Source organism: Actinophytocola xinjiangensis (assembly GCF_001921215.1).
GTDB classification, from domain to species: domain Bacteria; phylum Actinomycetota; class Actinomycetes; order Mycobacteriales; family Pseudonocardiaceae; genus Actinophytocola; species Actinophytocola xinjiangensis.
Genome location: NZ_MSIF01000010.1, coordinates 56,404 through 287,089 on the forward strand (window position 1 = coordinate 56,404; position 230,686 = coordinate 287,089).

The 230,686-nt window shown below is 71.8% G+C and carries 167 protein-coding genes, 1 pseudogene and 1 CRISPR repeat array (1 of these 169 cut by a window edge); of the genes and pseudogenes, 105 read left to right on the forward strand and 63 right to left on the reverse strand.

Going from position 1 to position 230,686, the window contains the following annotated elements; genetic code table 11:
• Positions 1–165: 165 nt before the first annotated feature.
• The 4 genes from BLA60_RS43435 (at position 166) to BLA60_RS20790 (ending at position 3,524) form a co-directional block, all read left to right on the forward strand.
• Positions 166–993 carry a hypothetical protein gene (locus BLA60_RS43435; protein WP_154814480.1) on the forward strand — a complete coding sequence of 276 codons (828 nt, stop codon included), beginning with the start codon at positions 166–168 and terminating at the stop codon, positions 991–993.
• 102 nt (positions 994–1,095) lie between these two features.
• Entirely contained in the window at positions 1,096–1,590 is a 495-nt protein-coding gene (locus BLA60_RS20785; RefSeq protein WP_154814481.1) for an SUKH-3 domain-containing protein, read from the forward strand.
• A 550-nt stretch (positions 1,591–2,140) separates the two neighbouring features.
• Positions 2,141–2,608: a hypothetical protein gene (locus BLA60_RS43440; protein ID WP_154814482.1), complete on the forward strand. Its 468-nt coding sequence runs from the start codon at positions 2,141–2,143 to the stop codon at positions 2,606–2,608.
• A gap of 454 nt (positions 2,609–3,062) precedes the next feature.
• On the forward strand, positions 3,063–3,524 hold the full coding sequence (locus BLA60_RS20790; protein ID WP_075134619.1) for a hypothetical protein: 462 nt from the start codon (positions 3,063–3,065) through the stop codon (positions 3,522–3,524).
• Here BLA60_RS20790 and fxlM read toward each other — a convergent pair.
• The 5 genes from fxlM to BLA60_RS20815 are packed head-to-tail and all read right to left on the reverse strand — an operon-like array spanning position 3,509 to position 9,234.
• Positions 3,509–4,729, reverse strand: a complete 1,221-nt coding sequence (gene fxlM, locus BLA60_RS20795) for a methyltransferase, FxLD system (RefSeq protein WP_075134620.1) — start codon at positions 4,727–4,729, stop codon at positions 3,509–3,511. The two genes, BLA60_RS20790 and fxlM, sit on opposite strands and share 16 nt — an antisense overlap.
• Positions 4,730–4,786: 57 nt before the next feature.
• Positions 4,787–5,644 carry a carbohydrate ABC transporter permease gene (locus tag BLA60_RS20800; protein ID WP_075134621.1) on the reverse strand — a complete coding sequence of 286 codons (858 nt, stop codon included), beginning with the start codon at positions 5,642–5,644 and terminating at the stop codon, positions 4,787–4,789.
• On the reverse strand, positions 5,641–6,558 hold the full coding sequence (locus tag BLA60_RS20805; RefSeq protein WP_075134622.1) for an ABC transporter permease: 918 nt from the start codon (positions 6,556–6,558) through the stop codon (positions 5,641–5,643). The genes BLA60_RS20800 and BLA60_RS20805 overlap by 4 nt, the downstream gene beginning before the upstream one ends.
• A gap of 1 nt (position 6,559) precedes the next feature.
• Positions 6,560–8,161, reverse strand: a complete 1,602-nt coding sequence (locus tag BLA60_RS20810; RefSeq protein ID WP_075134623.1) for an FAD-dependent oxidoreductase — start codon at positions 8,159–8,161, stop codon at positions 6,560–6,562.
• On the reverse strand, positions 8,161–9,234 hold the full coding sequence (locus tag BLA60_RS20815) for a LacI family DNA-binding transcriptional regulator (RefSeq protein WP_075134624.1): 1,074 nt from the start codon (positions 9,232–9,234) through the stop codon (positions 8,161–8,163). Before BLA60_RS20815 ends, BLA60_RS20810 begins: the two co-directional genes overlap by 1 nt.
• Positions 9,235–9,419: 185 nt before the next feature.
• Between BLA60_RS20815 and BLA60_RS20820 the strand changes: the two genes are divergently transcribed.
• From BLA60_RS20820 to BLA60_RS20835, 4 genes are all read left to right on the forward strand, one after another.
• Positions 9,420–11,057 (forward strand): extracellular solute-binding protein, encoded by a 1,638-nt coding sequence (locus BLA60_RS20820; protein WP_154814483.1) that lies wholly within the window; start codon positions 9,420–9,422, stop codon positions 11,055–11,057.
• Between the two features lie 31 nt (positions 11,058–11,088).
• Positions 11,089–11,904: a glycoside hydrolase family 16 protein gene (locus BLA60_RS20825; RefSeq protein WP_075134625.1), complete on the forward strand. Its 816-nt coding sequence runs from the start codon at positions 11,089–11,091 to the stop codon at positions 11,902–11,904.
• A 60-nt stretch (positions 11,905–11,964) separates the two neighbouring features.
• Entirely contained in the window at positions 11,965–14,106 is a 2,142-nt protein-coding gene (locus BLA60_RS20830; protein WP_075134626.1) for a glycoside hydrolase family 3 N-terminal domain-containing protein, read from the forward strand.
• A gap of 118 nt (positions 14,107–14,224) precedes the next feature.
• Positions 14,225–16,522, forward strand: coding sequence for an RCC1 domain-containing protein (locus tag BLA60_RS20835; RefSeq protein ID WP_075134627.1), 2,298 nt, complete (start codon positions 14,225–14,227; stop codon positions 16,520–16,522).
• 23 nt (positions 16,523–16,545) lie between these two features.
• Here BLA60_RS20835 and BLA60_RS20840 read toward each other — a convergent pair whose 3' ends face one another.
• Positions 16,546–17,355: a TIGR02569 family protein gene (locus BLA60_RS20840; protein ID WP_075134628.1), complete on the reverse strand. Its 810-nt coding sequence runs from the start codon at positions 17,353–17,355 to the stop codon at positions 16,546–16,548.
• A 129-nt stretch (positions 17,356–17,484) separates the two neighbouring features.
• Here BLA60_RS20840 and BLA60_RS20845 point away from each other — a divergent pair, with 129 nt between their 5' ends.
• Positions 17,485–17,826 (forward strand): hypothetical protein, encoded by a 342-nt coding sequence (locus tag BLA60_RS20845; protein ID WP_075134629.1) that lies wholly within the window; start codon positions 17,485–17,487, stop codon positions 17,824–17,826.
• Here BLA60_RS20845 and BLA60_RS20850 read toward each other — a convergent pair.
• Complete coding sequence (locus BLA60_RS20850; RefSeq protein ID WP_245812078.1) at positions 17,799–19,469, reverse strand: GGDEF domain-containing protein; 1,671 nt, start codon at positions 19,467–19,469, stop codon at positions 17,799–17,801. The two genes, BLA60_RS20845 and BLA60_RS20850, sit on opposite strands and share 28 nt — an antisense overlap.
• A 279-nt stretch (positions 19,470–19,748) precedes the next feature.
• On the opposite strand from BLA60_RS20850, the gene BLA60_RS20855 reads away from it, so the two are divergent.
• The 4 genes from BLA60_RS20855 to BLA60_RS43445 all read left to right on the forward strand — a co-directional run bounded on the left by BLA60_RS20855 (position 19,749) and on the right by BLA60_RS43445 (position 26,905).
• A complete protein-coding gene (locus tag BLA60_RS20855; protein WP_075134631.1) occupies positions 19,749–21,254 on the forward strand; it encodes an MDR family MFS transporter in 1,506 nt (501 codons plus the stop codon).
• Between the two features lie 81 nt (positions 21,255–21,335).
• Positions 21,336–22,115: a helix-turn-helix transcriptional regulator gene (locus BLA60_RS20860; RefSeq protein ID WP_211288797.1), complete on the forward strand. Its 780-nt coding sequence runs from the start codon at positions 21,336–21,338 to the stop codon at positions 22,113–22,115.
• Positions 22,116–22,167: 52 nt separating this feature from the next.
• Complete coding sequence (locus tag BLA60_RS20865; protein WP_075134632.1) at positions 22,168–23,718, forward strand: long-chain-fatty-acid--CoA ligase; 1,551 nt, start codon at positions 22,168–22,170, stop codon at positions 23,716–23,718.
• A 448-nt stretch (positions 23,719–24,166) separates the two neighbouring features.
• On the forward strand, positions 24,167–26,905 hold the full coding sequence (locus BLA60_RS43445; RefSeq protein WP_075134633.1) for an MFS transporter: 2,739 nt from the start codon (positions 24,167–24,169) through the stop codon (positions 26,903–26,905).
• Between the two features lies 1 nt (position 26,906).
• Here the strand turns inward: BLA60_RS43445 and BLA60_RS20875 are convergent, their stop codons facing one another.
• The 6 genes from BLA60_RS20875 to BLA60_RS20905 all read right to left on the reverse strand — a co-directional run bounded on the left by BLA60_RS20875 (position 26,907) and on the right by BLA60_RS20905 (position 34,901).
• Positions 26,907–29,789 (reverse strand): AfsR/SARP family transcriptional regulator, encoded by a 2,883-nt coding sequence (locus BLA60_RS20875; protein WP_084735148.1) that lies wholly within the window; start codon positions 29,787–29,789, stop codon positions 26,907–26,909.
• 133 nt (positions 29,790–29,922) lie between these two features.
• A complete protein-coding gene (locus BLA60_RS20885) occupies positions 29,923–31,092 on the reverse strand; it encodes an NAD(P)/FAD-dependent oxidoreductase (RefSeq protein ID WP_075134634.1) in 1,170 nt (389 codons plus the stop codon).
• Positions 31,093–31,170: 78 nt separating this feature from the next.
• A complete protein-coding gene (locus BLA60_RS20890; RefSeq protein ID WP_075134635.1) occupies positions 31,171–32,328 on the reverse strand; it encodes an NAD(P)/FAD-dependent oxidoreductase in 1,158 nt (385 codons plus the stop codon).
• 96 nt (positions 32,329–32,424) lie between these two features.
• Positions 32,425–33,723: a Na+/H+ antiporter NhaA gene (gene nhaA, locus BLA60_RS20895; RefSeq protein ID WP_075134636.1), complete on the reverse strand. Its 1,299-nt coding sequence runs from the start codon at positions 33,721–33,723 to the stop codon at positions 32,425–32,427.
• Positions 33,724–33,833: 110 nt separating this feature from the next.
• Positions 33,834–34,169 (reverse strand): hypothetical protein, encoded by a 336-nt coding sequence (locus tag BLA60_RS20900; RefSeq protein WP_075134637.1) that lies wholly within the window; start codon positions 34,167–34,169, stop codon positions 33,834–33,836.
• Positions 34,170–34,184: 15 nt separating this feature from the next.
• On the reverse strand, positions 34,185–34,901 hold the full coding sequence (locus BLA60_RS20905) for a LysR substrate-binding domain-containing protein (RefSeq protein ID WP_075134638.1): 717 nt from the start codon (positions 34,899–34,901) through the stop codon (positions 34,185–34,187).
• Between the two features lie 59 nt (positions 34,902–34,960).
• On the opposite strand from BLA60_RS20905, the gene BLA60_RS20910 reads away from it, so the two are divergent.
• Positions 34,961–35,338, forward strand: coding sequence for a DUF5997 family protein (locus BLA60_RS20910; RefSeq protein ID WP_075134639.1), 378 nt, complete (start codon positions 34,961–34,963; stop codon positions 35,336–35,338).
• A gap of 287 nt (positions 35,339–35,625) precedes the next feature.
• Positions 35,626–36,027: a helix-turn-helix domain-containing protein gene (locus tag BLA60_RS20915; protein ID WP_084735149.1), complete on the forward strand. Its 402-nt coding sequence runs from the start codon at positions 35,626–35,628 to the stop codon at positions 36,025–36,027.
• A 48-nt stretch (positions 36,028–36,075) separates the two neighbouring features.
• On the opposite strand, the gene BLA60_RS20920 is transcribed toward BLA60_RS20915, so the two are convergent.
• Positions 36,076–37,302 (reverse strand): trypsin-like serine peptidase, encoded by a 1,227-nt coding sequence (locus BLA60_RS20920; protein ID WP_084735150.1) that lies wholly within the window; start codon positions 37,300–37,302, stop codon positions 36,076–36,078.
• Between the two features lie 466 nt (positions 37,303–37,768).
• Positions 37,769–38,197, reverse strand: a complete 429-nt coding sequence (locus BLA60_RS20925; protein WP_075134642.1) for a nitroreductase/quinone reductase family protein — start codon at positions 38,195–38,197, stop codon at positions 37,769–37,771.
• A gap of 85 nt (positions 38,198–38,282) precedes the next feature.
• Here BLA60_RS20925 and BLA60_RS20930 point away from each other — a divergent pair, with 85 nt between their 5' ends.
• Entirely contained in the window at positions 38,283–38,879 is a 597-nt protein-coding gene (locus tag BLA60_RS20930) for a TetR/AcrR family transcriptional regulator (protein WP_075134643.1), read from the forward strand.
• A gap of 661 nt (positions 38,880–39,540) precedes the next feature.
• On the opposite strand, the gene BLA60_RS20935 is transcribed toward BLA60_RS20930, so the two are convergent.
• From BLA60_RS20935 to BLA60_RS44265, 3 genes and pseudogenes are all read right to left on the reverse strand, one after another.
• Entirely contained in the window at positions 39,541–42,504 is a 2,964-nt protein-coding gene (locus tag BLA60_RS20935; RefSeq protein ID WP_075134644.1) for a 3-keto-alpha-glucoside-1,2-lyase-like domain-containing protein, read from the reverse strand.
• A gap of 315 nt (positions 42,505–42,819) precedes the next feature.
• Positions 42,820–43,728 (reverse strand): annotated as a pseudogene (locus BLA60_RS45620) (helix-turn-helix domain-containing protein).
• Positions 43,644–44,003: a hypothetical protein gene (locus BLA60_RS44265; RefSeq protein WP_162292991.1), complete on the reverse strand. Its 360-nt coding sequence runs from the start codon at positions 44,001–44,003 to the stop codon at positions 43,644–43,646. Before BLA60_RS44265 ends, BLA60_RS45620 begins: the two are co-directional and overlap by 85 nt.
• Before the next feature lie 825 nt (positions 44,004–44,828).
• Between BLA60_RS44265 and BLA60_RS20955 the strand changes: the two genes are divergently transcribed.
• The 10 genes from BLA60_RS20955 (at position 44,829) to cas2e (ending at position 56,014) form a co-directional block, all read left to right on the forward strand.
• Positions 44,829–45,677, forward strand: coding sequence for a helix-turn-helix domain-containing protein (locus BLA60_RS20955; protein ID WP_075134648.1), 849 nt, complete (start codon positions 44,829–44,831; stop codon positions 45,675–45,677).
• Between the two features lie 7 nt (positions 45,678–45,684).
• On the forward strand, positions 45,685–45,912 hold the full coding sequence (locus BLA60_RS20960) for a DUF397 domain-containing protein (protein WP_075134649.1): 228 nt from the start codon (positions 45,685–45,687) through the stop codon (positions 45,910–45,912).
• Positions 45,913–46,121: 209 nt separating this feature from the next.
• Positions 46,122–46,766: a CRISPR direct-repeat array (repeat unit 28 nt; unit sequence GGACCACCCCCGCTCGCGCGGGGACGAC).
• 166 nt (positions 46,767–46,932) lie between these two features.
• Complete coding sequence (locus BLA60_RS20965; RefSeq protein WP_075134650.1) at positions 46,933–49,653, forward strand: CRISPR-associated helicase/endonuclease Cas3; 2,721 nt, start codon at positions 46,933–46,935, stop codon at positions 49,651–49,653.
• 714 nt (positions 49,654–50,367) lie between these two features.
• Positions 50,368–51,969, forward strand: coding sequence for a type I-E CRISPR-associated protein Cse1/CasA (casA, locus tag BLA60_RS20970; RefSeq protein WP_162292992.1), 1,602 nt, complete (start codon positions 50,368–50,370; stop codon positions 51,967–51,969).
• Between the two features lies 1 nt (position 51,970).
• Positions 51,971–52,600: a type I-E CRISPR-associated protein Cse2/CasB gene (gene casB / locus BLA60_RS20975; RefSeq protein ID WP_075134652.1), complete on the forward strand. Its 630-nt coding sequence runs from the start codon at positions 51,971–51,973 to the stop codon at positions 52,598–52,600.
• On the forward strand, positions 52,597–53,721 hold the full coding sequence (cas7e, locus tag BLA60_RS20980) for a type I-E CRISPR-associated protein Cas7/Cse4/CasC (RefSeq protein WP_075134653.1): 1,125 nt from the start codon (positions 52,597–52,599) through the stop codon (positions 53,719–53,721). Before casB ends, cas7e begins: the two co-directional genes overlap by 4 nt.
• Entirely contained in the window at positions 53,718–54,422 is a 705-nt protein-coding gene (cas5e, locus tag BLA60_RS20985) for a type I-E CRISPR-associated protein Cas5/CasD (RefSeq protein ID WP_075134654.1), read from the forward strand. Before cas7e ends, cas5e begins: the two co-directional genes overlap by 4 nt.
• On the forward strand, positions 54,422–55,075 hold the full coding sequence (gene cas6e / locus BLA60_RS20990) for a type I-E CRISPR-associated protein Cas6/Cse3/CasE (protein WP_075134655.1): 654 nt from the start codon (positions 54,422–54,424) through the stop codon (positions 55,073–55,075). The genes cas5e and cas6e overlap by 1 nt, the downstream gene beginning before the upstream one ends.
• On the forward strand, positions 55,075–55,767 hold the full coding sequence (cas1e, locus tag BLA60_RS42295) for a type I-E CRISPR-associated endonuclease Cas1e (RefSeq protein WP_154814487.1): 693 nt from the start codon (positions 55,075–55,077) through the stop codon (positions 55,765–55,767). The genes cas6e and cas1e overlap by 1 nt, the downstream gene beginning before the upstream one ends.
• Positions 55,673–56,014: a type I-E CRISPR-associated endoribonuclease Cas2e gene (gene cas2e, locus BLA60_RS43455; protein ID WP_075134656.1), complete on the forward strand. Its 342-nt coding sequence runs from the start codon at positions 55,673–55,675 to the stop codon at positions 56,012–56,014. The genes cas1e and cas2e overlap by 95 nt, the downstream gene beginning before the upstream one ends.
• Before the next feature lie 384 nt (positions 56,015–56,398).
• On the opposite strand, the gene BLA60_RS21005 is transcribed toward cas2e, so the two are convergent.
• On the reverse strand, positions 56,399–56,836 hold the full coding sequence (locus tag BLA60_RS21005) for a hypothetical protein (RefSeq protein WP_075134657.1): 438 nt from the start codon (positions 56,834–56,836) through the stop codon (positions 56,399–56,401).
• Between the two features lie 50 nt (positions 56,837–56,886).
• On the opposite strand from BLA60_RS21005, the gene BLA60_RS21010 reads away from it, so the two are divergent.
• Positions 56,887–57,804 carry a hypothetical protein gene (locus tag BLA60_RS21010; RefSeq protein ID WP_075134658.1) on the forward strand — a complete coding sequence of 306 codons (918 nt, stop codon included), beginning with the start codon at positions 56,887–56,889 and terminating at the stop codon, positions 57,802–57,804.
• 3 nt (positions 57,805–57,807) lie between these two features.
• On the opposite strand, the gene BLA60_RS21015 is transcribed toward BLA60_RS21010, so the two are convergent.
• The 3 genes from BLA60_RS21015 to BLA60_RS21025 form a co-directional block, all read right to left on the reverse strand.
• Entirely contained in the window at positions 57,808–58,704 is an 897-nt protein-coding gene (locus BLA60_RS21015; RefSeq protein WP_075134659.1) for a glycoside hydrolase family 19 protein, read from the reverse strand.
• A gap of 131 nt (positions 58,705–58,835) precedes the next feature.
• Complete coding sequence (locus BLA60_RS21020; protein ID WP_245812080.1) at positions 58,836–59,441, reverse strand: class F sortase; 606 nt, start codon at positions 59,439–59,441, stop codon at positions 58,836–58,838.
• Between the two features lie 32 nt (positions 59,442–59,473).
• Complete coding sequence (locus BLA60_RS21025) at positions 59,474–59,866, reverse strand: hypothetical protein (RefSeq protein ID WP_075134661.1); 393 nt, start codon at positions 59,864–59,866, stop codon at positions 59,474–59,476.
• Between the two features lie 140 nt (positions 59,867–60,006).
• Here BLA60_RS21025 and BLA60_RS21030 point away from each other — a divergent pair, with 140 nt between their 5' ends.
• Together BLA60_RS21030 and BLA60_RS21035 are read left to right on the forward strand one after the other, a co-directional pair.
• On the forward strand, positions 60,007–60,714 hold the full coding sequence (locus BLA60_RS21030) for a response regulator transcription factor (RefSeq protein WP_075134662.1): 708 nt from the start codon (positions 60,007–60,009) through the stop codon (positions 60,712–60,714).
• On the forward strand, positions 60,698–62,605 hold the full coding sequence (locus BLA60_RS21035) for a sensor histidine kinase (protein WP_075134663.1): 1,908 nt from the start codon (positions 60,698–60,700) through the stop codon (positions 62,603–62,605). Before BLA60_RS21030 ends, BLA60_RS21035 begins: the two co-directional genes overlap by 17 nt.
• Here BLA60_RS21035 and BLA60_RS21040 read toward each other — a convergent pair.
• A complete protein-coding gene (locus BLA60_RS21040) occupies positions 62,562–63,653 on the reverse strand; it encodes a hypothetical protein (RefSeq protein WP_075134664.1) in 1,092 nt (363 codons plus the stop codon). The genes BLA60_RS21035 and BLA60_RS21040 overlap by 44 nt on opposite strands.
• Positions 63,650–63,982, reverse strand: coding sequence for a PadR family transcriptional regulator (locus tag BLA60_RS21045; RefSeq protein WP_075134665.1), 333 nt, complete (start codon positions 63,980–63,982; stop codon positions 63,650–63,652). The genes BLA60_RS21040 and BLA60_RS21045 overlap by 4 nt, the downstream gene beginning before the upstream one ends.
• Positions 63,983–64,083: 101 nt before the next feature.
• Here BLA60_RS21045 and BLA60_RS21050 point away from each other — a divergent pair, with 101 nt between their 5' ends.
• Both BLA60_RS21050 and BLA60_RS21055 read left to right on the forward strand, forming a co-directional pair.
• The gene (locus BLA60_RS21050; RefSeq protein WP_154814489.1) at positions 64,084–65,253 is read left to right on the forward strand and encodes a vWA domain-containing protein; all 1,170 of its coding nucleotides are present in this window, start codon (positions 64,084–64,086) and stop codon (positions 65,251–65,253) included.
• Positions 65,254–65,356: 103 nt separating this feature from the next.
• Positions 65,357–69,031, forward strand: coding sequence for a S8 family serine peptidase (locus tag BLA60_RS21055; RefSeq protein ID WP_154814490.1), 3,675 nt, complete (start codon positions 65,357–65,359; stop codon positions 69,029–69,031).
• 43 nt (positions 69,032–69,074) lie between these two features.
• Here BLA60_RS21055 and BLA60_RS21060 read toward each other — a convergent pair whose 3' ends face one another.
• Complete coding sequence (locus BLA60_RS21060) at positions 69,075–69,926, reverse strand: hypothetical protein (protein ID WP_154814491.1); 852 nt, start codon at positions 69,924–69,926, stop codon at positions 69,075–69,077.
• 121 nt (positions 69,927–70,047) lie between these two features.
• Between BLA60_RS21060 and BLA60_RS21065 the strand changes: the two genes are divergently transcribed.
• The 4 genes from BLA60_RS21065 to BLA60_RS21080 are packed head-to-tail and all read left to right on the forward strand — an operon-like array spanning position 70,048 to position 75,911.
• A complete protein-coding gene (locus tag BLA60_RS21065) occupies positions 70,048–70,548 on the forward strand; it encodes an RNA polymerase sigma factor (protein WP_075134669.1) in 501 nt (166 codons plus the stop codon).
• Complete coding sequence (locus BLA60_RS21070; RefSeq protein ID WP_075134670.1) at positions 70,545–71,657, forward strand: hypothetical protein; 1,113 nt, start codon at positions 70,545–70,547, stop codon at positions 71,655–71,657. The genes BLA60_RS21065 and BLA60_RS21070 overlap by 4 nt, the downstream gene beginning before the upstream one ends.
• Positions 71,658–71,659: 2 nt before the next feature.
• Positions 71,660–75,232 (forward strand): S8 family peptidase, encoded by a 3,573-nt coding sequence (locus BLA60_RS21075; protein WP_075134671.1) that lies wholly within the window; start codon positions 71,660–71,662, stop codon positions 75,230–75,232.
• A 28-nt stretch (positions 75,233–75,260) separates the two neighbouring features.
• Positions 75,261–75,911 (forward strand): M15 family metallopeptidase, encoded by a 651-nt coding sequence (locus BLA60_RS21080; protein WP_075134672.1) that lies wholly within the window; start codon positions 75,261–75,263, stop codon positions 75,909–75,911.
• On the opposite strand, the gene BLA60_RS21085 is transcribed toward BLA60_RS21080, so the two are convergent.
• On the reverse strand, positions 75,912–77,102 hold the full coding sequence (locus BLA60_RS21085) for a cytochrome P450 (RefSeq protein ID WP_084735153.1): 1,191 nt from the start codon (positions 77,100–77,102) through the stop codon (positions 75,912–75,914).
• 100 nt (positions 77,103–77,202) lie between these two features.
• Between BLA60_RS21085 and BLA60_RS21090 the strand changes: the two genes are divergently transcribed.
• Positions 77,203–80,322, forward strand: a complete 3,120-nt coding sequence (locus BLA60_RS21090) for an AfsR/SARP family transcriptional regulator (protein WP_075134673.1) — start codon at positions 77,203–77,205, stop codon at positions 80,320–80,322.
• Here the strand turns inward: BLA60_RS21090 and BLA60_RS21095 are convergent.
• Positions 80,297–81,049: an ABC transporter permease gene (locus BLA60_RS21095; protein ID WP_075134674.1), complete on the reverse strand. Its 753-nt coding sequence runs from the start codon at positions 81,047–81,049 to the stop codon at positions 80,297–80,299. The genes BLA60_RS21090 and BLA60_RS21095 overlap by 26 nt on opposite strands.
• Entirely contained in the window at positions 81,046–81,987 is a 942-nt protein-coding gene (locus tag BLA60_RS21100; RefSeq protein WP_075134675.1) for an ATP-binding cassette domain-containing protein, read from the reverse strand. The genes BLA60_RS21095 and BLA60_RS21100 overlap by 4 nt, the downstream gene beginning before the upstream one ends.
• A gap of 232 nt (positions 81,988–82,219) precedes the next feature.
• Here BLA60_RS21100 and BLA60_RS21105 point away from each other — a divergent pair, with 232 nt between their 5' ends.
• The 3 genes from BLA60_RS21105 to BLA60_RS21115 all read left to right on the forward strand — a co-directional run bounded on the left by BLA60_RS21105 (position 82,220) and on the right by BLA60_RS21115 (position 85,504).
• The gene (locus tag BLA60_RS21105; RefSeq protein ID WP_084735154.1) at positions 82,220–83,194 is read left to right on the forward strand and encodes a protein phosphatase 2C domain-containing protein; all 975 of its coding nucleotides are present in this window, start codon (positions 82,220–82,222) and stop codon (positions 83,192–83,194) included.
• A 151-nt stretch (positions 83,195–83,345) separates the two neighbouring features.
• Positions 83,346–84,587, forward strand: a complete 1,242-nt coding sequence (locus tag BLA60_RS21110; protein WP_075134676.1) for a glycoside hydrolase family 18 protein — start codon at positions 83,346–83,348, stop codon at positions 84,585–84,587.
• A gap of 110 nt (positions 84,588–84,697) precedes the next feature.
• Positions 84,698–85,504 (forward strand): SAM-dependent methyltransferase, encoded by an 807-nt coding sequence (locus BLA60_RS21115; RefSeq protein WP_075134787.1) that lies wholly within the window; start codon positions 84,698–84,700, stop codon positions 85,502–85,504.
• Between the two features lie 9 nt (positions 85,505–85,513).
• On the opposite strand, the gene BLA60_RS21120 is transcribed toward BLA60_RS21115, so the two are convergent.
• The gene (locus tag BLA60_RS21120; RefSeq protein WP_075134677.1) at positions 85,514–86,707 is read right to left on the reverse strand and encodes a cytochrome P450; all 1,194 of its coding nucleotides are present in this window, start codon (positions 86,705–86,707) and stop codon (positions 85,514–85,516) included.
• 98 nt (positions 86,708–86,805) lie between these two features.
• Between BLA60_RS21120 and BLA60_RS21125 the strand changes: the two genes are divergently transcribed.
• The 5 genes from BLA60_RS21125 to BLA60_RS21145 all read left to right on the forward strand — a co-directional run bounded on the left by BLA60_RS21125 (position 86,806) and on the right by BLA60_RS21145 (position 91,975).
• Positions 86,806–87,423, forward strand: coding sequence for a TetR/AcrR family transcriptional regulator (locus BLA60_RS21125; RefSeq protein WP_075134678.1), 618 nt, complete (start codon positions 86,806–86,808; stop codon positions 87,421–87,423).
• Between the two features lie 89 nt (positions 87,424–87,512).
• Positions 87,513–88,739, forward strand: coding sequence for a sensor histidine kinase (locus BLA60_RS21130; protein WP_154814492.1), 1,227 nt, complete (start codon positions 87,513–87,515; stop codon positions 88,737–88,739).
• Complete coding sequence (locus BLA60_RS21135; RefSeq protein WP_075134680.1) at positions 88,736–89,389, forward strand: response regulator; 654 nt, start codon at positions 88,736–88,738, stop codon at positions 89,387–89,389. The genes BLA60_RS21130 and BLA60_RS21135 overlap by 4 nt, the downstream gene beginning before the upstream one ends.
• 37 nt (positions 89,390–89,426) lie before the next feature.
• Complete coding sequence (locus BLA60_RS21140) at positions 89,427–90,161, forward strand: ABC transporter ATP-binding protein (protein ID WP_211288807.1); 735 nt, start codon at positions 89,427–89,429, stop codon at positions 90,159–90,161.
• Between the two features lie 2 nt (positions 90,162–90,163).
• Positions 90,164–91,975, forward strand: a complete 1,812-nt coding sequence (locus tag BLA60_RS21145; protein ID WP_075134682.1) for an ABC transporter permease — start codon at positions 90,164–90,166, stop codon at positions 91,973–91,975.
• On the opposite strand, the gene BLA60_RS21150 is transcribed toward BLA60_RS21145, so the two are convergent.
• Positions 91,947–92,138: a ferredoxin gene (locus BLA60_RS21150; RefSeq protein ID WP_075134683.1), complete on the reverse strand. Its 192-nt coding sequence runs from the start codon at positions 92,136–92,138 to the stop codon at positions 91,947–91,949. The two genes, BLA60_RS21145 and BLA60_RS21150, sit on opposite strands and share 29 nt — an antisense overlap.
• A 165-nt stretch (positions 92,139–92,303) precedes the next feature.
• Between BLA60_RS21150 and BLA60_RS21155 the strand changes: the two genes are divergently transcribed.
• On the forward strand, positions 92,304–93,242 hold the full coding sequence (locus BLA60_RS21155; protein ID WP_281257469.1) for an ATP-binding cassette domain-containing protein: 939 nt from the start codon (positions 92,304–92,306) through the stop codon (positions 93,240–93,242).
• Between the two features lie 21 nt (positions 93,243–93,263).
• The gene (locus tag BLA60_RS21160; protein ID WP_075134685.1) at positions 93,264–94,100 is read left to right on the forward strand and encodes an ABC transporter permease; all 837 of its coding nucleotides are present in this window, start codon (positions 93,264–93,266) and stop codon (positions 94,098–94,100) included.
• A 79-nt stretch (positions 94,101–94,179) separates the two neighbouring features.
• Here BLA60_RS21160 and BLA60_RS21165 read toward each other — a convergent pair whose 3' ends face one another.
• From BLA60_RS21165 to BLA60_RS21185, 5 genes are all read right to left on the reverse strand, one after another.
• Positions 94,180–95,346 carry a tryptophan 2,3-dioxygenase family protein gene (locus BLA60_RS21165; protein ID WP_075134686.1) on the reverse strand — a complete coding sequence of 389 codons (1,167 nt, stop codon included), beginning with the start codon at positions 95,344–95,346 and terminating at the stop codon, positions 94,180–94,182.
• A gap of 31 nt (positions 95,347–95,377) precedes the next feature.
• A complete protein-coding gene (locus BLA60_RS21170; protein WP_075134788.1) occupies positions 95,378–96,379 on the reverse strand; it encodes a methyltransferase in 1,002 nt (333 codons plus the stop codon).
• A 61-nt stretch (positions 96,380–96,440) separates the two neighbouring features.
• Complete coding sequence (locus tag BLA60_RS21175; protein WP_075134687.1) at positions 96,441–97,433, reverse strand: DUF3995 domain-containing protein; 993 nt, start codon at positions 97,431–97,433, stop codon at positions 96,441–96,443.
• Positions 97,434–97,514: 81 nt separating this feature from the next.
• Positions 97,515–98,291 (reverse strand): thioesterase II family protein, encoded by a 777-nt coding sequence (locus BLA60_RS21180; protein ID WP_075134688.1) that lies wholly within the window; start codon positions 98,289–98,291, stop codon positions 97,515–97,517.
• 80 nt (positions 98,292–98,371) lie between these two features.
• Positions 98,372–98,626 (reverse strand): acyl carrier protein, encoded by a 255-nt coding sequence (locus BLA60_RS21185; RefSeq protein WP_075134689.1) that lies wholly within the window; start codon positions 98,624–98,626, stop codon positions 98,372–98,374.
• Positions 98,627–98,899: 273 nt separating this feature from the next.
• Here BLA60_RS21185 and BLA60_RS21190 point away from each other — a divergent pair, with 273 nt between their 5' ends.
• From BLA60_RS21190 to BLA60_RS21270, 17 genes are read left to right on the forward strand one after another with little or no spacing between them, the layout of a single operon-like run.
• On the forward strand, positions 98,900–100,147 hold the full coding sequence (locus tag BLA60_RS21190) for a beta-ketoacyl-[acyl-carrier-protein] synthase family protein (protein ID WP_075134789.1): 1,248 nt from the start codon (positions 98,900–98,902) through the stop codon (positions 100,145–100,147).
• Positions 100,144–101,271: a beta-ketoacyl synthase N-terminal-like domain-containing protein gene (locus BLA60_RS21195; RefSeq protein ID WP_075134690.1), complete on the forward strand. Its 1,128-nt coding sequence runs from the start codon at positions 100,144–100,146 to the stop codon at positions 101,269–101,271. Before BLA60_RS21190 ends, BLA60_RS21195 begins: the two co-directional genes overlap by 4 nt.
• Positions 101,268–102,125: a beta-ketoacyl synthase N-terminal-like domain-containing protein gene (locus BLA60_RS21200; RefSeq protein WP_211288798.1), complete on the forward strand. Its 858-nt coding sequence runs from the start codon at positions 101,268–101,270 to the stop codon at positions 102,123–102,125. Before BLA60_RS21195 ends, BLA60_RS21200 begins: the two co-directional genes overlap by 4 nt.
• The gene (locus BLA60_RS44270) at positions 102,122–102,904 is read left to right on the forward strand and encodes an alpha/beta fold hydrolase (protein WP_162292993.1); all 783 of its coding nucleotides are present in this window, start codon (positions 102,122–102,124) and stop codon (positions 102,902–102,904) included. Before BLA60_RS21200 ends, BLA60_RS44270 begins: the two co-directional genes overlap by 4 nt.
• The gene (locus BLA60_RS21210; RefSeq protein WP_075134691.1) at positions 102,897–103,892 is read left to right on the forward strand and encodes a hypothetical protein; all 996 of its coding nucleotides are present in this window, start codon (positions 102,897–102,899) and stop codon (positions 103,890–103,892) included. The genes BLA60_RS44270 and BLA60_RS21210 overlap by 8 nt, the downstream gene beginning before the upstream one ends.
• The gene (locus tag BLA60_RS21215; protein WP_075134692.1) at positions 103,889–104,953 is read left to right on the forward strand and encodes a beta-ketoacyl synthase N-terminal-like domain-containing protein; all 1,065 of its coding nucleotides are present in this window, start codon (positions 103,889–103,891) and stop codon (positions 104,951–104,953) included. Before BLA60_RS21210 ends, BLA60_RS21215 begins: the two co-directional genes overlap by 4 nt.
• An 11-nt stretch (positions 104,954–104,964) precedes the next feature.
• Positions 104,965–105,222 (forward strand): acyl carrier protein, encoded by a 258-nt coding sequence (locus BLA60_RS21220; RefSeq protein ID WP_075134693.1) that lies wholly within the window; start codon positions 104,965–104,967, stop codon positions 105,220–105,222.
• Positions 105,219–105,617 carry a 3-hydroxyacyl-ACP dehydratase FabZ family protein gene (locus BLA60_RS21225; RefSeq protein WP_075134694.1) on the forward strand — a complete coding sequence of 133 codons (399 nt, stop codon included), beginning with the start codon at positions 105,219–105,221 and terminating at the stop codon, positions 105,615–105,617. Before BLA60_RS21220 ends, BLA60_RS21225 begins: the two co-directional genes overlap by 4 nt.
• Positions 105,611–106,099 carry a 3-hydroxyacyl-ACP dehydratase FabZ family protein gene (locus tag BLA60_RS21230; protein ID WP_211288799.1) on the forward strand — a complete coding sequence of 163 codons (489 nt, stop codon included), beginning with the start codon at positions 105,611–105,613 and terminating at the stop codon, positions 106,097–106,099. The genes BLA60_RS21225 and BLA60_RS21230 overlap by 7 nt, the downstream gene beginning before the upstream one ends.
• Before the next feature lie 30 nt (positions 106,100–106,129).
• A complete protein-coding gene (gene fabG, locus BLA60_RS21235) occupies positions 106,130–106,876 on the forward strand; it encodes a 3-oxoacyl-[acyl-carrier-protein] reductase (protein ID WP_154814495.1) in 747 nt (248 codons plus the stop codon).
• A 19-nt stretch (positions 106,877–106,895) separates the two neighbouring features.
• Entirely contained in the window at positions 106,896–107,615 is a 720-nt protein-coding gene (locus BLA60_RS21240) for a 2-hydroxychromene-2-carboxylate isomerase (protein WP_075134696.1), read from the forward strand.
• A gap of 34 nt (positions 107,616–107,649) precedes the next feature.
• Positions 107,650–109,326 carry a phytoene desaturase family protein gene (locus tag BLA60_RS21245; protein WP_084735157.1) on the forward strand — a complete coding sequence of 559 codons (1,677 nt, stop codon included), beginning with the start codon at positions 107,650–107,652 and terminating at the stop codon, positions 109,324–109,326.
• Positions 109,323–110,354, forward strand: a complete 1,032-nt coding sequence (locus BLA60_RS21250; RefSeq protein ID WP_075134698.1) for a beta-ketoacyl synthase N-terminal-like domain-containing protein — start codon at positions 109,323–109,325, stop codon at positions 110,352–110,354. The genes BLA60_RS21245 and BLA60_RS21250 overlap by 4 nt, the downstream gene beginning before the upstream one ends.
• Positions 110,351–113,716: a non-ribosomal peptide synthetase gene (locus BLA60_RS21255; protein WP_075134699.1), complete on the forward strand. Its 3,366-nt coding sequence runs from the start codon at positions 110,351–110,353 to the stop codon at positions 113,714–113,716. The genes BLA60_RS21250 and BLA60_RS21255 overlap by 4 nt, the downstream gene beginning before the upstream one ends.
• On the forward strand, positions 113,713–114,744 hold the full coding sequence (sbnB, locus tag BLA60_RS21260) for a 2,3-diaminopropionate biosynthesis protein SbnB (RefSeq protein ID WP_075134700.1): 1,032 nt from the start codon (positions 113,713–113,715) through the stop codon (positions 114,742–114,744). The genes BLA60_RS21255 and sbnB overlap by 4 nt, the downstream gene beginning before the upstream one ends.
• Before the next feature lies 1 nt (position 114,745).
• Positions 114,746–115,735, forward strand: a complete 990-nt coding sequence (gene sbnA / locus BLA60_RS21265) for a 2,3-diaminopropionate biosynthesis protein SbnA (RefSeq protein ID WP_075134701.1) — start codon at positions 114,746–114,748, stop codon at positions 115,733–115,735.
• 1 nt (position 115,736) lies between these two features.
• Entirely contained in the window at positions 115,737–116,876 is a 1,140-nt protein-coding gene (locus BLA60_RS21270; protein ID WP_075134702.1) for an epoxide hydrolase family protein, read from the forward strand.
• Positions 116,877–117,449: 573 nt separating this feature from the next.
• Here the strand turns inward: BLA60_RS21270 and BLA60_RS21275 are convergent.
• Positions 117,450–118,661 carry a cytochrome P450 family protein gene (locus BLA60_RS21275; RefSeq protein WP_075134703.1) on the reverse strand — a complete coding sequence of 404 codons (1,212 nt, stop codon included), beginning with the start codon at positions 118,659–118,661 and terminating at the stop codon, positions 117,450–117,452.
• Positions 118,658–119,179, reverse strand: a complete 522-nt coding sequence (locus BLA60_RS21280; RefSeq protein ID WP_084735158.1) for a hypothetical protein — start codon at positions 119,177–119,179, stop codon at positions 118,658–118,660. The genes BLA60_RS21275 and BLA60_RS21280 overlap by 4 nt, the downstream gene beginning before the upstream one ends.
• A gap of 199 nt (positions 119,180–119,378) precedes the next feature.
• Between BLA60_RS21280 and BLA60_RS43460 the strand changes: the two genes are divergently transcribed.
• From BLA60_RS43460 to BLA60_RS21310, 4 genes are read left to right on the forward strand one after another with little or no spacing between them, the layout of a single operon-like run.
• The gene (locus BLA60_RS43460; RefSeq protein ID WP_154814496.1) at positions 119,379–128,606 is read left to right on the forward strand and encodes a non-ribosomal peptide synthetase; all 9,228 of its coding nucleotides are present in this window, start codon (positions 119,379–119,381) and stop codon (positions 128,604–128,606) included.
• A complete protein-coding gene (locus BLA60_RS21300; RefSeq protein WP_075134704.1) occupies positions 128,603–143,704 on the forward strand; it encodes a non-ribosomal peptide synthetase in 15,102 nt (5,033 codons plus the stop codon). Before BLA60_RS43460 ends, BLA60_RS21300 begins: the two co-directional genes overlap by 4 nt.
• Positions 143,704–156,426 (forward strand): non-ribosomal peptide synthetase, encoded by a 12,723-nt coding sequence (locus BLA60_RS21305; RefSeq protein WP_075134705.1) that lies wholly within the window; start codon positions 143,704–143,706, stop codon positions 156,424–156,426. The genes BLA60_RS21300 and BLA60_RS21305 overlap by 1 nt, the downstream gene beginning before the upstream one ends.
• Positions 156,423–156,638 (forward strand): MbtH family protein, encoded by a 216-nt coding sequence (locus BLA60_RS21310; RefSeq protein WP_075134706.1) that lies wholly within the window; start codon positions 156,423–156,425, stop codon positions 156,636–156,638. The genes BLA60_RS21305 and BLA60_RS21310 overlap by 4 nt, the downstream gene beginning before the upstream one ends.
• 60 nt (positions 156,639–156,698) lie before the next feature.
• On the opposite strand, the gene BLA60_RS44885 is transcribed toward BLA60_RS21310, so the two are convergent.
• A complete protein-coding gene (locus BLA60_RS44885; RefSeq protein WP_211288800.1) occupies positions 156,699–157,439 on the reverse strand; it encodes a cytochrome P450 in 741 nt (246 codons plus the stop codon).
• 802 nt (positions 157,440–158,241) lie between these two features.
• On the opposite strand from BLA60_RS44885, the gene BLA60_RS21320 reads away from it, so the two are divergent.
• The 6 genes from BLA60_RS21320 to BLA60_RS21345 all read left to right on the forward strand — a co-directional run bounded on the left by BLA60_RS21320 (position 158,242) and on the right by BLA60_RS21345 (position 164,180).
• Complete coding sequence (locus tag BLA60_RS21320; protein ID WP_075134708.1) at positions 158,242–159,564, forward strand: glycosyltransferase; 1,323 nt, start codon at positions 158,242–158,244, stop codon at positions 159,562–159,564.
• 86 nt (positions 159,565–159,650) lie between these two features.
• Positions 159,651–160,007: a LysR family transcriptional regulator gene (locus tag BLA60_RS21325; protein WP_084735159.1), complete on the forward strand. Its 357-nt coding sequence runs from the start codon at positions 159,651–159,653 to the stop codon at positions 160,005–160,007.
• 175 nt (positions 160,008–160,182) lie between these two features.
• Positions 160,183–162,159, forward strand: coding sequence for an ABC1 kinase family protein (locus tag BLA60_RS21330; protein ID WP_075134709.1), 1,977 nt, complete (start codon positions 160,183–160,185; stop codon positions 162,157–162,159).
• Positions 162,160–162,187: 28 nt separating this feature from the next.
• Positions 162,188–162,403, forward strand: coding sequence for a hypothetical protein (locus BLA60_RS21335; RefSeq protein ID WP_075134710.1), 216 nt, complete (start codon positions 162,188–162,190; stop codon positions 162,401–162,403).
• 51 nt (positions 162,404–162,454) lie between these two features.
• Positions 162,455–163,291, forward strand: coding sequence for a peptidoglycan-binding protein (locus BLA60_RS21340; protein ID WP_075134711.1), 837 nt, complete (start codon positions 162,455–162,457; stop codon positions 163,289–163,291).
• Positions 163,292–163,319: 28 nt separating this feature from the next.
• Positions 163,320–164,180 carry a peptidoglycan DD-metalloendopeptidase family protein gene (locus BLA60_RS21345; RefSeq protein ID WP_075134712.1) on the forward strand — a complete coding sequence of 287 codons (861 nt, stop codon included), beginning with the start codon at positions 163,320–163,322 and terminating at the stop codon, positions 164,178–164,180.
• 53 nt (positions 164,181–164,233) lie between these two features.
• Here the strand turns inward: BLA60_RS21345 and BLA60_RS21350 are convergent, their stop codons facing one another.
• The gene (locus BLA60_RS21350; RefSeq protein ID WP_084735160.1) at positions 164,234–166,945 is read right to left on the reverse strand and encodes an AfsR/SARP family transcriptional regulator; all 2,712 of its coding nucleotides are present in this window, start codon (positions 166,943–166,945) and stop codon (positions 164,234–164,236) included.
• Between the two features lie 132 nt (positions 166,946–167,077).
• Positions 167,078–167,320, reverse strand: coding sequence for a hypothetical protein (locus tag BLA60_RS21355; RefSeq protein WP_075134714.1), 243 nt, complete (start codon positions 167,318–167,320; stop codon positions 167,078–167,080).
• 107 nt (positions 167,321–167,427) lie between these two features.
• Here BLA60_RS21355 and BLA60_RS21360 point away from each other — a divergent pair, with 107 nt between their 5' ends.
• The 4 genes from BLA60_RS21360 (at position 167,428) to BLA60_RS21375 (ending at position 170,589) form a co-directional block, all read left to right on the forward strand.
• Positions 167,428–168,255 carry a helix-turn-helix domain-containing protein gene (locus BLA60_RS21360; RefSeq protein WP_075134715.1) on the forward strand — a complete coding sequence of 276 codons (828 nt, stop codon included), beginning with the start codon at positions 167,428–167,430 and terminating at the stop codon, positions 168,253–168,255.
• Between the two features lie 2 nt (positions 168,256–168,257).
• Complete coding sequence (locus BLA60_RS21365) at positions 168,258–168,431, forward strand: DUF397 domain-containing protein (RefSeq protein WP_075134716.1); 174 nt, start codon at positions 168,258–168,260, stop codon at positions 168,429–168,431.
• A gap of 74 nt (positions 168,432–168,505) precedes the next feature.
• Positions 168,506–169,324, forward strand: coding sequence for a hypothetical protein (locus BLA60_RS21370; protein WP_075134717.1), 819 nt, complete (start codon positions 168,506–168,508; stop codon positions 169,322–169,324).
• 86 nt (positions 169,325–169,410) lie between these two features.
• Complete coding sequence (locus BLA60_RS21375; protein WP_075134718.1) at positions 169,411–170,589, forward strand: UDP-N-acetylglucosamine--N-acetylmuramyl-(pentapeptide) pyrophosphoryl-undecaprenol N-acetylglucosamine transferase; 1,179 nt, start codon at positions 169,411–169,413, stop codon at positions 170,587–170,589.
• 52 nt (positions 170,590–170,641) lie between these two features.
• Here BLA60_RS21375 and BLA60_RS21380 read toward each other — a convergent pair whose 3' ends face one another.
• Both BLA60_RS21380 and BLA60_RS21385 read right to left on the reverse strand, forming a co-directional pair.
• Entirely contained in the window at positions 170,642–171,820 is a 1,179-nt protein-coding gene (locus BLA60_RS21380; RefSeq protein ID WP_075134719.1) for a globin domain-containing protein, read from the reverse strand.
• 8 nt (positions 171,821–171,828) lie between these two features.
• On the reverse strand, positions 171,829–172,254 hold the full coding sequence (locus BLA60_RS21385) for an RrF2 family transcriptional regulator (protein ID WP_075134720.1): 426 nt from the start codon (positions 172,252–172,254) through the stop codon (positions 171,829–171,831).
• Positions 172,255–172,346: 92 nt separating this feature from the next.
• On the opposite strand from BLA60_RS21385, the gene BLA60_RS21390 reads away from it, so the two are divergent.
• Positions 172,347–173,633, forward strand: a complete 1,287-nt coding sequence (locus BLA60_RS21390; protein WP_075134795.1) for a cryptochrome/photolyase family protein — start codon at positions 172,347–172,349, stop codon at positions 173,631–173,633.
• A gap of 31 nt (positions 173,634–173,664) precedes the next feature.
• Here BLA60_RS21390 and BLA60_RS45625 read toward each other — a convergent pair whose 3' ends face one another.
• Both BLA60_RS45625 and BLA60_RS45630 read right to left on the reverse strand, forming a co-directional pair.
• The gene (locus BLA60_RS45625) at positions 173,665–173,973 is read right to left on the reverse strand and encodes a cadmium resistance transporter (RefSeq protein ID WP_342744767.1); all 309 of its coding nucleotides are present in this window, start codon (positions 173,971–173,973) and stop codon (positions 173,665–173,667) included.
• Positions 173,974–174,012: 39 nt separating this feature from the next.
• A complete protein-coding gene (locus tag BLA60_RS45630; RefSeq protein ID WP_075134722.1) occupies positions 174,013–174,429 on the reverse strand; it encodes a hypothetical protein in 417 nt (138 codons plus the stop codon).
• Between the two features lie 62 nt (positions 174,430–174,491).
• Here BLA60_RS45630 and BLA60_RS21405 point away from each other — a divergent pair, with 62 nt between their 5' ends.
• The 6 genes from BLA60_RS21405 (at position 174,492) to BLA60_RS21425 (ending at position 181,455) form a co-directional block, all read left to right on the forward strand.
• Positions 174,492–175,076 (forward strand): TetR/AcrR family transcriptional regulator, encoded by a 585-nt coding sequence (locus BLA60_RS21405; RefSeq protein WP_075134723.1) that lies wholly within the window; start codon positions 174,492–174,494, stop codon positions 175,074–175,076.
• Entirely contained in the window at positions 175,073–175,420 is a 348-nt protein-coding gene (locus BLA60_RS21410; RefSeq protein ID WP_075134724.1) for a hypothetical protein, read from the forward strand. The genes BLA60_RS21405 and BLA60_RS21410 overlap by 4 nt, the downstream gene beginning before the upstream one ends.
• An 89-nt stretch (positions 175,421–175,509) precedes the next feature.
• Positions 175,510–176,109: a dihydrofolate reductase family protein gene (locus BLA60_RS21415; RefSeq protein ID WP_075134725.1), complete on the forward strand. Its 600-nt coding sequence runs from the start codon at positions 175,510–175,512 to the stop codon at positions 176,107–176,109.
• Between the two features lie 97 nt (positions 176,110–176,206).
• The gene (locus tag BLA60_RS43475) at positions 176,207–176,365 is read left to right on the forward strand and encodes a hypothetical protein (RefSeq protein ID WP_154814498.1); all 159 of its coding nucleotides are present in this window, start codon (positions 176,207–176,209) and stop codon (positions 176,363–176,365) included.
• Positions 176,362–180,708, forward strand: a complete 4,347-nt coding sequence (locus tag BLA60_RS21420; protein WP_084735175.1) for a S8 family serine peptidase — start codon at positions 176,362–176,364, stop codon at positions 180,706–180,708. Before BLA60_RS43475 ends, BLA60_RS21420 begins: the two co-directional genes overlap by 4 nt.
• 42 nt (positions 180,709–180,750) lie before the next feature.
• Positions 180,751–181,455: a Type 1 glutamine amidotransferase-like domain-containing protein gene (locus tag BLA60_RS21425; protein WP_075134726.1), complete on the forward strand. Its 705-nt coding sequence runs from the start codon at positions 180,751–180,753 to the stop codon at positions 181,453–181,455.
• Positions 181,456–181,469: 14 nt separating this feature from the next.
• On the opposite strand, the gene BLA60_RS21430 is transcribed toward BLA60_RS21425, so the two are convergent.
• Entirely contained in the window at positions 181,470–182,741 is a 1,272-nt protein-coding gene (locus BLA60_RS21430; protein ID WP_154814499.1) for a helix-turn-helix domain-containing protein, read from the reverse strand.
• Between the two features lie 414 nt (positions 182,742–183,155).
• Between BLA60_RS21430 and BLA60_RS21440 the strand changes: the two genes are divergently transcribed.
• Positions 183,156–183,461: a hypothetical protein gene (locus tag BLA60_RS21440; RefSeq protein ID WP_075134729.1), complete on the forward strand. Its 306-nt coding sequence runs from the start codon at positions 183,156–183,158 to the stop codon at positions 183,459–183,461.
• Positions 183,462–183,497: 36 nt separating this feature from the next.
• Here the strand turns inward: BLA60_RS21440 and BLA60_RS21445 are convergent, their stop codons facing one another.
• Positions 183,498–184,133 (reverse strand): hypothetical protein, encoded by a 636-nt coding sequence (locus BLA60_RS21445; RefSeq protein ID WP_154814500.1) that lies wholly within the window; start codon positions 184,131–184,133, stop codon positions 183,498–183,500.
• Positions 184,134–184,137: 4 nt separating this feature from the next.
• Positions 184,138–188,742, reverse strand: a complete 4,605-nt coding sequence (locus BLA60_RS21450) for a hypothetical protein (RefSeq protein ID WP_075134730.1) — start codon at positions 188,740–188,742, stop codon at positions 184,138–184,140.
• 182 nt (positions 188,743–188,924) lie between these two features.
• Here BLA60_RS21450 and BLA60_RS21455 point away from each other — a divergent pair, with 182 nt between their 5' ends.
• The gene (locus BLA60_RS21455; RefSeq protein WP_075134731.1) at positions 188,925–189,599 is read left to right on the forward strand and encodes a winged helix-turn-helix transcriptional regulator; all 675 of its coding nucleotides are present in this window, start codon (positions 188,925–188,927) and stop codon (positions 189,597–189,599) included.
• A gap of 11 nt (positions 189,600–189,610) precedes the next feature.
• Positions 189,611–189,928: an Imm51 family immunity protein gene (locus BLA60_RS21460; protein ID WP_075134732.1), complete on the forward strand. Its 318-nt coding sequence runs from the start codon at positions 189,611–189,613 to the stop codon at positions 189,926–189,928.
• On the opposite strand, the gene BLA60_RS21465 is transcribed toward BLA60_RS21460, so the two are convergent.
• From BLA60_RS21465 to BLA60_RS21495, 7 genes are read right to left on the reverse strand one after another with little or no spacing between them, the layout of a single operon-like run.
• Entirely contained in the window at positions 189,925–190,950 is a 1,026-nt protein-coding gene (locus tag BLA60_RS21465) for an Lrp/AsnC family transcriptional regulator (protein WP_075134733.1), read from the reverse strand. The genes BLA60_RS21460 and BLA60_RS21465 overlap by 4 nt on opposite strands.
• On the reverse strand, positions 190,950–191,834 hold the full coding sequence (locus BLA60_RS21470) for an alpha/beta fold hydrolase (RefSeq protein ID WP_211288801.1): 885 nt from the start codon (positions 191,832–191,834) through the stop codon (positions 190,950–190,952). The genes BLA60_RS21465 and BLA60_RS21470 overlap by 1 nt, the downstream gene beginning before the upstream one ends.
• A 29-nt stretch (positions 191,835–191,863) precedes the next feature.
• Positions 191,864–193,042, reverse strand: a complete 1,179-nt coding sequence (locus BLA60_RS21475; RefSeq protein ID WP_075134734.1) for a M24 family metallopeptidase — start codon at positions 193,040–193,042, stop codon at positions 191,864–191,866.
• A gap of 11 nt (positions 193,043–193,053) precedes the next feature.
• Positions 193,054–193,935, reverse strand: coding sequence for an ABC transporter permease (locus BLA60_RS21480; protein WP_075134735.1), 882 nt, complete (start codon positions 193,933–193,935; stop codon positions 193,054–193,056).
• A complete protein-coding gene (locus tag BLA60_RS21485; RefSeq protein WP_075134736.1) occupies positions 193,932–194,903 on the reverse strand; it encodes an ABC transporter permease in 972 nt (323 codons plus the stop codon). The genes BLA60_RS21480 and BLA60_RS21485 overlap by 4 nt, the downstream gene beginning before the upstream one ends.
• A gap of 16 nt (positions 194,904–194,919) precedes the next feature.
• Positions 194,920–196,539 carry an ABC transporter substrate-binding protein gene (locus BLA60_RS21490; RefSeq protein WP_075134737.1) on the reverse strand — a complete coding sequence of 540 codons (1,620 nt, stop codon included), beginning with the start codon at positions 196,537–196,539 and terminating at the stop codon, positions 194,920–194,922.
• Entirely contained in the window at positions 196,539–197,747 is a 1,209-nt protein-coding gene (locus BLA60_RS21495; RefSeq protein WP_075134738.1) for a dipeptidase, read from the reverse strand. The genes BLA60_RS21490 and BLA60_RS21495 overlap by 1 nt, the downstream gene beginning before the upstream one ends.
• A gap of 178 nt (positions 197,748–197,925) precedes the next feature.
• Between BLA60_RS21495 and BLA60_RS21500 the strand changes: the two genes are divergently transcribed.
• Positions 197,926–198,924 carry an ABC transporter ATP-binding protein gene (locus BLA60_RS21500; RefSeq protein WP_075134739.1) on the forward strand — a complete coding sequence of 333 codons (999 nt, stop codon included), beginning with the start codon at positions 197,926–197,928 and terminating at the stop codon, positions 198,922–198,924.
• A complete protein-coding gene (locus BLA60_RS21505; RefSeq protein WP_075134740.1) occupies positions 198,908–199,912 on the forward strand; it encodes an ABC transporter ATP-binding protein in 1,005 nt (334 codons plus the stop codon). Before BLA60_RS21500 ends, BLA60_RS21505 begins: the two co-directional genes overlap by 17 nt.
• Before the next feature lie 10 nt (positions 199,913–199,922).
• Here BLA60_RS21505 and BLA60_RS21510 read toward each other — a convergent pair whose 3' ends face one another.
• From BLA60_RS21510 to BLA60_RS21535, 6 genes are read right to left on the reverse strand one after another with little or no spacing between them, the layout of a single operon-like run.
• Positions 199,923–200,627 (reverse strand): PP2C family protein-serine/threonine phosphatase, encoded by a 705-nt coding sequence (locus tag BLA60_RS21510; RefSeq protein ID WP_075134741.1) that lies wholly within the window; start codon positions 200,625–200,627, stop codon positions 199,923–199,925.
• A complete protein-coding gene (locus BLA60_RS21515; protein ID WP_154814501.1) occupies positions 200,624–201,136 on the reverse strand; it encodes a double zinc ribbon and FHA domain-containing protein in 513 nt (170 codons plus the stop codon). The genes BLA60_RS21510 and BLA60_RS21515 overlap by 4 nt, the downstream gene beginning before the upstream one ends.
• Positions 201,124–201,753, reverse strand: a complete 630-nt coding sequence (locus tag BLA60_RS21520) for a 4Fe-4S single cluster domain-containing protein (protein WP_075134743.1) — start codon at positions 201,751–201,753, stop codon at positions 201,124–201,126. Before BLA60_RS21520 ends, BLA60_RS21515 begins: the two co-directional genes overlap by 13 nt.
• Positions 201,754–201,777: 24 nt before the next feature.
• Positions 201,778–203,616, reverse strand: a complete 1,839-nt coding sequence (locus BLA60_RS21525) for an AAA family ATPase (RefSeq protein ID WP_075134744.1) — start codon at positions 203,614–203,616, stop codon at positions 201,778–201,780.
• Complete coding sequence (locus tag BLA60_RS21530; protein WP_154814502.1) at positions 203,617–204,915, reverse strand: hypothetical protein; 1,299 nt, start codon at positions 204,913–204,915, stop codon at positions 203,617–203,619. It abuts the gene before it with no gap.
• Between the two features lie 3 nt (positions 204,916–204,918).
• The gene (locus tag BLA60_RS21535) at positions 204,919–207,153 is read right to left on the reverse strand and encodes a protein kinase domain-containing protein (protein ID WP_075134746.1); all 2,235 of its coding nucleotides are present in this window, start codon (positions 207,151–207,153) and stop codon (positions 204,919–204,921) included.
• A gap of 134 nt (positions 207,154–207,287) precedes the next feature.
• Here BLA60_RS21535 and BLA60_RS21540 point away from each other — a divergent pair, with 134 nt between their 5' ends.
• The 5 genes from BLA60_RS21540 to BLA60_RS21560 are packed head-to-tail and all read left to right on the forward strand — an operon-like array spanning position 207,288 to position 213,470.
• On the forward strand, positions 207,288–208,706 hold the full coding sequence (locus tag BLA60_RS21540) for a hypothetical protein (RefSeq protein WP_075134747.1): 1,419 nt from the start codon (positions 207,288–207,290) through the stop codon (positions 208,704–208,706).
• Complete coding sequence (locus BLA60_RS43480) at positions 208,703–210,208, forward strand: hypothetical protein (RefSeq protein ID WP_075134748.1); 1,506 nt, start codon at positions 208,703–208,705, stop codon at positions 210,206–210,208. Before BLA60_RS21540 ends, BLA60_RS43480 begins: the two co-directional genes overlap by 4 nt.
• Positions 210,205–211,779, forward strand: a complete 1,575-nt coding sequence (locus BLA60_RS21550; protein ID WP_075134749.1) for a DUF4407 domain-containing protein — start codon at positions 210,205–210,207, stop codon at positions 211,777–211,779. Before BLA60_RS43480 ends, BLA60_RS21550 begins: the two co-directional genes overlap by 4 nt.
• A 15-nt stretch (positions 211,780–211,794) precedes the next feature.
• Positions 211,795–212,505: a vWA domain-containing protein gene (locus BLA60_RS21555; protein WP_075134750.1), complete on the forward strand. Its 711-nt coding sequence runs from the start codon at positions 211,795–211,797 to the stop codon at positions 212,503–212,505.
• On the forward strand, positions 212,502–213,470 hold the full coding sequence (locus tag BLA60_RS21560) for a protein phosphatase 2C domain-containing protein (RefSeq protein ID WP_075134751.1): 969 nt from the start codon (positions 212,502–212,504) through the stop codon (positions 213,468–213,470). The genes BLA60_RS21555 and BLA60_RS21560 overlap by 4 nt, the downstream gene beginning before the upstream one ends.
• A 1-nt stretch (position 213,471) precedes the next feature.
• On the opposite strand, the gene BLA60_RS43485 is transcribed toward BLA60_RS21560, so the two are convergent.
• Both BLA60_RS43485 and BLA60_RS21565 read right to left on the reverse strand, forming a co-directional pair.
• On the reverse strand, positions 213,472–213,648 hold the full coding sequence (locus BLA60_RS43485) for a hypothetical protein (RefSeq protein WP_154814503.1): 177 nt from the start codon (positions 213,646–213,648) through the stop codon (positions 213,472–213,474).
• Positions 213,645–214,049, reverse strand: a complete 405-nt coding sequence (locus BLA60_RS21565; protein ID WP_075134752.1) for a response regulator transcription factor — start codon at positions 214,047–214,049, stop codon at positions 213,645–213,647. Before BLA60_RS21565 ends, BLA60_RS43485 begins: the two co-directional genes overlap by 4 nt.
• 174 nt (positions 214,050–214,223) lie before the next feature.
• On the opposite strand from BLA60_RS21565, the gene BLA60_RS21570 reads away from it, so the two are divergent.
• The 7 genes from BLA60_RS21570 to BLA60_RS21600 all read left to right on the forward strand — a co-directional run bounded on the left by BLA60_RS21570 (position 214,224) and on the right by BLA60_RS21600 (position 225,621).
• A complete protein-coding gene (locus BLA60_RS21570) occupies positions 214,224–215,168 on the forward strand; it encodes a hypothetical protein (protein ID WP_075134753.1) in 945 nt (314 codons plus the stop codon).
• A gap of 84 nt (positions 215,169–215,252) precedes the next feature.
• Positions 215,253–217,943, forward strand: coding sequence for a CHAT domain-containing protein (locus BLA60_RS21575; RefSeq protein WP_075134754.1), 2,691 nt, complete (start codon positions 215,253–215,255; stop codon positions 217,941–217,943).
• Positions 217,944–217,950: 7 nt separating this feature from the next.
• Positions 217,951–219,390 (forward strand): hypothetical protein, encoded by a 1,440-nt coding sequence (locus tag BLA60_RS21580; RefSeq protein ID WP_075134755.1) that lies wholly within the window; start codon positions 217,951–217,953, stop codon positions 219,388–219,390.
• Positions 219,391–219,421: 31 nt separating this feature from the next.
• Positions 219,422–222,193 carry an ATP-binding protein gene (locus BLA60_RS21585; RefSeq protein WP_075134756.1) on the forward strand — a complete coding sequence of 924 codons (2,772 nt, stop codon included), beginning with the start codon at positions 219,422–219,424 and terminating at the stop codon, positions 222,191–222,193.
• An 82-nt stretch (positions 222,194–222,275) separates the two neighbouring features.
• Positions 222,276–224,591, forward strand: coding sequence for a caspase family protein (locus BLA60_RS21590; protein ID WP_084735166.1), 2,316 nt, complete (start codon positions 222,276–222,278; stop codon positions 224,589–224,591).
• On the forward strand, positions 224,588–224,824 hold the full coding sequence (locus BLA60_RS21595; RefSeq protein ID WP_075134758.1) for a hypothetical protein: 237 nt from the start codon (positions 224,588–224,590) through the stop codon (positions 224,822–224,824). Before BLA60_RS21590 ends, BLA60_RS21595 begins: the two co-directional genes overlap by 4 nt.
• Before the next feature lie 74 nt (positions 224,825–224,898).
• Complete coding sequence (locus tag BLA60_RS21600) at positions 224,899–225,621, forward strand: VOC family protein (protein ID WP_075134759.1); 723 nt, start codon at positions 224,899–224,901, stop codon at positions 225,619–225,621.
• A gap of 707 nt (positions 225,622–226,328) precedes the next feature.
• On the opposite strand, the gene BLA60_RS21610 is transcribed toward BLA60_RS21600, so the two are convergent.
• Complete coding sequence (locus BLA60_RS21610) at positions 226,329–227,768, reverse strand: trimethylamine methyltransferase family protein (protein WP_075134761.1); 1,440 nt, start codon at positions 227,766–227,768, stop codon at positions 226,329–226,331.
• Between the two features lie 102 nt (positions 227,769–227,870).
• Here BLA60_RS21610 and BLA60_RS21615 point away from each other — a divergent pair, with 102 nt between their 5' ends.
• The 4 genes in view from BLA60_RS21615 to BLA60_RS21630 are tightly spaced (at most 22 nt apart) and all read left to right on the forward strand, a layout consistent with a single transcriptional unit that may run on beyond the window.
• Positions 227,871–228,620, forward strand: coding sequence for an IclR family transcriptional regulator (locus tag BLA60_RS21615; protein WP_075134762.1), 750 nt, complete (start codon positions 227,871–227,873; stop codon positions 228,618–228,620).
• A 13-nt stretch (positions 228,621–228,633) separates the two neighbouring features.
• The gene (locus BLA60_RS21620; protein WP_075134763.1) at positions 228,634–229,311 is read left to right on the forward strand and encodes a corrinoid protein; all 678 of its coding nucleotides are present in this window, start codon (positions 228,634–228,636) and stop codon (positions 229,309–229,311) included.
• A gap of 22 nt (positions 229,312–229,333) precedes the next feature.
• Positions 229,334–230,185 (forward strand): dihydropteroate synthase, encoded by an 852-nt coding sequence (locus tag BLA60_RS21625; protein ID WP_075134764.1) that lies wholly within the window; start codon positions 229,334–229,336, stop codon positions 230,183–230,185.
• Positions 230,182–230,686, forward strand: partial view of an ASKHA domain-containing protein gene (locus BLA60_RS21630; protein WP_075134765.1) — the beginning only. The gene runs 1,328 nt beyond the window's last position; 505 of the gene's 1,833 nt are visible here — the first part of the coding sequence; it begins with the start codon at positions 230,182–230,184; its stop codon lies off the right edge, out of view. The genes BLA60_RS21625 and BLA60_RS21630 overlap by 4 nt, the downstream gene beginning before the upstream one ends.

Consider the following 230,686-nt stretch of genomic DNA (forward strand, 5'->3'; position numbering starts at 1 on the left):
GCCAAAGAGCAAATACTTGACCAACTGTCCATTGTCGAGAAGAATGCGATGCTGAAAGACAAGAGTCTCGTTTATGGACTCTACGGGCATGGCCGGTACCCTGGTGCGGCGTACGCAGCGCACAATATAGGCATCCTGTCCGATCTGGGGTGAGAGGTGGTGAGAATGTCGGCCGCTCGGTCGCGAATGTTAATCAGCGGGGCAAAGCTTGTTGGCGAGGATTTTTCGAATCGAAAGGAGAAGTGGTGGGTCGTCGCCGGCTCCCGGCTCGACCACACCCGTCGCGGGCAGCAGCAACTATTGCTGTCCGCACACGACTTCACCAGCAAAGACGGGACCAAGGAGCGTGCGTGGGCACGCCTGGCCGAGGTCGTCCGCACGATCCTGACGCACCGGCACAGCGGAGAAAAGAACCCTGAAGGAGAGTCCGAGGGATCCAAGACGCTTCGGGTAACCCGCCGCGCGGTACGAGGCCACGACTGCGTCTACTTCCGAGCACCGGACGCGGACACTGCCATGCCCACAATCGGCTACCCAGGTGGACCGTTGACGCCGGACACCGGTCAGGCCTTCGACGGAGTCGACGCCCGGGGGATCGAACCGTTCCTTGCGCTCGGAGAACTGGTTGCACTGGCCCAGAACACCCGATGGCACCCTGAGCACGTGCCATTCGTACTCCTCTGGCCACCGGCCGAGGACGAACCGTCCTCTCTGGAGGAGTACGAGGACATGCCAGAAGACTCCCCATGGAAAACTTCGCCCGCCACACTGCAGGAACTGGGAGTGTCCGTCCGAGAATCGCTCGCCTCGATCCCCGATCACGAGCTACCCGGCCTTGCGACACGCTGGGCACATGGCGAGAACCTCAGTCAGTACAGCGACAGCACCCCCAACACGATCCTGCCACTGGTCACCAACCTCGTCGCACTCGCACGACGAGCACGCGACACCAACCAGATGCTTTACGTGTGGAGCCGACGCTATCTCGGATAGCCCAGCGCAACGTCCCTACCTACCCGATGAGGTGATGGCGTTGCCCCCGGATAATGGAGTCGGGTTGGTGGAGTCGATGGCTTGTCTGGGAGGCTGGCGATCATGCCGAAGTCTTATTCTGCCACCTTGCAGAAGCTGTGCATCATGGGTACCAGGTGGATGATGACTGAACGTCTAGCAGTACGGGCCTTGCTTGAAGCGAATTGGTCACCTGATCGTCGTGTCGACATAGTCGAAGATTTGAATGCGTTCAGGATTGACGGGTTTCCAGTCTTTCCCGTTGTTGTCGATTTTCTTCAACGGTATTCTGGTATAGTTATTCATTTCGATCGCGCGGGGTACCGTGATGTGCTGTCATTTTCCGGCAAGGGTGCCGGTGGTGCGATTGAGGCGGATCGGGTTGAGATCTATTCGCGACGTGCTGGAGTGCTATTGGCGCCCGTTGGGGAAGCCTATGGTGGACATCTCATTTTGATGATCGGTGAAGATGGTAGTTGGTACGGTGGGTATGACAATGAGTTTGGATCACTGGGAGGTAATTTTCTGGACGCGTTAGAGAATTTGATCTTGGTTGAGGGATTTGTTCAGCGTCTGTGACTGTGTGCCCCTGCGTCTGCGGGTTGGCGTGTGGGGGGCGTGATCCGGTGATGGTTCCGCGGGTTGGAGCTGGTCCTGTTCGGCCGGATTTCGCTCGTTGAGAGGCGCGCTGATACCAGTGCTGAATGCGGCACGCGGAATGTTGGTGGCGGTGTCCGGTCGCCGTCCAGTTCGACTCGAACCCGCTGGTAAGAGCCAGCGGTCGGGTGTGTTGGAAGGTGTCGGTCTGTGTCGTTTCGGCAGGTAAGTGGCGTTCGTGTGCCGCTTGATGCCATGGCGTGCCGGCTCTGTTCGCCACCGTGGAGCACCCATCTTCGGTGACAGGACGCCTGGAGCGGCGGGCGCTGAGGTCGAGTGACCCGTACCGTGTTGACGTAGATCAACACGTGTGATGACCTGTGGAAACATGGCTCCTGCTGGTCAGTGAACGTCCGTTCATGGTAGGTGAACGCAGGTCGAGGTGGTTCAGTGGTGGGCCGGCTCCCCGTAAGTGATCACTACGGACATCGATGGGCGGTCGTCACCCGGAACCAGTTTGTGCAATTCATGAGTGATCGAGGAATCGGTTTTGACTATAGACCATGGGGTTAATATGACTGAATGGAATCCGGTGTTGTATCGGGGTAATGGCGCATGGATTGGCATCATGCCTGATGGGCGCATCGGGGTAGGTACAGAGTCGGAAGGGCGGGCTTCCCTTGTTGACGCCAAATTTGTTCCTATGTGGCCTTACCTGGAACAGGATCTTTCCAGAGTGCTGGCTGAGTTTTCTCGCTGGTGGCTAAAATTCGACAAAGGAGGGGTTTCAACACCTGAGAGGCTCATGGAGCTGACGGTCGAAACTGCATGGAGGTCTGGCCGGTTGTACTGGATGCAGCTGGCTGCTGGGTGGGTGATCGAAATGACTCGACGAGATGAGTTCGATCAAATATTGATCCAGAGTCTAGTTTCCGAGATAGTGGTCCGGGGGGATCTCCCGTTGGAAATACGAGATCGCGCGCAAGATGCAATCGGATAGAATATGTTGTAGTATATATTGGGGCCTCGGGGTAACGGAACATGGGCTTGATAGTTTTTCCTAATGATCATCTGTGAACGGTGAACAATAAAGTGACGACCGCCAACGATGTGGCGTTTAATGTGCCCATAGGCTAGTGAGCACATGTGCTCGCTGGTGTAGGCTGACGCGCGTCTGTGTTCGCTGATATTGGGGAATAACGATGACAGGAACGCCGGTTGTGCTGGCTCGCGAAGGCAATGTGGCCCAACTTTCCCTGGTCATCTCGTTGGTCGCCCTGGTTATCGGTACCGTGTCGATCGGAAACGCGGCGGCTAGGCTGCTTGCCGGACTCATGCCGGCGTGGCGAGCTACGCGTATCGAGCTTGTCACAGCACTACAGTGCTAGGGCCTGTGTCGAGACGGACTTCGGCGTGTCGTTGTTGGGTCTTCCCCGAGTTGCGACAGGACGGTAATGGCACAAGCAGTACGCCTTCTTCACCTGACCGGAAAGCCTGCGGTCGATTATGGTCAGTTCCATCTGTTCGACGTCGAGTCCCATCGATACTCGTTGTTGGACCTGACGCCGCCAACTGACGGCACGATCGGCGTCAGCGGTGACGGTGGAGCACGCTTCTTCACGTTGGGAGAAATGACTGACGTCGTCGTCGAGTTCGAACTGTGGAGTGCCGAGCCGGACGGGCCGGAGCAGCAATACCTAGGTGAGTTCACGATCGACACCGGGCGTGTCGTCCTGGGCAGCACCACTGGTTCGCCAAACGACGTGCTGATCGACTTACCTCAGCCAGGCGCCTACCAGATCAGGGCGTTCCGTCACAGCCAAGCCGTCATCGACTCAGAGTTTTCCGATCTCAACCACCACGAAGAGACGTGGCTGATCCAGGTCTGGCCGAGGTGGCATCAGGTCTCGGTGTAGGTGAGGACGAATCTGCTGTGGGTCTTGTCGATGGCGGGCCCGGCCAGGTCGCTGTCCGGGGTGCCGGCCGGGTGGACGGTGAGCGTGGGCCTGTGCCGGTCTCGCTCGGGTGCCCAGGTTCGGATCTCGTCGCACAGGTACTCGGTCATCTCGGTGGCGTCCGGGCCGTGACCGATCGCGCCCAGTTCCCAGCGCACCCCGGTCGTGTCGGTTTCGCGGCGGCGGGTGGTGAGGTAGACCAGTGTGCTGCCGTCGACCAGTGCCAGGCGCCACCATCCCGGCACCGGGTCACACACCTCGGGTGGCACGTCGTCATGGACCTTGAGTCGGCACACGCGGGGGTCGGTGACGGTCAGGCGCAGCCAGAGTCCGTCGTGGGACTCGTTGCCGGCGATGGTGGTGCCGGACCAGGCGGTGACGCGCGGCCGGTCGAGCACACCGCGCAGCGCGTCGGGGTCGACGACCTGGTCGCGGTCCCAGTGGAGGCTCACCAAGTCGTCGGCGGTGACGGGGGCGCCACGTTCGCCTTCGTTCTCGCCCAGCAGGTACACGAAACCGCACAGGTGCAGCGAGTCGGAGACCAGACGGCCGCCGGTGTGGGTGAAGGCGGCACTGCGTCCCTGGCCGCGCCAGCGCACCGGGGTGACCAGCCGCGCTCCGGGGGCGAGTTGCCGCCACCAGGCGGCGGGAATGTCCCAGGGGGACACGGTGGCGATCACCCGGTCGTACGGCGCGTGGTCCGGACAGCCGAGCCCACCGTCGCCGGTGATCACCCGCACGTCGCCGTAGCCAGTCGCGGCCAGCGCTCGCCTGGCCCGCGCGGTCACATCCGGGTCGACGTCGACGGTGGTCACCAGGTCCGCCCGGCCGGTCAACTGGGCGAGCAGACAGGCGTTGTACCCGGTGCCAGCACCGATCTCCAGAACACGGTTGCCCGGTCGAACGTCGAGCTGGTCGAGCATCGCCGCCACCAGCCAGGGCGCCGACGCACAGGACAAGGCCCGACCGTCGTCGAACCGGTGAGTGACCACCGCCCGCCACGGGTCGTAGGCGTCCGCCAGGTCGGCGTTCGGCACGAAGTCGTGGCGTGGGGTGTCGAGCAGCACGCGCTGGACCTCGGCACGGTGCGCGAACCCCGCCTCGCGAACCCTCTCGACCATCCGCGCCCGCAGCACCTCCGGCGACATCATGGTGGTGGCGTCCATGGTTCCTTGACGTTAGTGGAGCCGGCCCCGTCATCGCGAGTCGTCTGCCCAAGGACCTCAGCCCTTGACGGCGCCGATCATGATGCCCTTGGCGAAGTGTTTCTGCAGGAACGGGTAGACCAGCAGGATCGGCAGGATGCTGACCACCAGCGTCGCCATCTGGAGGGACTGCTGGGGTGGGACCTGGGTGGCGTCGCCGGTGCCGATGGTGGCGTTGTCGACGACGTAGGTGCGCAGGATGAGGGACAGCGGGTACTTGCTGTTGTCGGTGATGTAGAGCAGCGCGGAGAAGAAGTTGTTCCAGTACGCCACCGCGTAGAACAGGCCGATCACCGCGACCACCGCCTTGGACAGCGGCAACACGATCCGGAACAGGATCGTCAGCTCGCTGGCGCCGTCGATCTTCGCCGCGTCCAGGAGTTCCTGGGGGAGTTCGAGGAAGAACGCGCGCATGACGATCACGTTGAAGCCGTTGACCAGGGCCGAGAGGATCAGCGCCCAGTAGCTGTCCAGCAGCCCCAACTGCTTGACCGTCAGGTACATCGGGATGATGCCGGGGGAGAACAGGACGCTGAACAGCACGACCATCAGGATCGGCCGGCTGGCGAGGCTGCCGGGCCGGGACAGGCCGTAGGCCAGCAGCGTGGTGCACAGCAGCGACAGCGTCGCGCCGACGACCGTCACGCCGACCGACACCAGCAGCGCCCTGGTCACCACCCCGCCCTCGAAGATGGCCTCGTAGGCATAAAAGCTGGGGCGTTGGGGCCACAGGACGTACCCGCCGGCCTCGGCGACCTGGCGTTCGTCGGCCAGGCTGGTGGAGATCACCGCCAGGAACGGGAACACCACCACCAGGCAGCACACCGTCAGGATCAGGCCCTTGGCGGCTCTGGTCGCGGGCAAGGCGGTGGTCATCGCTGGTACACCCCCCGCTCGCCGAACAGATGGGCGACCTTGTTGGCGCCCAGGACCAGAGCCACGCCGACGACCCCCTTGACCAGGCCGGCGGCGGCCGACGCGCCCCACGATCCGGCGCCGACCGCGTTGTTGAACACATAGGTGTCGAGGACCTCCGACGCGACGGGGCCGACCGCGTTCTGCTGGAGCAGGATCTGTTCGAAACCGACGCTCAACACGTCACCCAGGCGCAGGATCAGCAGCAGGGCCACCACCGACCTGATGCCGGGCAGCGTCACGTGCCAGAGCTGACGCAGGCGGGACGCGCCGTCGACGGCGGACGCCTCGTACAGCGCCGGGTCGATCCGCGACATCGCCGCCAGGAACAGGATCGTGCCCCAGCCGGTGTCCTTCCAGATCACCTGGGCGACCACGAGTTCCTTGAACAGCTCGGGGTTGCCGATGATGTTCACGCTGCCCAGGTCGTGATCGGTGAGGAAACCGTTGAGCAGACCGGTGTTGCCCAGCATGTGCTGGAAGATCGCGACGATGATCACCCAGGACAGGAAGTGCGGCAGGTACAGGATCGACTGCACCGTGCGTTTCATCCGCTCGGAGACCAGCGAGTTGAGCAGCAGCGCCAGCGCGATCGGGACGGGGAACACGAACAGCAGCTGCAGCAGGGAGATGACCAGCGTGTTGGTCAGCGCGTTGAGGAACGCCGGGTCACCGTTGACGATGATCCGGAAGTTGTCCAGGCCCACCCACGGCGCCTCGGCGATCCCCACATACGGCTGGTAGTCCTTGAACGCGATGACGTTGCCCAGCAGCGGCGCGTAGTGGAACACCAGCAGCCACACCAGGCCCGGCGCCGCGCACGCGAGCAGCAGCCAGTCCCGGCGCAGCCGACGCCCCCTGCCCAGCACGGCCATCTCAGTTGTACTTCTTCTGCGCGCGGACCTCGACCGGCCAGCTCAGCTCGACCCCGAGCCCGGTCAGCGTGTTCTGGTAGTCCTCAAGCCGGGCCGCGTCCGCCCGCACCTGGCGCGGCACCGCGCCGGTGTCCAGGCAGTGCGCCGCGAGCGCGCCGGCCGCCTCGCCGATGTTCCACTCGACCGGGTGCAGCCGGTAGCAGCCGTTGGAGATGTGTGTCGAGCCGATGTTCTTGTTGGCCGGTAACAGGTTCTCCAGCCGGACCGGCAGCAGCGAGCCGAGCGGGATCTGGAACGGCCAGCTCGCCACGTCCACGTACTGGCGCGGTCCGCCCGGCCCGCCGGTCGACGGGTGCAGGTCGATGCGGTAGCTGCCGATGCCGACGCTGTCGCGGAACTCCTCGGCGCCCAGCAGGTCACCGCGCGCCTCCACGCCGACGTGCAGTTCGGACACGGTGAACTCGGCGCGGATGCGCCGCGACTCCCGGACATAGGGGTACTTGGCCAGGCCGTCGGCGGTGTCGGTGACGTCGGGGCGCAGCCGCAGGCCGGGGTGGCCGGTGCCGCCGAGATGGTTGGGCGCCTCGGTCTGCATCCAGTACAGGAACGACAGGCTCAGCTGCCGGGCGCCCTCGAGGTGCCGGTCCCGCTCGGCGTCGTCCACGCCGATCAGCGGGCCGAGCCAGTAGTCGATCTGCTGCCAGTTGACCAGCGTGATGTCGCCGCCGCCGTACTCGTCGGTCAGGTGCGGCCGGTGCAGGATCCGGCGGAAGCGCCACAGGTCGAAGTCCTCGTCGGGCTCGAAGACCCGCTTGGTGTAGGGCTGGAGCGTCTCCGGGGCGACCTGCCGCCAGCTCAGCAGCGGCGCCGGCCAGAACTCCGGGGCGTAGGAGCGCCAGAAGTCGTAGGTCGCCGGCCGGCCGATGGTGTGGTCCTCGCCCGGCCGGTGGTCCAGGGCGAAGCAGAACGTGAACGACTGCTGGTCCAGCGGCTGCGCGGGCCCCGGCAAGGCGTGCGGCTCGCCGGTGTCCTCGCGGCTCTCCGACCCGACGACGTGCTCGACGCCGGCCAGGTCGAGCAGGTCCCCGAGTTCGGTGGCGTCCAGGACGTAGGGCGCGGACACCGTCACCTCCTCGCCGCGGTCGGTGTCCAGCAGACGCACGGCGGTGACCCGGTCGCCGTCGACGTGCGCGGCGACCGGGCGGTGGCGCACCAGGATCCGCAGCCGGCTGCTGGACCGGTAGGGGGCGAGCATCTCCTCGATGGCGGCGACGGCTACCCGTGGCTCGTGGCAGATCCGGCTGACGTGGCCCTTGCCGGGGTTGAGGTTCGCGGTCGCCGCGGCCTGGTCGGTCAGCGGGTAGGCGCGGCGGTAGTAGTCGCGGATGGTCTCGCGCAGCCGCCGGTAGGTGGCGGTGGCGCCGAACCGTTCGATCCACGGGTGCTCGTCGGGCGGCACCGCCTGCGAGGTCAGCTGGCCGCCCAGCCAGTCGGTTTCCTCGGTGAGGACGACGGTGCGGCCCAGCCGCAACGCGGCCAGCGCGGCGGCGACCCCGCCGAGTCCGCCGCCGACGACGAGGATGTCGCAGGTCTGCTCGTGCATCAGGCTCCTTGGGGTGCGGTCAGGGTGGCGCCGGCGTGGAAGCCGCAGTCGATGACGACCCGGCGCGGGGTGGCGTCGGCCGGGTTGTCCAGCAGGTCGGCCAGCAGCCGCACGGCCTCGGCGCCCATCTCCCGGCCGGGGGTGGTGATGGTGGTGATGTCCCAGCGTTCGACGGAGTTGTCGACGTAGACGTACTCGCTGAGCGCGGCGACCGACAGGTCCCGGGGCACCGACAGGCCCAGCGCCGTGGCGGCGGCGCACACGTCGCCGGCCCGCTCCCGGTCGTCGGTGACCAGGCAGGTGTAGCCCTGCTCGACCAGGCCGGGCACGACCGCGGCGATGGACTCGGCCCTGGGCGGGACGAACACCTCCGTGGTGTCGACCCGGTCGCCGAGCTGGTCGCGGGCGGCGGCGAAACCGGCGTCGCGGTCGAGGATCGACTCGTGGTCGGACCCGCCGCGCAGCCGGGCGACGCGGCGGTGGCCCAGCCCGCTGATCCGCTCCACCAGCTCGCGGGTGGCGGTGGCGTAGTCGGCGGCGGCGTAGGACACCTCGGCGCCGGGCAGTTCGCGGCGGCCGATGAACACGGCCGGGTACCCGTCGCGGACCAGCTCGGCGAGCTCGGCGCGGTCCTCGGACTGTCCGATGAGGACCGAGCCGTCGGCGACCTGAAGGGAGTTGGTGCCGTTCTTGTAGATCGAGCGGCGGCGGTCGTCGGTGTGCGAGCCGGTGAACAGCAGCAGGTGGCAGTCGAGTTCCTCGACGGCCTCCTCGACGCCCACCAGGAACGGGTGGTAGTAGCTCATGGCCTGCAACGGGAACAGTGCCTCGTAGGTGAACACGCCGATGATCCCGTTGCGGCCGCGGGCGAGGCTGCGCGCGGCCACGTTCGGCACGTACCCGAGCTGGCGGATCGCCTCCTCGACGCGCGCGGCCGTCCGGTCGCCGACCCGGACGCCGTTGGCGCCGCCGCGCCCGTTGACCACCGCCGAGACGACGGCCGGCGACACGCTCGCCAGTCGCGCGACGTCGGCCTGGGTCGGTCGCTTCCTCGGCCGTTCCGGGGCCTTCATTTCGTGCTCACCTCGATTGATATAGCGCATTATCAGTTGGTGTCCGGAGAGTAGTCAGCAGATCGTCCTTCGGTCAACTGCATGGGTGTTGACAGGTGATTCACGTCGACCTACAGTCCGTCAGCACTTGATGATGCGCATCATCAAACCCTCTCCGATACCGCCTGAGAACGGAAGTCCTCGCCGTGACCCAGCACAGAGTTGTGAGCCGCCGCGCGCTGCTGCGCGGCATGGGCGCGATGACCGTCGCGGCCGCCTCGACGCCGTTGCTCGCGGCCTGCGGCGGTGGCGGCGGCGCCGTCAACACCGCCGAGGCCAACGCCCGCGTCACGCTGCCGACCCACGTCCCCTACGCCGGGGTCACCCCGGACCTGCCGGCCGGCCAGGACCTGCTGCCCGGGTTCTACCGCTACCCCGACTCCCTGGTCACCGCGATCACCGACAAGCCCGGCGCCGGCGCCGGGCGGGTCGCCATCCTCGTCGACACCTTCACCCCGGTGCCGCCGCCGCTGACCGACAACGCGTACTGGCAGGCGCTCAACGACCGGATCGGTGCGGACCTGGCGTTCAACATGGTCCCCGACAGCGACTACAGCACCAAGGTCACCACGACCATCGCCGGCGGCGACCTGCCCGACATCGTGATGCTGCCGTCCTGGACGCCGGACCTGCCCGGCGTGCTGCGCGCCAAGTTCGCCGACCTCACCCCGTACCTGTCCGGCGACGCGGTCAAGGAATACCCTTTCCTGGCCAACATCCCGGAGTTCTCCTGGCTGCCGATGATCGCCAACGGCGGCATCGGTGGCCTGCCGACCCCGCGCGCCAGCATCGGCGAGATCATGTTCGTCCGCGACGACCTGGTCGCGCAGCGCTCGCTCAACCCGAACCCCGCCAACCACGACGAGTTCGTCGAACTGTGCGCGGGGCTGACCGACGCGAAGGCCGGCCACTGGGCGCTGGGCGACACCGGCCTGGGCGGCGGCGGCGCGCTGCTGTACCTGCTGGAGATGTTCGGCGTGCCCAACGGCTGGTCCGAACAGGACGGAAAGTTCACCAACGCCGTCGAGACCGACCAGTACACCGAGGCACTCGCCGCACTCGTCGACATGCTCGGCAAAGGACTGTTCCACCCGGACAGCTTCAGCGCGACCTTCCAGCAGGGCCGCGACTGGTTCGGCACCGGCACGATCGCGCTGAAGGTCGACGGCTACGCGGCCTGGGACATCCTGCTCTCCACCTACCAGGGCATCGACGTCGGCGCCCTGCTCGCCCCCGCCCACGACGGCGGCGGCGATGGCCGGCACTTCACCGGCAAGGGCAGCTTCGCGGTCACCGCCATCAAGAAGGGTGACGAGAAGCGGGTCCGCCAGATGCTCTCGATCGCCAACTGGATGGCCGCGCCGATCGGCACCGCCGAGCACCTGTTCCGCAAGTTCGGCGTCGACGGGGTCGACCACACGATGAGCGCCGGTCTGCCCACCCTGACCAGAGCCGGCGAGACCAACGTGAAGATCCCCATGCAGTACCTCGTCGACCAGCCGGCGGTGCTCGGCCCAGGGGACCGGGCCGTGGTCGACAAGCAGTACGCCTTCCACCAGCGGGTCGCGCCGCTGCTGGTGCCCGACCCGACCGTCGGCCTGTACTCGCCGGTCAACGCCAGCAAGGGCTCGGTGCTGTCCAAGGCGCTCAACAACGCCCGCAGCGAGATCGTGCGCGGCAACCAGCCGGTGTCCAGCTGGGCGCAGGTCGTGCGCCAGTGGCGCCAGGGCGGCGGCGACCAGGTCCGGGGCGAGTTCGAGAAGGCGTACGCCCAGCAGCGGTAGGGCTTCACCCATCCAACGAAGGAGACAGTGAATGCGACGACTACGGCCACTGCTCGCGATAGTCGGCCTGCTCGCGGCGGCGACGATGCCGGTCACCACCGGGTCGGCCGCCGCCGAACGGGCCACCGGCGGGGCCAGCGCCTACGACTGGCAGTTCGTCTGGGGCGACACGTTCGACAGCCTCGACCACCAGAAGTGGGGTGTCATCGAGGGCCTGCTCTCGCCCGGTTCCGACCAGGCGTACACGTCCTTCGCGGTCACCGCCGCCAACAGCAACCTGGTGCTGACCACCGAGAAACGCCAGTACGGCAGCAAGGCCTACACCTCGGGCATGGTGTGGACGAAGGGCCGGTTCTCGTTCACCTACGGCAAGATCGAGGTCCGGGCGAAGATGCCGGTGATGGGCAAGGGCATCTGGCCGGCGCTGTGGTTGCAGGGCGACGTCACCGGCAACTGGCCCGGCCCCGGCGGCAACGAGATCGACTTCGCCGAGCTGTGGAACACCCCGACGAAGGTGCACCACGCCCTGCACTACGCCGACACCCCCAACGGCCCCGACCTGGGCGCCAACCAGGGCTGTGAGTACACGAGCCCGGTCGACCTGTCGGCCGACTACCACGTCTACAGCCTCATCTGGGAGCCGGGGCCGAAGCTGACCTACTTCGTCGACGGGCAGCAGACCTGCCAGTTCTCCCCGGCCGGCGCCTACTTCGACAAGCCCATGCACATCATCATGAACACCGCGGTCGGCGCGTCGTGGATCGGGCATCCCGACGCGAGCGTCCCGTTCCCGCAACGGTTCATGATCGACTATGTGCGGGTGTACCAGGACGCCGCCGTCGGCTGAGCCCGTGGGTGGCACGCGCCGCCCGCGTGCCACCCACGGCCCCGCATCACCAGGAGGACCATGACCACCGACCACGAACCCGCGATCGCCCGGCTGCTCGCCAGGATGACCCCGGCGGAGAAGTTCGGCCAGCTCCAGCAGCTCGCGTGGGGGTGGAACACCGGCCCGGGCGGCCCCGGCTCCGAGACCGTCGAGGCCGCCGCCCGCGCCGGCCGGGTCGGGTCGGTGCTCAACCTGGCCGGCGCGGAACAGGCCAACGCCCTGCAACGCGTCGCCGTGGAGGAGTCCCGGCTGGGGATCCCGCTGGTGTTCGGCCTGGACGTCATCCACGGCTACTGGACGACCTTCCCCATCCCACTGGCCCAGGCCGCCGCCTTCGACCCGGACGTCGCCGAGACCGACGGCGCCGTGTCGGCCCGCGAGGCCCGCGCCGACGGGATCCACTGGGCGTTCTCACCGATGGTGGACCTCACCCGCGACCCCCGCTGGGGCCGCATCGCCGAGGGGCACGGCGAGGACCCCTACCTGACCGCCCGCTACGCGCAGGCCAAGGTGCGCGGCTACCAGGGCCGGTCGCTGGCCGACCCGGACCGGGTCGCCGCCTGCGCCAAGCACTTCGTCGCCTACGGCGGCGCGGAGGGCGGCCGCGACTACAACACCGTCGACGTGTCCGAACACCGCCTGCGTGACCTGTACCTGCCGCCGTTCCTGGCGGCGGTGGAGGCGGGCGCGGCGACGGTGATGGCCGCGTTCAACACGGTCAACGGCGTGCCGGCGCACGCCAACACGCACACCCTGACCGAGGTCCTCAAGGGGGAGTGGGGTTTCGACGGCGTGGTGGTCAGCGACTGGGCGGCGGTGGCCGAACTGGTCGCGCACGGCCACGCCGCCGACGGCGCCGACGCGGCCCGGCTGGCGCTGGCGGCCGGCACGGACGTGGAGATGGCCAGCACCACCGTCGTCGAGCACGGCGAGGACCTGCTGGCCAGGGGCCTGATCAGCGAGCAGCGCCTGGACGACGCGGTCGCGCGGGTGCTGCGGCTGAAGTTCCGCCTCGGCCTGTTCGACCGCCCCTACACCGACCCCGACGCGGTGATCGGCGAACCGACCCCGGCCGCCAGGGCCGCGGCGCGCACGGCGGCGGCCCGGTGCCTGGTCCTGCTGCGCAACTCCCCGGCCGTCCTGCCGCTGTCCCCGACGGCCGCGACGGTGGCCGTGGTGGGCCCGTTCGCCGGCTCGACCGACCTGCTCGGCACGTGGGTCCTGGGCGAGACCCAGCGCCGTTTCCCCGCCGGAACCGTGCACGACGCCCTGCGCGCGGCCCTGCCGGACACCACGGTCCTGCACGCCGACGGGATCCCGGAGTCGGTGGCGGCGGCGCTGGCGGCCGACGTGACCGTCGTGGTCGTCGGCGAACCGTCCGACCTCAGCGGCGAGGCCGCCACCCGCTCGGAGCTGACCCTGCCCGGCGACCAGGAGGACCTGATCGCCGCCGTGGCCGCGACCGGCCGGCCCTACGCCGTGGTCCTGATCGGCGGTCGCCCGCTGACCGGCGCCTGGCTGGACACCGCGCCGGCGGTGCTGCTGGCCTGGCACCCGGGGATCGAGGGCCACCACGCGATCGCCGACGTCCTCACCGGCGCGGTGAACCCCGGCGGCAAGCTGCCGGTGACGTTCCCGCGCACGGTCGGCCAGGTGCCGATCTACTACAACCGGGAGAACACCGGGCGCCCGTACGACCCGGAGCACCCGGACAACCCGTTCGTCTCCGCCTACCTCGACCTGCCCGACGGTCCGCGTTTCCCGTTCGGCCACGGGTGCAGCTACACCACGTTCACCGTCGGTGGGCCGACCCTCACCCCGACCGCCGTGACCGCCGACGCCCTGCGCGCCGGCGCCACCGTCGAGGTCACCGTGGCGGTCCACAACACCGGTGACCGCGCCGGCGACGAGGTCGTCCAGCTGTACGTGCGCGACCGGGTGGCGAGCATCGTGCAGCCTGTTCGGCGGCTGCGTGGCTTCCGGCGCGTGCCGCTGGCGGCGGGCGAGTCGACGGAGGTCCGCTTCACCCTGTCCGCCGACGACCTCGGCTTCTGGACCGGTGACCCGACGGGCCGGTTCGTGGTGGAACCGGGTGAGGTCGACGTCGTCACCGGCGCCACCTCGACGACCACCACGGCCAGCACGCTGACCATCGGGTGAGTGTCCGGCGGACGGACGAACCACCCCTGGTCTGTCCGGCGGCTTCCGTCGGCCCCTGACCACACGTACGGTGATCATGGCTCGGGGCCGAAGGATCACTGGGGGCTTCGTGCGTCGCGTGACGTTGCTGGTCGTGTTCGTCCTGGCCGTGTTCGGCCTCACCCCGGCACAGGCGGAACCGGTCGCCGTGGCCGGGGCGGTGGACGAGGGGTTGACGTTCGTGCCGACCTCACCGGTCCGGGTGCTCGACACCAGGGCCGGCATCGGGACCGGCGGGTCAACCAGTCCCATCCAGGGTGGGCTGTTCCTCGACCTGACAGCGCGGGTACCGGCGTCGGCGTCGGCGGTGGTGCTCAACCTGACCGGTACCCAGCCGACCGTGGTCACCAGCGTGTTGGTGGCCTCGACCAACGTCAACGTCCCCGACAACCCCGCCCTGCACCTGCTGGCCGGGGAGACCCGGGCCAACCAGGTCACGGTCAGCCTGGGCCGAGGGGACTCGGCGCAGCGTCGGATCTTCCTGTCCAACCGCAACCCCGCCGGCACCGTGCACCTGATCGCGGACCTGGCCGGGTACTACACCAGCGACACCGCCTCCCGGTTCACGTCGGTCGCGCCCCGGCGGATGCTGGACACCCGAACCACCGCGCCCGTCGGCGCCGGCTCGACCATCGAGGTGAACCTGTCGGGGGTGCTGTCCGCCGGGGCGACCGCGGTGACGGTCAACCTGACCGGCATCACCCCGACCAGCTCCACCTACGTCACCGCCTATCCGTCGGGCACCACCCGGCCCACCGCGTCGAGCCTCAACCTGGATCCCGGGGCGATCACGCCGAACCTGGTCACGGTCGCCGTCGGCGCCGACCGCCGGATCACCCTGTACAACCACATCGGCCGCGTGCACCTGGTCGTCGACCTCGCCGGCTACTACGCCCCGGACCGGGGCGCCCGGTTCATCCCGGTCACGTCCCTGCGTGTCGCCGACACCAACACCAGCGGCGGGCCGCTGGGCACCGGCGCCACCCGGACGGTCGACCTCGCCAGCCGGATCCCCGCCACCGCGACCGCCGTCGTGCTGAACCTGACCGGCAACCCGACCACCAGCACGTACGTCACCGCGTATCCCGCCGGTGGCAGCCGGCCGCTCGCCTCGAACCTGAACCTGGTGCCCCAACGGGACACCGCGAACGGCGCGGTCGTCGCCCTGGGCACCGGTGCGCGGGTGACGGTGTACAACAACACGGGGTCGACGAACCTGCTCGTCGACGTCACCGGGTTCTTCGCCACCCCCACGTCGTGCGTCGAGGACTGCCTGTACGGGTGGGGCGGGGACCTGGCCTACGGCCTGTCGCCGACCCGGCGGCCGTGGCTGTCCGACGTCACCGACCTGGCCGCCCTCACCAACACCGCGTTCGCGCTGCGGTCCGACGGCACGGTGTGGTCCTGGGGAGACAACCAGTGGGGCCAGTTGGGCGCCGGCGCCACCGGCGGGAGCTCGACCGTGCCGCTGCGTGTGGCCGGCCTGACCGGCGTGACCGCCGTCGCGGCCGGCAACTGGTCGGGCTACGCGTTGCGGTCCGACGGCACCGTGTGGTCGTGGGGCTGGGGAGAGGCGGGCCAACTGGGCCGGGGCGGCACGAGCGACTCGAACGTCCCGGTCCAGGTCTGGGGGCTGACCGACGCGACGGCGATCGCCGCCACCAGCCAGACGGCGTACGCGCTGCGCGCCGACGGCACCGTGTGGGCCTGGGGCAGTGACGTGTGGCGGGGTCGCGGCAACGGGTCCTGCCCGGCCGGCCAGACCTGCCCGGCGGGCACGCCGGTGCGCGTGGCGCTGCCCCTGCCGGCTTCCACGACGATCACCGCGATCGCGGCCGGCGGCTCGGAGACCGCGTACGCGCTGCGTTCGGACGGCACGATGTGGGCCTGGGGCCGCAACTGGCTCGGCGAGACCGGCACCGGCTCCCCGGACAGGACCTCGGTCAGCCCGCGCCAGGTCGTCGGCCTGACCGGTGTGGTGACGATCGGCGGCGGCGACGAGAACGGCTACGCCGTCACCGCCGACGGCCGGGTGTGGTCCTGGGGCGCCGACTACTGGGGCGCGCTGGGCACCGGCGCCCCGTGCACCGAGCCGGAGCAGTGCCGGACCAACGTCCCGGTCCTGGTCTCCGGACTGACCGCGGCGGTCGCCATCGACAGCGCCAACGGCACGGCCGTCGCCCTCGGCGCGGACGGCACGGTGTGGACGTGGGGCCGCAACGCCGAGAACGGGAACCTGGGCAACGGCACCCCGGGCGCGTGCGTCGGCGGCCTGCCCCTCCCGGAGACCTGCCGCCAGCCCACCCCGGCCCGCATCGCGGTCGCCGGCGCCACCGCGGTCGAGGCCGCCAACCTTGGCCAGTTCGCGATCGCCTGAGCGGCGGGCCGGCTGGCCGGTGCTCAGCCCCGGACGGCGAGGTCGATCGCCGGGCGGTGGGCGTCGAGCTGGTCGGGGGTCCAGCCGGTGGGGCCGAAGACCGTGTCGTGGGTGACGATGCGGAAGATCAGTGCCCGCAGCAGCATCTGGTCCCAGTCCGGCAGGTGTGACCAGCGGGCCGCGAGCGCGGGTGACGCGCCGTACCAGCACAGCGCGTCGGCGACCGCGATCGCGTAGGCCCACGCGGGCGGTCGCCAGTAGACCGGCCAGTCGATGATCGCCGGTGGCAGGCCGTCGGCGAACAGGACGTTGCCGGGCAGGTCGCCGTGTACGACCTGGGCGGCGAGGGTCACCGGCCGGCGGGCGCGCACCAGCGGTTCCAGCAGGCGGGTCGCGGGTGGACTGGTGCGGGCGGGAAGCTCGTTCCAGGCGACGCGGTCGCCGACCGACCACGGGTTGTCCCGCCGGTCGAGGAAGACCGGCCGGCGCAGGTGCGCGAGGGCGGCGTGGAAGGCGTGGGCGGCGCGCAGCACGTCGTCGGTCCGGCTGACGTCCGGGGCGCCCACGACGAGCCGGCCGGCCTCCCAGCCGTGCGCGATCCAGGCGCCGTCCACGGTCCGCACCGGGCGGGAGATCCGGAACTCGGGCGAGTCCGGCAGTGCCGCGAGGACCTGCGAGCGCCACTGGGTCTCGGCCGCGAACTCCACCGGTTTGAGCACGAGCGCGCCGGCCCGCCACGTCCCGCCCTGGCCGCCGGGCAGCGGGACCGGATCACCGGAGATGCCGAACGCGGCCAGCACGGCTGGCGCGGGACCGGGGTTCGACGTTGCCACGGAAGGATCCTAGGCGCACCCGGACAACCTTTCGGCGGTATACCAGGGAATGACCGGTCTGCTTGGCTGTGCGCGGTTCGTTCGTCGCCCGGTGCGGGGCCTGGCCTGACACAGCTCCGGGAGAATCCCATGAACCTGTTTCGGCGTCTCGCGGCCTCGACGGGTGTCGCCGCGCTCGCGGCCGTCACGATCGTGACCGGCGGGCCGGCCGCCACGGCCGAGGTCGGCGTCCAGACGCTGCACCACACGTGGTCCTGTTCGGTGCCTGGCGGCTACACGTGGTCGCAGGTCAGGTCGGGTTCCTCGTGCGCCTACGAGTACTACCTGCTCGACGGCGTCACCTACGACCTCACCGGGCAGTGGGCGTGCAACCCGCCGTCGGGCTACACGTTCACCCAGTCCCGGACGGGCAGCAACTGCGCGGTCGCGTCCGGTCAGTCGCCCTACGAGTACCGGCTCGCCAAGCTCTGAGGGTCGGCTCCGCGCAGCACGTCGACCCGGTCGGTGCCCGGCCGGCCCATCACCCAGCTCGACCCGTCCACCGCCTTGGCGCGCCGCGTGAGCGGGGCCAGCAGCCGGGACGCGTCGCGGTGGGAGGCGACCGAGCCGACCGCGCACACCAGCGACGCGAGCGACACGCACGCCGCCGTGCCGTCCACCTGCCACGGGTGGTCCACCACCTCGGCGGCGAGCACGCCGACCTCGTCGACGTCGGTGAGCACCAGGAAGTCGTCGCCGCCGACGTGGGCGACGCGGGTGGCCGGCAGCCTGGCCGTGAGGTCGGCCAGGCGCCGGCCGAGGGCGCGGATCAGGTCGTCGCCGGCGGCGAACCCGGCGGTCTCGTTGACGTCGGTGAACCCGTCGACGTCCAGCCAGCTGACCACGAACGTCTCCGAGCGTTCGACGCGCCGGTCGATCTCGCGGGTGACCTCGGCGGTGCCGGGCAGCCGGGTGAGCGGGTTGAGCGCGACCGCCTGCTCCACCTTCGCCTCCGCCACCCCGCGGATCACCTCCGCCAGCCGGACGATCCCCACGCACCGGCCGACCGCGTCGACCACCACCACGTCGTCGCCGGCGCGGGCGCCCTCGGTCTCGCCGACGGCCGCCAGCAGTTGCAGGCCCGAGGCGTCGGCGCGGATCGTGCGCGGCGGGTCGGCGTGCCGGGCGGCCGGGCGGCTCGCGTGCAGCGCGTGCCCGTAGGGGCCGGTGACCGCGAGCAGGAACCGGTTGCGGGACAACGACCAGCGTGGCCGGCCGGTCGAGTCGAGCAGCACAACACCGGTCACGTCCGGGGCCTGCGCGAACACCCGCCGGACCTCGTCGGAGGCGGCCGACTCGGGCAGGGTCACGGCCGGCTGCACCAGGTCGGCGACCAGCGGGCCGCCTGGCCCGGCCGGCATCCCGTCGAGCCGGGTGATCTCGGGGGCGGTGAACGTCGCCGTGCCGGTCCGCGCGGGCGCGATCAGGTTGCCCTGGGCGACCGGCACCCCGAGCCGGCTGAGCACCGCCAGCTGGTCCTCGGTCTCGACGCCGACCGCGGCCAGCCGGATCCCGGTCCTGGTCCCGAGGTGCCCGAGCGCCTCGATCAGCGCGACGACCGCCGGGTTGCCGGGGACGCCGGCCAGCAGGTAGGCGTCGAGCTTGACCATGTCCGGCAGGGCGTCGGCGATGATCGACAGCGGTAGGTCGCCGTCGCCGGCACCGTCGAACGCGAGCCGGAAACCGTGGTGCCGCACGGTTTTCAGCCCGTCGAACAGCGCCTCGCGGGACAGCCCGCCGAACGGGGGCGTGATCTCGACGGTGACGTCGGCCGGTTCGCGGCCGGTGGCGCGCAGGGCGGCCAGCAGCGGGTCGAGCAGGGTGTCGGGGTGGGTCGCGGTCCTGGCCAGGACGTTCACGTGCAGCGGCAGTTCGGCGTTGCCGGCCGCGTGGACCGCGCCGGCGGCGAGCGCGGTGTCGACCTCGACGAGCTGGCGGCGGCGGGCGGCGTCGGCCAGCAGGTCGTGCACGGTGCCGGTGTCGGGTCGGGCGAGGGCCTCGAGCGCGAGCAACCGGCCCGTGCGCGTGGACAGCAGGGGTTGGAAGGCGTAGGAGACACCCGGGACGGCGGCCACGTGGTTCATCCTGACGATCCGGCGGCGTCACCTCAGCACATGTCACCGACTGTTCATGTTGATCGCGGGAAATCACTGGTCCGAGGGGTTTTCCGCGCTCGTCCGATCACCGGTCGTGACGGTCACCCGGTGTGCTCCGGTGACGGACGGTGAACGTCCGAGTCGCCGGAACGCCGGGCGTTTGCCAGGGTCAGCAGGTGATCCGCCGATCAGTCCACTGTGGTGAGTCGGGGCGTCCACGAACGACCACAGTGGACGGCACCGCGGCCGGGACCAGACGTGGCTAGTTCCACCGCCGGGCACCCGGACCGGCTCGACCGGGAGGTGATCGTCACCGGGCTCGTCGTCGTCGCCGGCATGATCATGGTCGCGCTGGACACCACGATCGTGAACGTGGCCCTGGACTCGCTGAGCACCGAGCTGGACGCGCCGCTGTCCACGACGCAGTGGGTGGTCACCGGCTACCTGCTCGCGGTCGCCGTCGTCATCCCGCTGTCCGGCTGGTTCATGGACCGGTACGGGGCGAGGACGGCGTGGATCACGGCGGTGAGCCTGTTCGTGGCGGGCTCGGCGCTGTGCGCGGCGGCGTGGTCGATCGAGAGCCTGATCGCGTTCCGGATGGTGCAGGGCCTGGGCGGCGGCATGCTGCTGCCCGGCGGTCAGACGATCATCACCCGGTCCGCCGGTCCGGACCGCCTGGGGCGGGCGATGTCCATCATCGGCGTGCCGATGCTGTTGGGCCCGGTGTTCGGGCCGGTGCTCGGCGGGCTGCTCGTCGAGTACACCAGCTGGCACTGGATCTTCCTGGTCAACGTCCCCGTCGGCATCCTCGCCGTCGTCCTCGCGGTCTGGAAACTCCCCGGCGGGGGAGCGGTCGCCGACCCGGGGCGGATCGACCTGCGCGGCCTGGTCCTGCTCTCGGTGAGCCTCGCGTGCCTGCTGTACGGGCTGTCGGAGGCCAGCACCCACGGCGGGTTCGGCGAGTGGGACGTGATCGGCTGGCTCATCGGCGGGGTGGTGGGCCTGGCCCTCTACACCTGGCACAGCCTGCGCCGGGGCGCCGCGTCGATCATCGACGTGCGCCTGCTGACCAACCGGGTGTTCGCCAGCGGCACCATCGCCGTGTTCCTGGTCGCCATGGGGATGTTCGGGGGCATGCTGCTGCTCCCGCTGTACTACCAGACCGTGCGCGGTCAGGGCGCGCTGCACGCCGGCCTGCTGCTCGCCCCCCAGGGCCTTGGCGCGATCGTGGCGATCGTGATCGGCGGCCGGCTCACCGACCGGATCGGTGCCGGCTACGTCGTGCCCGTCGGTCTCGTGCTGGCGCTGCTCGGCACGTTCCCGTTCACCCAGGTCGGCGTCGACACGTCCTACGTGTGGCTCAGCGTGGCCCTGTTCGTGCGCGGCATGGGCCTGGGCGCGGTGATGATGCCGACGATCTCCGCCGCGTACACCAAGCTCAGCAAGGAGGCCGTCTCCCGGGCGGCGCCGACCCTGTCGGCCATGCAGCAGGTCGGCGCGTCACTGGGCAGCGCGCTGCTGGTGACCGCCCTGACCCAACGTCTCACCGACCAACTCAGTGACCGGGGCCTGCACGCCCCGGGCGGTGGCGAACAGGTCAGCGACGTCCAACCCGACATGATCCCGGTCGTGGGGCCACTGCTGGCCAACGCGTTCGGCTTCGCGTTCTGGATCGCCTTCGGCCTCACCGCCCTGATCATCTTCCCGGCCCTCGCCCTGCCCCGCCACGCCCGCCGCGACCGGGAAGGCACCCCCGCCCCCTGATCCGCCTGGTTCCGGTGTTTGGCAACGGGCCTGACGTGGCGCTACGGTGCGGGCGCCGTTGGGGCGTTGGCGGGAGGCGGGTTGACACACCTGTGGCGGGGTTGGTGCCTGCTGCGCCCCGGCCTGCTGCTCTACGGCGGCACCATCGGCACCAACCAGGTCCACGCCCACCACGCGGTCCACCTGATCGTCGCCGACGAGCCGTTCACCCTGGCGGACGCGTGGGGCCGGTCGTTGACCACCCGGCTCGCGGTCGTTCCGCACGACACGCCGCACACGCTGACCACCGGCGCGCACGGCGCGATCCTCGCCCAGCTCGAACCCAGCAGCGCGCCCGGCCGTTTCCTGCTGGCCCGCTCCGGCGCGGGAGCCGGCGCGCGGACCTGGGGGCCGCCCTTCGCCGACCGTTCGCGTGGTGGTCGGTCGGCGCCGTTCACCTTCGCGCGGCCGGCGGACGGGCACGCGGGGGCCTGCGCCGCGCTGGCCGTTGTCGAGGACTGGGCCGGGCACGACCGGGACGCGCGGCCGGTGATCCATCCGGCCGTGGAGCGGGCCGTCGCGGTGATCCCGACGCTGCTGGCCAGGGGGCCGGTCCGGCTCGGGGCGGTGGCCGCCGAGGTGCATCTGTCGCCGAGCCGGTTGGCGCACCTGTTCAGTGCGCAGGTGGGGATCCCGCTGCGGCCCTACGTGCGCTGGCAGCGGCTCCAGCACGCGATCCGCCTGGTGGCCGACGGCCACACGTTGACCGCCGCCGCGCACAGTGCCGGGTTCACCGACGGGCCGCACTTCAGCCGGGTCTTCCGGCACAACTTCGGCAGCGCGCCGTCCACGCTGGCCGCCGCCATCGACTGGGTGCCGTGAGTCGGCACGTTCGTACAAGCGCTCGCGGGCAGGGCCGTCCCATGCTTGGGCGATGCTCAATCTGTCGGTCATCCTCGAAGACAGTGCCCGCGCCGTACCGGACCGCACCGCCGTGGTCTTCGGGGATCTGCGCCTGCCCTACTCCCTGGTGGACTCGGTCGCCAACCAGGTGGCGAACCTGTTGGTGGCCAGGGGGATCGGCCGGGGCGACAAGGTCGCGCTGCTGTGCCCGAACGTGCCGTACTTCCCGTTCGTCTACTTCGGAATCCTCAAGGCGGGCGCCACGGTGGTGCCGCTCAACGTGCTGCTCCAGCCCCGCGAGATCGAGTACCACCTGACCGACAGCGACAGCAAGGCGTTGTTCTGCTTCGAGGGCACCGCCGAGCTGCCGATGGGCGAGCGCGGGCGGGCGGGGTTCGACGCCGCCGCCGGCTGCGAGCAGTTCGTCGTCCTGCCCGCCGATCCGCTGGCGACCGGGTCGGAGCACGGGGAGGTGTTCTGGGCGGCTCTGGGGGGCATGTCCAGTGAGTTCGAGACGGTGCGGACCGGCGCGGACGACACGGCGGCCATCCTCTACACCTCCGGCACCACCGGCCAGCCCAAGGGCGCCGAGCTGACCCACGCGAACATGCTGATCAACGCCCTGGTCAGCGACGAGATGTTCCCCGCCGACCCGGCCGGGGACGTCGCGCTCGGCGTGCTGCCGCTGTTCCACTCGTTCGGCCAGACCTCGGTGATGAACGTGTGCCTGCGCCGGCGCGGCACGCTGGTGCTGCTGCCGCGCTTCGAGCCGGGCGAGGCGCTGGACCTCATGCGCCGCGAGAACGTGACGATGTTCGCCGGCGTGCCGACGATGTACTGGGCGATGCTGTCCACGATCCACTCCGAGGGCGCGGAGGTGCCCACGACGCTGCGCCTGGCGGTGTCCGGCGCCGCGTCCTGCCCGGTCGAGGTCCTCAAGGACTTCGAGTCGACGTTCGGCATCCCGATCCTGGAGGGCTACGGCCTGTCGGAGACCTCCCCGGCGGTGTGCTTCAACCAGCTCAGCCGCCCCACCAAGCCCGGCACGATCGGCTTCCCGCTGTGGGGCGTGCGGATGCGCCTGGTCGACGACGACGGCAACCCGATCGAGGGCGAGGGGCCCGGCGAGATCGCGGTGCGCGGCCACAACGTCATGAAGGGCTACTACGGCCGGCCCGAGGAGACCGCCGAGGTCCTGCGCGACGGCTGGTTCCGCACCGGTGACATCGCCACCCGCGACGAGGACGGCTACTACGCGATCATCGACCGCACCAAGGACATGATCATCCGGGGTGGCTTCAACGTCTATCCGCGTGAGCTGGAGGAGGTGCTGATGACCCACCCCGCCGTCTCCCTGGTCGCGGTGGTCGGCGTGCCCCACGACTCGCACGGCGAGGAGGTCAAGGCGTACGTGATCCCCGCTGGCCCGGTCACCGCCGACGAGCTCGTGGCCTGGTGCAAGGAGAACATGGCGGCCTACAAGTACCCCCGGATCGTCGAGCTGCGCGACACGCTCCCGATGACGGCCACCGGCAAGATCCTCAAACGCGAACTGCGGACGTCGGGCCCCGCTGATTCGTGAACCGGGGGACGGTCAACGGAATCGCGCGTGATGAAAGCGCACACATTTCTCGTATCGAGTGGGTTGGTGCGCGGACACTCCCAGATTCCGTTGACCGTCGCCCCGGCGGCTCCCGGCACGTCAGGTCAGCGTCCTGATCGGTCGGATTCGTGGTGCCCCACCCGATCCGACCGCGCCGATTAATCCTGACGGTGCCGGTGACACCGGCCACCGATTCCCCCACCCCGCCGGATGTCCTTCCTGGCCAGCGAAGACGCCCCATCGCCGTCGGCCTTCCCCAATGCCAGCCCCGGATTCGTTGTCGCAACGGTGAGTAGCCAGGTGCTCCGTTGGGGTACTTTTGGCCGATAGCTACTGAGCGGTCGCAGTCGGTGCCCTTACTGTCGATCGCACTCGGCGTCTGGGGATGTCCAGGGGGCGTCCGTCGGGACTGGGGAATGGGGACGGAATGGCGCGTCAGGCACGATTCCGGGCGGTTCTCGCGGTTCGCGAGTTCCGTGCGTTATGGGTGGCCGAGTTGCTGTCGATCTTCGGCGACCAGCTGGCCAGGGTGGCGTTGGCGGTACTGGTCTTCCGGGAGACGGACTCGGCCGGCCTCACGGCGTTGACCTACGCGTTCACCTACCTCCCCGCCCTGCTCGGCGGCGCCCTGCTGTCCGGGCTCGCCGACCGCTACCCCCGACGCGAGCTGATGGTCGTCGTCGACCTGTTCCGGGCGATCGCCGCCGCCGCCATGGCGCTGCCCGTCCTTCCGCTGCCCGTGCTGATGGGGCTCGTGTTCGTGCTGGCGCTGGCCGGCGGCCCGTTCAAGGCCGCACAGCAGGCGCTGCTGCCCACCGTGCTGGAGGGCGACCTCTACGTCTCCGGGCTCGCCCTGCGCACCGTCACCAACCAGTCCGCCCAGCTGGCCGGGTTCCTCGGCGGCGGAGCGCTGCTCGTGGTGCTCGACCCGTACCTGGCACTGGGGTTGAACGCGGCGACGTTCCTGGTCGCCACCGTCGTGGTGTGGGTGGGGGTGCGCCACCGCCCGGCCGCGCGCGCCAGCGCCCCCGACGACGACCCGGACTCCCAGGGAACGCGCGCGGCCCTGCGGCTGATCTGGCGCGACCGGCACCTGCGCTGGCTGGTCGGGGTGTCCTGGCTGGTCGGCCTCTACGTCGTCCCCGAAGGGCTGGCCGCCCCCTACGCGGCGAGCCTGGGCGCCTCGACGATCGTGGTCGGGCTGCTGCTGGCGGCCGACCCGATCGGCAGCATCGTCGGCGCCTGGCTGGTCGGGCGGATCCCGGAGAAGGCCAGTACGGCCCTGATCACCCCGTTCGCCGTCGCGGCGGGGATTCCGCTGGCGGTGTGCGTGATCCGGCCCGACGTGGCCGTGTCGGTGGCGTTGTGGGCGGTGTCCGGCGCGTTCTCCACCGCCTACCTGATCCTCGCGCAGGCCTCGTTCACCCGCCGGGTTCCCGACCACCGCCGGGCGGCGGCCGTCGGCATCGCCAGCACCGGCCTGCTCACCTCGCAGGGACTCGCGATGCTCGCCGCCGGTGGGCTCGCCGAGCTGACCGACCCGCCCACGGCGATCGCGATCGCCGGTGCCGCCGGGGCGTTGCTGTCCTGGCTGATGGGTGCGTCATGGCGCGACCCCCACGCCGACGAGCCCGCCGCCGCTGACGACATCGCTGACGACACCGCCGCCGACACCGACGACGGTGCCCGCGACGGTGCCCGCGACGATGACGGGATCGACCCCGGCATCGATGGCGCCACGACGCACCCCGACATCACCAGTCCTTACCCATCATCGTCGGCACCTCCTCTCGATGGACCCGCCGCCGAGCGTGGCTCAGGGGGCGCTACCCCGACCATTGTCACCCGAAGGCCGCTACTGACCCTGCCGGAAGTCAGCACGGCCCCAGCGATCGCGCCGTCACGGTGGCCGAGGGGGTGGCCGTTGTGGCGGGCGCCGGGCCGCGCGCTGGCGTTCATCGTCGCCGTCGACGTGGCGGCGGTCGGGGTCACGGCGTACATCGGACTCGGCACCGGAATCACGGCCGGCGCGCTGACCGTGTTCGCGGTCATCGTCGTGCTGGGCCTGGTGGTCGCGGAGCTGACCCGGGAGGTGGAACGGGTCCGCCGCCGGTTCAACGACTCGCCGCACGTCAACTTCACGTCGGTGTGGGTGATTCCCGCGGGTGTGCTGCTGCCGCCGATTCTGGTCACCTCGGTCGTCGCCGTGCTCTACCTGCATCTGTTCTGGCGGAGTTGGTACCGGGTCCGGGGTGTGCACGCGTACCGGCTGATCTTCTCCGCCATGAGCATGATTCTGGCCGCGCACACCGTCGGAATGATCACGAACGGCATCAACACCACCGAGATGGCCCAGTGGAGCGAACTCGCGACCGTCGGCACGGTCCTCGCCGCGCTGCTCGCGTTCGCCGTCGTGAACTCCGGTCTGGTCGGTGCCGCCATCTGCCTCTACGAGGGGCGCCTTGACCTGCGCCGCGCCTACGGCAGCGGCCGGGAGAACGCGCTGGAACTCGGCACGCTGGGCCTGGGCGCGATCACCACGCTGCTGTTCGTGGCGTACCCCGCCTGGCCGGTGCTGATGGTGCCGGCCCTGCTGGTCCTGCACCGCAGTGTGCTGTTGCGCCAACTGGAGGAGGCGGCGGCCACCGACCCCAAGACCGGTCTCACCAACGCCACGGCGTGGGCGAACGTCGCGACCCGCGAGATCGAACGGGCCAGGGGCGGCGACACCGTCGTCGGCGTGCTGATGATCGACCTGGACCACTTCAAGTCGGTCAACGACGCCCACGGCCACGTCGTCGGCGACCATGTCCTCAAGACCCTCGCCGAAACCCTGTCCCGATCCGTGCGCCGCGACGACCTGGTCGGACGCTGGGGCGGTGAGGAGTTCGTCGTCCTGTGCCCCCAGACCACCGAGGAGGATCTGGTCGGGCTCGGCGAACGCCTCTGCGCGCTGATCCGCACCCTGCGCATCCCGGTGGCGGTTCCGGGTCACGCGGGCATCATCGACGGCCTGACGGTGTCCATCGGCGCGGCCACCTATCCGGCCGTCGGGCCCCACTTCCAGGACGTGCTGCTGGCCGCCGACGACGCGCTGTTCGTGGCCAAGGACCGGGGCCGCAACCAGGTCCGGACCGTCGCCGTCGCCGAGGACCGCACGGCGTGAGTCACCGTTCGCGCAGGTACGCGGCGCGCGGGTCGCCCAGTTCCTCGAAGATGCCCAGGGCTTGGGCGAGGGACTCGTTGGCCTGGTCGGTGTGCCCGAGGTCGAGCAGCACCTGGCCGCGTTTGTAGAGGGTGTCGCCCTCGCCCCAGCGGTCGGCCGACTTGCGGGTCGCCTCCAGCGCGAGGTGGAAGCAGGCCAACGCGTTCGCCGGCTGTTCCAGTTCGCGGTAGGTGTCCCCGAGCTTGACCAGGGTGTAGCCCTCGCCCCAGTGGGCGGCCAGGCCGCGGAAGACCTCCAGGCCGGCGCGCAGCGACTCCAGCGCCATCTCGTAGCGGCGGGACGCGCGGTGGACGTCACCGACGTTGGCCAGGGAAATGGCCTCACCGTCACGGTTCCCTGCGGTGTCGTGGAAGATCTCCAGTGACTGCCGGAAGTACTCGGCGGCGTCGTCGACGGCCGTCAGTTCCATGTCCAGGAACCCGATGCCGGTGAGGGTCCACGCCTCGCCGACCCGGTCGTTGATGTCGCGCCGGATGGCCAGGGCCTCCAGGTAACACGTCCGGGACTCGTCGAAGTCGCGCAGTTCGCGGTGGGCGATGGCGAGGTTGTTGAGCACCCACGCCTCACCGAACCGGTCCCCGGCCCGGCGGGCGCCGAGCAACCCGATCTCGTGCGTGGCCACCCAGCGGGGCCAGCGCTTGCGCAGGTACAGGAAGTTGAAACACCCGACCGGCAGCTTCCACGCGGCGACGTTCTCGCCGGCGTCCAGGGCCATTCTGGTGGCCAGGGCGATGTTCTCCAGCTCGGTCTCACACCAGCGCAGCGCGGTCTCGTAGCGGAAGTCGATGACCTCGACGTCGAACTCGGAGTCCGCGAGCGGCGGGTCGGTGCGCTGCGGGGCGAGGGTGTGGTTGGCGGCGTAGGTGTTGCGCAGGTACCAGTCGACGACGCGCCGCACGGCCAGGGTCCGCACGTGCGGCGGGTCCTCCAGGACGGCCTGCTCGGCGGCGTAGGCGCGCAGCAGGTCGTGCATCCGGTAGCGGTCGCCGTCGAGACCCTCCAGCAGGTGGGCCTTGGTGAGCCGGTCCAGCAGCCGGCGCGCGTCGCGGCGGGGGAGTCCGGCGAGGGCGGCGGCGGCGCCGGTGCTCACGTGGGCGCCGGCGTGCAGTCCGGCGAGCCGGAACATCCGCGCCTCGTCGGGGCCGAGGTCGCGGTAGGACCAGGAGAAGACGGCCCGCAGCGGCGCAGGGTCGTCGGTGGTGAGCGCGTCCAGGCGGCGTTCCTCGCAGGCCAGCGCGTCGGCCAGGTCGCCGACGGGCAGGTGTGGGTGCAGTACCACCCGTTCGCCGGCGATCCGCAGTGCCAGCGGCAGGTGCCCGCACCGCTGGGCCAGTGCCCGTACGGCGTGTGGCTCGGTCGTTGCCCGTTCGGCGCCGATGGCCCGTTCCAGCAGGGCGATCGACTCGCTCTCGGCCATCGGGCCCACGCTGACGCGCTGGTCCCCGCCGATCGGCAGCCCGCCGAGGCGGTGGCGGCTGGTGACCACGACCGCGCAGCTCGCCGACGCCGGCAGCAGCGGCAGCAGCTGCGGCGAGTCGGCCGCGTTGTCCAGCACGACCAGCACCTGCCGGTCGGCGAGCACCGAGCGGAACAGCGCCGCGCGCGGCTCCAGCCCGGCGGGAACCAGGTCGATGCCCAGCGCGGTCAGGAAGTCCTCCAGGACGTCCTCGGCGACCCTGGGGCGCCCGTCCGGCGCGTGCCCGCGCAGGTCGACGTAGAGCTGGCCGTCGGGGTGGTGGGGGGCGATCTCGCGGGCCAGGCGCAGCGCCAGCGCGGTCTTGCCGACACCGGGCGGGCCGTCGATCGCGACCAGGCGCGGTGTGCCGGGCATTCCCGGCCGTGCCAACACCTCGGTCACCCTGTCCAGCAGTGCTTCGCGCCCGACGAACGTCGCCGCCGGGGCTGGCAGGCGTGCCGCCCGCACGGGTCCGGCCGACGGGACCAGGGCGGCCAGCCGCCCGCCGGCCTCCAGCACCTGGTCGACCCGCTGGGCCAGTTCGGCCGAGGGCGGCGCGCCGTTCTTGATCTTGCTCAGCCAGCCGGGTGTGTAGCCGGCCAGTTCGGCCAACCGCCGCCACGACATCCGGCGCTGCTCGAGCATCCGCCCCAGCGCCTCGGCGAAGGACACCGGGGCGTCCCCGGCGAGCAGCAGCTGGTGCGCCGCGCGCAGCTGCTCGCCCGGCTCGGCACCGCCCAGGATCCGGCGGCCACGCTCGTACACCTCGATCGCGTCGCCCCGGCGGCCGGTCCGGTGCAGCGCCACCATCAGCAAGGCCCGCAACGGTTCCCGCGACGGATGCTCGGCCACCAGCTCGGCCAGCTCACCGACGACCGCGTCCGGCGGGCCGATGGTCAGTCGGGCCCGGAACAGCGCCTCGATCCCCGTGAGGCGCTGTTGCGCGAGCTGTCGCGACCACTCGGCGAGCTCGGGCACCTCGACGTCGGCCAGGACGTCGGCGAACGCCGCCCCGCGCCACAACGCCAGCGCGGCCCCGACCGTGTCGACGGCCCGCTGCGGTTCGCCTTCCTCGATGCCGGCCCGGATCAGCGCGTCGAACCGGTGCGCGTCGATCTCCTCCGGCCGGGCCCGCAGCCGGGCGCCGGTGGTGTCGAAGGAGAGCCGGTCGCCGAGCAGGTCGGCCAACTGTCGCATGTGGACCTGAAGGGAGTCCGGCGCCAGCGCGCGGGCGAGCACGTCGGCGGGGACCCACTGGCCTGCCCGCGCCAGCAGAACACCCAACAGGATCAGCCGTGGCCGCCCGGAAAGAACCGTCACCCGCCCGTCGGCGCGGACTTCCACCGGCCCCAACACCCGAAAATCCATGCCCCACCCGTCCACTGGCTCAGCGGGCCCGCCCCCAGCCTACGGGAGATTTCTCCTACCGTGCGCATCATGAATATTCACTGGGTGATCGTCGTGGGGTGCCGGCGCACGTCGCCGTGCGCCGGCGTGGGGGTCAGACGATCTCGGCGGGGGTGCGCAGCACGTTCGGCCGGAACTTCTCGTCCTTGGGCCAGGTGTGCGAACCGGGCTTGCCCGCCTCGGTGACCAGGTGCTTCACGCTCGACTCGCAGGAGAACTCCTTGAGTTTCCTGCCCAGCGCCCCCCGGAAGTAGACCCGCGTCGACGTCTCGTCCCGGCGGCCGATCTGGAAGATCGCCGTCCGCCGGCCGAAACTGATGCACATCGCCGGGAACGCCAGGTTGACCGGCGCCGGCCGCTCACCGGCGATCCGGCTCAGGACCGTGTCGGCCGCGTGCGCGCCCAGGCACCCGGCGATGTACGCGCTCATCCGGAACGGCAGGTCCGACGGCGCCGACGAGTCACCGGCCGCGACGATCCGCTCGTCGTCGACGCTGGTCAGGGTTTCGTCGGTGAGCAGCCGGCCGGCGGTGTCGGTGCGCAGCCCCGACGTGGCCGCCAGGTCCGGCACACCGAACCCCGCGGTCCACACGGTCACCTGGCTCGCCAGCGTGCGACCGTCGCCCAGTTCCACCGTCTCGCCGGTCACCTCGGTGACCGGCGCGTTCTCCACCACGTCGGCCCCCAGCCCGGCCAGGTACCGGTGCGCGGTGCGCCGGGCGTGCGGATGCAGGTACGGGCCAAGCACCCCACCGCAGACCAACGTCACCGACCGCCCCTGCTCGGCCAGCTCGGCGGCGACCTCGATCCCGGTCGGGCCACCGCCGACGACCGTCACCTCGGCCGACATCGGCCGGTCCATCAGCGCCGACTTCAGCCGCCGCGCCGACTCCAGCGTGGCGACCGGGTAGGCGAACTCGGCCGCACCCGGCACCCGCGGCAGGGGCGCGCCGCTGCCCACCGCGTACACCAGGTGGTCGTAGTGGAGGTTGCCGTGCTCGGACAGCGTCACCCGGCGCCCGGCGGCGTCGATGCGGGTGGCGTTGTCAACGACCAGGCCGACGCGCTCGGCGAGCACCTCCTGGTAGTCGACGACCGCGTCGTGGGTGCCGGCGACCAGTTGGTGCAGCCGTAGCCGGGGGACGAAGACCGGGCGCGGGTTGACCACGGTGATCGTCAGGTCCGTGCGCCTGGTCAGCCGGTTCGCCGCCATGACCCCGGCGTACCCGCCACCGATCACGACGACCTCTGTGTTCCTGCTCATGATGTCTCCCTCGTTCCATGGGGTTCGGGCACCAGACACCGCGCCGGAGAAGAACGTGACAACATAGGACGCACGCCACTATTCGGCGGCGGCGTAGTTGTGGCCCGGCTTCCCGAAGGTCGGGTGGCTCACGGCCCAGGCGGCGGTGTCGAGGATCGCGGACTTCACCCGCGCGGCGGTGCGACCGCGCAGCGCCCCCGGCTTGGACCGCGCCTGCTTGTCGACCAGTTGGTAGACCGCGTCCTTGCGGCCCAGGCTGATGTGATTGCCCACATAGGACATCGAGATCGTCGGAATCCTGCGCCCGGTGCGGTCACCGATGATCGCCGCGGCGGCCTGCTTGCTGGTCGGACCCGCCGAGGCGCAGGACATCGGCAGCGGCTGGCCGTTGTTGCCGATGATGAACACGCTGTCGCCGGCGACGTAGACGTCCGGGTGCGACACCGACCGCATCTGCCGGTCGACGGTGATCTGGCCGTTGGGCTCCACCGCGAGGCCGCTGGCGGCGGCGATCGGGTGGACGGCGAAACCGGCGGCCATCACGGTCGCGTCGGAGACGAACGCGGTGCCGTCGGTGGCGACCGCCGCCGACGCCTCGACGCGTTCGATCGTGGTGTTCTCGTGGACGGTGATGCCGAAACGGTCGACCGCGCGCAGCAGGTGACGGCGGGCCTTCTGGCCCAGCCAGCCACCGAGTTCGCCGCTGGTGACCAGGCTGATCCGAAGCCCAGGGCGGGACTCGGCGATCTCGGTGACGGCCTCGATCGCTGTCAGGTTGCCACCGACGACGAGCACCTTGCCGTCGTCGCCGAGTTCGTCCAGGCGGGCGCGCAACCGCAGCGCGGCCGGCCGGGCCGCCACGTGGAAGGCGTGCTCGGCGACGCCGGGGATGCCGTGGTCGGCGGCGGTGCTGCCCAGCGCGTAGAGCAGGGTGTCGTAGCGGATCTGGTCGCCGCCGGTGTCGTCGACGACGGAGACGGTTCGCTGGCCGGGGTCGATGCCGGTGATCCTGGCGACCCGCAACCGGATGTCGGTGCCGGCGAAGACGTCGGTGAGCGGCCGGTGGCGCAACTCCTGCCCGGCGGCGAGTTGGTGCAGCCGCAGGCGTTCGACGAAGTCGGGTTCGGCGTTGACGACGGTGATCGTGAAGTCGTCGGGGTCGAGCTGGCGGGCGAGGTAGTTGGCGGAGAACGCGCCGGCGTACCCGGCCCCGAGAACGACGATGCGGTGCGGCATGGGCTCGCTCCTGTCTGGTTCGGTTGTTCCCTGAACGAGACAGTGGCCGGCGGCCTGACACCGCCGCCCGTGACGTGCGTCATCCCCCGCGATGTCCTAAGTGGACTGCTCCGGGCGTTGGTAGACGTCCGGGATGCCGTCGTGGTCGGCGTCGACCTGTTCCTCCTCGTGCAGCCGGCGGTACACCCGGTTGCGCAACCGCAGGACGATCGTGGCCAGCGCAGCGGCGGTGAGCGAGCCGAGCAGCACGGCGATCTTGACGTCGTCGTCGGCCGCGGTGCCGCTGCCGAAGGCCAGTTCGCCGATCAGCAGCGACACCGTGAAGCCGATCCCGGCGAGCAGTCCGAGCCCCAGCACGTCCCACCAGCTCAGACCCTCGGCCAGGCGGGCGCGGGTGAACCGCTGGACCAGATAGGTGGCGCCGACGACCCCCACGACCTTGCCCAGCACCAGGCCACCCATGACCCCGAGGGTGATGGTCTCGCCGAGGGCCTTGCCGAGCCCACCGGCGTCCGCGACCGACACCCCGGCGGCGAAGAACGCGAACACCGGCACCGCGAACCCGGCCGACAGCGGCCGCCACCGGTGCTCGAAGTGCTCGGCCAGCCCCGGCCCGCTCTCCTGGTCGCGCCGGCGGACCGGCACGGTGAAGCCGAGCACCACACCCGCGACCGTGGCGTGCACACCGGACTCGTGCACCAGCACCCAGGCGGCGACCGCCAGCGGGAGCAGCGCCCACCACGACCGCACCCGCAGCCGCACCAGCAGCGCGAACACCGCGATCGGCACCAACGCCAGCAGCAGCGGGGTCGTCGCCAGGTCGCTGGTGTAGACGATCGCGATGATCAGGATCGCCAGCAGGTCGTCCACCACGGCCAGCGTCAGCAGGAACATCCGCAGCGCCGAGGGCAGATGGCTGCCGATCAACGCCAGCACGGCCAGCGCGAACGCGATGTCGGTGGCGACCGGGACCGCCCACCCGTCCAGGTAACGCGGCGACCCGCTGTTCACCGCGACGTAGATCAACGCCGGCACGATCATCCCGCCGACGGCGGCCGCCACCGGCAGCAGCGCGCGCCGGGGATCCCGCAGGTCACCGGCGACGAACTCCCGCTTGAGCTCCAGCCCGACGACGAAGAAGAAGATCGCCAGCAGCCCGTCGGCCGCCCACTGGGCCAGCGTCAGGTCCAGGTGCAGCGCCGCCGGCCCGACCCGCAGTTCCGCGAGCGAGGCGTACCCGTCTCGCCACGGTGAGTTGGCCCACAGCAACGCCACCAGCGCGGCGATCGCCAGCAGGACCCCGCCGACGGTCTCGGCCCGCAGGATGTCGCCGATGCGCCGGGCCTCCGGCCACGACCCACGACGGAACAACCGGGACTGTGCGGCGGGTGACATGGTCCTCCAGACGGGTCGGTCCAACGCTTCGCCGACCAGTCTTCCCGGCACACCACCTGCGACTTTACTCGATCATCCCAGCTCCCGCGCCGTCACTGGGCGTGTCGGGCTCAGAAGCTGATGCCGCCCTGGATGTCACGCGCCTGCACGACCTTGCCGGACACCGTGCCGGTGATCTGGTTGACCACCCCGCCGTCGGTGGCGCCGACCTGTCCCCAGATGCCCCGCAGCTCCGTGGCGAACTCGGGATCCGCCCGCTCGGCCGCCGCGAGCTGGTCGGCCAGTGCCGCCACCTCCGCCGAGTCCGGCGCGGCGCCCTCGGCGGCGGTCAGCGCCGCCTCGGCGTCCTCGCGCCCGGCGAACGTCCGCCTGACCAGTTCGTACAGCGACGTCGCCGCCTTCGCCGCGAGCGCGGCCGCGATGGACACCAGAACGGGTTCCGCCATGACGTTCTCCCTTGTCTAGCCGCGCCTGCGGCGGGTGTTGGCACGCCGGCCGCCTCGCCGCTGGTCGGCGTTCGGCCTCGCCCTGACGACCTTGACGGCCCTATCCGGGGCCTGGCGTCCCCGCGAGCTGTTGACGGTCCGCCCCCGGACGATCCCGACGAACGTCTCGATGTCGTCGGTGGTCTCCTCGGCCAGCCAGCTCAGCGCGACCTGGGAGGCCGGCACGCCGGCCACCGCCCGATAGGTGAGGTCGCGCCGGTGGTGCAGCCGCGCGAGGGACTGCGGCACGACCAGCAGCCCGACCCCCGCGGCGACCAGCGCGACGGCGTCACCGGTCGTGGCCGGCCGCTCGACCGCCGGCCGCCCCGGCGGGCCGTCCCAGTCCAGGACGTCGTCGCGCGGGTGCAGCACGACGTCGTCGGCGATGTCCTCGACCGCCAGCTCGGCGTCGGCGTCGGCGGCGGCCAGGTGGTGGTCCTTCGGGAACACGACCACGGTCGTCTCGGTGTAGAGCGGGATGGCGGACAGGCCGGTCCGGTCGATCGGCAGCCGCAGCAGGACGGCGTCGGCGCCCCGCTCACGCACCAGCGCCTCGGCCTCGGCGGCGGCGACCTGGAGCAGGACCAGCTCGACCTCGGGCTGCCGCTCCCGCCAGGTCCGAACCCACTTGCCGGGGCTGACCCCGGGTACATGGGCGAGCCGCAACGGTGAAGGTACGTCCGAGCCCGCCACGTGCGCAGACTATCGGGTACGGCCGGGCCCCGGGTACCCGAGGCGATACCCTCGACTCCATGACGTCGCGCAAGAAACCCCAGACGATGAAGCCCGCGACCGCGGCGAAGAAGCTGGGTGTCCTCCTCGACGCCACCCCGGCCGAGTTCCGCGACGGCGTCGTGTCCCGTGACGAGCTGAACGCCCTGCAGTCCGACCCGCCGACCTGGCTGCGCGACCTGCGCCGCGATGGCCCGCACCCCCGGCAGGTCGTCGCGGCGAAGCTGCGCGTGTCGATCAGCGGCCTCACCCGGGCCGGCCTCACCGAGCCGCTCACCACCGCCCAGATCGACGAGCTGAAGGCCACCAACCCGGACTGGCTGGCCCGCGAACGCGCCACCCAGACCGAGGTCAGGAACGAACTGGCCCGGCTGCGGGTCCGGGGCGGCAACGCCTAGCCCTTCCCCGGTTTCACCCGGCGCCTTTCGAAATCAATTCCTCCTCCCGTTTTCGAAATGGGCTCCCGGAATGGTGGCTGATCAGGGTCGTTGACAGCCAGTACATGCGGTGAGCACACTCTGGGTAGGTCCTCGTGCGCGGGACGGAGGTGGCGACCAGCAGCTGACTACCTTGCGCGCCAGTGGATTCGCTGGTGAATTACTGATCTCCTTACCCTGCATCGTCAAGGAGAATGTCATGTTTTCATTCGGTAGAATGCTCGCGGGCGTTCTAGGCGGGGGTACAGATGTCCCGTGATCTGCAACCCTCCGCATCGTTGTGTTCCTATTTCGGATGGCGGCTGCGGTTCTGGCGCCAACGCAGCGGCCTGACCCAGCAGGAACTCGGCGAGCTGCTCGGCTACGACCATTCCCATTTGAGCAAGGTGGAAACCGGGGACCGGTGGCCACCTGAGGACCTGCCCGCACGGGCGGACCGGCTGCTGGGCGCGGGTGGCGAACTCGCCACGCTCTGGCCGCTGGTGGAGCGGGAGCGTCAGCAGATGATCCGGCGGGGTCAGGCCGTCGGTCGGGAGCGGTTCGGCGACGACGCGGGCCCGTCGCCGCAACCGACGAGGGCGGAAGTGGTCATGGCGATCGACTGGTTGTTGGCGCGTGCCTACAGCGATCTGGAGACCAGGTTCGGGTGAGACGGAGTTGGTGCCCTGCCGGTTCGCGGCAGGGCACCAACTCGGACGTCACCCGTTGTCGATGAGGCTCTGGATCTGTTGGTAGATCAGGTTCATCTTGGCGCCCTGGTTGTTGGGGCACCCGCCGAGGTGGTGCAGCCCGATGACCCGGTGTGACGACGACGCGAGGACCGGTGAGCCGGAGTTGCCACCCGAGGTGTCACAGCTGTAGCTCATGTTCCACGTGTTGTAGTTGCCGTTGCCGACGGTGCAGTACGACGTCTGGCCGGACTCCTGGTACAGCGACAGGCGTTTCGGGCTGGCGTCGCCGTGGCCGGGGATGTAGATGCGCTCGCCGCTGGACGGTGCCCTGGTCTCCAGGAACAGCGTGCCGAAGCCCTGGATGGTGCTGAAGCTGTTCACCGAGTAGAGGGTGTAGTCCAGTTGGCCGGAACCGCCGGTGCTGGTCTTGACCAGCGTCGCGCCGCTGACCTTGGTGACGGTGCCCGGGTTGTTGCCGCCGCACGTTGCGCACTGGTAGCCGAACTGCACCTCGGAGCCGGCGACCGCGGACTGGGTGGACATGCAGTGGTTGTTGGTCAGCAGCCGGTTGGTGTTGCCGACCCGCCACGTCGTGCACGCCCCGCCGCCCATGAGGAGCCGCGCCACGGCCCCTGAACGAGTGAACTCGGTCGGGTGACTGGTGCGGTAGCAGACCACGTCGCGGCGGCCGTCGGAGGAGCAGACGCTGTAGAGGCCGGGGTTGGCGGCCACCACCTCGTCCTGGGTGAACCCACGCCAGTACCGGTCGATGGTCAGCCCCAGGCCCTTGGTGGCCGAGGCGGACCGGGCGGCGGTGCGGTGCAGGGTGACCACGGCGGTGTCCCCGTCGACCGACATCGCGGCGAAACCCCGGGTGCCGTGCTCGGTGACGTCGGCGTCGCCGGCCTCGGCGGCACCCAGCGCCGGGTCACCGTGGTAGGTGTGGACCTCGCGGCCGTCCGGGCTGGCCACCGTCACGTAGTCACCGGGGGCGAGCCGCATCGACGCGAAGTGCACCTTGATGTAGGTGGCGCCGGGGTGGCTGATCGTCTGCTGGTCGGCGCTGGCGTAACCCAACGCCTGACTGACGGCGATCTCGTCACCGACCTTGGTCGCCGCCTGCTTCGGCGCGGGTGCCGGTGCCGGCGCGATGGCGGAGCCGGCGCTGGTGGATGCGGAGGCCACTGACGTCAGGGCGCCCGCGGCAAGCGCTGCCACGGCCAGCGCCAACAACATTCTGCTCGGTCTCCCCATGGCTGCTCCTCGACATCTGTTTCTGGTACGCGGTCTCTTCAGATCTACGCGACCGAGAACGAGGAGGGGAGTGGTTGCGACTTGGCAGTTGATTTGTCGAGTTTCGCGGCCTTTTCGAGATGTCCGGCCTTCGCGCTCGCCGGCCAGCTCATCGATCAGCACGCCGGTCGGGTGCCGCGCCGACCGCCGGCCGACGTTCTCCACGAGGCCCAGGCGTGCCGCGCCCGCTGTTGCCAGTTCGGGCCGTGTGCACGGTCGTCGGCGCAGTGCCCGGCGCGGGCTTCCACCCAGATGTCGCAGGAGGACGCCGAGCACTTCTCGGCGATGGCCTCGGCCTCGCGGAGCCTGGCCCGTAGCGCCCGGTGCGACGGCGGTGACGTGCGCCAGAGCGTGACGCCGGGGCATTGGCCCCCGCCGGACACCAGGCGTTGTCGGACCTGGTGCCCGCGGCGCGGCGGCGGCGTGGTCAGTTCACCGGTTGGAGCCGGATCATCGGGAACTTGCGGGAGGTGTGGGTCTCGTACTCGGCGGCGGCGGGCCAGTAGGCGGCCCAGATGCCGTAGAGCCGTGCCCAGTCGGCGGAGTCGGGGCGGACGACGGTGGTGCGGGCCCGCAGTGTGCGCCCGCCGAGTTCGATGGTGGTGGTGCCCGGTCCGGCCTCGATGTTGCCGACCCAGGCCGGGTCCTTGGGCGCGCCGCCCAGCGAGCCGCACACGAGGTAGTCGTCCCCGTCACGGGCGGCGACCAGCGGCGCGACCCGCTCACGGCCGGAGGTGCGACCGACGTGGTGCAGCAGTACGAGCTCCTTGCCCTCGAAGGGCCCGCCGACGACGCCGTCGTTGGCGCGGAAGGTGTCGATCACCTGGGTGTTGAAGTCCGTGGCCTGCTCGGTCATGGCTGTTCTCCTCTCGTCTCGTCGTCTCGTCGAGGCAGTAAACGGACTTCACCCCGCTTACATTCCCGGGACGTAGAGTCGCCCCGTGGACCTCACGAGTCGCCCGCCGCGCGCCGACGCCTCCCGCAACAGGAATCACCTGCTGGCGACCGCCCGCACGATGCTCACCGACCACGGGCCCGACCGGATCACCATGGACGCCCTGGCCGACTGTTCTGGCCTCGGCAAAGGCACGGTGTTCCGCCACTTCGGCACAAGGTCAGGCATCTTCCAGGCCCTCCTGGACGACAACGAACGCGCCTTTCAGGAAGGGGTGCTGTCCGGCCCGCCGCCGCTGGGCCCCGGTGCTTCGCCGCGTGAGCGTCTGATCGCCTACGGCCAGGCCCGGATCCGTTTCCTCCTGGAACACCACGACATCGCCCGCGCCGCCCTCGACGGACGCCAACCGGCGCCGGCGGGGTCCGCGACACCACTCTCCCGGATCCACATCCGAATGCTCCTCACCCAACTGGACCTCGGCCCGGTCGACCTCGACCTGCTCGCCATCCAACTCACCGCCGCACTGGACGGGCCGCTGCTGCTGTACCTGTCGAAGTCCGAACTGGACGCCACCACCTGCCCAACGGAACAACGCCTCACCACCGGCTGGCAGAACCTCATCCACCGCATCTGCCACCCCTGACCGGCCTTGTCACATCGTCAACGCCACCTCACCCGAACCCACACAAACCAACCCCGCTCACGCGGGACGACACCGCCGCGACCCGAGAGATCGACGGAGAGGCGGACCCCGCTCACGCGGGGACGACTGGGACCGCGTTGCCGTAGCCACGGACCTCGTGGAACCAGCCCCGCTCGCGCGGGGACGACCACACCCCGACGTAGCGGGTGTGGATCGGGGTGGGACCAGCCCCGCTCGCGCGGGGACGACTTCGGCAGACGGTGGAGGCTGCTCTCCGTCCAGGACCAGCCCCGCTCGCGCGGGGACGACACTTGCTGAGCTGGGATGATATCCCGGTTTCTCCCAATTCAGCTTCACTTCTGTCTTTTTTCTTCGCTAGTTGAATTGTGTTTGTGTCCCAACAATCGCCGTCCAGGTCAACCCGAACGGCGCAAGGACATCAGGCTGACCGGCGACAGGATTCGCCGCCCCGCCGAGCGAAGCCAGTAACCGGACTCGCTGGCAACCGAACGGACCACCCGGGTCAAGGCCGGAACCGACCCCGGCACGGCTCGGATACGCCAACTCCCCACCGCCCCACCCACTGTCGACCGATCGCGCGGCGGGACGAAGCGAAGCGCGACAGGGCCCGGCCACGCGGCCGGGCCCTGCCACCGGTCACCTACAGCCGCTCGATCCAGATGTTGCGGAATCTCGGGTTCTCACCCGGATCACCGTGGTCCTGCAACCGGATCGCGCCCGGCGCGGGGTTCTCCGGTTGTCCCGCCCCGGTCTGGCTGTCGATCTCCACGTTGTTGTGGACCAGCACGCCGTTCCACCGGACGGTGACCCGGGCGTTCGCGATCTTGACCCCGGCGTCGTCGAACCGGGCGGCCCGGAACTCGATGTCGTAGGTCTGCCACTGGCCGGATGGCCGCGCGGCGTTCACGTCCGGCGCTTTCTTCGTGTAGATGGCGCCGGCCGTGTTGTTCGCCGGGGGCAGGCCGTGGGACTCCAGGACCTGGATTTCGTACCGCTCCTGGATGTACACGCCGCTGTTGCCGCGCGCCTGCCCGGTGACCTCCGGCGGGTAGTGCGGCTGGTACCACTCGGCGTGCATCCGGAAGTCGCCGAACTTCTCCTTGGTGCGGATGTCGCCGCCGAGGGACTCGACGCTGCCGTTGGCGATCGGCCACGTCGCCGGTTCGCCGGTGGTCTTCTCCCAGGCGTCGAGGCTCGTCCCGTCGAACAGCGTGATCCGTTTCGTCGGCGTGACCGTGATCTTGTCGAAATTGACGTGACCCGTGTCGGTGGGTTCGTACCGGTAGGAGATCGTGTTCACGCCGTTACGCAACGGCACGGTTTCCACCTGGGTCGCCCACCGGTTCCAGGCGACCGTGCTGGCCAGCCAGATCTGTTTCACCTTGGTGCCGTTGACGTACAGGCTCATCGACCGGGGGACCGGCTGCGGGTCGTTGTTCTGCCCGTTGGCGTACCGCAGGGCGATGTCGTGCCGACCCGCCCGGTTGGTGCGCACGGCGAACGTGGTGCTGCTGCCGGGTTCCCAGTTGCGGTCGACGAACCCGGCGCCGGAGTAGCCGGTGTGGTTGGTGTTCCACCCGGTGCCCCCGGCCAGCTGCGCGGACTCCGCCTCGTACTCGGGTGGGGCGACGGTGCCGTCGGGCAGCCGGGTGAGCGTGTACCACGCCTCGGTGCTCCACAGCTCCTCGCCGGTGGCTGACTCGAACGGGCGCGGCGAGTGCACGTACACCACGTGCCCCGGCTTGAGCCCGTCCATCCTCAACGTGACCTTCTTGCGATCTTCCGACAGCGAAGCGGAGGTGATGTCGAGGGTCTCCTGATCGATCTTCGGCCCGCCGTACTGCGGGGTGGCGACGTAGCGCCACTGCTCCGCCCGGTACTTGCTGACCAGATCGTCGACGGTCGCGTCGGACAGTGGCTGGGTGTAGGTGAGTTCGAACCCGCCCGGGACGGCCTTCATCGAGTGGATGTCGAACGCGCGTGCCTGGTCGTAGGACAGTTTCTGCAGCCCGTACTTGAGTTTGCCGGTCTGCCCCCAGTTCCCTTCCCAGCCGATGCCGCCGGTGTAGATGGCCCCGTCGGGCCCGAGGCTGATCCGGCTGACGCCGGACTCGAGGCCCTGGGTCATGCGGAACACCGCGCCCTGGTACTCGCCGCCGACTTTTTCGAGGTAGGCGCGCTGGAGCCCGCCGTAGGTGACGTCCCCGAACACCATCTGCCCCGCGAAGGTGCCGTTGGGCAGCATGATCGGGTTGCTGGGCGAGTTGGAGATCTCGCCGTGCGGCAGCCAGAGGACCGGCTCGGTCACCGGCTGGTCGTCGTAGGGGCCGTCGGGGTTGGTGTGGTGGTTGTAGAAGGCGCCCTGCTTGATCCGCACGAGTTTCGAGGTCGGCACGTACATGCCCTGGTTGTCGGTGACGAACAGGTCGCCGCCGGGGCCCCACCCGAGACCGTTGGGCGTGCGCAGCCCACCGGCCATATAGGACACTTCACCGGTACTCTTGTTGATTTTCAACGTGGAGCCTCGGTTCGGCACCGGCTGCGGATCGGCGGTGGCCCCACCGGGAACCATCGCGATGCCCGTGGTGACGTAGAAGTACCCCTCCTCGTACAGCAGCCCGAACGCGAACTCGTGGTAGTTCCCGCCGAACGGCCAGGTGGCGATCGTGCGGTACTCGTCGGTGACCTCGTCACCGTTGGTGTCGACGAGCGCGGTCAACCCGTCCTTCTCGGACACGTAGATCGTTCCGTCGACGTACTTGAGCCCCATCGGCTCCTGAAGATCGGTGGCGATCTTCTTGTACGAAACCCTGGACGGATCGGTGTTCCCGGCGACCCCGTCGACCAGGTACACCTCGCCGAGCACGGTCTCCCGGTCCCCGCCCCAGGTGCTGATGGCCAACCGGTTGTCCGGCAACCAGTCCATCCCGGTCACCTGCGGCTCGAACCCCTCGGGCCGCAGGTTCGTCAGGGCGTAGTCCGGATGCACGGCGTTGAGCGGCAACCCGTCCCCGGGCGAGTCGGTGATCCCCTCGCACTCCTTGCGCCCGGGCGAGGTGACCCGGGTGACGTCGGCGTCGGTGCTCAACACCGAGTTCGGCACCAGCGTGAACCCGTCGGCGCCGGGTGGCTGCCACTCGAGTTTGAGCCGCTGGTCGAACTCCCCGTCGAAGTGGTCGATGCGCAGCGCCCGGGGCCCGGTGTCGAGTTGGGCCGCCCCGTCCTTGGGCGTGGCCCCGTGCCGCCCAGGATGATCGACGACGGTCTCCCCGTCGAGCAGCAGCCGTGCGCCATCGTCGCTGGTCAGCCGGAAGTGGTACTCCCCGGCGGTGGAGATGTTGAGGTAACCGCTTACCTCGGTGACGAACAGGTCCGCCATCCCGAAGTCGGCGGCGGTGGTCCAGTCGATCGTGGGCATGAGCTTGTCGACGTTGGGGGTTTGTCCGGTCTTGAGCGTGCAGTAGTCGTCCAGGATGACCTGCACGTCGAAGACCCGCATCGTCACCCCCGGCTCCTGGGGCGGGATGTCAACCTGGGCAGAGGCCTGAACGGATACGAGCGGAATCAAGGTGACGGCGGCGAGCATGGCGAGTAACGGCCGCATGGAGGCCTACCTCCTGGGTGCCTGACGTCTCTGTCTCCCCCAGAAGAAGCCAACTTTCGCCAGAAGTCAACAAAAGATCGCACACGATCCACGAAAGTGCCACCGATTGGAGCATGTTTACAGCAGAAGCTCCGCCATATAGCCTAGGTAAGCGCTTGCCTGATCCCTGGAGGTGCTCAACCGCCATCGAGAGTGTTGGTACCAAAGGATCTGCGGCCGTTGACAGGGCCTCGCCGGGGCCTGGAGGTCGCCGTGCGTTTGACCAGGACCGCGTTCACCGCGCGGCCCGGGTGAACTGGGCGGCTCGTCCTCTCGTCACGTGATGGTGGGATGGCGTAGCAGGGCGCTGCTCTCCTCGGCGGAGTAGGCGAGGTCGCTGAGGGCGGTGATCTGCCTGTCGAACACGTCCGTTCGGGCGGCGTGGAAGTAGAAACGGCCCTCGACCGCCTCGACGTTCACGATCGGGCCCGCGTTGGGGAAGGTCAGGCGCTGCCAGTTGTGCAGCAGGGCACCCACGGGGACGTTGTCGCGCACGATGCGCACGCCGATTCCCCGGTCGCGTGCTCGGGCCAGGTGGTGGAGCTGTTCACGGTGGACGATCGGGCCGCCGAACGGCCGACGGAGGGCGTTCTCGCACACGAACGCGGTGTAGTCGACGGTGCCGAGTTTCCGTTGGGCTTGTTCGCGTGCTTTCTAGGCTGTGTGTGCTTCGCCGGGAGTTCGTCCGGCCGCCAGGAGCAGCGCTTTCGCGTAGCCCTCGATCTGGAGGAGTCCGGGAATCAGTGTCGCCGACCAGTCGGTAATGGTGTTCGCGTCGTCGAAATACGACGACAGTGCGCTCATTTCGTGGGGGATGCCGGGTAGTGGTGGATCCCACCACACGGTTTGGTCCCCGTGGGTGGCGAACTGGATGAGGGTGTTCCGCTCGGCGACCGGAATTCGGTAGACGGCCGTGACGGCCGCGACGTCGTCGGACGTGATGTGACATTTGCCGTTCTCGAAGCGGGACATCTTCGCCAGTGACCACTGCAACAGCCGCGCCGCCTTCTCCAACGACAGGTCGGTTCGGATCTTGCGCACGGCACGGAGGGTCGCGCCCAACTGTCGGGCTCGTGGCTGTGTCCGGTGTGTCGTGCTGGTCATGACGAGGCTCCGGATGACCGTGTCGCGTCGTGGGTGTGCGCGTCCGGATCGTAGGGGTCGTCCGCCCAGTCGCCGGTCCATTCGACCTCGACCGGCGTGGTGTGACCGAACGCCATTATCGCCCGGTCGATCGTGGTGAAGAACGCGGTTACTGCCTGCTCGCCGAACAGGGAGGGCCGGTGCGCCACCACATGCTGTTCGCCGCACGGCCGGACGAACGACATGCCGACCGCGACGATTCTGTCGACGGCGTTCCGGGTCTTTCGGCCGTGGAAATCCTGGACGCCATGGTCGCGTGTTCTCGGTTCGGTCAGGTAATCAGAATCGTCGACGGCGACGAGGTAGAAGTTCCGCACATCCATGGTTTCTCCAGAAGCGGTTCTTGACGGTTTTCGTTGTTCGCGGCGTCGGGCTGCGCCAGTTCACGACCGGCGGCGACGCGGCAGCGGCCAGTGCGACGCCAGCCGCCAGGTGTTGGGTCCGCTCCGCGGGGTGCGGGCGCCCGGGGCAGGCGATCCAGGTGTGCGAGTGAGCGGTGCCAGGCGGGGAGCGCGTCGGGGCTGGCGCGTCGCAGGTTCCGTGCGGTCCACCGGCCGTCGAGGTCGGGGAAGGCCACCGCGCCGCAGGCGCACCACAGGACCGCCTCGACGCGGTGGGCGAGCGTCCACACCAGTGCGGACTGTGCGGCGCAGAGGTGCAGCTGGTGTGGGAGGCGGACGTGGTCCCAGCGGTTGCCGCCCCGGTGTTTGAGGCCGGCGCGTTCCGGGTCGGGCGTCCAGGGGCCGCCCCGACGAGGTGCTCGACGGTCGCGGTGCGGGGTGTCGGTCGCGCGGTCCGGTCGTTCGTCGGTGGGGCGGGGGAGCGGGCACGGGTGGGATCGAGAGAGTCGTGGAGAAGCCGCTCGTCCACCCGTGCCGCCCCGAGCGACGGCGCGGCCGCCGCTGTCCGTGTGGCGGCCGGCCGATGCGCGCGTGCGCCAGGAGTCGCGCCGTCCGGCGTTGGCGAAGCATGTCATCATCATCCCTCTCGCCGCCAGCGGTTCTGGTCCAACGTCAACAACGTGACACAAATTGCAAAGGCCTGCAAGATCTGTCACCCGAAGGTTGGTTGTCCGGTGGACTGACGCGGATTGCTCTAGGATCGCTCCGATCGGGTTCCGACGACGTGAATGAGGAAGTGTCATGGCCAAGCAGCTGTCCGGTGTGAACGCCCGGGGCATCGGGCTGGAGCTGTACCGGCTCCGTAAGGACAGTGGGCTGAGCGTGAAGGCGGTAGGGGACGCGCTCGGGACCTCGGCCAGCACCATCAGCCGGATCGAGACCGGCAAGCGCGAGCCGACCAGCGAGGAGGTCGCGTCGATCCTCACGCTGGTCGGCGTCACGGGTGTGGAGCGCGAGCGGTTGATCGAGCGCGCCCGCCGGCGGGGCGAGCCGGACATGATGGAGTCGGCGACCTCGACCGAACAGAGCCGCAACTTCCTCAACTTCGAGCAGCGCGCCACGAAGCTGATCGATTTCGAGCTGATGCTGGTGCCCGGCCTGGCGCAGACCGCCGACTACGCGCACGCCTCGCTCTCGGCACTACGGGTCCGGGACCGCGACGAGGACCTGGAGCCGTGGGTGGGGTTGCGGATGCGTCGTCAGGCGATCCTGACCCGGCGCAAGCCGCCGGAGCTGCACCTGATCATGACCGAACTGGGTCTGCGTCAACCTGTCGGCGGCCGCAAGGTGATGGCCAGGCAGGTGCGGCACCTGGTCGACCTGGCCGAACGCCCGATGGTGACGATCAACGTGATTCCCGCGTCGGTCGCCGAGCACCCGGGGCTGCTGGGGCAGTTCCTGATCATGGAGTTCGCGTCCGACCCGACCGTCGTTCACGTGGAGGACCGCACGACCGGTCTGTTCCTCGACGATCCGGACAAGGTCTCGCTCTATAAGCTGACCTCGGAGAAGCTGACGGGTCTCGCGCTGGACGAAGGGCGCTCGGTGCGCCTGCTGCGGTCCATCGCGGGTGATCTGGACGGAGAGTGAAACGATCATGGCGGAGGCAACGTTCGGCCGGTGGCGCAAGAGCAGCCGCAGCGGCAACGAAAGCAACTGTGTCGAGCTGGCCTGGCGCAAGAGCAGCCGCAGCGGCAACGAAGGAGCCTGTGTCGAACTGGCGCACACCGCCACGTCCGGCGCGATCCGCGACAGCAAGAACCCCGACGGCGGTCGCCTTGAGGTTCCGCTGGCCACCCTGATCGCCGCGATCATGACCTGGTGACCGACCCGGATCACCCACCTGGTCAGGCCGTCCCCACGACGGCCTGACCAGGACCCGCACGTCCAGCCTGCCGCAACCCTCAAGTCGTCAACAGACCCCGTGCATGCGGTACGACACGGTGGCCGAACCGTCGGCGTCGCGGTGTCGGGACCAGCCTCCGGCTCGCGCGGGGACGACAGCATCGGATCGCCCTGGGCGGGCACGACCTTGGACCACCCCCGCTCACGCGGGGACGACACGCCGTCGCATGGATTGACAGCGATAAGCCGGGGACCACCCCCGCTCGCGCGGGGACGACGACGGCCCGTGGAACGTGATCGACACCGTGCAGGGACCACCCCCGCTCGCGCGGGGACGACCCGAGCGCCGGCATGACGCCGTCGGACAGGACGGGACCACCCCCGCTCGCGCGGGGACGACCACACCGACGTGAAGGTGTACGCCAAGGGCGCGGGACCACCCCCGCTCGCGCGGGGACGACGGTGCGGTTCGCGCCGAACTGGTGGATTGTCCATGGACCACCCCCGCTCGCGCGGGGACGACGACCTGGACACCGCCACGGCCCAGTTCGGCGACGGACCACCCCCGCTCGCGCGGGGACGACTGCTCGACGTACCGCACGCCGGGGGCGCCGTCCGGACCACCCCCGCTCGCGCGGGGACGACCCCGAGTGAGTTCGGTAACCGGACGAACCGGCCGTTGGGGGACCACCCCCGCTCGCGCGGGGACGACGCGCTCTCGCCGGTGCTCCTCTGGGGAGCCCGCGGACCACCCCCGCTCGCGCGGGGACGACTGCTTCGTTGTCGACTACGTGGACGGCGATAAGGGACCACCCCCGCTCGCGCGGGGACGACACTTGTTGACCTGCGATGATATCGGCGGTGTGGCCGTTTTTGCATCACTTTCCGATTTTTTCATCGGCTGATGAATCGCTGCTCTCCATGTTCACTGCTACGGCGACATCATCGTGAGTCTGTTGGGCTGTTGGAACGGTGGGGGCCGGGTCGTCGATGTCAGGGCATGAACACTGGGGGTGGCGTGGGTTCGTGGTGGTCGGTGTGGGCGAAGTCGTGGCCTCATTCGCCGGCGGAGGTGGAGCAGTGGTTGCCGCTCCACCAGCATCTTGACGATGCGCAGGGCGTGGCGGGGTTGTTGTTCGACGACTGGGTTCCCGGCCCGGTGGTGCGCACGATCGCCGAGGATGCCGGGATCTCCGGGGCCGATGTTCGTGACCTGGTGGTGTGGCTGGCCGCTGTGCATGACGTCGGGAAGGCGAGTCCGGCGTTCGCTGTTCAGGTGCCGACGCTGTGTCAGGCGATGGCTGGTGACGGGTTTCGGGTGGACCCCGGCATGGTCGCCGCCGCGAAGGACGACCGGACTCGGTCGCGGGTGAACCACGCGTTGGTGGGGCATGTCGCGGTGTTCGACTGGTTGTCGGCGCGGGGCGTGGACGCTGACGACGCGTGTGCGTTGGCGTCGGTGGTCGGGTCGCATCACGGGGTCGCGCCGGAGTGGACACGGCTGACGGAAGTCATCGAGCAGATCCCCTACGCCGGTGGCGGACCGTGGAGCCAGGCCAGGGCCGAGGTGCTGACCCGCGCGGCACACCGGTGTGCGCCGACGTTCCCTCGACTGTCCACGCCGAGCCTGGTGTTGCTGACGGCGTTGGTGATCGTCGCGGATTGGATCGCGTCCAACGCGGAGTACTTTCCGTTGTGGTCGCTGGGAAGGACGGGTGGGCCGGACGACACGCGGACGCAGCGGCGGCTCACCGAGGGCTGGTCGCGGCTGGGGTTGCCGCGTCGGTGGGTGGCGCCGGTGCCGGGGGAGGCGCGGGCGACGTTCGCGACACGGTTCGGGTTCGCCGGGGAGGACATCCGGGACGTGCAGGTCGGCGCGGTCGAGGCGGCGCGGGCGATGTGCGGGTCCGGGTTGGTGATCGTCGAGGCGCCGATGGGGGAGGGGAAGACGGAGGCGGCGTTGCTGGCCGCCGAGGTGTTGGCGCACGACGCCGATGCCAACGGGTGTTTCGTGGCGCTGCCGACCCAGGCGACCACCGACGCGATGTTCGACCGCGTCCGGTCGTGGCTGGACCGCCTGCCGGGCGGGGCGACGATGGCGCTGGCCCACGGGAAAGCGCACCTCAACGACCGGTACCGGGGGCTGGCCCGGCGGGCGCGGGTGGTGAGCGAGAGCGGCGCGGTGGCGCACGACTGGCTGCGGGGACGGAAGAAAGCCGGTCTGGCCAGCTTCGTCGTCGGAACGATCGACCAGGTGCTGTTCGCCGGGTTGAAGACGCGGCACGTCATGCTGCGGCATCTCTCGCTGGTCGGCAAGGTCGTGATCATCGACGAGGTGCACGCCTACGACGTGTACATGTCCCAGTACCTGCACCGGGTGTTGCGGTGGCTGGGCGCCTACCGGGTGCCGGTGATCCTCCTGTCGGCGACGCTGCCCGACGCGCGGCGCGCGGAACTGCTCCGTGCCTACGATCCCGCCGCCGACGTGCCGGCCGCCCATCCCGGCTATCCGGTGATCACCGCGACGAACCAGCCCCCGAGAACGTTCCCGATGCCCGACCGCGCGGTGCCCGTCGTGCTGGACCGCTTGGATGACAACCTGGAGACTCTGTCGGCCTACCTGCGGGAACATCTGCGGGACGGCGGCTGCGCGGTGGTGGTGCGCAACACGGTCGGCAGGGTGCAGGAGGCCGCCGCGCACCTGGCGAACGAATTCGACGTGACGATCAACCACGCCCGGTTCCTTGCCTGCGACCGGGCGGCGAAGGACCAGGATCTACTGCGACGGTTCGGCCCGCCCGGCAGGTCCGAGGAGCGGCCGTCCTGTCATGTGGTCGTTGCTTCCCAGGTGGTGGAACAGTCGTTGGACATCGACTTCGACCTCATGGTGACCGATCTCGCGCCGGTCGACCTTGTGCTGCAACGCATGGGGCGGCTGCACCGGCATACCCGCGAACGACGTCCGGACGCGGTGATGCGGGCGCGGTGCGCGATCACCGGCGTCGACTGGTTGGCGACGCCGCCCGCGCCGGTGCGCGGCTCGACCGCCGTCTACGAGGAACACCACCTGCTGCGCGCTGCCGCGCTGATCGACCGCGACACCGTCACCCTGCCACGGGACATCGCCCCTCTGGTCCAGGCCGCCTACGGCGACGACCCCCTCGGCCCACCGAACTGGCGCCCAACCATGGACGACGCCCGTCAGCGCGCCGACCACCGAGCCCAACGCCGCCACGACGCCGCCACAACCTACCTGCTGGGCGAACCCGGCCCGGGTGACCTGGTCGACTGGCTCCAAGCCCACGCCGGCGAGGCACACGACGAAGGCCCCCGCGCCCTGGCCCAGGTCCGCGACGGCGCGGAATCCCTGGAAGTCCTCGTCGTACAACGCGACGTCGACGGTGGACTGCGCACGCCGGACTGGGTACCCGGCGGCGGCCAGCAGATTCCCCTGCTGGGAGAACTGGAATGGCGACTGGCACGGATTCTCGCCTCGTGCACCCTACGTCTGCCCCGCGCGTTGAGCCACGAAGGCGTGATCGACGCCGTGATCGATGAACTGGTACAGACGAAGATCGACAGTTTCCAGCAGACCCCCACCCTGTCCGGCCACCTCATCCTCCCGCTCGACGATGACCGCCACGCCGTGCTCCACGACCACCACCTCACCTACGACCTCGCATGCGGCCTCCTCCACGAACCGGTCGACGGCTCCCGCTGAGCCCTGTTCGTTCTCTCGCCGCCGTGCGTGGGGTGGAGCGCCGCGAGGCTGGGGCATGGGATGGTTGGGGTGCCGCACGTGGAACCAGGACCGCAGCGGGCGGTAATTCAACTGCCAGGGAAAAGATGAGAAAGTGATGCTGGAATCGGAGTTCCAGTGCTATCGCCCCAGGTCAGGAAGTGTCGTCCCCGCACACGCGGGGCTGGTCCCCACCCAGCGAAGGTGAGCGGGGCGCCAGACACGTCGTCCCCGCGCACGCGGGGCTGGTCCCGTGCGCGAGGTGACTGTGCCGCGTCGCCAGCCTGTCGTCCCCGCGCACGCGGGGCTGGTCCGACCTGTCGGACATGCTCGCTGGCATCGGCCGCGTCGTCCCCGCGCACGCGGGGCTGTGTCGCCCGGTGCGGTTCCGGGGTGTGCGGCCTGTGGGACAACTGCGGGGCTGGGGCGGATCGGCTTCTGGCGGCTGAGTGTGCGGTGGGGCCGTCAGGGCTGGCGAGATTGCCGCTGAGTTGGCCGGGGCGGGGCTCGCGTCCGAACCCGGTCAACTCAGCGAACATTCGTCGCGGTTCAGTGAAACGAAAGGCTACGGCCGGTCGATGACGTTCACGTGAGATGACGTCGATGTCGTCGTTAATATTCACCGACAGGTCAGACCTTCGAGAACTCTGTGGATGCTGATGTGAGGCTTTCTGTATGAGTGGGTTCGACCTGGTCGTGCGGCCGTGGTTGTTGGCGCGGGATCAGGACGGCGATGTCGTCGAACTGTCGATGGGTGAGATCTTTGGGTCCGCTCATCGGTTGTTGGGGCTGGTCGGGGACGTGCCGACACAGGTTTTCGCGCTGACGCGGTTGCTGTTGGCCGTGCTGCACCGGTCGGTTGGCGGGCCTCGGGATGTCGCGGCCTGGCGGGAGTTGTGGCGTGCGGAAACGTTGCCAGTAGACGATATTGACCGGTACCTCCAGGCGCACCGGCACCGGTTCGATCTCGCGGACCAGACGGAGCCGTTCTTCCAGGTGGCCGGGTTGCGGGTCGCGGACGGGTCGGTGTCGGACCTGTCGAAGCTGATTGCCGACGTTCCCAACGGGGCGCCTTTCTTCACCACACGAATCGGCGGGAGGCTGACGCTCGCGGCCGCCGAGGCGGCGCGCTGGCTGGTGCACTGTCAGGCGTTCGACACCTCCGGGATCAAATCCGGTGATCCGAGCGATCCGCGCACCAAGAATGGAAAAGGCTATCCCATCGGTGTTTCCTGGTCGGGACATCTCGGTGGTGTCCTCGTGGGTGGCCGAACTCTGCGCGAGACCCTGTTGCTGAATCTGATTCCGCGTGATTTCACGCAAGCGGCGGACGCGGATGATCGACCGCCGTGGGAGCGACCCCAATTGGGAGCCGCGGAGGAGGTGCCGGGCGGGCGTGCGCCGACAGGTCCGGTCGAGCTGTTCACCTGGCAGTCCCGGCGGGTGCGGTTGGCGTGGGACGACGGCCTGGTCACCGGGGTGCTGATCGGCAACGGAGACCGCCTCACACCGCAGAACATGCACCCGTTCGAGCCGCACACGCTGTGGCGGCGCAGCGAGACCCAGGAGAAGAAGCTGCGGTCGTCGGTGCCGGTCTACATGCCGCTGGAACACAACCCCGAGCGCGACATCTGGCGCGGACTGCAGTCGATGCTGCCGGACACCGGGGCCGCCACCGTCGAGAACCGGTTGACAGCGACGGTGTTGCGGTGGGTCAGCTCCCTCGCCATGAGGCGGGTGCTGGACACCGGGTATCCGCTGGAACTGCGCGCGATCGGCATGCACTACGGCGCCCAGAGCTCCACTGTCGCCGACATCGTGGACGACGCGTTGAGTCTGCGGGCGATCTTGTTCGCGCAGGACGCCGCTGCGTTGATCGGGTCGGTGAAACAAGCGGTGGAGCACAGCGAGGCCGGCGCGAACGCGGTGGGCCGGCTCGCGGAGAACCTCGCCGTCGCGGCCGGATCGCGGGACATCACCGGCGGGCACCGGCTTCGCGCCACGGAACAGGCCTACAGCGTGTTGGACCCGCTGTTCAGGACCTGGCTGGCCGGGCTCGACGAGAACACCGACGCGTCGACCTGTCTCGCCCAGTGGCATCGCACGGCGCTGGACGCACTGCGTGAACTGGCCGACGACCTGGCCGCGACGACCCCGCCGGTGGCGTGGGTTGGTCGCGACGACCGTCAGGGACGCCGGATCACCTCGGTGCATGCCCGCAAGTGGTGCGGGGACGCCCTGCGCAAGACCTTCCAGTACGCCGCACCGTCACCATCGAGAACCCCCGTCGGGAGTTGACGTGACCACGAGGACCACACCAGACGCGGACACCGAGCCGGGCGCCGACCGGCCGATCGCGGTCATCGTCGGCGCGCGGGTCACCCAGTTGCAGGGTGGGTACCTGCGTGACGACGCCTCGGCGGTCGCCGCGTTGGCGCGGCTGCGGCGGGGGGCGGGCAAGCCGGCGGGCAGCGTCCTGGACATCCTGGAGTTCACCCACGCCGAGGAGTTCGCCCGGGACTGGCATCGGGACGAGCCGAGCTACGCCGAGAACGCCGCGCATGTCGCCATGACACTCTTCGCGCTGCACCAGCAGTCCCAGCGTCGCGCGGTCCACGTGCAGGGCCGTCCGTTCGGCAGCGCGGTGCGTGCGCTCGACAAGGACGCGCGGTCGGACGGGCCGGTCGCGCGCCGGTTCGCCGCCCTGGGCACCGCCGACAGCTTCGCCGAGCTGACCCACCACCTGCGGGGACTGGTGCAGCTGATGCGAGCGGCGAACGTCCAGTTCGACTACGGGCAGCTGGCCCGCGACCTGTGGGTCTGGCAGCTGCCCGGCCGGGCTCCCCAGGTGCAGAACCGGTGGGGGCGCGACTACCACTTCCCCCGCACCAGCAGGATCGACGCCGAGCAGAAGGACGCCGCGCAGTGAACCGAACGATCATCGACATCCACGTCGTGCAGACCGTGCCGCCGAGCAACATCAACAGGGACGACACGGGTAGTCCGAAAAGTGCGGTTTACGGCGGTGTGCGGCGGGCCCGGGTGTCGAGTCAGGCGTGGAAGCGCGCGACCAGGGACGCCTTCGACGACCTGCTCGACCGCTCGGAGCTGGGGGTGCGCACCAAGCAGGTGGTCGAGCTGCTGACCGAGCGGATCACCGAGCGCGCGCCGGAACTGGCGGAGCGGGCGGTCGAGCTGGCCACGGCGGTGCTCGGTGCCGCCGGCGTGAAGCTGAAGGCGCCGCGCAACAAGAAGGACGGCCCGGAGGAGTCGGAGTTCCTGCTGTTCCTGAGCAACCACCAGCTCGACGGGCTGGCCGAACTCGCCGTCGAGGCCGCCGGTGACGAGACGCCGAAGATCGACAAGGCCGCCGCCAGGGGGCGGGCCGACCGGGAGCACTCGGTCGACGTGGCGTTGTTCGGGCGGATGCTGGCGAACCTGCCCGACCTCAATGTCGAGGCGGCCGCGCAGGTGGCGCACGCGATCAGCGTGCACGCCGTCGCCAACGAGTACGACTACTTCACCGCCGTGGACGACCACAAGGCCGCCGACGTGACCGAGGACGCCGGCGCCGGCATGATCGGCACCGTCGAGTTCAACTCCGCCACCCTGTACCGGTACGCCAACGTCGACGTCGACCGGCTGCACGGCACGCTCGGCGACGCCACGGCGACGCGGCGCGCGGTGGAGGCGTTCGTGCGCGCCTTCGTCACCAGCATGCCCACCGGCAAGCAGAACACCTTCGCCAACCGTACGCTGCCCGACGCGGTGCTGGTCGTGGCGCGCGAGACCCAGCCGATCAACCTCGCCGGCGCCTACGAGGAGGCGATCCGCGAGGGCGAGAAGGGCGGGCGGGTCACCGGCGCGGTGGCGCGGCTTGCCCGGCACGCCGACGAACTGCACGCCGCCTACGACGAGACCCCGGTCGCGGCGTGGGCCGTGGGGGTGGGGGAGCGTGGCGAACTGCTCGCCGAGATCGCCAGCCCGGTGTCGCTGGACGGCCTGGTCGGAGGCGTGGGAGAACTGGTCGCAGAGCGGTCGGTGCGGTGACCGCGTTGGTGCTGCGGCTGGCGGCGCCGTTGCAGTCGTGGGGCACGAGCAGCCGGTTCGTGCGCCGGGGCACCGGCCGTGCGCCGAGCCGCAGCGGGGTGATCGGCATGCTCGCCGCCGCCCAGGGCCTGCGGCGCACCGACTCGCTGCAACAACTGCTGGGGCTGCGGATCTGGGTCCGCACCGAGCAGAACGGCCGCGTGGAGCGTGACTTCCAGACGGCCCGATCCCGTGACGGGTCCGAGGTGATGCCGTTGTCCTACCGCTACTACCTGGCCGACGCGGTGTTCGCCGTCGCCGTCGAAGGGCCGGTGGAGGTGCTGGACGGGCTGCGGGAGGCGTTGCGTCGCCCGGTGTTCCCCGTGTACCTGGGGCGTCGTTCCTGCCCGCCCGCCGGCAGGCTCGACCACGGTCTGCACGACGGTGACGTGGAGAGCGTCCTGGAAACGTTGCCGTGGCTGGCCTCACCCGCCGTGCGGCGAGCGGCCGGGCCCACGGCAGAACTGACCGTCCACCGCGACTGCGACCCCGGCACTCCGGGCAGCGAACTCGTACACGACGTGCCGGTCTCGTTCGACCCCGCCCACCGCCAGTGGGGGTGGCGGTCGGTGATCCGCTACCCGGTGACGGTGCCCAACCCGGCGGCCGAGCCGGTCGCCGACCCGCACGATCCGATGGACCTGCTCGGAGATGCTGTCTGATGTACCTGACGCAGTTCGAGATCAACCCCGTCCGGCGGGGCGCGCGCAGTCTGCTGTCCTCGCCGCAACGGATGCACGCGGCGGTGCTCGCGGCGTTCACCGCCGAGGAACGCGAACCCACCGACGCGGGCCGCATCCTGTGGCGGGTCGACCAGCGCGGAACCCAGACACTGCTCTACCTGGCCAGCCCGCACCGGCCCGACCTGACCCACCTCGTCGAACAGGCGGGCTGGCCGACCAAGACCACCTGGCGCAGCGGCGACTACCAGCGCCTGCTGGACCGACTCATCGCCGGTGAGCAATGGGCCTTCCGGCTCACCGCCAATCCTGTCCACAGTGGACGTAAGGAGGGTGCGGGACGTTCGCAGCGGTTCGGGCACGTCACCGCCGCCCAGCAGCACGGATGGCTGACCGGTCGCGCCGAACGTCACGGCTTCGCGATCGTCACCGGCGACCACAAGGAACCCGACCTGATCGTGCGTGACCGCAAGATCGTGCGGTTCGCCCGCCAGGGCCGCCAGGTCAGCATCGCCACCGCGACCTTCGAAGGACGCCTGACCGTCACCGATCCAGACGCGCTGAGGAATGCGCTTACCCGGGGGATCGGCCCCGCCAAGGGCTACGGCTGCGGACTGCTCACGCTGGCCCGCTGATGCCCGAGATCCCGGGCGCCAAACCCGTCCCGCTCGGCCAACTCACCCGAGCGTCGGACCGGTTGAGCTTCGTGTACCTCGAACACTGTGTTGTGCACCGCGATTCCAACGCGATCACCGCCCGCGACGCCCGGGGCACCGTGCACCTGCCGGCGGCGACGCTCGGCGCGTTGCTGCTCGGCCCCGGCACCACCGTCAGCCAACAGGCGATGGTCCTGCTCGCCGAGTCCGGCTCCACGGCGGTGTGGGTCGGTGAGCGCGGCGTGCGGTACTACGCGCACGGCCGCACCCTCACCCAGTCCTCGCGGCTGCTGGAACGCCAGGCCGAACTGGTGTCCAACCGCAACTCCCGCCTGACGGTCGCGCGGCGGATGTATGCGATGCGGTTTCCCGGTGAGGACGTCAGTGGATCGACCATGCAGCAGCTCCGTGGGCGCGAAGGAGCCCGAGTCCGGCGTCTGTACCGGGCACACTCCCAACGCACCGGTGTCGAATGGGACGGCCGGGACTACGACCCGATGAACTTCGACGACGGAACCCCGGTCAACAAAGCGCTTTCCGCCGCGAACACCAGCCTTTACGGTGTGGTGCACGCCAATGACCGTCATCGTCGTCACCGCCTGCCCCGTCGGCCTGCGCGGACACCTCACCCGGTGGCTCATGGAGATATCGCCAGGGGTGCTCGTCGGTGAGATCACCGCTCGCGTCCGCTCGCTGGTCTGGACGCGGGTCACCGAGATGGCCAAAACCGGACGCGCCATCATGGTGTTCTCCGCCGACAATGAGCAAGGTCTCGACTTCGCCGTCCACAACCACGACTGGACACCTGTCGATCACGAAGGCCTCCACCTCATGCTCCGTCCCGACGGTGGAGCTCCGGTCGTGCGGAAGACCGGGTGGAGCGATGCCGCCAAACGGCGCCGCTACGGGAGAAGCTGAAACCCTTCGCCGGCATGCCGAGGTTCCTGCCGTTCCGGGCAGGCTGCCTGCGCCGAAACGAGCGTCTACGCCCGTTCACGGCCTCCGCAGCGGTGGCGTAACCAGCCCCGCTCGCGCGGGGACGACCCGCCGGCCGTGCCGTACACGGAGTCCGCCGCGGGACCAGCCCCGCTCGCGCGGGGACGACACTTCTTGAGCTGGGACGATACCTCTGGTTCGGCAGTTCTGGCATCACTTTGGAATTTATTCTCTGATTGTTGAATTGAGGGCGCGTGTTGGGGTGGTGTCTGCTCGGATCGTGGCGGGTGCTGCCCGGGACCGGTTCGCCACCCGGCCCGCCAGGACAGGGAGTCGCACGGGCTTTGGTTGCGCGGTGAACCCCGGTCAGCGGGTGGTGGCCAGGATGACGAGGAACTGACCGCCGCCCGGTTCGATCTTGGCGTTCACCGGTAGGCCGGGGACCAGGCGGGAGAAGCGGTCGACCAGCCAGTCCGCCGCGTCCTGGGCGTCCTGCCTGGTGGGGCAGCGGGCGACCATTTCCCGGCCGCCTTTGCGTTCCAGTCTGGTGGCCACGGTGATCAGCGGCGCGGGGTCGACCACGTGCAGACGGTCCGGCCACGCGATGACGACCTTGACCGCGCCCTTGCGGGTGTTGCACGCGCGGTGCGCGAGTCGTTCGGGCACCTTGGCCTTGCGGTCGGTGGTGCGGCTGTCGACGCTGGGGCCCCTCGGGTCGTTCACCGATCTGTCGAGGTCGACGGGCTCGTCGCACACCCAGCAGCGGCCGCCGTCCCGGGCGGCCACGTCGTCGAGGAGAGTCACCGGGAGAAACTAGCCTGCGCGGGCCCGACACCGACCCTAGGGTGGCTGTCGTGATCACCGAGGAACAGCGGGCCGCCCGTTCGCGGCGGGCCCGGGACGCCGCTGTCGACGCCGGGACCGCGCTGGGGCTGGACGCCTCCGAGGCAGAGGTCGTGTACGACGTGTTCTCGGTGGTGGTGGATCTCGCGCCCGCACCCGTCGTCGCCCGGGTGCCGGTGGTGACGCCCCGAGGTACCTCGTCGGCGGGGTTCCAGCGCACCGAGCTGGACGTGGCGCGGTGGTTGGCGTCGGTCGGGGTGCCGACCGTGGTGCCCAGTGGGCTCGTGCCGGCGGAGCCGGTGGTGCGGGACGGGTTCGCGATGACCTTCTGGGAGAAGGTCGTCGATATCGTTCCCAGTGACTACGACCCGGTGCGGCGGATGCCCGACGTCGCCCGGCTGCACTCGGTGCTGGCCCGCTACCCGGGCGAGACCGGGTTCTTCCCGGGCATGCGGGGGTACGTCGACCTCGCCTTCGACGACCTCGAAGGCAGTGACCTGCTGGCCGCCGACGATCTGGCCCGGGCCCGCGCCGAGTGGCGGCTGCTGTCACCGGCCGTCGAGTCGCCGGCGGGGTTCGCCGCGATGTTCCCAGGCGTGTCCGTGCAGGTGGTGCACGGGGACGCGCCGTTCTACAACCTGATCGAGACCGGTGACACCACCCTGTACTCCGACTACGAGCACGTCGGGGTCGCGCCGGTCGAGTGGGACCTCGCGCACACCGGCGAGGAGGCGATCGCCGCGTACGAGGACGCCGCGGTCGACCTGGGACTACGGACGGTCGACCGCGGCGTGCTGTCGGCGATGGAACGTGTGCGCGACCTGCAGATGGTCGCCTGCCTCGCGCTGGTGCCCCAACTCCCGCTGCTGGTCGAGGGACTGTCCTCGACCGTCGAGACCTGGCGGGCCAGCGCACCCTGGCCGGGCTGACCCTCAGCAGTACAGGTTGCCGCCGGGGGACACCCCGAGCAGCTGGGTGAACTGCTGGTACTTCGTCACTCGGCTCTGGACCTGGCCCGGGTTGCCGCCGTCGCACTCCAGCGCACCGTTGATACTGCGGATCGACTGACCGAAACCGTGCCCGCCGGTCATCGCCGTGTGGCCCGACATCGAGCCCGGCCCGCTCTGGGTCATCCAGTACCACAGCCCGGTCTTCCACGCCACGGCCGCGTCGTTCTGCACCAGCCACGGGTTGGTCAGCAGCGGCAGGCCCAACGCGTTGCCGGCCGCGTTGTAGTTGAAGTTCCAGCTCAGCTGGATCGGGCCGCGCCCGTAGTACGCCGCCTGCCCGGCCGGACAACCGTAGGGCTGGTTCGGGTCGCAGTAGTGCGGGTAGTTGTCCTGGTTCTGCTCCACGATGTGCACCAGGCCACCGGTCTCGTGGGACACGTTCGCCAGGAACGCCGCCGCTTCCTGCCGCCGGACCGTGTCGCTGCCGGTGTTCGCGAACGCCGGGAACGCGCTCATCGCGGTCCGCAGACCACTGTAGGTGTAGAACGGGTTCCGGCTCGGGAACATCTGGTTGAACTGGGCCTCGCTGACCACGAACCCGCCGGGGTCGGGGTCACCGCCGCCGTCACAGCTGTACGGGTCCCAGAACCAGTGGCTGATCACCGGGTCGTAGCCGGGATTCGCGTGCACGGTGATGTAGTAGTTGCCGTCGGTGTAGCGCACGATGTCGCCGGGGTTGTACTGCCTGCCGGCCTGCCAGGCCGGATAGTCGCAGGCGGCGGCCGGTGCCGGTGCGGGCGGGGCGGCCGAGGCCGGGGTGCCCAGGACCACCGAGGTCGCCAACACCGCGACGAGGACCAGTATGCGACGCAACGCCATTGTTACTCCTTCGCGCAGGGGAACGATCGGAGCTGACGTCACCAGACAAGCATGATTGGTCTAAACCAGTCAAGGCATGGTACAGACCACCCATGGCCTGTCGGGGGCGCGGCGTCGGCCGCGCCCCCGCCTCACCCCCGGTCCTGGTCGACACCCGCGAAGGTGGCGAAGGCGATGATGTTGTCGCGGTAGCTGTCGGCGTCGTCGTCGAACGAGCCGCCGCAGGTGATCAGGCGTAGTTCCGGTTCGGCGGTGTTGCCGTAGACCGCGTCGGCCGGGAACTCCTTCTTCGGGATCTGCTCGGTGCGGTCCACGACGAATCGGGCCACCTGGCCGTCCTCGCGGCCGACGCGGATCTCGTCGCCCGGCTTCAGCTCGTGCAGGCGGGCGAAGATGCCGTCCTGGCCGCCGCCGTTGACGTGGCCGAGCACCACCGACGGGCCGGTCTGGCCCGGCGTCGGACTGTGCTCGTACCAGCCGGCCTGCATCGGCTGCTCCACCGGCGGGACCTCGACCGTGCGGTCGTCGTTGAGGCCCAACGGGACCAACGACGAGTGCGTGGCGATCGCCGGCACGTCGATCCACAGTGGACGCGACGCCGGCAGACCGGCGACCGTGGTCTGCTCCGGCGCGGAGGACGTCGAGGTCACCTCGCGCGGGGTGGAATCGGACGTCGGCGACGGCGTCGGTGACGAGCAGGCGGTCAGGGCGGCGAGCAGCAGGGAGACCGCGGCCACGCCGCGGCCTCCCCAGGTGCGCAAGCCCACGATCAGTGCGAGCCCGCGCGACGACGGCGCAGCGCCAGCACGATCCCACCGGCCGCGACGACCGCGGCACCGGCGGCGCCACCGGCCACCGCCAGGTCCGTGCCGGAGTCAACGGGTCCCCCGCCGGTCTCCGGGGCGCCGTCCGGGCGCTCCCTGACCTGGGGACTCGCGCCCTCGAGCTTCTCGTCCCTGGCCTTCTCGTCCTCGGCCGGCACGGCCTCCGGCGGCTCGGCGTCACCCGGGGCGGGCGGCTTCGGCGCGGCCGTCGGGTCCTCGGCGGGCGTGGTCGCCACCGGCGCGGATGGCGTCTCGTCGGCCAGCGCGGTTCCCGTGGTCAGCGGCAGCGCCACCGCCCACAGCACGGCTCCGGCGGCCAAGGCTCGGCCCAGCTTCATGGATGTCCTTCCCTCAGGGGTCTCCGGCGACTGCCGGACGGCGCCCAGTCTGGCGAGCCGATTTCAGGATCCTGTGTGCCGAATATGAAGAACCTGTTCGGATTCCGGGCCCGGGTACGCCCACCAGGGATACTGCGGGGGTGTACGCACAGGTACTGGTCGCCGAGGACGACCCCAAGCAGGCCGAGCTGATCCGGCGCTACCTGGTGCACGACAACCACACGGTGATCGTCGTGCACGACGGGCGGGCCGCCATCGACGAGGCCCGCCGCCGCAGACCCGACCTGGTGGTCCTCGACGTGATGATGCCCCGGGTCGACGGGCTGGACGTGTGCCGCGTGCTGCGCGCCGAGTCCGACGTGCCGATCGTGCTGCTCACCGCCCGCACCACCGAGGACGACGTACTGCTGGGCTTCGACCTGGGCGCCGACGACTACATCACCAAGCCCTACAGTCCCCGCCAGCTCGCCGCCAGGGTGCGTGCCGTGCTGCGCCGCTCGCACCGCGCCGGCGACCGGGCCCATCCGGTGCTCACCGCCGGTGACCTGGTCGTCGACCAGCAGCGGCACGAGGTCACGCTGCGCGGCGCCCCGCTGGACTGCACGCCGGCCGAGTTCCGGCTGCTGGCGGTGCTGGTCGCCGAGCCTGGACGCACCTTCAGCCGGGGGCAGCTGCTCAGCCAGGCGTTCGGCATGGACAAGTTCGTCACCGAACGAACCGTGGACGTGCACGTGATGAACCTGCGGCGCAAGCTCGAACCCGACCCGCGCAACCCCGTCCACCTGCTGACCGTGTACGGGGTCGGCTACAAACTCAGCGACAGCGGCGCCGATGACCCGACGGCATAGCCTGCTCACCCGGCTGCTGGCGATGTCGGTCGTCGTCGCCGGCTGCTCGGTCGGCGCGTCGGCGTGGCTGGCCGCGCAGAGCACCACCGGGGCCATCAACCAGGAGATCGGCGAGTCGTTGGCCACCGACGCCGAGATCTACGACCGGCTCCTCGGCCACGCCGCGACCCACGCCGACTGGGCCGGCGTGCGCGCGCTGGTGGACACCGTCGCCGAGGAGACCGGGCGGCGGATCACCGTGACCACCCCGTCCCGGAAGGTGATCGCCGACTCCGGCGGCAGCACCGACACCACGCTGCCCAGCACACCGACCGCCGTGGTCGACCCGCTGGCGGTCGACCCGGTGCTCAAGCCCGACGCCGGCAAGGCCGGGATCGACGCGCGCGCCGTCGGCCCGTACCGGCTGCCCGCCGTCGAACGCGCCCAGCTGCGCCGGGTCGCCCAGTCGCGGTTGGACTGCCTGCGCAAGTACGGCCGCGACGGCGTGATCGTCGAGAAACCCAACGGCCGCCTGGCCGTCGAGGAGGTCACCGGCGCGCCGAGGGAGGAGTCGGTCCCGGAGGCGCCGGTCGCCGACACCACCCCGGCCGAGGGCGTGGCGGAGCGGGAGGCACCCCAGGCCGAACCGGATCGTCCCCCCGGCGACGACGTGGCGATCCCGGGGGACCCCAAGATGACTGGCGATGCCGGCGTGACCCCGGGCTGTGACGAACAGGTCACGGCGACCAGGACCGAGCAGGCGGCGAGCACCGAGCTGCTGACCCTGGTCAACGCCTGCCTGGACCGGCAGGGCAAGGCGCCGCTGCTGCCCAAGGTCGCCGACCTGCCCTCCCCGGACGAGCTCCGGCCGGCACCCGACGACCAGCGCTGTGTCGACTCCGCCCGCCGTGAGCAGCTCGCCGCCCACGTGTCCGAGCCCGCGTACCTGTACATCGCGCGGCCGGGCGGGAAGGCCGCCCCGGTCGACCTGTCCACGGTGGGCTACTCGCGGATCGCGTGGACCGCGCTGGCGGTGCTGGTGCTGACCGTCGGCGTGACCGCGCTCGCCGCGACCCGGCTCGTGCGGCCCATCCACGCGATCACCTCCGCCGCCCGCAAGATGGGCGAGGGCGACCGGTCCGCGCGCGTGCGGACCAGGGCGCGCGGCGAGATCGGCGAGCTGGCCGCCACGTTCAACCGGATGTCCGAGCAGATCGAGACCGCCGAGCGGCAACGCCGGACCATGGTCAGCGACGTCGCCCACGAGCTGCGGACCCCGCTGGTGAACATCCGGGGCTGGCTGGAAGCCTCCCAGGACGGGATGGCGAAGCTGGAACCGGCGCTGGTCGCCTCGCTGGTCGAGGAAACCGTGCTGCTCCAACACATCATCGACGATCTGCAGGACCTGGCGCTGGCCGACGCCGGCAAGCTGCGGATGCACCCCGAGCAGGTGCACGTCCGGTCGATCCTCGCGCAGGTCGCCTCCGCCCACCAGAGCCAGGCCAACGCCTCGGCCGTCGAACTGCGGGTCGTCGTCGCCGGCGAGCCCGACCTGTCGGCCGACCCGACGCGGCTGCGTCAGGCGCTGGGCAACCTGGTGTCCAACGCCGTGCGGCACACCCCGGCCGGTGGCCGGGTGACGTTGTCGGCGCGCCAGGAGGACGGGGTGGTGATCGAGGTCGCCGACACCGGGTCGGGGATCGACGCGGCGTCGCTGCCGCACGTGTTCGACCGGTTCTGGCGGGCGGACCGCTCGCGCAGCCGCGCGTCCGGGGGCAGCGGGCTGGGGTTGGCGATCACCCACCACCTGGTGGCGGCGCACGGCGGCCGGATCCAGGTGCGCAGTGCGGTGGACGTGGGGACGACGTTCACCATCCACCTGCCGCCACGGCCGATCGGTGACGGATCGTGAGGGCGGCGGTGACGAGCAACAGAGCGGCCGCCTGCGCCACGCCCAGGGAGATCAGCAGCGCCGGCCGGTCCTGTGCGGTGGTGAACCGGGCGTAGTCGACGAGGGTGAGGACCCGCTCGGCGAGGACGGCCACCGCCAGGACGGGCAGGGCACCGGTCCACGGGCCGACGCGGCCGGTCGCGAGGCAGCCCACACCGGCGACGACCACCGCGACACAGAGCATGCCCGGCCAGTCCAGCGGAACCGGGCCCGGTGTCTGGGTGGCGAACGCCACCGCCGCCACCAGCACGATCCCCACCGGCAGGGCGACCAGCCACGGCCTGGCCCGCACCGGCGGGGCGTCGCGGTGGAAGGCGGCCAGGGCCAGCACCGGCAGCGCGGCGCTCAGCACCAGGCCGGCGGCGCTCGCGACCGACAGGCCACCGGCGACCACGTCGGTCACGGTCATCGCCACGAGCGGGGCCAGTGCCGCCACGCCGAGCCAGCCGGCGGCACGCCGGTGGCCGGCCAGCAGGGTCAGGTAACACACCGTCCACAGCAGACCGACGAGGACTTCCACGGTGTCCAGATCGGACACCCGGTAGGTCGGGAACCTGGCCTGCGCCACCACCAACGACACCACGGCGACGACCGAGGCGACCGCGTGCACCAGCAGCCCGGCGAGGGCGACGTGCCGCACGACCTCCCCTCGGGCGACCGAGCGGGCCGGCGCGCCGGCTCCGCCCAGACGCAGCCGCACGGCCAGGCCCGCGACGCTCGCGACCTCCCGCCAGTCCGGCCACCCGTACTCGGCATCGAACTCGTCGTCGGACAGGGCGTCGGACAGGGCGTCGGACAGGGCGTTGTCGGATCCGGCGTTGGTGGACTCGGGGTCGCCGGGCTGGGGGTTGTCGGATTCGGCGTTGTCGAGCACGCGGGCGTCGGGCTCGCGGGCGGTGGATTCGCGGGTGAGGAGGAAGGTGTCGACCATGTCGTCGGCCCACCGGGCGCGGTGGTCGGCGGGCAGCAGGCGCAGGACCTGGCGGTAGCGGCGTTCGAGCGGGGTCATGCCGTGCCCTCCGCGCGGTGCCACGACCGCAGCCGGTCACGGGCGACGCGGGCGTTGGCGGCCTGCCGGTCGACCTCGTCGGCCAGGCGCTGCCGGCCGGTGTCGGTGAGGCGGTAGTAGCGGCGCAGCCGGCCGTTGGCGATCTCCTCGCGGTCGTGCTCGGCCAGGCCGTCGGTGACCAGGCGGTCGAGCACGCCGTAGAGGGTGCCGACCCGCAGGCGCACCCGCCCGTCGGACAGGTCGGTCACCTCGCGGACGATCCCGTAGCCGTGTCGGGGCTCGTCGACCAGTGCCGTGAGCACGAAGAACGCCTGTTCACTGACCGTCATGCGAGGAGTATATATCGGCTGGCGAGCTATAGCCGTCACGGACCCCGCGGACGCGGCGACACTCGGATGACATCGCACCGACAACCCATGGGGGACAAGGAATGCGCAGCAGATCAGCGGTGCTGGCGGTGGTGGTCGCCGCGGCCTGGCTCGTCGCGCCGCCGGCGGCCACGGCCCAGGCGGCCGACTGCGGGCCGATGGACGTGGCGCTGGTGCTGGACACCACGGCCAGCATGGACGCGGCACTCGACGACCTCAAGGCGGGGATCGGCGGGGTCACCTCGGCGATCGAGACGGCGTCGGGGGGTGACTACCGGATCGGGCTGATCACGTTCGACAACGAGGTCCAGGTGCGGTCGGCGTTCGTCCCCGGGAACAAGGCGGCCATCGACACGGTGGTGCCCACACTGTCCGGGCCGACGGGGACCAACCTGCCGGAGGCCTCGGACGAGGCCGTGCACACGGCGGTGCGGACGTTGGGGGTGCGTCCGCACCAGAGCGGTGGGTTCACGGCCGGATGGCGGTCGCAGGCGACCAAGGCCGTCGTTCTCGTGACCGACGCGTTGCCCGGTGGGTTCGATGACCTGCACGGGCCCGCGGATCTTGCCAGTGCGCAGGCGGCGGGGCAGGCCGCGTTCGACCGGGGGATCAGGATCCACGCGGTGCATCCGCCGAATCCCGCCGACGACCCGGTCGCCGTGGGTGCGGTGATGGCCGGGTACGCGGGCTCCACCGGTGGAATCTCGGTGACCGGTACGGAGATCGCGGACCTGATCACGGGTGTGGTGACCACCTGCCGGCGGACCGACGCCTTCGTCCGGGACGCTGTCGCGGATGTGGGGGCCGAGCCGGGGGCGGTGGCCTCACAGAGTCCGGATATCAGTCTGTGTCCTGGCCAGGTGTGGTGTGCGCCGGCTGCCGAGGTCACGGCCGATCCGGGGACCGGTGTGTTCGTTCACGTGCGGATGAGCAACGCCGGCGGCGGTACGTCCGTTGGTGTGCTGAAGCTCTATCGGTCGTTGTTCCACGGGAACGGACAGTGGCCGTTGCAGTGGTCCCAGATCGGTGCGGTGCCGGTGTCCGTGCCTGCCGGCGGGAAGACCGTTGTCCTTCCCTGGGCGAGCGTGGTCGCTGACCAGAGCTTCCTGGTGCGCTGGGTCAGTGGATCGGATCCGATGGCGTTCGCCGAGGGCAGTGGGATCTCGTTCAACGTCCGGAGCAACAACAACGTGGCGTGGCGCCGGATCGTGGTCAATCCCGAGCCTGGGTGATGGGCCGAACGGAGCAATCGGGAACGGGTTTCCTCGTCGTGCCAACGCGTTCTGGAGCGTCGTAGTTCTAGGGGACAGGGATTTCCGACGTGAAGGAGACGTGGTGGGTCTACGGAGACTGTGGGTGGTTGGTGCGGTGACCGCACTGGCCGCTGTGCTGGTGGCGGGTGTGTCACCGGGGGCGGTGGCCCAGGAGCGGGCCGCCGCGAACCCCGGCCTGGGTGAGCCGGTGTCGGTGACGTTGGTCAGTGGGGACCGGGTCCTGTGGTGGGGCGACCGGCCGTCCGATCCGTTGCGGATCGAGCCGGCGCCCCGGCCCCATCCCGTGCCCTACCAGGACCTGTGGGATGGCGGGGATCGTTACCTCATCCCGGGGGACGCGGCCGGGCTGGTGGGTCGCGGGATTCTGGACCGGGAGTTGTTCAACGTCAGTGGGCTGGTTCGGCAGCGCTACGACGACGCGCACACCAATGCCGTGCCGTTGCTGGTGGAGACCTCGGGGCGCACCGCCGCCCCGGCCGGTGCCACGGTGCGGCGGGCACTGCCGGAGTTCAACCTCACCGCCCTGGACCAGGGCAAGAACACCACGTCCGGGTTCTTCCAGGGGCTGGATCGGCCGGCCGCCCGCAGCGCCTCGGGTGTGCGGCGGGTGTGGTTGAACAAGCGGGTTCGGGCCACCCTGGACCAGAGTGTGCCGCAGGTGGGGGCGCCGGCCGCGTGGGAACGCGGCGCCACCGGGGACGGGGTCCGGGTCGCGGTGCTGGACACCGGGATCGACACCGATCATCCCGATCTCGCGGGGAAGACAGTGGTCAGCAAGGACTTCACCGGGGGCGGTGGGGTTGAGGACGGACACGGGCACGGGACGCACGTCGCGTCGATCGTGACCGGGTCCGGGGCGGCGTCGCAGGGGCGCTACCGAGGGGTGGCTCCGGACGTCTCGCTCGCGGTCGGCAAGGTGCTTGACGACAGCGGGTGGGGCACGGACGACGGTGTGCTCGCCGGAATGCGGTGGGCCGCCGCCGAATCCGGTGCGAAGGTGGTCAACATGAGCCTCGGTGGGCAACCCACCGACGGGCAGGACCCCATGTCCATCGCGGTGAACACGCTCAGCCGCGAGTACGGGACGCTGTTCGTGATCGCCGCCGGGAACTACGGGCAGGACCAGTCGGTCGGCTCACCGGCAACCGCGGATGACGCGTTGTCGGTGGGCAGTGTGTCCAAGACCGACTCGCCGAGCGACTTCTCCAGTCGGGGACCGCGGCTCGGCGACGGCGCGGTCAAGCCGGAGATCAGCGCGCCGGGCGGTGCCATCGTCGCCGCCCGGCCAGGGGGTGTCGAGCCGATCGGGGAGCCGGTCGGGGACGGGTACCAGCGGCTCGACGGCACGTCGATGGCCGCTCCGCATGTTGCCGCCGCTGCGGCAATGCTGGCCCAGCAGCATCCGGACTGGTCCGTCCAGGAGCTGAAGTCGGCGCTGGTGTCCAGTGCCGCTGAGGTGCCCGGGGCGACCGTGTCGCAGGTCGGTGCGGGGCGCCTCGACCTGGATCGGGCGAGCGCCACGTCCGTCATCGCCACCGGGGCGGTGTCGGCGTATCTGCCGTGGCCCAACGCCGGAGCGGTCGAGCGGCGCACGGTGACCTGGACGAACTCCGGGGACGCGCCGGTCACCCTGGCGTTGGAGGCCGCCCTGGTCGACGACGCCGGCGAGCCGGCACCCGCCGGACTGGTGGCGCTTGCCGAGGACAGTGTCACCGTTCCGGCTGGCGGCAACGCGTCGGTCGACCTGGTCGTCACCGGGCAGGACGGGCACACCGGGATCCACACCGGGGTGCTCGTCGCCGACGACGGGACCGTGCGCACCCGCACGGCGATCTCGGTGTACCAGCAGGAACAGCGGCACGCCTTCACCCCCACCCTGGTCGGCCGCGACGGCGGCCAGGTGGACCAGCGGTCGGCGGCCTACCTCTACAACCTGGACACCGGCGAGGAAACCGTCGCCGCCTCCGGCCAGACGATCAGCCTGCCGGGCGGCCGCTACGCCGTGCACGCGTGGATCATGACCGACGTCCCGGGCGGCGAACCGACCGGCGCGATGATCAGCCACCCGGAACTGACCCTGGACCAGGACCTCACCCAGGTCTTCGACGCCAGGATCGGCCAGCCCGTCACCGCCGAACCGGACGACCCGGACGCCAACGGCGGCACGCACGAACTGCGCGTGCTGTCCACCGTGGACGCGTGCGACTGCCCGTACGGGCTCTACAGCGACGTCGACGCCCGGTTCGTGCGGCTGTTCGCCGCGACCCTGCCCGGCACGTCGTCCGACACCTACGTCATCACCCACGCCCGCCGGGCCATCCAGCCGAGGCTGGAGATGCTGGCCGACGACGGCGAGCCGTTCGCCGTCAAGCTGGAGCAGCTGATCGACGAGCCACCGGCGGAGGACGGCACGTTCACCCTCGTCCACGGCGGCTCTGGCACCGAGGAGGACCTCGCCGGGATCGACGCCACCGGCAAGATCGTGGCCATCGAGTACGACCCGATGATCGGCCGCGCCGAGTGGCTGCGCCGGAGTGTGAACATCGCCAAGGCCGGCGGCACGCTGGCGGTGGTCCGCTTCCTGGACACGGGTGCGGCGCCGCCGGCCGCGACCAGCGAACCGGTCGACGGCGAGCCGGCGCCGACCCTGTTCGGCACCGGCAACGGCACCGTGGCGCGGCTGGTGGAGCTGGCCGAACGCGGCGAGACCACCGTCGAGTACGCCAGCCGGCCCTCCACCGACCTGCGCTACGAGCTCGCGCACAGCGCCCAGCGGCAGGTCACCGGCCCGCTCACCTACCGGCCGAGGACCGAGGACCTGGCGACCCTGCGCTCGTCCTACCACGACAGCGCGCCGAACCTGGCCGGCTTCGCCGCCTACCCCACGCTGTTCGGCACCAGCGTCGGCACCGGGTGGATCGGGTTCACCACCGCGCAGCGGGAACGCACGGAGTACTTCACCCCGGGCGACTGGGACCTGCTCTGGACCGGCGGCCCGAGCGACCTGTCCGACCGGGCGACGCTCACCGTGGACCAGCCGTCCCGGATCGCCTGGAACAAGGCGGTGATCGGTCCCACCCTGCGCGGCCTGACGCAGAACTACCTGGGCGAGGCGCCGCACCCGTGGGGCTGGCGCGACGACGGCAAGATCGTCGTCTCGCTGCCGATGTACGGGGACTCGGCCGGCCGGCCACGCCGGCCCGACTCGCTGACCAGCGCCACCGGCTCGCTGACCGTGTACCGGGAGGGCACCGAACTGGGCACGGTCCCGGTGACCGAGTTCGCCGAGTACCCGGTGCCGGCCGACGACGCGGCCTACCGCGTGGTGGCCGACGCACGACGCGACGACGCGGGCTGGACGCAGTCCACAGTGGTCAGCGCGGAGTGGGCGTTCCGGTCGTCGTCGGCCGGTGAGGGCTCGGCGCTGCCGATGCTGACCACACGGTTCGACCCGGCGGTCGACCTGCACAACAGCGCACCCGGCGACCGCACGTTCAGCTTCGCCGCCCACGCCGAACGTCAGGACGGCCCGGCCAGGATCAGGTCCCTGTCGGTCGAGGTCTCCTACGACGACGGCGCGACCTGGCAACGCGCCGAGGTCACCCGCGGCAAGGACCGGTGGCGGGTGACCGTGCGCCACCCCGCCAGCGGATACGCGTCGCTGCGGTCCACCGTGTCCGACGTGGACGGAAACCGGATGACGCAGACGATCGTCCGCGCCTACCGGATCGGCTGACGAACCGGGGTCGCGGCGGCCCGCCCGTGCCGCCGCGACCCCGTCAGGCCGTGCCGTAGGTCGCGGCGAACAGCAGATCGGTGTGCCGCTCCCAGAGCCGGGCCACGTCGAACACGTCGACCGTGCGCGCCCACACGCCCGGCTCGGTCTGGACGAACCCGTCCCGGGCGGCCCGTGACTTGTCCGGACCGAGGTAGTACAGGCCGGTCGCCCCGTCCGCCTCGATGGCCACCACCTGGCACTCGTGGCCCCGGTAGAGCCCGTGCGTGGTGACCTCGTCGAGCCGTTCGCACTGCTCGACCAGGACCTCCGCCCGCCACCGCCCGCCCGCGCCGGCCTCGAACAGTTCCGGGTCCGGGTTGGCCGCCGCGTCACTGACCAGCGTGATCACCCCACGGTCGGGCAGCGACTCCGCGCGGTACTCCCGCCCGCCGACCGTCGCGAACAAGCCCGCCCTTGGCCGCTGTCCCGCCACCGGAAACAGCAGGTCGCTCTGGCACTCGTACACCTCGCGCAGCTCCCACACGGGCACCTGCCGCAGCCACACGTACTTGTCGACCTGCGCGAACCCGTTCTCCTCCGCCCACGACCCGTCCCGGTCGGCGAAGTAGACGGTGGCCGAACCCGTGTCGTCGACGGCGGTGATGTTCACCCGGTGGCCCCGGTACGTGGCGTAGGTGTTGGCCTGGTAGAGCCGGTCCAACTCGGTGGCCGGCAGCCGGGCGTGCCACTCGCCGACCCGCTCGTTCCAGGTGAACCGGGACGGATCCGGGTTCACCACCGCGCCGGACCTGACCAGGACCGTGCCGTTCTCGCGCACCGGCCGGCCGGCGTACTCCCGTCCGCCCAGCACGGCGAACACCCCAGACCTGACTCCCGTGCGGATCGAGGCCACGGGGCAAGCATAGGGAACTGGCCCACCGCAGCCGGTAAGGATCGGGCGTTGCGGACCACTACCTGGTGAACGCACCCGAACGAGGAGGTCGGCCATCGACGCGGAGGAACGGCTGCGGCGGATGTATGACGAGAGCTACCAGCGTCTCCTCGGCTACGCCCTCGGCTATCTCAACCGGCCCAGTGCCGAGGAGATCGTCAGCGAGACGTTCCTGGTCGCCTGGCGGCGGCTGGGGGACGCGCCGTCGCGGGAGTTGCCCTGGCTGTTCGGGATCGCGCGCAACCTCATCCGGGAGCGCTACCGCGCCGACCGCCGGCTGCGCGACCTGTGCGCCGAACTCGGCAACGCCCCGGCCACGGACGTCGCCGGGGACATCGCCGAGGACGTCGTCGAGCGGGCGACCGCGTTGCGGGCGCTGGCCGAACTCGGCGACGACGACCGCGAACTGCTCACCCTGCTCGCCTGGCACGGGCTGACCAACAGCGAGGCCGCCGCGGTCCTGCGCTGTTCCACGGCGACCCTGCTGGTCCGGGTGCACCGCGCCCGCCGCCGGCTGCGCGCGGCCATGGCGCCGGCGAACACCTCCCGTCCACTCTCCCGGCTGTCACAGGAGATCTCATGACGCGCACCTCCGACCTGGTGAAGGGCACCCGACCGGATTTCCTGCCCCGTCCGGACGATCCGATCGACCCCGTCCGGCGGGAACGTGACCTTCGGGCCGTGTTCGACCAGCCCCGGCCGGCGGCCACGCGGATGCGCTCGCGGCGGCTGCTGGTGCCGGCGGCGGTGGCCGCCGTGGTCGCGGCGGTGCTGGTGTCGTCGGTGAACGGGCCGGACGAGTCGCCCCGGCGGGTGTTGCTGGCGGCCGCCGCCGCGGCGAAGGCCCCGGACCCGGTCACCGGGCGGTACTGGCACGCCCGCTCGCGCACCACCACCGTCGAGGCCATGTGGCCGGGCCGCGACCACGGCCGCTACCTGGTGTCGCTGGACACCGGCCAGCAGCGGTGGTCCTCGCTCACCGGCGCCGACGACTCGGTCGACCTGACCGGGGTGGACATCGTCACCAGGCCGCTGTCCGAACAGGACCGCGTCGTGTGGGAGAAGGCCGGTCGGCCGGTGGGGATCCCGGACGCCGAGCCGGCCCCCGGCGCCTCGCCCGCCCCGTCGCTGCCCTCGTCGCAGCCGCCGAGCGCGACCGTGTCCTCAGGGCCGGTCACGTACTGGATCGGCGGGCTGGAGAGCACGATCGAGGACCTGCTGGCGCTGCCGACCGACGGCGCGCGGCTCCGGTCGTGGCTGCTGGAGCGCTACCGCAACGGCGGGTCCGGCGACGAGACCGACTGGCTCATGTGGGAGACCATGTCGCTGCTCGACGGCTCCCTGCCCACGACCCCGGGAACGCGGGCGGCCGCCTACGAACTGCTCGCCGACCTGCCGGGCTTCCACGTCATGGCCGACACCGGGATCCCCGGCACGGTCGGCATCTCCCGGCAGACACGCGGCGGCTGGAGCTACACCGTCAAGGACGCCCTGCTCGACTGGCAGGTGATCATCGACCCGGAGACCGGCGCGCTGCGGGAGTGGCGCTACGCCCTGGCCGAGCCGGGCGGCGAGGTGCGGGAACTGCCGGCCGGCACCGCCATCCTCACCCAGACCGTGGAGCGGATCGGCTGGGTCAACACCGCACCGGTCATCCCGCCGGGCACCGACATCTTTCCCGTGGGGGAGTGACCATGAAGCGAACACCACTGGTTCTGCTCGCGGTCCTGGCCGTCGTGTTACCGGCACCGCCGGCATCGGCCGCACCACCGGTCACGCCGCCGGCCGGTGCCGCCCCGGCGCGCTCGACGGTCACGCTGATCACCGGCGACCAGGTGGTCACCGCCGGCCGGGGGGCGGCGTTGCGGGTGGCGGGAGTGCGGCCCGGTCCGGGTCGGGACCGGATCGGCCACCTCACCGCCACCCGCGACGGCCGGGTGTTCGTCTACCCCGGCGACGCCGTCGAACCGGTGCGCTCCGGCCGCCTGGACGAGCGGCTGTTCGACGTCACCGGCCTGGTGGCGATGGGCTACCACGACGCCCACCGGACGGACCTGCCGCTGATCGTGCGGGGACCGGCGGCCGGGGCGCGGGTCGCCAGGGACCTGCCGGCACTGGACATGACGGCCGTGCGGCAGCCGACGGCGACCACGGCGGCGTTCTGGCGCTCGGTCAGGGAGTCCGACACCCGGGTGTGGCTGGACGGGCGGGCGCGGATCAGTCTCGACCGGAGCGTGCCGCGGGTCGGCGCGCCCGCCGCGTGGCGGCGCGGGCACACCGGCAAGGGCGCGCGGGTCGCCGTGCTGGACACCGGCTACGACCGCGACCACCCGGACCTGGCCGGGACAGTGGTGGCGGACAAGGACTTCACCGGCAACCCGGCCGGCACGGCCGACGGCAACGGGCACGGCACGCACGTCGCGTCGATCGTGGCCGGAGCGGGCGGGCGGTACCGGGGGGTCGCGCCGGAGGCCGACCTGGTGGTCGGCAAGGTGTGCGTCGACGAGGGCTGGTGCCCGGACTCGGCGATCCTCGACGGCATGGCGTGGGCGGTGGACCAGCGGGTCAGCGCGGTGAACCTGAGCCTGGGCGCCGGCCCGACCGACGGCACCGATCCGTTGTCCACGGCCGTGAACGAGCTGACCGCGCGGACCGGTGTGCTGTTCGTGGTGGCCGCCGGCAACGACGGTGCCGGGTCGACGGTGTCCACCCCGGCGGCGGCGGACGCGGCACTGGCCGTCGGCTCGGTGTCCACACAGGACGTTCCGTCGCCGTTCTCCAGTCGTGGCCCCAGGATGGGGGACCACGCGGTGAAGCCGGACCTCGCCGCGCCGGGGGCCGACATCGTGGCGGCGCGGGCGGCCGGCACCCTGGCCGAGGTGTCGGTCAGCGAGCACCACGCGCGGCTGTCGGGGACGTCGATGGCGACCCCGCACGTCACCGGCGCGGCGGCGATCCTGGCCGCCAGCCACCCCGACTGGCGGGCCGACCGGCTCAAGGCCGCGCTCATGGGTTCCGCGAAGCCGCTCGGCGGCGTGTTCACGACCGGCGCGGGCCGGCTGGACGTCGACGCCGCCGACCGGGCGACGCTGGTGGCCGACCGGGGCAGCCTCAGCTTCGCCGGGTCCGGCCGCCAGACCCTGACCTACCGCAACGACGGCCCCCGCCCGGTGACCCTGACCCCGGCGGTCACCGTCACCGACCGCGACGGCCGCCCGGCACCCGGTCTGGTCACCGTCGAACCGCGCACGCTCACCGTTCCCGCCGGGGGCAGCGCACCGCTGACCGTGTCCGTGCGGGGTGAGCCAGGCCTGTTCAGCGGCCGGCTGACCGCCGCCGGGGTCGTCACCGCGCTCGGCGTGTCGATCGCCTCGGAGCCCGGCACGCTCACCATCACCGCGACCGCCGCCGACGACGAGCAACTCAGCGCGTTCGCCATCGCCCAGCACGAACGGACCGGCGAGCAGTTCCTGATCTGGACCGACGCCGGCCAGCCGACGCCGGTGCCGCTGCCGGCGGGCCGGTACCGGGTGGTCGGGGAGGTGAACGGCGGTGTGCCGCTGGGCGACACCGGCGAGTACCTGATCACCAACAGCACGATGTTCGCCGAGGTCGTCGACGTCACCGCCGCCGGCACGACCCTCGTCCTGGACGGCCGGACGGCCGGCGAGGTCACCCGCACGGTCGACGACCCTCGGTCGCGCCAGGTCGGCGGGACGACCGGGATCGACCTGGCCCTGCCCCCGACCGGCGACGGCCACCCGCAGGGCATCGGCCTGTTCACCTTCAACCTGCACGACGTGCTGCTGTTGCCCAGCGAGCGGATCGAGGGTCTGCGTCTGGACGACGTGGCGTCCTGGCAGGACCCGGTGCTGTCCACCACGGTGGTCGGCACCGGCCGCGAGCTGTCCCTGCGGGACCCGGACCCGGTCGAGTTCACCGGCGACCTCACCGCGCCGCTGGTCGACGTCGGCCCGGCCGACGAACCGGTACCGGTGTCGGGTGCCATCGCCCTGTACACCCCGCCGGGGGACACCTCGCCGGAGCAGGCCCAGGCCCGCGCGGCGGCGCTTCGCGAGGCGGGCGCCGCCCTGGTGATCACCGGCGAGGCCGACTACTTCGGGATGACCCCGCAAGTCCCCGGCACCCTGTCCGCGTACTACCTGGAAACCCTGGAACTACGGGAGATCCTCGCCGACGGTCCGGCGACACTGCGCGTGCGTGGAACACTGAACAGCGAACGCGCCTACGTCACCCACCACCAGATCGAGGGTGCCCTGCCCCACGGCGTCACCTGGTCCGACCACCGCGCCCGGATGGCCACCGTGGACCTGGCGATGTACACCCCGGCCGCCCCCGGCTCGTCGGTGCCGCTCTGGACGTCGTTCCTGACCGACCGTGGCTACCTGGACGCGGTCGCCACGGAGCTACGCCCACCGGCGCGCACCACCCTGCACGTCACCCCTGGCGTGGAGGTCGCCTTCGACACCGTCGCGGACTGGGGCGAGAAGTCAACCGGCTGGCAGTCCAGCGACCCCCGCGAGTTCGACCCCGGCGAACGGCTGACGATGAACTGGATGAAGGCCCCCTACGGCCCGGCCCTGGCGACCGCGACCCCCCGGGCCGTGCGCTCGGGCGACAAGCTCACCGTCGACCTGCCGATGTTCACCAACAGCGGCGGCGCGGGCCGCTACGGCCGCTACGACCCCACCACCGACACCGGCACCACCACCCTGACCCGCGACGGCCGCCGCGTCGGCCACAACGACGTGCCCGGCCTGGCCGCCTTCGACCTGCCACCGGGCCGGGGCCGCTACGAGCTGACGATCGACGCCAGCCACCGCCTGCCGTACTGGCCGCTGGCGACCCGGGTCACCGACCGCTGGACCTTCACCTCGGCCACCACCGCGACCCCGGTTCCCCTGCCCCTGCTGGACATCGAGTACGACCTGCCGCTGGACCTGACCAACGCGGCCCCGTCCGCCAGGGACCTCACCGGTTCGGTGCGCGTCGGCCACCAGGCCGGCGGTTCCCCGGTCGTCGCCGTCACCACCGAGGTCTCCTACGACGACGGCGCCACCTGGCGGCGCGCCCGGGTCACCCCGGCTGGCGCGGGCTGGACGGTGCGCGTTCCGGCCGGTGCGCCGACCGCCCGGTTCGCCTCGTTGCGCACCACCGCCACCGACACCGCCGGTAACACCCTGACCGAGACCCTGGTTCGGGCCTACGCCGTATCGGCGGTGTATCGGGAACCGCATACGGGCTGACAACCGCTCCCGTCCTTGACTGGGGGCCATGTCCTACCGTGTGTCGGCACGATCTCGTTCCCGGTGGGCGCTGCTCGCGGTGCTGGCCGGGATCGGGGTGGCGTTCGTCGGGGTTGTGGTCCACCGGTCGCCGTCGCCGGTCGACGGCACACCCACACCCGTGGCGGCGCCACCTCCCCAGCCCGCGCCGCCGCCCCAGTCGCCGCGGCCGACGCGGACCAGGGTCGGGGAGTCCGACGGCGTGGTCGGCGACGGGGTGACCGTGTTCGACGGGCACGTCCCGGCGGTGGGCCGGCTCGACCCCGACCTGCTCGACGCCCTGCGGGCGGCGGCCGGCGACGCGGGGGACCACGGTCTGGAGTTCGTCGTCAACAGCGGGTGGCGGTCGGTGCGGTACCAGGAACAGCTGCTGCGCGAAGCGGTCGCCGAGTACGGCTCCGAGGAGGAGGCCGCCCGCTGGGTGTCCACACCGGACACGTCGTTGCACGTGTCGGGCGACGCGGTCGATCTCGGCCCGCCGGAGTCGACGGACTGGCTCGCCGAGCACGGCGACCGGTACGGACTGTGCCAGATCTACGACAACGAGCCGTGGCACTACGAACTCCGCCCGGACGCCACCGGCGACGGCTGCCCCGACCGGTACGCCGACCCCACCCGGGATCCCCGGACCTGGCGGTGACTACGACCAGGTGACCGGGAGTTCGTGGACGCCGTAGATGTTCATGTCGGTGCGCAACCGGACCTCGTTGGCGGGAACAGCCATGGCCAGGGTGGGGAAGCGGCGGAACAGCGCGTCGAAGCCGGCGCGCATCTCCAGGCGTGCCAACTGTTGGCCGAGGCACTGGTGGATGCCGTGGCCGAACGACAGGTGGCCCCGGGCGTTGCGGTGGACGTCGAGTTCTCCGGCGTTGTCGAAGCGCAGCGGGTCGTGGTTGGCGGCCAGCAGCGACACCACGACCGTCGAGCCCCGGGGGATCGTCTCGCCGCACAGGTCGATGTCCTCGGTGGCGTAGCGGTAGAAGATGTCGGCGATGGACAGGTAGCGCAGGAGTTCCTCCACCGCGCCGGGCATCAGGTCGGGGTCGGTGCGCAGGGCCGCCAGCTGGTCGGGGTGTTCCAGCAGCGCGAACGTGCCAAGGGCCAGCATGTTGGCGGTGGTCTCGTGGCCAGCCAGCAGGAGCAGGAACGCGGCGCCGGTCAGTTCCTCGACCGACAGGTCCTCGTGCGCGGCCAGGTCGGAGAGGATGTCGTCGGACGGTTCGGCGCGTTTGCGGGTGACGAGCTGGGCCAGGTAGCCGGTGAGTGCGCCCAGCGCGGCCATCTTGTCCTCGAGGGGCTGTTCGCGGACGAGGAACTGGGCGGAGTTCGCCTGGAACGACTCGCGGTCCTCGTAGGGGACGCCGAGCAGTGCGCAGATCACCAGGGACGGGACCGGCAGGGCGAACTCGGCGACCAGGTCGACCGGCGGCGCCAACGTCGCCAGGTGGTCCAGTTGGCGGTCGACGATCCGCGCGATGTGCTCCTCAAGGGACTTCATCCGCTTCACGGTGAACGCCGCCGTCAGACGCTTGCGCAGGCGGCCGTGGTCGGGCGGGTCCATGGCGATGAACACGCCGGGCATCGGCGGGGACGGCTCGGTCGCCACCGGCATCCCGGGGATCTCGTAGGGCACGTGGACGACGTCGAGGTCCAGCCGCGAGCTGAACCGGGTGTCGGCCATCAACGTGCGGACCGCCTCGTAGCCGGTGACCAGCCAGCCCTCGTGGCCGTCGGGGAAGGTCAGGGGGCTGACGGGGCGGGTCTCGCGTAGCCGGGTGATCGCACTCGGTGGGGTGAACGGGCTCACGTCGCGGTCGGTGGGCAGTGTCATGTGTTCCTCCTGTGGGTGATCTGGGATCACCCTCACCAGGGGCGCTGTCACGGGCCTGACATGACGCGGACACCGGCGGCGGTCGTGGCAAAATCGCCGCGTGCGGATCGGGATGCTCGGCTCGTTCGAAGTGCGCGCGGACGACGGCAGCCTCGCCGACGTGCCGGGCGCGCGCCTGCGCGCGCTGGTCATCGCCCTCGCGCTGGACCCGGGGCGGGTCGTGCCCAAGGCCACCCTGGTCGACTGGATCTGGGGCGAGCACCCGCCGGCCGACGCGGCCAACGCCCTGCAACGGCTGGTGTCGCGGCTGCGCAAGGTCCTGCCCGACGGCACCGTCGAAGGCACCACGAACGGGTACCGGCTCGACGTCGAACCGGACGCGGTCGACGCGGTGCGCTTCGAACGGCTGGTCACCGCCGCCCGCGACGGCGATGACCCCCGGCTGCTGCGCGAGGCCCTCGGGCTGTGGCGCGGCGCCGCCATGCAGGACGTCGGCCTGCGCGACAGCGACGCCTTCGACGCGGCCGTCACCCGGCTGGAGTCCCTGCGGCTGGCCGCCACCGAGGACCGCTACGACGCCGAGATCGACCTGGGCCACGGCGCGAAGCTGGTCACCGAACTCACCGACCTGGTCGCCGCCCACCCGGTGCGTGAGCGGCTGGTGGCCGCGCTGATGCGCGCCCTGGTCGCCACCGGCCGCGACGCCGAGGCGCTGCTCGTCTACGAACGCACCCGCGAGGCGCTGGCCGACACGCTCGGTGTCGACCCGTCACCGGAGCTGTCCGACCTGCACGTCGCGCTGCTGCGCGGCGAGCTGGGGCGGCGCGAGCCCACCCGAACCACCAACCTGCGCGCCGAGCTGACCAGCTACGTCGGCAAGGAGACCGACGTGGACGCGGTCGCCGGGCTGGTCGGCGCGCACCGGCTGACCACGCTGATCGGGCCCGGCGGGTCCGGCAAGACCCGGCTGGCCACCGAGACCACCCGCGTCCTGCTCGACGACCTTCCCGACGGCGCGTGGATCGTCGAGCTGGCCGCCATCGGCGCGGGCGGCGACGTCGCCCAGGCCACCCTCGCCGCCCTGAAACTGCGCGACGCCCTGCTCGGTGACGCCCCGGAGGCAGAACCCACGGATCGGGTGATCGCCGCCCTGCGCGAGCGGGCGATGTTGCTGGTGCTGGACAACTGTGAGCACGTCATCGAGTCGGCGGCCGCGTTCGTCCACCGGGTGCTCGGCGAGTGCCCCCGGCTGCGGATCCTGGCCACCAGCCGCGAACCGCTGGGCATCACCGGCGAAACCCTGTGGCCGGTCGCGCCGCTGACCCTGCCGGCGCCCGACGCCGGCCCGGCCGAGATCGAGAACGCGCCGGCCGTGCGGCTGCTGCGCGACCGCGCCGGCGCGGTGCGCCCCGACACCACCGCCGACGCCGCCACCCTCGCCCGGATCTGCCGGGCGCTGGACGGCATGCCGCTGGCCATCGAACTGGCCGCCGCCCGGCTGCGCACCCTCACCCCCGACCAGCTCGCCCACCGGCTCGACGACCGGTTCCGCCTGCTCACCGGCGGTTCCCGCACCGCGCTGCCCCGCCACCGGACGCTGCGCGCGGTCGTCGACTGGAGCTGGGAGCTGCTCAGCGACGACGAACGGACCGTGCTGCGGCGGCTGTCGGTGTTCTCCGGCGGCGCGAGCCAGGAAGCGGCCGAGCGGGTCTGCGCCGACGACCCCGACCGGGCGTGGGAGCTGCTGACCGCGCTGACCGAGAAGTCCCTGGTCGTCGCCGAGGGCACCGACGCGCCGCGCTACCGGCTGCTCGGCACCATCCGTGAGTACGCCCAGCAGCGCCTGGCCGAGGCCGGCGAGACCGACCTGGCCCGCCGCGCGCACCTGGCCTGGGTCACCGAACTCGCCGAGACCGCCGACCCGCACCTGCGCCGCGCCGAACAGCGGGAGTGGCTGGCGGTCCTGGGCGCCGAGCACGACAACCTCGGCGCCGCCCTGCGCGCCGCGCTCGCCGCCGGCGACGCGCCCGGCGCGATGCGGCTGGCGGCGGCGGCCGGCTGGTACTGGTGGCTGGGCGGGCACAAGACCGAGGGCAGCGAGCTGATCATGGCGGCCATCGCGGTGCCCGGCGAGGTGCCCGACGACGTCCGGGCCGTGGTGTACGCGTACGTGGTGATGCTGGTGGTGTCCGGGCGCAGCGACCAGTACGAGGCGGCCGAGTGGATCCACCGCGCCTACCAGGCCAGCCTCGGCTCGGACAGTCGGCACCCGGCGGTGGCGATGGCCGAGCCGATGGAACGCATGCTGACCGCGCCCGACGCGCGGCCATCGCCGTGGGAGCCGCTGCTGGACGCCGCCGACCCGTGGGTCCGGTCGCTGGCCTGGTTGCAGCACGGCAAGCTGCGCATCCAGCTCGGCGACGACGGCCGCGACGCCGACGACCACCTGGAGACCGCGCTGGCCGGGTTCCGCGAGGTCGGCGACCGGTGGGGCATCGCGTTCGCCCTGACCGAGCTGGCCGAGCGGATGGCGATGCGCGGCGAGTACACCGGGGCGTGCGCCTCCTACGAGGACGCGATCGCGGTGGTCACCGAGGTCGGCGCCGTCGAGGACGTCGTGCGGATGCGGCCCCGGCAGGCGCAGCTGTACTGGCTGGCGGGGGAGCGGGAGGCCAGCGACGCGGCCGTCGCCGACGGCCAGCGGCTGGCCGAGCGGGTCGCGTGGCCCGAGGCGCTGGTCGAGCTGGCGCTGGCGAAGGCGGAGCTGGCCCGCTGGCGCGGCGACGTCGAGCGGGCCACCGAGCAGCTCGGTGAGGCGACCGCGATGCTCGGCCCGCACGCCGAGCGGGCCGCGAACCGGGCGATGGTGCACGACCTGCGCGGCTATCTCGCCGAGGATCTCGACCGGTCCCGCCAGCACCGGGCGGCGGCGCTGGCGGCGGTGTCCGAGACGACCCCCGCGCCGATGGTCGCGCAGGTGCTGGTGGGGGTCGCCGACCTCGCGCTGCGCCAGCGCGACCACGCCCAGGCGGCCCGGCTGCTCGGCGCGAGCGCGGCGGTGCGCGGCCTGAGCGACCGGTCCCAGCCCGACATCGACCGGATCGAGCGGGCGGCGCGAGAACGCCTCGGCGAACCGGGGTTCACCGAGGCGACTCGGGAGGGGGCGGTGGCGAGCTGGCGGGCGCTGGCCGAGGTCACACTCGGCGGGCGAACTTCCTGAGCGCCCACACGTAGCCCAGGACACCGATCCCCACGCACCAGGCCAGCGCGGCGACCGTCGCGCCGGTGTCCGGGGTGCCGGCGAACAGGCCGCGCACCGCTTCGATGATCGGCGTGAACGGCTGGTACTCGGCGAACTGGCGGATGCCGGGGCCCATCCGGTCGGCCGGGATGATCGCGCTGCTGAAGAACGGCAACATGATCAGCGGCACGGCGAAGAACCCGGCCGACTCCGGCGACTTCGCCGCGAGCCCGAACGCGATCGTCAGCCAGGTCACCGCGAGCACGGTGAGCACCAGCAGACCGGCCGCCGCCAGCCACTGTCCGAACGAGGCCGCCGGGCTGAATCCCATCAGGAACGCGACGCCGACGATGGCCGCCATCCCGAGGACGGTCCGCGCCACGGTGGACACGACGTGCCCGGTGAGCACCGCGCCCCGGGAGATGTTCATGACCCGGAAGCGGTTGATGATGCCCTTGGTCATGTCGGAGTTGACGGCTGTGGCGGTGGCGCCCATGCCGTAGCACAGGGCCAGCATGACCATGCCGGGCGCGGCGTAGTCGATGTAGTCGCCGCCGCCGACGTCGAACCCGTCCCCGAGCACGTAGACGAACATGAACATCATGACGATCGGGAACAGGACGGCGTTGAACAGCACGACCGGGTCGCGCAGCGTGTGCTTGACGTTGCGGCGCACCATGGTGGCCGAGTCGTGGACAGTACTCATGGGACGGTGACCTCCGCGCTGTGGTGCCCGGTGAGGGCGAGGAAGACGTCGTCGAGGTCCGGCGTGTGCACGGAGAGCTCGTCGACGTCGATGGCGTACTCGTCGAGCCGGTCGAGCAGGCGACGCAGGGACGTCGCGCCGCCGTCGCCGGGGACCCGCAGGGTCAGGTTGTCGGGCTCGGGGGTGGCGTCGGTGAGCACCCGCCGGGCCGAGTCGAACGCCGCGCTGTCGGCGAACCGGAGCCGGACGTGACTGCCCGGCACCTGCCGCTTCAACTCGCCGGGGGAGCCCTGGGCGACCAGTTTTCCCTGGTCGAGCACGGCGACCCGATCGGCGAGCTGGTCGGCCTCCTCCAGGTACTGGGTGGTGAGGAAGATCGTCGTCCCGTCCGCGACCAGGCCACGGACGATGTCCCACATGATCCGTCGGCTGCGCGGGTCCAGGCCCGTCGTCGGCTCGTCGAGGAAGACGATCCGGGGGCGCCCGACCAGCGTCATCGCGAGATCGAGCTTGCGCCGCATGCCGCCGGAGTAGGTCGAGGCGAGCGTGCCGGCCGAGTCGGTGAGATCGAACCGTTCGAGCAGGTCGGCCACGACCCGCCGGCCCCCCTTCCCGAGGTGTTGCAGGTCGGCCATGAGCCGGAGGTTCTCCTCGCCGGTGAGCAGGTCGTCCACCGAGGCGAACTGCCCGGTGACCCCGATCGCCGCCCGCACCGCCCTGGTCTCGCTCGCGATGTCCCGCCCGGCGACCCGGGCCGTGCCGCCGTCGGGGCGCAGCAGCGTGGAAAGGATGTTCACCGTGGTGGTCTTGCCCGCGCCGTTGGGGCCCAGCAGCGAGAACACCGAGCCGGCGCGGACCTCGAGATCCACCCCGGCCAGCACGGTCCTGTCGCCGAAGGCCTTCCGCAACCCGGAGGCCACAATCGCCATGTCCGTCATGGGAGCCACTGTCACGGCCGTCCCTGACACGCCCCCGCCCCCGCGCTGACACGGGGTCTGTCACGGTGTGCGAGGAGCACCCCTGACACGGTGTTGATGGCTGGTCACGTAGGGATTAGGGTAATCGCTCGTTTGAGTCAATCCCCACCGCGCGAGGTGCACTGGACGTGACACGGGTGTTCCTGAACGACTGTCGGACGGGCGCGGCGGGCCTGGGGCGGGCGGCGACGACGTGAGCGGTCCAGCGCGCCTGTTCCACCACAGCGAACCCGGCATCACCAGTCTGGCCGTGTGGATCGAACGCGTCCCCGGTCTTGGCGAGGACGCCGACCCGCTGATCATGCTCGACCGGCGGGTCGGGCGGGGGCTGCTCGGGGTGTTCGACGGGCTCGGTGGCACCGGTCGGGAGTCGGCGGGGCCGGATGCCGACGGTGTGGACCACACGCAGGCGTGGGTCGCCTCGCGGCGGGTGCGGGAGCTGGTGGCGCGCTGGTTCGGTGACGACCTGCCGGTGGAGGAGCTGCGCCCGCTGCTGTCGGCGGGGCTGCGCGAGAACGTCCACGACGGGGTCCCCCACGAGTTGCCGACGACCCTGGCCGCCGTCGACTACCGCCTGTCCAAGGGGCGGGTGGACTGGGAGGCGCTGTGGGCCGGCGACTCGCGCTGCTACCTCGCCGACCCCGAGCACGGACTCCAGCAACTCACCCAGGACGACACCGAGGAGTCCGACGCGCTGACCCTGCTGCTGACCAACCCGCCGATGTTCAACATGGTCTGCCTCGGCCGGGAGTTCACGGTCAATCGGTGGCGCGGCCGGGCGACCCTGCCGGGAGTGCTGGTCGCCGCCACCGACGGGTTCTTCGGGTACGTCGACACCCCGGCCCTGTTCGAGGACATGCTGTGGCAGACCCTCGGCCGTGCCCGTGACGTCGGGCACTGGGCGGAGCTGCTCGCCACCCGGGTGCGCGGCTACAGCGCCGACGACGCGTCGATCGCTGTGGTGGCACTGGGTTTCCCGACCTTCGAGGCGTTGCGTGAGGACTTCGAGCCGCGCGCGCGACACATGCGCACCGAGCACGGGCAGCCGCTGCGGGCGGCCAGGGCACGCGGGGCGGCGGCGCTGGACGCGGCCAGGGTCGAGTCCTGGCGGCGGTACCAGGCCGACCACGAACGCCAGTGGCAGCAGCCGGCGGACCAGGACGACTGAGACGGCCGGACGTTTCACTCGGCACCGCGCCACCTGTCGCCTGGCGCGGCAGGGCTGAGCGCGGCTGGTCCAGACCTCTTGACACCTTATGGTCTAGACCACATAGTGGTCGTGGATCTCCACGGTCCCTGCATCCCGTGAGGAGAGGTTCATGTCCGGCAAACGATGGCGCCTACCGGTGCTCACCGCCGTTCTGGCGGTGGCGATCGGCATGGTGACGGTTCCCGCGTCCGGCGCGGTGGCCGAGGACGACAGCCCCGCCGTGTCGGTGGCGGCGGGGAAGATCAACCTCGGCTACTTCGTCCAGTGGGGCGTCTACCAGCGCAACTACCACGTCAAGAACATCCAGACCTCGGGCTCGGCCGACAAGCTGACCCACATCAACTACGCCTTCGGCAACGTCACCAACGGCCAGTGCGCGATCGGCGACTCCTACGCCGACTACGACCGCTTCTACGACGCGTCGTCCAGTGTGGACGGTGTGGCGGACACCTGGGACGCCGGTGCGCTGCGCGGCAACTTCAACCAGCTGCGCAAGCTCAAGGCCATGAACCCCGGCCTGAAGGTGCTGTTCTCCTTCGGCGGCTGGACCTGGTCGGGCGGCTTCGGCCAGGCCGCGCAGAACCCGGCGGCGTTCGCGCAGTCCTGCTACGACCTGGTCGAGGACCCGCGCTGGGCCGACGTGTTCGACGGCATCGACATCGACTGGGAGTACCCCAACGCCTGCGGGCTGACCTGCGACACCAGTGGTCCGGCCGCCTTCGGCAACGTGATGGGCGCCCTGCGGGCCAAGTTCGGCCAGGACTACCTGGTCACCGCGGCCATCACCGCTGACGCCTCGGACGGCGGCAAGATCGACGCCACCGACTACGCGGGCGCCTCCCAGCACGTCGACTGGTACAACGTGATGACCTACGACTTCTTCGGCGCGTGGGACGCCGACGGGCCCACCGCCCCGCACTCCCCGCTGACGGGCTACGACGGCATCCCCTCGGCCGGCTTCAACTCCGACGCCGCCATCCAGAAGCTGCGCGGCGCCGGGGTACCGGCCAGCAAACTGCTGCTGGGCATCGGCTTCTACGGCCGGGGCTGGACCGGCGTGACCCAGGCCGCGCCGGGCGGCTCGGCGACCGGACCGGCGCCGGGCACCTACGAGCAGGGCATCGAGGACTACAAGGTCCTCAAGACCCGCTGCCCGGCCAACGGCACGGTCGCCGGCACCGCCTACGCCCACTGCGGCAACCAGTGGTGGAGCTTCGACACCCCGGCCACCATCGGCGGGAAGATGTCCTACGCCAACCAGCAGGGCCTGGGCGGCGCGTTCTTCTGGGAACTGTCGGGCGACACGTCCAACGGTGAGCTGATCACCGCGATCGCCGGCGGACTGGGCTGAGACCCGCGCCCGGGGTGACGGTCGTCAGGGGGCGGCCGTCACCCCGGGCGCCGCTGCGCCGGATGGTCGAATGTCCGGCGGCCATCGGTGTCGGCGCTACGATGCCCGGCATGTCGACACAGCGGCCGAGCTGGGCACCGGAGGACATCGACCTGGAGCGGCCGAACGCCGCCAGGGTGTACGACTACCTGCTGGGGGGCATGGCGAACTTCGCCAAGGACCGGGAGTTCGCGCAGCGGCTGACCGACATCGCGCCGGACGCGGCGAAGATGGCCCGCAGCAACCGGGCTTTCCTGCGCCGGGCGGTGACCTACTGCCTGGACAACGGGATCCGCCAGTTCCTCGACATCGGCTCCGGCATCCCGACCGCCGGCAACGTGCACGAGATCGCCCAGCGGATCGAGCCGTCGACGAAAGTGGTCTACGTTGACGTGGAGCCGGTCGCGGTGACCCACACCGAGCTGATGCTGGCCGACAACCGCAACGCCGACGTGGTGCGCGGCGACCTGAGCGATCCGGCGGCGGTGCTGGGCGCCGAGCCGGTGTCCCGGCTGCTCGACCTCGACCAGCCGGTCGGCCTGCTGATGGTGTCGGTGCTGCACTTCCTCGGCGAGGACGCCGACCCGTACGCGGCGGTCCGCCGGTATGTCGAGGCTGTCGCGCCGGGCAGCTTCCTCGTCGTGTCGCACATCGCGGCCGAGGACACCGACGAGCAGGCCCGGGCGCGCAGCCTCTACCAGAACAACGCGGTGCCGATCGTCGGGCGCACCCGCGAGCAGCTGGCGGAGTTCTTCACCGGCCTGGAGATCGTCGAGCCGGGCATCGTGTGGACGCCGCTGTGGCATCCCGAGCCGACCGACGACATCGAGGTGCCGCACCGGTCGAAGGGCTTCGTCGCCGTCGCGCGCAAACCCTGAGCCGGCGGTCTACCAGGCCACCGGGAGGCGGTGGACGCCGTAGATGTTCATGTCGTCGCGCAGCGGGATCTGCGACGGCTCGGCGTCTAGGCGCAGCGTCGGGAACCGGGTGAACAGCGCGGCGAAGGCGATCCGCATCTCGACGCGGGCCAGCTGCTGGCCGATGCACTGGTGCACGCCGTGCCCGAACGCCAGGTGCCCGGTCGCCGGGCGGGTGACGTCGAACTCGTGGGCGTTGTCGAAGCGGTCCGGGTCGCGGTTGGCGACCGGCAGGGCGAGGGTGAGGCCGTCACCGGCGCGGATGGTCCGCCCGGCCAGCTCCACGTCCTCCAGGGCGGTGCGCACGGTGCCGTACTGGATGATCGTGAGGTAGCGCAGCAGTTCCTCGACCGCGTTGTTCACCTCGGCCTGGCCGGCGAGCATTGCCGCGCGCTGCTCGGGGTGGGTGAGCAGGGTGAACGTGCCGAGCGAGAGCATGTTCGCGGTGGTCTCGTGGCCGGCGATGAGCATCATCGCCGAGATGTTGACCAGTTCCTCCTCGTTCAGTTCGCCGGCGGCGATCAGGTCGCTGATCAGGTCGTCGGCCGGTGCGGAGCGTTTGCGGTCGATCAGGTCGCGCAGGTACCCGAACAGGCCCTCCATCGCCGCCGTCCCCTCCTCGGCGGTGGTGGCGAGGCTGGCGAGGGTGGCGCTGTAGCCCTGGAACTCCTCGCGGTCGGTGTAGGGCACGCCGAGCAGTTCGCAGATCACCAGCGACGGGACCGGCAGCGCGAACGCCTGCACGAGGTCGACCGGCCCGCCGGAGGCGGCCATGGCGTCGAGGTGGTCCTCGACGATGCGCGTCACCCTCGGTTCGAGCAGCTGCATCTTCCGCACGGTGAACTGGCCGGTGAGCATGCGCCGGTAGTGGGTGTGGTCCGGCGGGTCCAACATGATGAACATCCCCGGCGGCGCCGGCTTGCCGACGACCAGGTCGGCCGATGGCCGGCGCACGGGTAGTCGCCGCAGTTCGGCCCTGGCGCTGAACCGGGGGTCGGACATGACCGTGCGGACCAGCGAGTGCTGGGTGACCAGCCAGCCGACGTGCCCGTCCGGGTAGCTCAGGCGGTGCAGCGCGTCCTGGTCACGGAGTCGGCTCAGCTCCGCCGGTGGGTCGAACGGGTCGGTGCGCTCCCGGGGCATGGTCACGGGGGTGTCGGGCATCTGGGCTCCTTCCGGGAAAATCTGACAGTGCACAGTCAAACAGGAGTGAGTGTAAGTTTACAAGGAGTAAAAACAATCCGCTGGTGTAACATCAGCGGATGGCGGAGGGCTTACGGGAGCGCAAGAAACAGCGCACGCGGCAGGCGCTGTTCGACGCCGCTATGCGCCTGTTCGCCGAGCAGGGCTACGAGCGCACGACCGTCGCCGAGATCGCGGCCGCCGCCGAGGTGTCCACCAAGACGCTGTTCAACTACTTCGCCAGCAAGGACGAGATGGTCTTCGCGCTGCGCGAGCAGCGGATGAACCTGGTCGCGGACACCATCGACGAGCGCGGCCCCGACGACGGCCCGGTCGACGTGCTGGCCCGCATCGCCGAGCGGCTGCTGGCCGACGCCCTGGTCGGCTACGGCGAGGCCGGCCTGGCGTTCACCGCCGTGCCGGTGCGCCTGGCGATGACCGTGCCCGAACTCCAGGCCAAGGCGCTGCTGCTGATGTTCGACGCGCAGCGCGAATGGGTGCGCGCGCTGACCAAGGCCTTCCCCGACGAACTCGACCCGCTGACCGCCGCCGCGGCCGTCGGCTCGCTGATGGGCACCCTGCAGATGACCGCCCTGGCCAGCTTCGAGCGCGGCGACTCGTCGGCGGAGATCGTGGCGCACCTGCGGTCGGTCGTCGGCATCGCCATGAACGGCATCCGGCAACTCGAAAGGTCCTGAGTAGACAGTCTGATGTCACGCCTGAGAGGGGTGGCCCTCCCGCTCGCGAGTGACGTGGCCGACCCGCCCGGTCTGCGACAATGGGAGTCATGGGGGGGACGCTGCTCCCGGTCTTCGACCGGCTGGTCTACCGCCGCTGGGTGTTCCTGATCCTCGGCGGGGCACTGTCGTTCCCCTACGTGCTGTTCGCCTTCGTCGTCATCCCCGCAGTGGTGCCCTCGGTCGCCGGGCCGGCGCTGGTCGCCGGGATCGGCGTGGTGCTGGCGGTCATGCTGGCCACCACGTTCATCCCCGCCGTGCGGGTGCTGGAGGGCACCGCGGTCCGCGAGCTGCTCGACGACCCGGTACCGGACACCACCTTCGGCGCCACCGCCAGCTGGCGGGTCCGGCTGCGCTTCAGCGCCATGTTCCTGCTGCACGTGCTGATCGGCGCGGTACTGAGCTTCTGCACGCTGCTGCTGCCGGTCATGCTGGTCTCCGGGGTCGCCGCGCCGTTCACCGGGCAGATCGGGCTGATCGGCAACACCCCGCTCCAGGTGCCGACCGGCCTGGCCAGCGCCTGGATCCCGTTCGTGCCGGTACTGGGCGCGGTGGTCCTGGTGCACGCGGTGCGCCTGGCCGGCTGGGCGCTGCGCCGGGCGGCGGTCACCCTGCTCGGGGTTCCGCCCTGGGAGCGGATCGAACAGCTGGAACGCCAGGCCGAGCACCTGATCGAACGCAACCGGCTCGCCCAGGAACTGCACGACTCCATCGGCCACGCCCTGAGCGTGGTCACCATGCAGGCCGGCGCCGCCCGGTTCGCGCTGAGCGCGGGCACCCAGCACGTCGAGGAGGCGCTGGGCGCCATCGAGAGCGCCGGCCGCGCCGCGCTCGACGACCTCGACTACGTCCTCGGCCGGCTGCGTGACGAACCGGCCAGGGAGAAACCGCCCTCCTCGCTCACCCAACTGCCGCACCTCATCGAGGCCACCCGGTTGGCCGGGGTCACCGTCGACGCGCACATCGACGGCGACCTGGCGCGGCTGCCGGCCACCGTGTCCCGCCAGGCCTACCGGATCGTGCAGGAGTGCCTGACCAACGTGCTGCGCCACGCCGGACAGGTCCTGATGGAACTGCGGGTCGAGGTCACCGACGGGCGGATCGACCTGCTGGCCCGCAATCCGGTCCGCGCCACCGGTGCGCGGCGCACCGGCGGCGGCCGGGGCCTGCGCGGCATCGCCGAGCGGGTGGACCTGCTCGGCGGCCAGTTCTCCGCCGGGCGGCAGGGGGACCGGTGGGAGGTCGCGGTGTCGCTGGCGTGGGATGGTGGCGCATGACCACTGGCGTCCTGATCGTCGACGACGAGCCGCTCATCCGCACCGGGCTGCGCACGATCGTCGACTCCCAACCGGACCTGCGGGTCGTCGGCGAGGCCACCGACGGCTCCGAGGTGCCGGGGATGGTCACCGGCCTGACGCCCGACGTGGTGCTGATGGACGTGCGGATGCCGACGGTCAACGGCATCACCGCGACCGCGCACCTGGTGTCCAGCATGACCCGGCCGCCGAAGGTGATCGTGGTGACCACCTTCGAGAACGACGACTACGTCTACAAGGCACTGATCGCCGGCGCCAGCGGGTTCCTGCTCAAGCGGACCCCGCCGGAGGAGATCCTGGCCGCCATCCGCACGGTCGTCAGCGGCGAGTACCTGCTCTACCCGGCGGGAATCCGCCGGCTGGCCGCGCAGTCGGGCGCCCGCCCGGAGCCGCTGGGCGAGCCGTGGTCGGGCCTGACCGACCGCGAGGCCGAGGTGCTGCGGCTGATCGCGAACGGGCTCACCAACACCGAGATCGCCGCGTCGCTGTTCCTGGGGCTGCAGACGGTGAAGACCCACGTCGGCCGGGTGCTGACCAAGCTCGGCGCCCGCGACCGCACCCAGGCGGTCATCCTGGCCTACGAGTCGGGGTTCATCCGGCCGACGGGCTGAGTGTCGTTCGTACCGACCATGTTGGGGGACAGTTGTGCTGCGCTTGACCGAGGTCTGTCGCGTCCACGGCGAGGGGGACACCGCCGTGCACGCCCTGCGCGGGGTGAGCCACGAGTTCGCCGCCGGTTCGTTCACCGCGATCATGGGGCCGTCGGGCTCCGGCAAGTCCACGTTGCTGCACTGCGCGTCCGGACTGGACACCCCGACCAGCGGGACCGTCCAGCTCGACGGGCTGGAACTGTCCGCATTGGACGAACGGGCGCGCACGGAGCTGCGCCGCGACCGGATCGGGTTCGTCTTCCAGGCGTTCAACCTGGTTGCGTCGCTGACCGCCGAGCAGAACGTGCTGCTGCCGCTGCGCCTGGCCGGGCAACGCCCGCCGGCCACCCTCGCCGCGGAACTGCTGGCCGAGGTCGGCCTCGGCGGGCTGGGTCAGCGACGCCCTGGCCAGCTCTCCGGCGGCCAGCAGCAGCGGGTCGCCATCGCCAGGGCGCTCGCCGCGCGGCCGGCGGTGCTCTTCGCCGACGAGCCGACCGGCGCGCTGGACACCACGACCGCCCGCGCGGTGCTCGACCTGTTCCGCGCCACCATCGACACCCACCGGCAGACCACGGTCATGGTGACCCACGACCCGGTGGCCGCCTCGGCCGCCGACCGGGTGCTGGTGCTGGCCGACGGGCGGGTCGTCGACGTGCTCACCGACCCGACGCCGGCCCTGGTCGCCGACCGGCTCGCTGGCCTGGGCGTCGACCCCGTCGGATCGGAGGCCTGAGCGTGTTGTTCGCGCTGGCCAGGGACACCCTGGCCGACCGGCGGCGGACCTTCGCCGGGTCGTTCGTGGCGGTCGGGCTCGGGGTCGCGATGGTCACCGCGTCGGTGGCGGTCATGGTCTCGGCGGTCACCGCCGAGAAGGCCGACGAGTCGCTGCGCGCGATCGGCACGGTGTTCGTGTTCGTCGCGCTGCTCTCGGCGTTCCTGTCGGTGTTCGTGGTGGCCAGCACGCTGGGGTTCGCGGTCGCCGGCCGGGCACGGGAGCTGGCGCTGCTGCGGCTGGTCGGCGCGACCACCGCCCAGGTCGGCCGGCTGGTGCGCTACGAGGCGCTGGTCGTGGGCGTCGCGGGGGCGGTGTGCGGGGCCGTGGCCGGCGCGCTGCTGGCCTACGGGGTGCTCGCCGTGGTCGCCCCGGCGGGGGTCACCGTGACCGCCGTGGCGCTGGCCGTCGCGTTCCCCACGGCGATCGCGCTCGGCGTCGTGGTGAGTCTGCTCGGGGCCGGCGCCGCCGCCCGGGGCGCCGCCCGCCTCGACGCCCTGGCCGCGCTGCGCGACACCGACGTCGAGACGCCGGTGATGACCCGCCGCCGGTGGGTGCTCGCGCTGGCGAGTCTGGGCGCCGGTGTGCTGCTGGCGGTCGCGGTCGCCGCGTTGGACGCCGAGGCCCAGATGCCGGTGTCGATGGTGCTGACCGGGCCGTTCGTGATCGCCGCCGCGCTGCTGGCGCCGGTGTTCGTCGGACCGGTCAGCCGGCTGGTGACCCGCCCGGCCGCCCGGTGGACCCGCGCCAGCGGCCTGCTGGCCGGTGCCAACGTGCTGGCCGGGGTGCGCCGCAGCGCCTCGACCGCCGCGCCGATCCTGCTGGCCGTCGGCGTCACCGGCGCCGTCCTGGGCGCCACCGGGGTGCTGGCCGACGGCACGGTCACCGCGATGCGCGGCTTCTACGTCAGCGACCGGGTGACCACCGCCGCCGTGCCGGCCGGGACCGCCGCCGAACCGACCGTGGAGACCAGCGTCGGGGTCACCGTCGGCGAGGGCACCCCCGAACAGCGGGTGGACGTCATCGGCGCGCGGCCATCGGCGCTGCGCACGGTGTTCGCCCTGCCCGAGGTCGACGGCGACCTCCGCGCGTTCGACGCCGCCGCCGCGATCGGCAGCCGCGAGTACGTGTCCACGATGAACTGGCGGGTCGGTGAGCGTCTCCCGGTCACCCTGCCCGACGGCAGCCGCACCGAGGTCCAGCTCGTCGCGACCTTCGCCGGTGGGTCGCTGAACCAGAAACTGCTGCTGCCCAAGGCAGTGCTCGACGCCCACCCGGGCGATGAGGCCACCGTCGTCACGCACCTGAGCGGCACCGTCGCGGGCGTGGACACCGAGCCGACCGGCGAGTGGGTCGACCGCACGGCCGGCGAACAGGGCCGGCTGCTGATGGCCGGCGCGTGGGTCCTGGCCGGACCGGCGCTGCTCTACACGCTGCTGTCGGTGGCGAACACGGCCGCGATGGCCTTCGGCGCGCGCCGCGAGGAGTTCGCCGCGCTGCGCCGCACCGGGGTGACCCGCCCGCAGCTGCGCCGGATGGTGCTCTGGGAGTCGCTGGCCGTCAGCCTGGTCGGCGCGGTCCTCGGCGGGCTGATCGCACTCGCCGGCAGCCTGGTCATGTGGACGGTCGTGGCGCGCACCGGGCCCGCCGGGCTGCCGTTGCGGTTGCCGTGGCTGGAGGTCGTGGCACTGGGCACCGGCGCGGCGGTGGTCGCCTCACTGGTGGCCGTGCTGATCCTTGGCCGGGTCAGTCGACCAGCCGCAGTGCGGAGGTAGGGCAGCTGGCGACGGCGTCGTCGACCGCGTCGCGCAGACCCTCGGGCACGACCTCGGTCCGCAGCACGAGGTCGCCGTAGTCGTCGACCTCGAAGACCTCCGGTGAGCAGCCCTCGCAGATCCCGACGCCGTTGCACTTGTCGCGATCCACCGTGATCTTCATCAGTTCCCTCCGCGCACTCGCGATCAGTGGCGTCCATCCTCGTCCCGGGGCACCGTGGGACACGGGTTGTATCGAGAATTTGAAGGTAGGGCTGGGATTCGTTGACCGCCCGTTTCGCCCGCACCTATGGTCGCCGGAGTTTTCCAGCCGGGAGGGCGGCTCGCGTTGATCAGCATCAGCAATCTCACCAAGAAGTTCGACTCGGTCATCGCGCTGGACGACGTCAGCTTCAGCGTTCCTGGCGGGTCGGTACTCGGTCTGCTCGGGCACAACGGTGCCGGGAAGACCACCGTGGTCAACATTCTCAGCACCCTGCTCAAACCGACGTCCGGCACCGCGACGATCGCCGGGCTCGACGTGACCACCGAGGGCGACAAGGTGCGCCGCCGAATCGGCCTCACCGGCCAGTTCGCCACCGTCGACGACACCATCTCCGGGCGCGACAACCTGGTGCTGATCGCCCGGCTGCTGGGCGCGTCCCGCCGCCAGGCCGCGCAGCGGGCCGACGACCTGCTCACCGTGTTCGACCTGACCGACGCCGCCAAGCGCCCGGTCCGGGGCTACTCCGGCGGTATGCGCCGGCGTCTGGACCTGGCCGCCTGTCTGGTCGGCGGCCCCGAGGTGATCTTCCTGGACGAGCCGACGACCGGGCTGGACCCCGGCGCCCGGCTGGACGTGTGGTCGCTGGTGGAGAGCCTGGTCGCCCAGGGCTCCACGGTCCTGCTGACCACCCAGTACCTGGAGGAGGCCGACCGGCTCGCCGACCTGATCACCGTGCTGTCCAAGGGAAAGGTCGTCGCCAGCGGCACCGCCGCCGAGCTCAAGCGGGAGATCGGGCAGCTGTCGGTGAACACCGTGCTGGCGCCGGGCAGCGACACCGGCGCCGCGCTGGCGGCACTGCGCGCCGCCGGCCTCACGCCCGTCACGGCCGAGCAGCCGGACACGATCCACACGCGGGTGCTCTCCTCGGCCGACATCACCGTCGTCGTGCGGGCGCTGGACTCGGTCGGTGTGCGGGTCACCGACGTCGCGTTCAGCGAACCCAGCCTGGACGACGTCTACCTGAGTCTCACCCCCGGCCGCGGCGCCACCACGGCGGCCTGACGCACACCGAGGAGAAACCCCATGACCGCCACGGTCACGAGCGGCGACGTTCGAACCGCACAGGTGGGTGCCCGGCCGAACTGGTCGGCCAGCTCGATACTCACCCAGGTCCAGGTGCTCAGCGGCCGTTCGCTGCGCACGCTGGTCCGGGATCCCAGGCTGGTGATCCTGAGCCTGATCCAGCCGCTGGTGCTGCTGATCCTGTTCGGACAGGTCTTCAGCAGCATCGCCAAGACCCCTGGCTTCCCGCAGGGCATCGGCTACATCGACTTCATCCTGCCGGCGCTGCTGGTGACCACCGCGCTGACCTCGGGGCTCCAGTCCGGGGTCGCGGTGACCACCGAACTGCGCAACGGCCTGATCGCCCGGTTCCGCTCGATGCCGATCAGCACCGGTTCGGTGCTGCTGGCCCGCAGCGTCGCCGACGTGTGCCGCAGCTTCGTTGAGCTGTCGGTGATGGCGCTGGTGGCCGCACTGCTGTTCGGGTTCGCCCCACCGGGCGGGATCACCGGCGTGCTCGGCTCGCTGGCGGTCGCCGCGGTGGTGTGCTGGTCGCTGGGCTGGGTGTTCATGGCGTTCGCGTCGTGGCTGCGTCAGCCGGAGATCCTGCAGACCATCGGGTCGCTGGTGACCTTCCCGCTGATGTTCGCGTCCAAGGCGTTCGTGCCGATCAGCGGGCTGCCCGACTGGTTGCAGGGCTTCGCCACGATCAACCCGCTATCGCACGCCATCGAGGCCGCGCGCGGAATGGCCATGGGCAAGCCGGACCTCACGGTGCTGGCCACCGCCGTCGGCGGCTGCCTGCTGATCGCCCTGGTCTTCGCGCCGCTCGCGCTGCGCAGCTTCCGCCGCCCGTAGGGCTGCCCGGAAGGGCTCCTTGAACGACTGAGGCGACCGTGCCCCCGGCACGGTCGCCTCAGTCCTGTGTGGAACCGTTTCAGCAGAAGGCGAAGCGGGACAACAGATCCTCGGTGTCGCGCAGGCGGGCACCCGAGGGCAGACCGTCCTTGTTCACGAACCGCTTCAGGTAGGCCGCGCCCTCGGTGCCGCCCGAGCCCTGCATGTCCGGCAGGTACGCGCGGCCGAAGCCGTAGTGGCGGCCGCGCCAGGTCAGCAGCGCCCGGTCGACGGCCCGGAACGCGTCCACCAGCTCCTGGTCACCGCTCTCGGTCACCACGTCGCGCAGCGAACGGAATGCGCGCAGCTCGTCGGAACGGATCGGGCGCAGGTGGTCGAGCTTGGTGAAGATCTCCTCCTTGCGCCCGTCGTAGCCGTACACCACCAGCTCCATGAGGTGGTAGTTCATCGACTGGACGGCGCTGGCGTTGCCGGTCTCCTCACGGAAGCTGAGGAACAGCTCCGGGGACAGCGTGCGCAGCACGTGGAAGATCGCACTGAGCAGCTCCGAGCACGCGGTGAGCTGGCCCATCCGGAACAGGAACTCCGCCCGGTCCTCGCCGATCGCGCGGATCGCCTGCCGCGCGGTCCAGCGGATCATGTAGAACACCAGCTCGCAGGCGATCACCATGCGCAGGAAGACGTGCTCGTCGTGCTTGTCCGAGCGGCGGAAACCGGTGCAGCGCTTGAGGATCGTCAGCCCGCGGGCCAGCTGCTCGTCGCCGTCGACGCCCTCCACCAGGTTCACCCCGCGCAGCGGGCTGTACGGGGCGATGTACATCTCGGTGACCTGGTCGATCAGCGGGTGCAGCCGGCGCAGGCGCTCCACCAGGTGCTCGGGCACCGTGGTGTGCCGGCCGGCCTCCTTGCGCTCCAACCGGGACAGTTCGGTGAGCGTGGCGTGGATGGCCAGCAGGCTGGCGCCGAACGCGTCGTCGTGCTGGGACAGGAACCACTCGACCACGTGCAGCGTGGTGTAGCGGTAGTAGTCGGGGATGGGCAGCGAGAGACTGAACTGCCGGGTCAGCAGGAGGAGGACGTCGCCCTCCTCGGTCGCCGGGTCCTCCAGCAGCCGCTCGTGGTCGGCCGACAGCGCCGAGACCGACGCGTCGTCGAGGTGGGCCAGGGCGGTGCCGGCCAGGCGGCGGGCGAGGGCGTCGCTGCGGCCGGGCAGCCGGCAGTGGGCGTTGGCGAGTTCGATGGACATGGGTGTCCCCCCAAGGGAAAGGGTGTCCGGCTCAGGCGCGGTGGCCGGCCAGGAGGTGCTTGTCGGCGGTGGATCGGTACACGGCGCACCCGGTGAACCCGGCGTCGGTCATCAGGGCCAGGTACTCGCCGGCGGTGCGGTGGCGGCCCTCGGTCTCGAAGTACATCGACAGGTTCATCACGGCGGTGGCCAGCGGGCCCTCGCGGTTCTCGTCGAACAGCCGGTCCATGACCAGCACCCGGCCCCCCGGCCGGCACGCCTCGAACGCCTTGCGCAGCAACATCGCGCAGGTCTCGTCGTCCCAGTCGGACAGGATGTAGCCGAACGCGACGCAGTCACCGGTGGGCAGCGGGTCGGTGAAGAAGTTCCCGCCGCGGAAGGCGAGCCGGTCCTCGAGCTGGTAGCGCCCGGCGTTGGCGGTGAGGAACGGCTCGACCTGGGGCAGGTCGAACACCGTCGAGCGCAGCTCGGGGTTGGTCAGCAGCGCGGCCACCGAGAACGGCCCGTTGGCCCCGCCGACGTCCACGAGTTCGCGGGTGTCGCCGAGCTGGGCCAGCTCGGCGAGCTCGTAGGAGACGTGGAAGCTGAGCTGCCACATCGCCGCCAGGAACTGGCCGGTGGACTCCTCGTCGCGGTACAGCACGTCGAACGGCGCCGGCAGTTCGGCGTCCACGACGTGCTTTCCCTTGGCCAGGTAGGCATCCAGCTGCGGGAGACGCTGGTTGGTCGACTCGATCAGGTGCTCGACGAAACCCATCAGGTAGCGCGGGTCCCGGGAGTCCACGTACGGGGCGACCCCGTCGGCCAGGCGGTACCGGCCGCCGTCGGCGTGGCGCAGCACACCGAAGGCGACCAGTACCCGTAGCAGCCGGCCGAGGGTCTCCTCGTCCACGCCCAGCGCGGTGGACAGGTCCTGTGTGGAGGCCCGCTCGTGGTCCACCAGGTGGGTGAACACACCGTGGGAGTCCGCGAGGTGCAGGGCGGAGGTGGAGAATATCCCGAAAACCGCGTGTTCGAGACTGGGGGGAATCATGAACACCAGTCAGCCAGAAGCGCTTCCCGTGAAGAACCGCGATTTCAGGCTTTGAATATCGCTACTTTTGAACGGATACGCCCTTGTCAAGACGGGTGCGAATGATGCTCAGCTCGAACAGCAGACCGATGCCGGTCACGAACGGTCCGTAGACCGCGAACAGGTACCAGTCGAACGTGAACACGCCCCACATCACCTGGAGGAAGCCCATCATGGTGATCGTTCCGGACATGATCCGCGCCAGCGGGGTGAGCGCGTTGGTCCACACCAGGTAGGCGGTCAGCACGCACAGCACCGCGACCCCGAGGTCGTAGACCCACCAGTCGTTGAGCCGGCCGATGCCGGTGTTGGCCTGCGGCGCGAGCAGCAGCCGGTTGCCGGTCGCCCACACCACGTGCAGTCCCAGCGCGACCGCGAGGCCCAGCAGGCACAGCAGCCGTGCCCAGCCGGTCGAGGTCATCCAGGTCGGCAGCGCCGGCGTCGGATCGTGGCGCCACTGCTTGGCCAGGGTGCGTGACTGGAGCGCGCCGATGATCAGGAACACGCCGAGGCCCAGGAACCAGGGCTCGAACACGAACAGGTTCCACCGGTCGATGCTGGCGAGCTTCTCGGCGGTGAAGTAGTCGTCCTTGGCCTCGTAGGGCATCACGCCGGTCAGCCGCAGCGCGGTCAGCACGCTCAGCGCCGCCCAGTGCAGCAACGCCACCGCCGCGGCCCCCCAGGCGATCCCGATCAGCAGCCAGCGCGGCGCGATCCGGCCCCACTGCTTGACCAGCGCCATGGACACCAGCGCGGCGCCGACGCACAGCACGCTCGCACCCCAGTTGGCGGCCTTCTCCTCCGGGCCGGGGTCCGGGATGCCCATGATGCCGGCCGTCCCGCCGAACGCGACCCACAGGTGCGGCGGGATGTAGATCAGCGACCACCACATCCCGGCCCAGCCGGCCCAGGTCCTCGGCGGCCGCTCGGGTTGCGGCGCGGCGGACATGTCCCGGTCGTCCACGTCCCCGTCCTCGCCGGCCACTTCCTTGTCGGACAGTTGTGTCTCGCTCATCGGGTCCCCTCTTGTTCTCGCAGGCTTTGGCGAACAAGCCCCTGCACCCCTGAGCCTGCCGGGAGACCCGGTTGTCCCGCGTCAACTGGCGGAGTGAACGGGGTCCCTCTCACGGTTGACCGCCGCCATGATCGTGCTCGGCAGACCGGCCCACGTCGGCTCGTCGTAGAAGTGGCCGCCGGGCAGCACCTCGGTGGTGAACTCGCCGGCGGCGAGCAGGCGCCAGCGCTGGGCGACCTCCGCCGCCGGGTCCTCGTCGGCGGTGCCGTACAGCACGTGCAGCGGCGCGCGGACCGCGACGCCCGGCACGTAGCGGTAGGAGTCCGACACCCGCATGTCCGCGCGCAGCAGCTCCAGGGTGATCTGGCGCAGGTCGGGGTCGGCGAGGATCTCCTCGTCGAGTTGGCCGACGCGGTGCAGCCACGTACACAGCTGCTCGTCGGTGTCGGTGAGCAGCGGCGGGCGGCGGCGGGCCGCGGCGTGCCGGCTGGGCGCGTCGCTGGCCGAGACCACCACCGCGTCCGGGCCGCGCACGCCCCGCTGTTCGAGCCGGGTGGCGACGTCGAAGGCGAGCCACGCGCCCATGCTGTGGCCGAACAGCACGAACGGCTTGCCGCGCAACGAGTGCAGCGCGGTGAGGACCTCGGTCGCGAGCGCCTGCCAGTCCTGGCAGTAGGGCTCGGTGAACCGGCCCTCGCGGCCCGGGTAGCACATCAGCGCCAGCTCGGTGTCCTCGTCGAGCGTGTCCGCCCAGCGGCGGAACGCGGCGGTGCCGCCGCCGCAGTAGCTCAGGCAGACCAGCACCCGCCTGGCCGACGGGTTGGGCCGGGGGCGGACGAGCCGATCGGCTGGGCGCATGGCCGGTTCCTTCCTACGAACAGCGGAATGGCGCCTCTCGGCGATGCCGGGAGACGCCGTGCCGGATGTGTCGGGCGTGGTCAGTTCCAGCCCGCGGCCTCGCCGACGACCTCGTACACGCCGTTGAGGTTGACCATCCTGGCCAGCTCCTCCTGATCGATGACGATCTTGAAGGTCTTTTCCAGCGAGGCGAGGATCTCGATCGCGCGCAGCGAGTCGGCGGCGTGGTCCTCCAGGAACAGGCTGGTGTCGGTGACCTCGTCCTCCTCCAGTTCGAGGATCTCGCAGACGATCTCCTTGATCCTGGACTTCTGTTCGGTCAGTGCGGCAGTCATCGCTTCTCAATTCACTAGGGGTTCCTGGTCGCAGCGAATCCGTTATAGCAGCGCGGAACCCGGAAGCAAGGCGGTGATTGAAAGTATTGAAGTACGGCGCGTGCCCCGACACGCATACCACGAAGAACTCGGGTCCACAAGGGTGCTTCGCAATCGCCGATTCCCGCGAGGCCCTGTGGCGGGGCCGTGCCTAGCATCGGCGGCGGAGAAGTCGGCGAGGAGCCGACACAGGCTCAAGGCAGCACAGTGAACCAGCACAGTGAGGGGCGCGTCGTGGACGAACCGACAACCGAACGGGTGGCCGGGCGACGTGTTGTCCTCACCGGCTTCGGCGTGTTCTCCAGCATCGGCAACGGTGCCAAGGAGTTCGCCGACGGTCTGCGCGCCGGGCGCAGCGGCGCCAAGCCGATCACCGCGTTCGACACCACCGGCTTCGCGCACGCCAACGGCTGCGAGATCGTCGACTTCGAGCCGGGGGAGTGGATCCGCGAGCTGCCGGTCGACGAACTCGGCCGGGCGAGCCAGTTCTCGGTCGCCGCGTCCAGGATGGCCATCGAGGACGCCGGGTTCGCCGCCGCCGACCTGGCCGACCGGCGCGGCCTGATCGCCATCGGCACCACCGACGGCGAGTCCTGGGACCTGGACCGGTTGGTCTCCGCGCAGCTGGCCGATGGCCCCGAGCACATGGACCCGGTGATCGCCGGGCGGGTCAGCGCCGGGCGGCTGTCGGTGTCGGTCGCACGCGAGCTCGGACTGTCCGATGTGGAGGCCGTGACCTTCGGTACGGCGTGCGCCGCCGGCAACTACGCCATCGGCTACGGCTACGACGCGGTCCGCTCCGGCGAGGTCGAGTTCGCCCTGTGCGGCGGTGCCGACGCCCTGTGCCGCAAGACCTTCACCGGCTTCTACCGCCTCGGCACCATCGCCACCGAGGTCTGCCGCCCGTTCGACGCCGGCCGCGACGGCATCCTGACCGGCGAGGGCGCCGGCGTGCTGATGCTCGAACCGCTGGAGTCGGCGCTGGCCCGCGGCGCGCACATCTACGCCGAGGTCCTCGGTTACGGCCTCAACTGCGACGCCTACCACCAGGTCGCGCCCAACCAGGACAGCGTGGCGCGCTGTATGGAGCTGGCGCTGGACAACGCCGGGGTGAAGCCGGGCGAGGTCGACCTGATCTCCGCGCACGGCACCGGCACCAAGGCCAACGACGTCACCGAGACCCGCGCCATCCGCCAGGTCTACGGCGAGGACACGCCCCGCACGGTGTCGCTGAAGTCGATGCTGGGCCACACGATGGGCGCGGCGAGCGCGCTGGCGGCGATCGCCTGTGCGCTGGCCATCCAGGAGCGGTTCATCCCACCGACGATCAACCACGTCGAGACCGACCCCGAGTGCGAGATCGACTGCGTGCCGAACACGTCCGTGCCGGCCGACCTGCGGATCGTGCAGAACAACGGCCTGGCCTTCGGCGGCAACAACGCGGTCCTCATCCTGGGCCGCTACCAGGAGCCGGTCGCATGAGCTGGGCGATCACCGGTGTCGGGGCGGTGGCGAGCATCGGCCGCGACACCGACGAGGTGTTCTCGGCGCTGCTGGCCGGTCGCGACGGTCTGCGCCCGCAGCGCGGGTTCGACCAGACCAACCTCAACGCCAGCCAGCTGTTCGAGATCGACGATCGCGCCGGCGGCCCCGACCGCCCGTGCCGGGCAACGGGTTTCCTGCTCGACGCGGTCGCCGAGGCGGTCAGCGACGCCGGCCTGACCGACCTCACCGGTGTCCCGGTCCTGGTCGGCACCGGGCTGCGCGAGCTGCGCTCGGTGGAGCTGTGGGCGCGCGGCGCGGCGGAGCTGACCACCGACCAGCTGCACTTCGGCACCGCGCTGCGTGAGCGGTTCGGCGCCACCGACACGCACACCTTCGCCAACGCCTGCTCGGCGTCGCTCTACGCGCTGGCGCTGGGCACCGACCTGCTGGAGCAGGAGGCCACCGACACGGTGGTGGTGGCCGGTGTGGACAGCATCACCGAGACGATGTTCGGTCTGTCCGACCGCGTCCAGCTGCGTCCGCCGGCGGCGGTGCGGCCCTTCGACGACGGCCGGATGGGCACGATCCTCGGTGAGGGCGCGGCGGCCGTGGTGCTGCGCCGGGACACCGCGCCACGCGCACCCCTGGGCCGGGTGCGCGCGGTCGCGGTCAACTGCGACGCCTACCACTCCACCGCCCCGGACCCCGACGGCGTGCGGGCCGCGATCGTGGCCGCGCACCGGCTGGCCGGGGTGAAACCGGACGACATCGGGCTGGTCGTCGCGCACGGCACCGGCACCCCGCTCAACGACCACGTGGAGGCGGCGGTCACCCGGGAGATCTTCGCCGGGGTGGCCACCCAGCCGCTGTTCGCCGCGATCAAGTCGATGACCGGGCACACCTCCGGCGCCGCCGGCCTGCTCAACCTGATCGTCGCGCTGCGGTCGATGACCGGCGGTCAGGTGCCGCCGATCACCGGCCTGACCGACCCGATCGTCGAGGTGCGCGGCTTCCCGCTGCCCTCGGCCGGTCCGCTGCCCTGCGAGGCCACCGTCGCCCAGGTGCACGCGTTCGGCTTCGGCGGGATCAACGCGGTCGCGATCGTGGAGGTGGGCGCGTGAACGGCGCCGTGAACATCGTCATCACCGGCCTTGGCCTGGCCCTGCCGGGGGTGGAGACCGCCGGGGACCTGTTGGGGCGCCCCGATCCGTCGGCCGCGCCGGTGGACCCGGCGGCCCGGCTGGGCAAGAAGGGCCTGCGCTACAAGGACCGCGCCACCCAGCTCGCGCTGTGCGCGGCGGCCGACGCGCTGCGCGAGGCCGCCCTGCCCGAGCAGGACGGGCCCGACGTCGCGGTCGTGGTCAGCTCCAACCTGGGCAACGTGGACACCGTCTGCCGGGTCATCCGCACCCTCGACGAGGAAACCTCGCGGGGCCTGAGCCCGATGGACACCCCCAGCCTGTCCAGCAACGTCATCGCCTCGGAACTCGCGATCCGGTTCGGGCTGCGCGGGCCGAACCTGACCGTGTGCAGCGGCGAGACCGCCGGGCTGGACGCGGTGCGCTGGGCGCTGACCCTGCTGCGCGCCGGCCGCGCCGGCGCGGTGCTGGTCGTCGGCGTCGAACCCGACAACGACGACGTCCGCGCGCTGACCGGCGCGCCCCGCCTGGTCGACGGCGGCGCCGCCCTGGTCCTGGAGACCGGGGAGTCCGCCCAGCGGCGCGGGGTCCGGGCACTGGCCGCCCCGCACCACTACGTGCGCACCGACGACCCGGCGCCCGCCCTGCGCGCGGTCGCCGGCGAGCCGGGCCTGACGCTGCGCGCCGAGACCACCGACCCCGGCTGGGGCGCGATGTCCGGTGCGCTGGGCGTGGTCCAGTGCGCGACCGCCGTCGGCTGGTTCGCCGGCGGGCACCGGGAGCCGGTGCACGCCCTGGCCGGTGGCGCCGGCCTCGTCCTCACGGCCACGCCGTGACCGCGCCGACCGTCCGGCACCACCCGGCCGCCGGGATCCCCCGGCACCGGGTGGCTCTGCTGCACGGCCTCGGCAACAGCGCGAGCGTCTGGAACTCCTGTGTGGACCACTGGGGGCCCGACGTCGAGGCCTGGTCGCTGGAGCTGCCGTGGCGTTCGGGCGGTGACCCGTCCTGGGGCCACACCGACGTCCCGCACCAGCTGCCCAGGCTCCTCGCGGACCTGCCGGAGGCGCCGGACGTGCTGGTCGCGCACTCGTTCGCGGCCAGCGTCGTGCTGGAGCACCTGAGCCGGGCCGCCGGCACCGACCCGCTGGCCGAATGGGGAGTGCGGCACCTGGTGCTGGTCTCGCCGTTCTACCGCCGCGAGCCGGGCGAGTTCGACTGGGACGTGGTGTCCGGGCTGTCGGAGAAGTTCCTGACGGTCGTCGGCGACGGCATCCGGCTGCACTCGGCGCGCCGGCTGGACCCGGAGATGGCGCTGGACCTGGCGCGCCGGGTGTGTGAGCGGGTCGGCCCGTACGGCTGGCTGCGCTTCGGTGAGCTGTACCTGAACTCCCCGTGGCTGCGCACCGACCAGGTCAGCGTGCCGTGCCTGGTGGTCGCCGGCGAGAACGACGCCACCGCCCGCGAGGCCACCGACCTCGCCGCCGACCTGCCGCGCGCGGGCCTGGCGATGCTGGCGGGCTGCGGGCACTTCCCGATGTTGGAGCGACCGGCCGAGTTCGCCGAGGCCGTCGCCAGTTTTCTCACCGAGCAGAGGAGCTTCGCCGATGCCTGACCTTCCCGAGACCGCCGTGAAGGCGTTGCTCGGCACCCCGACGACGGTGGTGCTGGCGCCCGGGTACGAGGGCGCGAACATCAACACCACCCTCGGCTTCAAGCACGTCAACTACCTGGTGGAGAACGCGATCGTGGCGCACTTCGCCGAGTGTGGGCTGCCGGTCGGCGCGCTGTACCAGGACCGGGGCATCGGCTTCGACCTGACCTACCTGGACACCCGGCTGGGCACCCCGCTCTACGTCGATGACCGCCCGTCGGTCACCGTCACCCCGGCGACCAAGGACGACGCGTCCGAGCTGACCTTCAAGGTCACCCTCACCGTCGAGCGCGACGGCGCGCCGGTCAAGGGCGTCACCGCGACCGCCCGCGCCCAGTTCCGGGTCGACGAGCGGGTCGCCGAGCACGAGCCGGTGCCCGCCGGCCTCGACCGGTTCGTGGTGCCCCGCATCGGCGGGTCGGCCCCGGGCGACGCGGTCACCCCGGCGGCCACCACGAGCCTGTCGAACGGACGGGGCACCCAGCACGACGACCCGGTGCTGGCCCAGCTGATCGGCGACACCAACGCCCACGGCTGGAAGTGGCGGGTGCCCTACTTCTACGTGCACTACTTCGAGCGGCTGCAGATGTCGGGCTACCTGCGGGTGATGGAGGAGGTCGTCGACCTGTTCCTCGCCGAGCGCGGCATCTCGATCCGGACCCTGCTGGCCGACCGGAACTGGATCCCGGCGGTCACCCGCTCCAAGATCCAGGTCCTCGACGAGACGCTGCTGGAGGAGGACCTCTACACCGTCTACACCGTCGAGGACGTGTTCAAGAACCTGCTCTACAACTCCCGGATGGACTGCTACGTGGTCCGCGACGGCCGGATCGTGCACACCGCGACCGGCATCATCCAGCACGGCTACGGCGACCTGCCCAACGGCCGCAACGGCACCCTGATGACGATGGACGAGCGGGTGGTCAACGCCCTGGAGAACCGGCCGTGAACCCGGTGATCACCGCCTGGTCGGCGGTGTCGGCCTTCGGTGTCGACTCCGAGGCGCTGCTGCCCGGTGCCTGGGCCGCGACCGGCCCAGAGGCGAGCCCGGTCGACCACGAGCGCTGGCCGGTCAGCGACGACACCGCGTGCCTGGTGCCCGGGTTCGACGTGCGCGAGGTGTTGGGCCGCAAGGGAACCCGGTCGATCGACCGGGTCACCGGGCTCGCGCTGACCGCCGTCGGCCGGCTGGTCGACGCCGGGGTGGAGACCGGCGACGACACGGCGCTGGTGCTCGGCACGACCAGCGGCGGCCTGCAGAGCCAGTGGACGACCACCACCGACATGCTGGTGCAGGACAAGCCGTTCTACATCGACCCGTCGGCCATCCCGTACGTCATCATGAACGGCACCGCCGGCCAGTGCGCCATCTGGCACACGCTGCGCGGCCCGAACACCACCATCGCCGCGGCCAGGACCTCCGGGCTCACGGCGCTGCGCTACGCCAGGACGCTGCTGTCGACCGGGCGGGCGCGGCGCGTGCTGTGCGGCGGCGCCGAGGAGTACTCGGCGTCCCGCTCGTGGCTGGACCGGCGCACCCGGGGCGGCGACGACGCCACCGTCCTCGGTGAGGGCGCGGCGATGCTGCTGGTCGAACCGGCGAACGCGGTCGGCCCCGGCCGCACGCCGCTGGCCGAGGTCGCCGCCGTCGAACTCGGCGTGGCCCCGCTGGACGACGCGGACCTGGCCGGCGCGCTCACCGCGTGCGTGCGGCGCGCCCTGGACCGGGCCGGGGTGCCGGCCGGGGACGTGTGGGCCGCCTCGCCAGGACCGTCCGCCGTGGAACGCGCGGTGCACACGGAGCTGTTCGGCGCGCAGGCGCTCGCGGCCGTGCCGGCGGTGGACCTGCTCGGCGACCTCGCCGCCGCGACCGGGGCCTTCCAACTGGCCCTGGTGCTCGGCTCCGCCGCCCGCGAGCCGGTCGCCGGCCGGGTCGCGGTGATCACCACGACCGACCGCGAGGGTTCGATCGGCGCCGCCGTACTGCGGCTCAATCCCGACCTTTCCTAGGAGGAGCACACATGTCGAACGCCGTCCAGACCGTCGACCGGGAACAGCTGCGCGACACCATCGCCGAGGTCGTCGACGTGGACCGGGCGGCGGTGGCCGACCACACCGACCTGGTCACCGACCTCGGCGTCGACTCGCTGATGGCGCTGGAGGTGGTCGTGGTGCTGGAGAAGAAGTACCAGGTGAAGTTCACCGAGGACGAGATGCGCGCGGTCACCACCCTGCACGGCGCCCACGAACTGCTGGTCGCCAAGACGGCCGGCCGATGATCGGCCGGACCACGCCGGTGCTCGAACCGCCGGTGGTCGACCGCGCGCCCGAGGCGCTGGCCGACCGCTGGGTCGCGGCGACCTCCACGCGGATCACCGGCGAGGAGATCGTGTTCGCCGGCCACTACCCGGACTTCCCGATCTTCCCCGGCGTGTGCGTGGTCGACTGCGCCATCGGCGGCGCGCTCGCCGCCCCGCCGCCGGACGCCGCGCCGCTGACGCTGGCGGCCGTCGACTCGGCTCGGTTCGTCGGCGCGGTCTACCCCGGCGACACGCTCGACGTGACCCTGGAATGGCGTCGCCGCGAGGACTCCTGGCGCTGCCAGGCCGTCGCCTCCACCGAGCGCGGCAAGGCCGCCTCGGTGCGGCTCCGCTTCCGGGAGGCGTCGTGCTGATCAGTCCCGCCGGGGTGCGCGCCGCGCTGCCGCACCGCTACCCGATGCTGCTGGTCGACCGGGTCACCGAGATCGTCCCTGGCGAACGGCTGACCGCGTACAAGGCCGTGACGCTCAACGAGCCCTGGTACCAGCGCCTTGGCCCGGTCGTCGACGACGCCGAGCTGGCCTACCCGCCGGTCCTGCTGATCGAGTCGTGGGGGCAGGCCGCCGGGCTGCTCGCCCAGTACGACCACCCCGAGCCCGAGGCGTTGCGTACCAACGTGATGGTCGTCGGCGGGATCAGCGGTGCGGTGTTCCACCGGCCGGTGCTGCCCGGTGAGCTGCTGGAGCACGACGTGCGGCTGGTCCGCGCGCTCACCGACACGATGATCTTCGAGGGCGAGTGCCGCAGCGGCGGCGAGGTGGTCTTCGAGGTCGAACGGGTGACCATGGCCTACCGCCCGGCGGGAATGCTGCGCGAGCAGCCCGTCGCCCACTGAACACACTGGACACCGAGGGAGAGGATGGCGTTGACAACGAACGAATCGCGGGTGGCGCTGGTCAGCGGTGGCTCGCGCGGCATCGGCCGGGCGGTGGTCCACCGGCTCGCCGAGGACGGCTTCGACGTCAGCTTCTGCTACCGCTCCGACGAGCAGGCCGCGCTCACCCTGGAGAAGGAGTTGGGCGAGCGGGGCCGGCGCGCGCTGGCCGTGCGCGCCGACGTCGCCGACGCCGCCTCGGTCCGCGCGTGGGTCGCCCGCACCGAGGACGAGCTCGGCCCGGTGGACACCGCCGTCACCTCGGCCGGCATCACCAGGGACAAGCCGCTGCTGCTGATGAAGGACGACGAGTGGAACGACGTGCTCGACGTCAACCTCGACGGCGTCTACCACGTCGCCCGCTCGGTGATCTTCGAGATGATGAAGCGCAAGGCCGGCCGGATCGTGCTGATCTCCTCGGTGTCCGGCGTGTACGGCAACGCCACCCAGACGAACTACTCGGCGTCCAAGGCCGGGATCAACGGCTTCGCCATGGCCCTGTCCAAGGAGGTCGGCCGGTACGGGATCCGGGTCAACGCGGTCGCCCCGGGCTTCATCGAGACCGACATGACCGCCGACCTGACCGACAAGCTGCGTGACCGGGCGCTGGCCCAGATCCCGCTCGGCCGCCTCGGCCGCCCCGAGGAGGTCGCCGACCTGGTCGCCTTCCTCGCCTCGCCCCGCGCTGACTACATCACCGGCTCGGTCCTCCAGATCGACGGCGGACTGACGATCTGACCACCCAGAGGGAAAACCCATGGCAGTCAAGAAGAACAAGACCCCGCGCTGGTACTTCTCCCTGCGCAGCCCCTACTCCTGGTTCGCCTACCGCGAGCTGAGCGAGTCCTACCCGGACGTGCTGGACGCCGTCGAGTGGATCCCGTACTGGGAGCCCGACGAGCGCTCCGAGCGGATGCTCGCCGAGGACGGCGTCGTGCTGCCCGGCACGGAGATGACCAGGGCCAAGAACTTCTACATCCTGCAGGACACCCGCCGGGTCGCCCGCGCCCGAGGCTGGACCATGACCTGGCCGATCGACAAGGCCCCGGTGTGGGAGGTCGCGCACCTGGCCTACCTGGTCGCGCAGGAGTCCGGGCGGGGCCGCGAGTTCGTGGCGCTGGCCTACCGGGCGCGCTGGGAGCAGGCCCGCGACATCTCCGACCCGGCCGTGATCGCCGAGATCGCCACCGAGATGGGCATCGACGCCGACCGCGCGGCCGGCGCCACCCACGACGAGGACCTGCGCCGGCGCGGCGTGGCGTGCCTGGCCAGGGGCCACCACGACGGCGCGTTCGGTGTGCCGTTCTTCGTGCACGGCTACGACAAGTTCTGGGGCACCGAGCGGCTGCGCGGGTTCGTCGCGGCCGTGCGCGGCGTCGAGCCGGCCGACGTCGAGGGCATCCCGTGGCAGGACACCGACTTCCCCGAGCTGGTCAGGGTGGGCGCCGACCACGGCCACCCCGGCGGGTGCGGCTGAGCACGCCACACACACGCGACGAGGGGTGACACAGGTGGACGAGCGGTTCGACGCGATCGTCGTCGGCAGCGGGTTGGGCGGGCTGGTGTGCGCGGCCTACCTCGCGGCCGGCGGGCAGCGGGTGCTGGTGCTGGAACACCACGACATCGCCGGGGGCAACAGTCACGTGTTCCGCCGCCGGCGGCGCTACGAGTTCGACGTCGGGGTGCACTACCTCGGCGACTGCGGGCCCGGCGGCGTGATCCCGGCGATCCTGGGCGGTCTCGGCCTGGCCGACCGGGTGCGGTTCCGGGAGATGGACCGCGACGGGTTCGACCGGACCGTGCTGCCCGACGCGGTGGTGGACGTGCCGGTCGGCTGGGACCAGTACCTCAAGCGGCTGGAGGAGGCGCTGCCCGGCGAGTCCGCCGGCCTGCGCACGTTCGCCGCGGTGTGCGAGGCGATCGCCGAGGAGATGCGCTCGCTGCTGCTCACCAGCGACGAGCTCACCGCCATCGAGCTGATGAAACGCACCCCGGAGACCGCCCGCTGGGGCCGGCGGACCCTCGACGAGCTGTTCACCGAGTGCGGGTTCTCGCCCAAGGCCCGCACGCTGCTGGCCGCGCAGTCGCTGAACTACGGCATGTCGCCCAGCCAGGTCTCGGTCACCACGCACGCCACGGTCACCGACCACTACCTGCGCGGCGCCTACTACCCGGTCGGCGGCGGGCAGATGCTCGGCGCGTCGCTGGTCGAGGTGATCGAGGCGCACGGCGGCGAGCTGCGCACCAGCGCCACGGTGACCCGGATCCTGGTGTCGGACAAGCAGGTCACCGGTGTCGAGCTGGAGGACGGCACCACGCTGGCGGCGCCGGTCGTGGTGTCCAACGCGGACTTCTCCCGCACCGTGCTGGACCTGGTCGGCCCGGAGCACTTCCCGCGCAGCATGGTCACCAAGACCCGCGAGGCCGTCCCCGGCTGGCCGATGGTCGTGCTCTACGTCGCGCTGGACCGCGAGCTGACCGGCCTGCCCAACGCGAACCTGTGGTGGCACCGGGACAACGACATCGACGGCGCCTACGCGCGGCTGGCCGACGGCCTCACCGACGAGGTGCCGTTCCTGTTCTTCTCCTTCGCCTCGCTCAAGGACCCGGACACCCGCACGGTCTGCCCGCCCGGCCACAGCAACTTCCAGATCATGACCCTGTGCCCGCCCGGCTACGCCAGCTGGGGCGTCGAGCAGGGGCCGACGGCCGGCGAGCGCTACCGCCGCAACCACGACTACCGCACCGAGAAGGACCGGATCACCGAGGCGATGCTGGTCGCCGCCGAGCAGGCCATCGGGCCGTTCCGGGACAGCATCACCCACCTGGAGACCGCGACCCCGCTCACCCAGGAGCGCTACACCCGCTCCACCGGCGGCACCCCGTTCGGGCTGGCCAGCTGGGGTTCGGCCGGCACCCGCCCGGAGCGGATGCCGGTCCGCGGCCTGCACGTCGTCGGCCAGGGCACCCGCTTCGGCTGCGGGGTGATGGCCGTGATGACCGGCGGCGTGGCCTGCGCGTCGACCATCCTGGGCCGGCGGCTGCTGCCCGAGGTGCACGCCGGCGCGGTGCTCGGCGACCCGACGCTGCTGCCCGAACGCGACGAGAACTGGGACCCGCTGCGGGTCTCCCGGGGCACCGCCCGCCGGGGAGCCAAGGGCCTGGCCAGGATCGGCGGCGCGCGGTGAACGCGGGCATCGTCATCTCCGGCTGGTCGGCCGTCTCGGCCTACGGCCAGGGCCGCGACGCGTTCGTCGCCGGCGTGCGCTCCGGCGCAGGCACCGACCACCGCGTGCCCGGCTTCTCGCCCAAGGAGGCGTTGGGCCGCAAGGGAACCCGCTCGATGGACCGGGTCACGGGCCTGGCCGTGAGCGCGGTCGGCACGCTGCTCGCCGGAACGGACACCGGGCCCGGCCCCACCGGGCTGGTGCTCACCACGACCACCGGCAGCGCCGAGAGCATGATGGAGTTCACCCGCTCCGGCCTGGAGGCCGACCTGCCCTACCAGGTCGAGCCGTCGCGGTTCCCGAACACGGTGATGAACTGCGCGGCCGGGCAGTGCGCCATCTGGCACGACCTCACCGGCCCCAACACGACCGTGGCCGGCGGGCACGCCGTCGGCCTGCACGCGCTGACCATCGCCCGGCGCCTGCTGGCCACCGGGCGCGCCGAACGCGTGCTGTGCGGCGGCGTCGAGGAGCACTCCGGTGCCCGCGAGGCGATCGAGACGCACGCCGCCGGGGTCGCCGCGCCGCTGGGCGAGGGCTGCGCGGTGCACGTCGTGGAGCGGGCCGGCGCCGTCGGCCCCGGCCGGCGGGTGCTGGCCGAGGTGCTCACCGTCGAGACCGGGGTCGCCGCCGACGGCGACCTCGCGGCGGCGCTGCGGCTGCGGGTGGACCGCGCCCTGCGCCGGGTGGATCCCGGGCAGGTGTGGGCGGTCGCCCCGTGCGGCGCGCGCGGCCCGGCCGGCCGGCACGAGGCCGAGGTGCTGGACGCGCTGCTGCCCGCCGCCACCCGGATCCCGGTCGCCGAGCGGCTCGGTGACCTGTCCGCGGCGAGCGTGCCGTTCCAGCTCGCCGCCGTGCTCGCCACGGCCGAGCACGACCCGACGGCGGCGGGACGCCTGGCCGTGGTGACCGCCGTCGAACACACCGGCGCGGTGGCCTGCGGCCTGCTGCGGATCGCCGCCGCCCCCAGCGTGGAGGTTCACCCATGAGGTTCCAGTCGTCGCCGCTGCCCCGCTGGCCCGACCCCGACGGCCGGGGTGCCGGCGAGGTCGTCGAGGTCGTGGCGGCCGAGGTCACCGAGGCGTTGACCGCGCTCGCCGCCCGCTGGTCGGTGACCGAACCGGTGCTGCTGCTGGCCGTGCACGCCAAGGTCGTCGCCGCGCTCACCGGCGACCCGACCGTGATCACCAGTCACCGCACCGGCACCGGGCCGGCCACCCCGGTCAGCGTCGAGGTCCGCGACGGCAGCTGGGCGGAGCTGGTCGCCTCGGCCGCCGCCGCCCGCACCCTGCCGGCCGCCGACACCCGCGCGGAGACCGTGCTGGACACCGCCGGCGGCGAACCGGACCTCACCGAGCACGAGCTGCTGGCGGTGTCCTGCGAGCCCCTGGACGACATGCTGCGGCTGCGGGTGCGCCACCGCGCCGGCGCCGTCGGCGCCGACCAGGCCCAGCGGATCGCCGGCTACTACGGGACCGCGCTGCGCGCCCTGACCAGCGACCCCGACGCCGACCACCGCGCCGAGCGGCTGATCTCGGCCAGGGAGTACACCGCCCAGATCGACTCGGTGCGCGAACGCCCGCTGCCGCCGGTGCGCACCCACGAGGTGTTCGAGCGGATCGTGGCGCGGCTGCCCGACGCCGTGGCAGCGCAGCACCGCGACCAGCGCCTGACCTACCGGGAGTTGAACGCCCGCGCCAACCGGGTCGCCCGGGGCCTGCGCGCGCGGGGCGTGCGGGCCGAGGACGTCGTCGCCGTGGTCACCGAACGCGACCTCGACTGGCTGGTCGCCGTGCTGGCGATCTTCAAGGCCGGCGCCGTGTACCTGCCGGTCGAGCCGCACTTCCCGGCCGACCGGATGGCCACCATGCTGCGTGCCAGCGAGTGCCGCTTCGTGCTCACCGAGATGGCCAGCACCACGAACCTGACGGTCGCGCTGGCCTCCACCGGCGGCCCGGTCCCGATCCTCGTCGCCGGCGAATACGCCGGCGACGGCGACGCCACCGACCTGGGCGTGGAGGTCGGCGAGCACCAGCTGGCCTACGTGTACTTCACCTCCGGGTCCACCGGGGCGCCCAAGGGCGCGATGTGCGAGCACGCCGGCATGCTCAACCACCTGTTCGCCAAGATCGACGACCTGGGCATCCGCGAGGGCCAGGTCGTCGCCCAGACCGCGCCGCAGTGCTTCGACATCTCGCTGTGGCAGCTGGTGGCGCCGCTGCTGGTCGGCGGGCGCACGCTGATCGTCGAGCAGGAGGCGGTGCTCGACGTCGAGCGCTACCTGGAGCGGGTGGTCGGCGGCGACGTCGAGGTGCTGCAGATGGTGCCCTCCTACCTGGAGGTCGTGCTCACCCAGCTCGAAGCGCACCCGACGTCGCTGGGCCGGCTGCGCTGCGTGTCGGTGACCGGCGAGGCGATCAAGGTGGAGCTGGCGGCCCGCTGGTTCGCCAGCTACCCCGACATCGCGCTGGTCAACGCCTACGGCCTGACCGAGACCTCCGACGACACCAACCACGAGGTGCTGCGCTCGGTGCCCGCGCACGACAGCGTCCCGCTGGGCCGCCCGGTCGCCAACATCGGCGTGTACGTGGTGGACGACCGGCTGGAGCCGGTGCCGCTGGGCGCGCCGGGCGAGATCGTGTTCTCCGGGCTGTGCGTCGGCCGCGGCTACATCAACGACGAGACCCGCACCCGGGAGAGCTTCGTCGACGACCCGCACCGCCCGGGCACCCGGCTCTACCGCTCCGGCGACTTCGGCCGCTGGCTGCCCGGCGGCACGCTCGGCTTCGCCGGCCGGCGCGACGCGCAGGTCAAGATCCGCGGCTTTCGCATCGAGATCGGCGAGATCGACAACCAGCTGCTGCGGGTGCCCGGGGTCGCCGACGCGGCCGTCGTGGTCACCGAGTCGCCCGGCGGGGACAAGCAGCTGGTGGCGTTCTTCGCCGCCCGGGACACGCTTACCGGCGACGACGTGCGCGCCGCCCTGGCCGAGACGCTGCCCGAGTACATGGTTCCGGTGCGCTGCCACCGGCTGCCGGCGATGCCGCTGACCGACAACGGCAAGATCGACAAGAAGCGGCTCGGCGTGCTCGCCGCCGAGCGGGAAAACGTCGTCGAAACGCCGGTCACCCCGACCGCGCGCCGCCTGGCGCGGGCCTGGGCCGACGTGCTGAAGGTCCCGGTCGACCGGGTCGGCCTGCGCGAGAACTTCTTCGAACTGGGCGGCACGTCGCTGTCGGCCGTGCGGCTGGTGATCGCCGTCGACCGCTGGTTCTCGCTGACCGAGCTGACCGAACACCCGGTGCTCGCCGACCTGGCCGAGGTGCTGGAGCGCCGCACCGACGGCCCGGCCACCGCCGTCACCACCGCGACCGGCTTCGACGTCCGCCGCGCTGACCGGCGCCCCCCTGTCGTCGAGGCCGACACCGCCCCCGGCAGCGCCGTGGACTGGGTGAGCGAGAACCTGGAGGCGCTGCGCGCGGTGGTCGCCGCCGACGGCGCGGTGCTGGTGCGCGGCCTGGGCATCAAGGACGCCGCCCAGGTCGCCGACGTGAGCCGTGCTGTGGCCGGCGCCCCGGTGCCCGAACGGGAGGGTTTCGCGCCCCGCCAGCTCCTGACCGAGGGCGTGTACTCGTCCTCGGAGTGGCCGGCCGACCAGCCGATGTGCATGCACCACGAGCTGAGCTACGCCCTGGAGTTCCCGAGCCTGATGGTCATGGGCTGTGTGCGTGCCCCGGCCGGCGGCGGCGTGACCGGCCTGGCCGACACCCGCGACGTGCTCGCCGCGCTGCCGGCCGAGATCGTCGACCGGTTCGAGCGCACCGGCTGGCTGCTGGCCCGCAACTACAACGGCCTGGTGGGCGTGCCGTGGTCGACGGCCTTCGGCGTGACCGAGCGCGCCGAGGTCGAACAGTACTGTCGCGCCAACCAGATCGAGTTCACCTGGGACGGTGACGGGCTGCGGACCCGGCAGCGCCGGGCGGCGATCCTGCACCACCCGGTCACCGGCGAACGCTGCTGGTTCAACCAGATCGCCTTCCTCAACGAGGGGACACTCGACCCGGACGTCCGCGAGTTCCTGACCGCCCAGTTCGGCCGGGACGGGTTGCCGTTCAACAGCCTCTACGGCGACGGCACGCCCATCGAGGCGGACACCGTGGAGACCATCAACGCCGTCTACGAGTCGGTCACCCAACGCGAACCGTGGTGCGACGGCGACCTGATGATCGTGGACAACATCCGGATGGCTCACAGCCGTGAGCCCTACACCGGCCAGCGCGAGGTGCTCGTGTCGATGGCGGGCCCGGTCCGCCTCGCCGACTGCCGCCCGGCCTTGGAGGACCTGACATGACAGCGCCATCGTTCGCCGTGATCTCCGGTGCGCAGGTGCACGCCGCGTTGGCCGGCCAGGAGAAGTACCTGGTCGAGCTGGTGGAGCAGGCGTACCGGATCCACGGTGGCGGGGACACGGTGAACCCGCCGTCCTACTTCCTGCGGTTCCCGGACCGGCCGTCCTCGCGGATCATCGCGCTGCCGGCGTCGATCGGCGGCTCGGTCGGCACCGACGGCCTCAAGTGGATCTCCAGCTTCCCGGAGAACATCCACAACGGACTCCCGAGGGCGTCGGCGGTGCTGATCCTCAACGACCGGGACACCGGTTACCCGTACGCCTGCCTGGAGAGTTCGATCATCAGCGCGGTGCGGACCGCGGCGTCGGCGGCACTGGCCGCCGACCGGCTCAGCCGCGAGCGCGGCCGGCCGGTGAGCGTCGGGTTCGTCGGCACCGGGCTGATCGCCCGCTACATCAGGTCGTTCCTCGTCGGCTCGGGTTTCCGCTTCGAGCGCACCGGCGTGTACGACCTGTCGACCGCCCAGGCGCAGAGCTTCCGCGACAACGTCACCGAGTCCGCCGTGGACGGTGAGGTCACGGTGCACACCAGCGCCGAGGACCTGATCCGCTCGGCCGACCTGGTGGTGTTCGCCACCGTCGCCGGCGAGCCGCACGTGCACGACCCGTCCTGGTTCGCGCACAACCCGTTGGTGCTCAACGTGTCCCTGCGCGACCTGTCCCCGGAGGTCATCCTGGCGTCGGCGAACGTCGTCGACGACGTCGAGCACTGCCTGAAGGCCAACACCTCGGTCCACCTGACCGAGCAGCGGGTGGGCCACCGCGACTTTCTCGACGGCACCCTCCACGACGTGCTGACCGGCCGGGTGCCGGTGCCGGCCGACCGGCCGGTGGTGTTCTCCCCGTTCGGCCTGGGGGTGCTGGACCTCGCGGTCGGCCGGCACGTCTACGACCAGGTCGGCGAACGCGGCGAACTGGCCGTGGTGCCGGACTTCTTCTTCGACCTGGACCGCCACGGCCGGGGTGCCTGACGTGCCGGTGATCAGCGCGCCGTACGAGTACAACGAGGACGACCTGTACGTCGACCTGGACGCGGTGCTCGGGGTGCCGGTCCTGCTCAAGTGCGAGGGCTTCAACTTCGCCGGCTCGATCAAGCTGAAGGCGGCGGTGGAGATGGTCACCGCCGCCGAACGCGACGGCCACCTGGTCCCCGGCTCGGTGATCGTCGAGTCGTCGTCGGGCAACCTCGGTGTGGCGCTGGCGGTCGTCGCGGCCAGCAAGGGCTACGAGTTCCTCTGCGTGACCGACGTGCGCTGCAACCTGTCCACCAAACGGATGATCGAGTCCCTGGGTGGGCGCGTCCACACCATCGTCGACCCCGATGAGGAAAGCGGATTCCTGGGCGCGCGCATGGCCTACGTCCGCCGCCTGTGCGACCAGGACTCGACGTACGTGTGGCTCAACCAGTACCGCAACACCAACAACTGGCGGTCCCACTTCCGGGTGACGGCGCCGGCGATCGCCCGCCGCTGGCCGGACCTGTCGGTCCTGTTCGTCGGCGCCGGCACGACCGGCACCCTGATGGGCTGTGCCCGGTACTTCCGCACCCACCGCCCGGGCGTACGGGTGGTGGCGGTGGACAGTCTGGGTTCGGTCACCTTCGGCGCCCCGCCCGCACGCCGGATGATCCCCGGCCTGGGCACCAGCGTCCGCCCGCCGCTGGTGGACGAGTCCTGGATCGACGAGGTCGTGTACGTGTCAGAGCCCGAGACGGTCCGCACGTGCTACCAACTGGCGGCCCGGGGCTTCCTGTTCGGCGGCTCCACCGGCACGGTCGTGTCGGGGGCGCGCCGCTGGCTGGAGGCCAACCCCGGCCGCCACAACCGGGTGGCGGTGGCGATAGCCCCCGACCTGGGCGAGCGCTACCTGGACTCGATCTACCAACGCAACTGGGTGACCGACCTGTACGGCGAGGACGTCATGGAGCCAGCCCTCGCGTCGGACCTGGGGAAGGGGATCTGACATGCCAACACCGTTCACCATCGCCGTGGACCAGTCCGTGCTGGACGACCTGCGCCACCGCCTGACCCACACCCGCCTGCCCAGCACGGTCGCGGGTTCCGGTTGGCGCTACGGCACCGACGTCGAGTACCTGCGCGACCTGGTGGACCACTGGCTCCACCGCTACGACTGGCGCGCCGCCGAACGCGCCCTCAACACGATGCCCCAGTACACGGCGGACATCAACGGCACCCCACTGCACTACGTCCACGCCAGGGGCAAGGGCCCCGCCCCCCTCCCGCTGCTGTTCAGCCACGGCTGGGCCGACTCCTTCTGGTCAGTCCACAAGATCATCGGCCCGCTGACCGACCCGGCCGCCCACGGCGGCGACCCTGCCGACGCGTTCGACGTGGTGGCCCCCAGCCTCCCCGGCTTCGGCTTCTCCCCGGACCCCGCCCGCACCGGCGTGGACGGCGCCCACGTCGCCGACCTGCTCGCCACGTTGATGAACACCCTCGGCTACCCGCGCTACGGCCTCCAGGGCGGCGACTGGGGTTCGCGCCTGGTCAGCACCCTGGCCCACCGGCATCCGTCGGCGGCGCTTGGCCTGCACCTGAACCTGTGCCTGCTGATGCCCGACCTTGGCGCGTCCAGCACCCCCCTGACCCCCGCCGAACGCCGCTACGTGGCGACGTTGCAGCAGTGGCAGGCGACCGAAGGCGCGTACCTGGCGGTGCAGAACACCAAACCCCAGTCCCTGGCGGTAGGCCTCAACGACTCCCCGGCCGGCCTGGCCGCCTGGATCCTCCAGGGCTTCCACGCCTACAGCGACGGCGGCCTGGACAAGGCGTTCACCAAGGACGAACTCCTCACCAACCTGATGATCTACTGGGTGACCGGCACCGTGAACTCGTCGATGCGCCTGTACTACGAGGGGGAACGGGAGAACATGCGCTACCCCCGCATCGAAACCCCCACCGCCTTCGCCAACTTCCCCGCCGAGATGTTCCGCCCACCCCGCGAATGGGCCGAACGCCTCTACAACGTCCAACGCTGGACCAACCTCCCCCGAGGCGGCCACTTCGCGGCGGTCGAGGCTCCCGAGCTACTGGTCGAGGACCTCCGCGCCTTCTTCCGCCCCCTGCGAGGCACGCCCAGGTAGGCGTGACCCCGCCGACCGCGTACCGGAGACCAGCCCCGCTCACGCGGGGACGACGTGGACGGTTGGTTTCGACCGGTGCGCGTGGCGGGACCAGCCCCGCTCGCGCGGGGACGACATCCCGACATGGGAACTGCCCTGCGCGGACGGGGGACCAGCCCCGCTCGCGCAGGGACGACGAGGCGTCCCTGATCGTGCGCTGCCCGCTGGGGGACCAGCCCCGCTCGCGCGGGGACGACCCACCGGAACTGGCGGTGTAGAAACCCACGGTGGGATCAGCCCCGCGCGCGGGGACGACGGTCCGCGCCGACCAGGCCCTGCCCACGTTCAAGGGATCAGCCCCGCGCGCGCGGGGACGACGTAGCAGCTGGTGGAGCTGTGCTCCCGGGGGAGGGATCAGCCCCGCGCGCGCGGGGACGACGCTTTCTGAGCTGGGATGATACGGCGGTACCGACCATTCCAGCATCACTTTCACATCTTTTCCTCGGGTGTTGAATGGTGGGCTCGGTCAGTTGAGGGAACCGGTCCAGCGCTGAGCGCCGCATCCAGGTGTGAGCGGGGCCGTCGCGGGCAGTGTCAGATTTCGACCGGGACGGAGACCAGGGGGCGCACGCTGATGCCTGGTGCGTGCCGCAGCTGTTCCGCCGGGATCGCCAACCGTAGTGTCGGGAAGCGGGTGAACAGCTTGGAGATCGCGATTTCCGCCTGGGCCTTGGCCAGGTGCGATCCGAGGCACCGGTGGATCCCGTACCCCCAGCTCACGTGCTGGGCCCGGGGTCGGTCCAGGTCCAGTTCGTGGGGGCACACCGGGAACTGCTCGGTGTCCCGGTTCGCCGACGCCAACGACATGATCACCAGTTCGCCGGCCGGGATCGTCACTCCACCCAGTTCGACGGGGGCGGTCGTCACCCGTTGCAGCGCGCTGTTGACGGGGGACAGGTAGCGCACCAGTTCCTCGATGACCTGCGGTGCGGTCGACGGGTCGGCGACCAGACGCGCGCGCGGTTCGGGGTGGGTGAGCAGTGTCGCGGCGGCGCCGCTGAGGAGGTTGCGGGTGGTGTCGTTCCCGCCGATCATCAGGGCGAAGCTGGTGGACAGGATCTCCTCGTCGTTGAGGCGATGGTCACCGTCGGCCTGGATGAGGGCTGTGATGAGGTCCTCGCCGGGCGCCCGGTGGCGGTCGGCGATCAGGGCGCTCATGTAGTCGGACAGTTCGCGGGTGTTCTTGTCCAGCACACCGTCGGGGTCGGTGGGGTCGGTGTGCTGGACGATGTTGGACCACTGCAGGAACTTCGGCCAGTCGCTGTCCGGCACGCCCATCAGCTGCGCCACCGTGATGATCGGCAGCGGCTCGGCGAGGCTGGGCACCAGGTCGGCGCTGCCCTCGTCCTCGATCGCGTCCAGGATGTCGTCCACGGTGGACTCGATGCGTGGGCGCAGGCGCTCGACCCGGCGGTTGGTGAACGCGAAGCTGATCGCCCGGCGCAGCGGGGTGTGCCGGGGCGGGTCGGAGTTGGCCAGGTGGTGGCTGATCTCCGGCGCCGGCACCAGCTCCTTGCCGACCTGCGCCGACAGGGCCGCGTACAGGCGGTTGATGTCGCGGCTCATCCGGTCGTCGGCCAGGGCGGCGCGGACGTCGGTGTAGCGGGTCACCAGCCACGCGCGGGTGCCGTTGGGCGTGGTGATCTGGCAGACGGGCTGCTCCCGCCGGACGGTCTCCAGGAACGGATACGGGTCCTGGGTGAACTCGTCGGTGAAGAACCAGTACTTCGACAGTGTGCGGGTCATCCCTCGCTCCGGGTGTGGTTTCGCAGGTCCCGACGGACTCGGCGGCGGATCGCGGACAGCACCGCGCGGCGGATGAAACCGCTGCCGTACCGGATGAACAGCCAGTACACGCGGAAGTCCCGGCGGGTCTTCTCGTCGGTGGCCTTGACCCGGGTCTCGGTGCTCAGGACGCCGCCCTCGTAGCGGACGTTCATCACGGTCTTGCGACACCCCGGCTCGGCGAACGCGCGAAACGACGCGCTGCCCGGCGGGTCCAGCTCGGGGGTGCCGTTGGGCGACCCGATCCCGCCGAACACGATCTCCTGCTCGTCCTTGCCGAGCAACTGTTTGATGTCGCCCAGGATTCTGCGGTAGGTGGTCATGTCGTTGCGGGTCAGCTTCATCAGCAGCTGCGCGAGCGGCACGTCCGACCACGTGACCTCCATGGCCGCGCGCATCACCGCCTCACGCGGCGCACCGATGGTGATCCGGTGCACCTCGTTGAAGTCCCACTTCGGCAGGAACTCGTCGATCAGCATGCCCGTCCCGTCGTTCGGGGAGTCGTCGGCGCGACCGTACCTCCGCGCCGCGCGCCGCGCCGGCCTGCTGCAAAGAACTTGAATCAGCGACCTGTCCAAGTGGATTGAATCTTTTCTATCTGCGGTTGCCGCTCCCGTCGCGCTGTTGTTTGACTCGCGCTCGATCGGCAGTTTCACCGGCGATGGGGGTTGTCCGCACATGCCTGGCACCAGCAGGCCACTGACCGCCGCGCAGTCCGGGATGTGGCTCGCGCAGCAGGTCGATCCGGCCAACCCGATGTACGCCATCGCCGAGCGCATCGACATCGACGGGCCGTTCTCCCGGACCGTGTTCGAACAGGCGCTGCGCCAGGTCGTCGGCGAGTGCGAGGCGCTGCGCACCACGATCGTGCGCGAGGGCGACGAGCTGCGCCAGGTCGTGCACCCCGCTCCGGAGTGGACCCTGCTGCACGCCGACCTGAGCGCGCACCCCGACCCGGACGCCGCCGCCGACCAGTGGCTGCGCGACCACACCCACCAGCCGGTCGACGAGCACGCCGCCACCTTGTTCACCTTCGGGTTGCTGCGCCTGGGCCTGGAACGGCACACCTGGTTCGTCCGGCCGCACCACGCGATCCTCGACGGCTACAGCGGATCGCTGATCACCACCCGGGTCGCCCGCGTCTACTCGGCGGCGATCATCGGCGAGCCGTGCCCGCCCAGCGACTTCGGCACCGTCGCCGACCTCGTCGACTACGACCGGGACTACCGCGACTCGGAACGGTTCGACCGCGACCGCACCTACTGGACCGACAGGTTCGCCGACCGGCCGGTGCCGGTGAACCTCGCCGGCCGCCCGGCGAGCGTCCCCGGCTCGCACGAGCGGCTCACCGGCGAGGTGCCGGCCGCCGACGCCGAGGCACTGCGTGACCTGGCCAGGGAGGCCGGGGTGGCGTGGCCGGTGGTGGTGTTCGCCGGGATCGCCGGCTACCTGCACCGGGTCACCGGCAGCCACGACGTGATCCTGGGCCTGGCCGTCTCGGCGCGCCAGGACGACGTGTCGCGCCGCACCCCCGGCATGGTGTCCAACGCGATCCCGCTGCGGTTCACCGTCCACCCCGACATGGCGGTCCTGGACCTGGTGCGCGCCACCGGCGCCGAGGTGCGCGCCGCGCTGCGCCACCAGCGCTACCGCTACGAGGACCTGCACCGCGACCTCGGCCTGGTCGGCAACCGCCGCCGGCTGTGGGGGCCCGAGGTCAACCTGCTGCTCTACGACTACGCCATCGACTTCGCCGGCTGCGACGCGCGGGTGCGCAGTGTGTCGATCGGACCGGAGGAGGACCTGTCGCTGATCGTCGACGGGCGCGGCGCCGGGGCCGGGTTCGCCGTCGACTTCCACGCCAACTCCCAGCTGTACGGGGCGGACGCGGTCGCCGGGCACCGGGCGCGGCTGCTGCGCTACCTCACCGGGCTCGCCGCCGCCGGCCACGACGCGCCGCTGCGGACGATCGAGGTGCTCACCGCCGTCGAGCGGGCGACCGTGACCCGCGACCCGCGCACCGGCGCGGTGGCGCACGTGCTGACGCCGAGCCGGCAACGCACCCTGCCCGGCGACACCGGCGAGCTGTACCGGGAAGGCACCGGGCCGGACACGCTGTACGCCACCGGTGAGCTGGCGGCGTGGCTGCCCGACGGCACCATCGAGCCGCGCGAACCCGTCGAGGAGGACGACACCGAGCCGGCGGCACGCGCGCACCACTCCCCGCACACCGACATCGTCCGGGGCCTGTTCGCCGAGGTGCTCGGGGCGGAGACGGTCGGGGCGGACGAGCGGTTCTTCGACCTGGGCGGGCACTCGCTGTCGGCGATCCGGCTGCTGAGCCGGATCCGCTCGGTGTTCGGGGTGGAGCTGACCATCCGGCAGGTGTTCGAGTCGCCGAGCCCGGCGGGGCTCGCGGCGCTGCTGGACCGGGCCGACGGCGCCCGGCTGGAGCTGACCGCCCGGCCGCGCCCGGAACGGATCCCGCTGTCGTTCGCGCAGCGGCGGCTGTGGTTCATCAACAAGCTGGAGGGCCCGAGCGCGCTCTACAACCACGGGATGTCGCTGCGGCTGTCCGGCGAGCTGGACCGGGAGGCGCTGGTCGCCGCGCTGTCGGACGTGGTCGCCAGGCACGAGAGCCTGCGCACGGTCTTCCCCGAGGTCGACGGCACGCCCTGGCAGCGGGTACTGCCCGCCACCGAGGTCCAGCTGTCTGTTGTGGACGCTGAGGAGTCGGCGCTGACCGACGTGGTCAACGCCGAGGCCGGCCGGGGTTTCGCGCTGGACACCGAGGCGCCGCTGCGGGCGACGCTGTTCGTGCTGGGCCCCGGCGAGCACGTGCTGCTGATCGTCGTGCACCACATCTCCAGCGACGGCTGGTCGCTGGTCCCGCTGGCCCGCGACCTGTCCGACGCCTACCGCGCCCGGGTCGCCGGCGCCGCCCCCGACCGGGCGCCGCTGCCGGTCCAGTACCCGGACTACGCGCTGTGGCAACACGAACTGCTCGGCGACGAGCACGACCCGGACAGTCTCGGCGCCCGCCAGCTGGCCTTCTGGCGCGAGGCCCTCGCCGGCCTGCCCGACGAGCTGGCGCTGCCGGTCGACCGGCCCCGGCCCGCGCGGATCAGCCACCGGGGCGACCAGGTGCGGTTCACCATCGACCCCGCGCTGCACCGCCGCCTCGCGACCCTGGCGACCGCCAACCAGGTCAGCCTGTTCATGGTGTTGCAGGCCGGGGTCGCGGCCCTGTTGACCCGGCTGGGCGCGGGCACCGACATCCCGCTGGGCACCCCGGTCGCCGGGCGCACCGACGAGGCGCTCGACGAGCTGGTCGGGTTCTTCGTCAACACGCTGGTGCTGCGCACCGACACCTCCGGCGACCCGACCTTCGGTGAGCTGCTCGGCCGGGTCCGGGACGCCGACCTGGCCGCGCACGCCCGCCAGGACGTGCCGTTCGAGCAGCTCGTGGAGGCGCTCAACCCGGCCCGTTCGCTGGCCCGCCACCCGCTGTTCCAGGTGATGCTCACCCTGCAGAACGCGCCGACCGGCGAGCTGGAGATGCCGGGGCTGGCGGTGCGCCCGCAGGAGGTCGAGGTCGGTATCGCCAAGTTCGACCTGGAGTTCATGCTGGAGGAGCTGCCCGAGGGCATCGAGGGCATCCTGGAGTACAACGACGACCTGTTCGACCGGTCGACGGCCGAGGCGATGACCCGCCGCCTGGTGCTGCTGCTCGACCAGGTCGCCGGTGACCCGGACCGCCGGGTCACCGCGCTGGACGTGCTCGGCGCCGCCGAGACCCACCTGATCGTCGACGAGTGGAACCCCGCCGCCGAGACGGCGCCGGCGACGTTCACCGCACTGTTCGACGCGCGCGTGCGCGAGACCCCGGACGCGGTCGCCGTCCTGGACACCGAACCCCTGACCTACGCCCAGCTCGACGCGGCGGCCACCCGCGTCGCGCACACCCTGACCGGGCGCGGCGCCGGCCCGGACACCGTCGTGTCGCTCACCCTGGCGCCCTCGGCGGAGCTGGTCGTGGCGACCGTCGCCGTGCTGCGCGCGGGCGCGGCCGTCCAGTACGGCACCGGGACCCCGGCGGCGCTGGTCCTCGACGCGCTCCCCCCGGCCGGTGACCCGCCGCCGCTGCCGCCGGTGGTCCGGCCGCAGAACCTGGCGCTGGTCCGCGACGGGTTGGGTCTGCCGCACGCCGGTCTGGCCGCCGCGCTCGCCGAGGAACGCGCCGCCACCGGCCTGGGCCCCGGCAGCACGCTGACCCCCACCGGCCCCCGCGAGCTGGTGCTGGCCCTGCTGGCCGGCGCGACCCTCGACCCCCGGGGCGACGGCGCCACCACCCACCGCACGGTCACCCCGGCGCAGCTGGCGCGGGTCAGTGACGCGCGGGTGGTGACGGTGGCCGGCGGGCCGCTGCCGGCGTCGCTGGCCGCGCGGGTCATGCCGGCCGCGCACCTGGTCAACGCCCTGCTGCCGGCCGCGTTGCTGCTGGCGGCGACCCGCTGGACCGGGCTCGCGCCGGCCCACCACGACCGGGTCCCGGTCGGCCGCCCGGTCGCCGGCACGGCGGTGTACGTGCTGGACGAGACACTGCGCCCGGTGGCCCCCGGGGTGCCCGGCGAGCTGTACCTGGGCGGGCCGTGGCTGGCCAGAGGGCTTCTCGGTGACCCGGCGGGGACCGCGCACCGGTTCGTGGCCAACCCGTTCGCGAGCGGGCGGATGCTGCGCACCGGCGCGCCGGCCCGGTGGACCGCCGACGGCCAGCTGCTGCTCACCGGCCCGGCGTCGGACCCGGTGCGCGCCGAGTCGGCGTTGTTGGCCCACCCGGACGTGGACCGCGCGGCGGTCGTCGTGCGTGACGGTGTGCCGCACGCCTATCTCGCCGGTGGGTGCCCGGATCCCGAGGTGCTGCGCGAGTTCGTCGCCGGCCTGCTGCCCCCGGCCCTGGTGCCGGCCGCGTTCGTCGTGCTCGACGCGCTGCCGCTGACCGCCGGCGGTCAGCTCGACCACGCCGCGCTTCCGTTGCCCGGCACCGACGAGCCGAGGGAACGCTCACCCCACCAGGAAGTCCTCTGTGGACTGTTCGCCGAGGTGCTCGGGGTGGCCGAGGTCGGGCCGCACGACCGGTTCTTCGAGCTGGGCGGCCACTCGCTGTCGGCGATCCGGCTGCTGAGCCGGATCCGGTCGGTGCTGGGTGTCGAACTGGGTGTGCGGCAGATCTTCGAGACCCCCAGCCCCGCCGGGCTGGCCGTGCAACTGGACCGGGCGGCGGGGGCGCGGCTGCCGCTGCGCCAGCGGGTGCGCCCGGACCGCGTCCCGCTGTCCTTCGCCCAGCGGCGGCTGTGGTTCATCGACCGCCTCGAAGGCCCGTCGGCCACCTACAACCACGGCATGTCGCTGCGGCTGTCCGGTGACCTGGACCGCCCGGCGCTGGCCGCCGCCATCAACGACCTCCTCGCCCGGCACGAAACCCTGCGCACGGTCTTCCCGGAGACCGACGGCACCCCCTGGCAGCGGATCCTGCCGGCCACCGACATCCCACTGTCCATCGTGGACGTCGCGGAGGACGGCCTGCCCGCCGCGATCAGCGCCGAGGCCCGCCGCGGCTTCCGGATCGACACCGACGTGCCGGTCAGGGCGACGCTCTACGCGCTGGCCCCCGGCGAGCACGTGCTGCTGATCGTCGTGCACCACATCTCCAGCGACGGCTGGTCGATCGTGCCGATGGCCCGCGACCTGTCCACCGCCTACACCGCCCGCGCCGCCGGCCACGCCCCGGACTGGGTGCCGCTGGCCGTCCAGTACGCCGACTACGCGCTGTGGCAGCACGAACTGCTCGGCGACGAGGACGACCAGGACAGCGTCGCCGCCCAGCAGCTGGCGTTCTGGCGCGCGACCCTGGCCGACGTCCCCGAGGAGCTGTCGCTGCCCACCGACCGGCCGCGTCCGGCCGAGGTCAGCCACCGGGGCGACGCCGTCCAGTTCGCCATGGGCACCGGCCTGCACCGCCGGCTCACCGACCTGGCGCACCGGCACAACGCGAGCCTGTTCATGGTGTTGCAGGCCGGGGTCGCCGCCCTGCTGACCCGCCTGGGCGCCGGCACAGACATCCCGCTGGGCACCCCGGTCGCCGGGCGCACCGACGAGGCCCTCGACGACCTCGTCGGGTTCTTCGTCAACACCGTCGTGCTGCGCACCGACACCTCCGGCTCGCCCAGCTTCGCCACACTGCTCGACCGGGTCCGCGAGGCCGACCTGGCCGCCCAGTCCCACCAGGACCTGCCGTTCGAGCGGCTGGTCGAGGTGCTCAACCCGGCCCGTTCGCTGGCCCGCCACCCGCTGTTCCAGGTGGTGGTGTCGTTGCAGAACGCGGCCGACGGCGAGCTGGCGATGCCGGGCCTGGCGGTGCGCCCGCAGGAGGTCGAGGTCGGCGTCGCCAAGTTCGACCTGGAGTTCCTGATGGAGGAGACCGCCGCCGGCATCGAGGGCGTGCTCCAGTTCAGCACCGACCTCTACGACCGGTCGACGGTCGCCGAGCTGGTCCGGCGCCTGGAACTGCTGCTGGAGCAGGCCGTCGCCGACCCGGCCCGGTCGATCACCGAGCTGGACGTGCTCGGCCCCGAGCTGACCCACCGGATCCTCACCGAGTGGAACGACACGGCCGCCGACCTCCCGCCGGCGACCCTGCCCGACCTGATCCACGCCCAGGTGCTGCGCACCCCGCACGCCCCGGCCGTGCTCGCCGGGCACACCACCCTGACCTACGCCGAGTTCGACGCGGCGGCCAACCGGCTGGCGCACCTGCTGCGTGAGCGCGGCGCCCGCCAGGACACCGTGGTCGCCCTGGTGCTGCCCCGGTCGGTCGAGCAGGTCGTGGCCGAGGTGGCGGTGCTCAAGGCCGGTGCGGCCTACCTGCCGATCGACCCGCACCAGCCGGCCGAGCGGATCGCGTTCATGCTCACCGACGCCGAACCGGTCGACGTGCTCACGATCGAGGGCAGCCGGGGCGAGCTGGCCGACCCGCTGGTGCTGGACGACCCCGCGCTGGTCGAGGAGCTGCGCACCAGGCCGGTGACCGCGCCGGACGTGGCGCTCTCGCCGGACAACCTGGCCTACGTCATCTTCACCTCCGGCTCGACCGGGGTGCCCAAGGGCGTCGCGGTGACCCACGCCGGCATCGCCAGCTTCTCCGCCGCCGAGGCGCAGCGCTTCGACGTCACGCCCGACAGCCGGGTGCTGCGGTTCTCCTCGCCGAGCTTCGACGCCTCGGTGCTGGAGCTGTGCATGTCGCTGCCGCTGGGCGCGGCGGTGGTCGTGCCGCCGCCGGGGCCGCTGGCCGGCGAGGTGCTCGCCGAGGTGCTGGCCGACCGCGCGGTGACCCACGCGCTGATCCCGCCGGCCGCGCTGGCCAGCGTGCCGCCGGTGGACCTTCCCCGGTTCCGGTCGCTGATCGTCGGCGGCGACGCCAGCTCGGCCGACCTGGTGGACCGGTGGGCGCCGGGCCGGCGGATGGTCAACGCCTACGGCCCCACCGAGTGCACGGTCGTGGCCACCACCAGCGGCCCGCTGACCGCCGGCCAGGGCACCCCGCCGATCGGCACGCCGATCCTCAACACCCGCGTCCACGTGCTCGACGCGTACCTGCGCCCGGTCGCCCCCGGGGTCCTGGGCGAGCTGTACATCGCCGGGGCCGGGGTCGCCCGCGGCTACCTCAACCGCCCTGGTCTGAGCGCCGAGCGGTTCGTCGCCGACCCGTTCGGCGGGCCGGGCGCTCGGCTGTACCGCACGGGCGACCTCGTGCGGTGGACCGGCGACGGCCAACTGCACTACGCGGGCCGCTCCGACCACCAGGTGAAGGTGCGGGGTTTCCGGATCGAGCTGAGCGAGATCGAGGCCGTCGTCGGCGGCCAGCCCGGGGTCGGCGGCGTGGCGGTGACCGTCCGCGAGGACGAGCCGGGCGTGCGCCGCCTGGTCGCCTACCTGGTCCCCGACGGCGCGTCGGACCCGGATGTCGACGCGGTCCGCGAGCAGGCGGCGCGGGTGCTGCCGGACTACATGGTGCCGGCCGCGTTCGTGGTGCTGGAGCGGCTGCCGCTGACCACCAGCGGCAAGCTCGACCACCGCGCCCTGCCCGAGCCGGAGTTCGCGCCGGCCGGCGGCGGCCGCGCCCCCGCCTCCGAGCGGGAGGAGCTGCTGTGCCGGCTGTTCGCCGAGGTCCTCGGCCTGCCGGCGGTCGGGCCCGACGACGGGTTCTTCGCCATGGGCGGCGACAGCATCGTGTCGATCCAGCTGGTCAGCAAGGCCCGCCGGGCCGGGCTGCTGTTCGGCGCGCGGGACGTGTTCGCGCACAAGACCCCCGCCGGGCTCGCCGTGGTCGCCACCGAGGTGGACGACGCGGCCGTGGAGGCGCCCGACGCCGGCACCGGCGAGCTGCCGTTCACCCCGATCATGCACTGGCTGGCCGAGCTGGGCGGACTCACCAGGCGGTTCAACCAGACCGCGCTGGTGCGCACCCCCGCCGGGGCGGACCTGGACAGGCTGACCACCCTGCTGGACGCGCTGCTCGACCACCACGACGTGCTGCGGCTGCGGCTGGGCGAGGCGACGCTGACGGTCGACCCGCGCGGCACGGTGCCCGCCGCCGGCCTGCTGCGCCGTGTCGACACGGCCGGCCTGACCGGCGACGCGCTGCGCGCGGTGGTCGCCGCCGAGGCGGAGGTGGCGTGGGGCGAGCTGGACCCGGCCGCCGGGCGGATCCTGCGCGCGGTCTGGTTCGACGCCGGGGACGCGCCGGGCCAACTGCTGCTGGCCGTGCACCACCTGGCGGTCGACGGGATCTCCTGGCGGGTGCTGCTGCCCGACCTGGCCTCGGCGTGGGAGGCGGTCGACGCCGGCCGCCCGGTCGAGCTGGAACCGGTCGGCACCTCGTTCCGCACCTGGGCCCGGCGTCTCACCGAGGAGGCCGCCGCGCCGGAGCGGGTCGCCGAGGTGTCGCTGTGGCGGCGGATGCTGGGCCGGCCGGGGACCCGGCTGGCGACCCGGCCGCTTGACCCGACGCGTGACCTGGTGGCCGACGCCGGAACCCTGACGCTGGAACTGCCGGCCGAGGCGACCGCCGCGCTGCTGACCGAGGTGCCGGAGGTGTTCCGCGCCGGGGTCAACGACGTGCTGCTCACCGGGCTGGCGCTGGCCGTGGCCGACTGGGCGCGGCGCACCGGCCGGGGGCCGGGCGGCGTGCTGATCGACCTGGAGAGCCACGGCCGCGAGGAGATCCTCGACGGCGTCGACCTGTCCCGCACGGTCGGCTGGTTCACCAGTATGTATCCGGTGCACCTGGACCCCCAGGTGCGGGACTGGGCGGGGCTGTGGACCGGCGGGCCGGCCGTCGGGACCGCGTTCAAACGGGTCAAGGAGCAGCTGCGGGCGGTGCCGGACAACGGGATCGGCTACGGCCTGCTGCGCCACCTCAACCCGGAGACCGGGCCGGGGCTGGCGCGCCTGCCGGTGCCCGAGATCGGCTTCAACTACCTGGGCCGCCTCGACCTCGCCGGCAACGACGCCACCGGGTCGTGGGACCTGGCGCCGGACGCGGACGAGGTGGCCGGCGGCACCGACGGGCACGCGCCGGTGTCGCACGTGCTCGACCTGAACGCGGTCGCCAGGGGCGGCGGTGGCGGCACCCAACTGGTCGCCACCTGGACCTGGGCCGCCGCTCTGCTGACCGAACGCGAGGTCGCCGACCTCGCTGGCACCTGGTTCCGCGCGCTGGACACGCTGATCGACCACGCGCGCCGGCCCGACTCCGGCGGCTACAGCCCGTCGGACCTCGCGCTGGTGCCGATGTCGCAACACGAGATCGACCTACTGGAATCCGAGTGGAGGACACTGCAATGACGAGGCCAGGTCCCGAGGACATCCTTCCCCTGGCGCCGTTGCAGCAGGGTCTGCTGTTCCACGCCCTCTACGACGAGCGCGAGCTGGACGTCTACACCGTGCAGCTGGCGATCGACCTGCACGGCCCGCTGGACACCGCCAGGATGCGCGCGGCCGCCGAGGCGCTGCTGCGCCGCCACGCCAACCTGCGGGTCGGTTTCCTGCACGAGAAGCTGGCGACCCCGGTCCAGGTGGTGGCCCGCTCGGTCGAGCTGCCGTGGACCGAGATCGATCTGTCCACTGTGGACCCATCGGCGCTGGCCGGCGAGCTGGCGCGGGTGCAGGCCGACGAGCAGTCCCGCCGGTTCGACCTGGCCCGCCCGCCGCTGCTGCGCTTCGCGATGATCGCCACCGCGCCCGGCAGCCACCGGCTGGTGCTGACCAACCAGCACATCCTGCTCGACGGCTGGTCCACCCCGGTCCTGGTCGGCGAGCTGTTCGAGCTCTACGCCAGCGGCGGGGACGAGTCGGCGCTGCCGCCGGTCGCCCCCTACCGCGAGTACCTGGCCTGGCTCAACCGCCAGGACCGCGCCGCCGCCGAGTCCGCCTGGCGCGACGCGCTCGCCGGGCTCGACGGGCCGTCGCTGTTCGCCGAATCGGCGCCGATCGCCGACGGGCTGCGCCCGCAGCAGGTCGTGCGGGAACTGTCGCCGGAGCGCACGGCCGCACTGGCGGCCCTGGCCCGCCGCCACGGGCTCACCTTCAACACGATCGTCCAGGTCGCGTGGGCGATCCTGCTGGGCCGGCTGACCGGCCGCGACGACGTCGTGTTCGGCACCATCGTCTCCGGCCGCCCGCCGGAGATCGCCGGCATCGACCGCATGGTCGGGCTGCTGATCAACACGCTGCCGGTGCGGGTGCGCCTCGCGCGGTCCCGCTCGCTGCTCGACACGCTGACCGCGGTGCAGGACGAGCAGGCCGACCTGCTGCCCCACCAGTACCTGGGGCTGGCCGACATCCAGCGGCTGGCTGGGTTCGACACGCTGTTCGACACCGCCGTGGTGTTCGAGAACTACCCGGTGGACACCGAGAACCTGACCGAGCTGCCCGGCGGGCTGCGCCTGGGCGAGATCGAGTCCCGCGACGGCGGCCACTACCCGTTCAACCTCAACGCCCACCTGCACGAGGGCCAGCTTCGGCTGCTGCTGAACTACCGCTCCGACATCCTCGACGCGGCGACCGTCGAGCGGCTGGGCGCGCGGCTGACCGCGCTGCTGGAGGCGATGCCCACCGAGCTGGAGCGCCCGGTCGGCGCCCTGGACGTGGTGCTGCCCGACGAGCACCGCCGGTTCACCGCCCCGGCCACCGAGGCCCCGGCGCCGGCGACGATCCCCGCGCTGTTCGCCGCGCGGCTCGCGCGGAACCCGGACGCGGTCGCCGTCGTGTTCGAGGACACCACGCTGACGTACCGCGAACTCGACGCGCGCGCCAACAGGCTCGCCCGCCACCTCGCCGCCCAGGGCGCGACCACCGAGCGGTTCGTGGCGCTGGCGCTGCCCCGCTCGCCCGAGCTGGTGGTGGCGGTGCTCGCGGTCCTCAAGTGCGGCGCGGCCTACGTCCCGGTCGACCCGGCCTACCCGGCCGAGCGGATCGCCTACATCCTCGACGACGCCGCCCCGGTGCGGATCGTGACGACCGCCGAGATCGGTGCCCGCCTGCCCGGCGACACCCCGCACGTGGTCCTGGACGACCCGGCGACCCGCGCGGCCATCGACGCCACCGACGCCACCGGTCTGTCCGATGTGGACATCGCGGTGTCCTCGCCGGCCTACCTGATCCACACCTCCGGCTCCACCGGCCGCCCCAAGGGCGTCGTGGTGACCCACCACGGGGCCGCCGCGCTGTCGGCGACCCAGCGGGACCGGCTGGGCGCCGGGCCGGACAGCCGGGTGCTCCAGTTCGCGTCGCCGAGCTTCGACGCGGCGTTCTGGGAGATGGCGATGGCGCTGCTGGCCGGCGGCGCCGTGGTGCTCGCCCCGGCCGAGCGGCTGGCCGTCGGCCCCGCCCTGGCCGAACTGCTGGTCGCCCAGGGCGTCACGCACGCCACCCTGACCCCCTCGGCGCTGGCCGCACTAGCCGGCGACACCCTGCCCGACGGGATGACCCTGGTCGTCGCGGGCGAGGCGTGCGCGCCGGAGCTGGTGGACCGGTACGCCCCCGGCCGCCGCATGATCAACGCCTACGGCCCGACCGAGACCACGGTGTGCGCCACCATGAGCGGCCCGCTGACCGGCGGCGCCCCGGCCATCGGCGTCCCGGTCGACGGGACGCGGGTGTACGTGCTCGACGGCGGCCTGCGCCTCGCGCCGCCCGGCGCGGTGGGGGAGCTGTACGTGGCGGGCGCTGGCCTGGCACGCGGCTACCTGCGCCGGCCGGGTCTGAGCGCGGAGCGGTTCGTCGCCGACCCGTTCGGCGGCCCCGGCGAACGCATGTACCGCACCGGTGACCTGGTGGCCTGGAACACCGACGGCGAGCTGGAGTTCCTCGGCCGCGCCGACGACCAGGTGAAGCTGCGCGGGTTCCGCATCGAGCTGGGCGAGGTCGAGTCCGCGCTGACCGGACTGGACGGGGTGGCGCGCGCGGTGGCCGTGGTCCGCGACGACCAGAACCTGACCGGCTACGTCATCGCCGAACCCGGCGAGGCCCTCGACGGGGCCGTGCTCTGCCAGCGGCTCGCCGAGTTCCTGCCCGAGCACCTGGTGCCAGCCGACGTGGTCGTGCTCGACGAGTTCCCGTTGACCCCCAACGGAAAGCTCGACCGCCGCGCGCTGCCCGAGCCGGACCGGGCGCTGACCCGCGCCGCCAGGGGACCGCGCACCCCCCAGGAGGAGATCCTGTGTGGGCTGTTCGCCGAGGTGCTCGGCCTGCCGTCGGTCGGCATCGACGACGACTTCTTCGCCCTGGGCGGCCATTCGCTGCTGGCGACCCGGCTGCTCGGCCGGATCCGGTCGACGTTCTCGGTGACGCTGGCGGTGCGTGGGCTGTTCGAGACCCCGACGGTCGCGGGCCTGGCACCGAAGGTGATGACCGGGGTGGCCGCGCGCGAGCCGGTGGTCGCGGTGGAGCGCCCGGAGCTGGTGCCGCTGTCGTTCGCGCAGCGGCGGGTGTGGTTCCTCAACAAGTTCGAGGGTGCCGGCGGCACCTACAACCTGCCGGTCGCGCTGCGGCTGACCGGTGAGCTGGACCGCGCGGCGCTGGCCGGCGCGATGTCCGACGTGCTGGCCCGTCACGAGAGCCTGCGCACGGTGTTCCCCGAGGTCAACGGCACCCCGTGGCAGCGGGTGACCCCGGCGGCGCCGATCGCCCTGCCGGTCGTGGAGATCGCCGAGGCCGACCTGGCCGGCGCGCTGCGCGCCGAGGTCGGCCAGGGCTTCGACCTGGCGGTCGACCTGCCGCTGCGGGCGAGCCTGTTCGTGCTCTCGCCCCGGGAGTGTGTGCTGCTGGTGGTGATGCACCACATCGCGAGCGACGGCTGGTCCTCCTCGGTGCTGGGCCACGACCTGTCGACCGCCTACGCCGCGCGCCGCGCCGGTTCGGCCCCGCGCTGGGAGCCGCTGCCGGTGCAGTACGCGGACTACGCGCTGTGGCAGGACCGGGTGCTGGGCGAGGAGTCCGGCGGCGCTCTCGGCGACCAGGTCACCTACTGGACCCAGGCGCTGGCCGGGCTGCCCGACGAGGTGACGGTGCCGCTGGACCGGCCGCGCCCGACCCAGCCCACCTACCGGGGCGACACCGTCGAGTTCACCCTGCCGGCCGAGCTGCACGGCCAGCTGGTTGAGGTGGCCCGGCGCTGCCAGGCGTCGGTGTTCATGGTGCTCCAGGCCGGGGTCGCGGCCCTGCTGTCGCGGCTGGGCGCGGGGACCGACATCCCGTTGGGCAGCCCGGTCGCGGGTCGGGTCGACGAGGCCCTGGACGGTTTGGTCGGGTTCTTCGTCAACACCCTGGTCCTGCGGGTCGACGTGTCCGGTGACCCGACGTTCCGTGAGCTGGTGGGCCGGGTCCGGGAGACCGATCTGGGGGCCTACGCCAACCAGGACGTGCCGTTCGAGCGGCTGGTCGAGGTGCTCAACCCGGTGCGGTCGCTGTCGCGGCACCCGCTGTTCCAGGTGTCGCTGGTGTTCGACAACAACCCGGACGCCACGCTGGACCTGCCGGGGCTGACCGCCGACCCGGAACCGGTGGACATCACCGTGTCCAAGTACGACCTGGCCCTGCACCTGGAGGAGACCCGCGACGCCGACGGCACGCCCGCCGGTCTCGCCGGCCTGGTCCAGTTCAGCACCGACGTCCTGGACCGGGGCTCGGTGACGACCCTCGTCGAGCGGCTGGAACTGTTCCTGGGGGCCGTTCTCGCCGACCCGGACACCACCGTCGGGCGCCACGAGGTCGTCGACTTCGTCGAGCGCCGGCAGCTGCTGGACGAGTGGTCCGGTCCGTCGCGGGAGGTCGCCCCGGCGACGGTGCACGCGCTGGTCGAGGCCCAGGCCGCCCGCACGCCCGACGCGGTGGCGGTGGTCGACGGCACCGGGGTGACCTACGCCGACCTGAACGCCCGCGCCAACCGGTTCGCCCGCTGGCTGGTGTCCCGGGGGGTCGCCCCGGGTGACCGGGTCGGTCTGCGCCTGGGTCGTTCGGTCGACGCGGTGGTCGCGATGCTGGGGGTGCTCAAGGCCGGCGGCGCGTACGTGCCCGTCGACCCCGAGTACCCGGCCGAGCGGGTCGAGTACCTGCTGGGCGACTGCGCCCCGGCCCTGGTGGTCGACGCGATCGCGGGGGAGGGGTTCGCCGGGGAGAACCTGGACCTCGCGGTGTCGCCGGGGGCCGCGGCGTACGTGATCTACACGTCGGGTTCGTCGGGCTGGCCCAAGGGCGTGGTCGTCGAACACCACGCGGTGGTGGACTACCTGTCGTGGGTCCGCGCCGAGTACGGCGCGGTCTCGGGCGTGTCGGTGGTGCACTCGTCGCTGTCGTTCGACCTGACGGTCACCGCGTTGTTCGGCCCGCTCGTGTCGGGCGGCACCGTGGTGCTGGCCGACCTGGAGGACGGCGTCGCCTGCTCGTTCGTCAAGGCGACCCCCAGCCACCTGGGCCTGCTGTCCGAACTGGACAGTGCGTCGTCGCCGACCGGTGAGCTGCTGCTGGGCGGCGAGGCCCTGTCGGGTGAGCAGTTGGCGGTGTGGCGGTCGGCGCACCCGGACGTGCGGGTGCGCAACGTGTACGGCCCGACCGAGGCGACGGTCAACTGCGCCGAGTTCGTCATCGAGCCCGGTGACGTCGTCGCCGACGGTCCGGTGCCGTTCGGTCGTCCGCAGGCCAACGCGCGTCTCTACGTGCTGGACGCGAACCTGCGGCTCGTTCCGCCGGGCGTGACCGGTGAGCTGTACCTCGCCGGCGGCGGTCTGGCCCGGGGTTACCTGGGTCGCGTCGGCCTGACCTCCGAGCGTTTCGTCGCCGACCCGTTCGGTGTCCCCGGTGCCCGGATGTACCGCAGTGGTGACCTCGCCCGGTGGACCGCCGACGGTCAGCTCGTCTACGCGGGCCGCGCCGACGACCAGGTCAAGCTGCGTGGCTTCCGGATCGAGCTCGGTGAGGTCGAGGCCGCGTTGCTGGGCCACCCCGACGTCACCGGTTCCGCCGCGCGGATCTGCGACGAGCGCCTGATCGGGTACGTCGTCACCACCGCCGACCCCGGTGCCGTCCTCAAGTACGCCGCCCAGCGGCTGCCCGAGTACATGGTGCCCGCCGACCTCGTCGTGCTCGACACGCTTCCGTTGACCCCCAACGGAAAGCTCGACCGTCGTGCGCTGCCCGTGCCCGACCTCGCCGCCGCCGGCACCGGCCGCGCCCCCCGCACCCCGCAGGAAGAAATCCTCTGTGGACTGTTCGCCGAGGTTCTCGGCCTGCCCTCGGTCGGTGTCGAGGACGACTTCTTCGCCCTCGGCGGGCACTCGCTGCTCGCCACCCGCCTGGCCAACCGCGTCCGGGGCGCGTTCGACGTCGAATTGAGCGTGCGCACCCTGTTCGAGACCCCGACCGTCGCCGGGCTCGCCGCGCTGGTCACCGCCGGCGCCGGCACCGCCCGCGAACCACTCGTCGCGCGCGAGCGGCCCGACCTGGTGCCGCTGTCGTTCGCCCAGCGACGGGTGTGGTTCCTCAACCGGTTCGCCGACCAGGGCGGCGCCTACAACCTGCCGATCGCCCTGCGCCTGACCGGCGACGTCGACACCGACGCGCTGCGGTCGGCCATGGCCGACGTCCTCGCCCGCCACGAGAGCCTGCGCACCCTGTTCCCCGACGTCGACGGCACACCGCACCAGCGGATCCTGCCCACCGCCGACCTGCCGTGGACCGTGCGGCACCTCGCCGAGGCCGACCTGACCGACACCCTGCGCGCCGAGGTCGGCCAGGGCTTCGACCTGTCGGTCGACCTGCCCGTCCGGGCCACCCTGTTCACCCTCGCGCCCCGCGACCACGTGCTGCTGGTCGTGATGCACCACATCGCCAGCGACGGCTGGTCCTCCTCGGTGCTGGGCCACGACCTGTCGACCGCCTACGCCGCCCGCCGCACCGGCAACGCTCCACAGTGGACGCCACTGCCGGTGCAGTACGCGGACTACGCGCTCTGGCAGGAGAAGGCGCTCGGTGGCGCCCAGGCCGGCCAGATCGACTACTGGCGCGAGCGGCTCGCCGGCCTCCCCGAGGAACTGGCGCTGCCCTTCGACCGGCCCCGCCCCGCCGAGCAGAGCCACCGGGGCGACGAGGTGTGGTTCACCCTGCCCGCGTCGCTGCACGCCCGGCTCGTCGACGTCGCCCGCGACACCAACGCCTCGGTGTTCATGGTGCTCCAGGCCGGCATCGCCGCCCTGCTGTCCCGCCTGGGCGCCGGCACCGACATCCCGCTGGGCAGTCCGGTCGCCGGCCGGGTCGACGAGGCCCTCGACGGTCTGGTCGGGTTCTTCGTCAACACCCTGGTCCTGCGCGTCGACGTCTCCGGTGACCCCACGTTCCGTGAGCTGGTCGCCCGGGTTCGGGAGACCGACCTGGGGGCCTACGCCAACCAGGACGTGCCGTTCGAGCGGCTCGTCGAGGTGCTCAACCCGGTGCGCTCGCTGGCAAGGCACCCGCTGTTCCAGGTGTCGCTGGTGTTCGACAACAACGCCGCCGACGTCCTCGAACTCGACGGCGCCCAGGTCACCCCGATCGACGTCGGGCTCGCCGCCGCCAAGTACGACCTGTCGTTCAACGTCACCGAACTGCTCACCGGCGAGGGCACCCCCGACGGCATCCGCGGCCTCGTCCAGTACAGCACCGACCTGTTCGAGCGCGACTCCGTCGACACCCTCGTCGCCCGCCTGGAGCGGTTCCTCGGCGCCGTGCTCGGCGACCCGGACACCACCGTCGGCCACCACGACCTCCTCGACCGCGACGAACGCCGCCAGCTCCTGGAGACCTGGACCGGCCCCACCCGCACCGCCCCGGCCGCGACCGTCCACGCGCTGTTCGAGAACCAGGCCGCGCGCACCCCGCACACGGTCGCCCTGGCCGGGTCCGGCGTGGAGGTGACCTACGGCGACCTGAACGTCCGCGCCAACCGGTTCGCCCGGTGGCTGGTGTCCCAGGGCGTCGTCCCCGGCGACCGGGTCGCGCTGCGGCTGGGCCGCTCGGTCGACGCGGTGGTCGCCATGCTGGGGGTGCTCAAGGCCGGCGGCGCCTACGTGCCCGTCGACCCGGACTACCCGGCCGAGCGCGTCGAGTTCCTGCTGGAGGACAGCACCGCCGCGCTGGTCGTCGACCGGATCACCGGCGACGGGTTCGCCGGCATCGACCTGGCCATGCGGATCTCGTCCCGGGACGCGGCGTACGTGATCTACACGTCGGGTTCGTCGGGCCGCCCGAAGGGCGTGGTCGTCGAGCACCGCTCGGTGGTCGACTACCTGTCCTGGGTGTCGACCGAGTACGCGCCGGGCACCTCGGTGGTGCACTCGTCGTTCTCGTTCGACCTGACGGTCACCGCGCTGTGGGGCCCGCTGGTCTCCGGCGGCACCGTCGTGCTCGCCGACCTGGAGGACGGCCACGACTGCACGTTCGTCAAGGCGACCCCGAGCCACCTGGGCCTGCTGTCCCAGCCCGGCGTGTCCTCCCCGACCGGCGAACTGCTGCTGGGCGGCGAGGCCCTGTCGGGCGAACAGCTGGCGGTCTGGCGGACCGCGCACCCGGACGTGCGGGTGCGCAACGTGTACGGCCCGACCGAGGCGACGGTCAACTGCGCCGAGTTCGTCATCGAGCCCGGTGACGTCGTCGCCGACGGCCCGGTGCCGTTCGGTCGTCCGCAGGCCAACGCACGCCTCTACGTGCTGGACGCGAACCTGCGGCTCGTCCCGCCGGGCGTGACCGGTGAGCTGTACCTCGCGGGCGGAGGTCTGGCCCGGGGTTACCTCGGGCGGCACGGCCTCACGGCCGAGCGGTTCGTCGCCGACCCGTTCGGTGCCCCCGGTGAGCGGATGTACCGCAGTGGTGACCTCGCCCGGTGGACCGCCGACGGTCAGCTCGTCTACGCCGGCCGCGCCGACGACCAGGTCAAACTGCGTGGCTTCCGCATCGAGCTCGGTGAGGTCGAGGCCGCGCTGCTGGGCCACCCCGACGTCACCGGCGCCGGCGCGATGATCCGCGAGGACCAGCCCGGCCTGCGTCAGCTCGTCGGCTACGTCGTCGGCGGCGACCCCGACGACGTCCGCACGCACGTCGCCGCCCGGCTGCCCGACTACCAGGTGCCCTCGGCGATCGTCGTGCTCGACGCGCTTCCGTTGACCCCCAACGGAAAGCTCGACCGCCACGCGCTCCCCGCCCCCGAACGCGCCCTCACCGAGAGCCGCCGCGAACCCGCCACCCCGCGCGAGGACACCCTCTGCCGGCTGTTCGCCGAGGTCCTCGGCCTGCCCGAGGTCGGCGTCGACGACGACTTCTTCGTCCTCGGCGGCGACAGCATCGTGTCCATCCAGCTCGTCACCCGCGCCCGCGCCGCCGGGCTGGTGTTCACCCCCGGCGAGGTGTTCCGGCACAAGACCCCCGCCGCGCTCGCCGAGGCCCTCGGCGAACTCGACGACACCGAGGACGTGGAGCTGTCCGACGCCGGCATCGGCGAGGTGCCGCTCACCCCGATCATCCACTGGGCCCGGGAACGCGGCGGCCCCATCCGCCGCTACTGCCAGCAGCTTGTCGTCGCCACCCCCGCCGGGGCCGGCGCCGACGCGCTGGGCGCCGTGCTGGCCGCCGTCGTCGACCACCACGACATGTTGCGCGCCAAGCTCACCAAGCGCGTCGGCAACCACGTGTGGAGCCTGGAGGTCCCCGAGCGGGGCACCGTCACCGACCTGCTGACCACCGTCGACGCCACCGGGCTCACCGACACCGAGCTGGCCGGGGCCGTCGTCGAGCACGCCACCGCCGCCCAGTCCCGCCTGGCGCCCGAGGCCGGCCGGATGGTCCAGGCCGTCTGGTTCGACCAGGGCCCGGCGGTCCCCGGCCGGCTGCTGCTGGTCATCCACCACCTGGTCGTCGACGGCATGTCGTGGCGGATCCTGCTGCCCGACCTCGGCGAGGCGTGGGACGCCGTCGCCGCCGGGCGCACCCCCCGGCTCGCGCCGGCCGCCACCTCCTACCGCGAGTGGGCCGAACAGCTCGTCACCGCCGCCGGCACCCCAGAACGGCTCGACGAGCTGACCCACTGGATCGACCTGCTCGCCGAACCCGACCCGGCACTCGCCGAGCCGCTGGACCGGACCAGGGCCATCACCGGCAACCTGCGCCGGCTCACCGTGTCCCTGCCGGCCAGCCACACCGAGCCGCTGCTGGGCCCCGTGCCCGCCGCCTTCCACGCCCGCGTCGACGAGGTGCTGCTCGCCGGGCTCGGCCTGGCCGTGCACGGCTGGCGCGAGCGGCGCGGCACCGACGCCAGTGGCGGCGTGCTGGTCGAGCTGGAGGGGCACGGCCGCGAGGACATCGGCACCGACGCCGACGTGTCGCGCACCGTCGGCTGGTTCACCAGCCGCTACCCGGTGCGTCTCAACCCGGGCACCGCCGACGTCGCCGACGCGGCCGGCGCGGTCAAGCGGGTCAAGGAGCAGCTGCGGGCGATCCCCGACAAGGGCACCGGCTACGGCCTGCTGCGCTACCTCAACACCCAGGCCGCGCAGGCGCTCGCCGCGCTGCCCCGTCCGCAGATCGGCTTCAACTACCTCGGCCGGTTCTCCGTGGCCACCGCCGGCGAGGCGTCGGACTGGCAGATCCTCAACACCGAACTGCCGTCCGACCGCGACCCCAAGGTCCCGGTCGGCCACCAGCTCGGCATCACCGCCTCCACCCAGGACGGTCCGGACGGCGCCGTCCTGGTCGCCACACTGTCCTGGGTGGACGGTGGGCTGACCGAGGACGCCGTCGACGAGCTGGCCACCGGCTGGCTGGACGCGTTGCGCGCCATCGTCGACCACGGTGACGGCGGCGGTCGCAGCAGCTCGGACTTCTCGCTGGCCACCCTGCCCCAGGACGAGATCGACCGGCTCGGCGAGCAGTACCCCGGCCTGGCCGACCTGCTGCCGCTCGGCCCGCTCCAGCAGGGCCTGCTGTTCCACGCCAGCTACGACGAGACCACCTCCGACGTCTACACCGTCCAAATGGGACTCGACTTCGAGGGGACGCTGGACGCGGCGGCGATGCGGACCGCGGTCAACGCCCTGGTGGCCCGGCACGAGAACCTGCGCGCCGGGTTCGCCTTCGCCGGCCTGTCCGCCCCGGTCCAGCTGGTCCTGGGTGAGGTCGACGTGCCGTGGACCGAGATCCGTCTGTCCGATGTGGACGAACTGGAGCGGGTGATGGCGGCCGACCGTGCCGCCCGGTTCGACCTGGCGAACCCGCCGCTGCTGCGGGCGACCCTGATCCGCGTCGGCGATGACCGCGCCCGGCTGCTGCTGACCAACCACCACATCCTGCTCGACGGCTGGTCCCGCCCGCTGCTGGTCGCCGAACTGCTGGAGCTCTACACCCAGGGCCAGCACGCCGCGCTGCCCGAGGTCGTGCCCTACCGCGACTACCTGACCTGGCTGGCCGCCCAGGACCGCGACGCCGCCACCGGCGCGTGGCGCCGCGCGCTGGCCGGGGTCAGCGAGCCGACACTGCTCGCCCCCCAGGCGGCCGGCCTGGACCCGGTCGTGCCCGACACCCTCGGCGTGGAGGTCCCGACCGGGCTGGTCACCGCCCTGCACGCCTTCGCCCGGGGCAACAGCCTCACGGTGAACACCGTGGTCCAGGGCGTCTGGGCGGTGCTGCTGGGCTGGCTGACCGGCCGCACCGACGTCACCTTCGGCGCGACCGTCTCCGGCCGGCCGGCCGAACTTCCCGGCGTGGAGCGGATGATCGGCCTGCTGATCAACACCGTCCCGGTGCGGGTCGACCTCGACCTGGCCGAGTCGTTCGCCAGGGCGCTGGCCCGGCTCCAGGACCGGCAGACCGACCTGATGGCCCACCACCACCTCGGCCTGACCGACATCCAGCGGCTGACCGGCGCCGGTGAGCTGTTCGACACGCTGCTGATCTTCGAGAACTACCCGGTCGACGACGACACCCTGGCGGTGTCCGACGGCCGGCTGCGGGTGGTCAACGCCGACAGCCGCGACGCCACCCACTACCCGCTGACCCTGCTCGCGGCGGTCAGCCAGGAGCGGATGCGGCTGACCTTCAGCTACCGGCCCGACGTGCTCGACGCCGGGCGGATCGAGACCATCGGGGACCGGTTCGTCGCCCTGCTCGACACGCTGCTCACCGACCCCGCCCGCCCGGTCGGCCGGGTCGACCCGCTCACCGGCACCGACCGCGACCTCGTGCTCCGCGCGTGGAACGACACCGCGCACGAGGTGGCGCCGGCCCGGCTCGCGGAGCTGTTCGAGGCCCAGGCCGCCAGCGACCCGCACCGCCCGGCGCTGACCGTCGGCGGCGACACGCTGACCTACGCGCAGCTCAACGAGCGGGCCAACCGGTTGGCGCACCTGCTGATCGAACGCGGCGCCGGCCCCGACCGGTTCGTCGCGCTGTGCCTGTCGCGCTCGGCGAACCTGCTGGTCGCCATGCTCGCCACGCTCAAGGCCGGCGCCGGCTACCTGCCGGCCGACCCGGAGTACCCGGCCGAGCGGATCGCGTTCATCCTCGCCGACGCCGAGCCGGCGCTGGTGCTCACCGAGACCGGCCTGCTGCCCGGCGTGGACGCCCTGGTCCTCGACGACCCGGCCGTGGTGTCCGCGCTGCACTCCCGGCCGGCGGCGGTGAACCCGACCGACGCCCACCGCAGCGCCCCGCTGCTGGGCGCGCACCCGGCCTACGTCATCTACACCTCGGGCTCCACCGGCCGCCCCAAGGGCGTGGTCGTGCCGCACGACGCGGTGGTCAACCTGGCCAGCTGGGCGATCGCCGAACTGGGCGAGTGGCGGCTGCGGGAGATGCTCTGGTCGACCTCGGCGAGCTTCGACGTGTCGGTGTTCGAGATCTTCGCCCCGCTGCTGTGCGGCGGGCACGTGGAGCTGGTGGCCGACCTGCGGGTGCTGCTCGACGAGGCCGACACCGGCCGCACCCGGCTGATCAGCGCGGTTCCCTCGGCGCTGAGCCAGGTGCTGGAGCAGACCGGCGCCAGCGCGCAGGACGTGTGGCTGTGCGGCGAGGCGCTCTCGGCCGCCCAGCTGCGGCGCATCCACGCCTCGGTGCCGGGCGCGAACGTCGCCAACGTCTACGGCCCGACCGAGGCCACCGTGTACGCCACGCTCTGGCACGCCACCCCCGGCCACGACGGCATCCCGCCGATCGGCCGGCCCATCTGGAACACCCGCGCCTACGTCCTGGACGCGGCGCTGCGCCCGGTGCCGCCCGGCACGGCCGGCGAGCTGTACCTGGCCGGCGACCAGCTGGCCAGGGGCTACCACCGGCGGCCCGGTCTGAGCGCGCAGCGGTTCGTGGCCGACCCGTTCGGCCCGGCCGGCACCCGGATGTACCGCACCGGTGACCTGGTGCGCTGGAGCGCCGAGGGCCAGCTCGACTACCTGCACCGGGTCGACCACCAGGTCAAGGTGCGCGGGCACCGCATCGAGCTGGGGGAGATCGAGACCGTGCTGGACGCCTGCCCCGGCGTCACCGCGTCGGTGGTGGTGCTGCGCGAGGACCGGGCCGGCATCCGCCAGCTCGTCGGCTACCTCACCGGCACCGGACTGGACGCCGGCGCGGTGCGCGCGGCGCTGGCCGAGCGGCTGCCGGCCTACATGGTGCCGACCACGTTCGTCGTGCTCGACGCGCTGCCGATGACCCCGAACGGCAAGGTGGACCGGGCCGCGCTGCCCGCCCCCGAGTACGCGGGCGACACCGGCGGCCGGGCGCCGGCCAACCAGGTCGAACAGGCCCTGCTGGACCTGTTCGCCGAGGTCCTTGGCGTGGACTCGGTCGGGGTCGAGGACAGCTTCTTCGACCTCGGCGGCGACAGCATCGTGTCCATCCAGCTCGTCGGCCGGGCCCGCAAGGCGGGGCTGCTGTTCACCACCCGCGACGTGTTCGAGTGCCGCACGGTCGCCGCGCTCGCTCAGATCGCCGCCCCGGCGGACGCGGCCGAGCCGGCGGCCCGGCGGACCGGCTCCGCGCCGGCCACCCCGGTGCTGCACTGGCTGCGTGAGCTCGGCGGCCCGACGGCGGCGTTCCACCAGTCGATGCTGCTGGCCACCCCGCCCGGTCTCACGGCCGGGCACCTGGAGACCGGCCTGCGGACGCTGATCGCCCACCACGACGCGTTGCGCCTGCGCTGGACCACTCCGTCTACTGTGGACATTCCGGAGGCTGGTCCGGTGACCGGGCTGGTGACCAGGGTCGACATCGCCGGCCTCGACGACACCGCGATCGACGCGCTCACCGAACGGGAGGCCGACGCCGCGAAGGCCCGGCTCTCGCCGGCGACCGGCGTCCTGGTCCAGGCCGTCTGGCTCGACGCCGGCCCCGCCGCCCCCGGGCGGCTCGCGCTGCTGGTGCACCACGTCGCCGTCGACAGCGTCTCCTGGCGGGTCCTCGTACCCGACCTCGTCCTGGCGTGCCAGGCAGCCGTGGACGGGGCAACTCCCCGCCTCGTCCACGGTGGCACGTCCCTGCTCGACTGGGCCCAGCGCCGGCACGACACCGCCGCCGCGCCCGAGGTCGCGGCCCAACTGCCGTACTGGCGGGCCCAGCACGGCGCCGGCGACCCGCCGCTGGGCCGCCGCGCCCTGGACCGCACCCGCGACACCGCCGCCACCGCGCGCCGGATCGTCGTGGAACTGCCGGCCGAGCGGGCCGAACCGGTGCTGGACACCGTGCCGGCGGTCTTCGGCGCCACCGTCGAGGACGTCCTGCTCACCGGCCTGGCCATGGCCGTGGCCCAACGGCAGGGCGGCACCGCGGTGACCGTCGACCGCGAGGGCCACGGCCGCGACGGCGAGCAGGACCTGTCGCGCACCGTCGGCTGGTTCACCACCATCCACCCGGTGCGCCTGGAGATCGCCGACGCGACGGCGGCGTTCACCGGCGGCCCGGCGACCGGCGAGACCCTCAAGGCGGTCAAGGAACAGCTGCGCGCGGTGCCCGACGGGGGCGCCGGCTACGGCCAACTGCGCTACCTCAACCCCGACACCGCGCCCGACCTGGCCGCACTGCCCGTCCCGCCGATCGGGTTCACCTACCTTGGCCGGACCACGACCTCCGGTGACGGCGGGGCCTGGTCGCCGCTGGGTGGGCTGCGCGGCGGCGGCGACGAGGCGATGGGCCTGGCACACGCCCTGGAGGTCAGCGTCACCGCCACCGACCGGTTGGCCGTCAAGCTGACCTGGCCGGCCGGCGTGCTCGACGAGGACCAGGTCCGTGACCTGGTCGACGCCTGGTTCCGCGCGCTGGACGCGCTCGCCGCGCACGCCGCGCGACCCGACGCCGGTGGCGTCACCCCCTCGGACAATCCGCTGCTCGACCTGTCACAGGACGAGATCGACGCCCTGGAACTGGAGTTCGGCTGATGGACGCCCAGAAGACGACCAAGCCCCGGCTCGAGGAGATCCTGCCGCTCTCCCCGTTGCAGGAAGGGCTGCTGTTCCACGCGATGTACTCGCCGGAGCAGTCCGCCGCCTACACCATGCAGCTGGCGCTGGACTTCTCCGGCGAGCTGGACGCACGGGTGCTGCGCACCTCGGCGCGGGTACTGCTCTCGCGGCACGCGATCCTGCGCAGCGCCTTCCGCACCCGCAAGAACGGCCAGCCCATCCAGGTGGTGCTGCGCGAGGTCGAACCGCCCTGGCACGAGGTCGACCTGAGCGCCGACCCGGACCCCGAGGCGGCGCTCGCCGCGCTGATGGCCCACGACAAGGCGACTCCGTTCGACCCAGAGCAGCCGCCGCTGCTGCGGTTCACCCTGGTCCACCTCGGGCCCGACCGTCACCGGCTGGTGGTCACCAACCACCACCTGCTGCTCGACGGCTGGTCCAAGCCGATCGTGCTCGGCGAGCTGTTCGACCTGTACGCGGCCGGCGGCGACGACGCCGGCCTGCCGCCGGTCATCCAGTTCCGCGAGTACCTTGTCTGGCTCGCCCGCCAGGACCGGGACCAGGCTCTGGAGTCGTGGCGCACGGCGCTGGCCGGCCTCGACGAGCCGACCCTGCTGACCCCGAGCGACCCGGCCCGCGTCCCGGCGCCGGCCGTGGAGTACGAGGCCAGCCTGTCCGAGGAGCTGACCGCCGCGCTCGCGGCGCTGGCCCGCCGCCACGGGCTGACCGTCAACACCGTCTTCCAGTTCGCCTGGGGGCTGCTGCTGGGCCGGCTGACCCTGCGCGGGGACGCCGTGTTCGGCGCGACCGTCTCCGGCCGCCCGCCGGAGCTGCCCGGGGTGGAGCGGATGGCCGGGCTGTTCATCAACACCCTGCCGGTGCGGGTGCGCGTCGACCCGGCCGAGTCGCCGCGCGCGGCCATGGTCCGGCTCCAGGACGAGCAGACGCGGCTGATGAACACCCACTACCTTGGTCTGCAGGACGTGCAGGGCCTGACCGGCCTGCCCGAGCTGTTCGACACGGTCGTGGTGTTCGAGAACTACCTGGTCGACGAGGACAACCTGCGCGAGGCCGCCGAGGGCATCGGCATCGTCGACGTCGGCAACTCCGACGGCACGCACTACCCGCTGAGCCTGATCGCCTCCTTCGAGCGCGACCGCCTGCGACTCAAACTGGGCTACCGCCCCGACCTGTTCGACGCCGACGCCGTCGCCGCGCTCTGGGAGCGGCTGCACGGCGTGCTCGCCGCCATCGCCGCCGACCCCGAGCAGCCGGCCAGCCGCGTCGAGGTGCTCACCGCCGCCGAGCGCGACCGGCTGCGCCGGTGGAACGACACCGCCGCCCCGACCTCCCGCGAGACCCTGCCGGAGCTGTTCGCCGCCCAGGTCGCCCGCACCCCGCACGCCCCGGCGCTGGTCTTCGGCGACACCACCCTGACCTACGCCGAACTCGACGCCAGGGTCGCCGGCCTCGCCCGGCTGCTCGCCGCGCACGGCGCCCGCCAGGAGCGGTTCGTCGCGGTGGCCGTGCCGAGGTCGGTGGAGCTGGTGGTGGCGCTGCTGGCGGTGCACCGCGCGGGCGCCGCCTACCTGCCGGTCGACCCCGAGTACCCGGCCGAGCGGATCGCGTTCATGCTCGCCGACGCCGACCCCGCGCTGGTGCTCACCACCGCCGAGCTGGCGGCCACCCTGCCGGCGTCGGCGGCGCCGGTGCTGACCGTCGACACCGAGGTCCCGGCGGGACCGGACGTGACCGTGCCGGTCGCGCCGGACGCGCCCGCCTACCTGATCTACACCTCCGGCTCGACCGGCCGCCCCAAGGGCGTCGTCGTGCCGCACACCGGGATCGTCAACCGGCTGCGCTGGATGCAGCACGAGTACGGCCTGGACGCCACCGACCGGGTGTTGCAGAAGACCCCCGCCGGGTTCGACGTGTCGGTCTGGGAGTTCTTCTGGCCGCTGGTCACCGGCGCCACGTTGGTGGTCGCGAAACCGGACGGTCACAAGGATCCCGCCTACCTGGCGGCGCTGATCCGCCGCGAGGCCATCACCACCGTCCACTTCGTACCGTCGATGCTGGCGGCGTTCCTCACCGACCCGGCCGCCGCCCGGTGCACCGGCCTGCGCCGGGTGATCTGCAGCGGCGAGGCGCTCTCCGGCGAGCTGCGCGCGTCGTTCCACGACGTCCTGGACGTGGGGCTGCACAACCTGTACGGGCCGACCGAGGCGTCGGTCGACGTGAGCTACTGGGCGTGCCGGCGCGACGAGGGCAGCGGCCCGGTGCCGATCGGCGTACCGGTGTGGAACACCGGGCTGCACGTACTGGACGCGAACCTGCGCCAGGTGCCGCCCGGCGTCACCGGCGAGCTGTACCTGTCGGGGATCCAGCTCGCCCGGGGCTACCACCGGCGGCCCGGCCTGAGCGCGCAGCGGTTCGTCGCCGACCCGTTCGGCCCGGCCGGCACCCGGATGTACCGCACCGGCGACCTCGCCCGGCGCCGGGTCGACGGCGTCGTCGAGTTCGTCGGCCGCGCCGACCACCAGGTGAAGGTGCGCGGTTTCCGCATCGAGCTGGGGGAGATCGAGAGCGCGTTGACCCGCCACCCCGACGTCGCGCGGGCCGCGGTCGTGGTCCGCGAGGACCGGCCGGGCGACCAGCGGGTCGTGGGCTACCTGGTGCCGGCGGGCGGCCACGACACCCGCGACGAGACCAGCGAGGCCGAACAGGTCTCCGAGTGGCAGGCCGTCTACGACTCCCTCTACACCAGCTCCGACACCCCCGAGCTGGGTGAGGACTTCGCCGGCTGGCAGTCCAGCTACGACGGCGAGCCGATCCCGCTGCACGAGATGCGTGACTGGCGCGACGCCGCCGTCGACCGGATCCTGGCCTGCAACCCGCGCCGGGTCCTGGAGATCGGCGTCGGCAGCGGGCTGATCCTGGCCCCGCTGGCTCCGCACTGCGAGTCCTACTGGGGCACCGACCTCTCGTCCGAGGTCATCGCGACCCTGCGCGGGCAGGTCGCCGCCCGCCCCGAGCTGGCCGGCCGGGTGACCCTGCTGGCCCAGCCGGCGCACGTCACCGACGGCCTGCCGGAGGGCCACTTCGACACCGTGGTGATCAACTCGGTGGCGCAGTACTTCCCGCACGCCGGCTACCTGGTCCAGGTGCTGCGCCAGGCGCTGGCACTGGTCGGGCCCGGCGGTCGGGTGTTCCTCGGCGACCTGCGCAACCACCGGCTGCACCGCACCTTCCAGACCGCCGTCGCGCTGCGCCAGCACGACGCCGACACGGCCGACACCGCCGAGATCCGCCGGATCGTCGAGCAGGCCATGGTCACCGAGCGGGAACTGTTGGTGGACCCGGACTTCTTCGCCGCGCTGCCCGGTGTCGGCGCGGTCGACGTGCGGCTCAAGACCGGCGGGTACCACAACGAGCTGACCCGCCACCGCTACGACGTCGTGCTGCACACCACACCGGCCCCCGAACAGCGGGAGACCGCGCTGCGCTGGACCGGCCTGGCGGACCTGGAAACCGCACTGTCCACTCTCGACGGTCCGGTGCGCGTGCTCGGCGTGCCCAACGCGCGGCTGGCCACCGAGGTCGCCCAGGCCCGCGCGGTCGCCGACGGCCTGGCCCGGCACGCGGTCCTCGCCACCACCGCCGAGGGCGTCGACCCGGTCGAGTTCGAACGCCTCGCCGCCCGCCTCGGCCTGCCCGTCGGGCTCACCTGGACCGCCGGCGCCGACGACGGCCGCTACGACGTCGTGTTCGGCGCCCGGATCGTCGCGCCCCGGCCGTTCGCGGTGCCCGAGGGCGCCGACCCGACGTCCTACGCCAACAACCCGGTCACCTCCCGCGCGGTCGGCGCGCTCGTCGCGTCGGTGCGCGAGCACCTCGGCGAGTGGCTGCCCGAGTACATGGTGCCCACGGCGTTCGTCGCGCTGGACGCCTTGCCGCTCACCCCCAACGGCAAGCTCGACCGCGCGGCCCTCCCCGCGCCCGGCCGGCAGGTGTCCACCTCCGGCCGGGCGCCCACCACCCCCGCCGAGGAAGTCCTGGCCACCCTGTTCGCCGAGGTCCTCGGTGTGCCGTCGGTCGGTGTCGACGACGGGTTCTTCGAGCTGGGCGGCAACAGCATCACCTCCATCCAGCTGGTCAGCCGGGCCCGCGCGGCCGGCCTGGAGTTCACCCCGCGCGACGTGTTCGTGCTGCGCACCGTCGAGGCGCTCGCCGCCCTGGCCGCCACCGCCGAGCCAGAGACGCCCGAGGACGCCGAGGACACCGGCCCGTTCGAGCCGACGCCGATCATGCACTGGTGGCGCGAGCTGAACGGCCCGCTCGACGGCTTCAGCCAGCACCTGCTGCTAACCGTGCCGGCGCAGCTGGGAGCCGGCCGGCTCACCGCCGCCGTCCAGGCCGTGCTCGCCACCCACGACGCGCTGCGCACCCGCCTGCGCCGCGGCCCCGCCGGCTGGACCCTGGAGACCGCCCCCGACCTCGACGCCGCCACCGTCATCGACCGGGTCGACGTCTCCGCCGCCGACGACCTCACCGAGGCCCTCGCCGAACACGGCGGCGCCGCCAGCCGCGCGCTGGCGCCCGAACGCGGCGCGGTGTTCCGCGTGGTCTGGTTCGACGCCGGCCCCGACCGGCCCGGCCGCCTGCTGCTGGCCGCCCACCACCTGGTGGTCGACGGGGTGTCCTGGCGGATCCTGGTGCCCGACCTGCGCACCGCCTGGGAGGCCGTCGCCGCCGGCCGCCGCCCCGAGCTCGAACCGGTCGGCACCTCCCTGCGCCAGTGGTCACGCGCCCTGCGCGCCAGGGCCACCGACCCCGCCCAGCTCGCCGAACTCCCGTACTGGGCCGGCATGTCCGCGCCCGACACCCCGTGGGGCGCGCGCCCGGTCGACCCGTCGGTCGACGTCATGGGCACCGCCGGGCACCTCACGCTGACCCTGCCCGCCGAGGTCACCGGCCCGCTGCTGACCACGGTCGCGCCCGCCTTCCACGCGCGGATCAACGACGTCCTGCTGACCGCGCTCGCCCTGGCCACCGCCCGCTGGCGCCGGCTGCGCGGGCACACCGGCGACCACTCCGTGCTGATCGACCTGGAGGGCCACGGCCGCGAGGAGTTCACCGACGGCCTCGACCTGTCCCGCACGGTCGGCTGGTTCACCTCGCTGCACCCGGTGCGCCTGGACCCCGGCCCGGTCGACCACCGCAGCGGCGACCGCACCGCGCTCGCCTCGGCGATGAAACGCGTCAAGGAACAGCTGCGCGCGGTCCCGGCCGGCGGCATCGGCCACGGCATCCTGCGCCACCTCGCCCAGGACACCACGATCGCCAGCCGCGCCCAGCTCGGCTTCAACTACCTGGGCCGCTTCGGTGCCGGCACCACCACCGACGGGGCCACCGACGGGGCCGCCGACTGGTCACCCGCGCCCGAGAGCGCCGGGCTGGGCGGCGCGGTCGACGCGGCCATGCCGCTGACCCACGCCCTGGACGTCAACGCCGCCACCCACGACCACCCCGACGGCCCGCGCCTGGTCGCCACCTGGACCTGGCCCGGCGAGCTGTTCACCGACGACGAGGTCCGCCAGCTCGCCCAGTCCTGGTTCGCCGCGCTGAGCGCCCTGGTCGACGCCGCCGGCGCCGGCGGCTACACCCCGTCGGACCTGTCGCTGGTGTCCCTGTCCCAGCAGGACATCGAGCGCCTGGAACGCACCCAGGAGCGGCTGGCCGACGTCCTGCCGCTCTCCCCGTTGCAGGAGGGCCTGCTCTTCCGCGCGAACCTCGACCCCGACGGCGCCGACGCCTACACCGTGCAGCTCGCCCTGGAGTTCGACGGCCACGTCGACACCGCCCGGCTGCGCGACGCCGCCGCCGGCCTGCTGGTGCGCTACCCGAACCTGCGTGCCTGTTTCCGTTACGACAGCGCCGGTTCGGCCGTGCAGGTGGTGCCCGGCGAGGTCGACCTGCCGTGGACCGAGCAGGACATCGCGCCGGCCGAGCTGGACGCGTTCCTGGCCGCCGACGCCGCCCGCCGCTTCGACCTCACCGCCGCGCCGCTGCTGCGGTTCACCCTGCTGCACCTGGGCGGCGGGCGACACCGGCTGGTGTTCACCCACCACCACATCCTGCTGGACGGCTGGTCGATCCCGCTGGTGGTCGCCGACCTGTTCCGCCTCTACGCCGGCGAGGACCTGCCGGACGCGCCGTCCTACCGCGAGTACCTGGTGTGGCTGTCCCGCCAGGACCGCGCCGGCACCGAGCGGGCCTGGCGCGAGGCCCTGGCCGGGCTGGAGGGCCCGACGCTGGTCGGTGGCGCGGGCAGCGCGCCCAGCGCCGACCTGCGCGCCGAGCTGCCCACCGAGGTCACCGCCGCGCTGGTGGCGGGCGCCCGCACCAGCGGGCTGACCGTCAACACCGTGGTCCAGGCGGCCTGGGCGGCGGTGGTGGGCCGGTTGACCGGGCAGACCGACGTGGTGTTCGGCTCCACGGTCTCCGGCCGCCCGCCGGAGATCCCCGGCATCGAGCGGATGGTCGGCCTGTTCATCAACACCCTGCCGACCCGCGTGCGGCTCGACCCGCACGCCACCCTCGCGCAGGCGCTCGTCGGCCTGCAACGCGAGCAGGCGGAGCTGCTGGCCCACCAGTACCTGGGGCTGGCCGACGTGCAGCGGATCGCCGGGTTCGGCGAGCTGTTCGACACCCTGGCCGTGTTCGAGAACTACCCGGTGGACACCGACGCGCTCAGCGACTCGGCCGGCGACCTGCGGGTGCTCGACGCCGCCAGCCGCACCGAGATCCACTACCCGCTGGGGCTGATGGCCGCCCAGACGGGCGACCGCCTCACCCTGCGGCTGACCTACCGCCCCGACGTCATCGGCCACGACACGGCCCACGCCGTCCAGTCCTGGCTCTCGCGCTTCCTGACCGCGTTCGCCGACGACCCCCACCAGCTGCTCGGCGCCGTCGACCTGCTGCCCGCCGCCGAGCGCAAGTCGTTGGTGGCGCGGGGAGTCTGCCCGGCCGAGCCGGTGCCGGTGAACACCTTCGGCGCCCTGTTCGAGGCCCAGGTCGCCCGGACCCCGCACCGCCCGGCCGTGGTGGGCGAGGACGTCACGCTGACCTACGCCGAGCTGAACGCGCGGGCCAACCGCCTCGCCAGGGTGTTGGTCGCGCGCGGCGCGGGCCCGGACCGCTACGTCGTGGTCGCCCTGCCCCGCTCGGTCGACTGGCTGGTCGCGGTGTGGGCGGTGCTCAAGTCCGGCGCCGGCTACGTGCCGGTCGACCCGCGCTGGCCGGCCGAGCGGATCGCCGCCCTGCGCGCCGACGTGTCCCCGGTGCTGGTCCTCGGCCCGGACGGTGTCGGCGACCTCCCCGACGGCGTTGCGGACACCGATCTCACCGACGCCGACCGGCTCGCGCCGCTGCGCCCCGAGCACCCCGCCTACGTGGTGTTCACCTCCGGCTCCACCGGCACCCCCAAGGGCGTCGTCGTGCCGCACACCGGGGTCGCGGCGCTCGCCGCGACGCACGCCGAGCGGGCCAGGATCGACGACACCAGCCGCGTCCTGCAACTCGTGCCGACCACGTTCGACGTGGCCATGGCCGACCTGGCGACCGCGCTGCTCGGCGGCGCCGCGCTGGTCCTGCCGCCGCACGAGCCGCCGCTGGTCGGCACCGACCTCGCCGACCACCTCGAACGGCACGCGATCACCCACGTGCTGCTCTCCGCCGCCGTGCTGGCGACCCTGCCCGACCGGGACCTGCCGGCGCTGCGCTGCCTGATGAGCGGCGGCGAGGCGCTCTCCGCCGAGCTGGTCGCCCGCTGGTCACCGGGCCGGCGCGTGCTCAACGCCTACGGCCCCACCGAGGTCACCTGCACCGCCACCATCACCGGCCCGCTCGACCCGACCACCACCCCGCCGATCGGCGAACCGGCCGACAGCACCGCGGTGTACGTGCTCGACGGCACGCTCACCCCGGTCGCGCCGGGCGTGGTCGGCGAGCTGTACGTCGCCGGCAGCGGGGTCGCGCGCGGCTACCTCAACGCCCACGGCGCGACCGCCGCCCGGTTCGTCGCCGACCCGTTCGGCAGGCCCGGCGAGCGCATGTACCGCACCGGTGACCTGGTCCGCCGCCGCGCGGACGACGAGCTGGAGTTCGTCGGCCGCGCCGACAACCAGGTCAAGATCCGTGGCGTGCGGGTCGAGCTGGGCGAGGTCGAGGGCGTGCTGCGCCGCCAGACCACCGTGGACGACGTGGCGGTGGTGGTCCGCGAGGACCGGCCGGGCGACCGCCGCCTGGTGGCCTACATCGTGGGTGCCGCCGACCTCGACGAGCTGCGCGCCTCGGCGGCGGCCGTGCTGCCGGCGACCTCGGTGCCCTCGGCGTTCGTGCGGCTCGACGCGCTGCCGCTGACCCGCAACGGCAAGATCGACCGCGCGGCGCTGCCCGCCCCGGCCGAGGACGACGTCACCGGCCAGGCACCCCGGACCCCGCACGAGGCCGTGCTCTGCCAGCTGTTCGCCGAGGTCCTCGGCCGGACCACGGTCGGTGTGCGGCAGAGCTTCTTCGACCTCGGCGGGCATTCGCTGCTGGCGACCAGGCTGGTCAGCCGGATCCGCGCGGTGCTGCGGACCGAGGTCGCCGTGCGGACGGTGTTCGAGTCGCCCAGCCCCGAGGAGCTGGCCCGCCGGGTCGAGGAGTCCGGCCCCGCGGCCCGTACCCCGCTGGTGCCGTGGCCGCGTCCGGAGCGGCTCCCGCTGTCCTACGCCCAGCGGCGCCTGTGGTTCCTCAACCAGCTGGAGGGCGGCGCCGCCTACAACATCCCGCTGCCGCTGCGGCTGCGCGGCCCGCTGGACGCGGCCGCCCTGCGCGCGGCGCTGTCGGACGTCCTCGCCCGGCACGAGAGCCTGCGCACGGTCTTCCCGGACACCGAGGACGGCCCCCACCAGCGGGTGCTCACCGACGTCGAGGTCGAGCTGGCCGTCACCGACGTCGAGGAGTCCACCCTGGACCCGGTGTTGGCGCGGGCGGTCGGCCGGGGCTTCGACCTGGCCACCGAGCTGCCGCTGCGCGCCGACCTGTTCCGCCTGTCGGAGTCCGAACACGTACTGCTGCTGGTGGTCCACCACATCGCCGGTGACGGCTGGTCGATCGCCCCGCTGGCCCGCGACCTGTCGGCCGCCTACCGGGACCGGGTCGCCGGCCGGGTGCCGGCCGTGGAGCCGCTGCCCGTGCAGTACGTCGACTACACGCTCTGGCAGCGCCAGGTCCTGGGCAGCGAGCAGGACGCCGGCAGCGCCATCAGCACCCAGCTCCAGTACTGGCGCATCGCCCTGGCGGGCCTGCCGCAGGAACTCAACCTCCCGCTGGACCGCCCGCGCCCCCAGGTCGCCAGCCAGCGCGGCGACAGCGTGTCCGTCCACATCGGACCGGAGCTGCACGCGTCGCTGACCGCCCTGGCCCGCGACAGCCGCGCCACCATGTTCATGGTCCTGCAGGCCGGTGTCGCGACCCTGCTCTCGCGGCTGGGCGCCGGCACCGACATCCCGCTGGGCACGGTGATCGCCGGGCGCACCGACGAGGCCCTGCACGACCTGGTCGGCTTCTTCGTCAACACCCTGGTGCTGCGCACCGACCTGTCCGGCCAGCCCGGCTTCACCGAGCTGGTCGAACGGGTGCGCGGCAACGACCTCGCCGCCTACGCCAACCAGGACGTGCCGTTCGAACGCCTGGTGGACGTGCTCAACCCGGTGCGCTCACTGGCCCGCCACCCGCTGTTCCAGGTGCTGCTGGCCCTCCAGAACACCGGCGAGGTCGACGTCGAGTTCGCCGGCCTGGACATCGACGCCCAGCCCCTGCCCCCCGGCGGCGCCAAGTTCGACCTCTCGTTCACCTTCGGCGAGTCCTGGTCGGAGTCGACCGAGCCGGCCGGCCTGCGCTGCATGATCGACTTCAGCGCCGACCTGTTCGACCGGTCGACCGTGCACACCCTGGGGGAGCGGCTGGTCCGCCTGCTCGACGCCGTCACCGCCGACCCCACCCGCCCGGTGCACACCATCGACCTGCTCTCCCCGGCCGAACGCGCCACCGTGCTCACCGACTGGAACGGCCAGGTCCACGACACCCCGGCCGCCACCTACCCCGAGCTGTTCGCCGCCCAGGCGCGCACCACCCCCACCGCCACCGCCGTCGTCCACGACGGCGCGCGGCTGGACTACCGGGAGCTGGACCGCCGGTCCAACCGGCTCGCCCGGCTGCTGCTCACCCGGGGCGCGGGCCCCGGCCGGCTGGTGGCGCTGGCCCTGCCGCGCACGGCCGACCTGGTGGTGGCGGTGCTCGCGGTGCTCAAGTCCGGCGCCGCCTACGTCCCGGTCGACCCCGGCTACCCGGCCGACCGCATCGCCTACATGCTCGCCGACGCCGGCCCGGCGCTGCTGCTCACCGACCGGGACACCGCCGCCGGCCTGCCGGTCGCCGACCTGCCGATCGTGTTCCTCGGCGACGACCAGGACGTGCGCGACGGCGAGATCACCGGCGCCGACCGGGAACGCCCGCCGCTGCCCGGCGACCCCGCCTACGTCATCTACACCTCCGGCTCCACCGGGCGGCCCAAGGGCGTGGTCGTCGAACACCGCAGCCTCACCGACCTGATGACCTGGGCGGTCGGCGAGATCGGCCCGGCGCGCCTGGCGCAGGTGCTGTTCTCCACCTCGCTGAACTTCGACGTCTCGGTCTTCGAACTGCTCTCCCCACTGGTGTGCGGCGGCAGCGTCGAGGTGGTCGCCGACGTGCTCAGCCTGCTGGAACGGCCGTGGTCGGGCAGCCTGGTCAGCGCCGTGCCCTCGGCCGCGGCGCAGGTCTTCGCCGGCCAGGAGCTGACCGTCGAGGCCGGCATGGTGGTGCTCGCCGGCGAGGCCCTTCCGGAGTCGCTCGTGCGCCGGATCAGGACCGCGCTGCCGGGCGCGTCGGTCGCCAACATCTACGGCCCCACCGAGGCCACCGTCTACTCGACCGCCTGGTACGGCGACGGCGACGTCCCGACCATCGGCCGCCCCACCTGGAACACCCGGGCCTACGTGCTCGACGAGTGGCTCGCGCCGGTGCCGCCGGGCGTGGTCGGCGAGCTGTACCTGGCCGGCGCCGGCCTGGCCAGGGGCTACCTCAACCGGCCGGGGCTGACCGCCGAGCGGTTCGTCGCCGACCCGTTCGGGCCCGGCCGGATGTACCGCACCGGCGACCTGGTCCGGCACACCGCCGACGGCCAGATCGAGTACCTGGGCCGGGTCGACCACCAGGTCAAGCTGCGGGGCTTTCGCATCGAGCTGGGCGAGATCGAGGCGGTGCTCACCCGCCACCCCGACGTCGCCCAGGCCGTCGCCCTGGTCCGCGAGGACACCCCCGACCACAAGCAGCTGGTCGCCTACGTGGTGGCCGGCACCGGCCGCGAGCCGGCCGAGGCCGACCTGCGCCGCCAGGTGGCCGACGCACTGCCCGAGTACATGGTGCCGGCGGCGTTCGTCGTGCTGGACGCGTTGCCGCTCAACCCCAACGGCAAGCTCGACCGGGGGCTGCTGCCGGCGCCGGAGTTCGCCGCGCGGGAGAACTCCCGTGGCCCGCGCAACCCCCGCGAGGAGCTGCTCTGCCAGCTGTTCGCCGAGGTGCTCGGGGTGGCGGTGGTCGGCATCGACGACAGCTTCTTCGCCCTGGGCGGGGACAGCATCGTGTCCATCCAGCTGATGAACCGGATCCGGTCGGTGTTCGGCGTGCGGCTGACCAACCGGGCGATCTTCCAGGCGCCGACCCCGGCCGAGCTGGTGGAGCTGTTCGACGACGACTCGGGCGGGGCCGCCGGCGACGCGTTCGACGTGCTGCTGCCGCTGCGCGCCGGCGACGGCGGCCGGCCGCTGTTCTGCGTGCACCCGCTCGGTGGGCTGGGCTGGGGCTACTCCGGCCTGCTGCGCCATCTGCGCCCGCACGTGGGCGTCTACGCGCTCCAGTCACGGGGGATCGGGGAGGCGGCGCCGCTGCCCCGGGACGCCGCGACGGTCGCCGCCGACTACCTCGCGCAGGTCAGGGCCGTGCAGCCGCACGGGCCTTACCGGCTGTTCGGCTGGTCGTTCGGGGCGTTGATCATCCACGAGATGGCCACCCAGCTGCGCGCGGCCGGCGAGGAGGTGGAGCTGCTCGTTAACATCGACCAGGTGCCGTTGTCAACGGGCATGGCGGTCGCCTTCCAAGAACCTGATGAGCAGGCCGTTCTGGCCGCCCTGCTGGACTCCGTCGGATACTCTGCGGACATGCTGGGGGGCGGGCCGCTGGAGTACTCGGCGGTCATGGACGTGTTGCGCGCACAGGGCAGTGCGCTGGCGACCTTCGACAAGGAGCACGTGCTGCGCCTCGGCGCGGTCACCCAGAACAACTACCAGATCACGATGAACTTCAGCCCGGAGACGTTCGACGGCCGGCTGGCGATGTTCGTGTCCACTCCGGACCAGGAGGGGGCGGCGGCCGCGATGGCCGCGTCGCGCCGGGCCTGGGCCGGTCACGTCACCGGGGAGATCGACACCTATCCGATCGTCTCCGAGCACCGCAAGATCATGGAGCCCGGCCCGCTGGCCGAGATCGGGGCCACCCTGTCCGACCTGATCGCCGAGCTCGACCAACCAGAAGGGACCACTCGATGACCAACCCGTTCGAGGACGACAACGCCTCCTTCCACGTGCTGGTGAACGACGAGGGCCAGCACTCGCTGTGGCCGGCCTTCGCCGAGGTCCCGGCGGGGTGGACGGTCGCGTTCGGACTGGCGCCGCGCCAGGAGTGCCTGGACTACGTCGAGCGCACCTGGACCGACATGCGCCCCAAATCGCTGATCGCGGCGATGAACCAGAGCGCCTGAGCCAGACGCCCGATCGACCACCCTCGGGTGCCGCCCGCGCGGCACCCGAGGGTTCGGCGCTCAGGCCAGGCGCACCGGCGCGGACTCGTAGCCCCAGATCAGGTTGGAGGCCATCCGCCGGGCGGGCTCGACCGACACGGGCTCGGTGACCCTGGCGGCCAGCTGCTCGAACATGATCTCCAGCTCCTTGGTGGCCAGGGCCGAGCCGAGGCAGAAGTGGGTGCCGGTGGCGAAGGTCAGGTGCCGTCCGCCGGAGCGTGTGATGTCGAAGGTGTCCGGGTCGGGGAAGACCGTCTCGTCGCGGTTGCCGGCGGCCAGGAACAGCGCGAGTTCGTCACCGGCCTCGATGCGCACGCCGCCCAGGTCGGCCGGGGCGCTCGCGGTGCGCAGGACGTGCAGCGCGGGGCTGGTGTAGCGCAGGATCTCCTGCACGGCGGGGGCGAGCAGGCTGGGCTCGGCGCGCAGCCGCCGCCACTGGTCGGGGTGGTCGACGAAGGCCAGCAGGCCGCCGACGGTGGCGTGCCGGGTGGTCTCGTTGCCGCCGGAGATCAGGCCGTCGCAGTTGAGGAAGATCTCCTCCTCGGTCAGCGGGCGGTCGTCGACCCGGCCGTTGACCAGTGCGGTGACGATGTCGTCGGCGGGCTCGCGGCGGCGGCGGGCGGCCAGGTCCTCGTAGTAGGTCAGAATGTCGACGTGCGCCTCGGCCACGGCCATCGGATCCGACTGTTCACCATTCGCGCCGAACGCGGTTCTGGTGCGGTCGAGCATGAACGGCCAGTCCTGCTTCGGAACGCCGAGCATGTCGCATATCACCGACACCGGCAGCCAGGCGGCGATTTCGGTGAATTCACACGTGGGCTCCCCGACAGCGCGATCGAGTAACTCGTTCACCGTTGTCCGCATGTTGTCCTCGAGGCGACGTACCATTCGCGGTGTGAAGGCCGAGTTAATGATACGGCGGAGCTGTCCGTGTTTCGGTGGATCGGTCACGATCAGCATGTTCCCGGCGGACATCGCGGTGGCCTGCGGGGAATGATCCAAACGCATTCCCTGTTCCGATCCGAAGGTTGTCGCGTCCTTCAGGACGGTGGTGATCTCCTGGTGGGCGAGGACTGCCCAGAAGTCTCCCCTCGGACGCCGGTTCCGGTGGACCGGCCCGGTCGCACGAAGCTCTGACCAGCACTTCTCTGCCTGTCCGGCCCGGTAGAGTTCCGGGTCGGACAGGTCGATCGCCTGTACGGGGGTTCCCACGGGCGGTCCTCCTTCTGCTTGTACTTGGCGATCTCATTAAACCGGTCGCACGGTTGCTTTCGCGCCCGCGATTCAAGGGCTTGAAAACAGGTGACGGTTCAATTAGTTCGCCCAAGGTGCACGGTTGACTACAGCTGGGCCCGGTAGCATGCTGTAATCGTGCCGCCGCGTGTGACCGCGAGTATGCCCTGAATGGAGTAACCCGGAAGTATCTACTTCTGGCAGAGAGTGTTGGACTCGCCTTGCTGGTCCCCCAATGGACTGGTACGGTCCCCGTTGATGAGTGACTAGTCGCTCTCGTTGGGGCGAAATGAATGATTCTCACTCATCGGTCGCATTGGGGGAGTGAGATGTGAAGGTAATTGTCTATGCCTACGGCAGTCGTGGCGACGTGCAGCCGTACCTGGCCCTGGCGACGGCACTGAATGCCGCCGGCCACCACGCGGTGCTGAGCGCACCCCGGATGTACGAGTCGTTCGTCACCGGCCACGGCGTCGAATTCGCGCCACGGAACGACGAGTACCTTCGGCTGCTCGACGACCCCGAGGTGCGCGACGTCCAGCAACGGGCGAACGGGCGCAAGGGAAACCCGAAGGATCTCCAGGACAAAATCGACGCGGTGCGTGCCAGGAAGAACGAACTGGTGACCCGGGTCTACCCGATCATGCTGGACGACCTGGCCACCGCGGCTGGTTCGGACGCCGATCTCATCGTGCACCAGTACAGCGGTATCGACCAGGCGCACCACGTCGCGGAAAAACTCGGCATACCGTCGGTACTGGCCGTGCAGCACCCGAATTTCGTGCCCTCCCGGCATTACCCGAGCGTTGCCGTGAAGCCGGGCGCGAAACTGCCTGGATTCCTGAACCGGCTCAGCCACGTCCCGACCCGCGACGCCGTCGACAAGAAGGGCAAGCTGTTCGTCGACGACTGGCGCACCAACCGTCTCGGCCTGCCGGCGAGAAAGGGGCAGCACAACCGCCTGCGCCGCGCCGACGGCGCCGTCGTCCCCTTCCTGCACGCGTTCAGCCGCCATTTCGTGGCCCCCGCGCCGGACTGGCCCTCGACCGTGCACACCACCGGCTTCTGGTTCCTGCGCGACGAGTCCGCCTGGACCCCGCCCGCCGCCCTGGAGGCCTTCCTGTCGGCCGGTGACCGGCCCGTGGCGATCGGCTTCGGCAGCCTCGTCGGCCCCGACCCCGCCGCCACCGGCGCGCTGGTCACGCAGGCCGTGCGCTCGGCCGGCGTCCGCGCCGTCGTCGTCACCGGCTGGGGCGGCATCGAGATCACCGATCCCGGCGACGACCTGCTGGTCATCGAGCAGGCCCCGTACGACTGGCTGTTTCCCAGGGTGGCGGCCTCGGTCCACGCCGGCGGCATCGGCACCATCAGCGCCGCGCTGTCGGCCGGACTGCCCCAGGTGGCCTGCCCGTTCCACGACGAGCAGCTGATGTGGAGCCAGTTGGCGCATCGCCACGGCGCCGCCCCGGCGCCGCTGCGCCAACGCGACCTCACTGTCGAGAACCTGACCGCCGCGATTCGCCAGGTGCGGGACACGCCCGGCTACCGCGACGCGGCCAGTGCGCTCGGTGCCAGGATCCGTTCGGAGTCCGGGGCGCGGGAGGCGGTCCGTGTTCTTGACGGAATCGTCGCGAAAACCGGTACGAGGAGTTGATGGATTCGATACTCTTCTGGTGGGGCCGGCCCTGAGGGTCGGTAAGTTTTGGGGATCTCGACAAAAAAGTGGGGAAAGGCTGCGGAATGCAGATTCGGGAACTGCGCGCGTTCGTCGCGATAGCGGACGCTGGCAGGATGGATGTTGCCGCAAGGCATCTGGGGTACTCTCAGCCAGCGATCAGCTATCAAATCAAATGCCTTGAACGGGAATTCCAGGTCAGATTATTCAGGCGTGCGCCAACTGGTGCCCGCCTGACCAGAGAAGGCGAAATGATCCTGCCTTCGGCGCGCGCGATTCTGGCGATCGTGGACAGTATCAAACCCGGTGTCGGTAGCGATCCTTCCGTCGATGGGTTCGAGTGGGCCAACAGTAAGATCAACATGGCCAACAAGAGATTCGAGATGTCCGAGGTCGAGGAACGGGCCGCCGCTACTCAGTAGCTCTGTTCCCTGGTAGTGGTCGTGCTGGGTCCGGGGCGTTGGGGTGCTGCCGTGGACCCACACCACCAGGGCGGGGGCAACACCGCCCTGCACGATCAACCACGAGCCATCGCATCGCCCGCCGGGCCCCTGTGCTTCCATCAGTCGACCATGCCCCCCAGTGTTCGGATCGCGAATGTCAGCTGTCCTGTTCGGTCTGCTCACGCTCCCGCTCTACCTGGCGATGCTCTGGCCCCTGGTCGTCGCGTCCCGCCGGGTACTGGGGATGCGGATCGGCACGGTGCGCGCACTGGTCGGTGCCCTGATCGGCTGGGTCGTGGCCGTCCGGCTCGCCTATCTGCTCTCCGAACCGCTCGAACGGTCCCCCAACCTGGTCTTCGGCCTGCTGATGCCGATCGCCGGGTGCGCGTTCCTCGGTACGCTGATCTTCCTGTTCCTGGCCGAGATGGCGATCCCGAGCGGCGGACGCCTCGGGATCGTGGGTCGGATCCGGTCCCTGCGCCGCCGTGTCTCCCGGGCCCGGCGCTACTCGCAGGTGAGCCGGATCGCGATGAAGCACGGCATCGGGCCCTACCTCGTGGGCCGGAAGGGACCTGACGGCACGCGACACGCCGTCCTCGCCCGATCGTTCCGGCGCGCGTTGGAGGACTCCGGTGTCACGTTCGTGAAGCTCGGGCAGGTCCTGTCCACCCGCCAGGATCTGCTCCCGCCGGTGTTCATCGACGAACTCTCCCGCCTCCAGGACCAGGTGCCGCCGGCCCCGTTCGCCGAGGTCGAGAAGGAGCTGACCGAGGAACTGGGCAGGCCGGTGGACGAGGTGTTCGCCGAGTTCGACCGTGAACCGCTCGCCGCCGCGTCGATCGCGCAGGTGCACCGGGCCCGGTTGCACAGCGGTGAGGACGTCGTCGTCAAGGTTCGGCGGCCGGGGTTGGACCGGATCGTCGATCGGGACCTGGACATCATTCGGCGGGTCGCGCGGTCGTTGCAGCTGCGCGCCCGGTGGGCCAGTTCCCTCGGCGTGGTCGACCTCGCCGAGGGGTTCGCGGACGCGTTGACCGAGGAACTCGACTTCCGGCGGGAGGCGCGCAACATCGCGGCCGTCGCCGCCGCCGACACCGGGGCCGACGTCGCCGTTCCGGTGGTGCACGCCGAACTCTCGGGCGAGCGGGTGCTGGTGATGGACCGGCTGGTCGGCGAGCCGCTGCGCGCGGCGGCCGGCGGCGTCGACCGGGAGCGGCGGGCCTCGCTGGCCGCGTCGCTGCTCGACTGTCTGCTCCGGCAGGTGCTGCTGCACGGCATCTTCCACGCCGACCCGCACCCCGGCAACGTCCTGCTGCTGCCCGACGGCCGCCTCGGGCTGCTCGACTTCGGCTCGGTCGGCCGGCTGGACACCGGGCTGCGCGACGGGCTGCGCGACGTGTTCGCCGCCATGGACCGGGGGGACGCCGCCGGACTGCGCGACGGGCTGCTGGCCGTCGTGGACCGTCCGGACGAGATCGACGAGCACCGGCTCGAACGGGCGCTGGGCACGATGTTGGCCAAGCACCTCGCCGACGGCAACCCGCCGGACATCGCGATGTTCACCGACATGTTCACGCTGATCACCGAGTTCCGGCTGGCCGTCCCGCCGCCGATCGCCGCCGTGTTCCGCGCGCTGGCGACCGCCGAGGGGACGCTCACCCTGCTCTCCCCGGGCTTCGACATCCTCGCCGAGTCGCGCGCGTTCGCCGCCGGTCTCGTGGCCGAGAAGCTCCACCCCGACACCATGCGCCGCACCATGACCAACGAGCTGGTCGCGATGCTCCCCGTCCTGCGCCGGCTTCCGCGCCGCATCGACCGGGTCACCTCCGCGCTCGAACACGGCCGGCTGTCGGTCAACATCCGCCTGTTCGCCGACGAACGCGACCGCAACGTCGTCACCGGCCTGCTCCACGAACTGCTGCTGGCCTTCACCGGCACCGCCACCGGCCTGATGGCGGTGCTCCTGCTCGCCAGCGAGAGCGGCCCCAAGGTCACCGACGACGTGACCCTCCACCAGGTCCTTGGCTACAACCTGCTGGTCGTCAGCGCCATGCTCGGCCTGCGCCTGCTGTTCGTCGTCTTCCGCGCCCAGCGCGGCCGGGTCGTGCGACAACAGGGCAGTGGCCAGTGAGCCGCCGGCCCCGGGCTACCGTGCGGGGATGGCGGTGAAGAGTTGCTCCTCGTGCGGACACGACAGCCTCGAACCGGGCTTCCTGGCCGACCGGGGCTCGCCCAACGGGGCGTTCGCACAGTGGTTCCGGGGCGCGTTGGAGACCGGCGCGTTCGGCGGGGCCAAACGGCTGGGCCGGGAGTACGTCGCCGTGCATGCCTATCGGTGTACGCGGTGCCACCACCTGGACCTGTTCACCGAGTGACCGTAGCGAGAATGTAGGTCCGGAGGTAGGCGCCCGGCCGACGATGGCGCCATGGCCCCTCGACTCAGCCGCCGTGGAGTGCTTCTCGCGGTGCCGGCGACCCTGCTGCTGCCGTGGCCGGCGGCGGCCCGCGCGGCCCGCGCGGCCGGCGCCGACATGGAACTCGTCGTCCTGGCCGCGCAGTGCGACCCGGTCAAGACCGGCACCGGGCTGACTCCCGGCGCGGGGCCGAGCGTCACGCTCGTCGAACAGGCCCTGGCCGACCTGGGCTTTCTCTCGTCCGCCTATGTTGACGGGCATTTCGGGACCGCCACCCGGGCCGCCTACGGACGCTTCCAGCAGTCCCTTGGCTACACCGGGCCGGACGCCAACGGGTTCCCCGGCCGGGCCTCGTTCGTCGCCCTCGCCGAAGGACGTTATCCGGTGACCCGGCTGATCACGCCGGGGGCGCGCACCACCCACCAGGGCTTCCCGTTCAACGCGCGCACCGTCGCCATGCTCACCGAGGCGCGGCGCCTGGCGGGGGTGCCGTTCGTCGTCGAGCAGGGCTCGTACTCGCCGGGGGAGGACCCGACCTCGGCCGGCACGCACGACGGCGGCGGCGCGGTCGACCTGGACGCCGAGGCGCTGACCGCCGCGCAGCGCACGGCCGCGGTCACGGCGCTGCGCCGGGTGGGGTTCGCGGCGTGGCTGCGCCGCCCGGCCCAGGGGGACTGGCCGCTGCACATCCACGCGGTGGCCGTCAACGACACCGACCTGTCCACCCCGGCGCAGGACCAGGTCGGCGACTACTACCTCGGCCGCAACGGGCTCGCCAACAACGGGCCCGACGACGGACCGACGGTGCCGAAGGTGACCTGGGAGGAGTACCGCCGGGCCACCAGCTAACCAACCCTGCACCAGATTGGAAGTCAGCATGAGACTGCGTTGGAAGGCCGGGGCGGTGGCGGCCGCGGTGGCCGCGCTCGTCGCGGCCGGGGTCACGCTGGTGACGACACCCGCCGCCGCCGCGGCGCGCGACGGTGTCTGCGACTCAGGAGAGTTCTGCTTCTACTACAACAGCGACAACGCCGGCTCGATCTCCGACCACGCCGGCTCGCTGTCCGACTACGGCACCACCCAGCCCAGCTGCTACGAGTTCAAGGGCCCGGGCAACGGGCAGGGCCAGTGCATCAAGAACAACGCGGCCTCGGTGTGGAACCGCAGCGGCGGGACCGTGCGGGTGTACTACAACACCGGCTACGGCGGCACGTCGCAGGACTTCGGGTCCGGTGCCAAGGGCAACCTGAACTCCACGATGAAGAACAACAACGCCTCCCACCAGTTCAACCCGGGCAGCAGCGGCCAGTTCTGGCTGCCGTTCCCGTGCGGTGAGACCTGGGAGGCCGGCACCCGCACCGGGCACAGCCCGGCCAACGCGGTCGACTTCAACCACTACCCGGACGACCTCAACTGGATGGTCTACGCCTCCGCGCCCGGCACCGTGTCGGTCGTCGGCAACACCGGCGGCACCTCCTACGGCCGCTACATCGTGATCAACCACTCCGGCGGCTACCAGACCCTCTACGCGCACCTGAACTCGCAGAACGTGTCGGTCGGCCAGAACGTCACGGAGAAGACGATGATCGGCCGGGTCGGCTCCACCGGCGGCTCCACCGGACCGCACCTGCACTACGAGCAGAAGCGCAACGGTTCGGTGCTCCAGGTCAAGTTCCGTGACGGCAACCCCGTCTACTGGGGCAAGACCAACCTGCGCCGCACCACCAACTGTCCCTGATCCTCTCCACCGGCCGATGGTCGCCCGTCCCCCACCGGCGGCCATCGGCCCTCCTACCCGTCGAGCACGCCCAGCAGTTGGCGGCAGTCCTGCTCGCTGGAGACGTTGCCGTTGCGCCGGAACATTTCCGCCGCGCGCAGCAACGCCGGCACGGCGCGGTCCCGGTCGCGCAGGTCGGCGTGCACCTGGCCCCTGGTCAGCAGCGTGTAGGCCACGCAGCGGTCGTCCTGCAACTCGGTGAACACGCCCAGCGCGCGGTCCAGGTCCCGCAGCGCCTGGTGCGACTCGCCGGCCCGGTGGCGCAGTTCGCCCAGCTCACGCAGGACGACGGCCTCGCGGTGCACGTCGCCGTCGGCGGTCGCGATCTCCAGGGCTTGGGCGAACCACAGGCGGGCGTCGTCGAGCCGGCCCCTGGCCACCAGCAGCCGTCCGGCCGCGCACCGCAGCTGTGCCTCCATCGCCCGGTTCCCGGTGCGGACGAAGATGTCCAGCGACTGGTTGACGTACCGCAGCGAGCTGTCGTAACGGCCCCGGTGCCGGTCGATGGTCGCCATGCCGGAGGCCGCGAGTCCTTCGCCGAGCACGTGCCCAGCCGCCCGAAACAGCACTAGCGAGCGCGTCATGTTGCCAGCAGCTTCCGTCAACTCGCCCCGGTAGATCTGCACGTGCGCGAGCCCACGCAACAGCTCGGCCCGGCCGAGGTCGCCGTGGTTGAGCCGCAGCGCCAGGTCGTGGTTGGCCAGCCAGTCGTCGTAGAAGGCGCGGTCGTCGTGGTAGGGGACCAGCGCGGCGGTCAGCGCCCGGCACAGGTCGGGCCGCCGGCCGGCGGCCAGCCGCACCAGCCCGGAGAGCAGTTTGCGTTCGGCGTCGAGCCAGGCGAGCGGGTCGCGCACCAGCCGCTGCGCGACCGCGTCCGGCAGCCGCCAGCCCGGCGGCTCGCCGATCACCGGTTCGAACATGCTCGGCGGCCGGCGGCGCTGGGCGCGGGCCAGCAGGTCCAGCCACGCGCCGAGCAGCCGTTCGAGGGCCGCCGCGCTCTCCCCGGCCCGCTCGGCGGCGTAGACACGCAGCAGGTCGTGCAGTCGGTAGCGGGGCTGGCCGGCGCGGTCGGTGGACACCAGCTGCACGAGGTTGGCGTCGACCAGCACGTCGAGCACGTCGTCGGCGCGCGGGCGGTCCAGCAGCGCGGCGAGCACCCAGCCGGGGAACTCGTGTGGTCCGAGCAGGCCCAGCAGCCCGAACCCGCGCACCACGTCCTCGGGCAGCGACCGCAGCGACAGGTCGACACTGGCCCGCACGTCCAGGTCACCGAGTTTGAGCTCGGCCAGCCGCTGCGACTCGTCGGCGAGGCGTTCGGCCAGCACCTCCAGCGTCCAGGACCGCCGGCCCAGCAGCCGCCCGCCGGCGATCCGGATGGACAGCGGCAGGTTGCCGCAGTACCGCAGGATCGCCCGCGCCGCCTCGGGTTCGGCGCCGACCCGGTCCTCGCCGACGATCCGCGCGAGCAGCTCGTACCCTTCGGCGGCGGTGAGCGTGCCGAGTTCGACGTGCCGGGCGCCGGGCAGGTCGGTGAGCAGGTGGCGGCTGGTGACCACGACCGCGCTGCGCCCGTTGGACGGCAGCAGCGGCAGGACCTGCGCGGAGCCGCTGGCGTCGTCGAGCACCAGCAGCGTGCGCAGGTCGGCCAGGTGCGAACGCAGCAACGCCGAACGCGCGGCGACCCCGTCGGGCAGGTTCTGCCCGGCGACGCCAAGACAGCGCAGGATCTCGGCGAGCAGCTCGGCCGGCGGGCGGGGCTGGCCGGAGGTGCCGGCCAGGTCGAGGTGCAGGTGCGCGTCGGGGAAGGCATGCGCGACCTGGTGGGCGGCGCGCAACGCCAGCGTCGACTTCCCGGTGCCCGGCCCACCGTGCACGACCACCACGGCCGGTGCGTCCCCGTCGGCGGAGATCAGCCGGTCCACCACCGCCCCGGCGACCGCGCGCCGCCCGGTGAAGTCCGGAATGACGGCCGGGAGTTGGCGTACGCCGCCGGGCCGCAGCGTGCCGTCGAGGATCTGCTGGTGCACCCCCCGCACCCCGGAGCCGGGCTCGGTGCCCAACTCCTCGACCAGCACCGACCGCAGCCGCCGGTACTCGTCGAGCGCTTCGGCCTGCCGCCCGCCGTGGTAGAGGGCGACCATCAGCTGGCGCCAGAACTGTTCACGCAGCGGGTGTTCGGCGACCAGCGCCCGCAGCTCACCGATCACCGCCGCGTGCCGCCCCAGCCCGATCTCCGCGTCGAACCGGGATTCGAGGGCGGAGAGCCGTAACTCGGTGAGCCGCTCCACCCGCACCCGCACCCGGTCGGTGACGGCGGCGTCGGCGAACGGGGCGCCGCGCCACAGTGCCAGCGCGTCGCCGAGCAGCCGGGTGCCCAGGTCGGTGTCCCCACGTCGCAGCGCGGCGTTGGCCGAGCCGATCCACGACTCGAACGCGAGCGCGTCGACGTCGCCGGGCTCGGCGACCAGGCGGTAGCCGAGGGCCGAGCGGGTCAGGATCGCGTCACCGAGCAGCCGACGCAGCCGCGACACGTAGCCGTGGATCTGGGTGGGCGCGGTCTTGGGCGGGGCGCCGGCCCACACCTCGTCGATGAGCTGGTCGGTGTGCACGGGGTCGGGGGCCTGCGCGACCAGGCTGGCCAGCACCGCACGACACTTCGCGGCACCGATCGCACGCCAGATCGCGCCGTCGAACACTTCCATCGACCCGAGGACCCGAATGCGCATCGGCGCGGCCTCTCTCGACCGGACTTGGCCAGATGCAGTGTTACATATTCACGAACTGCCCATCGGCCTGTTCAACAGCCCGACTCCTGGCCGGGACCGAGATGTCGCCGCCCGACCCCGGCCGGAGCCGCGTCAGCCCGCGAGCGCGGCGCGAGCTGGGACCGGCGTGGCCAGGTGCCCGTCGAGGCGGTCGGCTTCTCGGCTCAGCGCGTGCGCGATGCGCCGCATGGTGCCCGGGTCGTGGAAACCCAGCCGAATCGTCTGACCGTTGGCGCCGATGACGATCTCGGCGAGATCGTCATCGGGATCCAGTCCGCCGGACACCGGACATCCGTGCTCGACGTAGGTGTGTTGGTTGATCTCCAGGTATCGCATGGGTGGGTCCCTCTCGGTGCTTCGTTAGAATGTTGGACATAACCGGATCTGTTGGTCCAACAATGTCACCCTTGGTCCAACGAAGCAAGTCAGGGTGGGAGTCATCAATGCCAAGACGGTCGCCAGGCGCGCGAGCTGTCGGTATCGGCGCGGAGCTACGTCGCCTTCGGGAGGCGAAGTCGCTCTCGCTGCGACGTGTCGCGGAGGCCGTCGGCATCGGACCCGACAAGCTCAGTCGGGTCGAGAACGGCAAGCAGAACCCCGATGTGGACGACGTGTCCGCTGTCCTGGCGATCCTGGGTGTCACGGGCGAGACACGTGAACGGATTCTCGACGAGGTCCGCAACGTGGACGAGCCGGGCTGGTGGGAGCGTCACCTCGGGATCACGAAGGAGAGCGCGGCGCTCGCCGACTACGAGTCGCGCGCCGAACATGTCATCGACTGGGCACCTCTGGTGATACCCGGGCTGTTGCAGACCATGGACTACGCCGGGGCAGTCATGGAGATGTACGGCATCGGAGCCGAGGACATCGGCGTTCGCCTGGGTGCCCGCCGCGAACGACAGCGGGCGGCAGCAGACACCTCCTACGACGCGTACATTGGCGAATCCGCGCTGCGGACCGTTGTTGGCAGTCCTGGTGTCATGCATGCCCAACTGGGGACGTTGCTGGACATCGGAGGCCGCCGGTCGGTACGCGTGGTCCCGTCGGCTGGGCCTGCTCACCTGGGGCAACTGGGTGGATTCATCCTGCTTCGCTTTCGGTCGGCGCCGAGCGTCGTGCACGTCGAACTGTTGCGCTCGGGAGTGTTCCTGGATCGACGCGAACTCACGGATCCCTATCTGAACGCGGTAACCCAGGTCAGCGCTGTCGCACTGACTGAGACAGAATCGGCCCACCTCATCAGGCAAGTCCGACAAGAGATGGAGGGCTGACGATGATTGAACAGGTTCGCTGGCGCAAGAGTGACCGGAGCGGGGCACAGTCGAACTGCGTCGAGGTCTCCCACAACCTCGATGCGGTTCGTGACAGCAAGTGCCCGGACGGCTTACTGAACGTCGACGTCGGCACGCTGTTGGAGTCGGTCAGGAACGGGCGTTTCGACCACTGAGCAGGTCGGCGCGGTCTGTTCGGGCCGGCCGTGTCCGGGTCAGCACGGCTCGCCAGGACATGAGGAGCACCGTGATGGATCTGACCGATGACGTGGTCGCCGAGGTCGAGCGTCGCCTGGGAGTGCGGCTGGACCGCGCCGCGACGGCGACCGGGGCGTGGGCCGAGTCCGCCGGGCACCGCACCGACCGCGATACCTGGGTCCGGGTGGACTCCCGCCCGGTTGCCCGCATCCAGCCACAGTCCTGGATCGGCGCCGAGGCCGCCTCGGTGATCCGGGACGTCCCCAAGCCGGACTGGTTGCAGTCGGCCACCTGGCGCGACCCGGCCGGGACGACCGTGTGGCGGGCCGACGAGATGGAACTGGTTGCCGACGCGGTGATCACGAGGTCGGGCGCGATGCTCACCAGTGACCCCGGTCTGCCCGACGCCTGGTGGGCGGACCTGCGTGCCGCACTCGCCGCGCTGGCCCGGTTCACCACGTTCCGGGTATCGGGCCGGCAGGAACTGATCACCCGGCGGATCAGCCAAGTGCTTGGCGACCAGGTCCATCACGTCGACACGACCGTCACCGAATGGGCCACGTCGCACGGTGACCTGCACTGGGGAAACATCACCGGGCCCCGACTGGTGATCCTGGACTGGGCCGACTGGGGTCTGGCGCCGCGCGGCAACGACGCCGCCTGTCTGTGGGCCACGGCCTTGGGAGTCCCCGAGATCGCCGACCGGGTCCTGGCCGAGTTCGGCGACGACCTGCACACCCGCTCCGGACGAATCGCTCGGCTGTGGACGACGTGCAACATCCTGCGCATCGCGCCCCGCCGCGCGGACGCGCGGTCTCTGACCAAACCTGCCCGCAGGGCCGCGGACCAGTTGCTCACCGACCTTTCCTGACATCGGTGTTGTGCTCGCGCGCGACCCGGACGCGGCCGGGTTCGGCACGCGCTGCCCACCGTGCGGGAGCACCTAGGGTGTGGCGGGTGCAGAGTGCAGACCGGTCGTCCCTTCCGCGTTCCTTCCGCCTGATCGTCTCGGGAGGAGGGACCGGCGGCCACACCTATCCCGCGCTGACCGCCGTCCGCACGCTGCGGGACCGTTTCGCGGCGGACGGTGGGACGTTCGACGTGCTCTGGATCGGCACGGTCGAGGGACTGGAGGCCCGTGTCGCCCCCATCGAGGGCATCCCGTTCGCGACGGTGGTGACGGGCAAGATCCGCCGGGCCGCGAACCCGTTGAAGATGCTGTCCCTGGCGAACCTGCGGGACATGGCTCGGGTGCCGCTCGGTATCGCCCAGGCCAGGAAGATCATTCGTGGGTTCGCGCCCGACGTCGTCCTGGCGACCGGTGGGTACGTGGCGGTCCCGGCGGGGTTGGCCGCCCGGCTGTGCCGGGTTCCGCTGGTGCTGCACGAGCAGACCGTCCGGCTGGGACTGGCGAACCGCCGGCTCGCCGGGTCCGCCGCGCGGGTGGCGGTGTCGTCGGAGTCGACGCTGCCGCTCCTGCCGGAATCGGTGCGTTCGTCGGCGGTCGTCACCGGTAATCCGGTGCGACCGGAAGTGCTGACCGGTCATCCGGGCAAGGCGGTGGCCGCGCTGGGGCTGACCGGCTTCGACCGTCGACTGCCGACCCTGTACGTCACCGGAGGAGCCCAGGGCGCCCAGCAGATCAACGCGGGCGTGGGCGACGCGTTGCCCTGGCTGCTGGAACGCGTGAACGTGATCCACCAGTGCGGGGCGGACAACGTGGAGAGCATGCGCCGGTACGCGGCCGCACTGCCGGACGCCCTGCGGGGCCGTTACCACCTGACCGGCTTCGTCGGGTCGGAACTGCCCGACGTCCTGGCACTCGCCGACGTCGTGGTCTCCCGCAGTGGCGCCGGCACGCTCGCCGAACTCACCGCCCTGGGGAAACCGGCCGTGTTCGTGCCGCTGGCCTCGTCGGCGGGCGGCGAACAGGCCCACAACGCCCGCCACCTCCAGGAGGCTGGCGCCGCCGTCGCGCTCCTCGGTGACTTCACCGCGGCCCGGCTGTGCGGCGCCCTCGAACCGCTCCTGGCCGACCCCGCGCGCCGCGCCAGGATGGCGCAGCGAGCCCGGGCACTGGGGCGACCTGACGCCGCGGACCGGCTCGTCGAGGTGGTCCTGTCCGCCGCCACCTGAACCGACGCGACGACAAGCCGGCAGCCGGCCCCACCGGCGTGAACCGGTCTGGTCAGCCGGCGAGTTCCTGGCCGGGGCCGAAGATCTCGTAGTGGATGCGGTGCGCCGGTACGTCCCGGTCCGCCAGGGCGGCGCGCACGGCCGTCATGAACGGCACCGGTCCGCACAGGTAGAACTCGGCGTCGGGCGGTAGGTCGACGGGGCCGAGGTCGATGCGGCCGGAGCGCAGGTGGGTGTGGGTCTCGCGGGTGCCGAGGTTCTCGTACCAGCGGTAGAGCGCCGCGTCGGGTAGGTCGTCGACCAGGGCGGTCAGTTCGGCGCGGTGGGCGTGGCGGGCGGGGGAGCGGTCGGCGTGCAGGACGAGGACGCGGCGGCGTGGGGCGGTGGTTCGCAGGTGGTCGAGGAAGCAGAGCATGGGCGTGATGCCGATGCCGGCGGAGACCAGGACCAGTGGGGTGTCGTCGTCGGTGAGGGTGAGGTCGCCGAAGGGGGCGGACACCGCCAGCGGGTCGCCCTCGAAGACGTTCTCGTGGAGGTGGCGCGACACCTCGCCGTCGGCCTTGACCGAGATCGCGACCGTTCGGTCGTCGCTGACGCGGGTCAGGCTGTACTGGCGGATCTGGCGGGCGCCGTCGGGCAGGGTCACCGCGACCGAGACGTACTGGCCGGGCCGGGGGCGCGGTAACGCGGCGCCGTCGGGGCTGGCCAGGACGAACCCGACGGTGTCGGGCGCCTCGTGGGCGCGGCGACGCACCACCAGCGTGCGCCACACCGCGCCCGGGGCGACGCCGGCCGCCGCGTAGAGCCGGCGTTCGGCGGCGATCAGGGCGTGCGCCAGGTGCCAGTAGACCTCGTCCCAGGCCTGTTCGACGGCCGGGGTCACCGCGTCCCCGAGGACCTCGGCGATGGCGGCGAACAGGTGCTCGCGCACGATCGGGTACTGGTCCTCGGTGATGCCCAGCGACGCGTGCTTGTGCGCGATGCGGTCGAGCACGGCCGCCGGGTCCGGCCCGTTCTCGGCGACCAGCAGGGCGGCGTAGCCGGCGATAGCCGAGGCCAGCGCGCGCTGCTGGTCACCGCGGGCCTGGTTGCCGCGGTTGAACAGGTCGCGTTCCAGGTCGGGGTGCGCGGCGAACAGCCGCCGGTAGAACACCGGGGTGATCTCGTCGATCGCGCCGCCGACGACGGGCAGCGTCGCGCGGACGATCTGGGCCGAGGCGGGGGAAAGCATGGCACACCTCATCTTCCGAGGGAGAGCAGCAGGGATCTGGTCGGCGCGGCGGTGACGTCGGCGATGGTCAGCGGGTCCAGGGTCGCCAGGAACGCCTCCTGGGCGCGGCGCAGCGCCGACCGCAGCCGGCAGCCTCCGCGCAGTGGGCAGGGAACGGTGCCGTCGCAGTCGACGACCTCGCCGGTGCCCTCCAGCGCGCGGACGAGCCGGCCGACGGAGAACTCGCGTGCGCCGTCGGCCAGGCGCAGGCCGCCCGCGCGGCCCCGGCGGGTTTCGACCACGCCGAGCTTGCGCAGCGCGGTGACGGCCTTCGCCGCGTGGGTGGCCCGGACGGCGAGTTGGTCGGCGAGGGCGGCGGTGGTCGTGTCCTGGTCGTCGACGCCCAGCCGCATCACGATGCGCAGCGCCAGGTCGGTGAACATCGTGAGTTGCACGGGTCAACGATAGTCAAATACGCATCCAGGATGCGTATTTTATGGCCTCTCCCACACTGCCGGGTGCCCGCCGCGCCGGCATCATGGTCCGGATGGGAGCGACGATCGCCGTGTTCACCCGGGACCTGCGGGTGCGGGACAACCCGGTGCTCGCCGCCGCGTGCCGGGGTGCCGACCGGGTGGTGCCGCTGTTCGTGCGTGATCCCCGGGTGTTGTCCAGTGAGTTCTCCCTGGGGCGCAAGGACTTCCTCGAAGAATGTCTGTCCAATGTGGACTCGTCGCTGCGGGCGCGGGGTGGTCGACTGGTCCTGCGTGACGGCGACCCGGTCGAGCAGATCGCCCGGGTGGCCGACGAGGTCGACGCGCGCCGCGTCCACCTGGCCGGCGACGTGTCCGCCTACGCGCGGCGCCGGGCCGACGCGCTGACCGACGCCCTGGGCCGCCGCGAACTGGTGATCCACGACGACGTGCACGCCGTCGTGCCGCCGGGGAGAGTACTGCCGGCCGGACGCGACCACTTCGCGGTCTTCGGGCCCTACTTCCGCCGCTGGCAGGAAGCCCCCACGCGCCGGGAAGTGCCGGCCCCACGCCGGATCGCCGTGCCCGAATCGGTGCGCTCGGCCCGGTGCGCCGCGCGCACCGGCGGCGAGACCGCCGCCCGCCGCCGACTGAGCGCCTGGGTCAACGGCGGCCTCGGCGACTACGCCGAGCACCACGACCTGCTGGCCGTCGACGGCACGTCCCGGCTCTCCCCGTACCTGCACCTGGGCTGCGTGTCCCCGCTCGAACTGGCGCGCCGCGCCGGCCCCGGCGCCTTCACGCGCCAACTCGCCTGGCGCGACTTCCACCTCCAGGTCCTCGCCGCCCGCCCGGACACCACCCACCGCGACTACCGGCCCCGGGGCGACCGCTGGCGCGAGGACCCCCAGGCGCTGCGGGCGTGGCAGGACGGCCTGACCGGCATCCCGATCGTCGACGCCGGCCTGCGTCAGCTGCGCACCGAGGGCTGGATGCACAACCGCGCGCGGCTGATCACCGCCAGCTTCCTCACCAAGACCCTCTACCTGGACTGGCGGGCCGGCGCGGCGCACTTCTTCCGCTGGCTGCTCGACGGCGACCTCGCCAACAACTGCCTGAACTGGCAGTGGGTCGCCGGAACCGGCACCGACACCCGCCCCAACCGCGTCCTCAACCCCCTGCGCCAGGCCGCCCGCTACGACCCGGACGGCGAGTACGTCCGCCGCCACGTCCCCGAGCTGTCCCACCTGCCGGCGTCGACGATCCACACCCCGTGGCGCCACCGCGGGCGGGTCGACTACCCGCCGCCGGTCGTCGACCTCGCCGAGGGCCGGGCCCGCTTCCTCGCCGCCCGGCGCTAGCCGCCGACCAGGATCAGCACGCCGATCCCGATCAGCACCACGGGCAGCGCGACATGCCCCCACCGGCCAGCGCCGTGGCGACGACCGGCCGGGTGGCCAGGTACTTCCCCAGCGCGCACCACACGGCCACCAGCGCCAGGAACACCAGGACGTACCCGACCGTCCCCCCGGTCGTGAACACCGGTACGTACACGCCGACGTTGTCCCCGCCGTTGGCGAAGGTCACCGCCGCCACCGCCAGTACCGCCGGTCCGGCCGGGGCCGCCGGCTCGGGCCGCCCGTCCCGGCGTTCGCGCCAGGTCTGCCAGGCGGCGCGAACGCCCAGGGCCAGGGGAAGCAGGCCGAGGTAGGGGAGGGTTGGGTGCGGTGGAGTCTGCCCTCAGGCGGTGAGCAGGCCCAGGCCCAGGGTGACCACGCCGGCGGCCAGGGCCAGGGCGCCGAGCCACACCAGCGTGATCAGCCGGTTGGGTCGGGTGATCTCGCCCCGGCCCATGGACGAGAAGAAGAACCCGGCCGACATCAGAGCGGCCGCCGCCGGCGGGCCGGTCCTGGCGATCCAGCCGAGGGCGCCGTCGAGAGCGGCGGCGTCGGCCAGGACGAGGGTGATCAGGCTGAGGGTGACCAGCACGCCGGCGTGCGCGTGCCCGGCCCGGGCGAACGACTTCTGGAACGGCGTCATCGCCACCTTCCCCCGGACGATCCTGGTCATGAACCAGCCGCCGACCTCGATACCGACGATCGTCAGCAGGATCGCGCCGGCCAGGTAGCGCGACGGGTCACTGAGTGCGAGTTCCATGTCCACTCCTCGGACATCAATAGAAACGATGTTACGAAACACTGTTACGATACACTTGTTCCGTGGCTCGACCCAAACTCCACGATGACGCCGTCCGCCTGAGGCTGCTGGACGCCGCCGCCGCGATCGTGTTCGACCAGGGCGTCGACGCCCTGAGCCTGCGCCGCGTGGCGGCCGACGCACACACCTCGACCACGGCCGTGTACTCCCTGTTCGGCAACAAGGCCGCCCTGCTCGCCGCCCTCTACCGCGAGGCGACGCGCCGCTTCGCCGCCCGCCTGGCCACCGTCGAACCCACCACCGACCCGGCCGACGACGTCCTGCGCCTTGGCCTGGCCTACCGCGACTACGCCCTCACCGACCCCCACCTCTACGCGATCATGTTCTCGTTACGCACCGACGACCCCGACGACCCCGACGAGGAGGCGGCGAGCACCCTCCAGCCCCTGGTCGAGGCGATCCGCCGGGGCCAGACCGCCGGCCGGTTCGTCGACGTCGCGCCGGAACGGATCGCCCTCGCCTGCTGGGGTGTGGCCCACGGCCTGGTCTCCATCGAACTCACCGGCGCCGTCCCCCCGGGCCTCGACGTCGCCACCGACTACGAGCCCGCCCTGCGCGCCATGGTCACCGGCTGGCTGGCCCCATGAACGTCAAGCGCGGTGGGCCGCTGGTCGTGGCGCTCCTGTTCGCCGCCGGCTGCACCAACTCGGTGACCCCCGACGTCGTCGAGGGTCGGGCGATGCCCAACGGCAACGGCACGGCGATCTCCTTCCACGACAGCGGAACCGAGTACGACGACAACAGCTTCGTGACCGCCGGCATCCCGTGGGCCGGCCCGGACGGCACCTGGCACGACGGCACCAACGGCACCAACTGCGTCGGCACCGACACGACCGCCGCCACCCGCGTGCGACTGGGAATCATCTGGGTGGAACCCGTCGACGACGGTATCGGCGGGCAACGCCTGGCCTGGCTGGTGTGCCTGGAATAGTCGACCCCACTTTTTTCGGCGAGCATGTCGAACCGTGTCCCCCCGCTCCGTCCCGGACACGACAACCGCGAAGCAAGGGAGACACGCAGATGGGTACGAAGGTCACCGCCGGCGCCACCATGTCGCTCGACGGGTACATCGCCGGGCCGGGGGAGAGCGGGTTCGACGAGCTGTTCCAGTGGTACGGCAACGGTGAAGTCGAGGTGCCGTCCGCCAGCCCCCGGGTGCCGGGGCTGCGGCTCTGCGCCGCCAGCGCCGAGCTGGTCGGCCCGGAGTGGCGGGCCACCGGCGCCCTGCTCGTCGGCCGCTACCTCTACGACATGACCAACGCCTGGGACGGCCGTCACCCGATGGACGTCCCGGTCGTGGTGCTCACCCACCAGCGGCCGGCCGACCGGCCCACCGACGACGAGAACTTCGCGTTCGTCACCGACGGGATCGGCGCGGCCGTCGCGAAGGCCAAGGAGCTCGCCGGGGACCGCAACGTCGGCGTGAACGGCGGCCAGATGGCCCGGCAGTGCCTGGAAGCCGGCCTGCTCGACGAGATCGGCGTCGACCTGGTCCCGGTGGTGCTCGGCGGCGGCAAGACCCTGTTCGGTGATCTCGCCGCGCCCGTCCGGTTCGACGGGCCGACCGTCACGGTGCAGGGCAACGGTGTCACCCACCTGAGGTACCGGGTTCGCTCTTGACGGGTCTACGACAGTCATGACGGGTCTACGACAGTGACGGGGAGTGGACACCGTCAGGTCTTGAGTGGAATGTCGCGCGCTTCCTAGCGTTCTGCCCGTGACCGAGCAGACGCCCGCCCCGGAGCCGGAACCCGGGCCAGGGGAGCAGCCACCCGTCGAGCCGGCCGTCGAGCCGGACCAGGAGGACGTCCCCGGCCCGTGGACCTGGCGGCTGGCCGGGGCGGCGCGACCCACTCCGACCAGGAGGTCCAGTTGAGACGCCCGAGACCACCGATCCGCTGGTTCATCGTCCTCGTCGCGCTCGTGGCGCTGGTCGTGCCGACCCTGTCCGCCGCCCGGCCGGCGCCCGCCGCCGACGACAAGATCTCCCCCCAGCTGGTGGCGGCGCTCGACGCCGGCCCGGCCGACTTCTGGATCCGGTTCGACCGGGCCGACACCGACACCGCCGCCGCCCGCGCGATCACCGACTGGGTCGGCCGGGGCCAGCGCGTCGTCGACGGGCTGACCGACGCGGCCAAGACCTCCCAGGCCGCGGTGCGGCGGCTGCTGGACGCGCGGGGCGTGTCCTACCAGTCGTTCTGGGTGAGCAACGCGATCCTCGTGCGCGGCGGGACGATGGCCGCCGCCACCGACGTCGCCCGACTGGCCGGCGTGCTGGACCTGCGCGCGCCGCAGGTCTACGAGCGCCCGGCCCCGGTCACCTCGACGCCGGCGGCGGCCGTCGCCGACGGTGTCGAGTGGGGCGTGGCGAACATCAACGCCGATGACGTGTGGGCCGAGTTCGGCACCCGGGGCGAGGGCGTGGTCGTCGGCAACATCGACACCGGCGTCCAGTACGACCACCCCGCGCTGGTCGCCTCCTACCGGGGCAACAACGGCGACGGCACCTTCACCCACGACTACAACTGGCTCGACACCTCCGGCCAGTGCGCCGGCACCCCGTGCGACGCCGACGCCAACGGCTCGCACGGCACCCACACCATGGGCACCATGGTCGGCTCCGACGGCCCCGGCAACCAGATCGGGGTGGCGCCGGGCGCGCGGTGGATCGCCGCCAACGGCTGCGCGGTGTGCTCGGACGTCGACCTGGTCGAGTCGGCCCAGTGGATGCTCGCGCCGACCGACGCCGACGGCGGCAACCCCGACGTCGCCAAGCGCCCGCACGTCATCAACAACTCGCTGGGCAGCCGTTCCCCCTCCGACGACCCGTTCCTGGAGGACGTCCTGACCGCCTGGGCCGACGCCGGGATCTTCGGCGTGTGGGCCAACGGCAACCTCGGCCCCAGCTGCCGGACCAGCAGCTCACCGGGCAGCCGCACCATCAACTACTCGGTCGGCGCCTACGACGAGGACAACGTCGTCGCCTCGTTCTCCAGCCGGGGCCCCGGCCAGGACGGCGAGACCAAGCCGAACATCGCCGCGCCGGGCGTGGCGGTGCGCTCGGCCTCGCAGGGCAACCTGTACCGGCTGATGTCGGGCACCTCGATGGCCACCCCGCACGTCACCGGCGCCGTCGCGCTGCTGTGGTCGGCCGACCCGACCCTGGTCGGGGACGTCGCCGGCACCCGCGCGCTGCTCGACCTGTCCGCCGTGGACACCGCCGACCCGTCGTGCGGCGGCCCGGCCGGTGACAACAACAGCTACGGCGAGGGCCGTCTGGACGCGCTGGCCCTGCTGCGCGCCAGCGACGCCGGCGGCACCGGCACCCTGACCGGCACGGTCACCGACGCCGCCACCGGCGACCCGGTGTCCAACGCGACGGTCGCGGTGACCGGCCCGGTGGACCGGGAGACCACCACCGCGCCCGACGGCACCTACTCGCTGGTCCTGCTGCCCGGCGACTACCAGCTGACCGTCGACGCGTTCGGCCACGACCCGGTGACCAGGGCGGCGTCGATCACCGTCGGCGGCGTCACCACCGTCGACGTGCCGCTGACCGCCACCGACACGGTCACCGTCACCGGCTCGGTGCTCGACGGCTCCGGCCACGGCTGGCCGCTGCACGCGCGGGTCGCGGTCGACGGCGCCCCCGACCGCACGGTGTTCTCCGACCCGTACACCGGCCGCTACCGGCTCGACCTGCCGGCCAACGCCGCCCACACGCTGCGGGTCACCGCCCAGTACCCCGGCTATCTGGTGTCCCAGCAGGTCGTGCGGACCGGCGTCACCGACGTCGAGCGGGACGTCGAGGTCGCGGTGGACGCGCAGGCCTGCGCGGCGCCCGGCTACGACTGGGCGGTGCGCGGCACCCGCACGCATTTCGACGAGCCGACCGCCCCCGAGGGCTGGACGGTGACCGACAACAACGGCAACGGCGGCGTGTGGGCGTTCGACGACCCGGGCGCCCAGACCAACCGCACCGGCGGGTCCGGCGGCTTCGCCATCCTCGACGGCACCTACTACCTGCCCAAGCAGACCCGCTGGGACTCGACGCTGACGTCCCCGGTGGCCGACCTGTCCGACGAGCCGGCGCCGGCGCTTGACCTCAACGTCGACTACACCTCGCACAGCCCGGGGCACGCCACCGGCGAGATCGACCTGTCCCTGGACGGCGGCGCGACCTGGGAGAACGTGTGGCGCCGGCTGACCGGCGGGCAGCGGCACATGCCGCTGCACGTGGACCTGCCGCAGGCGGCGAACCAGCCGCAGGTCCAGGTCCGCTTCCGCTACACGACGATGAACACCGGCTGGTGGCAGATCGACGACGTGGTGCTGGGCCGGGAGTACTGCGCGCCGGTGCGCGGCGGGCTGGTCGCCGGCCAGGTGACCGACGACAACACCGAGGCGTACCTGGCGGGCGCGCGCGTCACCGCCGCCGGTCTGCCGGCCCCGGTGACGTCGCGGGCCACGCCGGAGGACCCGACGCTGCCCGACGGCTACTACTGGCTGTTCGCGCCGAAGGGCGGTTCGGTCGAGGTGTCGGCCGCGCGGTCGAACTACGTGACCGACACCCGACAGGTCAACGTCGCCCCGAACTGGGTGACCCGGCAGGACTTCGTGCTGCGGGCCGGATACCTGGTGGCCAGCACGACCGACGTGACCAGCACCCAACGCCTGGGCGCGACGACGACGAAGAACGTGCGGTTCACCAACGAGGGCGCCGCCCCGGTCGAGGTGACCCTGCACGAGGACGGCGGCAACGCCACCATCCTGCGCGCCGGCGGCCCGGCGGTGAACCGGGTCCCGGCGGCCACCACCCCGCGCCGCGACACCGCCGCGCGCCGGGCGGCGCCGGCCGAGTCGACCGCCCCGGCGGCGGCGCCGTGGACGCCGATCGCGAACTATCCGCGTCCGGTCATGGACAACACCGCGGTCACCGGTGACGACGGCACGGTGTACTCGTTCGGTGGTGAGTTCACCAACGAGGTGTTCGCGTTCGACCCGGTGACCGCCGCGTGGCGGCCCCGCGCGGCGATGGGCAGCGAGCGGCAGAAGCCGGCGGCGGCGTTCGTCGACGGGAAGGCGTACGTCACCGGCGGTTGGTGGGTCAACGGTGTTCCGGTGCCGGAAACGGAGATCTACCACCCCGGCACCGACACCTGGACCACCGGCGCGCCCGTGCCGCGTGCCATGGCCGGGTCCGGCGTCGGCGTGGTCGGCGGGTCGATGTACGTGATCGGCGGGTGCGACACCAGCGGCTGCGGCCACGACGACGCGTTCGCCTACGACACGGGAAATGACACGTGGCACCAGATCGCCGACTACCCGGAGCCGGTGTCCTGGTCGTCCTGCGGCGGCATCGGCGGGAAGCTCTACTGTGCCGGCGGTGTCACGGAAGCCAACGGCGCCACCACGAACGCGTACGTGTACGACCCTCGTGGTGGCGCGTGGGCGCCGGTGGCGGACATGCCGCTGGACCTGTGGGGCTCGGCGTACGCGTCGGTCAACGGTCGCCTGGTGGTGTCCGGCGGTTCGGTGAACGCCGGCCGCGCGATCACCAACGAGGGCGTGGCCTACGACCCGGCGTCCGACGCGTGGACCCCGATCCCGAACTCCAACGAGTCGGTCTACCGGGGTGGAAGTGCGTGCGGCCTGTACAAGATCGGCGGCGCGGTCGCCGGCTACTCGTCCATCCCACGCGGCGAAGTCCTTCCCGGGTACGGGAACTGCGGGGCGTCGGCCGAACTGCCGTGGCTGTCGGCGGACGTCGAGACGTTCACCCTGGCCCCCGGCGCCAGCGTCCGGGTGGCCCTCACCTTCGACACGACGGCCCCGTCCGTCGACCAACCCGGCACCTACACGGGAAGGGTCACGGTCGCCAACGACTCCCCGTACGCCGCCGGCCTGGACGTGACCATGAACGTCCAACCCCCGAAGACGTGGGGCAAACTCACCGGCACCATCCACGGCCAACGCTGCGACGGCACCCTGATCCCCCTGGGCGGCGCCACAGTGGCCCTGGACTCCTGGGCCACCACCCACACCTTGCGCACCGACCGCGACGGCCGGTACGCGCTGTGGCTCGACAAACGCAACAACCCGGTGTCCATGATCGTCGCCCTGGACGGCTGGCGCCCCAAGGCGGTCCCGACCATCCGTATCAGGGCAGGTGAGACCACGACCGTGAACCTGACCCTCACCACCCTGTCCACCTGCTGACCTACCGTCCCCGCCACCCGGCCGGTGCACGACACTGGCCGGGTGGCGGCTCGCGTTCCAACGATCCTGGCGACCTCGATGGGGTTCAACCGCGCCCGCGTCCCGTGGCGACCGGGTCCGGCGTTCACCTACGCCTTCGACCTGGCCGACGCCGCGTCGCGGCCGCGACTGTGCGTCGTGTCCAATGGTGACCAGCGGGACGGGTTCGACGCCGCGTTCGCCGGAAGCGGAGTGCGGGTCTCGCACCTGACCTACGACACGCCGGACGTGGCCGTGCGCCTGCGTGAGCAGGACGTGATCTGGGTCGACCGGGGCAGCGTGGTCGCCCTGCTGGCAGCGTGGCGCGCCAACGGACTCCCGGCCGTTCTCCGGGACTGTTGGCGGGCCGGGGTGGTCCTGGCCGGCGAGTCCGCCGGTTCACTGTGCTGGCACACCACCATGATCACCGACTCGCACGGCACGGTCCGGGGCATCGGTGGTGGCCTGGCCCTGCTGCCCTACGCCAACGCGGTCCACTACGACGAGGGCGACCGCCGGGCGGTGCTGCACCGCACGCTCGCCACCGAGGCCATGACCGGGTACGCCACCGACACCGGCGCGGGACTGCACTACGAGAACGACACCCTCGTCGCCGCGATCGCCGACCGGCGCAACGCCGGCGCCTACCGCGTCACCCGCTCCGCGGACGGCCATCTCCAGGAGGAACGCCTCGACGTTCGCCGGCTGAAACGGGACAAGGGCGCGTAGCCGCCGCGTCGGGGTCAACCGGACAGCCGGTGGGCGAGATCGGCTATCTCACCACGAACGTCGGCGCGACCTTCCCACCGACCCAGCACACGCAACGTTCGTCGGACCTCACTCAATGCCGAATGTGAACCGATCTGATCATGGGCGTCCAGCGCCTCCCAAGCGAGGCGGACGGCGTCGGCCGGTTGGCCCGCGTTGGCGTGTGCACGGGCCAGCTTCGCACGGCTGATCGTCGCCGTGCGCGGTGACGAACGGGCCAGTCCGTCAAGTCTGGATCGCAGCGCGCTGATGGCGCTGACACCACGGCCGAGGTATATGTCGCAGGTCGACTGGTAGACGGCGTGCAGGTCGTTGCCCACAACACTGCGCTGCCCCAGATGGGTCTCGTCGTCCCGCGCGGGTCGGGCGAGCAGGCGCATCGCCTCGTCCAGTGCTCGCGCGCTGGCCTCGGGCTGCCCCGCGAGGGCGTAGCCCATGGCTGTCTGCTTGGCAGCCAGTCCACGCACCCACGACAGCTCGGACATGTCCAGCACTGGCGAGACGACGTCGACCGCGCGCAGCCCGTCGCCGGTGAAGGTGGTGACCACCATGGCGCGTCGCACGAACGTGTAACCCACCATCGGGTCCCACCGAGCCGACGACGCCCACTGGGCGGCTCGGTCGATCCAGTACAGCGCACCGTTCGGGTCGCCGCTCTCCTCGCATGCCCAGGACAGCGACTCGGCGAAGCGAGCCTGCATGACCGTGTACCCGCGTCGGCTGCCCGCAGGGGCGCGGTGACGCAGCCTGTCCAGCATCGCCACCTGACCGGTCATACCGTCGATCAGTCGCGCTGGCGGCAGCGCTCGTGCCGCAGTGGAGAAACCTTCGAATGCCCGTTCGATCGATGCCAGCGTGCTGCCGTCGTCCCCGACATCGGTCGAAGTCAGGAGGTGGTCAATCTTGTCGGCCAGTGCGCCGCCGAGCGCCCCGATACTCAACCCGGCCAGCAGGTCACGGCGGGAGATCGGCATCGTCGCCCCTCCTGTCGGCAGTCGCAGCACCAGCATGTCGTCACTCGTGTCCGTGTCGGGTGCGCGTACAAGGTCGCTGTGCGGAGGTGTGGTTCCCACCAGCGCGGTGATGGCCCCGCCCGTGTCGTAGACGACGTCCAGGGCGTCGGCCAGCCACGGCTGGATCCGTCGACGCCCACTTTCCACATAGGACAACAGCGATTCGGCACAGCCAGCCTGCCTGGCCACAGCGGCCAACGTCAGTTTCCTGGAGGTGCGCAGTTCCCGCAGCATCACACCGAATCTCTGGTCACCAAGCACGTGCGCTCCCCGGCAGGGCCTTGACAGTTCCTCACAGCCGAGCGCGATCACTCGACCACACTCAGTCAAGCACAGGAGTATGGATTCATGACCAACGACCTACCGGCGATGGCACTGATCGCGGACCTTGCCACCGCGAGTCAGCAACTCGCCGTCTACGTACTTCGTGTCCTGGACGCCCAGGCCGGGCGGGCGGAACCGCCATCGCCGGTCACGGAACAGGTGCTGGCCGCTCGGCTGGTTGAGCTGGGGAACGCCCTGCGACCGCGTGTGGGATGCGCCTCGTCTCGTCGGAGCAGTGAGTCATGGACCCCGTGGGTGGAGAGTCGCGCCGCGATCTACTCCGTCGACGCCTGACAAGACCTTCTGAAAGGGGAGTACCTCGACATGCACGCTTCGTTGTTCAGTCTCGTCACAGCCGACGACCCCACTGTCGTTTTCGGGTGGGGAATGGAGATTGTCGACCACCAGGACGGTGACGAGAGCAGGAAGACCATCGTCCACATCGGCAGCCCGAAGGGCCAGGGAACTGTCTCCATGCATGAGTCGGCAGAACACGCACGAAATCGTTGGAGCATGGTTGTGCCCGTGGACATCGTCTGGGATGCCGACGACTGGGCCGATGCGATACGTCTCACGTCGGCCAACGTGCTCGATCGGGACGGATCCCCTTACCGCCACCCCCAACTGTGACATCCCGCCCGGCACCGGGCGGGAACGGGAGACGGGTCAGGCTCGCTGGAAGTCCTCCAGTTGTCTGATCCGCCGGCGGATCTCCTCGATCTCGTCCTCGTCGACGTAGTCGGCTTCCAGGCGGTAGGACTTCGCCAGTTCCTCCTCGAGTTCGTCCAGGTAGGCGGTGTGGTGCTGGTGCAGCATGGCGAGCAGGGAGTCGGCGCGCCGCACCACCTGGTCGGGGTCGGTGGGTTCCATGGGGGCGCCGTAGATCGTCGATCGGCCGGCGGCCAGTTCGGTCAGGCGGTAGCAGACCACCAGTTCGTCGTCGGTGACGTCGATGCCCGGGCGGATGAGGAACAGCAGCGGGAGCAGGTCGGGGTCGAAGGCGCGGAAGTGTCGCTCCATCGGGTCGTTGGTGTCCGGTTCGGCGGCGGGGCCGCCCCGGCTCGGTGGTGTCGTCAGTCGCCAGGGTTGGTTGGTCCACATGGACAGCAGGCGCAGCGTGTAGGGGTCGGCGTCCGCGATGACGATCAGTTCGCGGGGGAAGGGGACCCCGTAGCACTCGCGGAGGACCTGCCCGGTGGTCAGTCCGTTCTCGTGCAGTGCCCGTGCGAGGCGGGCCATCGCCGGATAGTCCCGTCCGGCAGCCTCGGTCCGCAACCGTTCGAGTTCGCCACCCTCGACCACGTCGTCACTCCCGTCCGGGTGGGCGGTCCAGTTCGCGCAGCAGCGCACGCAGTTCCGCCCAGGTCTTTCTGAGTTTTTTCGATGTCAGCGCGCCGATGATGTCACGGGTGACGTCCTGAGCCGAGGACAGTGCCTTCTGGAAGTCCCGGTTGCCCTGGGCCATCGGCGATCCCGCCTCTTTCTCGACCGCTTTGGCCATGTCCTGGATGATCTTGCGGATCCGGGGGTCGCGGGCGGACAGGCCGGGGTTGTCGATCATCAGGATGATGACCTGTTCGACGTGCCGGAAGATCTGCGTCTGGATCCTGCCCTTTCCTTCCGGCGCGATCCTCGGGTTGGCCATGAACAGCTGTTGCGCCAGCTTGCGTTCGCTCGCCATCGTCTGGGACTGGACGAACAACGCGTAGGCCGGTTTGCCCTGGTTCTCGATCGCCTTGCGCGCCTCCTCGATTCCCAGCTGGAACCTTCCGGGATCGGTGGTGACCGAACCGCGTGGGTCGTAGAGGTCGGTGAAGTTGCCACCGAACACCTTCTTCAGCCATTTGCGGAAGTTGTGTCCCTCCGACGGCCCGACCCCGAAGGGCATGGCGACCCGGGCCGTGTCGATGGCGTGCTGGTCCAGGCTGGCGAACAGGTCGAGGCCGAACTCCGGCGCCCACACCGTCACGAGGGTGCTCGGCTCGGAGGGATACACCATCCCGGTCTGCCGTTTGCTGACGGCGGCCCGGATCGCGCGGTCGATGCGGTTGGCGAGGGTGGTCAACTGCACGGTGAACGGGTCGGTCGTCTTCCAGTCGAACCGTTCGAAGTCGTAACCACCGATGATCATCATCGGGTGGCCCTTGATCGTCCGGAGGATCTCGTCGTAGGCGGCGAGAATGCCCCGGCCCTTCGGCGCGGTGGCGGTGCTGTCCGGGTCCTGGAGCAGCACCCGGACCGCCGCGTTGGTCGTGCTGAGGATCCGCACCGCCTCCCGGGTGTGGGTGGACTTGAAGACCTCTCCCCGGATCAGGCCGTAGGGCACCGAGCCGCGCAGCCCGGCCTTCTCCTTGGCGCGCGCGGCGTTCCTGCCCGTCTCGTCCAGTTCCTGGTACGCGGCGCGCACCGTCGTGAACGGCACCGACTTCCTGCGCTTGCCGGAGATGTCCATCCACCGGGGCGTCCAGGTGAAGCCGAAGGCGATCATGAGCAGTTCGGCGGGATGGTTGACCGACCGGATGGCGGCGATGACCGGTTCCCTGCCCCGCTTCTTGTCCTTGGGGTCCAACGCCTCGGCGGAGTTGACGCCGATGATGACGGCGGTCCTGATCGCCGACGCCGGCTCCTCGGTCGATCCGGCCCACGCCTCGTCGAGGTACCGGGCGGCCAGCTGCGGGTTGCGGCCGATCTCCTCGGGGAGCGCGGCCATGGTGATGACGTAGGCCGTCCGGTGTTTCTCGCCGGCGGGGTTGGTGATCGCGTGCAGGGAGCCCTTGAGTTGGCCGACGTCGTCGAACGCCATGGACTTGGCCGGCGGGCCGGGTTCGTAGGGGAAGCTCAGGTCCACTTCCTTGGACCGGCGTTTGGGGTTGATGGTCACCTCGATGAGGTGCAGGTTCCCCGACTTCTCCAGAGCGATCCTGGTCAGCCGGTGTCGCCGTTTGATGGCCGGCAGTCCCTTGCGCACGGACGCGACGGTGGCGCCCTCGGCGCCGATCAGCTTGTTGGCGTCGCGGAGCGCGGCGGCGAGCGAGCGCTTGTCGTCCTTGTCCCGGCGGCGCTTGTCCCGGGGACGATCCTTCCGTGGGCGTGTGCGCGCCGGCCGCCGTGGTCGCCTTGGCCTGTGGTCCCGGTCCTTGTCCCGACGGGGTTTCCTGGGCTTCTTTGGTTTCTTGGGCTTGAGTTTGGCGGCGAGTTTCTTCAGCAGGCCCTGGATCTTGGTGATGACCTTGTCGATGGCGCGGTTCACCGGGCGGGACAGGCGTTGGAAGATCTGACGTACCCGTCCGGCGATGCCGCCGACCCCCAGGATCGCGGCCAGGGCACCGATGAGTACCGGGATCGACCGGGCCAGGGCCTTGACGATCGTGCCGGTGACGTTCGCTGTTCCTCGGGCGATGGCGATGACCGCGTCGAGGACGGCGTTGACGAACTCGATGATCTGCCGGCCCTGGGTGACGATGAACCGGATGATGTCGATGATCATCTTGCAGGCGCGGATGAACGCCGACGCCGGGTTGAACAGGGACACGATCCAGGTGATGCCGGCGATGATGATCGTGGGCAGCAGGTAGGACACCAGGTTCTTGATGAGGTCCTTCTTGAGGTCGCCGACCCGCCCGCGCAGGTCGTTCCACATCCCGGCCACGCCGCGTTTGCGGACCTCGACGACCAGGGGGATGGCGTCCTTGCCTGTTTCGGCGGCCGTCATCGTCTTCGGGGACACGCGTTTCGCCAGGCGGGCGCGGATGTTGGCCCAGGACAGGCCCAACAGGCCCGCCAGCAGGACCACGATGCCCAGGACGTCGAACGTCGCCGGGAGTTGGAGGCCGCCGCCGACGCCTGAACCGAGGAGCCACGCGAGGACACCTTGTTGCAGGTACCGGCCGGCGTCCTTCATGAAGGCCCGCAGGCCGCCGGCGACGCCGGTGATCAGCCGGCCCAGGAAGCCGACCGGGTCCTTGAGGATCAGGCCGACGGCCGACGCGGCCTTGCGCAGGACGCCCATCAGCATCCGGCCCAGTTCCTTGATCGTCTCGATGGCGCCCTTGACGGCGGCGACCGCCTTGGACGCGAGGCCCTTGTTCTTCTCCTTCTCCTCGGCGATCTCCTTGTCGACGGCCTTGACCGCGTCGGTGTACTTCGTGGCGAGGGTGTCGACGAGTTCGGTTCCCTTGTCGTCGACCGAATCCCTCAGTTCGTCGAACTTGCCGGCGAAGTCCGACGCCGCCTCCCGGCCGATGGCCTTCAGGTCCTTGGGCAGGTCGTCGACCGCCTGCTTCAGCTCCGCGCGGCCCTTGGCGATGCGGTCCTTGGCGCGTTTGAGTTCGCGGACGACCGTGTCGGCCACGTCGGAGATGACCTGGCGCATGGCGGTCAGGTAGTTGTCGCGGGCGCGTTCGTAGATGCGGTTGGCCTCGTCGGGCAGGTCGGCGAACAGGTCCTTCACCCAGCGGGCCTTGCCGCGCAGACCCGAGTAGCGGCGGTCCTTGTACTCCTCCATCCCGCGCGTGTGTTCGGCGGTGAACTGGGTCCGCGCCGTCTTCTCGCCCTTGGTGAACTGGTCGTCGACCGCCTCGTCCAGGTCCTTGAGGATCTTCTCGACATCGGTCTTCGTGCGGTCGAACACCTTCTGCAGCAGCGCGGTGACCTTCGTCCGCCGGTCCTCGTCGCGGTCCTTCGTGCCTTTCTTGCCGGTGGTGACCTGGCGGCCGGTGGTGGCCCGGCTGGCGTGGATCGCGCCCATCGCCGCCGTGCCGGACGCCGCCGCCGCGCCGCGCACCTCGCCCAGCTCGCGGGACTCGCCGGCCCGCATCCGGCGCGGCGCGGTCGCCGAGTGCTTCTCCAGCGCCTTCTTGTCCCGCACCGCCTTGTCGAACGACGGCTCGCGGGAGTTCTTCAGCGACAGCTGCTTCTCGGTCACCCCGGCCGAGTCGAGCTGCCGGTCGACCTTCGCCGGGCCGGCCGACAGGTCGGTCGCCGACTTCGGCAGCGGGTCGGGGGTGGCCTGGCGGGGGTTGGGCGTGCCGGGGCGTCCGGGCAGCTGGTCGGCGGCCAGCGGCACCACCGTCTTGGCGTCCGGGGCCGGCTCGGGGGTCGCGGCGGTGGTGTCGGCGATCTCGGCCGACGAGGCGTCCTTGCCCTCGCCGACCTTCCCCGCGACCTCGGTCTTGACCTCCTCGGCCTTGCCGGAGTCACCGAACTTGTCGGCCTCGTCGAGGTTCTTCGGGGCGCGGTCGCGGATCGCCTTCTCCACCGCCGCGATGAACGACTGCTTGTCGAACTCCTTGGGCTGGGCGGCGTCCATGTCCTCGGCGTGCGCCGCCTTGCCCCTGGCCTCGCGATCGTCCGGCGGGGGCACCGCCGCGCCCTGCGCCGCACCGGCCTCCACCGCCGGCGGCGGATGGCTGGACGCCACGCGGCGCTTCTTGGCCGCCACGTCCTGCTTGAGCGCCTGGAACTTCGGGTCGGCGCCCGGCGAACGCGGGCCGGTCCGCTCCTTCTTCTCCGGGCGCTCGCCGCGCTCCCGCTCGCCGGTGTCCTTCACCTCCGGCGCCCGGGCCGGCGGCGCCTTCGCCTTGCGCACCGGCTTGGTCGCCGGCCGTTTCTCCGGCGGCCGGGGCCGCTCGGGGGCCGTCGCCGGGGCGGCGGTCGCCCCGGCGGCGGTGACCGCCTGGTTGCCGACCAGGTCCTGGCCGGCCAGCAGCATCCGGGTGCCCCAGGCCGACGGGCTGGGCGGCCGGCCACCCAGCGCGGTCGTGACCGCGGCGTTGCCCACCTGCGTCGCGGCCGCGACCACCGCCGCCGGGCCCGGTGACATCGCCGTCCCGCCGCTCGGTTCCCGCAGGTCCGGGACCGGCGCGGGCGTCGTGGAGCGGCGCGGCGCGGCGATCCTGACCGGTAGCGGCATCGGGCGTCCACCCCCGTACACCGACGTCGAGTGGCTCGCAGGATCGCAGCCGGGCCGCCACCGGGGCGTCACCGGCACGTCACCGGATCCGCGAGATTGTCAGACAGCTGTCAGGTGAGATCCGGGGCCGGGCACCTGAGGATGGCTCGGGAAGCAGACGAGACCCGGGAGTCACACGTCCGATGTACCGCTACGAGCAGCACTGTCCGATCGCCAGGGCGGCGGAGGTGATCACCGAGCCGTGGACCCTGCTCATCGTGCGTGAGCTGCTCAGCGGCGGCGAGTCACGCGCCGAGCTGGCCAGGGGGCTGCCGAAGATCTCCGCGTCGATGCTGCGCTCGCGGCTGCGCACCCTGGAACGGCACGGCGTGATCACCCACGAACCCGACCCGCGCGGCGAGCGGCGCTACCAGCTGACCACCGCCGGCCAGGAGCTGCGGCCCATGGTCGAGCACCTCGGGCGGTGGGGGCAGCGCTGGCTCGACCAGCCGCGCGTCGGCGACCTCGACCCCGAACTGCTGGTCTACGACATCTGCCGGGGCATCGACAGCGCCCGGCTGCCGGCCGACCCGCTCACCGTGGAGGTCGACTTCGCCGACGTGCCGGCCCCCCGGCGCTGGTGGCTGACCCTCTCGGCCGCCGAGGTGGCCGCCGACCAGACCGCCCGCCGCGACGCCTCGGTCCGCCTGACCTGCACCCTCGGCGGGCTCGCCGGGGTGTGGCTCGGGCACCAGAGCTGGTTGCAGGCCGTGCGCGACCGGATCATCATGCTCGCCGGTGACCGCGCCGCCGTCCGCTCACTGATCGACTGCCTCGGCGTCAGCCGCTACGCCACCGCCGGCCGGGGCGACGGCTAGGATCCGCTCCCGTGTCCATCACCGTGCACGACCACGACGGCAGCCACTCGTTGACCTTCGACACCGGTGTCCTGGCCGCCGACCCGGCGGTCGCCGCCGCCGGGCACGAGCCCAACGGCTACTTCTGGGAAGGTCTCGTGCAGTTCGCCTGGCCGGAGATCGCCGAGCGGCTCGAGTTCGACAGTGAGGCCGGCATGTTCTGCGCGATCGGCGGCCAGGAGGACCTCGCGCGGCTGCGCGCCGCCGTCGAACCCGTGATCGCCAGCCCCGACGCGGTCCGCGACATCATCGCCCGCGCCCAGAGCGCCGGTGTCGAGTTCGACGACTAGCTGGTCGCCTCGCCCCTGGCCAGGGCGACCCGGGGTGGGCCGGTCTGCTCGGCCACCTGGTCGCGCCACCACGGGGTCTCCACGAAACCGCGTTTGAGGACCAGTAGCTCCACCGAGGCGTTCCAGCCGGACACGCCGTCGAGGTTGGCCAGGGTGGCGGTGGTGAAGTCGAACAGGCCCTTGGTCGAGTCGGTGATCACCTCGCACAGCAGCGAGTTGCCGTCCAGGGTGGCGGCCAGGTAGCGGACCGAGCGGTGGTGGTGCAGCGCCGAGGCGACCGCGTTCAGCTTGGCCGGCTCGACCTGCACCCACAGCAGCGTCTCGGCCTCCAGCCCCAGCACGGGCGCCGGCACGATGGTGAACACCGACGCGCACCCGTCGGCGATCATCCGCTCGAAGCGGCGGCGCACGGTGGACTCGTTGAGCTCCAGCACGCCGGCGATGTGTTTGAAGCTGGACCGGCCGTCCTCGCGCAGCAGGTCGATGATCGCCCAGTCGACCCGGTCGAGGTGGTGCGGCGCGCACAGCAGCGGCTCGGCGGTGTGCGGGGTGGACGACCGGTCGTCGATCAGCTGCCAGTACCAGTCGGTCGACACCTTGTACACGTGCAGCAGCAGGTCGCTGTACCAGCGCTGCACGCCGTCGATCTGCTGGAGCTCCAGCATGGTGTGCGGGTAGCGGGTCGGCTCGGAGTTGACCACCAGCTCCAGCGCGATGTCGTAGGTGCCGGTGATCAGCGACGCCCAGCGCACGTCCTCCCGGGCGACCAGCTGCTCGGCCACGGCGATCTGGGTGCCGGGCCGGCAGCCGATCCTGGTGAAGAACGTCTCGACCGGGCCGTTGCTGCCCAGGCTCGGGGCCACCGACACCCGCAGCAGCCGGTCGGAGATCAGCTGCTGCACGCGGCGGGCAACGGTGGGCACCGAGGTGTCCACGGCCGCCGCGATCGAGGTCCAGCTGGCCCGCCCGTCGGACTGGAGTGCGACGACGATCTGCCGGTCGAGTTCGTCCAGCGACCGCATCAGGCGGGGGACACCTCGCGCAGGAACTCCCGCACCGTTTCCGTCCACAAGGCCGCCTCCTCGATCTGCGGCGAGTGCCCGGACTTCTCGAACACCACCAGCCGCGCCCGGGGGATGAGCCTAGCGATCTGCTCGCTGCACTCCACCGGCGTGATCCAGTCGGTGCGCCCGACGGTGACCAGCGTCGGCGCGGTGACCTTCGGCAGGTCGGGCTTGAGGTCGTAGTTCGGGATGTTCACCGAGAACGCGTAGTTGTGCGCCTCGTAGCGGTACGGGGTGGCCGCCACGCGCGCCTCGACGGCGTCCGGGTCGTAGTGGTAGTCGTAGAGCGGCAGGATCTCGCGCCAGCAGTCCCGCAGGTCCGCGTCGTCACGGACGGTGCCGTCGAAGATCCTCGTCAGCTTCTCCCGGTCGACGGTGATCCGCGACGAGGCGAGCGCGTTGGCCAGCGCCTTGTCCTCGTTGGAGTTGTCCGGCGAGGTGTCGCGCAGCACCAGGGCGCTGACCCGGTCGGGGTAGCGGATGGCGTACTCCATGGCCATGAACCCGCCGTAGGAGCCGCCGGCCATGATGACCTGCTCGGCGCCGATCCACTGCCGCAGCCCGTCGATGTCGGCGGCCCACTGCTCGTGGCTGAAGGTGCCGTTGCCCTCGCTCTGGCCGGACCCCCTGGCGTCGAACACGACGACCCGGTAGGTGTCGGCCAGCCGGCCGAAACTGGCCTTGGGTTCGGCGCGGGAACCGAGGCCGGGGGCGCCGTGGTGGGCGATCACCACGGGCGCGCCGGGCGGGCCGAGCACCTCGACCGCCAGCCGGTTCCCGTTGATCTCGACCATCTCGGCGCCGTCGCCGGCGGCGGCGAACTCCGGTGACACTGTGGACACTTCGTGGAACTCCTTTCCCTACAGGGCGATCACAGGGGAATCACGCAGTCGTCGAGCGTGCGTGGGTAGGCGGTGAGCGGGCGGGAGCCGGTCTCGGTGACCAGCATGCTGTCGGAGATCCGGTAGCCGGCGTGGCCGGGGACGTAGATGCCCGGCTCGTTGGACACGACCATGCCCGGTTCCAGCAGCGTGTCGTCGCCGTCCTCCAGCCACGGCGGCTCGTGCATGCCAAGGCCGATGCCGTGGCCCTGCCGGTGGCGCAGGTACTTCCCGAACCCGGCGTCGCGGATCACCGCCAGGCACGCGGCGTTCGCCGCCCGGCACTGCGCACCCGGCCGGATCGCCTCGCCGCCGATCTGCTGGGCCAGGCGCACGGTGTCGTGGTAGCGGCGCTGCTCGGCGGTGGGCTCGCCGAGGACGAACGTGCGCTCGCCCTCGACGTAGCGCCCGCCGACCGCGCAGCCGAGGGAGAGCATGAACGTGTCGCCGGGCGTGAGCCGGTAGGCCGAGGGCAGGCCGTGCGGGTAGGAGGAGTTGGCGCCGGCGTAGACCAGGCCGCCGGCCAGCAGCCCGACCACGACGACGTCGGTGTGCTCGGCGTACATCATGCCGGTGCCGACCTGGCCGACGTGCGCGGCCAGCTCGGCCTCGCTGGGCAGCTCACCGCCGCCGGCGACCGCCTCGGTGATCAGCGCGACGCCCTCGGTGAGCATCACGTCGGTGATCCGCGCGGCCTCGGCGTGCAGCGCGATCTCGGCCGGATCCTTGACGTAGCGGCACACCGTGACCAGCTCGGTCGGCACGAGGTCCACATCGGACAGCGCGGCCGACGCGGCGGTGAGCCGGTGGTGGGTGATCGAGGTGGTGTGCCCGGCCCGCCGCCGGCCGGGGCCGATGACACCGGCCAGGGCGGCGAAGGGCGGCAGCACGCCCGGGTACTCCGGGTAGGACACCAGCTCGGCGGCCGCGTGCTGGGACCGCGCGTACTCCCGCTCCAGCTCGGGCACCAGCAGCACGCACCGCCCGCCGGTCTCCAGCCACACCGCGACCGGCCGCTCACACGGGTGGTGGAAGAACCCGGTCAGGTAGGCCACGTCCTCCGGGTCGTCGGTGAGGATCGCGTCCAGGCCGGCCTCGGCCGCCCTGGCGCGCACCCTGGCCTGGACCGAGTCGAAGAAGGACGGTCCGAGTCGTTGGGAGAAGGCCATGCGCGAAAGTCCTATCGGTTGCGGCGGGGATTGCGGGCGTCGTTGTAGGCGGTGGACAGCATCGTCGCGGCCAGCACCAGCAGGAAGATCGCCAGCGACGGGAACAGCGGCAGCCACCACGCGGTGGACATCGCGCCGGCCTGCTGGGCCTCGTAGAGGATCCGGCCCCACGACCAGGTGTTCGGGTCGCCAAGGCCCAGGAACGCCAGGCCCGCGGCGGAGAGCACCGCGCGGGACGCGGTGAGCACGACCGACACCAGGATCAGCGGCATCACCGCCGGCACCACGTGCCGGCGGATGATCCACGCCGGGGAGCTGGTCATCAGCCGCGCGGCGTCCACATAGGGCATCCGCACGACCGACAGCGCCTGCGAGCGCACCACGCGGGTGACCTCGGGCCAGGAGAACGCGGCGATGACGAAGATGATCGTCACCGTGCTCGGCCCCACCAGCGCGGCGACCAGGATCATCAGCGGCAGCACCGGCAGCGACAGCGTCAGGTCGACGATCACGCCGACCACGGCGTCCACCCGCTTGAAGTAGGCGCCGACGACCGCCAGCAGCGTGCCGAACACGATCGCGATCAGCGACGCGGCGGCGGCCACCAGCAGGCTCTGCCGAGCACCCCACACGACCTCGGCGAACACGTCCAGCCCGAGGCTGTCGGTGCCGAACCAGTGCGCCCCCGACGGGCCTTCCAGAACCCGGTCGCCGTAGCCGGTCGGGTAGTCGGCCAGCCACGGCGCCGCGACCGCCGCGAACACCAGCACCGCCAGCACGACCAGGGCGATCATGCCCAGCGGTTCCTTCCGGAACCGCCGCCACGTCCCGGAGGACGCCTTGGGCGGTGTCTCCTCGGGCTGGGCCTGTGGCATCTGGACCGTCGTGGTCATGAGGAGCCCACCTTCACCCTCGGGTCAAGCAGTCCGTAGACGATGTCGGTGATCATGTTGACCACCACGACGACACCCGCCAGCAGCAGGAAAGCGCCTTGCAGGACCGGGAAGTCCAGCCGGGTGACCGCGTCGTAGATCCCGCGGCCGATGCCCGGGTAGGCGTAGACCGTCTCGATCAGGATCACGCCGCCGACCACGTACAGACAGATCTGCATCCCGATCAGCGTCGTGGTCGGCAGCAGGGCGTTGCGCAGCGCGTGCTTCCACAGCACCCGCCGGTAGGGCAGCCCGTTGGCCTTGGCCAGCACGATGTAGTCCTCGCCAAGCGACTCCATCAGCGTCGAACGCACCGTCAGCACGTAGGCGCCCAACTGCACCAGCACCAGCGACAGGCACGGCAGCACCAGGTGGGACAGCACGCTCAGGTACCACTCCCCGCCGTAGGTGCCGGCGGTGTACGCGCCGCCGATCGGGAACCAGCCCAGCTGCAACCCGAACACGTACAGCAGCAGGATCCCGATGCTCGGCACGAACAGGGACTGCCCGGTGACCGCGACGACCTGCACCACCCGGTCGAGCAGGCCGCCGGCTCGCGAGGCGGCGACCACCCCCAGTGGGATGCCGATCGCCACGGTCACCACCAGGGCGACCCCGACCAGCAGCAACGTCCACGGCAGCTGCTGCATCAGCGCGTCGCCGACCGGGATGTTCTGGCTGAACGACATGCCGAGGTTTCCTTGCAGCAGCTCACCGAGGTACTTGACGTACTGCACGGGAAGCGACTGGTCGAGGCCGTACTGGTTGAGCAGCTCCGCCCGGATCTCGGGGGTCATGTTCGTGCTGGCGATGGCGAGTGCCGGGTCCCCTGGCAGCAGCCGGAGCATCAGGAACGTGACCGTGACGGCGAACCAGATCGTGGCAACGCCACGACCGATCCGCCTGAGCACGAACAACCACAGCGACATCCGGGAGGCTCCAGCCCTACTCGGACTTGGTCGCCGAGGCGACCGAGATCGGGTTGACGATGGACAGCAGCTCGCTGGGCTTGACCGTGAACCCGCTCCAGTCGCTGCGGTGGGCCACGTAGAGGTTCTGCGTGTACATGACGTTGTCGTAGACGTTGTCCCGGACCTTCTTCGCCGCCTCCTGCAGGATCGGCACCTGCTCGTCGCGCTCGAAGGTGACCTGGGCCTGCTGGATCAGCTTGGTCAGCTCCGGATCGTCCACATAGGAGTAGTTGATCGCGCCGCCGGGCAGGTAGGTCAGCGACATGTTCGTCGCCGGGTCGTCCATGATGGCGAAGTTGCCGGCGTAGATGTCGAAGTCACCGGCGTCGGTCTTGGCCAGGTAGGCGTTGCGCTCCAGGCCCTGCAGCTCGATCGTGATGCCGGCCTCGGCGGCGCCGTCCTTGACGAGGGTGGCCCACTGGGTGGTCACCGGGTCCTGCAACGAGTAGATCAGCCGGAACGACAGCGGGTACTTGTCCTCGCTGTTGGCCTTGTAGCCGGCGTCGTCGAGCAGCTCGCGGGACTTCTCCGGGTTGTGCTCGTACTCCTTGATCGAGTCGTCGTAGTACTGCTTGAGCACCGGCATGATCGGACTGGACCCGGTGGAGACGGCCTGGTCCTGCAACACGACCCGGCGGATGGCCTCGTAGTCCACGGCGTGCGCGAGCGCGAGCCGCACGTCGGTCTTGGCCAGGTCGGGCTTGGTCATGTTGTAGGTCATGTGCGCGTAGCCCAGACCGGGGACCTCCTGGACGGTGACACCCTCGGTGTTCTGCAACTCCTTGACCTGGGCCGGCGGCAGCGAGTTCGCGATGACGTCGACGTCGCCGTTCTTCAGGCTCAGGATCTCGGTGTTGACGTCAGGGAAGACCCGGTAGACGACCTTGGCGGCCTTGGGCTTGCCGCCCTCGACCAGCGGGTAGTCGTCCTTGCGCTCCAGGGTGTAGCTCTGGCCGCGCTGGACGTCGGTGAGCACGTACGGGCCGGCCGAGACCCAGCCGCCGTCGCTGCCGTCGTTGGCGAACTTGGCGACCGAGCCGGCCGGCTCGAACACGTGCTGGGGCACGACGTTGCCCCAGAAGCCGATCTCGGGGATGACCGACGCGTCCGGCTTGGTCAGCTTGACCTCGACGCGGGTGTCGGACACGGCGGTGGCGGTGTCGAAGTTGCTCAGTTGGCCGTAGAGCGTGCCGGCGGGGGCGTCGCGCTTGACCGCGTTGAGCGTGTAGGCGACGTCCTTGGCGGTCAGCGGCTTGCCGTCCGACCAGGTCAGGCCGGACTCCAGCTCGTAGAACCCGGTGGTGTCGTCGACGTAGCCCCACTCCTTGGCGAGTTCGGGCTCCTTCTCCCCGTCCTCGCCGATGGACAGCAGGTGCGGGTACATCAGGTTGGTGATCCAGTAGTCGCTGCGGCTGTTGCCGACCAGCGGGTTGTAGTTCACCACGTCGGTGGTGGTGGCGATGGTCAGCGTCGCGTCGGTCACCTCCTGACCGCCGCCTGTGCCGCCGCCGGACTGCGGTGCCTCCGGCGCGCAGGCACCCAGTGCCAGTGCGGCCGACAACGCGGCCGCGGTGATGACTCGGGTACTTCGCATCAGACCCAGACCTCCTTGAGGACACGCAGGGTGTTACCGCCGACGACCTTGCGGATCTCGTCGTCGCTGTAGTCGTGCGCGACCAGCCAGCCGATGATGTTGTGGAACGCCTCGGCGGGGTTCTCCAGCCCGTCGACGTAGGGGACCTTCTCGAAGTCGACCTGGCCGTGGGCCTGGCCGAGCGAGAGGTTGGCGGCGAAGGTGTCGTGCAGGCCGACGTGGTCGCCGAAGAGCGTGTCCGGGCCGAAGCTCACGTGGTCGATGCCGACCAGGTCCACGCAGTAGGTGAAGTGGTCCATGACCGACTCCAGCGAGTGCAGCGGGTGCTGCGGGGAGAGCGTGGTGTGCGGGGCGGCCTCGATGCCGATCACACCGCCGCGCTCGGCGCAGGCCCTGATGGTCTCGTCGTCCTTCATCCGGTTGGTCGGCCAGACCGTGCGGGAGCCGGCGTGGGTGATGAACACGGGCTTGGTGGACTTGCGGATCACGTCCAGGCCGGTGCGGTCGCCGCTGTGTGAGATGTCGATGGCGATGCCGAGCTTGTTCATCCGCTCGACGGCGCGGTCGCCCAGGTAGGTCAGGCCGCCGTCGCCGCGCTCCTTGAGGCCGCCGCCGAGCAGGTTGGCCTCGGAGTAGGCGATGCCCATCTGGCGCACGCCGAAGCCGTAGAGGACGTCGAGGCGGTCGATCTCGTTCTCGATGGGGGTGGCGGCCTCGAGCGCGAAGATGTGCGCGATGCGGCCGGTCTCCTTGGCGTTGTCGATGTCGGCGATGGACTCGGCCTTGACGACGAAGTCCTGGTGGGCCAGGTCGGCCATGCGCACGCCAAGGTCGAACAGGACGTCCTGGTACTTCCAGCCGGCGTCGGAGCTGATGCAGCAGGTGCCGTCCATGCCGTTGTCGAACACGGCGGTGAGGCCGGAGCGGGCCAGGCCCTGGTAGCCGGTTGGTTCGCGGCCCTGGCGGATGTGCTCGCGCAGCTCGCCCATGTCCTCGGGGAAGACCTGCACGTGCTCGTGCAGGGAGATGACCGTCTCCTCGGCAAGCAACCGCTTGGTTCGCTGAGCCTGCTCCTCGGTGAGGTTCAGGCCCTGGTAGGCCGGGACGCGGCCGACCTGCTTGGCGTAGGTGAACGCGCGGTAGTCCTTACCGGCCTCGAGGTACTCGTAGGCGGTGTAGCCGGTGTACCGGGGAGCGGGCTCGAGCACGCTGCCATCTCCTGTCCTGAGTGGACCACCTGTCGTGGACCAGTTGACTGTCTCCAGTGGAATAACGCAGAGTGTCATCAATATCCGGCGCGTTTGTCAACGTGTATGTTCAAACAAGGCACCTGAGGTGCTGGGTTGAAACATTCCGGCAACACGCTAACCATGTGAGGATGGGAGCATGGACACACTCGTCCGGCCCGCGTTGCGGGTCCGGGGGCTCTCGGTGACCTTCCCCGTGTCCGGAGTGGACATCCCGGCGGTTCGGCACGTCGACCTGGACGTTCCGCGCGGTGAGCTGGTCGCCCTGCTCGGCGAGTCGGGGTCGGGCAAGTCGGTGACCGCCCGGGCGGTGATGGGCCTGGCCGGCGAGGGAGCCCAGGTCAGTGCCGACGAGCTGACTCTCGGTGACGTGGACCTGAACAGTGCCTCCGCGCGCACGCTGCGTGAACTGCGTGGCGCGCGGATGAGCCTGGTCCTTCAGGACGCGCTCTCCGCGCTCAACCCGGTGCTCACGATCGGTGACCAACTGGGTGAGCTGTTCCGCATCCACCAGGGGGCGTCGAAGAAGGTCGCCCGCTCCCGCGCCGCGGACCTGCTGGGCCAGGTCGGCATCCCCGCGCCGGCCAAACGCATCGACGACTACCCGCACCAGTTCTCCGGCGGGATGCGCCAACGCATCCTGATCGCCATGGCGATCGCGTTGGAGCCCGAGCTGTTGATCGCCGACGAGCCGACGACCGCGCTGGACGTCACCGTGCAGGCCCAGATCCTGGACCTGCTGGGCTCGCTGCGCACGCAACTGGACATGGGCGTGCTGCTCATCACCCACGACCTGGCGGTGGTCAGCGAGGTGGCCGACCGCCTGGCGGTCATGTACGCCGGCCGGGTCGTGGAGGCCGGGGACGCCGACACCGTCCTGTCCCGACCGTCCCACCCGTACACCGAGGCCCTGTTGCGTTCGGTGCCCAGGATCGAACACCACGGCGGTGACCTGTTCACCATCCCCGGTTCACCCCCGAACCCGGCGCGGGTGCCGTCGGGCTGCCCGTTCCACCCCCGCTGCCACCGGGCGATCGACCTCTGTTCGTCGGTGCGCCCAGAACTCCTGGCCACGGCCGACGGTCGGACCGTGGCCTGCCACCGCTCGGAAGAGGTGCTCGATGCCCACAGCCGTTGAGACCGTCGAGGTCCTGCGCGCCGAGGACCTGGTGCGGACCTACCAGGTCGGCTCCGTCCTCAGGCGAAGCCACGTGTCGGCCGTCGACGGCGTGAGCCTGTCCCTGCACCGGGGCGAGGTGCTGGGCGTGGTCGGCGAGTCGGGCTGTGGAAAGTCCACCCTGGCACGGATGCTCGTGGGCCTGGAACGCCCCGACGCCGGCCGCCTGCTCTACCGGGACACCGACGTGACCGCCGGCCACCGCGAGGACCGCAAACGGTTGCGCGACGGCGTCCAGATGATCTTCCAGGACCCGTACGCGTCCCTGGACCCCCGGATGACGGTGTTGGACATCGTGGCCGAACCGTTGGCCGCCAACGGTTCGGGCACCAGGTCGAGCCGCCGCGACAAGGTCGCCGAGTTACTGAGCCTGGTGGGCCTGGCCCCCGACATGATGGCCAGGTACGCCCACCAGTTCTCCGGCGGACAACGCCAACGGATCGGGATCGCCAGGGCACTGGCCCTCGACCCGGACGTGCTGATCTGTGACGAGCCGGTCTCCGCGCTGGACGTGTCGGTGCAGGCGCAGGTGGTGAACCTGTTGGCCGACCTGCGCAAGCGGTTGGGCGTGGCGATCGTGTTCATCGCGCACGACCTGTCGGTGGTGCGACACCTGGCCGACCGGGTGGCCGTCATGTACCTGGGGCGGATCGCCGAGATCGGGGACACCGCGTCGATCTACGACAACCCGGCCAACCCCTACACCCAGGCGCTGCTCTCGGCCGTGCCATCCCCGGACCGGGGGGCCCGGGGCGGGGTGTCCCGGCGGCGGGTCCTGACCGGCGAGCCACCCTCGCCGATCGACCCGCCGTCGGGATGCCGGTTCAACCCCCGGTGCTGGCTGGCCCAGGACCGCTGCCACACCGAGGTTCCCGACCTGCGGGTGGTCGGGTCGACGTCGCGGCGGGCCGCCTGCCACTTCGCCGAGTCCGCGCTGTCCGGGTCCTGAGGGACCCGGCTCAGTCGACCCACTCGACCACGGCGATGGTGATGTTGTCCCGGCCACCGGCGTCCATGGCGGCCGACCACAGCGCGGTGACCGCCGTCGTCGTGTCCGAGCCCCGGAGCAGGTCCTCCATGTACTCGTCGGCGACGAGGTCGCTCAGCCCGTCCGAACAGAGCAGCACCCGGTCGGTCGGCGGCAGGAACACGGCGGTGATCATCAGCGGCTCGCGGTCGGCCCGGCCACCCAGACAGCGGGTGAGCCCGCCCCCGGCGCCCCGGTCGTCGGTGCTCACCTGGGACAGGTAGCTCCCGTAGCCGACGTAGACCCGGGAGTCGCCGATCCCCAGGTGGAACGCGTCGTCCGGGGTCACCAGGACCCCGGCGACCGTCGTCCCCAGCCCGGCCACCGCCGGGTCGCCGCGGCCCATCGCCAGCAGGTCGTCGTCGACGCGCTGGGCGGCGTAGGTGAGCGCCACGGCGTCGCCGGGCGCGGCGGCGGCCAGCGTCCGCACCGCGTGGCCGGCGGCGACGTCCCCGGCGGCGTGGCCGCCCATGCCGTCGGCCACGGCCACCAGGGCCGGCACGGGCAGGTCCACCACCAGCGGCGTCCGCATGCTCAGGCCGGTGACGGTCGCCGGCCCGACGGCCAGCGCGTCCTCGTTGGTCGCGCGCACGGCCCCCCGATGGGTGAACACCGTCGCGCGCACCGCTGTCGTCATGGTTCGACCACCGCCTCCACGTCGGACGCCAGGCGCACCCGGTCGCCGGCGGACACCGGCACGGTGCGGCCGGCCGGTACCGGGACGTCGTTGACGAACGTCCCGTTGGCCGAGTACTCGTCCCGCACCCACATCGACCCGTCCGGCTCGACCCCGACGGTCGCGTGCCGTCGGGACACGTTGTCGTGGGGGGCGAGGTGACCGGCCGAGGGGGACTGCTCGGGATCCCGGCCCAACAGGACCGAGCCGGGGTTGGGCAGCGCCACCCGCCAGCCGGTGAACGCCACCGAGGGGCCGCCGGGCGGTGCCCCCAACGTCGTCAGGCACTCCACGCACACCAGGTTCGCCGGGTCGGGCACCGTCGCCCCGCACGACGGGCAGGTGAGCACCGCCGGCGCCTGGGTCGTCTCCTGGCGCGCCGCGACGACCAGCGGGTTCCCGCAGATCTGACAGGTCGCGGCACCGGCGGGATTCCCGTGCCCGCACACGGCGCAGATCACCCCAGCCATGTCACCGCCTCCGCCGCGACGCCCCGCGCCGCCAACCCGGCCCGCAACCGGTCCAGGTCCCCGCGCCGGGGAATGCCGATCAGCCGGATCGAGTCCCCTGTGGACAGAACCTGCATCGCCGGCGCCGAACTCGCTTCCAGGCCACCGTAACGGCGCTCGCCCAGGGACGTCAGCGTAACGATCCGCTGGTTGTCCGACCCGCGCAGCGCCGCCCCGGTGTTGCGCCGCTCGACATACGGCCCGGCGACCACCGCGTCGCAGTGCGCCAGCACCGACGCGTGCTCGTCCCGCAGCCGCTCGAACGGATACCCCGAGAACACCAGCACGTCGAACGCCCGCTCACCACGCCACGCCGACACCGCCGACAGCAGCGACCCCAACGCCCGCGCCTGCTGGAACGGCTCCCCGCCGGAGACCGTCAGCCCGTCCAACGGCTCGGGCAGCGACGCGAGCCACGGCAGGACCTCGGCCTGCTCGCCACCGGCCGGATCCCAGGTGTCGCGGGACGCGCACCCGTGGCAGCCGATCGTGCAGCCCTGCACCCAGATCCCGGCCCGCACCCCGTGCCCGAGCACCGTCACCGGGTGGTGCCAGCGGTTGAGGCGCAACCCGGTCATGTCAGCCCCGTCATGTCAGCCCCGTCATGTCAGCGTCAGGTGGACGTCGGGCCCCACCCGGTCGATCGCGGTGACCCTGACCAGCGCGCCGCCGGTCAGGTCGCGGTCGAACAGCGCGCGGGACAGCGGGTTGATCAGCAGCGACTCCAGCGCGGTGCCGATTCCCCGGCCGCCGTTGCTCAGGTCGGCCGTGCACCAGGCACACAGCTCGTCGCGGACCTGGGGGGACAGCTCCACGGTGATGTCCTGCTCGCGGTGCACGTTGTGCAGGATGTTCGCCAGCTGGCCGGTGAAGATCCGTTCGGCGGCCTCGCGGGAGACGAAGTCGAACACCACGATGTTGTCGCCGAAGCGGTTCAGCAGCTCGGGACGCGCCAGGGTGGTGGTGAAGTGGTCGGTGATCGCCGCCTTGACCTTCGACTCGATCACCTCGTACGGGTCCTGCTGGTCGATGTTGGGCACCCGGGCGTTGGTCGCCGGGTCGGTGACCGTCACGCCCAGGTTCGACGTGAAGATCAGCACACAGCCGGAGAAGTACGTCGTGGCGCCCCGGCCGTCGGTGAGCCGGCCGTCCTCCAGGATCTGCAGGAACTTGTCCAGGATGCGGGGGTGGGCCTTCTCGATCTCGTCGAACAGGATCACCCGGAACGGTTGCTGGCGCACGGCGTTGGTCAGCTCCCCGCCGACCTCGTAGCCAACGTAGCCCGGTGGCGCGCCGATCAGCCGGTCGCCGGAGTGCTCGGCGGAGAACTCGCTCATGTCGAAGCGCAGGAACGCGTTCTCGTTGCCGAACACCAGCGCGGCGACGGCCTTGGCCAGCTCGGTCTTGCCGACACCGGTCGGGCCGGCGAAGAACAGCACGCCGCGCGGGCGGTTGGACGACACCCTGGCCTGCGCGCCGGACAGGCCCAGCGCCGCCCGTTTGAGGATGTCCAGGGTCTTGGTGACCGCGTGCGGCTGGCCGACGACCTTGTCCGGCACCGCCCGCTCGCCCTCGACGATCCGCCGGCGCAGGTAGCTCTGGCGCCACGGGTCGTCGAGCACCCCGAGCTTGTAGACGCGCACGGCGGCCGGCAGACCGGACAGCGTCAGCCGCCGGTCCCGCGCCAGCCACGTCACGCCGGTCATGTCCCGCAGCGTCAGGCCCTCGGCCTGCTCGGCGAACTCGTGGCAGTGCTTGTCCGCGTCCCGGTCCTCGCCGCCGGGCAGGGACCGGGCGAGCAGGGCGGCGGTGTCCTCGCGGTCACGCAGGTCCGGCCGGGGCAGGCCGATCGCCCGGAACCGCTCGTTGTCGGCGGTGAACCACACCGGCAGGTCCAGCTCGCGTTCCACGAGCCAGAAGATGGGGTTGTACAACGGGTTGGGCCGCGCCTCGGTGCCGGCGCCGGGCAGTGCCGTGCGGGAGAGCTTGGCGCAGAACAGGAAGAAGTCGCGCTCGGCGGCGTCGAGGCGGCCGACGTCGACGGCCAGCCGGGAGGCGTGGTCGACCAGGCAGGCCGCGCGGCCGGCGGCGGTGTTGGTGACCGACGTCAGGTACTGGCGCAACCGTTCCAGCGACGGGGCCTTCGCCTTGCTGACGTCCTCGCCGAGGACCTGCTTGGCGGCGTCGCGGGCCCGCTGCCCGGCCTCGTCGTCGGTCGCCGGGTACACGGCGAGGCCGTCGACCTGGTCGTAGGTCAGCAGGAACTGGTAGCCGGCGCCCTCCAGCACGTGCCAGAGCAGGTGGCGCAGCGGCATCAGCTGCGCGCGTTCGGGCGTGCGGCGCAGGAACACGTCCCAGATGTTGCCGTGCAGCACGTACTGGGAGTGCACGGCCAGGGTGGAGTCGATCTCCCTGGCGAACGCGGGCAGCTCCGGCTCCATCTACCGCTCCCTGCTGGTCTTCGTGTCCTGTGTGGACCGGCGGTCGTCGTCGGCGGCGGCGACGACCGGGAGGTGGCGTTCGCCCGGCGCCGCCAGCTCGGTGCGGTCCATCGCCAGCCCGTGCCGGTCCAGGACCGACACCAGGGTCTCCTTGTCGGTGCACCACTGCTGTTCGTGCTCGAAGTCCTCGCGGCGGGCGTCGGTCCCGGTGCGGGCGCTGCGCCGGATGACCGCGTCCCGGACCTGGTCGCGCTCCACCACCAGCTGGACGGCGTGCTCGGGCCAGTCCTCGCGCACCAGCCGCACCCGCTCACCGCTGGTGGCGTACTCCTCGTCGATCCGATAGCCCAGCTCGTCGAGCGAGTCGACCACCGCCGCCAGCACGTACCGCTGCTCCAGCTCGCCGCGCACCTGGTCGGCGGCCCGCTGGGACCGGGTGCGCAGCGCCTCGTCGAACTCGCGGCGGGCGGCGAGGACCTCGGCCAGGTCGTGGCGCAGCCGGGTCCGTTCGGCGTCGGCCGGCTCGGCGGGCAGAGCGGCCAGCATGGTGGCGGCGTGGATCGCGTCCTCACGGATCGTCCCGGCGTGCTCGTTGGCCCGCTGGACGCTCAGCCGCAGCTGGTCGAGCAGGGTGTGGTGGTCGACGTCCGGGCGGGGCACGGTGACCTGCGACGCGGCGGCCAGCACGGCGGCGCGGTCGGCGTCGGTCGCGGTGGGGGACAGCCGCCCCAGCACCCGGGCGACGTCCACGCCGACCTGCTCGGGGATCTCCCGCACGGGCGCGTCGTCGGCCAGCGCCTGGTGGTACCGGGCGAACGCCTCGGCGGAGGTCACCGGGCGGTCCAGGTCGACGGTGTGGCGCAGGACCGACACGGTCGCCGAGCTCGCGCGGTCGGCCAGGTTCCGTTCCACGCCGGCGATCGTGGCGTTCGCCGTGGCGCACCAGGCGATCAGCTCGGCGGGGGTCTGTGAGCACGGGTCGAGCACGGCCGGCAGTGAGGCGGTGATCTCCGGGGCGTGCGCGGCCAGCACCTCGATCCGCGCGTTGACCTCCACCACCCGCCGGGCCGCGTCCTCCCACGCCGCCAGCTCGGCGTTGTCGACCGCCCACTGGGCGGCGCGCTGCTCGGCCCGGTCACCGACCCGGCTCAGCCCGCCGCCGATCGCCCCGACCGACCGGACCGCGACCAGCGCGCCGGCCTGGACACCCCGGGCCGCGAGCCACGCGGCACCGCCCAGCACCAGCGCGCCGCCGACGACCCCGCCGACCGCGACCGCCCCGAGTCCCATACTGCTCATCGTCTACCCCTGCCCCGTCACTCGTCGTCGGTCCTGTCGGTGTGCGGTCCGCCAGCGCGCGTGCCGGTGCGCGGCGACCACGACGTGCGTCACGCCCGCCACCAGCGCGGCCACCGGCGCGGCCCCGGTGAGCGAGCCCAGTACCACCAGGCCGACGAGGATCCCGATGGCCCAGGCCCGTGGTGAGTCCCGCATCCGCCGGCCAAGCCGGCCGGCGGTGCGCTGCACGCTCTGCCACAGCGAGTAGGCCGGGTGGTAGTCGCCGGCCAGGATCCCGGCCAGGGTCAGCTCGGCCACCCAGTGCACCGCCACGACCACCGCCACCAGCCACTGTCCCTGGGGCCGCTCCGGGTCGAACCCGGTGGTTCCCACGAGCAGCCACAGCAACGTCAGCACCGACGCGCCGGCGACCGCCCGGCCGATCGCGCCGGCCCGCCCGGCCCGCCGCCTGTCCTCGTGGTCGTCCCACGCCCTGGCGTGGGCGAGCCTGGCCTGTTCGGCGGCCTGGGCGGCGCGCCGCGCGGTGTCGGCCTCGGCGGTGGCGGGGCCGATCGCGTACAGGCCGGCGTAGGCGCGGACGTGGTCGGTGCCGACCCAGCGGCGGATCTCGTCGAACCAGGCGACGTGCTGGGCCGGGTCGGCGGACTGGTCGGTGAACTGGCGCAGCCAGTCCTCGCCGCAGCGCCCGCCGGCCGCCAGCTCCAGCATCGCCGCGCGCCCCACCGGGCGGTTCTCGGCGGTGAACACGGACCGCAGCTGGCGGTGGCGGCGCAGGTGGCGGGTGGCGGTGTTCAGCTCGTCGCGGCGCGCCTGCCAGGCGGCGGTCACCGGGGCCAGTTCGGCGCCGCCGGTGAATTCGGCGAGCACCGCCAGCAGCGACGCGTCGTGCAGTTCGGCGACGATGGCGCGTGCCTCGGTGGTGTCCGGGGTCGTGTCGTCGTTCTGGGCCTGCCGGGCCCACGCGCGCAGCTGGGCGCGGTCGACGGCGGTTCCCCGGTAGACCGGCGGCAGCGCGGGGTTGAGGCCGGCCAGCAGCTTCACCAGCTTGCTGTCCGGTTTGTCCTTGCTGTGTTCCAGGTGGTCCACCAGGTCGAGCCGGGCCTCGACGACGCCGGGTTCGTTGCGACCGGGATCGTTGAACTGGTCGAGCCACCGGGTGAGCGCGCGCCACGACGAGCTGTGCGTCATGCCGAAGCGGCGCGCGGCCCGCCGCCAGTCGCGGGCCATGGCCTCGGTGAGGGTGGCGATGTCGCGGTAGCGCTGGTTGCCGAACTCGAACTCGGTGGCGTCCACCGCGATCCGCCGGTCGGGGATCTCCGGGCTGCCGCCGCCGAGCCAGTCGGTCACCTGGACCTGGTTCCACCGCTGGGATTCGTCGGACACCAGCAGCCCGGAGCACAGCCGGCGCACGCGGGGGTCGGTGACGGCGTCGACCGGGACGGGTTTGGTGGTGACCGCCATCTGCACCATGAGGATGTCCAGCCCGGCGAACGGTTGTTGACCAGTTGCCAACTCCAGGGCCATCATTCCCACCGCCCACCAGTCCAACGCCGAGGACACGTGCCCGGCCCAGGACTCCGGGGCGGCGTAGGCGGGGGTCTGGCCGACGGTGGTGAAGTGCGCGGTGCCGGTGAGCCGCCGACTGAGCCCGAAGTCGGACAACACCACCTCCAGTCGCGCTCCGGTGTCGCGGACGAGGACGTTCTCCGGCTTGAGGTCGCGGTGGATGATGCCGTGCCGGTGCAGCACCCCCAGGCCCTCGGTCAGCTGCGCCACGATCGCGGTGATCCGGCTCGCGTCGAACACCCGGCTGCCGGCGCCGTTTTCCCGAAGTGTTCCGGCGGGCAGGTGTTCCATCAATTCGAATGCGCGGCCGTCGGTGAGCGTTCCGGTTTCCGTGACCTCGACGACGTGTTTCGACCGTAACGTGGGAAGCTGGGCGGCGACGGTAGGGTCCGTGGCGATATGGGGGAAGTAGATTTTCAGCACGCGTTGTTCGTCGTCACCGTTCGGTACCAGGAACAGTTGTGCCTCACCACTGGTTTTCCACAACGACGCGCCCCTGGTCACCGGTCGCAGGTGTACCGGAAACAGTTCCGGGGCGAGCAGCGAATGAATATCCGCCGCACCCGCACCGGACTCGCGTCTGGTCGCCGCCGGCCCGCCGGTCGGCTGCTCCCGGCGGGTCGCGTCGACCGATTCCGCGCGTTCCCGGCGTGTGCGGTGCGGTTCGGTCATGGTCCCCTCCCCTCGGCAGGGGTGCGGTGGTGTGCCCCGGAGTTGTCTGACGGACAGTACCGCCGCGACCACGACGCGCCGGAGCCAAATCCGGTTCCCGTCCGTCAGAGGAGAGTCGGCAATCTGGAGGAATCATGACGCGCCCGCTACCGGCGATTACCGCTGTCGAACAGGCGTGGCTGCGGCTGGGTGAGGACGGTGTGGTCTCGACGGTCGCGTCCTCGTTCACCGACGAGAACGCCGAACGCGGCTGGGTCGACGCGGTCGGCCCGCACCTGGGCTTCCCGGACGCGTCGCTGCGGGGCCCCGCGCTGAGCTACCTGGTGCTCCCGGACGGACTGGCCGCCGTGCTGTACCGGCTGCGCGAGCCGGGCGGCGTGCCGATCGCGCACGCCCTGCTCGGCCGGGCCGACCAGCTCACCCCGGCCGTCGCACTGTCCACAGTGGACTGGCAGGGTTGGCTGGCCGACGGCTCGCCCGGCGCGCGGCTGACCCGGTTACGGGTCGAGGACCTCGGCAGCCCGGCCACCGCGCAACGCCTGCGCCAGCAGGCCGTCCGGCAGGGTGACCTGCTCGCCCAGGTCCTCGCCTGGGTGTTGCAGGCGCCGACCGCGCCGGTGGGCATCGTCGGCTGCTCCGAGGCCGACCGCCCGGCGCTCACCCTGGCCCTGGTGCGCATCGCCGAACCGGTGCTGCCCGCCCGCCCGTGGAGCTTCGTCCTCCAACCCGACAGCGCCACCGACGGCACCAACCCCACCATCGCCTTCTTCGACGCCGAGCCCGACGACCCCGCCGGCCGGCTGATCATCGACGTCCGCCGGGACCGGGGCGCCAGCCCACAGAACGAGTACCGCGCCAACGCGCTGGTCTACCGCTACGAGTTCGGCGTCGACCCGCCCAACGCGGCCGCCGCGCCGGCCATCCTCCCGGTCCCGCCGCCCGCCCCGCCGCCGCTGCGCCCGGCACCGCCCCAGCAGACCCACCACGCGCCGGCCGTACTGCCGCAGTGGCGGGTCAGCGCACTCGTGCGCGACCTGGCCGACGCCCGCGACGCCACGGCGGTCAACGGCGCGCTGGTCGAACTGGAGTACGCGGTCGCCGCCATCGACGAGCGGGACAACGTGCGGCGCGCGCTGGCCGGCGAACGCTGGGCACAGCGGGCCATCCTGCGGCACGTCCCGTTCGACCAGCTGGAACCGGTCCACGTGCGGCTCGCCCAGATCGCCTTCGGTGCCACCGGCCCCGGCAGGGTCACCCCCGGTGCCCGCGAGGACGCCCGGCGGCTGGTGGCCGGCGCCGAGTCCACCGTGCTGGTCCGCGCGGTCGCCAGGGTCGTCGCCGACGGCGAGTTGGCGATGGTGCTGGCCAAACGCTGGTTGCGCGAGACCGAACCCGTCGAACCCGACCCCACGGCCGAACTCGGGCCGCTGGCCAGGGTTTTCTGGCGGATGGGCCTGCCGGTCACGCCGCTGGCGGCGCGGATCACCTTCGGGCTGTTCGTGCTGGCCGCCGGGATCGGGCTCGGCTGGTGGATCGGCGGTGTGCCGCGATGACCACCGCCTACCAGCCCCCCGACGACCTGACCGTCGGCGACCTCGGGCGCCTCGGCGAGGAACTCGGCGCCGGCGGACAGGCCAGGGTGTACGACCTGCCGAAGCTGACGCTGCCCGACGTGCCGGGTTCGTTGGTGTACAAGGAGTACCGGCCCGGCCGGGCGCCCGTGCACGGCATGCGCAAGGTGATCGCGCTGCGCTCGCGGCTGCGCACCGACCCGGCCCTGCTGGCCCGCCTCGACGACACCACCGCCTGGCCGGTGCGCCAGGTCGTCGACGACGACGGCGCCCTGCTGGGGCTGGTCCTGCGCCGCATCCCCGACGAGTTCCTGCACGACCTGCGCCTGCCCAGCGGCCGGACCGCCCACGACCGCCCGCGCGAGGTGCAGTTCCTGTTCATCCCGCCCGACCGCGCGCTGCAGTCCGGCCTGCCGACACCGACGCCCGACGAGCGGCTGGCCATCTGCCGCGACTTCGCCGCCGGGCTCGCGTTCCTGCACGACAAGCTGAACGTGGCCTTCGGCGACCTCAACGCGCGCAACGCCGTGTTCCGCCTCGGCACCGAGCCGACGGTGATGTTCGTGGACTGCGACGCGGTGCGGAGGGTCGGCGACATCGCCGGCAGCCCGCAGCTCAACGCGCCCGACTGGGAGCCGCCCGAGGGCGCCGACGTGCTGAGCATCGCCACCGACCGGTACAAGCTGGGCCTGTTCGTGCTGCGCTGCCTGACCCCCGGCGCCGGCTGCTCGATCAACCGCGACCCCGACCAGGCGCGCGGCGTGCTGGACACCACCGGCCTGGCGATGCTCACCCGCGCCGTGCGCGGTGCCCCGGCGCAACGCCCGTCGGCCGAGGAGTGGCACCGCTACCTGCGGCGCGCCCTGGGCGAGGCCAACGACCCGCCGCGCATCGGCGTGCTGGAGTTCGACCGGACGATGGTGGCCGCCGGTGAGCCGCTGACCGTGCGCTGGTCGGCCACCGAGGCCGACACGCTGACCGTCTCCGGCGTGGGCATCGACGACGTCGAGGTGTCCGGCGCGGCCGGGTCCGGCACGATCGCCGTGAACCCGGCGCGCACCGGCCGGCTGGTGGTCACCGCGACCAACCAGCTCGGCGTCGACCGGCGGGTCACCGGCCCGGTCGCGGTGTACGACGTGCCGTCCTTCGCCGACCTCCCGGTGCCGATGCCGGTCCTGCCGATGCCCAACCTGCTGGCCCTGGACCTGCCGGACGTTGGCCGCTCGCTGCCCTCGTTCCCGACCAGCCAGCCGGTGGCGGTGCCGCCGATGGCCAGCGTGGTCGACGCGCTGGCCGACCCGACGGTGCTCACCCCGCCGGAGCCGACGGGCCTGGCCGCGCCGCCGCCGGTGTTCGGCGCCGGCACCTCGGCGGTCCCGTTCGCCGACACCACCCACCTGTTCCCGGACCGGTCGGCCGCCCCGCCCGACCTGACCGCGCTCCTGTACCCCGACCCGCCGACCGGCGAGGAGGCCACGTCGTGAGTCTGTTCTCCTGGCTGGCGGCACCGCACCGGCTCGCCCGGATGGCCGGCGCCCAGCCCGACGTCCTGGCCAGGGCGCGCACCGACCGCGCCAAGTACACCGCCATGGGCGGCGTGCTGCTGACCACCGCCGGCGTGGCCGGGGTGAGCGCCACGTTCGCCCTCAACAGCGCGGTGCACCTGCCGCTCCCGGTGGCGATCGTCGCCGGGGTGCTGTGGGCGATCGTGATCTTCAACCTGGACCGGATGCTGATCGTCAGCATCACCCGCCAGTCCGGCTGGTGGCGCAACTCGCTGGCCGCGGTGCCCCGGATCCTGCTGGCCCTGGTGATCGGCACGGTGGTCTCGGTGCCGCTGGTGCTCAAGATCTTCGAGCCGGAGATCAACAACGAGATGCAGATCATGCACTCGGAGAACCTGACCGAGGCGCAGAAGAAACTCGACGAGCAGTTCGCCGACATCCCGCGCATGCAGGAGAGGGTGGAGAACTTACAGGCCATCGCCTCCGGCGAGAGCCAGCCCAGCGTCAGCGACGACCCGGACGTCGTGGCCGCGCGGGAGCGGGTGGCCACCGCGCAGACCGCCTTCGACAAGGCCGCCGCCCGCGCCCAGTGCGAGCTGGACGGCACCTGCGGCACCGGCGTCCCCGGCGTCGGCACCGCCTACCAGGAGGCCAAGGCCCAGGCGGACAAGGCGAAGACGACCCTGGACGCGGAGACCGCGCACCTCAACGAGGTCACCGCCGCCGCCCAGCGCAAGATCGCCGGCAGCGGCACCAGGAACCGCGCCGACGCCCAGCGGGAGCTGGACACCCTGGTGCCCCGCCTGGAGAGCCGGATCGCCGAACGCGACGCGGCCCAGCGGCGCCTGGACTCCGGCGAGATCAACAGCGAGGGCATGCTGGCCCAGTTGGAAGCGCTGGACCGGCTCACCGACGGCCACGCGAACATGCAGACCGCGAGCTTCATGCTGGCCGCGCTGTTCCTGCTGATCGAGGTCCTGCCGGTGGTGGTGAAGCTGCTGACCTTGGTGGGCAAGGAAACCCTCTACGACCGGGTCCTCGACAGCGACGAGAAGGCACTCGAGGCGCTGGCCGGCACGTCCAACAAGACCGCGCTGGACAACGCAGCCGACCTGCGCGAGCAGCAGCTCAAACGCGGCCGCGACGCCAACGCGCTGCTCGCCGACCAGCAGTTCGAGATCGCCAAGAAGGCCATCGAGACCTGGGGGAGGATCGCCCGCAGTCGCAGCGACGACGAGCTGGCCCGCTGGTACGCCAAGCACGCCGGCGAACCCGAGCAGCCGACCCCGCCGAACCAGCCGACCCAGCCGACCCAGCCACTGCCGACCCAGCCGCCGCCCGAGCCCGTGCCGGCGTCGATCACCCAGCCGCTGATGACCCCGGTGTACCGTCCGCCGGACGACCCACCCACGGTCTCCCTGCCGGCCCCCACGCCGCCACCGCCGCCGCCCCCTGGCGGAGGGCGACGCGGACAGTCCTATCAGGAGTTCCGGGCCAGGTTCGGGCGTCCGCCCGGCAACGGCCACGGCCCCCACCACCACCAACCGTAGGGAAACAGAACGAACATGGATGCCACCGGCGCCAAGCTGCTGCCGTTCTACCTGGTCGTCGACGTGTCGTACTCGATGTCGGGCAAGAAGATCGCGTCGGCGAACCAGATCCTGCCCCAGGTCCGCGACGCGCTCGCCGAGAACCCGATCCTGTCCGACAAGGTCCGCATCGGACTGATCGACTTCTCCAACGACGCCCAGGTCCAGCTGCCGCTGTGCGACCTGCTCGACCCGAGCCTGACGCTGCCGGTGCTCAGTGTGCGCGGCGGCACCTCCTACGTCGCCGCGTTCGACCGGCTGCGCACCGAGATCGCGGCGAACATCAAGCAGCTCAAGGTGGACGGCTACCGGGTGCACCGCCCGGCGGTGTTCTTCCTGTCCGACGGCGCGCCCACCGACCCGGACGCCGACTGGCAGGCCGCGTTCGCCCGGCTGGTCGGCGATCCGGCCTACCCCAACGTGATCCCGTTCGGGGTGGACGAGGCCGACGGCGCGATCCTGGCCCGCGTGGTGCACCCGCCGTCGGGCACCAAGCAGATGCGGATGTACCTGATGGAGAACGGTCAGGACCCCGCGCAGGCGATCAACACGATGGCCGAGATCATGGTCTCCAGCGTGATCAACTCCGGGCGCAGCGTCTCCCAGGGGGAGTCCGGGATCCTGTTGCCGGACAAGGACGAGCTGGGCTCGGGCGTGACCCAGCACGCGCCATCGGACTGGGTGTGACCGCCCCCCGGCCGCCGGCCGGTGACCCCGGCTGGCGCGGTGACCCCGGCTGGCGCGGTGATCCCGGCTGGCGTGGTGAGTTCCGGTTCGTGCCCTACCAGGTCGGCGACCCCGGTCGGGCCGCCACCGTCCCGGCCCACCCCGACCCGCAGGCGTGGGACCAGCCCGACACGATCCTCGACGGCTACCTCATCGGCGGGCCCGACACCCCACCGATGACGTTGCGGGCGGCCAGCGTTCGCGGCCGGTCGCACCGGTTCTACGGCCGGGCCAGACAGGACGCCTACGCCGTGCGCCGCGACGAGCGCTACGTCGTGCTCGCGGTGGCCGACGGGGTCAGCGCCGCGCCGCTGTCGCACTACGCGGCGAACGTCGTCACCCGCCACGGCTGCCACGAGATCCGCGCCCAGCTGGCCACCACCGCCCCGGAGGCGTTGAACTGGTCGTGGCTGCTGCGGGTGCTGGCCGCCAAGGTCGTCGCCGAGGGCCGTCGCCAGCTCGGCCAGCCGGACCTGCCCGACAGCGAGGTCGCCACCCAGCTGGCGGCGACCGTGCTGTTCGCGATCGTCGAACTGGCCCCGCGCGATGGCTACCACCCGGTGCACCTGCTGGCCCACGGCGACTCCTCGGCGTGGATCCTGCGCGCCGGCCAGCACTGGGAAGCCCAGCAGCCGATCAAGAACGAGGGCACCGACCTCGCCTCCTCGGCCACCGCCGCGCTGCCCTACCTCCCGGACACCCCGCCGGTGCCGGTGCACACCGTGCTCGCCCCGGCCGACGTGCTGCTGCTGGTCACCGACGGTCTGGGCGACCCGCTGGGCAACGGCACCGGCACCGTCGGCGGGTTCCTCGCCGAGCAGTGGCGCCGGCCCCCGGAGCCGCTGGCGTTCGCCGCCCACGTCGACTTCGCCAGGAAGTCCCACGACGACGACCGCACGGCGATCGCCCTGTGGCCGGGCGCCTGACTCACCGCCGCGCCCGGGTCTGTTCCCCGGTCAGCGCGGCGGCGCGGCGCGCGACCAGCTCGTCCAGCGCGTCGGCCGGCGCGCCGGCGGCCAGGTGGTCGGTGACCGCGCGCACCAGCTCGTCGTGCACCAGCAGCAGCAGGCATTCGCGGGTCACCGGGTCCAGCGGGGCGCTCACCGGAGCAGGCCGTGACGCTGGGCGTGGATGACGGTGGTGAGCCGGTCGCTGGTGCCCAGTCGGCGGTAGAGCAGTTCGAGGTGCTTGCCGATCGTGCGCGGCGACAGGCACAGCCGGCGGGCGATGGCGGTGACCGTCAGCCCGTCGGCGAGCAGCGCCAGGATCTCGCGCTGGCGCGGGGTCAGGGCCGGTGCGGCGTCGGGTGGTTCCGGCCGGCGCAGGACCTCGGCCAGCAGCCGGTCGCCGGTCGGCTCGTCCAGGCCCAGCGCGGTGAACGCCAGGGCGCAGGCCAGCACCGGGTCGCCGTCGGACAGGGCCACCAGCCGGTCGACGGCACCGGTGCCGGCGGCGGCCAGCCGGCGGCGCACGTCGGCGACCGTGGGGTGCGGTGGGGCGGTCATGACGACTCCTTACCTGGCTCGCGGGCCATGCCTTAGTCCGGCGGTGGAGCCGGCCGCGCCGGCCGGTGGGGAATAGTGAGTTCGCCGTATCTTTTCCGGCACCTGTTCGTTCGTGGAAAACACGGGCCTAGCGTGACGAATTGTCATTCTTGCCGAGCAGGGGAGCGCCGGGAAATGTCTACCGTTCGAGAACTCGCCGGTGCGGGAACGCTGGCCGTGGTCGCCGCCGCCGCGACCGGGGACGACCGGCGGCGACTGCGGATCGAGGCCTACGAGCTGCTGCACCGGCTGGTCTTCGAGCAGCTGACCAGAAAGGTCGAGACGCGGCGCGGTCACCTGCGGTGCGCGGTTTCCGTGCAGCTGCTCGCCGACGATTGTCTGGACCGTTTCCACGACGACATGGACGCGGTCCTCGACGATCTTTTCCGGCACGCCAGGACCCCGATCAGGAATCTGGAGGGCTGGGTTCGCCGGCGGCTGCGCGCGGCGACCGTCGACGCCCACCGCCGCCGGCGCGGTGAACGCGGCGCCCAGCAGCGGCCCCGTCTCCCCGGCTGGCTGGCCGACCGCCTCGACCACGACACCCGGCTCGGTGAGCTGGCGGTGTCGATGCTGGAGTTCGTCGGGGTGGAGCAGACCGCCGGTCTGGAGACCTGGCCGGTGGACGCCTGGGCGGCGCGCCGCTGTGCCGACGGCGCCGGCTACGAGGCCGCCCGGCGCGCCGTGCTGCGCGACGTGGCGACCGTGCTGACCGCGATGCGCACCCGCCCGGCCTGGTACGACGACTACGTCGAACGTCCGCTGGGCCGCAAGCGGGCGCCGCTGTTGCCGGCGCCGCGCACGACCGTGTCGGCGCAGCCGCCGCAGCCGCCCCGGCGCTCGGCGCTGGTGGAGCTGTCGGGACTGGCGATCACCGCCATCGAGACCCGGCTGGCCGGGGGCGAGGAGCCGAGGGCCGTCCTGGTCGACGTGCTGACCACCGTCTTCGGCCGGCTGTCCGAAGTGGACAGCGAGGACGACGGTGCCGACGACCGGGTGCTCGCCCTGCTCGACGACGCCGCGTCGGTCGACCGGCTGGTGGCCGACGTGCTGGCGATCCTGCGTCACGACGGAGTCTGACGGACAGGTCCGCGCAAACCGCCTCCTGGCCGGCGGTGTCCGTCAGAGAATGGACGCCCGCACCGAGCAGCGTGGAGGTCACCCGTGACGTCACCCGAGGACGCCGAGGACGCCGTGGCGCGGTGTCAGGCGCTGATCGTGCGCGCGCTGACCGAGGACCACGGCCACCGCGTCGTCGAGGAGTTCGTCGGCCAGCTCGACCGGCTGCCCGCCGACCACCCGCACCGAGGCCGGCTGGCCGGCGCGCTGGTGATGGTGCTCGAACAGCACCGGGACGCGGACATGGCCACCGACTACCTGCGCCACCTCGCCGACCTGCTGGCCGTCGCCGACACCGGCCCGCCGCCGACCACCCGCTGGGAACGCGTCCGCGCGGCCGCGGGCCCCAAGGCCACGCTCTACGCCGGCATGATCGGCCAGTCCCTCGACCCGGACGCGATCACCGACCAGGTCGCCGCGCTGACCAGCGCCTTCGGCGACAACCCCCGGTTCGCCAAGCTCACCGAGCTGACGACCGGACTCCTGCACGGCATGACCGAGGGCAACCTCAGTGCCCTGAGCGAGGCGTCGGCCACGCTGCCGGCCCTGCTCGACGAGGTCCTCGGCGACGCCCCGGAGGTCGGGGCGATCAAGGAACAGTTCGCCGCGATGAGCGACATGTTCCTGGCCAACCAGCGCAACGACCCGGCCTCGGTCCAGTCGGCGTTGTCCCGGCTGACCGAGGTGACCGGGACACTGCCCGAGGGGCACATCATGCGCGCGGGCATCGCCGACTCGGTTCGCCAGGCCAGCACGCTGTGGCAGCTGGTCAACGGGGAGGGGGAGCGGCTGACCGAGGAGCGGATCGCCGAGCTGGCGGCCTCCGCGGCCCGGCCCGACGCCCCGGCGGCCGACCGGGTCATGGCGTACCTGACGCTGGCCGGCGCGTTCCACAGCGAGGGCGTCGGCTCGGACCCGGACCGCATCGACCAGGGTGTCGCCTGCGCGCGCTCGGCGCTGGAGCTGACCACCTCCGGCGAGCCGCTGCACAACTTCTGCCTGTTCTCGGTGGCCGTCGGCCTGTACCTGCGGTCGGAGGCGGCCGGCACGACCGAGGGCCTCGACGAGGCGGTGACTCTGCTGGAGGCCGCGCTCAAGGAACTGGGCGGGCCGGAGCACCCGCACTGGACGCAGGTCAACGACCTGCTGGCCAATGTCCGGCTGCGCTCGGGTGAGCAGCGCGTCTCCGGCGAGGTGGGCCTGGTCGCGCAGCGCGGGTACGCGTGGCGGGTGCTGCGCGAGTCGGACACCCGCAGCGCGCGGGAGGCGGTGCGCGACGCCGCCGAGTCGGCCATCTCCGTCGCCCGCCAGTGCCTCGGGGTCTCCGAGGTCACCGCCGCGCTGCGTGCCCTGGACACCGGCCGGGGGCTGATGCTCTTCGCCGCCACCGAACTGCCCCGGTTCCCGGCGATGCTGCGCGCCGCCGGTCACGACGACCTGGCCGACCGCTGGGAAGCCGACGGTGCCGCCGGCTCGTCGGTGCGGCGCAAGGCGCTGGGCGTGCTCGCCGAACTCCCCGGCGCCGACCTGATGTTCGACCCGCCGAGCCTCGCCGAGATCCGCACCGCGCTGGGCTCGCTGGACGCGGACGCGCTGGTGTACCTGGTGCCGGCCGACCCGCCGCAGCCGGGGCTGGCGGTGATCGCCCCGGCCGACGGCCCGCCGGCCTGGCTGCCGCTGCCGGCCCTGACCCTCACCGGCGACGTGGAGGTCGAGCGGTACCTCTCGGCGTTGGTCGACCGCTCCCGCGACCTGGCGCCGCCGGCGCCGCTGACCCCGCTCACCGACAGCCTCGACGCGCTGTGCGACTGGGCGTGGCGGGTGGCGGTCGGCCCGCTGCTGGAGCGCTACTTCCCGGTGGGGGAGCGGGAACCGAGGATCGTGCTGGTGCCGATGGGTGACCTGGCGCGTATCCCGTGGGCGGCGGCGCGCCGTGCCGACGGCCGGTACGCGATCGAGCTGGCGGAGTTCTCCTACGCCGTCTCGGCCAGGTTGTTGTGCGAGAACGCGGCGTGGTCGCCGGTGGCCACCTCGGCGACCGGTCTGATCGTCGGCGACCCGGACACCGCCGGCGCGGCCAGCGACCTGGTCGGCGCGCGCACCGAGGCGCACGCCCTGCGGCGCGGTTTCTACCAGGGCGCCCGCTATGTCGGCCGGCGGCCCAACGGGTCGGTCAGCCCGTCCGGTGCCGGCACCTCGGCCCAGGTCCGCCAGTGGCTGACCGATACCGGCCCGGCGGCCGGCGGCCTGCTGCACCTGGCCTGCCACGGCCGTTACGAGGCCGAGCGCGCCCATCTGCTGCTGGCGCCGGAGACCGAGGGCGGCCCGGCGAGCACGGTGAGCGCCGAGGAGATCGTGGCGCTGCTGGCCGAGGCGGACCGGCGCCGGATCGGCCTGGCCGTGCTGGCCGCCTGTCACACCGGCCGCTCGGTGTACGGCTACGACGAGGCGTACAGCCTGGGGACGGCGTTGCTGGCGGGGCGGGTCCGGTCGGTGCTGTCCACGCAGTGGAGCATCCCGGACCGGGAGACCTCCGCGCTGATGTACATGTTCCACCACTACCGGGTCGAGGAGCGCCTGCCGGTGCGGCGTTCGCTGCTGCTGGCGCAGCGCTGGCTGCTCGACAGCGACCGCCGCGCGCCCGCCGGTATGCCGGCGGCGCTGTTGGCGTCGGTACCGCGACGGGAACCGGCCCCGGTGTACGCCTGGGCCGGATTCGTCCACTATGGACAGTGAGGGTGGTATGGCTGACGAACGGATCGACGCCCTGCGCGCGGAGCTGGCCGGCCTGACCGGCGGGGCCCGGCTGCTCCCGCTGATCCGGCTCGGCCAGGGCCTGGCCGAGCGCTACTGGCGGCGCGGCATGAGCCAACCCGGCAGCCGGGCCGACCTGGACGAGGCCATCGAACGGCTGGAGGAGGCCTACGGCCACGCCCGCGCCGAGGACAGTTACCGGGGCACGGCCGCCGCCTACGTCGGCTGGCTGCGCGCCGCCCGGCACACCGCCCACGGCGAGGCCGACGAGGACCGCGAGGCCGGGCTGGCCATGCTGGAGGTCGCGCTCGCCACCCCGGAGCTCAACCCGATGATGCGCACGATGTGCCTGGTCGGGGCAGGTCAGCTCTACGTCAGCCGGGTCATGGTCTACCTCCAGACTCCCGGCGAGATGATGAACCTGATGGCCGGCAAGGCCCCGCCGCAGATCGCCACCCAGGCCGACCGGGCCGCCGAGTGCCTGCGCGAGGTCATCGACCGTCCCCAGCTCAGCGCCGACATGGTCGAGGGCGTCCGGGCGATGCTGGCCATGGTCGAGATCATGCGCGGGATGCTGCGCGGCGCGGGCGCCGGCATGGACTTCGGCGGGCTGGGCGAGGCCATGGCCTCGATCCAGAAGTTCCAGAGCCGGGTCGCCGCCCCCGGCATCGTCCGCCCGAACACGTCGTTCATCGACTTCGGCGCGATCAACGACCTCATGCGCGCCGACGTGCTCAACCGCCCGGTGATGGTGATGCGCGAGGAGCACCGGCCGACGGTCGTCGAGGCCGAGATCGCCGAGCCCGAACCCGAGCCCGAACCCGAGCCGGAGCCGGAGCCCGCTCCCGACCGGGACGGGCTGCGGGCCATGGTCCTGGCAGCGCTGCGACACGAGAACGACCTGGCAGCCCTGCTCGACCCCGCGACCGCCGCCCCCGACGTGGCCGCCGTCGACGACGCCGTCGCCCTGGCCAGGACCGTCGTCGACCTCGACGACGGCCAGCCGGCCACCGCCGGGGACTGGTTCGCGCTGGCCGTGGCCCTGGGCCTGCGTCACCGGCTGGACCCCGAGGCCGAGGACGGCGAGGACCGGACCGCCGGCCTGCGTGCCCTGCACACCGCCCTGCGCGCGCTGCCGCCCGGCGACCCCGGGTCGGTCACCCTGCTGACCTGCCTCGGCGCGTTCCTGCACCCGGACCGGCCCGTCGAGGACACCCTGGCCGACGTCGCCGAGGAGTTCGCCGACCGGATCGACGCGGTGATCGTGACCGGCGGCATCACCGCCGCGGGTGAGTTGGCCACGTTGCACGCGTTGCGTTGCCTGTGCCGGGCCGCCGTCGCGTTCGCCGAGCTGGGACGGGCCCCGGTGCCCGTCGAGTACCCGTGGCGGGCGCCGCTGCTGGCCGCGATGCGCGCCACCGGCCTGTAGTCGCCCGCCGGTCAGCCGCGATGATGGGGGCATGGCCGCGGACTTCGTGGGGCGGGTCGAGGAGTTGGGGCAGCTGGGCGCGCTGCTCGCGCGGGCACGCGACCACCTCCCGGCCACCGTCCTGGTCGACGGCGACGCCGGCCTGGGCAAGACCCGCCTGCTGCGCGAGTTCACCGCGCTGGCACGGGAGGGCGGCGCGGGTGTGCTCGTCGGCGGCTGCGTCCCGCTGGGCTCGGGCGCCATCCCCTACGGCCCGCTGATCGAGGCACTGCGCGCCCTGGTCGGTCAGCGCGGCGGGCAGCGGCTGCGGGAGCTGGCCGACCCGGCGCTCGCCGGTCTGATCGCCGACTTCGGTGACACCGGCCAGACCCGCCCGGACAGCCAGCGCCGGGTCTTCGACGCGGTGTCGGGCCTGCTCGACAAGCTCGGCGGCCACGGCCCGGTGGTGCTGGTCCTGGAGGACCTGCACTGGACCGATCCGTCCACAGTGGACCTGATTTCCTACCTGACCAGACTGCGCTCCACCGAACGGATGCTGCTGGTCGGCAGCTACCGGGCGGGCCTGCCGGCCGACCACCCGCTGCGCGCGCTGCTGGCCGAACCGGAGTTCATGCGCCGCACCCACCGGCTGAGCCTGCTGCCGCTCACCGAGGCCGAGTCCTGGCGGCTGGTCGCCGCCCTCGCCCCGGCCGGCGTCCCCCGCGAACGGCTCGCCCGCTACGTCGAACTCGCCGACGGCAACCCGTACTTCGCCGAACAGCTGGCCCTGGCCGACGACCCCCGCCGCCTGCCGGAGTCCCTCACCGAGATCATGCGCCTGCGCCTGGCCAGGCTGACCCCGCCGGCCAGGCACCTGGCCCGGGTCGCCGCCGTCGCCGGCCGCCGGGTCAGCGACGGCCTGCTGGCCGCGGTCCTGGGCGACGAGCAGTCCCTCGACGACGCCCTGCGCGAATGCCTCGACGCCCGGATCCTGTTGGTGGACCAGGACATCGCCGAGACCTACGTGTTCCAGCACGCCCTGCTGCGCGAGGCCGCCTACGCCACCGCCTCGCCACGGGAACGCCGCCGCCTGCACGCCGCGATGGCCGAGGCGATCACCACCACTCCCGCCCTGGACGCCGACCCGCGTCTGCTGCCCGAACTGGCCCACCACTGGTTCGCCGCCGGCCGCGCCACCGAGGCGCTGGCCTCCTCGGTCCGCGCCGGGGCGGTGGCCGCCGACCTGCGCGCGTTCAAGGAGGCCGACACCCAGTACCACCGGGCGCTCACCCTGTGGCCCACGGTGCCCGACGCCGAGCGGGTCGCCGGCCTGCCCCACGAGCAGGTGCTGTCCCTGGCCGCCGACGCCGCCCGCTGGGCCGGCCGGCTGCCCCAGGCCGTCGACCTGGCCACCCGCGCCGCCGCCGGATCGGCCCGGGGCGAGCTGTACGAACGTCTGGGCAGCTACCTGTGGGAGGCCGGCCGGGTCACCGAGTCCGCGCAGGCCTACCGCACCGCCGACCGCCTGCTGGCCGGCACCGGCCCGACGACGGTGACCGTGCGCGTGCACTCGGCGCTGGCCACCGCCGAGGTCCGCGCCGGCCGCTACACCGAGGCGCTGCGGCTGGCCGAAGCGGCCGTGGCGCAGGCCCGCGCCCTCGGTGCGCTCCCCGAGGTCGGCCGTGCCCTCAACAGCGTCGGCCTGGCCGCCACCATGCTCGACGACCCGGCCGCCGGCGAGGCCGCGCTGCGCGAGTCGCTGCGCATCGCCACCGAGTCCGACCACCTGGAGGACATGCTGCGCGCCTACGGCAACCTCGGTGTCTGCCTGGACCACAGCGGCGACCTGACCAGGGCCGTCGAGGCGATGACCACCGGCCTGGACAAGGCGCGGGCGCTCGGCGTGTCGCACACCAGGCAGGCCGGCGTGCTGGGCAACAACGCCGGGGTCGCCCTGTTCCGCCTTGGCCGCTGGGCCGAGGCGACCGCCCGGCTCGACGACGCGATCGCCCACCGCCCCCCGGAGGAGACCGCCTACCCGCGCCTGACGCTCGCCGAGATCGACGTCGCCCAAGGCCGGTTCGGCGCCGCCGAGGCCACGCTCGACACCCTGCGGACCCACCCCACCACCGACCCCCGCTTCACCGCCGCGCTGAACAGCTGCCTGGCCGACCTCGCCACCTGGCGCGGCGACCTGCCGGCGGCCCGCCGCGCGGTCGACCACGGCCTGGCGGCCGTGCGGGACACCGAGGACACCCGCGCCCTGGCCCAACTGTGCGCGGTGGGCCTGCGTTCGGCCGCCGACCCGACGGAGCTCGCCGCCCTGGCCAGGACCGTCCCCGAGGGCGACGGGGAGACCACCGCGCTGCGGGCCCAGTGCGCGGCCGAGACCGGGCAGGTGTCCTGGCGGGAGGTGGCGGCGGCGTGGGAGGCGTTGCAACGCCCGTATCCCACGGCCTACGCCTACTTCCGGGCCGCGCACACACCGGTGCGGGCCGAGGCGGTCGAGGCCGCCCGCGCCGCGCACACCATCGCCACCGGCCTGGACGCGGGTCCGCTGCTGGACGAGATCACCCGCCTGGCGAAGCGGTCCCGGCTGCGGCTGGTCGCCCCCGAAGGGCTCCCGTTCGGCCTGACCGACCGGGAGCTGGCGGTGCTGCGCGCGGCCAGTACCGGTGCCACCAACAAGACGATCGCCCGCCAACTGTCCATCTCGGACAAGACGGTGAGCGTGCACCTGACCAACCTGTTCCGCAAACTCGGCGTGCACGGCCGGGTCGAGGCCATCGCCGTGGCACGCGAGGCCGGTCTGCTGACCCCGTGAGTTACGCCCAACAACGTAAACCACCGCCGCGCCCGCGCCGCTAGGCTCGAACCACGGAAGGTCAACGGGGGAAAGGCGAACGATGGCACGGAAGGCTTTGCTGATCGGCGCCCAGACCGCCGGCCTGCGCGGGGTGGACAACGACATCACCGCGCTGTCGAAGGCCCTGGAACACTGGGACTTCAGCACGACCCGCTGTCAGGCCGAGAACGCCAGCCGCGCCGGCATCCTCGACGCCTACGAGCGGCTGATCGCGCAGGCCGGCCCGGACGACGCGATCGTCGTCCACTACAGCGGCCACGGCGGCCGGACCAACACCAGCCGGATCCAGTTCATCGTGCCAACGGACTACGCGGCCTCCAGCCCCGGTGACTTCCGGGGCATCACCGCCGCCGAACTGTCCCTGCTGCTGGCCGAGCTGACCGCGAAGACGCCGAACGTGACGGTGGTCCTGGACTGCTGCCACTCCGCACACCTGTCGCGCGACCCCGACCAGGCGGTCCGGGCGATCGGCCGGGCGGTGCCCCACCACGTGCTGGCCGCCCATCTGGACACCGTCCGCCGCCGCAACCCTCGACTGAACTCGTTGAGCCCGCAGGGAAATCCGCACGCGGTTCGGATCGTGGCGTGCGCGCCGGAGCAGTCGGCCTACGAGCGCCGCAACGGCGCCGGCATCCGGATGGGACTGCTCACCGACGCGCTCACCACGGCGTTGTCCGAGGCAAGGCAGGGGAGTCCGGCGATCCCGTGGGCGTCGGTGATCGACCGTTTGCGGCACCGGGTGCTCACCGTCGAGCCGCGCCAGCGCCCGGAGGCCGAGGGCCCGGCCCAGCGGCTGCTGTTCGACCTCCGCGAGGCCGACCCGGTCGCGAGCCTGCCGGTCACGGTGGCCGGCGGCATCGCCCGCCTGCCGGGTGCGCCGCTGCTCAACGTCGGTCCGGGCGACGAGTTCACCGTCACCCCGGCCGAGGCGCCCGAGCCGGTGCTGGCGACGGTCACGGTGAGCAGGGTCGACGCCACGACCGCCTGGGGTGTGGTGGCCCCGGCCGGCGTCGTCGTGCCGGTCGGTGCCCGCGCGCACCTGACCCGCACCGCCGCCCCCACGCTCCCGGTCACCCTGCCGCCCGTGCCGGCCCTGGCCGCCGCAGTCGACGCCGCGCCGCTGCTGCACGCCGCCGGTGAGGTCTCCGGGGAGGTCTCGGGTGAGGTCTCGGGTGAGGTCTTTGTCGAGGTCGACCGGGCCGGCGGCCTGGTGATCAGCGACCGGTTCGGTCCGCTGCGCGCGCCGCGTCCGCCGGACGCCGATGGTGTGGCGCTGGTCGTCCGCGACCTGACGAGGCTGGCCAGGGCGTCGGCGTTGCGCAGGCTGGCCGACCGGCAGCTGGCGGCGTTGACGACGCCGTTGACCGTCGAGTTCGGACTGGCCGGCGGTCGGGGTCTTCCGTCGACCGGCGCGGTCCTGCATGCCGGCCAGCCGATCCAGCTCCGCGTCCGCAACGACGGCACGGACACCGTGTATGTCTCACTGCTGGATATCGGTGTTGCGGCGGCGATCACCCTGCTCACTCCGGCGTCTCCCGGTGGGGAGCGGCTTGGCCCCGGCGAGGAGTTCGTGTTCGGCCGTAACGAGCTGACCGGCGAGGTGCCCGGGGTGGCGTTGACGTGGCCGGCGGAACTCCCGACCGCGACGCCCAGACCGGAGACGGTGCTGGTGCTGGCGACGTCGGCGCCGGTGGACACGCGGGTGTTGGAGCAGCAGGGTGTTCGGGGTGTCGGTTCGCCGTTGGAGCAGGTCCTGGCGCAGTTGCGGACGGGTGAGCCCCGCGATCTGGCTCCCGCGCCGGCTGATCGGTCGGTTCGTTTCGCCGTCCACACCATCGACTTCGACCTGGTCCCCAGCCCCGCGCCGCCTCAGGAAACGGTGGTGTTCGAGGTCGACGACCGCCCCCCACCCGCGTCGGTCCTGTGGGGACGTTCGCCGAGCACCCCGTTGGCGGTCCGGGTGGATGCGCTGGTCGTCCACCACGACCGCGTCCACGCCGGCACCGAGCTGCGCCTGGACATCGTGGCCATCACCCCCGACGAGACCCGGTCACACACCGAGTGGTTCACCGCCGTCGCGGATGGCCAGCGCCTGGTCCTGAAGAATCCCGTTGTCTACCAAGGAGACCCACAAGGCCCCCTCGACCTGGCCGTCTGGGTGTCCCCCGCGAAGGGCGGTGACGTCCCACCGGCCACGGTGGACTCGACGCATGAGCGTCTGTGTGCCGAGGCCGGCGAGACCGTGCCGCTGCACCGAACCACGATCCTGCCCCAGGAGGGGGGGCAGGTCACGGCCCGGGCCAGGGACTTCACCCTGAGCTATCGCGTCACATTCGAGGAAGGGACCGACTCATGAGCGAGCAGAACCGCGTGACCCTCGACGGCATCGAGTACCGCGTGTCGGAGGAGAAGCTGCGGGAGGTGGCCGACGCCGTCGCGAACGCCAGGAGCAGCGAACTGGTGGCCGAACTGGCCCTGACCGACGCCGACGGCCGGGAGGTCACGGTGCGTTTCGACGGTCGTACGGGCGTCGCGTCGGGGTTCGACCTCGGCGGTGGCGGCCCCAGGCCCACCGAGATCTCCGGCTGAGTAGGACACCCGCTGACCTACATGCCCCCTAGCGTGAGTCCGGTAGTCACCGGACCACACGCGAAGGACCTGTCATGGAGATCGACCGCAACCAGCCCCTCGGAACTCCCACCTGGATCTCACTGGGGGTGGCCGACCTGCCGGCCGCCCAGAAGTTCTACGGAACCGTGTTCGGGTGGGAGTTCACCGAGTCCCCCGACGGCGTCGACTGCCTGCTCCGTGGGGTGCCGGTAGCCGGCCTGGGCGGCGGTCCCGGCTGGACGGTCCACCTCGCCACCCCGGACTGCGACGCGACGGTCGACCGTGTCCTGGCCGCCGGCGGTGAGATCGTCGAGGAACCGCACGAGGTCGGTGACCGCGCCCGCCGCGCCGTGGTCATCGACACCGTCGGCGCACGACTCGGCCTCTGGCAGGGCCGATCGCTCCCCGGCTGCCGCCTGGTGAACGAACCGAACACCCTGATCCGCAACGACCTGATCACCGCCGACGCCGGCGCCGCCCGAGGCTTCTACACCGAGGTCTTCGACTTCACCCTGGACGGCAACGCCGACCTCCCGGAGTTCGACTTCACCTTCCTCCGCCGCCCGGACGGGAAGGAGATCGGCGGGATCCTCGGACAGGCCACGGCCGCCTCGGCGTGGGGAACCCTGTTCGAGGTCCCCGACGTGGACGCGACGGTGGAAAAGGCAGCGGGGAACGGCGGAACAGCAGGTGCGCCGGAGCAGACCCCGTACGGGAGGACCGCAGTGATCACGGATCCTTTCGGCACAGAGTTCTCGGTGATCACCCGCCCGTAGGCTACCGTCTTGGCGCTTGGCGCTTGGCGCTTGGCGCTTGGCGCTTGGCGCTTGGCGCTTGGCGCTTGGCGCTTGGCGCTTGGCGCTTGGCGCTTGGCGCTTGGCGCTTGGCGCTTGGCCGCGTTCACCAATCGCGCTTCGAGTTGTCCACAGCCTAGGCCGGCGAAGGCCCCTCCACCCGTTGCCCCGGATAGAATGGCCTGAGGGGTGCCCCCGGGAGGGTGGGGGTCTACCTACCTGTTGGGCGGGGTTGTTGACCCTTGGCTGTGGGTGTTGTGGTCTTTGCCTGCGTTCTTGGGGTGTGCTGTTGTGGGTTTTGTGGTGGGGGGTGGGTTCGGGTCTGGTGGCGGATCTTGCGGGCGGCCCCTCACGCCTCAAGAGGCCCTGAACTGGGCAAAGTCTGGGTTGGTACTCAACCGTGGGCCTCTTGACCCGTGAGCCTCCGCCGCCCTGAGCAGGACGTAGGGGCAGGGCTGGCGCCCTGCCCCTGTATGGTCCGCCACCAGACCCGAACCCTGCCGTGATCAACGGCTCGGGTCTTTGCCTGCTCTGCCGTGAGGAAGTTCTGTCTTTGGTGGTCGTGGTTCGCCGCCAGCCTCGGGCCTCTCGTGGTCAGTGGCCGGGGTTCGTGTTTGTGTGTTGTGACGCGGTCTTGCCTGTGGCCCACCACCGACCCTGAACCCTTGCCGCCCGTGTCGCCGCTGGCGTCAGTCGCCCAGTTCTCGGCGGCGTCGGGTGACGTAGTCGGCCAGTTCGGCTTCGATGCCGGCGTCGAGTTCCGGGCGGCGGTACTCGGCCAGTTTCCGTTCGACCACGGTGGAAGCTCGTTGGGCGGCGTCCAGCCCACCGCCTCTGAGCCACCGGTCGTAGTTGTCCGAGCTGGACAGGAACGGTCGGTAGAAGCACTCCCGGAACCGTTCCAGGGTGTGCGCGGCCCCCAGGAAGTGGCCGCCGTGGCCGACCTCGGTGTGTGCGTCGAACGCCAGCGACTCCTCGGTGATCTCCAGTGGCTGGAACTCGGCGCGCAGCATCTCCAGTATCTGCATGTCGATCACGAACTTCTCGTAGGAGGCGACCAGTCCGCCGTCCAGCCAGCCGGCGCTGTGCATCACCCAGTTGATTCCGGCCAGGAACGTCGGCAGCATGGTCATCAGCGCTTCGTAGCCGGCCTGGGCGTCCGGTACCTGGCTGGAGGTCAGTCCTCCACCTGAGCGCACCGGCAGTCCGAACCGTCGGGCGATCTGTCCGGTGCAGAGCAGGCCTACGGCCGACTCGGGTGTTCCGAAGCACGGTGAGCCCGACTGCATGTCGATGTTGGACAGGAACGATCCGAAGATCACCGGTGCGCCCGGTCGGATCAGTTGGGACAGCGCTATCCCCGTGAGTGCCTCGGCGATCTGTTGGGCCAGTGTGGCCGGGATCGACACCGGGGACATCGCGCCCATCAGCAGGAACGGTGTCAGGACCACCGGCTGGTTCGCCGCGCTGTACTCGAACTGTGCCTCCAGCATCCGCTCGTCCCAGCGCAGTGGGGAGTTGCAGTTGATCAGCGAGATCGTCGCGGGCGCACGTTCGATCGCCTCCCGACCACCGAAGAGGATCTCGGTCATCCGGATCGTGTCCGCCGCGTTCACGCCGGACACCACGTTGCCCATGTAGATCTTGTCGGTGAGGGTCTGCAACGCGTAGGTCATGTCCAGGTGCCGGGAGTCCAGCGGCGCGTCGTTGGGTTCGCAGATCACCCCGCCGGCGGAGTCCAGGGCCGGGAAACTCTGGGCCAGGCGGGCGAAGTTCTCGAAGTCGGCCATCGTCGCGTCCCGGCGGACCTCGCCCTGGCGGACGAATGGGGGACCGTAGACGCCGCCGAACGCCATGGCGTCCCCGCCGATGTGCACGGTGTGGTCGGGGTTGCGGGCGGTCACGTCGAACTCGGCCGGCGCCTTCGCCACCTGTTCCAGAAGGAATTCCGGGTCGAATCGGACATTGTTTTCCTCGACCTTCTGGCCGGCTGCCCGGAACAGTTCCAATGCCCGGTCGGAAAGGAACTCCACGCCGATCTCGGACACCAGCCGGCGCCAGCCGCCGTCCAGTGTCGCCATCGCCTCCTGGGAGAGGATCTCGTAGTGGGGCAACGAATTCCGGAACATCGACGGCCTCCAGAACCTTGACTGTGCGCCGAACGGAATCTTACGCTTGTCCTATGGAACGCAGGTTCCACAATATGGAACTTCGCCGAAAGTGGATCTCTTATGACGGCGACTCAGGCCGGTAGTCAGGCAGTGGATCGGGCGGCGGCATTGCTCGCCCTGGTGGTCGAGTCCGGCGACCCACGCACCTTCACCTCACTGGTCGAGGACGTCGGTCTCGCCAAGTCGACGACCTCCCGGCTGTTGCAGGCCCTCGAACGCAACCGGCTGGTGCGCCGCGACCGCGCCGGCTCGTTCCACCCAGGACCGCTCTTCGCCGTCTACGCCGCCCGCCACGACACCACCGGCGACCTCGTGGAGCTGGCCCAACCGGCGATGGACCGGCTCAGCGAACTCACCGGCGAGACCGTCAACCTCGCCGTTCCGCGTGCCGGCGAGCTGGTCCAGATCGCCCAGGTCGACTCCAGCTACCTGCTCGGCGCCACCAACTGGCTCGGCGTGTCCGTCCCACCGCACTGCACCGCGCTGGGCAAGGTCTTCTACGCCCACCGGGTGATGGCCCTGCAGAAGGGCGAGCTGCGCTGGCCGACCGACCGCGCGATGACCCGCCCGCAGCTCGAACGCGAACTCGCCGAGGTGGTGCGTCGCGGCTGGGCGCTGGCCTGGGAGGAACTCGAGGAGGGCCTGGCCGCGATCGCCGCGCCGGTGCACGCCGCCGACGGGTCGGTGGTCGCCGCCATCTCGGTGTCCGGGGCCACCACCCGGATCACCCGCTCCGAGGTCCCCGGCCTCGGCGCCACCCTCGTCGAGCAGGGGAGGACCATCTCCCAGCTGCTCGGTCACCAGCCATGAAAGGACGTGCCAGGTGAGTGATCCTTCGACGCCGCAGGAGATCCTCAGAGCCCTCTACGACGAGACCCTCGTCGGCAACGCCCCCCGGGTGCTGGAGCTGACCAGGACCGGCCTCGACTCGGGCATGACCCCCGAGTCCATGCTCTTCGAGGCGCTCATCCCGTCGCTGGAGGAGGTCGGCGCCCGGTTCGAGCGCGGTGACTTCTTCGTCCCGGAGATGCTCATCGCCGGCCGCGCCATGAGCGGGGCGCTGGACGTGCTGCGCCCGCTGCTGGCCGACACCGGCGCCGACTCGGTCGGCACCTTCCTCATGGGAACGGTCAAGGGCGACGTGCACGACATCGGCAAGAACCTGGTCAACATCATGTTGGAGGGCGCCGGCTTCCACGTCATCGACCTCGGCGTGCAGGTCGCGCCGGAGAAGTTCGTGGCGGCCATCGAGGAGCACCGGCCCGACGTCGTCGGCTTCTCCGCGTTTCTCACCACCACCATGCCGATGTTCAAGGCCAACATCAACGCCCTGACCAAGGCCGGTCTGCGCGACCAGGTGATCGTGATGGTCGGCGGCGCGCCGGTCACCCAGGAGTACGCCGACGCCGTCGGCGCCGACGGCTACGCGGCCGACGCGTCCGCGGCCGTCAAGCGGGCCAAGGAACTCATCCAGCGCCGCAGATCAGCGATGACCGTCTGAGGACCTCGAAGGAGAGCGCGCCATGCAGACCATTCTGTCCTCGGCGACCCGCAAGGTCGTGATCGGACCGGACGAGCCGTTCTGCGTGATCGGCGAACGGATCAACCCCACCGGCCGGTCGAAGTTCTCCGAGCAGCTGCGCGCCGGTGACCTGTCGCGCATCGAGGTCGACGTCGCCCAGCAGGTCGACGGCGGCGCCACCATGCTCGACGTCAACATGGGCGTCCCGCTCACCGACGAGGCCCGACTGCTCGCGAGCGCGGTCACCATGGTGCAGGGCCTGACCGACCTGCCGTTGGTGATCGACTCGTCGGTCGTCGAGGCACTGGACGCCGCCCTGTCGGTGTACCAGGGCAAGGCGCTGGTCAACTCGGTCACCGGCGAGCAGGACCGGCTGGACGCGATCCTGCCGCTGGTGCAGCGCCACGGCGCGGCGGTGATCGCGTTGCCCAACGAGGAGGACGAGATCCCCGACGACCCGCGCAAGCGGCTGGAGATCACCCGCAAGATCATCGACGTGGCGACCGGGCGTTACGACATCCCGCTGGCCGACATCGTGATCGACCCGCTGGCGATGCCGGTCGGCGCGGACACCTCGCTGGTGCGCAAGACGTTGGAGACGATCTGGCTGATCCGTGAGGAGTTCGGCGTCAACCAGGTGGTCGGCGCGTCGAACGTCTCCTTCGGCATGCCGGCGCGCGCCGCGCTCGGCGCGGCGTTCCTGCCGATGGCCATGCACTGCGGGCTCACCGCGGCCATCATGGACGCCCGCACCCCGTCGCTGGTCGAGTCGGTCCGGGCGGCGGACCTGTTGCTGGGCAACGACGCCTGGGGCGGCCGGTGGATCGCGGCCTACCGCGCGAAACAGCGATGACCGAGCGGGTCAGGATCTCCTTCACGCCCAGCGGGCGGGAGGTGCGGGTCCCGCCGGGGGTGGCGGTGTTCGACGCGGCCAGCTGGAACGGCATCGCCATCGACTCGACCTGCGGCGGGCACGGCACCTGCCGCAAGTGCCGGGTGCGGGTCACCGGCGGGGCGATCCCGGTGTCGGCGATGGACGAACGGGCGTTCACCGCCGAGGAGCTGGCTGGCGGCTGGCGGCTGGCGTGCCTGGCCAGGGCGCGGGCCGACGTCGCGGTCGACGTGCCGCCGCTGGCGACCCGGCCCAAGGCGGCGACCGTCGGCGTCGGCCGGCAGGTCATCCTGCGGCCAGCCGTGCAGAAACGGGCCGTTCGGCTGACCGAGCCGACGCTCACCGACCAGCGCAGCGACCTGGAGCGGCTGCTGGCCGAACTGGACGACCTGGAGCTGACCGTCGACCTGCACGCCCTGCGCGCGTTACCGAAAGCGTTACGGGACAACGACTTCGCCGTCA

What these genes read in the sequence shown, in the direction of transcription:
- BLA60_RS21095 (WP_075134674.1), bottom strand. Translation starts at nt 81,049, where the DNA reads ATGAGTACTGTCCACGACTCGGCCACCATGGTGCGCCGCAACGTCAAG.
- BLA60_RS20965 (WP_075134650.1), top strand. Translation starts at nt 46,933, where the DNA reads ATGAACACTGGGGGTGGCGTGGGTTCGTGGTGGTCGGTGTGGGCGAAG.
- BLA60_RS43480 (WP_075134748.1), top strand. Translation starts at nt 208,703, where the DNA reads ATGACCACCGCCTACCAGCCCCCCGACGACCTGACCGTCGGCGACCTC.
- BLA60_RS21625 (WP_075134764.1), top strand. Translation starts at nt 229,334, where the DNA reads ATGCAGACCATTCTGTCCTCGGCGACCCGCAAGGTCGTGATCGGACCG.
- cas6e (WP_075134655.1), top strand. Translation starts at nt 54,422, where the DNA reads ATGTACCTGACGCAGTTCGAGATCAACCCCGTCCGGCGGGGCGCGCGC.
- BLA60_RS21045 (WP_075134665.1), bottom strand. Translation starts at nt 63,982, where the DNA reads ATGACGGTCAGTGAACAGGCGTTCTTCGTGCTCACGGCACTGGTCGAC.
- BLA60_RS21070 (WP_075134670.1), top strand. Translation starts at nt 70,545, where the DNA reads ATGACGCGCACCTCCGACCTGGTGAAGGGCACCCGACCGGATTTCCTG.
- BLA60_RS21595 (WP_075134758.1), top strand. Translation starts at nt 224,588, where the DNA reads ATGAGCGAGCAGAACCGCGTGACCCTCGACGGCATCGAGTACCGCGTG.
- BLA60_RS21450 (WP_075134730.1), bottom strand. Translation starts at nt 188,742, where the DNA reads ATGCCGCTACCGGTCAGGATCGCCGCGCCGCGCCGCTCCACGACGCCC.
- BLA60_RS21380 (WP_075134719.1), bottom strand. Translation starts at nt 171,820, where the DNA reads ATGCTTTCCCCCGCCTCGGCCCAGATCGTCCGCGCGACGCTGCCCGTC.
- BLA60_RS21325 (WP_084735159.1), top strand. Translation starts at nt 159,651, where the DNA reads ATGCAGATTCGGGAACTGCGCGCGTTCGTCGCGATAGCGGACGCTGGC.
- BLA60_RS21330 (WP_075134709.1), top strand. Translation starts at nt 160,183, where the DNA reads ATGTCAGCTGTCCTGTTCGGTCTGCTCACGCTCCCGCTCTACCTGGCG.
- BLA60_RS21355 (WP_075134714.1), bottom strand. Translation starts at nt 167,320, where the DNA reads ATGCGATACCTGGAGATCAACCAACACACCTACGTCGAGCACGGATGT.
- sbnB (WP_075134700.1), top strand. Translation starts at nt 113,713, where the DNA reads ATGACAGCGCCATCGTTCGCCGTGATCTCCGGTGCGCAGGTGCACGCC.
- BLA60_RS21100 (WP_075134675.1), bottom strand. Translation starts at nt 81,987, where the DNA reads ATGACGGACATGGCGATTGTGGCCTCCGGGTTGCGGAAGGCCTTCGGC.
- BLA60_RS21300 (WP_075134704.1), top strand. Translation starts at nt 128,603, where the DNA reads ATGACGAGGCCAGGTCCCGAGGACATCCTTCCCCTGGCGCCGTTGCAG.
- BLA60_RS21305 (WP_075134705.1), top strand. Translation starts at nt 143,704, where the DNA reads ATGGACGCCCAGAAGACGACCAAGCCCCGGCTCGAGGAGATCCTGCCG.
- BLA60_RS21440 (WP_075134729.1), top strand. Translation starts at nt 183,156, where the DNA reads ATGCACGCTTCGTTGTTCAGTCTCGTCACAGCCGACGACCCCACTGTC.
- BLA60_RS21085 (WP_084735153.1), bottom strand. Translation starts at nt 77,102, where the DNA reads ATGACACTGCCCACCGACCGCGACGTGAGCCCGTTCACCCCACCGAGT.
- BLA60_RS21185 (WP_075134689.1), bottom strand. Translation starts at nt 98,626, where the DNA reads ATGACTGCCGCACTGACCGAACAGAAGTCCAGGATCAAGGAGATCGTC.
- cas1e (WP_154814487.1), top strand. Translation starts at nt 55,075, where the DNA reads ATGCCCGAGATCCCGGGCGCCAAACCCGTCCCGCTCGGCCAACTCACC.
- BLA60_RS21485 (WP_075134736.1), bottom strand. Translation starts at nt 194,903, where the DNA reads ATGTCGCTGTGGTTGTTCGTGCTCAGGCGGATCGGTCGTGGCGTTGCC.
- BLA60_RS21240 (WP_075134696.1), top strand. Translation starts at nt 106,896, where the DNA reads ATGGCAGTCAAGAAGAACAAGACCCCGCGCTGGTACTTCTCCCTGCGC.
- BLA60_RS21065 (WP_075134669.1), top strand. Translation starts at nt 70,048, where the DNA reads ATGTATGACGAGAGCTACCAGCGTCTCCTCGGCTACGCCCTCGGCTAT.
- BLA60_RS20825 (WP_075134625.1), top strand. Translation starts at nt 11,089, where the DNA reads ATGCGACGACTACGGCCACTGCTCGCGATAGTCGGCCTGCTCGCGGCG.
- BLA60_RS21345 (WP_075134712.1), top strand. Translation starts at nt 163,320, where the DNA reads ATGAGACTGCGTTGGAAGGCCGGGGCGGTGGCGGCCGCGGTGGCCGCG.
- BLA60_RS20920 (WP_084735150.1), bottom strand. Translation starts at nt 37,302, where the DNA reads ATGGGGAGACCGAGCAGAATGTTGTTGGCGCTGGCCGTGGCAGCGCTT.
- BLA60_RS21580 (WP_075134755.1), top strand. Translation starts at nt 217,951, where the DNA reads ATGGCTGACGAACGGATCGACGCCCTGCGCGCGGAGCTGGCCGGCCTG.
- BLA60_RS20865 (WP_075134632.1), top strand. Translation starts at nt 22,168, where the DNA reads ATGCTCAATCTGTCGGTCATCCTCGAAGACAGTGCCCGCGCCGTACCG.
- BLA60_RS20910 (WP_075134639.1), top strand. Translation starts at nt 34,961, where the DNA reads ATGACGTCGCGCAAGAAACCCCAGACGATGAAGCCCGCGACCGCGGCG.
- BLA60_RS21225 (WP_075134694.1), top strand. Translation starts at nt 105,219, where the DNA reads ATGATCGGCCGGACCACGCCGGTGCTCGAACCGCCGGTGGTCGACCGC.
- BLA60_RS21365 (WP_075134716.1), top strand. Translation starts at nt 168,258, where the DNA reads ATGATTGAACAGGTTCGCTGGCGCAAGAGTGACCGGAGCGGGGCACAG.
- BLA60_RS21175 (WP_075134687.1), bottom strand. Translation starts at nt 97,433, where the DNA reads ATGAGCGAGACACAACTGTCCGACAAGGAAGTGGCCGGCGAGGACGGG.
- BLA60_RS21195 (WP_075134690.1), top strand. Translation starts at nt 100,144, where the DNA reads ATGAGCTGGGCGATCACCGGTGTCGGGGCGGTGGCGAGCATCGGCCGC.
- BLA60_RS21130 (WP_154814492.1), top strand. Translation starts at nt 87,513, where the DNA reads ATGGGGGGGACGCTGCTCCCGGTCTTCGACCGGCTGGTCTACCGCCGC.
- BLA60_RS20935 (WP_075134644.1), bottom strand. Translation starts at nt 42,504, where the DNA reads ATGCGGCCGTTACTCGCCATGCTCGCCGCCGTCACCTTGATTCCGCTC.
- BLA60_RS21270 (WP_075134702.1), top strand. Translation starts at nt 115,737, where the DNA reads ATGCCAACACCGTTCACCATCGCCGTGGACCAGTCCGTGCTGGACGAC.
- BLA60_RS20960 (WP_075134649.1), top strand. Translation starts at nt 45,685, where the DNA reads ATGGCGGAGGCAACGTTCGGCCGGTGGCGCAAGAGCAGCCGCAGCGGC.
- BLA60_RS20810 (WP_075134623.1), bottom strand. Translation starts at nt 8,161, where the DNA reads ATGCACGAGCAGACCTGCGACATCCTCGTCGTCGGCGGCGGACTCGGC.
- BLA60_RS20885 (WP_075134634.1), bottom strand. Translation starts at nt 31,092, where the DNA reads ATGAGCAGGAACACAGAGGTCGTCGTGATCGGTGGCGGGTACGCCGGG.
- BLA60_RS21125 (WP_075134678.1), top strand. Translation starts at nt 86,806, where the DNA reads ATGGCGGAGGGCTTACGGGAGCGCAAGAAACAGCGCACGCGGCAGGCG.
- BLA60_RS21520 (WP_075134743.1), bottom strand. Translation starts at nt 201,753, where the DNA reads ATGACCGGGTTGCGCCTCAACCGCTGGCACCACCCGGTGACGGTGCTC.
- BLA60_RS21310 (WP_075134706.1), top strand. Translation starts at nt 156,423, where the DNA reads ATGACCAACCCGTTCGAGGACGACAACGCCTCCTTCCACGTGCTGGTG.
- BLA60_RS21415 (WP_075134725.1), top strand. Translation starts at nt 175,510, where the DNA reads ATGGGTACGAAGGTCACCGCCGGCGCCACCATGTCGCTCGACGGGTAC.
- BLA60_RS21170 (WP_075134788.1), bottom strand. Translation starts at nt 96,379, where the DNA reads ATGATTCCCCCCAGTCTCGAACACGCGGTTTTCGGGATATTCTCCACC.
- BLA60_RS21430 (WP_154814499.1), bottom strand. Translation starts at nt 182,741, where the DNA reads ATGCTGCGGGAACTGCGCACCTCCAGGAAACTGACGTTGGCCGCTGTG.
- BLA60_RS20925 (WP_075134642.1), bottom strand. Translation starts at nt 38,197, where the DNA reads ATGACCGAGCAGGCCACGGACTTCAACACCCAGGTGATCGACACCTTC.
- BLA60_RS21565 (WP_075134752.1), bottom strand. Translation starts at nt 214,049, where the DNA reads ATGACCGCCCCACCGCACCCCACGGTCGCCGACGTGCGCCGCCGGCTG.
- BLA60_RS43445 (WP_075134633.1), top strand. Translation starts at nt 24,167, where the DNA reads ATGGCGCGTCAGGCACGATTCCGGGCGGTTCTCGCGGTTCGCGAGTTC.
- BLA60_RS21080 (WP_075134672.1), top strand. Translation starts at nt 75,261, where the DNA reads ATGTCCTACCGTGTGTCGGCACGATCTCGTTCCCGGTGGGCGCTGCTC.
- BLA60_RS21490 (WP_075134737.1), bottom strand. Translation starts at nt 196,539, where the DNA reads ATGCGAAGTACCCGAGTCATCACCGCGGCCGCGTTGTCGGCCGCACTG.
- BLA60_RS21535 (WP_075134746.1), bottom strand. Translation starts at nt 207,153, where the DNA reads ATGACCGAACCGCACCGCACACGCCGGGAACGCGCGGAATCGGTCGAC.
- BLA60_RS21360 (WP_075134715.1), top strand. Translation starts at nt 167,428, where the DNA reads ATGCCAAGACGGTCGCCAGGCGCGCGAGCTGTCGGTATCGGCGCGGAG.
- BLA60_RS20875 (WP_084735148.1), bottom strand. Translation starts at nt 29,789, where the DNA reads ATGGATTTTCGGGTGTTGGGGCCGGTGGAAGTCCGCGCCGACGGGCGG.
- BLA60_RS21475 (WP_075134734.1), bottom strand. Translation starts at nt 193,042, where the DNA reads ATGGCCTTCTCCCAACGACTCGGACCGTCCTTCTTCGACTCGGTCCAG.
- BLA60_RS21275 (WP_075134703.1), bottom strand. Translation starts at nt 118,661, where the DNA reads ATGACCCGCACACTGTCGAAGTACTGGTTCTTCACCGACGAGTTCACC.
- BLA60_RS21075 (WP_075134671.1), top strand. Translation starts at nt 71,660, where the DNA reads ATGAAGCGAACACCACTGGTTCTGCTCGCGGTCCTGGCCGTCGTGTTA.
- BLA60_RS21480 (WP_075134735.1), bottom strand. Translation starts at nt 193,935, where the DNA reads ATGACCACGACGGTCCAGATGCCACAGGCCCAGCCCGAGGAGACACCG.
- BLA60_RS20785 (WP_154814481.1), top strand. Translation starts at nt 1,096, where the DNA reads ATGCCGAAGTCTTATTCTGCCACCTTGCAGAAGCTGTGCATCATGGGT.
- BLA60_RS21615 (WP_075134762.1), top strand. Translation starts at nt 227,871, where the DNA reads ATGACGGCGACTCAGGCCGGTAGTCAGGCAGTGGATCGGGCGGCGGCA.
- BLA60_RS21110 (WP_075134676.1), top strand. Translation starts at nt 83,346, where the DNA reads ATGTCCGGCAAACGATGGCGCCTACCGGTGCTCACCGCCGTTCTGGCG.
- BLA60_RS21555 (WP_075134750.1), top strand. Translation starts at nt 211,795, where the DNA reads ATGGATGCCACCGGCGCCAAGCTGCTGCCGTTCTACCTGGTCGTCGAC.
- BLA60_RS20830 (WP_075134626.1), top strand. Translation starts at nt 11,965, where the DNA reads ATGACCACCGACCACGAACCCGCGATCGCCCGGCTGCTCGCCAGGATG.
- BLA60_RS20955 (WP_075134648.1), top strand. Translation starts at nt 44,829, where the DNA reads ATGGCCAAGCAGCTGTCCGGTGTGAACGCCCGGGGCATCGGGCTGGAG.
- BLA60_RS21340 (WP_075134711.1), top strand. Translation starts at nt 162,455, where the DNA reads ATGGCCCCTCGACTCAGCCGCCGTGGAGTGCTTCTCGCGGTGCCGGCG.
- BLA60_RS21165 (WP_075134686.1), bottom strand. Translation starts at nt 95,346, where the DNA reads ATGTCCATCGAACTCGCCAACGCCCACTGCCGGCTGCCCGGCCGCAGC.
- BLA60_RS21515 (WP_154814501.1), bottom strand. Translation starts at nt 201,136, where the DNA reads ATGGCTGGGGTGATCTGCGCCGTGTGCGGGCACGGGAATCCCGCCGGT.
- BLA60_RS21160 (WP_075134685.1), top strand. Translation starts at nt 93,264, where the DNA reads ATGACCGCCACGGTCACGAGCGGCGACGTTCGAACCGCACAGGTGGGT.
- BLA60_RS43460 (WP_154814496.1), top strand. Translation starts at nt 119,379, where the DNA reads ATGCCTGGCACCAGCAGGCCACTGACCGCCGCGCAGTCCGGGATGTGG.
- BLA60_RS21335 (WP_075134710.1), top strand. Translation starts at nt 162,188, where the DNA reads ATGGCGGTGAAGAGTTGCTCCTCGTGCGGACACGACAGCCTCGAACCG.
- BLA60_RS21500 (WP_075134739.1), top strand. Translation starts at nt 197,926, where the DNA reads ATGGACACACTCGTCCGGCCCGCGTTGCGGGTCCGGGGGCTCTCGGTG.
- BLA60_RS20805 (WP_075134622.1), bottom strand. Translation starts at nt 6,558, where the DNA reads ATGGCCGTGCTGGGCAGGGGGCGTCGGCTGCGCCGGGACTGGCTGCTG.
- BLA60_RS21115 (WP_075134787.1), top strand. Translation starts at nt 84,698, where the DNA reads ATGTCGACACAGCGGCCGAGCTGGGCACCGGAGGACATCGACCTGGAG.
- BLA60_RS21455 (WP_075134731.1), top strand. Translation starts at nt 188,925, where the DNA reads ATGTACCGCTACGAGCAGCACTGTCCGATCGCCAGGGCGGCGGAGGTG.
- BLA60_RS21540 (WP_075134747.1), top strand. Translation starts at nt 207,288, where the DNA reads ATGACGCGCCCGCTACCGGCGATTACCGCTGTCGAACAGGCGTGGCTG.
- BLA60_RS21255 (WP_075134699.1), top strand. Translation starts at nt 110,351, where the DNA reads ATGAGGTTCCAGTCGTCGCCGCTGCCCCGCTGGCCCGACCCCGACGGC.
- BLA60_RS21510 (WP_075134741.1), bottom strand. Translation starts at nt 200,627, where the DNA reads ATGACGACAGCGGTGCGCGCGACGGTGTTCACCCATCGGGGGGCCGTG.
- BLA60_RS20845 (WP_075134629.1), top strand. Translation starts at nt 17,485, where the DNA reads ATGAACCTGTTTCGGCGTCTCGCGGCCTCGACGGGTGTCGCCGCGCTC.
- BLA60_RS21505 (WP_075134740.1), top strand. Translation starts at nt 198,908, where the DNA reads ATGCCCACAGCCGTTGAGACCGTCGAGGTCCTGCGCGCCGAGGACCTG.
- BLA60_RS21015 (WP_075134659.1), bottom strand. Translation starts at nt 58,704, where the DNA reads ATGGCGTTGCGTCGCATACTGGTCCTCGTCGCGGTGTTGGCGACCTCG.
- BLA60_RS21040 (WP_075134664.1), bottom strand. Translation starts at nt 63,653, where the DNA reads ATGACCCCGCTCGAACGCCGCTACCGCCAGGTCCTGCGCCTGCTGCCC.
- BLA60_RS21150 (WP_075134683.1), bottom strand. Translation starts at nt 92,138, where the DNA reads ATGAAGATCACGGTGGATCGCGACAAGTGCAACGGCGTCGGGATCTGC.
- BLA60_RS21525 (WP_075134744.1), bottom strand. Translation starts at nt 203,616, where the DNA reads ATGGAGCCGGAGCTGCCCGCGTTCGCCAGGGAGATCGACTCCACCCTG.
- BLA60_RS21210 (WP_075134691.1), top strand. Translation starts at nt 102,897, where the DNA reads ATGCCTGACCTTCCCGAGACCGCCGTGAAGGCGTTGCTCGGCACCCCG.
- BLA60_RS45630 (WP_075134722.1), bottom strand. Translation starts at nt 174,429, where the DNA reads ATGGAACTCGCACTCAGTGACCCGTCGCGCTACCTGGCCGGCGCGATC.
- BLA60_RS21025 (WP_075134661.1), bottom strand. Translation starts at nt 59,866, where the DNA reads ATGAAGCTGGGCCGAGCCTTGGCCGCCGGAGCCGTGCTGTGGGCGGTG.
- BLA60_RS43435 (WP_154814480.1), top strand. Translation starts at nt 166, where the DNA reads ATGTCGGCCGCTCGGTCGCGAATGTTAATCAGCGGGGCAAAGCTTGTT.
- BLA60_RS21570 (WP_075134753.1), top strand. Translation starts at nt 214,224, where the DNA reads ATGTCTACCGTTCGAGAACTCGCCGGTGCGGGAACGCTGGCCGTGGTC.
- BLA60_RS21410 (WP_075134724.1), top strand. Translation starts at nt 175,073, where the DNA reads ATGAACGTCAAGCGCGGTGGGCCGCTGGTCGTGGCGCTCCTGTTCGCC.
- BLA60_RS21135 (WP_075134680.1), top strand. Translation starts at nt 88,736, where the DNA reads ATGACCACTGGCGTCCTGATCGTCGACGACGAGCCGCTCATCCGCACC.
- BLA60_RS21035 (WP_075134663.1), top strand. Translation starts at nt 60,698, where the DNA reads ATGACCCGACGGCATAGCCTGCTCACCCGGCTGCTGGCGATGTCGGTC.
- BLA60_RS21120 (WP_075134677.1), bottom strand. Translation starts at nt 86,707, where the DNA reads ATGCCCGACACCCCCGTGACCATGCCCCGGGAGCGCACCGACCCGTTC.
- BLA60_RS21600 (WP_075134759.1), top strand. Translation starts at nt 224,899, where the DNA reads ATGGAGATCGACCGCAACCAGCCCCTCGGAACTCCCACCTGGATCTCA.
- cas2e (WP_075134656.1), top strand. Translation starts at nt 55,673, where the DNA reads ATGACCGTCATCGTCGTCACCGCCTGCCCCGTCGGCCTGCGCGGACAC.
- BLA60_RS20915 (WP_084735149.1), top strand. Translation starts at nt 35,626, where the DNA reads ATGTCCCGTGATCTGCAACCCTCCGCATCGTTGTGTTCCTATTTCGGA.
- BLA60_RS20890 (WP_075134635.1), bottom strand. Translation starts at nt 32,328, where the DNA reads ATGCCGCACCGCATCGTCGTTCTCGGGGCCGGGTACGCCGGCGCGTTC.
- BLA60_RS21180 (WP_075134688.1), bottom strand. Translation starts at nt 98,291, where the DNA reads ATGCGCCCAGCCGATCGGCTCGTCCGCCCCCGGCCCAACCCGTCGGCC.
- BLA60_RS21280 (WP_084735158.1), bottom strand. Translation starts at nt 119,179, where the DNA reads ATGCTGATCGACGAGTTCCTGCCGAAGTGGGACTTCAACGAGGTGCAC.
- BLA60_RS21585 (WP_075134756.1), top strand. Translation starts at nt 219,422, where the DNA reads ATGGCCGCGGACTTCGTGGGGCGGGTCGAGGAGTTGGGGCAGCTGGGC.
- BLA60_RS20815 (WP_075134624.1), bottom strand. Translation starts at nt 9,234, where the DNA reads ATGAAGGCCCCGGAACGGCCGAGGAAGCGACCGACCCAGGCCGACGTC.
- BLA60_RS21370 (WP_075134717.1), top strand. Translation starts at nt 168,506, where the DNA reads ATGGATCTGACCGATGACGTGGTCGCCGAGGTCGAGCGTCGCCTGGGA.
- BLA60_RS20800 (WP_075134621.1), bottom strand. Translation starts at nt 5,644, where the DNA reads ATGACCACCGCCTTGCCCGCGACCAGAGCCGCCAAGGGCCTGATCCTG.
- BLA60_RS21050 (WP_154814489.1), top strand. Translation starts at nt 64,084, where the DNA reads ATGCGCAGCAGATCAGCGGTGCTGGCGGTGGTGGTCGCCGCGGCCTGG.
- BLA60_RS21465 (WP_075134733.1), bottom strand. Translation starts at nt 190,950, where the DNA reads ATGCGGTCGCTGGACGAACTCGACCGGCAGATCGTCGTCGCACTCCAG.
- BLA60_RS21610 (WP_075134761.1), bottom strand. Translation starts at nt 227,768, where the DNA reads ATGTTCCGGAATTCGTTGCCCCACTACGAGATCCTCTCCCAGGAGGCG.
- BLA60_RS21350 (WP_084735160.1), bottom strand. Translation starts at nt 166,945, where the DNA reads ATGCGCATTCGGGTCCTCGGGTCGATGGAAGTGTTCGACGGCGCGATC.
- BLA60_RS44885 (WP_211288800.1), bottom strand. Translation starts at nt 157,439, where the DNA reads ATGCTCGGCGTTCCGAAGCAGGACTGGCCGTTCATGCTCGACCGCACC.
- BLA60_RS21390 (WP_075134795.1), top strand. Translation starts at nt 172,347, where the DNA reads ATGGGAGCGACGATCGCCGTGTTCACCCGGGACCTGCGGGTGCGGGAC.
- BLA60_RS21220 (WP_075134693.1), top strand. Translation starts at nt 104,965, where the DNA reads ATGTCGAACGCCGTCCAGACCGTCGACCGGGAACAGCTGCGCGACACC.
- nhaA (WP_075134636.1), bottom strand. Translation starts at nt 33,723, where the DNA reads ATGTCACCCGCCGCACAGTCCCGGTTGTTCCGTCGTGGGTCGTGGCCG.
- BLA60_RS21530 (WP_154814502.1), bottom strand. Translation starts at nt 204,915, where the DNA reads ATGAGCAGTATGGGACTCGGGGCGGTCGCGGTCGGCGGGGTCGTCGGC.
- BLA60_RS20900 (WP_075134637.1), bottom strand. Translation starts at nt 34,169, where the DNA reads ATGGCGGAACCCGTTCTGGTGTCCATCGCGGCCGCGCTCGCGGCGAAG.
- fxlM (WP_075134620.1), bottom strand. Translation starts at nt 4,729, where the DNA reads ATGGACGCCACCACCATGATGTCGCCGGAGGTGCTGCGGGCGCGGATG.
- BLA60_RS21590 (WP_084735166.1), top strand. Translation starts at nt 222,276, where the DNA reads ATGGCACGGAAGGCTTTGCTGATCGGCGCCCAGACCGCCGGCCTGCGC.
- BLA60_RS20790 (WP_075134619.1), top strand. Translation starts at nt 3,063, where the DNA reads ATGGCACAAGCAGTACGCCTTCTTCACCTGACCGGAAAGCCTGCGGTC.